Origin of the sequence: Lentibacillus sp. Marseille-P4043, assembly GCF_900258515.1 — a bacterium.
Classification (GTDB): Bacteria; Bacillota; Bacilli; order Bacillales; family Amphibacillaceae; genus Lentibacillus_C.
The window spans coordinates 1902126-2132811 of the sequence record NZ_LT984884.1 but is presented as its reverse complement, the minus strand read 5'-3'; the positions used below and the strand labels follow the sequence as shown (position 1 = coordinate 2132811).

The 230686-nt window shown below is 38.5% G+C and carries 226 protein-coding genes, 1 tRNA gene, 1 other RNA gene, 1 pseudogene and 1 riboswitch (2 of these 230 only partly in view); of the genes and pseudogenes, 39 read left to right on the top strand and 190 right to left on the bottom strand.

Features of this window, described 5'->3' with window-relative positions:
• Positions 1 to 94: the start of a DUF58 domain-containing protein gene (locus C8270_RS10370; protein WP_106496756.1), read on the bottom strand. 1121 nt of this gene lie to the left of the window's left edge; only the first 94 of its 1215 coding nucleotides appear in the window; it begins with the start codon at positions 92 to 94; the stop codon falls past the left edge of the window.
• Positions 91 to 1035 carry an AAA family ATPase gene (locus tag C8270_RS10365; protein ID WP_106496755.1) on the bottom strand — a complete coding sequence of 315 codons (945 nt, stop codon included), beginning with the start codon at positions 1033 to 1035 and terminating at the stop codon, positions 91 to 93. The genes C8270_RS10370 and C8270_RS10365 overlap by 4 nt, the downstream gene beginning before the upstream one ends.
• 265 nt (positions 1036 to 1300) lie before the next feature.
• Here C8270_RS10365 and C8270_RS10360 point away from each other — a divergent pair, with 265 nt between their 5' ends.
• Together C8270_RS10360 and C8270_RS10355 are read left to right on the top strand one after the other, a co-directional pair.
• The gene (locus C8270_RS10360) at positions 1301 to 1987 is read left to right on the top strand and encodes a DsbA family protein (protein ID WP_106496754.1); all 687 of its coding nucleotides are present in this window, start codon (positions 1301 to 1303) and stop codon (positions 1985 to 1987) included.
• A gap of 3 nt (positions 1988 to 1990) precedes the next feature.
• On the top strand, positions 1991 to 2419 hold the full coding sequence (locus tag C8270_RS10355; RefSeq protein ID WP_106496753.1) for a disulfide oxidoreductase: 429 nt from the start codon (positions 1991 to 1993) through the stop codon (positions 2417 to 2419).
• A 38-nt stretch (positions 2420 to 2457) separates the two neighbouring features.
• Here C8270_RS10355 and C8270_RS10350 read toward each other — a convergent pair whose 3' ends face one another.
• Positions 2458 to 3747, bottom strand: coding sequence for a hemolysin family protein (locus tag C8270_RS10350; RefSeq protein ID WP_106496752.1), 1290 nt, complete (start codon positions 3745 to 3747; stop codon positions 2458 to 2460).
• Between the two features lie 127 nt (positions 3748 to 3874).
• Between C8270_RS10350 and C8270_RS10345 the strand changes: the two genes are divergently transcribed.
• Positions 3875 to 4459 (top strand): YitT family protein, encoded by a 585-nt coding sequence (locus C8270_RS10345; RefSeq protein WP_106496751.1) that lies wholly within the window; start codon positions 3875 to 3877, stop codon positions 4457 to 4459.
• A gap of 19 nt (positions 4460 to 4478) precedes the next feature.
• Here the strand turns inward: C8270_RS10345 and C8270_RS10340 are convergent, their stop codons facing one another.
• The 29 genes from C8270_RS10340 to secG form a co-directional block, all read right to left on the bottom strand.
• Positions 4479 to 5981: a BCCT family transporter gene (locus C8270_RS10340; RefSeq protein ID WP_106496750.1), complete on the bottom strand. Its 1503-nt coding sequence runs from the start codon at positions 5979 to 5981 to the stop codon at positions 4479 to 4481.
• A gap of 90 nt (positions 5982 to 6071) precedes the next feature.
• Positions 6072 to 6479 carry a hypothetical protein gene (locus C8270_RS19980; RefSeq protein WP_158701695.1) on the bottom strand — a complete coding sequence of 136 codons (408 nt, stop codon included), beginning with the start codon at positions 6477 to 6479 and terminating at the stop codon, positions 6072 to 6074.
• 153 nt (positions 6480 to 6632) lie between these two features.
• Positions 6633 to 7220 carry a nitroreductase family protein gene (locus C8270_RS10335; RefSeq protein ID WP_106496749.1) on the bottom strand — a complete coding sequence of 196 codons (588 nt, stop codon included), beginning with the start codon at positions 7218 to 7220 and terminating at the stop codon, positions 6633 to 6635.
• Positions 7221 to 7401: 181 nt separating this feature from the next.
• Positions 7402 to 8679: an isocitrate lyase gene (aceA, locus tag C8270_RS10330; RefSeq protein ID WP_106496748.1), complete on the bottom strand. Its 1278-nt coding sequence runs from the start codon at positions 8677 to 8679 to the stop codon at positions 7402 to 7404.
• Positions 8676 to 10280, bottom strand: coding sequence for a malate synthase A (aceB, locus tag C8270_RS10325; RefSeq protein ID WP_106496747.1), 1605 nt, complete (start codon positions 10278 to 10280; stop codon positions 8676 to 8678). The genes aceA and aceB overlap by 4 nt, the downstream gene beginning before the upstream one ends.
• A 413-nt stretch (positions 10281 to 10693) precedes the next feature.
• Positions 10694 to 11059 carry a PilZ domain-containing protein gene (locus C8270_RS10315; protein ID WP_106496745.1) on the bottom strand — a complete coding sequence of 122 codons (366 nt, stop codon included), beginning with the start codon at positions 11057 to 11059 and terminating at the stop codon, positions 10694 to 10696.
• 113 nt (positions 11060 to 11172) lie between these two features.
• Positions 11173 to 12393: a coiled-coil domain-containing protein gene (locus C8270_RS10310; protein WP_234028543.1), complete on the bottom strand. Its 1221-nt coding sequence runs from the start codon at positions 12391 to 12393 to the stop codon at positions 11173 to 11175.
• A 298-nt stretch (positions 12394 to 12691) separates the two neighbouring features.
• On the bottom strand, positions 12692 to 13324 hold the full coding sequence (locus C8270_RS10305) for a response regulator transcription factor (RefSeq protein WP_106498512.1): 633 nt from the start codon (positions 13322 to 13324) through the stop codon (positions 12692 to 12694).
• The gene (locus tag C8270_RS10300; protein ID WP_106496744.1) at positions 13317 to 14360 is read right to left on the bottom strand and encodes a sensor histidine kinase; all 1044 of its coding nucleotides are present in this window, start codon (positions 14358 to 14360) and stop codon (positions 13317 to 13319) included. Before C8270_RS10300 ends, C8270_RS10305 begins: the two co-directional genes overlap by 8 nt.
• Positions 14357 to 15088, bottom strand: coding sequence for a cell wall-active antibiotics response protein LiaF (liaF, locus tag C8270_RS10295; RefSeq protein WP_106496743.1), 732 nt, complete (start codon positions 15086 to 15088; stop codon positions 14357 to 14359). Before liaF ends, C8270_RS10300 begins: the two co-directional genes overlap by 4 nt.
• 103 nt (positions 15089 to 15191) lie before the next feature.
• Positions 15192 to 15827, bottom strand: a complete 636-nt coding sequence (locus C8270_RS10290; protein WP_106496742.1) for a PspA/IM30 family protein — start codon at positions 15825 to 15827, stop codon at positions 15192 to 15194.
• Between the two features lie 41 nt (positions 15828 to 15868).
• Positions 15869 to 16222 carry a lmo0954 family membrane protein gene (locus C8270_RS10285; protein WP_106496741.1) on the bottom strand — a complete coding sequence of 118 codons (354 nt, stop codon included), beginning with the start codon at positions 16220 to 16222 and terminating at the stop codon, positions 15869 to 15871.
• A 248-nt stretch (positions 16223 to 16470) separates the two neighbouring features.
• Positions 16471 to 17478: an LLM class flavin-dependent oxidoreductase gene (locus C8270_RS10280; RefSeq protein WP_106496740.1), complete on the bottom strand. Its 1008-nt coding sequence runs from the start codon at positions 17476 to 17478 to the stop codon at positions 16471 to 16473.
• A 116-nt stretch (positions 17479 to 17594) separates the two neighbouring features.
• Positions 17595 to 17792, bottom strand: coding sequence for a hypothetical protein (locus tag C8270_RS10275; protein ID WP_106496739.1), 198 nt, complete (start codon positions 17790 to 17792; stop codon positions 17595 to 17597).
• A gap of 10 nt (positions 17793 to 17802) precedes the next feature.
• Positions 17803 to 18210, bottom strand: coding sequence for a nucleotidyltransferase substrate binding protein (locus C8270_RS10270; RefSeq protein ID WP_106496738.1), 408 nt, complete (start codon positions 18208 to 18210; stop codon positions 17803 to 17805).
• Entirely contained in the window at positions 18165 to 18509 is a 345-nt protein-coding gene (locus tag C8270_RS10265) for a nucleotidyltransferase family protein (protein ID WP_158701694.1), read from the bottom strand. Before C8270_RS10265 ends, C8270_RS10270 begins: the two co-directional genes overlap by 46 nt.
• A 315-nt stretch (positions 18510 to 18824) precedes the next feature.
• Entirely contained in the window at positions 18825 to 19880 is a 1056-nt protein-coding gene (locus tag C8270_RS10260; RefSeq protein ID WP_106496736.1) for a M42 family metallopeptidase, read from the bottom strand.
• 79 nt (positions 19881 to 19959) lie between these two features.
• Complete coding sequence (sinI, locus tag C8270_RS10255; RefSeq protein WP_106496735.1) at positions 19960 to 20145, bottom strand: DNA-binding anti-repressor SinI; 186 nt, start codon at positions 20143 to 20145, stop codon at positions 19960 to 19962.
• Positions 20146 to 20278: 133 nt separating this feature from the next.
• Positions 20279 to 20914: a TetR/AcrR family transcriptional regulator gene (locus C8270_RS10250; RefSeq protein ID WP_234028542.1), complete on the bottom strand. Its 636-nt coding sequence runs from the start codon at positions 20912 to 20914 to the stop codon at positions 20279 to 20281.
• A 127-nt stretch (positions 20915 to 21041) separates the two neighbouring features.
• Positions 21042 to 21695, bottom strand: coding sequence for a carboxymuconolactone decarboxylase family protein (locus C8270_RS10245; RefSeq protein WP_106496733.1), 654 nt, complete (start codon positions 21693 to 21695; stop codon positions 21042 to 21044).
• A 79-nt stretch (positions 21696 to 21774) separates the two neighbouring features.
• Positions 21775 to 22719: an alpha/beta hydrolase gene (locus C8270_RS10240; RefSeq protein WP_106496732.1), complete on the bottom strand. Its 945-nt coding sequence runs from the start codon at positions 22717 to 22719 to the stop codon at positions 21775 to 21777.
• A 248-nt stretch (positions 22720 to 22967) separates the two neighbouring features.
• Positions 22968 to 23333, bottom strand: a transfer-messenger RNA (tmRNA) gene (gene ssrA, locus C8270_RS10235).
• Positions 23334 to 23443: 110 nt separating this feature from the next.
• Complete coding sequence (gene smpB / locus C8270_RS10230; protein ID WP_106496731.1) at positions 23444 to 23911, bottom strand: SsrA-binding protein SmpB; 468 nt, start codon at positions 23909 to 23911, stop codon at positions 23444 to 23446.
• A 96-nt stretch (positions 23912 to 24007) separates the two neighbouring features.
• Entirely contained in the window at positions 24008 to 24949 is a 942-nt protein-coding gene (locus C8270_RS10225) for a metal ABC transporter substrate-binding protein (RefSeq protein ID WP_325034740.1), read from the bottom strand.
• 18 nt (positions 24950 to 24967) lie between these two features.
• Positions 24968 to 25825, bottom strand: a complete 858-nt coding sequence (locus C8270_RS10220; RefSeq protein WP_106496730.1) for a metal ABC transporter permease — start codon at positions 25823 to 25825, stop codon at positions 24968 to 24970.
• Positions 25822 to 26565, bottom strand: coding sequence for a metal ABC transporter ATP-binding protein (locus C8270_RS10215; RefSeq protein ID WP_106496729.1), 744 nt, complete (start codon positions 26563 to 26565; stop codon positions 25822 to 25824). The genes C8270_RS10220 and C8270_RS10215 overlap by 4 nt, the downstream gene beginning before the upstream one ends.
• A 220-nt stretch (positions 26566 to 26785) precedes the next feature.
• The gene (gene rnr, locus C8270_RS10210) at positions 26786 to 28984 is read right to left on the bottom strand and encodes a ribonuclease R (RefSeq protein ID WP_106496728.1); all 2199 of its coding nucleotides are present in this window, start codon (positions 28982 to 28984) and stop codon (positions 26786 to 26788) included.
• A gap of 64 nt (positions 28985 to 29048) precedes the next feature.
• Positions 29049 to 29795, bottom strand: a complete 747-nt coding sequence (locus tag C8270_RS10205) for an alpha/beta hydrolase (protein WP_106496727.1) — start codon at positions 29793 to 29795, stop codon at positions 29049 to 29051.
• Between the two features lie 107 nt (positions 29796 to 29902).
• A complete protein-coding gene (secG, locus tag C8270_RS10200; RefSeq protein ID WP_106496726.1) occupies positions 29903 to 30136 on the bottom strand; it encodes a preprotein translocase subunit SecG in 234 nt (77 codons plus the stop codon).
• A gap of 166 nt (positions 30137 to 30302) precedes the next feature.
• Between secG and C8270_RS10195 the strand changes: the two genes are divergently transcribed.
• Complete coding sequence (locus C8270_RS10195) at positions 30303 to 31235, top strand: alpha/beta hydrolase (protein WP_106496725.1); 933 nt, start codon at positions 30303 to 30305, stop codon at positions 31233 to 31235.
• Between the two features lie 144 nt (positions 31236 to 31379).
• Positions 31380 to 33092, top strand: coding sequence for a phosphoenolpyruvate--protein phosphotransferase (gene ptsP, locus C8270_RS10190; protein WP_106496724.1), 1713 nt, complete (start codon positions 31380 to 31382; stop codon positions 33090 to 33092).
• Here ptsP and C8270_RS19975 read toward each other — a convergent pair.
• The 11 genes from C8270_RS19975 to C8270_RS10145 all read right to left on the bottom strand — a co-directional run bounded on the left by C8270_RS19975 (position 33020) and on the right by C8270_RS10145 (position 42772).
• Entirely contained in the window at positions 33020 to 33343 is a 324-nt protein-coding gene (locus C8270_RS19975; protein WP_158701693.1) for a hypothetical protein, read from the bottom strand. The two genes, ptsP and C8270_RS19975, sit on opposite strands and share 73 nt — an antisense overlap.
• Positions 33300 to 33476: a hypothetical protein gene (locus tag C8270_RS19970; RefSeq protein WP_158701692.1), complete on the bottom strand. Its 177-nt coding sequence runs from the start codon at positions 33474 to 33476 to the stop codon at positions 33300 to 33302. Before C8270_RS19970 ends, C8270_RS19975 begins: the two co-directional genes overlap by 44 nt.
• Positions 33473 to 34060, bottom strand: coding sequence for a nitroreductase family protein (locus C8270_RS10185; protein WP_234028541.1), 588 nt, complete (start codon positions 34058 to 34060; stop codon positions 33473 to 33475). The genes C8270_RS19970 and C8270_RS10185 overlap by 4 nt, the downstream gene beginning before the upstream one ends.
• 58 nt (positions 34061 to 34118) lie before the next feature.
• Positions 34119 to 35075 carry a nucleoside hydrolase gene (locus C8270_RS10180; protein ID WP_106496723.1) on the bottom strand — a complete coding sequence of 319 codons (957 nt, stop codon included), beginning with the start codon at positions 35073 to 35075 and terminating at the stop codon, positions 34119 to 34121.
• 237 nt (positions 35076 to 35312) lie between these two features.
• A complete protein-coding gene (gene eno / locus C8270_RS10175) occupies positions 35313 to 36599 on the bottom strand; it encodes a phosphopyruvate hydratase (protein WP_106496722.1) in 1287 nt (428 codons plus the stop codon).
• Between the two features lie 36 nt (positions 36600 to 36635).
• Positions 36636 to 38171 (bottom strand): 2,3-bisphosphoglycerate-independent phosphoglycerate mutase, encoded by a 1536-nt coding sequence (gene gpmI / locus C8270_RS10170; protein ID WP_106496721.1) that lies wholly within the window; start codon positions 38169 to 38171, stop codon positions 36636 to 36638.
• A complete protein-coding gene (tpiA, locus tag C8270_RS10165) occupies positions 38168 to 38926 on the bottom strand; it encodes a triose-phosphate isomerase (RefSeq protein WP_106496720.1) in 759 nt (252 codons plus the stop codon). Before tpiA ends, gpmI begins: the two co-directional genes overlap by 4 nt.
• 20 nt (positions 38927 to 38946) lie before the next feature.
• Complete coding sequence (locus C8270_RS10160; protein ID WP_106496719.1) at positions 38947 to 40128, bottom strand: phosphoglycerate kinase; 1182 nt, start codon at positions 40126 to 40128, stop codon at positions 38947 to 38949.
• A gap of 180 nt (positions 40129 to 40308) precedes the next feature.
• Positions 40309 to 41316, bottom strand: coding sequence for a type I glyceraldehyde-3-phosphate dehydrogenase (gene gap, locus C8270_RS10155; RefSeq protein ID WP_106496718.1), 1008 nt, complete (start codon positions 41314 to 41316; stop codon positions 40309 to 40311).
• Positions 41317 to 41362: 46 nt separating this feature from the next.
• A complete protein-coding gene (locus tag C8270_RS10150) occupies positions 41363 to 42391 on the bottom strand; it encodes a sugar-binding transcriptional regulator (RefSeq protein WP_106496717.1) in 1029 nt (342 codons plus the stop codon).
• 123 nt (positions 42392 to 42514) lie between these two features.
• Complete coding sequence (locus tag C8270_RS10145; RefSeq protein WP_106496716.1) at positions 42515 to 42772, bottom strand: glutaredoxin family protein; 258 nt, start codon at positions 42770 to 42772, stop codon at positions 42515 to 42517.
• A 291-nt stretch (positions 42773 to 43063) separates the two neighbouring features.
• Between C8270_RS10145 and C8270_RS10140 the strand changes: the two genes are divergently transcribed.
• Positions 43064 to 43564: a hypothetical protein gene (locus tag C8270_RS10140; RefSeq protein ID WP_106496715.1), complete on the top strand. Its 501-nt coding sequence runs from the start codon at positions 43064 to 43066 to the stop codon at positions 43562 to 43564.
• 34 nt (positions 43565 to 43598) lie between these two features.
• The gene (locus C8270_RS10135) at positions 43599 to 44534 is read left to right on the top strand and encodes a prenyltransferase (protein WP_106496714.1); all 936 of its coding nucleotides are present in this window, start codon (positions 43599 to 43601) and stop codon (positions 44532 to 44534) included.
• 138 nt (positions 44535 to 44672) lie between these two features.
• Here the strand turns inward: C8270_RS10135 and C8270_RS10130 are convergent.
• A tRNA-Arg gene (locus C8270_RS10130) sits at positions 44673 to 44748 on the bottom strand.
• Between the two features lie 217 nt (positions 44749 to 44965).
• Here C8270_RS10130 and C8270_RS10125 point away from each other — a divergent pair.
• From C8270_RS10125 to clpP, 9 genes are all read left to right on the top strand, one after another.
• Complete coding sequence (locus C8270_RS10125; protein WP_106496713.1) at positions 44966 to 45970, top strand: ABC transporter ATP-binding protein; 1005 nt, start codon at positions 44966 to 44968, stop codon at positions 45968 to 45970.
• A complete protein-coding gene (locus C8270_RS10120; protein WP_106496712.1) occupies positions 45967 to 46947 on the top strand; it encodes an ABC transporter ATP-binding protein in 981 nt (326 codons plus the stop codon). Before C8270_RS10125 ends, C8270_RS10120 begins: the two co-directional genes overlap by 4 nt.
• 67 nt (positions 46948 to 47014) lie before the next feature.
• Complete coding sequence (locus C8270_RS10115) at positions 47015 to 48652, top strand: ABC transporter substrate-binding protein (protein ID WP_106496711.1); 1638 nt, start codon at positions 47015 to 47017, stop codon at positions 48650 to 48652.
• Positions 48653 to 48771: 119 nt separating this feature from the next.
• A complete protein-coding gene (locus C8270_RS10110) occupies positions 48772 to 49776 on the top strand; it encodes an ABC transporter permease (protein WP_106496710.1) in 1005 nt (334 codons plus the stop codon).
• A 58-nt stretch (positions 49777 to 49834) separates the two neighbouring features.
• Positions 49835 to 50746 carry a nickel transporter permease gene (gene nikC / locus C8270_RS10105; protein ID WP_106496709.1) on the top strand — a complete coding sequence of 304 codons (912 nt, stop codon included), beginning with the start codon at positions 49835 to 49837 and terminating at the stop codon, positions 50744 to 50746.
• Positions 50747 to 50842: 96 nt separating this feature from the next.
• The gene (locus C8270_RS10100) at positions 50843 to 51433 is read left to right on the top strand and encodes a DUF6305 family protein (protein ID WP_106496708.1); all 591 of its coding nucleotides are present in this window, start codon (positions 50843 to 50845) and stop codon (positions 51431 to 51433) included.
• 233 nt (positions 51434 to 51666) lie between these two features.
• Positions 51667 to 53064 (top strand): sensor histidine kinase, encoded by a 1398-nt coding sequence (locus tag C8270_RS10095; RefSeq protein ID WP_106496707.1) that lies wholly within the window; start codon positions 51667 to 51669, stop codon positions 53062 to 53064.
• Positions 53036 to 53647 carry a response regulator gene (locus tag C8270_RS10090; protein ID WP_106496706.1) on the top strand — a complete coding sequence of 204 codons (612 nt, stop codon included), beginning with the start codon at positions 53036 to 53038 and terminating at the stop codon, positions 53645 to 53647. Before C8270_RS10095 ends, C8270_RS10090 begins: the two co-directional genes overlap by 29 nt.
• Before the next feature lie 167 nt (positions 53648 to 53814).
• Entirely contained in the window at positions 53815 to 54405 is a 591-nt protein-coding gene (gene clpP / locus C8270_RS10085; RefSeq protein WP_106496705.1) for an ATP-dependent Clp endopeptidase proteolytic subunit ClpP, read from the top strand.
• Between the two features lie 665 nt (positions 54406 to 55070).
• On the opposite strand, the gene C8270_RS10080 is transcribed toward clpP, so the two are convergent.
• The 15 genes from C8270_RS10080 to C8270_RS19965 all read right to left on the bottom strand — a co-directional run bounded on the left by C8270_RS10080 (position 55071) and on the right by C8270_RS19965 (position 69286).
• The gene (locus C8270_RS10080; RefSeq protein ID WP_106496704.1) at positions 55071 to 55331 is read right to left on the bottom strand and encodes an HPr family phosphocarrier protein; all 261 of its coding nucleotides are present in this window, start codon (positions 55329 to 55331) and stop codon (positions 55071 to 55073) included.
• 260 nt (positions 55332 to 55591) lie between these two features.
• The gene (gene whiA, locus C8270_RS10075) at positions 55592 to 56539 is read right to left on the bottom strand and encodes a DNA-binding protein WhiA (protein ID WP_106496703.1); all 948 of its coding nucleotides are present in this window, start codon (positions 56537 to 56539) and stop codon (positions 55592 to 55594) included.
• A 34-nt stretch (positions 56540 to 56573) separates the two neighbouring features.
• A complete protein-coding gene (locus C8270_RS10070; protein ID WP_106496702.1) occupies positions 56574 to 57533 on the bottom strand; it encodes a gluconeogenesis factor YvcK family protein in 960 nt (319 codons plus the stop codon).
• The gene (rapZ, locus tag C8270_RS10065) at positions 57530 to 58420 is read right to left on the bottom strand and encodes an RNase adapter RapZ (RefSeq protein WP_267894846.1); all 891 of its coding nucleotides are present in this window, start codon (positions 58418 to 58420) and stop codon (positions 57530 to 57532) included. The genes C8270_RS10070 and rapZ overlap by 4 nt, the downstream gene beginning before the upstream one ends.
• Before the next feature lie 13 nt (positions 58421 to 58433).
• On the bottom strand, positions 58434 to 58898 hold the full coding sequence (locus C8270_RS10060) for an 8-oxo-dGTP diphosphatase (protein ID WP_106496700.1): 465 nt from the start codon (positions 58896 to 58898) through the stop codon (positions 58434 to 58436).
• A gap of 259 nt (positions 58899 to 59157) precedes the next feature.
• Positions 59158 to 60111 carry a thioredoxin-disulfide reductase gene (gene trxB, locus C8270_RS10055; RefSeq protein ID WP_106496699.1) on the bottom strand — a complete coding sequence of 318 codons (954 nt, stop codon included), beginning with the start codon at positions 60109 to 60111 and terminating at the stop codon, positions 59158 to 59160.
• An 89-nt stretch (positions 60112 to 60200) separates the two neighbouring features.
• On the bottom strand, positions 60201 to 61205 hold the full coding sequence (locus C8270_RS10050) for a tetratricopeptide repeat protein (protein WP_234028540.1): 1005 nt from the start codon (positions 61203 to 61205) through the stop codon (positions 60201 to 60203).
• Positions 61206 to 61413: 208 nt separating this feature from the next.
• The gene (locus C8270_RS10045) at positions 61414 to 63075 is read right to left on the bottom strand and encodes a glycerol-3-phosphate dehydrogenase/oxidase (protein ID WP_106496698.1); all 1662 of its coding nucleotides are present in this window, start codon (positions 63073 to 63075) and stop codon (positions 61414 to 61416) included.
• Between the two features lie 253 nt (positions 63076 to 63328).
• Positions 63329 to 64819, bottom strand: coding sequence for a glycerol kinase GlpK (glpK, locus tag C8270_RS10040; RefSeq protein ID WP_106496697.1), 1491 nt, complete (start codon positions 64817 to 64819; stop codon positions 63329 to 63331).
• A gap of 150 nt (positions 64820 to 64969) precedes the next feature.
• A complete protein-coding gene (locus tag C8270_RS10035) occupies positions 64970 to 65491 on the bottom strand; it encodes an acyltransferase (RefSeq protein ID WP_106496696.1) in 522 nt (173 codons plus the stop codon).
• Between the two features lie 3 nt (positions 65492 to 65494).
• Complete coding sequence (ppaX, locus tag C8270_RS10030) at positions 65495 to 66130, bottom strand: pyrophosphatase PpaX (RefSeq protein WP_106496695.1); 636 nt, start codon at positions 66128 to 66130, stop codon at positions 65495 to 65497.
• Positions 66105 to 67064, bottom strand: a complete 960-nt coding sequence (locus tag C8270_RS10025; RefSeq protein ID WP_106496694.1) for a nucleoside recognition domain-containing protein — start codon at positions 67062 to 67064, stop codon at positions 66105 to 66107. The genes ppaX and C8270_RS10025 overlap by 26 nt, the downstream gene beginning before the upstream one ends.
• Positions 67065 to 67094: 30 nt before the next feature.
• Positions 67095 to 67931: a prolipoprotein diacylglyceryl transferase gene (lgt, locus tag C8270_RS10020; RefSeq protein WP_106496693.1), complete on the bottom strand. Its 837-nt coding sequence runs from the start codon at positions 67929 to 67931 to the stop codon at positions 67095 to 67097.
• Positions 67932 to 67942: 11 nt separating this feature from the next.
• The gene (hprK, locus tag C8270_RS10015) at positions 67943 to 68878 is read right to left on the bottom strand and encodes an HPr(Ser) kinase/phosphatase (protein WP_106496692.1); all 936 of its coding nucleotides are present in this window, start codon (positions 68876 to 68878) and stop codon (positions 67943 to 67945) included.
• A 54-nt stretch (positions 68879 to 68932) separates the two neighbouring features.
• The gene (locus C8270_RS19965) at positions 68933 to 69286 is read right to left on the bottom strand and encodes a hypothetical protein (protein WP_158701691.1); all 354 of its coding nucleotides are present in this window, start codon (positions 69284 to 69286) and stop codon (positions 68933 to 68935) included.
• A 227-nt stretch (positions 69287 to 69513) separates the two neighbouring features.
• On the opposite strand from C8270_RS19965, the gene C8270_RS10010 reads away from it, so the two are divergent.
• Together C8270_RS10010 and C8270_RS10005 are read left to right on the top strand one after the other, a co-directional pair.
• Positions 69514 to 69711 carry a PspC domain-containing protein gene (locus C8270_RS10010; protein ID WP_106496691.1) on the top strand — a complete coding sequence of 66 codons (198 nt, stop codon included), beginning with the start codon at positions 69514 to 69516 and terminating at the stop codon, positions 69709 to 69711.
• On the top strand, positions 69711 to 70067 hold the full coding sequence (locus C8270_RS10005; RefSeq protein WP_106496690.1) for a phage holin family protein: 357 nt from the start codon (positions 69711 to 69713) through the stop codon (positions 70065 to 70067). Before C8270_RS10010 ends, C8270_RS10005 begins: the two co-directional genes overlap by 1 nt.
• Positions 70068 to 70862: 795 nt before the next feature.
• Here the strand turns inward: C8270_RS10005 and bshB2 are convergent.
• The 5 genes from bshB2 to C8270_RS09975 all read right to left on the bottom strand — a co-directional run bounded on the left by bshB2 (position 70863) and on the right by C8270_RS09975 (position 78215).
• Positions 70863 to 71528 carry a bacillithiol biosynthesis deacetylase BshB2 gene (bshB2, locus tag C8270_RS09995; protein WP_106496688.1) on the bottom strand — a complete coding sequence of 222 codons (666 nt, stop codon included), beginning with the start codon at positions 71526 to 71528 and terminating at the stop codon, positions 70863 to 70865.
• A gap of 30 nt (positions 71529 to 71558) precedes the next feature.
• Positions 71559 to 71912 (bottom strand): YojF family protein, encoded by a 354-nt coding sequence (locus C8270_RS09990; protein WP_106496687.1) that lies wholly within the window; start codon positions 71910 to 71912, stop codon positions 71559 to 71561.
• Positions 71913 to 72062: 150 nt separating this feature from the next.
• The gene (gene uvrA, locus C8270_RS09985; protein ID WP_106496686.1) at positions 72063 to 74939 is read right to left on the bottom strand and encodes an excinuclease ABC subunit UvrA; all 2877 of its coding nucleotides are present in this window, start codon (positions 74937 to 74939) and stop codon (positions 72063 to 72065) included.
• Between the two features lie 7 nt (positions 74940 to 74946).
• Entirely contained in the window at positions 74947 to 76929 is a 1983-nt protein-coding gene (gene uvrB / locus C8270_RS09980; protein WP_106496685.1) for an excinuclease ABC subunit UvrB, read from the bottom strand.
• Between the two features lie 173 nt (positions 76930 to 77102).
• Positions 77103 to 78215, bottom strand: coding sequence for an MGDG synthase family glycosyltransferase (locus C8270_RS09975; protein WP_234028539.1), 1113 nt, complete (start codon positions 78213 to 78215; stop codon positions 77103 to 77105).
• Between the two features lie 149 nt (positions 78216 to 78364).
• On the opposite strand from C8270_RS09975, the gene C8270_RS09970 reads away from it, so the two are divergent.
• On the top strand, positions 78365 to 79195 hold the full coding sequence (locus C8270_RS09970) for a metallophosphoesterase (RefSeq protein WP_106496684.1): 831 nt from the start codon (positions 78365 to 78367) through the stop codon (positions 79193 to 79195).
• Here the strand turns inward: C8270_RS09970 and C8270_RS09965 are convergent.
• The 27 genes from C8270_RS09965 to C8270_RS09835 all read right to left on the bottom strand — a co-directional run bounded on the left by C8270_RS09965 (position 79178) and on the right by C8270_RS09835 (position 104888).
• A complete protein-coding gene (locus C8270_RS09965) occupies positions 79178 to 79714 on the bottom strand; it encodes a YkoP family protein (RefSeq protein WP_106496683.1) in 537 nt (178 codons plus the stop codon). The genes C8270_RS09970 and C8270_RS09965 overlap by 18 nt on opposite strands.
• Before the next feature lie 1268 nt (positions 79715 to 80982).
• Entirely contained in the window at positions 80983 to 82185 is a 1203-nt protein-coding gene (locus C8270_RS09960; protein ID WP_106496682.1) for a PDZ domain-containing protein, read from the bottom strand.
• A 159-nt stretch (positions 82186 to 82344) separates the two neighbouring features.
• Positions 82345 to 83799, bottom strand: a complete 1455-nt coding sequence (locus tag C8270_RS09955; protein ID WP_106496681.1) for a S41 family peptidase — start codon at positions 83797 to 83799, stop codon at positions 82345 to 82347.
• A gap of 222 nt (positions 83800 to 84021) precedes the next feature.
• A complete protein-coding gene (locus C8270_RS09950; protein ID WP_106496680.1) occupies positions 84022 to 85350 on the bottom strand; it encodes a murein hydrolase activator EnvC family protein in 1329 nt (442 codons plus the stop codon).
• Positions 85351 to 85398: 48 nt separating this feature from the next.
• On the bottom strand, positions 85399 to 86292 hold the full coding sequence (ftsX, locus tag C8270_RS09945) for a permease-like cell division protein FtsX (protein ID WP_106496679.1): 894 nt from the start codon (positions 86290 to 86292) through the stop codon (positions 85399 to 85401).
• The gene (ftsE, locus tag C8270_RS09940) at positions 86282 to 86968 is read right to left on the bottom strand and encodes a cell division ATP-binding protein FtsE (protein ID WP_106496678.1); all 687 of its coding nucleotides are present in this window, start codon (positions 86966 to 86968) and stop codon (positions 86282 to 86284) included. The genes ftsX and ftsE overlap by 11 nt, the downstream gene beginning before the upstream one ends.
• Positions 86969 to 87265: 297 nt before the next feature.
• A complete protein-coding gene (cccB, locus tag C8270_RS09935; RefSeq protein ID WP_106496677.1) occupies positions 87266 to 87655 on the bottom strand; it encodes a cytochrome c551 in 390 nt (129 codons plus the stop codon).
• A 162-nt stretch (positions 87656 to 87817) separates the two neighbouring features.
• Positions 87818 to 88919 (bottom strand): peptide chain release factor 2 gene (gene prfB / locus C8270_RS09930; protein ID WP_106496676.1). Its coding sequence is split into 2 segments (ribosomal slippage): positions 87818 to 88846 and positions 88848 to 88919, totalling 1101 coding nucleotides; the frame shifts between segments, so codons are not numbered across the junction.
• Positions 88920 to 88996: 77 nt separating this feature from the next.
• On the bottom strand, positions 88997 to 91507 hold the full coding sequence (secA, locus tag C8270_RS09925) for a preprotein translocase subunit SecA (RefSeq protein WP_106496675.1): 2511 nt from the start codon (positions 91505 to 91507) through the stop codon (positions 88997 to 88999).
• A gap of 241 nt (positions 91508 to 91748) precedes the next feature.
• Positions 91749 to 91913 carry a hypothetical protein gene (locus C8270_RS19960; RefSeq protein ID WP_158701690.1) on the bottom strand — a complete coding sequence of 55 codons (165 nt, stop codon included), beginning with the start codon at positions 91911 to 91913 and terminating at the stop codon, positions 91749 to 91751.
• Positions 91914 to 92197: 284 nt separating this feature from the next.
• A complete protein-coding gene (gene hpf / locus C8270_RS09920; RefSeq protein WP_106496674.1) occupies positions 92198 to 92755 on the bottom strand; it encodes a ribosome hibernation-promoting factor, HPF/YfiA family in 558 nt (185 codons plus the stop codon).
• Positions 92756 to 93131: 376 nt separating this feature from the next.
• Positions 93132 to 93485, bottom strand: coding sequence for a flagellar protein FliT (locus C8270_RS09910; protein ID WP_106496672.1), 354 nt, complete (start codon positions 93483 to 93485; stop codon positions 93132 to 93134).
• Positions 93485 to 93886, bottom strand: coding sequence for a flagellar export chaperone FliS (gene fliS / locus C8270_RS09905; RefSeq protein ID WP_106496671.1), 402 nt, complete (start codon positions 93884 to 93886; stop codon positions 93485 to 93487). The genes C8270_RS09910 and fliS overlap by 1 nt, the downstream gene beginning before the upstream one ends.
• A gap of 15 nt (positions 93887 to 93901) precedes the next feature.
• Positions 93902 to 94279: a flagellar protein FlaG gene (gene flaG, locus C8270_RS09900; RefSeq protein WP_234028538.1), complete on the bottom strand. Its 378-nt coding sequence runs from the start codon at positions 94277 to 94279 to the stop codon at positions 93902 to 93904.
• Positions 94280 to 94363: 84 nt separating this feature from the next.
• A complete protein-coding gene (csrA, locus tag C8270_RS09895) occupies positions 94364 to 94591 on the bottom strand; it encodes a carbon storage regulator CsrA (protein WP_106496670.1) in 228 nt (75 codons plus the stop codon).
• Positions 94563 to 95042 (bottom strand): flagellar assembly protein FliW, encoded by a 480-nt coding sequence (gene fliW, locus C8270_RS09890; protein ID WP_106496669.1) that lies wholly within the window; start codon positions 95040 to 95042, stop codon positions 94563 to 94565. Before fliW ends, csrA begins: the two co-directional genes overlap by 29 nt.
• A gap of 29 nt (positions 95043 to 95071) precedes the next feature.
• The gene (locus tag C8270_RS09885) at positions 95072 to 95641 is read right to left on the bottom strand and encodes a DUF6470 family protein (RefSeq protein WP_106496668.1); all 570 of its coding nucleotides are present in this window, start codon (positions 95639 to 95641) and stop codon (positions 95072 to 95074) included.
• Positions 95642 to 95740: 99 nt separating this feature from the next.
• On the bottom strand, positions 95741 to 96634 hold the full coding sequence (gene flgL / locus C8270_RS09880; protein ID WP_106496667.1) for a flagellar hook-associated protein FlgL: 894 nt from the start codon (positions 96632 to 96634) through the stop codon (positions 95741 to 95743).
• 10 nt (positions 96635 to 96644) lie between these two features.
• Positions 96645 to 98231 (bottom strand): flagellar hook-associated protein FlgK, encoded by a 1587-nt coding sequence (gene flgK / locus C8270_RS09875; RefSeq protein ID WP_106496666.1) that lies wholly within the window; start codon positions 98229 to 98231, stop codon positions 96645 to 96647.
• Positions 98232 to 98270: 39 nt separating this feature from the next.
• Positions 98271 to 98765, bottom strand: coding sequence for a flagellar protein FlgN (locus C8270_RS09870; protein ID WP_106496665.1), 495 nt, complete (start codon positions 98763 to 98765; stop codon positions 98271 to 98273).
• A gap of 13 nt (positions 98766 to 98778) precedes the next feature.
• The gene (flgM, locus tag C8270_RS09865) at positions 98779 to 99045 is read right to left on the bottom strand and encodes a flagellar biosynthesis anti-sigma factor FlgM (protein ID WP_106496664.1); all 267 of its coding nucleotides are present in this window, start codon (positions 99043 to 99045) and stop codon (positions 98779 to 98781) included.
• A gap of 97 nt (positions 99046 to 99142) precedes the next feature.
• A complete protein-coding gene (locus tag C8270_RS09860; protein ID WP_106496663.1) occupies positions 99143 to 99571 on the bottom strand; it encodes a TIGR03826 family flagellar region protein in 429 nt (142 codons plus the stop codon).
• A gap of 55 nt (positions 99572 to 99626) precedes the next feature.
• Positions 99627 to 100310, bottom strand: a complete 684-nt coding sequence (locus tag C8270_RS09855) for a ComF family protein (RefSeq protein WP_106496662.1) — start codon at positions 100308 to 100310, stop codon at positions 99627 to 99629.
• 1 nt (position 100311) lies between these two features.
• Positions 100312 to 101715: a DEAD/DEAH box helicase gene (locus tag C8270_RS09850; RefSeq protein ID WP_106496661.1), complete on the bottom strand. Its 1404-nt coding sequence runs from the start codon at positions 101713 to 101715 to the stop codon at positions 100312 to 100314.
• An 80-nt stretch (positions 101716 to 101795) separates the two neighbouring features.
• The gene (locus C8270_RS09845; RefSeq protein ID WP_106496660.1) at positions 101796 to 102638 is read right to left on the bottom strand and encodes a DegV family protein; all 843 of its coding nucleotides are present in this window, start codon (positions 102636 to 102638) and stop codon (positions 101796 to 101798) included.
• A gap of 258 nt (positions 102639 to 102896) precedes the next feature.
• Complete coding sequence (locus C8270_RS09840; RefSeq protein WP_106496659.1) at positions 102897 to 103589, bottom strand: response regulator; 693 nt, start codon at positions 103587 to 103589, stop codon at positions 102897 to 102899.
• A gap of 159 nt (positions 103590 to 103748) precedes the next feature.
• Positions 103749 to 104888 (bottom strand): sensor histidine kinase, encoded by a 1140-nt coding sequence (locus C8270_RS09835; protein WP_106496658.1) that lies wholly within the window; start codon positions 104886 to 104888, stop codon positions 103749 to 103751.
• 141 nt (positions 104889 to 105029) lie between these two features.
• On the opposite strand from C8270_RS09835, the gene C8270_RS09830 reads away from it, so the two are divergent.
• Positions 105030 to 105677 (top strand): YigZ family protein, encoded by a 648-nt coding sequence (locus tag C8270_RS09830; protein ID WP_106496657.1) that lies wholly within the window; start codon positions 105030 to 105032, stop codon positions 105675 to 105677.
• Positions 105678 to 105734: 57 nt separating this feature from the next.
• Here C8270_RS09830 and nagB read toward each other — a convergent pair whose 3' ends face one another.
• Positions 105735 to 106460 carry a glucosamine-6-phosphate deaminase gene (gene nagB / locus C8270_RS09825; RefSeq protein WP_106496656.1) on the bottom strand — a complete coding sequence of 242 codons (726 nt, stop codon included), beginning with the start codon at positions 106458 to 106460 and terminating at the stop codon, positions 105735 to 105737.
• Positions 106461 to 106463: 3 nt separating this feature from the next.
• Positions 106464 to 107642 carry an N-acetylglucosamine-6-phosphate deacetylase gene (gene nagA / locus C8270_RS09820; protein ID WP_106498506.1) on the bottom strand — a complete coding sequence of 393 codons (1179 nt, stop codon included), beginning with the start codon at positions 107640 to 107642 and terminating at the stop codon, positions 106464 to 106466.
• A gap of 136 nt (positions 107643 to 107778) precedes the next feature.
• Between nagA and C8270_RS09815 the strand changes: the two genes are divergently transcribed.
• Complete coding sequence (locus C8270_RS09815) at positions 107779 to 108507, top strand: GntR family transcriptional regulator (RefSeq protein WP_106496655.1); 729 nt, start codon at positions 107779 to 107781, stop codon at positions 108505 to 108507.
• Between the two features lie 61 nt (positions 108508 to 108568).
• Here C8270_RS09815 and nagE read toward each other — a convergent pair whose 3' ends face one another.
• The 4 genes from nagE to C8270_RS09800 all read right to left on the bottom strand — a co-directional run bounded on the left by nagE (position 108569) and on the right by C8270_RS09800 (position 112036).
• Positions 108569 to 110506: an N-acetylglucosamine-specific PTS transporter subunit IIBC gene (gene nagE, locus C8270_RS09810; RefSeq protein ID WP_106496654.1), complete on the bottom strand. Its 1938-nt coding sequence runs from the start codon at positions 110504 to 110506 to the stop codon at positions 108569 to 108571.
• A 143-nt stretch (positions 110507 to 110649) separates the two neighbouring features.
• Positions 110650 to 110802 (bottom strand): hypothetical protein, encoded by a 153-nt coding sequence (locus C8270_RS20275; protein ID WP_199794669.1) that lies wholly within the window; start codon positions 110800 to 110802, stop codon positions 110650 to 110652.
• A 477-nt stretch (positions 110803 to 111279) separates the two neighbouring features.
• Entirely contained in the window at positions 111280 to 111609 is a 330-nt protein-coding gene (locus tag C8270_RS09805) for a helix-turn-helix domain-containing protein (protein WP_106498505.1), read from the bottom strand.
• 304 nt (positions 111610 to 111913) lie between these two features.
• Positions 111914 to 112036 (bottom strand): anti-repressor SinI family protein, encoded by a 123-nt coding sequence (locus C8270_RS09800; protein ID WP_106496653.1) that lies wholly within the window; start codon positions 112034 to 112036, stop codon positions 111914 to 111916.
• A 647-nt stretch (positions 112037 to 112683) separates the two neighbouring features.
• Between C8270_RS09800 and C8270_RS09795 the strand changes: the two genes are divergently transcribed.
• Both C8270_RS09795 and C8270_RS09790 read left to right on the top strand, forming a co-directional pair.
• Complete coding sequence (locus tag C8270_RS09795; RefSeq protein ID WP_106496652.1) at positions 112684 to 113625, top strand: LCP family glycopolymer transferase; 942 nt, start codon at positions 112684 to 112686, stop codon at positions 113623 to 113625.
• Between the two features lie 117 nt (positions 113626 to 113742).
• On the top strand, positions 113743 to 115770 hold the full coding sequence (locus C8270_RS09790; RefSeq protein WP_106496651.1) for a penicillin-binding transpeptidase domain-containing protein: 2028 nt from the start codon (positions 113743 to 113745) through the stop codon (positions 115768 to 115770).
• A gap of 56 nt (positions 115771 to 115826) precedes the next feature.
• Here the strand turns inward: C8270_RS09790 and C8270_RS09785 are convergent, their stop codons facing one another.
• The 41 genes from C8270_RS09785 to C8270_RS09585 all read right to left on the bottom strand — a co-directional run bounded on the left by C8270_RS09785 (position 115827) and on the right by C8270_RS09585 (position 156005).
• The gene (locus C8270_RS09785; RefSeq protein ID WP_158701689.1) at positions 115827 to 116264 is read right to left on the bottom strand and encodes a hypothetical protein; all 438 of its coding nucleotides are present in this window, start codon (positions 116262 to 116264) and stop codon (positions 115827 to 115829) included.
• Between the two features lie 28 nt (positions 116265 to 116292).
• Complete coding sequence (locus tag C8270_RS09780) at positions 116293 to 117267, bottom strand: metallophosphoesterase (protein ID WP_158701688.1); 975 nt, start codon at positions 117265 to 117267, stop codon at positions 116293 to 116295.
• A gap of 46 nt (positions 117268 to 117313) precedes the next feature.
• Positions 117314 to 119110 carry an ABC transporter ATP-binding protein gene (locus tag C8270_RS09775; protein ID WP_106496648.1) on the bottom strand — a complete coding sequence of 599 codons (1797 nt, stop codon included), beginning with the start codon at positions 119108 to 119110 and terminating at the stop codon, positions 117314 to 117316.
• 12 nt (positions 119111 to 119122) lie between these two features.
• Positions 119123 to 120298, bottom strand: a complete 1176-nt coding sequence (locus C8270_RS09770; protein ID WP_106496647.1) for a nucleotidyltransferase domain-containing protein — start codon at positions 120296 to 120298, stop codon at positions 119123 to 119125.
• Positions 120291 to 120773, bottom strand: coding sequence for a lasso peptide biosynthesis B2 protein (locus tag C8270_RS09765; RefSeq protein WP_106496646.1), 483 nt, complete (start codon positions 120771 to 120773; stop codon positions 120291 to 120293). Before C8270_RS09765 ends, C8270_RS09770 begins: the two co-directional genes overlap by 8 nt.
• 16 nt (positions 120774 to 120789) lie before the next feature.
• Entirely contained in the window at positions 120790 to 121092 is a 303-nt protein-coding gene (locus C8270_RS09760) for a lasso peptide biosynthesis PqqD family chaperone (RefSeq protein ID WP_106496645.1), read from the bottom strand.
• Entirely contained in the window at positions 121052 to 122023 is a 972-nt protein-coding gene (locus tag C8270_RS09755) for an aldolase (RefSeq protein WP_106496644.1), read from the bottom strand. Before C8270_RS09755 ends, C8270_RS09760 begins: the two co-directional genes overlap by 41 nt.
• A gap of 85 nt (positions 122024 to 122108) precedes the next feature.
• A complete protein-coding gene (locus C8270_RS09750) occupies positions 122109 to 122237 on the bottom strand; it encodes a paeninodin family lasso peptide (RefSeq protein WP_106496643.1) in 129 nt (42 codons plus the stop codon).
• Positions 122238 to 122407: 170 nt separating this feature from the next.
• A complete protein-coding gene (locus C8270_RS09745; protein ID WP_106496642.1) occupies positions 122408 to 123283 on the bottom strand; it encodes a PIG-L deacetylase family protein in 876 nt (291 codons plus the stop codon).
• 95 nt (positions 123284 to 123378) lie between these two features.
• On the bottom strand, positions 123379 to 124563 hold the full coding sequence (locus C8270_RS09740; protein ID WP_106496641.1) for a hypothetical protein: 1185 nt from the start codon (positions 124561 to 124563) through the stop codon (positions 123379 to 123381).
• 47 nt (positions 124564 to 124610) lie between these two features.
• Complete coding sequence (locus C8270_RS09735) at positions 124611 to 126392, bottom strand: ABC transporter ATP-binding protein (protein ID WP_234028537.1); 1782 nt, start codon at positions 126390 to 126392, stop codon at positions 124611 to 124613.
• A complete protein-coding gene (locus tag C8270_RS09730) occupies positions 126389 to 127582 on the bottom strand; it encodes a glycosyltransferase (protein ID WP_234028536.1) in 1194 nt (397 codons plus the stop codon). The genes C8270_RS09735 and C8270_RS09730 overlap by 4 nt, the downstream gene beginning before the upstream one ends.
• On the bottom strand, positions 127579 to 128700 hold the full coding sequence (locus C8270_RS09725) for a glycosyltransferase (protein ID WP_234028535.1): 1122 nt from the start codon (positions 128698 to 128700) through the stop codon (positions 127579 to 127581). Before C8270_RS09725 ends, C8270_RS09730 begins: the two co-directional genes overlap by 4 nt.
• A 17-nt stretch (positions 128701 to 128717) precedes the next feature.
• Complete coding sequence (locus tag C8270_RS09720; RefSeq protein WP_106496638.1) at positions 128718 to 129917, bottom strand: glycosyltransferase; 1200 nt, start codon at positions 129915 to 129917, stop codon at positions 128718 to 128720.
• Positions 129918 to 129935: 18 nt separating this feature from the next.
• Positions 129936 to 131138, bottom strand: coding sequence for a glycosyltransferase (locus tag C8270_RS09715; protein ID WP_106496637.1), 1203 nt, complete (start codon positions 131136 to 131138; stop codon positions 129936 to 129938).
• A 1-nt stretch (position 131139) separates the two neighbouring features.
• Positions 131140 to 131886 carry a glycosyltransferase family 32 protein gene (locus C8270_RS09710; protein ID WP_106496636.1) on the bottom strand — a complete coding sequence of 249 codons (747 nt, stop codon included), beginning with the start codon at positions 131884 to 131886 and terminating at the stop codon, positions 131140 to 131142.
• A gap of 38 nt (positions 131887 to 131924) precedes the next feature.
• Positions 131925 to 132266, bottom strand: coding sequence for a helix-turn-helix domain-containing protein (locus C8270_RS09705; RefSeq protein WP_106496635.1), 342 nt, complete (start codon positions 132264 to 132266; stop codon positions 131925 to 131927).
• A gap of 4 nt (positions 132267 to 132270) precedes the next feature.
• On the bottom strand, positions 132271 to 133461 hold the full coding sequence (locus tag C8270_RS09700) for an aminotransferase class I/II-fold pyridoxal phosphate-dependent enzyme (protein WP_234028534.1): 1191 nt from the start codon (positions 133459 to 133461) through the stop codon (positions 132271 to 132273).
• A gap of 40 nt (positions 133462 to 133501) precedes the next feature.
• The gene (locus tag C8270_RS09695; protein WP_106496633.1) at positions 133502 to 134134 is read right to left on the bottom strand and encodes an acetyltransferase; all 633 of its coding nucleotides are present in this window, start codon (positions 134132 to 134134) and stop codon (positions 133502 to 133504) included.
• Positions 134135 to 134734: a sugar transferase gene (locus tag C8270_RS09690; protein ID WP_325034738.1), complete on the bottom strand. Its 600-nt coding sequence runs from the start codon at positions 134732 to 134734 to the stop codon at positions 134135 to 134137.
• Positions 134735 to 134749: 15 nt separating this feature from the next.
• Complete coding sequence (galE, locus tag C8270_RS09685; protein WP_106496632.1) at positions 134750 to 135826, bottom strand: UDP-glucose 4-epimerase GalE; 1077 nt, start codon at positions 135824 to 135826, stop codon at positions 134750 to 134752.
• 38 nt (positions 135827 to 135864) lie between these two features.
• A complete protein-coding gene (locus C8270_RS09680; protein ID WP_106496631.1) occupies positions 135865 to 136944 on the bottom strand; it encodes an EpsG family protein in 1080 nt (359 codons plus the stop codon).
• 123 nt (positions 136945 to 137067) lie between these two features.
• Positions 137068 to 137961: a glycosyltransferase family 2 protein gene (locus C8270_RS09675; protein ID WP_106496630.1), complete on the bottom strand. Its 894-nt coding sequence runs from the start codon at positions 137959 to 137961 to the stop codon at positions 137068 to 137070.
• The gene (locus tag C8270_RS09670) at positions 137958 to 139076 is read right to left on the bottom strand and encodes a glycosyltransferase family 1 protein (protein WP_106496629.1); all 1119 of its coding nucleotides are present in this window, start codon (positions 139074 to 139076) and stop codon (positions 137958 to 137960) included. The genes C8270_RS09675 and C8270_RS09670 overlap by 4 nt, the downstream gene beginning before the upstream one ends.
• The gene (locus C8270_RS09665) at positions 139061 to 140215 is read right to left on the bottom strand and encodes a glycosyltransferase family 4 protein (RefSeq protein ID WP_106496628.1); all 1155 of its coding nucleotides are present in this window, start codon (positions 140213 to 140215) and stop codon (positions 139061 to 139063) included. The genes C8270_RS09670 and C8270_RS09665 overlap by 16 nt, the downstream gene beginning before the upstream one ends.
• A gap of 13 nt (positions 140216 to 140228) precedes the next feature.
• Entirely contained in the window at positions 140229 to 142064 is a 1836-nt protein-coding gene (locus tag C8270_RS09660) for a nucleoside-diphosphate sugar epimerase/dehydratase (RefSeq protein WP_106496627.1), read from the bottom strand.
• An 802-nt stretch (positions 142065 to 142866) separates the two neighbouring features.
• Entirely contained in the window at positions 142867 to 143523 is a 657-nt protein-coding gene (locus tag C8270_RS09655) for a CpsD/CapB family tyrosine-protein kinase (protein ID WP_234028533.1), read from the bottom strand.
• Positions 143486 to 144250, bottom strand: a complete 765-nt coding sequence (locus C8270_RS09650; protein ID WP_106496626.1) for a YveK family protein — start codon at positions 144248 to 144250, stop codon at positions 143486 to 143488. The genes C8270_RS09655 and C8270_RS09650 overlap by 38 nt, the downstream gene beginning before the upstream one ends.
• Positions 144251 to 144588: 338 nt before the next feature.
• Positions 144589 to 145185 (bottom strand): hypothetical protein, encoded by a 597-nt coding sequence (locus C8270_RS09645; protein WP_106496625.1) that lies wholly within the window; start codon positions 145183 to 145185, stop codon positions 144589 to 144591.
• Between the two features lie 152 nt (positions 145186 to 145337).
• Positions 145338 to 145475, bottom strand: a complete 138-nt coding sequence (locus C8270_RS09640; RefSeq protein WP_158701687.1) for a paeninodin family lasso peptide — start codon at positions 145473 to 145475, stop codon at positions 145338 to 145340.
• 105 nt (positions 145476 to 145580) lie between these two features.
• On the bottom strand, positions 145581 to 145868 hold the full coding sequence (locus C8270_RS09635; protein WP_106496623.1) for a hypothetical protein: 288 nt from the start codon (positions 145866 to 145868) through the stop codon (positions 145581 to 145583).
• Positions 145865 to 146392: a chromate transporter gene (locus C8270_RS09630; RefSeq protein ID WP_106496622.1), complete on the bottom strand. Its 528-nt coding sequence runs from the start codon at positions 146390 to 146392 to the stop codon at positions 145865 to 145867. The genes C8270_RS09635 and C8270_RS09630 overlap by 4 nt, the downstream gene beginning before the upstream one ends.
• Positions 146389 to 146955: a chromate transporter gene (locus C8270_RS09625; protein WP_106496621.1), complete on the bottom strand. Its 567-nt coding sequence runs from the start codon at positions 146953 to 146955 to the stop codon at positions 146389 to 146391. The genes C8270_RS09630 and C8270_RS09625 overlap by 4 nt, the downstream gene beginning before the upstream one ends.
• 134 nt (positions 146956 to 147089) lie before the next feature.
• Positions 147090 to 148697 carry a gamma-glutamyltransferase family protein gene (locus tag C8270_RS09620; protein WP_106496620.1) on the bottom strand — a complete coding sequence of 536 codons (1608 nt, stop codon included), beginning with the start codon at positions 148695 to 148697 and terminating at the stop codon, positions 147090 to 147092.
• Positions 148698 to 148820: 123 nt separating this feature from the next.
• Positions 148821 to 150695, bottom strand: a complete 1875-nt coding sequence (locus tag C8270_RS09615; RefSeq protein ID WP_106496619.1) for an OPT family oligopeptide transporter — start codon at positions 150693 to 150695, stop codon at positions 148821 to 148823.
• Between the two features lie 306 nt (positions 150696 to 151001).
• A complete protein-coding gene (locus C8270_RS09610; RefSeq protein WP_106496618.1) occupies positions 151002 to 151445 on the bottom strand; it encodes an IDEAL domain-containing protein in 444 nt (147 codons plus the stop codon).
• 128 nt (positions 151446 to 151573) lie between these two features.
• The gene (locus tag C8270_RS09605) at positions 151574 to 152014 is read right to left on the bottom strand and encodes an IDEAL domain-containing protein (RefSeq protein WP_106496617.1); all 441 of its coding nucleotides are present in this window, start codon (positions 152012 to 152014) and stop codon (positions 151574 to 151576) included.
• 166 nt (positions 152015 to 152180) lie between these two features.
• Positions 152181 to 153215 (bottom strand): hypothetical protein, encoded by a 1035-nt coding sequence (locus C8270_RS09600; protein WP_234028532.1) that lies wholly within the window; start codon positions 153213 to 153215, stop codon positions 152181 to 152183.
• 205 nt (positions 153216 to 153420) lie between these two features.
• On the bottom strand, positions 153421 to 153774 hold the full coding sequence (locus C8270_RS09595; RefSeq protein WP_106496615.1) for a DUF779 domain-containing protein: 354 nt from the start codon (positions 153772 to 153774) through the stop codon (positions 153421 to 153423).
• 151 nt (positions 153775 to 153925) lie between these two features.
• Positions 153926 to 155449 (bottom strand): acetaldehyde dehydrogenase ExaC, encoded by a 1524-nt coding sequence (exaC, locus tag C8270_RS09590; RefSeq protein ID WP_106496614.1) that lies wholly within the window; start codon positions 155447 to 155449, stop codon positions 153926 to 153928.
• A gap of 370 nt (positions 155450 to 155819) precedes the next feature.
• A complete protein-coding gene (locus tag C8270_RS09585; RefSeq protein WP_106496613.1) occupies positions 155820 to 156005 on the bottom strand; it encodes a cold-shock protein in 186 nt (61 codons plus the stop codon).
• A gap of 264 nt (positions 156006 to 156269) precedes the next feature.
• Between C8270_RS09585 and C8270_RS19955 the strand changes: the two genes are divergently transcribed.
• Complete coding sequence (locus C8270_RS19955; protein WP_158701686.1) at positions 156270 to 156677, top strand: hypothetical protein; 408 nt, start codon at positions 156270 to 156272, stop codon at positions 156675 to 156677.
• Between the two features lie 57 nt (positions 156678 to 156734).
• Here C8270_RS19955 and C8270_RS09580 read toward each other — a convergent pair whose 3' ends face one another.
• The 9 genes from C8270_RS09580 to pxpB form a co-directional block, all read right to left on the bottom strand.
• On the bottom strand, positions 156735 to 157475 hold the full coding sequence (locus C8270_RS09580; RefSeq protein ID WP_106496612.1) for a Cof-type HAD-IIB family hydrolase: 741 nt from the start codon (positions 157473 to 157475) through the stop codon (positions 156735 to 156737).
• A 26-nt stretch (positions 157476 to 157501) separates the two neighbouring features.
• The gene (locus C8270_RS09575; RefSeq protein WP_199794668.1) at positions 157502 to 158677 is read right to left on the bottom strand and encodes an MDR family MFS transporter; all 1176 of its coding nucleotides are present in this window, start codon (positions 158675 to 158677) and stop codon (positions 157502 to 157504) included.
• 106 nt (positions 158678 to 158783) lie between these two features.
• A complete protein-coding gene (locus C8270_RS09570; RefSeq protein ID WP_106496610.1) occupies positions 158784 to 159281 on the bottom strand; it encodes a DUF1648 domain-containing protein in 498 nt (165 codons plus the stop codon).
• 30 nt (positions 159282 to 159311) lie between these two features.
• Positions 159312 to 159914, bottom strand: a complete 603-nt coding sequence (gene pcp, locus C8270_RS09565) for a pyroglutamyl-peptidase I (RefSeq protein WP_106496609.1) — start codon at positions 159912 to 159914, stop codon at positions 159312 to 159314.
• Positions 159915 to 159918: 4 nt separating this feature from the next.
• Positions 159919 to 160629 (bottom strand): hypothetical protein, encoded by a 711-nt coding sequence (locus C8270_RS09560; RefSeq protein ID WP_106496608.1) that lies wholly within the window; start codon positions 160627 to 160629, stop codon positions 159919 to 159921.
• Positions 160619 to 161185: a nucleotidyltransferase family protein gene (locus tag C8270_RS09555; protein ID WP_106496607.1), complete on the bottom strand. Its 567-nt coding sequence runs from the start codon at positions 161183 to 161185 to the stop codon at positions 160619 to 160621. Before C8270_RS09555 ends, C8270_RS09560 begins: the two co-directional genes overlap by 11 nt.
• A 1-nt stretch (position 161186) precedes the next feature.
• A complete protein-coding gene (locus C8270_RS09550) occupies positions 161187 to 162134 on the bottom strand; it encodes a biotin-dependent carboxyltransferase family protein (RefSeq protein ID WP_106496606.1) in 948 nt (315 codons plus the stop codon).
• A gap of 63 nt (positions 162135 to 162197) precedes the next feature.
• Positions 162198 to 162956: a LamB/YcsF family protein gene (locus tag C8270_RS09545; RefSeq protein WP_267894845.1), complete on the bottom strand. Its 759-nt coding sequence runs from the start codon at positions 162954 to 162956 to the stop codon at positions 162198 to 162200.
• A 15-nt stretch (positions 162957 to 162971) separates the two neighbouring features.
• Positions 162972 to 163688 (bottom strand): 5-oxoprolinase subunit PxpB, encoded by a 717-nt coding sequence (pxpB, locus tag C8270_RS09540; protein WP_106496605.1) that lies wholly within the window; start codon positions 163686 to 163688, stop codon positions 162972 to 162974.
• Positions 163689 to 163946: 258 nt separating this feature from the next.
• Between pxpB and C8270_RS09535 the strand changes: the two genes are divergently transcribed.
• On the top strand, positions 163947 to 165596 hold the full coding sequence (locus tag C8270_RS09535; protein WP_106496604.1) for an SLC13 family permease: 1650 nt from the start codon (positions 163947 to 163949) through the stop codon (positions 165594 to 165596).
• 47 nt (positions 165597 to 165643) lie between these two features.
• Here C8270_RS09535 and C8270_RS19950 read toward each other — a convergent pair whose 3' ends face one another.
• From C8270_RS19950 to C8270_RS09525, 3 genes are read right to left on the bottom strand one after another with little or no spacing between them, the layout of a single operon-like run.
• Complete coding sequence (locus C8270_RS19950; protein WP_158701685.1) at positions 165644 to 165808, bottom strand: hypothetical protein; 165 nt, start codon at positions 165806 to 165808, stop codon at positions 165644 to 165646.
• An 18-nt stretch (positions 165809 to 165826) separates the two neighbouring features.
• Complete coding sequence (locus tag C8270_RS09530) at positions 165827 to 167029, bottom strand: MFS transporter (RefSeq protein WP_106496603.1); 1203 nt, start codon at positions 167027 to 167029, stop codon at positions 165827 to 165829.
• 41 nt (positions 167030 to 167070) lie between these two features.
• Entirely contained in the window at positions 167071 to 168273 is a 1203-nt protein-coding gene (locus tag C8270_RS09525; protein ID WP_106498500.1) for a CynX/NimT family MFS transporter, read from the bottom strand.
• Between the two features lie 245 nt (positions 168274 to 168518).
• On the opposite strand from C8270_RS09525, the gene C8270_RS09520 reads away from it, so the two are divergent.
• On the top strand, positions 168519 to 170570 hold the full coding sequence (locus C8270_RS09520; RefSeq protein ID WP_106496602.1) for a methyl-accepting chemotaxis protein: 2052 nt from the start codon (positions 168519 to 168521) through the stop codon (positions 170568 to 170570).
• A gap of 366 nt (positions 170571 to 170936) precedes the next feature.
• Here the strand turns inward: C8270_RS09520 and C8270_RS09515 are convergent, their stop codons facing one another.
• The 7 genes from C8270_RS09515 to C8270_RS09485 all read right to left on the bottom strand — a co-directional run bounded on the left by C8270_RS09515 (position 170937) and on the right by C8270_RS09485 (position 177528).
• Positions 170937 to 171041 (bottom strand): putative holin-like toxin, encoded by a 105-nt coding sequence (locus C8270_RS09515; RefSeq protein ID WP_267894864.1) that lies wholly within the window; start codon positions 171039 to 171041, stop codon positions 170937 to 170939.
• A 442-nt stretch (positions 171042 to 171483) separates the two neighbouring features.
• On the bottom strand, positions 171484 to 171852 hold the full coding sequence (locus C8270_RS09510; RefSeq protein WP_106496600.1) for a hypothetical protein: 369 nt from the start codon (positions 171850 to 171852) through the stop codon (positions 171484 to 171486).
• A gap of 103 nt (positions 171853 to 171955) precedes the next feature.
• Entirely contained in the window at positions 171956 to 174052 is a 2097-nt protein-coding gene (fliD, locus tag C8270_RS09505; protein ID WP_106496599.1) for a flagellar filament capping protein FliD, read from the bottom strand.
• 170 nt (positions 174053 to 174222) lie between these two features.
• The gene (locus C8270_RS09500) at positions 174223 to 175140 is read right to left on the bottom strand and encodes a DMT family transporter (protein WP_234028531.1); all 918 of its coding nucleotides are present in this window, start codon (positions 175138 to 175140) and stop codon (positions 174223 to 174225) included.
• A gap of 101 nt (positions 175141 to 175241) precedes the next feature.
• Positions 175242 to 175496 carry a hypothetical protein gene (locus tag C8270_RS09495; RefSeq protein ID WP_106496598.1) on the bottom strand — a complete coding sequence of 85 codons (255 nt, stop codon included), beginning with the start codon at positions 175494 to 175496 and terminating at the stop codon, positions 175242 to 175244.
• Positions 175497 to 175766: 270 nt separating this feature from the next.
• Complete coding sequence (locus C8270_RS09490) at positions 175767 to 176075, bottom strand: hypothetical protein (protein WP_106496597.1); 309 nt, start codon at positions 176073 to 176075, stop codon at positions 175767 to 175769.
• A 181-nt stretch (positions 176076 to 176256) separates the two neighbouring features.
• On the bottom strand, positions 176257 to 177528 hold the full coding sequence (locus C8270_RS09485) for a TIGR02679 family protein (RefSeq protein WP_106496596.1): 1272 nt from the start codon (positions 177526 to 177528) through the stop codon (positions 176257 to 176259).
• A gap of 285 nt (positions 177529 to 177813) precedes the next feature.
• On the opposite strand from C8270_RS09485, the gene C8270_RS19945 reads away from it, so the two are divergent.
• Positions 177814 to 178002: a hypothetical protein gene (locus C8270_RS19945; RefSeq protein ID WP_158701684.1), complete on the top strand. Its 189-nt coding sequence runs from the start codon at positions 177814 to 177816 to the stop codon at positions 178000 to 178002.
• Positions 178003 to 178037: 35 nt separating this feature from the next.
• Here the strand turns inward: C8270_RS19945 and C8270_RS09480 are convergent, their stop codons facing one another.
• The 13 genes from C8270_RS09480 to C8270_RS09425 all read right to left on the bottom strand — a co-directional run bounded on the left by C8270_RS09480 (position 178038) and on the right by C8270_RS09425 (position 197704).
• The gene (locus C8270_RS09480) at positions 178038 to 182183 is read right to left on the bottom strand and encodes a TIGR02680 family protein (protein WP_106496595.1); all 4146 of its coding nucleotides are present in this window, start codon (positions 182181 to 182183) and stop codon (positions 178038 to 178040) included.
• The gene (locus C8270_RS09475; RefSeq protein WP_106496594.1) at positions 182167 to 183342 is read right to left on the bottom strand and encodes a TIGR02678 family protein; all 1176 of its coding nucleotides are present in this window, start codon (positions 183340 to 183342) and stop codon (positions 182167 to 182169) included. The genes C8270_RS09480 and C8270_RS09475 overlap by 17 nt, the downstream gene beginning before the upstream one ends.
• Positions 183343 to 184839 (bottom strand): TIGR02677 family protein, encoded by a 1497-nt coding sequence (locus tag C8270_RS09470; RefSeq protein ID WP_106496593.1) that lies wholly within the window; start codon positions 184837 to 184839, stop codon positions 183343 to 183345.
• 220 nt (positions 184840 to 185059) lie between these two features.
• On the bottom strand, positions 185060 to 186745 hold the full coding sequence (locus C8270_RS09465; RefSeq protein ID WP_106496592.1) for a zinc ribbon domain-containing protein: 1686 nt from the start codon (positions 186743 to 186745) through the stop codon (positions 185060 to 185062).
• Between the two features lie 235 nt (positions 186746 to 186980).
• Entirely contained in the window at positions 186981 to 187823 is an 843-nt protein-coding gene (locus C8270_RS09460) for a carbohydrate ABC transporter permease (protein ID WP_106496591.1), read from the bottom strand.
• Positions 187824 to 187845: 22 nt separating this feature from the next.
• Entirely contained in the window at positions 187846 to 188739 is an 894-nt protein-coding gene (locus C8270_RS09455; protein ID WP_106496590.1) for a carbohydrate ABC transporter permease, read from the bottom strand.
• Positions 188740 to 188823: 84 nt separating this feature from the next.
• On the bottom strand, positions 188824 to 190182 hold the full coding sequence (locus tag C8270_RS09450; protein WP_106496589.1) for an ABC transporter substrate-binding protein: 1359 nt from the start codon (positions 190180 to 190182) through the stop codon (positions 188824 to 188826).
• A 346-nt stretch (positions 190183 to 190528) separates the two neighbouring features.
• Positions 190529 to 191500 carry an N-acetylglucosamine kinase gene (locus tag C8270_RS09445; RefSeq protein ID WP_106496588.1) on the bottom strand — a complete coding sequence of 324 codons (972 nt, stop codon included), beginning with the start codon at positions 191498 to 191500 and terminating at the stop codon, positions 190529 to 190531.
• Between the two features lie 721 nt (positions 191501 to 192221).
• Positions 192222 to 193304, bottom strand: coding sequence for a glucose PTS transporter subunit IIA (locus C8270_RS20680; RefSeq protein WP_267894844.1), 1083 nt, complete (start codon positions 193302 to 193304; stop codon positions 192222 to 192224).
• On the bottom strand, positions 193301 to 194152 hold the full coding sequence (locus tag C8270_RS20460; protein WP_267894843.1) for a PTS transporter subunit EIIC: 852 nt from the start codon (positions 194150 to 194152) through the stop codon (positions 193301 to 193303). Before C8270_RS20460 ends, C8270_RS20680 begins: the two co-directional genes overlap by 4 nt.
• Positions 194145 to 195062: an N-acetylmuramic acid 6-phosphate etherase gene (gene murQ, locus C8270_RS09435; RefSeq protein WP_106496587.1), complete on the bottom strand. Its 918-nt coding sequence runs from the start codon at positions 195060 to 195062 to the stop codon at positions 194145 to 194147. Before murQ ends, C8270_RS20460 begins: the two co-directional genes overlap by 8 nt.
• 2 nt (positions 195063 to 195064) lie before the next feature.
• Positions 195065 to 195922, bottom strand: coding sequence for a MurR/RpiR family transcriptional regulator (locus C8270_RS09430; protein ID WP_106496586.1), 858 nt, complete (start codon positions 195920 to 195922; stop codon positions 195065 to 195067).
• Positions 195923 to 196132: 210 nt separating this feature from the next.
• On the bottom strand, positions 196133 to 197704 hold the full coding sequence (locus C8270_RS09425; protein ID WP_106496585.1) for a plasmid pRiA4b ORF-3 family protein: 1572 nt from the start codon (positions 197702 to 197704) through the stop codon (positions 196133 to 196135).
• Between the two features lie 143 nt (positions 197705 to 197847).
• On the opposite strand from C8270_RS09425, the gene C8270_RS09420 reads away from it, so the two are divergent.
• Entirely contained in the window at positions 197848 to 198456 is a 609-nt protein-coding gene (locus C8270_RS09420) for a C39 family peptidase (protein ID WP_106496584.1), read from the top strand.
• A gap of 506 nt (positions 198457 to 198962) precedes the next feature.
• Here C8270_RS09420 and C8270_RS09410 read toward each other — a convergent pair.
• Positions 198963 to 199412 (bottom strand): flavodoxin domain-containing protein, encoded by a 450-nt coding sequence (locus tag C8270_RS09410; protein ID WP_106496582.1) that lies wholly within the window; start codon positions 199410 to 199412, stop codon positions 198963 to 198965.
• Positions 199413 to 199636: 224 nt separating this feature from the next.
• Here C8270_RS09410 and C8270_RS09405 point away from each other — a divergent pair, with 224 nt between their 5' ends.
• Together C8270_RS09405 and C8270_RS20270 are read left to right on the top strand one after the other, a co-directional pair.
• Positions 199637 to 200047 carry a YmaF family protein gene (locus C8270_RS09405; protein ID WP_106496581.1) on the top strand — a complete coding sequence of 137 codons (411 nt, stop codon included), beginning with the start codon at positions 199637 to 199639 and terminating at the stop codon, positions 200045 to 200047.
• Between the two features lie 162 nt (positions 200048 to 200209).
• Positions 200210 to 200359 (top strand): hypothetical protein, encoded by a 150-nt coding sequence (locus C8270_RS20270; protein WP_199794667.1) that lies wholly within the window; start codon positions 200210 to 200212, stop codon positions 200357 to 200359.
• Between the two features lie 69 nt (positions 200360 to 200428).
• On the opposite strand, the gene C8270_RS19940 is transcribed toward C8270_RS20270, so the two are convergent.
• Both C8270_RS19940 and C8270_RS09400 read right to left on the bottom strand, forming a co-directional pair.
• Positions 200429 to 200671, bottom strand: coding sequence for a hypothetical protein (locus tag C8270_RS19940; RefSeq protein ID WP_158701683.1), 243 nt, complete (start codon positions 200669 to 200671; stop codon positions 200429 to 200431).
• 51 nt (positions 200672 to 200722) lie between these two features.
• Positions 200723 to 202018: an NCS2 family permease gene (locus C8270_RS09400; protein ID WP_106496580.1), complete on the bottom strand. Its 1296-nt coding sequence runs from the start codon at positions 202016 to 202018 to the stop codon at positions 200723 to 200725.
• Positions 202019 to 202177: 159 nt separating this feature from the next.
• Positions 202178 to 202278: riboswitch (purine riboswitch) on the bottom strand.
• 534 nt (positions 202279 to 202812) lie between these two features.
• On the opposite strand from C8270_RS09400, the pseudogene C8270_RS09395 reads away from it, so the two are divergent.
• The 4 genes and pseudogenes from C8270_RS09395 to C8270_RS09380 form a co-directional block, all read left to right on the top strand.
• Positions 202813 to 202944 (top strand): annotated as a pseudogene (locus C8270_RS09395) (DUF255 domain-containing protein); the annotation flags it as partial.
• A 386-nt stretch (positions 202945 to 203330) separates the two neighbouring features.
• Positions 203331 to 203744 (top strand): hypothetical protein, encoded by a 414-nt coding sequence (locus C8270_RS09390; protein WP_106496578.1) that lies wholly within the window; start codon positions 203331 to 203333, stop codon positions 203742 to 203744.
• Positions 203732 to 203980, top strand: a complete 249-nt coding sequence (locus tag C8270_RS09385; RefSeq protein WP_106496577.1) for a hypothetical protein — start codon at positions 203732 to 203734, stop codon at positions 203978 to 203980. The genes C8270_RS09390 and C8270_RS09385 overlap by 13 nt, the downstream gene beginning before the upstream one ends.
• Before the next feature lie 397 nt (positions 203981 to 204377).
• On the top strand, positions 204378 to 206450 hold the full coding sequence (locus C8270_RS09380) for a thioredoxin domain-containing protein (RefSeq protein WP_106496576.1): 2073 nt from the start codon (positions 204378 to 204380) through the stop codon (positions 206448 to 206450).
• Positions 206451 to 206521: 71 nt separating this feature from the next.
• Here the strand turns inward: C8270_RS09380 and C8270_RS09375 are convergent, their stop codons facing one another.
• From C8270_RS09375 to C8270_RS09355, 5 genes are all read right to left on the bottom strand, one after another.
• Positions 206522 to 207997, bottom strand: a complete 1476-nt coding sequence (locus tag C8270_RS09375; RefSeq protein ID WP_106496575.1) for a Na+/H+ antiporter NhaC family protein — start codon at positions 207995 to 207997, stop codon at positions 206522 to 206524.
• A 148-nt stretch (positions 207998 to 208145) separates the two neighbouring features.
• Entirely contained in the window at positions 208146 to 210323 is a 2178-nt protein-coding gene (locus tag C8270_RS09370; RefSeq protein WP_106496574.1) for a DNA topoisomerase III, read from the bottom strand.
• A 40-nt stretch (positions 210324 to 210363) separates the two neighbouring features.
• The gene (locus C8270_RS09365; RefSeq protein ID WP_158701682.1) at positions 210364 to 210612 is read right to left on the bottom strand and encodes a hypothetical protein; all 249 of its coding nucleotides are present in this window, start codon (positions 210610 to 210612) and stop codon (positions 210364 to 210366) included.
• Positions 210609 to 211424 (bottom strand): ZIP family metal transporter, encoded by an 816-nt coding sequence (locus C8270_RS09360; RefSeq protein ID WP_106496572.1) that lies wholly within the window; start codon positions 211422 to 211424, stop codon positions 210609 to 210611. Before C8270_RS09360 ends, C8270_RS09365 begins: the two co-directional genes overlap by 4 nt.
• 303 nt (positions 211425 to 211727) lie before the next feature.
• Positions 211728 to 213377, bottom strand: a complete 1650-nt coding sequence (locus C8270_RS09355) for a M20/M25/M40 family metallo-hydrolase (protein ID WP_106496571.1) — start codon at positions 213375 to 213377, stop codon at positions 211728 to 211730.
• A gap of 174 nt (positions 213378 to 213551) precedes the next feature.
• Between C8270_RS09355 and ytaF the strand changes: the two genes are divergently transcribed.
• Positions 213552 to 214244, top strand: a complete 693-nt coding sequence (ytaF, locus tag C8270_RS09350) for a sporulation membrane protein YtaF (protein WP_325034737.1) — start codon at positions 213552 to 213554, stop codon at positions 214242 to 214244.
• A gap of 390 nt (positions 214245 to 214634) precedes the next feature.
• Here the strand turns inward: ytaF and C8270_RS09345 are convergent, their stop codons facing one another.
• The 3 genes from C8270_RS09345 to C8270_RS09335 form a co-directional block, all read right to left on the bottom strand.
• The gene (locus tag C8270_RS09345; RefSeq protein ID WP_106496569.1) at positions 214635 to 216113 is read right to left on the bottom strand and encodes a Na+/H+ antiporter NhaC family protein; all 1479 of its coding nucleotides are present in this window, start codon (positions 216111 to 216113) and stop codon (positions 214635 to 214637) included.
• Between the two features lie 246 nt (positions 216114 to 216359).
• Positions 216360 to 216596 (bottom strand): indolepyruvate ferredoxin oxidoreductase subunit alpha, encoded by a 237-nt coding sequence (locus C8270_RS09340; protein WP_106496568.1) that lies wholly within the window; start codon positions 216594 to 216596, stop codon positions 216360 to 216362.
• A 750-nt stretch (positions 216597 to 217346) separates the two neighbouring features.
• Positions 217347 to 217667 (bottom strand): CHY zinc finger protein, encoded by a 321-nt coding sequence (locus C8270_RS09335; RefSeq protein ID WP_106496567.1) that lies wholly within the window; start codon positions 217665 to 217667, stop codon positions 217347 to 217349.
• 88 nt (positions 217668 to 217755) lie between these two features.
• Here C8270_RS09335 and C8270_RS09330 point away from each other — a divergent pair, with 88 nt between their 5' ends.
• Entirely contained in the window at positions 217756 to 217953 is a 198-nt protein-coding gene (locus C8270_RS09330; RefSeq protein WP_106496566.1) for a DUF2188 domain-containing protein, read from the top strand.
• 746 nt (positions 217954 to 218699) lie between these two features.
• A complete protein-coding gene (locus tag C8270_RS09325; protein ID WP_234028530.1) occupies positions 218700 to 219575 on the top strand; it encodes a CvfB family protein in 876 nt (291 codons plus the stop codon).
• A gap of 46 nt (positions 219576 to 219621) precedes the next feature.
• Here C8270_RS09325 and C8270_RS09320 read toward each other — a convergent pair whose 3' ends face one another.
• Complete coding sequence (locus tag C8270_RS09320) at positions 219622 to 220299, bottom strand: dual OB domain-containing protein (RefSeq protein ID WP_106496564.1); 678 nt, start codon at positions 220297 to 220299, stop codon at positions 219622 to 219624.
• A gap of 239 nt (positions 220300 to 220538) precedes the next feature.
• On the opposite strand from C8270_RS09320, the gene C8270_RS09315 reads away from it, so the two are divergent.
• The gene (locus C8270_RS09315) at positions 220539 to 221753 is read left to right on the top strand and encodes a dicarboxylate/amino acid:cation symporter (protein WP_106496563.1); all 1215 of its coding nucleotides are present in this window, start codon (positions 220539 to 220541) and stop codon (positions 221751 to 221753) included.
• Between the two features lie 92 nt (positions 221754 to 221845).
• On the opposite strand, the gene C8270_RS09310 is transcribed toward C8270_RS09315, so the two are convergent.
• The 7 genes from C8270_RS09310 to C8270_RS09280 form a co-directional block, all read right to left on the bottom strand.
• Positions 221846 to 223405 carry an FMN-binding glutamate synthase family protein gene (locus C8270_RS09310; RefSeq protein WP_106496562.1) on the bottom strand — a complete coding sequence of 520 codons (1560 nt, stop codon included), beginning with the start codon at positions 223403 to 223405 and terminating at the stop codon, positions 221846 to 221848.
• A gap of 142 nt (positions 223406 to 223547) precedes the next feature.
• Positions 223548 to 224909, bottom strand: a complete 1362-nt coding sequence (locus tag C8270_RS09305; RefSeq protein WP_106496561.1) for a GntP family permease — start codon at positions 224907 to 224909, stop codon at positions 223548 to 223550.
• Positions 224910 to 224913: 4 nt separating this feature from the next.
• Complete coding sequence (locus C8270_RS09300; RefSeq protein WP_106496560.1) at positions 224914 to 226044, bottom strand: glycerate kinase; 1131 nt, start codon at positions 226042 to 226044, stop codon at positions 224914 to 224916.
• 125 nt (positions 226045 to 226169) lie between these two features.
• Complete coding sequence (locus C8270_RS09295) at positions 226170 to 227252, bottom strand: CdaR family transcriptional regulator (RefSeq protein ID WP_106496559.1); 1083 nt, start codon at positions 227250 to 227252, stop codon at positions 226170 to 226172.
• A gap of 110 nt (positions 227253 to 227362) precedes the next feature.
• Positions 227363 to 228091 (bottom strand): SIS domain-containing protein, encoded by a 729-nt coding sequence (locus C8270_RS09290; RefSeq protein WP_442785797.1) that lies wholly within the window; start codon positions 228089 to 228091, stop codon positions 227363 to 227365.
• Complete coding sequence (locus C8270_RS09285) at positions 228088 to 228282, bottom strand: YwbE family protein (protein WP_106498497.1); 195 nt, start codon at positions 228280 to 228282, stop codon at positions 228088 to 228090. Before C8270_RS09285 ends, C8270_RS09290 begins: the two co-directional genes overlap by 4 nt.
• A 23-nt stretch (positions 228283 to 228305) precedes the next feature.
• Entirely contained in the window at positions 228306 to 228533 is a 228-nt protein-coding gene (locus C8270_RS09280; RefSeq protein ID WP_199794666.1) for a DUF2164 domain-containing protein, read from the bottom strand.
• Positions 228534 to 228719: 186 nt separating this feature from the next.
• On the opposite strand from C8270_RS09280, the gene C8270_RS09275 reads away from it, so the two are divergent.
• Positions 228720 to 230417, top strand: coding sequence for a M3 family oligoendopeptidase (locus C8270_RS09275; RefSeq protein WP_106496557.1), 1698 nt, complete (start codon positions 228720 to 228722; stop codon positions 230415 to 230417).
• Position 230418: 1 nt separating this feature from the next.
• On the opposite strand, the gene C8270_RS09270 is transcribed toward C8270_RS09275, so the two are convergent.
• On the bottom strand, positions 230419 to 230686 hold the final stretch of the coding sequence (locus C8270_RS09270; RefSeq protein ID WP_158701681.1) for a hypothetical protein. 479 nt of this gene lie beyond the right edge of the window; 268 of the gene's 747 nt are visible here — the last part of the coding sequence; the start codon falls outside the window, past its right edge; the stop codon is at positions 230419 to 230421.

Here is a 230686-nt window from a genome sequence, read left to right as displayed (position 1 = left end):
AGAAGAAACTAATCGCAATCAACACAACTATTGCTGCTAGCAAATAGTCATTATTTTTACTATTTGTCGAACCGAATTCTTTTTGCCACATCATGCTTGCTCGACTCCAACTTCAACGGGAACTTCTACATCTGCTATGATCTCCTCCACAACTTGTAGGGATGTCTTTTTAATTGAGCCTTCCATCGATAAAATGAGACGATGTTCAAACACATACGGGATTAATACTTTTACATCGTCTGGAGTGACATAATCTCTAGAATGTATTAATGCCCGAGCCTGTGCCGCCCGCATGAAAGCAAGCGTTCCCCGCGGACTTATTCCCAGTTCAACATCAGCATGGTCACGTGAATGCTGTACTAATGCCAGCAAATAATCAGCTACCACCTCTGAAACAGTTACGTGTTTTATTTCTTCTTGCAATGAGCCGATCTCCTCTAATGACAAGGATGCTTCCAGTTTTTCAAAAGGATCATCTTCCCGATATGTATGTAGAATACGTTTTTCCTCTTCATTTGTTGGGTAGCCTAAATCAATTTTAAATAAGAAACGGTCCAGTTGTGCTTCGGGTAATGGAAATGTACCATAATTGCTCTCTACCGGATTTTGCGTCGCAATAACTAGAAATGGTGTATTTACTTGTACCGTTTCCCCGTCAATCGTCGTTTGATATTCTTCCATTACTTCCAATAGACTTGATTGTGTTTTGGGAGTTGCACGATTAATTTCATCTGCCAGTAAAATATTTGTTACAACTGGTCCGACACGAAGTTCAAATTCCTGTGTTTTTGGATTAAAGAAACGAATTCCTGTGACATCACTTGGTAAAACATCCGGAGTAAATTGCACCCGGCTAAATTTCCCATCTATCACCTTTGCAAAACTTTTCGCCAGTTTAGTTTTACCCGTACCAGGTACACTCTCGAGCAGAACATGCCCCTGTGAAAGCAAGGCAATAACTAATAAATCAATAACCTCTTCTTTACCAAAAATTACACCATTTAAATTTTCTTTCGCTTGATTTAATTTGTCCATTCAGCTGTCAACCTTTCAAAATTTAGATAATTACTACTATTATTACATATTTTTCATTAGATAAAAAGGTTTTATGGGACAAAGATCTGTCATCGTGTTCAAGTAGACATCACACAGATAGTTTGTTACTGTCATATTAGCAATTTCGAATGGATATGCAACAACTTAGTTTATGATAATTGTTTGAACAAAATATCATTGAGTCAACTTTTGTCAGTTTTAATGATAAAATAAACGTTACATACGAATAATGAGAGGTGTTTCGATGAATAGTAAAAAATCGCCATTTAAATTTATTGTAATTATAACGTTAATTGTTATTGCAATAATTGTCGCTTTAATTGTCATCAGCAACAAAAGTTCTGACTCTGATTCAGAGGAAGGAAAAACGTTTGATAACCAGCCGTCAACTGAGGGACAGCCTACATATGGAGACACAGATGCTCCCGTATCAATTGTTGAATTTGGAGATTTTATGTGCCCTGCTTGTAAGATTTGGGGAGAAAACTTTTTCCCACAACTAGTAAGTGATTATGTTGATTCAGGAGAGGCAAATATTTCATTTGTAAATGTGTTATTTCACGGTGCACAATCAGAGTTAGGTTCATTGGCTGCTGAATCTGTTTATAAACAAAATCCGGATGCATATTGGGATTTCCATCAAGCACTTTTTAACGAACAACCGAGTGAAGGCCATGATAATGAATGGTTAACACGAGAGAAAATAATGGAGGTGGCTGAGGGTGTTCCAAAGATCGATACAGAACAATTAAAAGAGGATCTCGATAATGAAACAGCAATGGATGAGGTTAACAAAGACACCAAGTTAGTAAATAAATTTGATGTTAAACTTACACCTACAATCATGGTCAATGGAACAACCATTGAAGATCCGTTTGATTATGATGAAATTAAAAATGCAATTGAAGATGCGTTAGAAGAAGGTAAATAGGATATGAACAAAGTTGATTTTAAACAGTATTCCCTTTATTTTGCTTGGATCGTTTCCATTGTTGCAACACTTGGAAGCCTTTATTTCAGTGAAATCCGCGGTTTTGTACCTTGCGAACTTTGTTGGTATCAGCGAATTCTTATGTATCCATTAGCATTGATACTAGGAATCGGTACATTTCAAAATGATCATTCTGTCAAAAAATATGTGCTGCCACTCGCGAGTATTGGCTGGTTTATTTCACTCTTTCACTATTTGGAGCAAAAGGTACCAGGCTTTGCAAAAATCAAACCCTGTGCAAATGGGGTTCCATGCAGTTCTGAGTACATTAATTGGCTTGGATTTATGACGATACCATTCTTGGCATTTATAGCATTTACGTTGATCATTGTACTAATGCTGTTCATAAAGTCACCAAAAAAGAACAAGTAATAACGAAGGTGCATTTCATAAATTGAAATGCACCTTTTTCACCTGTTATTATTGACGATCCTCACTTTTTTAATCTGATACCCTTCGATTTCATCAACGATAAACTGATATCCTCCATATTCAATTACTGTACCTTGTTTTGCATCCAAATTGTTCGTAATAATCCAACCACCAATTGTATCCACTTCATCATCTTTTAAATCAGTACCGAATAAATCATTAATTTCATCTAACAAAACTTTTCCAGCAACGATCGTCTCCGTATCACTCAGTTTCTCAATCATTGGTTTTTCATTAAAATCAAATTCATCACGAATCTCACCAACAATTTCCTCTAATATATCCTCAACTGTTACTAATCCGGCCGTGCCACCATATTCATCAATGACAATTGCCATATGAATACGTTCCTTTTGCATTTTAATAAGAACCTGTTTAATCGGGGTTGTTTCGGACACATGAATAATCGGTCTAATTAAAGGTATAATTGATTCTTGTTCATTGTTAAGATGATTTGTAAAAAGCTCCTTGATGTTTACCAAACCTACTACATGATCTTTGTCCCCTTCAACAACAGGATATCTTGTAAATTGCCCTTCTTGAACTACAGTAATATTTTCTTTCACGTCACTATCCTTGAAAAAACAAATCATTTCTGTCCTGGGCACCATAATCTCTTTCGCCACCCGATCATCAAATTCAAATACGTTATTGACATACATCATCTCAGCTTGATTAATTTCGCCACTCTTGTAACTTTCCGATAGTATGAGCCGTAATTCTTCTTCAGAAAGAGCTACTTCATTTTCATTTACAGGTCGAAAACCAAACATACGAATAAATAAACGAGACGAACTATTAAGTAACCAAATAAATGGAAACAACACTTTATAAAACAATATCAATGGTTTAGCGAGCATTAGCGTAACAGTTTCTGCACGTTGTATTGCAATAGATTTTGGCGCCAATTCACCAACAACAACGTTTAGAAATGTGATGATAAAAAAAGCGATGGCAAACGATAGGAAGGACGAAACAGCTGCATTCAGTTCCAATTTTTCAAAGACTGGTTTTATCAAAGTTTGAACTGTCGGCTCGCCTAACCAACCTAGCCCTAGTGCTGTAACCGTTATCCCTAATTGTGTAGCAGATAAATAAGCATCCAAATTGTCAATGATCTTTTTAGCGTGCTCCGCATTTTTATTCCCTTCTGTAATTAATTGATCTATCCTTGTTGCCCTAACTTTGACAATAGAAAATTCAGTCGCCACAAAAAAAGCGGTTAAGATAATTAAAATAATAATTAGAAGTACATTAATTATTTCCAATATGTTTCCCTGCCATCTATTTGCAGGGTATTCACCTCCTCATAAAACAAGACGGATAATTCACCTTTTTAAAACATATCTTTTAGTAAGAAGCAATTGGACAAGTATAAGTAGGTGATTATTCCGTATGATTCAAAAAATAATTTCCATCATTACTGGCAGCATTTTTGTAGCAATTGGTATCAATTATTTCCTCATCCCTAACCATTTATTAGATGGAGGCATTATTGGCCTAGGGTTGATCTCCAAGTATGCTTTAGGCTTAAAACCAGGATTAACGATCATCGTCTTGAGCCTCCCTTTATATCTAATTGCTTGGTTTCGTTATCGGACTTATTTTTACAATGGGCTGCATGGATTATTAGTCTCATCATTTTTTATTGATTATTTTCACCCATTATCGCAATTGCATACAGCACCAATTTTAATTAGTTCATTATTTGGAGGTTTGATGATCGGAACGGGAATTGGGATCATGATGCTTACGAAAACAAGCACTGGTGGAACAGATTTATTAGCCTTAATGCTGGCCAAATTAACATCACTTAACGTTGGTATTTTTATTCTTCTAATGGATAGTTTCGTTATTTTGTTTGGATGGATTGTGATTCAGAAGGCAACGATTACATATTCGGCAATCCTCGTCTTAATGGTCGGGCTGACCACTTATGTTATTACAAGTTGTTTTACTCTTGAAGAGGAAAGCAGCTAACTGAGTTAGCTGCTTTTTATTATTTATCATCTTTTTTACCAGTCGGTTCTTTTTTAAGCATTCGAATGAAGGCTACTACAATTAGCAGCAGTATCACTGTAAATGGCAGGGCTGAGATGAGTGATGCTGTTTGTAAAGCATCCAGTCCACCAGCAAGCAGTAACACAACGGCAATCGCTGTAATAAGTACTCCCCAAATGATCTTAACGAATAAAGCTGGATTTAAACTTCCTTTTGATGTCATACTGCCTAAAATATATGTTGCTGAATCTGCAGATGTAACTAAAAATGTAAAGATCAAAAATAAGGATAAAATAGACAGCACATTTGTGAATGGCATATTACCAAATGTTTGGAATAACGCAACAGCCATATCTTTATCCACCGCTTCAGCAATATGAGTTCCATTATTTAAATCACTGAAAATCGCTGTTCCGCCAAATGCAGCGATCCAGAGACATGCGATCACTGGCGGGACAACTAACACACCAAACACAAATTCACGAATCGTTCTTCCTTTTGATACACGTGCAACAAATGCACCTACAAATGGTGACCAAGCAATGGCCCAGGCCCAGTAAAAAATTGTCCAATCACGTACCCATGTCCCACCTTGATAAGGCGTCAAACGTAAACTGTACTGGACAAAGTTGGTTAGATAATCACCTAATCCCAACACAAATGTATTCAGGATAAATACAGTTGGACCGGCGAAAAAAACGAATACAAGCAGCAAAAGGCATAACCCTAAATTTAAGTTACTGAGCCATTTTATTCCTTTGTTTAAACCTGTACTTGAAGATAGTAAATAGGTGATTAACATGATACCGGCAATCACCATTTGAATCCAGATCGAATTTGGCACATCAAACACGGTGTGGAGACCGCCATTCATTTGCAAAATGCCTAGCCCTAATGATGTCGCAACCCCCATTACCGTTGCGATAACCGCTAGAGAGTCAACAGTATTACTTATCCCTCTATTCTTCCCAACGATTGGTTTAATCGAAGTCGAGATTAATCCCTTTTTCTCCTTCTTAAATTGCAAGAAAGCAATAATTAAACCAACAATCGCGAACACAGACCACTGACTGACACCCCAGTGAAAAAAAGCATACCCCATTGCGACCCTTGCCGCTTCTTCTGTTTGAGCTTCTAAGCCAGGAAATGGTGTTTTAAAAAAGTGACTCATTGGTTCGGCAACGCCCCAGAAAACGAGGCCTGCACCAAATCCAGCCGAAAACAGCATGCCTATCCAAGTAAAAAAGGGATATTCCGGCCGAGAACTCTGTGGACCCAAGCGGACCTTTCCATATTTACTGACAGAGATCCCTACCAAAAATAGAACAAAAATAAATACTGCTAAAAGATAAAACCAACCAAAATTTATCGTTGTAAAATTAAAGAGTTTTTCTGCTACTGCCCCAAATTTTTTCGGAACTACAGCCCCAATAATAACCAAGAGCAGAACAATGATTGCTGATACAAAAAATACAGGATTTTTATACGTGTGTTTTTTCATTGCAAGTCCTTTCTAGTGCTGTTTTTTTCTTATGTATGGGAGGTCAAAGAATAGTTACAGTTTAACATATAAAATGTACCCGTTTTCAAGTCAGATAAACCATATTTTATGGAAATAATTGAATTTTATGCGGTATATTGCCGATAAACACACCTGCGATTCCGTAAAAAAGACTGTTTTCTGTACAATAGATATAAAATGCGACATAACTATAGAATTGCTCTCCGCCGGACTCTTGATCGGGATGATGTTTTCGCACTCGCGCCGATATTTTCGCGTTTCGGGTCGATGTTTCGCGTTTCGGGTTGATATTCTCTCGTTTCGGGTCGATGTTCTCGTTCTTGGGTCGATGTTTCGCGTTTCGCGCCGATGTTTCACGTTTCGGGTCGATGTTTTGCGTTTCGGGTCGATGTTTTGCGTTTCGGGTTGATGTTCTCGTTCTTCTTGGGTCGATGTTTTGCGTTTCGGGATGATGTTGCCTCGCTTGGGTTCAAGCACTCATGCCGCATTAGAATGAGAGAAAGCCGTCATAAAAAGAATTGTCACTGTGTCACATTTTTCTATCAACTACGAAATTTAAAAAGCAACAAACTTTACAAAAAGGGTCTAAATAAACAAAAGATGACTTCCAAATTAGAAGTCATCTCTTGTTTATTCTCCTTGAAATGTACCTTCAAACATAAATTCCTCAACTTCATTACGATTTGAAGGTTTTTCACGTTCTTGAAATTGTTCAAGTAATAATTCCTTTTCTCCTTTATATCCTAAAGCAACAATCGCATGAACGACATAGTTTTCAGGGATATTTAATACTTCTTTCGCCTTTTCACGATCAAATCCGCCCATGGCATGTGTTGCCAAACCTTTTCTTGCTGCTTCCAATGCCAAGTAACCCCAAGCAGCTCCTGTGTCAAATGCGTGGGTAGGATTGTCTCCCCCAGTAAATTCGGAATCCATTTTTGATACTACAGCTACTAATACGGGTGCTTTGTCACACCATGCAACATTTCCTTCATATATAAATGAAAGGAACTTTTCCCGATCTTCTTGGGAACGTGCTGTAATAAACCGCCATGGTTGAATATTTGCTGCAGATGGCGCCCACCGTGCTGCTTCAAAGACACTATGAAGTACATCGCAAGGTACCTCCTTGTTTAAAAAGGATCTTGGCGACCAACGCTTTATAAAAATTGGATCGATATCGTGTGATGCTTTACGAAACTCTTTCACCTCGTACATGATGACTGCCTCCTAATTTCTCTATTGTTATAAGGAATAAGTTCCGTAGCAATTATACATGGTTTGGTTACTTTTTAAAACCCTTTTACTTTCTACAACTGACGTATTAAGCATATTAATCCTTATTTGCATCAAAAAGCGCATGATTTCTGTAAAAAAATCATGCGCTTTTGAAAAACTATTAACGTGAAAACTGTTCTTCTTCCGTCGATCCTTTTAATGATCCGGTTGACGATGTTCCCCCTGATATCACTTGTGCAACTTCATCAAAATAACCTGTTCCAACCTCACGTTGGTGGCGTGTTGCACTGTAACCATATTGTTCGCTTGCAAACTCTGCTTGTTGTAATTTCGAATAGGCAGCCATCCCATTATCCTTATAATCTCTAGCCAACTCAAACATGCTATGATTCAGTGCATGGAATCCCGCTAACGTAACGAACTGAAATTTGTAGCTCATTTTTCCAAGTTCCTGCTGAAACGAGGCAATTTCATCATCCGACAGTTTTCGCTTCCAATTAAAAGATGGTGAACAATTATATGCTAACAATTTTGTTGGATATTTTTCATGAATAGCATCCGCAAATTTTTGTGCTTCTTGTAAATTTGGTTCTGACGTCTCACACCACACAAGATCAGCATAAGGTGCATAAGCAATTCCGCGATTGATTGCTTGATCAATTCCAGCGTTTGTTTTATAAAATCCTTCAGAAGTGCGTTCACCTGTCATAAAGGTTGTGTCGTATGGATCAACATCACTGGTTATCAGATTAGCAGCATTGGCATCGGTTCTTGCCACAATTAATGTTGGGGTTCCCATTACGTCAGCTGCAAATCGAGCAGCAATTAAATTTCGTACAGCCGTTTGTGTAGGAAGTAAAACTTTACCACCTAAATGACCGCATTTTTTCTCTGATGAAAGCTGATCTTCAAAGTGAACGGCAGATGCACCAGCTTCGATCATCGCCTTCATTAATTCAAAAACATTCAATTGACCACCGAATCCCGCTTCCGCATCTGCAACAATTGGGGCGAACCAATCAATTTCTTCATTTCCTTCCGCATAATGAATCTGATCCGCACGTTGCAATGCTTGGTTAATCCGTTTAACAACATTCGGGACACTATTTACTGGATATAGGCTCTGATCAGGATACATTTGTCCTGCCATATTCGCATCAGCCGCTACTTGCCACCCACTCAAATAAATAGCCTTTAATCCTGCTTTTACTTGTTGTACCGCTTGATTCCCTGTCAAAGCTCCCAATGCATTTACAAATTCCTCCTCATTCACTAATTTCCACAGCTTTTCTGCCCCATTTTTCGCTAATGTATACTCCATATCAATTGATCCTCGTAGACGAATAACATCTTCTGCAGAATACGGGCGTTCAACACCAACCCAACGCATTTCATTTTCCCAATTACTTTTCAGCTGATCAATTCTAGTTTGTTTCATGAATTATTTCCCCCTCTAATTAAATTTTCATATGCAGGTATGGTTAAAAACTCTGCGAAATTCTCATGTCGTATTAAATCATCAAACAATTCAGCTGCTTGATTCACACTCTTTACATCTTCTTCTCCTGTATCTTGGCGGATTTTAGCTAATTCTTCTTTCATCACTTGTTCAACAAGATCATACGTTATATCCCGTCCATCTGCCAAAATACCTTTAGGATGTCGCAGCCATTGCCAGATTTGAGCACGAGAAATTTCTGCTGTTGCTGCATCTTCCATTAAATTATTTAGTGGAACAGCTCCCCTACCTTGTAACCATGCAGCAATATACTGGATAGCTACATTAATATTTGTCCGCAACCCTTTCTCGGTAATCTTTCCTTCAGGGATCTCCAGCAAATCCTCTTGCGTAACTTTTACATCCTCCCGTTTCTTACATATTTGATTGGATGTTGCCATTTCCTGATCAAAAATCTTTCTTACCAAGTCAACCATTCCCGGATGTGCAACCCATGTTCCATCATGGCCATCTTTTGCCTCACGTTCCTTATCTGCTTGAACCTTTTGAAAGGCTTCCTGATTGGCCTCGTCATCATTCTTTACCGGAATTTGTGCAGCCATCCCGCCAATTGCTGCGGCATTTCGTTTATGACACGTTTGAATTGCCAGTAAAGAATATGCCCGCATAAAAGGGGTTTCCATGGTAACAACCGACCGATCAGGCAAAATTACTTCAGGGTGCTGCTGAAACTTCTTTATATAACTAAAAATATAGTCCCAACGCCCACAATTTAATCCAGCAGCATGATCTTGCAACTCATACAAGATTTCATCCATTTCAAAAGCTGCTGTTATAGTTTCAATTAATACAGTAGCTTTAATTGTTCCTTGAGAAATTCCAAGTTCATTCTGAGCAAAAACAAAGACATCATTCCATAGACGTGCTTCCAGATGGTTCTCTATTTTTGGCAAATAAAAGTATGGTCCTGTTTCACGTTCCAACAGCTCTTTTGCATTATGAAAAAAATAAAGGCCAAAATCTACTAAGCTAGCCGATACCGAATTACCATCAATTGTGATGTTTTTTTCTTCAAGATGCCACCCTCTAGGACGAACGATGATAACTGCCGTTTGATCATTTAATGAATACTGTTTACCGTTAGCACCTTGAAAATCAATCTGTCGGCGAATCGCGTCTTTTAAATTGATTTGTCCGTTTATCACATTCGTCCATGTTGGTGATGTGGCATCCTCAAAGTCAGCCATATAGGTTTTTGCTCCCGAATTAAGCGCATTAATAATCATTTTTCGATCAACTGGTCCAGTGATCTCTACTCGTCGATCCTGTAAATCTTTTGGAATTGGTGCAACTGACCAATCAGCATTCCGAATGTTTTCTGTTTCCGTTAAGAAATTTAGCCGCTTACCCTTATTTAAATTTTCCTGTATTTGCTCCCTTATCGCTAATAAGCTTCTTCGTCGTTCATCAAAATGGTGATGCAACTTTTCAAGAAAAGTCAGTGCTTCATTCGTTAAAATTTCATCATACCTTGTTTGTAATTCATCTTTAATTTTAATTTCCCCGTTCTTTATTAACATAAAATTTACATCCTCCCTTGTTATAAAACAAAATTCATTTAATTATTGTGTTATATAACATGATGTGTAAAAAAATTAATCCTCTTCCTTTTTTGATAAGCAATAATCACACTCAAGCAAATAATTTTTAGCATTAACTGGTTTTCCACATTCCTGACACTTAACATAAGAAGAAGTTTTATTCAATATTATCACCCACCTTTTTATATAACAGATTTGTTAACTTTTATTTTGTTATAATACAGTCTATTCTGTTTTTTAGAAAATTGCAACCCTTATTTTGAAAAAACTTAAATATTAAAAAAACGAATACTTAAGATAATACTGTAGCATCAATCAAGTTGAAAAACATTTTGAAAAAAATAAGCGGTACATATCAATGTACCGCTTATAAAAAGTATATATTCTATTTATCAATCATTGACTTTGGACTTTCCTAATTCTTTTAAATCATCAATTAGATTGTCCTGTACTTGCTCATCCAAAGCAAATTGAATCCCATAATTGTATTCATCAAGATGTGCTTTACTCCAAATTATTTCTCCTTGCACCAAATATTCATTGTCATTTAACATAAACCGGATTAATACCTTAATATCGTTTCTGTTGGACATTTCTAACGTTGTAGCTAATTTCATGCCATTTAAGCTAAGATCGATAATGCTTGCCTCTCCTTCAGATGATTCAACACTATTTCCGTTGACTTCTTCAATTGTGAAAAATGCCTCTAAGGGAGTTCCAAATTCATAGCGGAATGCTTCATCTCGTTTGTATCGCACTAGATATAACCACCTTCAAAAATGATAGATTAATCATATTGAAAAAATTCTTTCTTGGCAATATAAAAATTCAAGCGGATGATTTCCGGTGAAACCATCCGCTTGAATTACAATTATTTAACACGTCTTACATGTCCGGAGAAGTGACTACTCCAATAAGGATTTGACATGCTTACAACATCCACGCCAGTAGAACTTTGTGACCCAATAAATTTACCGCCACCAACATAAATCCCAACATGTCCATTTGTTTTATACGTATTAAAGAATACTAAATCGCCTGGTTGAATGTTGCTGTATGATACCTTTGTTCCCGTACCAGATAATGCTGAAGTAGTTGCAGGGATTGATTTTCCTGCTTGGGAATATGCCCATGAAACAAATCCAGAACAATCAAATCTACCATTTCGAATATCGCTCGCAGTACGTCCAGCGCCAAATACATAAACAGAGTTTCCAATGTATTTATATCCAGCATTTATAGCTGCGCCAACATTTCCGCTTGGTGCCGGTGCTGCCTTACTTGAGTTTGAATTTGTTACAGCTGCAGTTACATTACTACTGGATCCTACTACAGTTCCATTGTTATTAGATTCCATGCTTTGGCGAATATCCGCTTCTAATGCTGCAAGATTACTATCCTTGCTTTGTAAATGTGACTTCATTTCTTTTAGTTCTGCTTCTTTATCTTTTAATTCTTGTTTTGCTGCTTCATTCTGTTCTTTTTGTTCTAAAATTGTATCCTGGATAGCTTCTTGTTCCGATTTCATATCGGTTAATTCAGCTAGCTTTTCCTTAACAGAATCTTGTTTTTCCTCTACTGCCTTTTTATCTTCTTCCTGTTGTTCCATTAAGTCAGCATCAGCTTCGGATATTGTAGAAACTGCTGAGGCACGCGTAATGAAATCACCAAAACTTTTGGACCCGAAAAGAACTTCCAAATATTTAATGTCTCCGCCGTTTTTTTGGTAAGCTACAATCCGATCTTTCATAATTTCATAACGTTCGGCAATTTTATCTTCTAGTTTTTCTATTTCAACTTCTAGTTTATTTACTTCTTTTTTCGTACTTTTAATTTTGTCCTCTGTTTTTTCCATTTGTTTTTTATTTTCAACTAACGCATCGTCAACTCTAGCAATTTTTGCATTCAAATCTTCCAACTCTACTAGAACATCGGCGATTTTAGATTCTGCATCAGATAGATTTGCTTTAATATCTGACCGTTCATCCTGAATTTGTTGTACTGACTTTTCAGCGTGTGCCGTATTACTAAAAAATGCACTTGTCAAACCAACCACTGCAACAGTGGTCATCGTCGCTATCTTTTTTTTCAACTTCTTTTCCCCGCTTCCCTATCACTACCGCAATTTCTATGTATAAAATTTATTCCCGTGCAGTAATGTGATTTTTTTATATGTAATCTATGTAATTTATTATCTTAACTAATTCGTAGTATATCATCTTAAAATGACAATCATGTAATATGAATATTACATTTATGTTTCAATTTTGACGATAACCCCTTTTTTTCGTTACATTTTTCACTTTTTACAACAAAAAAGCCTACCAACGTATGAGTGGTAGACGATAAACAATTAAACACATGGGGAATTTTTCCTAAGTAATAAGCAGTTATTTTACAAGATCATGTTTAAACGCATAAATAACTGCTTGTGTTCTATCTTGGACTTCCAATTTTCCTAAGATATTGCTTACGTGCACTTTCACCGTTTTCAAAGCAATAAATAGTTGATCGGCAATTTCCTGATTGGTTTTCCCATCTGCAATCAGCAAAAGGATTTCCATTTCGCGATCGGTTAATTGGCTATGCGGTTCATCAGCAGGTTTTTCGCGCATTCGTGTCATTATTTTCCCGGTAACTTCTGGTTCCAAAATGGATTGCCCTTGGTATGTTGAGCGAATCGCTTTGGCAATTTCATTCGCCTTTGATGTTTTTAACATATAACTTGTCGCTCCAGCTTCCAGCGCAGGATACACTTTCTCATCATCAAGAAAACTGGTAACAATAATAATCTTAGCTTCAGGCCAATTGTCGATAATCTGTTTAGTCGCCTCGATACCATCCATTTCCTTCATCACAAGGTCCATTAAAATAATATCAGGTTTTAACTCCAGTGCCTTTTGAACTGCAGCACCTCCATCATCAGCCTCTGCCACAACTTCGATATCAGGTTGTGCAGAAAGATAAGCGGATACACCGATTCGAACCATTTCATGATCATCAGCAAACAATACGTTAATCATCATTCTCATCCTCTTTCTTTAATCGCGGTACTTTGACTTCCAACCGTGTCCCTTGATCTGGCAGGCTGATGACTTTTAATGTTCCACCAACCTCATATGCCCGCTCACTCATATTTTGCAGGCCATAAGAACTAGCTCGAGCTTTTTCCACATCAAATCCAATACCATCATCGACGATTCGTAAAATAATCGTGTCATCCCGTTCAATTAACATTACACTTAGTGTAGTAGCTTTTGCATGCCTCAATGTGTTAGATACAGACTCTTGAAGAATCCGAAACAACTGATCTTCAATACCTTTGGCAACATTGAATTTTTCTACCTTCCAATCAATCTCCATTGGAACCTTTTGTGTAAGTTCAACTAATAGTTCTCCGACACCTTCTTGCAATGTTTTTCCTTTTAATGCAGCTGGTCTTAGGTGGAGAAGCAAGGCGCGCATTTCTAGCTGGGACTGATGGATCATTTTTTCGACCATTTGCAGTTGTTGTTTAAGTGTGTCATCTTTTGGCGGGTTCGATTCATTGATCGCAGACATCATCATGGATACAGCGAACAATTGCTGACTGACGGAATCATGTAATTCACGAGCCAGTCGATTTCTCTCTTGAATGACAACTTCCTGCAAGCTTTTTTCTCGCTCGTTTGCACGCTCTGTTGCCAAGCTTTGCTTTAGTTCTGCTTGCTCATGAAACTTCTGCTGTAATTGTCCCAACTGATTTTGAATTGCGGAAAATTCTTGGTGTGGCTCCTCAACGATCGTAATTTTTTGTTCCTTCACCAATTCAGCTAACTGTCGTTCAAGATCGTGCAGTCTTTGTCGTAAACTCCAACCATTTACTACACCGATGATTGCACCAGTAATAACAGGGACAATCGCAACTAGAAATAAAAACGGAATATCAACTATAGTTCGTTCTAGCAAACCTGACCAATCATCTAGCGGAAAGGCAACAAAAAAGATAACTGCTACCATAACAGTAATAAATAAACACAACATAACTGCTCTTGCGGCATGCTTTATTATCATCTTCATATCCGTTTCACCTCAATATCACCGGATAATAAAGTGGTAATAATTTTGACACGCGGATATGTGGTATCATAGCCTTCCGTTTTGTAGGATAGGGTCTGGTTCATTAAATGCCAATGATGCTCACCAAGAATATGTGCTCGACCAAAGATGGAACTGTGATGAACACTAACTTCTACTTCATATGGTATATAAATTTCAATATTTCCGACGAGATGGCGAATGGAGATTACTGCCGTATCATCAGGTAACACGGTATTGCTTAAATCAATGACCCGATCACCAAATGCGCCATGGATGTTTATATCATTCCAGTAGTACGCATGTTCAGCAGTCTTTTGATCACCAAAAGCATGGTGGTCAAATAATGGTTCCAATTGAATTAAGGCCTCCGTAGTTGACTCATGTTGACCAGAAATGGAAGGTGTAATTCGTTCGGATTCTTTTTTTGACTTCGAATAGTCACGAATAAACAGTATAATACCAGCTATAAGCAAGAACCGGACAGCCAACATGTTCAATACAGAAAATATTAGGCCTATCACGCCAATCCAAAAAAAACATTTACCCCATAACCGAAAAAAATTTTTCCAACCAATATAAATGAGGAGAGCTGAAAACAGGGCAGAAAAGATCATACCGCCATGAAAAAAGGCAATTTCAACAATAAAGAGGATCACCCCGACAATCATGATCCAGTTCAGTGTGTCCGTTGATAATCTGTGAAACATACAGGTGACCCCCTTTTCTATGTAATAAACAGACGCAAGTTGTCTCGCGTCTGCTTTAGTATATCATGTTTTTATCCCAATCTGGAACATGGGATATTTTGAACTAATTCGCCTTTTCTTGATCTTGCATTTCTTTTTCAAGACGGGCAATTTTACTATCGAATGTGCTGCGGTAATAAGAGCTGTTCACCTTATACTCCAGACTTTCGATATAGTTTTCTAACTCAGCAAAACGAGAATATGGTTTGTCAGCTGTTTCTTCCATCACTTTGTTCATTTGATGGTTAGCATGAGCAACATTTTCACGCCCCATTAGTTCCATACGACGCAAGTGCATGTCTTTTAATTTATGTTTCATTTCTTCATATTTTTGTTCTAATTCCTCAAGTTGATTTACAGCTTCCTGTCTTAGTGTTTTCATTCGATCTGCACGTGCTTGATATTCTTCTTGTTCTTTCATTGCAAATTGATGCATTTGTTCCTCGCCCGCTTTATCAGCAATAGCAGCTTGTTTCAATCGTTTATCAGCAAGATCCTGAGCTTTGTGATATTCTCTAGTGAATTCGTCTTTAAGTTTATGCTGCCTTTCAATCAGCCTTCTTACCTTTTCTTTCTCTTGCTCACTTTGGCGCAAGTATTGATTTAATGCAGCAACTGGGTTCTTCTGTTCCTTTTCATCTAATAGATTGTGAAGATCTGCCGAAATTGAATCTTTAATCCGTGTAAATAAATTTGCCATGTAAATCGCTCCTTTTCGTATTGATATCACGCATGGTTCTGTTAATTATTCATTTCTGTCCATTGTCTTTCAAAATTTGTAAATGGATCATCATCTACTACTGTCTGTCCTTTTGAATTATGATCATCTTTTCGCAAGTTCCGGAAAATCTGATACAAAATATATGCTGCCGCAACACCGATCACTGCATAGATATTGGACAAGCCAATGCCCAGTATAATGAGTCCTGCAACAACCCAGGCAATTTTTCCAACTGTTGAGTCACTTTTCATAAACTGTTTAAAGATCACATATAGCAACCAAATGCTGACACCTAGCAGAATCATCGGACCTAATGTTGCCAGTAATACTAACAATGCAGCTAATCCGCCTAGAAACAATAAAAATTTATTCATTCATTTCTGCCTCCTTTCATTATCTTGTCTCTATCATACCTAGCAAATGAAAAAACGATAATGAGCCTAAGCTATATTTTGCAGTAGGTCTCTAGTCTTATTTTGGTCTAGTGCTAGAGAATAAAAAAATGACGAGCCCATCAAAAGACGAGTTCGCCATTTTAAAATTAGTTTAAGGTCCCACGTGTTAAACGATGAGACAGGTTACGAAAATTTCAATAGTTAATACACACTTAACAACAAATATATTACGTTTTATCCTTCATTATTTCCTCGGCAATCAGTTTATATGACATTTTTCTTGCCTCATGGTCGTGTGTGATCGTAACAATCATAAATTCGTCTACCTGATATGCCTGCTGCAGGTTCTCAAGTTGTTGTTTCACTTCTGTTGGGTTCCCGATAATCATTTTTTCTTTGGCTTTACTAAGCCTTTCTGCCTCTTCCTCTGAAAACGAATAGTTTAGTGCATTTAGAGCAGAAGGTACCCCATCGTTTCCTTCCCCTTTAGCACGAAGAACATTCCACAATAAGCTGCTCATTGCAATTTCTTCAGCTTCCTTGGTTGTCTCTGCACAAATAACTGTTATCGTCACAATAACCTTTGGCGTTAATGCCGGATGTTTTTGCTTGAATAGTTCCTTATAGTTGGTAACAATTGCTGGGCCATCTTGATCACTCATGAAGTGGCCAAATGTATAAGCCATTCCTTTCTCAGCTGCTAAAATAGCACTTTTCCCACTTGTTCCGAGCATCCATGGTTCTGGTGATTTTTTTGGAACTGGTGTTGGTTTGATTTTCGCATACATATGATCTTTCGGAAAATCATGATGTAAAAAACGCAATAAATCATCAAGTTTTTCTGGAACTTTTCGTACTTGTTCTAAAAAATTATCGGACAGTGCCATTGTAACTTCGGCGGATCCACCCGGTGCTCGCCCAATCCCCAAATCAATACGGTCAGGAAATAAAGTTGCTAGCAAATTATAGGTCTCTGCTACCCTAAACGGTTTATAGTGCGGCAATAATACTGCACCTGCGCCAGTCCTGATTTTTTCTGTTTTTGAGGCAATAATCCCAATCATCACATCGGGGTTGGGGCATGCTAAACCGGACATATCATGATGTTCCGCAATCCAGTAGCGCGTATAGCCTAATCGGTCTCCAAGTTGTGCAAGTTTTATTGAATCCTCAAGCGTTTCTTGGGCTGTTTTTCCCGATGCAATTGGTGCTTGATCTAAAATGCTAAGTTTCATCAATATACCTACTTCCCACTTCAAATATCTGTTAGGCCTAATTATAATCTTCTATCTACAGAACGCAAAATGACTTACCCAAAATGGCAAGTCATCTCGTCCTCACGTTCTATTTATCATATCCACTGTCTTAATAAAAAAATCCCCAGGCCAAAAACAAAAACAGCAGCTGCCATTTTACAGATCCAAAATGGTACTTTTAATTGGCCTAGCTTAATATATACATGATTAAATCGATATTTGACCGATCGAAAGAATGCAACTAAACCACTAAAAATCAATAAAATCGCCAACGTATAAAAGAAAAAAACCACAGGAACCCTCCTATTTCGTATCCATGTGAATCCTATTATGTATACGCTCCATCCAGTTACACAACAGCTGATAATATTGTGGAAGCATTCCCGAAATTTCAATTGATAAATCCTCATTATATGTATGCACGGTTAAATTACGGTGATCGACCATCCGTAAACCAAGAACAGTTTCCTCTTCACTAAAGACACCAACTTCCCGAAAAGAACGAATAACGCCCTTTGGCGAACCAATGTCCAGGCCCTCAACATTATACAAATATTGTTTACCTGCTTTCCAACATGCTTCAAAACTAAATTCGAAGCGCTGAATTGCTGCATCGCGTTCAATAGCGGAAGGGCTTTCAATTTTAACCACCTCATTAAATGTCCTTAAGGCTTTGTTTGCGACTTGAACTCGTTCGAGTAACCTTTCCATTGTATCCCCTCCTTTTTAATTCTATTAATAAGATCCTGATCTGCCTTTGACAAATCGACTAAATCAACACGATATGGAAGGGGTGATTCTTCTATTCTTTCACGGAGTTCAACCCACTTTATTATCGGAATTTCTTCCGGTGATTGAAGTGCAACATCAATATCAGAAGTTCTTTTCTCTTCCTTCCGAGCCCATGAGCCAAAAAGATACACATCAGCCGGGATATCCTTTAATGTTGTATCAATTATATTTTTTAGATGCAGCAATATCTGATCCCTACTTTGCTGATAAAAGCTCATGGTAATCACCATCCAGTATTTTTTTACTATTGTATCATATTCGATCTGTTAATTAACGTTCGGACCCGCGAAATATAACTGGAATTTACTCAATGCTTCCGTGAAATGTTTCAAAACTTCTTTTTCACTGAAAATAATGTTCCCAAATTGAAACATCTTCAAAGTGGTCAACCGAACAACTTCTATATTTTAATATTTCTTTCTTATGAATATCAAAAAATCCCCATTCTATTCAAGAAAAATAGACTTAAATGGATAAACAAAAAGACGAGTCCACTCCAAACGAGTAGGTTCGCCTTTTTCAAAATTATTTCCTTAATATTTTACCATTCCAGAAAGAACATAATGATACAGCAATTGTTCCGTATAGTCTAAAGATGTTTCATGTGTTCTTTCATATGCATGGGATGAGTCAATACCTGGTCCGATAAGTCCATGAACAATATCATGACCAGCTCTGATCGCTGCCGATGCGTCTGATCCATAATACGGATAAATATCCAATTGATAGCCGATGTCATTCGATTCCGCCAACTCTACAAGATGTTTACGCAACCCAAAATGGTACGGTCCACTTGCATCCTTCACACAAATGGAAGCGGTGTATTCATCGGTTGATTGGCCATCTCCCATGGCACCCATATCAACTGCTAAATATTCAACCGTTTCAGGTGTGATATTAGAATTTCCACCATAGCCAATTTCCTCATTATTTGAAATTAGAAAATGTGTCGTATATGGAAGTGTCACATTTTCTTCTTTCAGTCGCTTAATCAGCTGCAACAAAATCCCAACACTTGCTTTGTCATCTAAATGACGGGATTTAATGAATCCGTTATCGGCAAGCTGAACTCGTGGATCGAATGACACAAAATCCCCAACCTCAATACCAAGTTCACGAATTTCCTTAGCGTTTTCCACCTTGGCATCAATCCGAACTTCCATATTTTCTTGATTACGTTTCGCATCCCCAGCATTCTTGTAAACATGAACAGATGTTTGATGCATTAAGATGGTTCCGGTAAAAACCTTACCACTAGATGTATGTATCTCACAGTACTCACCCTCTATTGCGTTATACTTGAATCCGCCAATAAGGTCCAGACGAAGCCGGCCATTATCCTTTACTTCCTTCACCATCGCCCCTAATGTATCGACATGTGCAGTTAGCATTCTATGTTCTTTATCATTTTCTCCAGGCAATGTTGCAATTAATCCACCTTTATGATTACGTCTAGTTTCCACCTGTAAATCCTGTAAAAAACGATCGACATACTGAATTACGTTTTCCGTGTAACCTGAAGGACTTGGGATCGACACTAACTGTTTAATAATCTCTTTTGTTTCGTTAACGTTTGGGTATGTACTCATTATAATTACTCCTCTCAAAATATCTTCAATACTGCTATTTTACCGCTTATGTCTCCGAAAAAAAAGAATTTACAGTGATTTATTTGATCTCTTTTAATTCACTGTTATATAACGAACTACCCCTTTGAGGAATTTGTATGCTTTGCTGTTTTCGAATAAACCTCCTAACGTCATCCTGTGTAAGTCCAATCTGTTTTGCCATCAGGATTAAGGCAACCCAGTCATCATCAACCGATTCCGTTTTTGCTTCCCCTAGCACTTCCATTATTTAATCAGCTCCCTTTATATTTTTACAACGACAAGGAACGCCCAACTGAATGAAGCTGTTCAAAGACCTAGAAGAAGAGAGAAATTCTTTGATCAATTTTTTTGCACCATGCCGTCCGCGTGATACATACCTATTGATAATGCAGTCCGTACACCAAAAGGTTGACAATTTCATTTGCAAGCATTTCCGGGGTTTTTAATCCACTTAGTAATTTGGTAACGGTAAGCCGTTCGATAATCCCCATAATACTATCAGCTACTATCCCCATATCGATGTCTGTGCGAAAATAACCATCTTGTTGTTCGGCGATAAGGTTCATCTCTATTTGATCAGATAATTGTTGCTTTATTTTTTCTGCTTCGAGTGCGAAAAATAATCCGATCTGCGTTAAATTTGGATTTCCTTTAAAAAACTGAAATATAGCTGTTAGTTTTCCCTTTATATTATCAGGAAAGGAAGTCAAACTAATTCCGGGTTCAAGCCGGCTTTGTTTTATAAGATTGGATAGTTCGGCTCGAAACAAATTGACTAATTCCTGAAATATTTCCTCTTTTCCTTTGAAATATAAATAAAAAGTTGGTTGGGTTAACTCAGCCCGTTTTACAATAGTGCTAATCTTTGTTTCATAATATCCATTATGTGCAAACTCTTCCGCTGCAATATCCAGTAATTGCTTCCGGCTTTGTTCTCCATTTGCACCTTTTTTTCTTCCGCGTTTCCCCATTTTAGTGACAACTCCAGCTAAGATGTTAATTATATTACTCATGAGTATTATCTGATACTTTTGAACCTTAGTCAAGGAAAATTATGTATAAGTTTTTGAAAAGTTTAAAAAGACCTCCATGAATTGGAGGCCTTTTTTTACATTATAAGTATTCATTTTTGAACCATGCTTATTCTCCATAACTTTTTATCATATTTGCCATGTGTGCATACGATCCGCCAGCTAGTAGAGCGGACGCAACCAATACTGCTTCTGAAAGCTCTTCATCTGTAGCACCGGCTTTATCGGCATTTTTGGTATGAACATCAATACAATATGGACATAACGTGGCATGTCCAACAGCTACTGCAATGATTTCTTTAAATTTGGCGCTTAGCTTTCCTTCTTTCATGGCTGCAGCATTAAAGTTTGAATACCCTTTAAAAGCGTCAGGAGCACTTTTTCCTAATTGACCAAGCTTTTTCAAATTAGATCTTACATAAAGTGTATCATCTGCTTCCGGGTCTTTCGCATTATGCATATTCGTACTATGGGTTACTGCCCCACCAGCTTCTACTCCGGAAACGACAAATACAGCTTCCACCAATTCCTCAAGCGAAGCACCTGCTTTTTTTGCACTACGTGTATGCGAATCAATACAGTACGGGCATTGTGTTACATGTGCTATCGCTACAGCAATAATTTCTTTGTCCTTTTTCGTCAAAGCTCCATCTTTAAAAACGCCATCATTATACTCGGAAAAGGCTTTCATCTGTTCGGGAGCCAAATCTTTTAACTGATTTAAATTTTTCATGTATTCTTTTTGATATAGAATAGTCGACATTGCTACCACCCTTTCTCTATATATCACTATTCCCTACCAATTTAAAAGCAAACATCCATATATTAATTTATCGCAGTTTTTATTTGGATGATGCAAAGGCTTTTTCCAGACTTCGCGCCCCATCTTCAAGGGCATCTTTAGCTTCTGGAACAAATCCGGCAAAGTTAGCAAATCCATGGATCAAATCTTCATAGTTTTTATATACAACGTTTACCCCATTTACTTCCAGTTGTTCTGCATAAGCCTTACCCACATCGCGCAACGGATCATACTGAGCAGTCAAAATAGTAGCGGACGGTAAGCCACTTAAATCATGATAAAGAATCGGCGAAGCATATGGATGAAGCATGTCGTCATCACTATTAAAATAATGCTTTCTAAACCATTCCATGGATTCTGCAGTTAAAAAATACCCTTCTGCATTTTCTTTTAATGAAGGCGGCTCCTCTTTAAAACCTGTTGACGGATACAAAAGCAACTGATGACATATTTCTGGTGCTTTCCGCTCTTTCGCAATGATACAGGCAACTGCTGCAAGATTCCCACCAGCGCTATCACCTCCAACAGCAATCCGACTTCGATCAATTGCAAACTCCTCTTCGTGTTCCACAATCCATTCCAATGAATCATAAGCATCATCTACTGCAGCGGGAAATTTTGATTCTGGAGCTAAACGATAGTCTACCGAAATAACGACACACGATGCTGTATTTGCAAGAAATCGGCAAACAGCATCATGACTTTCTAAATCCCCCAATACCCATCCACCTCCGTGGTAATAAACTAAACCAGGATGTGGGGCTGTCCCTTTATTCGGGGTGTAAACACGGACAGGGATATCCCTTCCCTTTAATTTTAAAACCCGATCCTCAACCTTTTTAACCGGTTCTTCCAATTGCGGAAGATTTTTTATTGACTCTGTTTCCATTGCTCGATAAGCTTCCGGTGTTATTTCATCCAACGGTGTTTTAGGAAGCGCATTCAATTTGTCCAAGAAAAACTGAATTTTAGGATTCACAGGCATGATCATTCCTCCAATTTAATTTCCTTTTATGCTATACAACTATATATTCATTTGCAATAATTTTTAGTAAATATTTTTTCTATTTCCACAAGGTTATTTCCCACACGGAAGAAAGCATGTAGCTTTGCGTAAATTTTATTGTGTTACGTACAGCATAAAGTTCCTAAAATAAAATAAAGCATAAAAACTTCCAAACGGAAATTTTATGCTTTACATTATAAAAAATAAAAAACCACCAACTTATGTATTGGTGGAGACGGTGGGAATCGAACCCACGTCCAGAGATATCGCCACTCAGGCTTCTACACGCATAGTTGGTATATTATCCTTCGCTACATCTTCAGCCTACCAACAGGCTTCCGAGTAGCTAGTCTGATTAGTTTCAACTATCATCCTCAGACGGCGAATGACAGTATAGCCCGCTTCATTTGAGACCCTTCAATCTGCATCACGGGCGAATGCAGGAAGGATCGCTTTAGAACTACTTACGCAGCTGCTAAAGCTGGTTGATTGTTAGTTTTGCCAGTTATATTTAGGCGAATAACGTTTTACGAGCCGTAACCTCGACGTGCAACCTGAGCTCAATCTACCCCTGTCGAATCCGTAACGTCCCCATAAAAGAGAAACGCTCGGGGTTTAAATCGAGCAATTATTAAGTTTTATGTCTTTTGATGACAATTCTTATTATAACATGAATCGTTATAATATCAAGGGCTGGAAGGATTTACATATGATCACGATCTTTTATCGCCCTAGCAATATCACGTTTCATTTGTTTCCGCTTCAGATCTTCCCGTTTATCATATTTCTTTTTCCCTCTGCCAAGTCCAATAAGGATTTTTGCCACACCGTTCTTAATATAAACCTTTAATGGAACGAGGGCATAACCCTGTTGCTGTGTTAAACCAATCAACTTATCAATTTCTTTGCGATGAAGCAGCAATTTACGTGTTCGTGTTGGATCATGGTTAAACCGATTTCCCTGCTCATACGTTGCTATATGCATGTTAATAAGTTTTACCTCGCCACGATCGATTCGTGCATGTGAATCCTTTAAATTGATTCGGCCTGCACGGATTGATTTGATTTCCGTACCTTGCAGTACAATACCCGCTTCATACGTATCTTCAATAAAGTAATCATGGGATGCTTTTTTATTTTGGGCAATTGTTTTTCCTGTTCCTTTTGGCATATCGGCTTCCTCCTACTACTTACGTGAACTTTATTCTACCAAAAATTAGCGTAATTAGCCACCATCTAAAACAGTGCTGCCCGTATTTTTAACAAATTACTCCATCAAACCTTTTGTAATCATATCGACATTCCATTCCATCATCTTTATATACGTATCCCCTTCTTCTCCCGCTTCTCCTAATGAATCCGTAAATATTTTTCCTACAATCGGTGCCCCTGTCTCATTGGACACTGTTTCCATACTACGAGGATCAACACTAGTTTCTATAAACAACCCCGGAATTTCTTTTTCCTTAATAGTATCAACAACTGACTTTATTTGATCAGGTGTACCTTGATTTTCTGCATTGATTTCCCAAATGTATGCCGCATGAAAGCCGTATGCTGCCGAGAAATACTTAAACGCACCTTCACTTGTTACTAAAACTCGTTTTTCTTCAGGGATTTTATTGACTTTTTGTTTTATTTCATTATCCATTGCCTCTAATTCTTTAATATAATCCGCAGCATTCTGTTCATATATTTCTTTATTATCCGGATCTGCCTTCATTAATGCATCCCTTGCATTTTCCGCATAAACGATTCCATTTTTTGCATCCAGCCACGCATGTGGATCGGGTTCTCCTTTATGTCCGCCTGATTTTAACAATTGTGGATCGATCCCTTCCGTAATGCGAAAAACTGTCTCGTCTTCTTCTGACTTTCCGGCTGTCTCAACCATCTTATGAAACCAAGAATTACCCGCCTCTAAATTGAAACCGTTATAAAATACAATATCTGCATCAGACGTTAACTGCACATCCTCTGGCAATGGTTCATATGAATGCGGGTCCGTTCCAATTGGTACTAAGCTGTGGACCTCTGCAAGGTCACCAGCAACATTTTGCACAATATCGTATAAAATCGAGTACGTCGTGACAACCTGAAGCTTTTCTCCGTTTTGTTTCGCATCAGCAGCTCCTTCTTCATTTCCCGAACATCCAGCAAATATAAAAACTACCGTAAACATCACTATGAAAACTAAGCCTTTTTTCACTTTCAAAATCCTCCCTTTTTATGAATACGATGCGCGTTGCTTACGGGACCGTATCGTTCGCCATAGAACACCATGCTTTGGTGAAATAATAAATGTTATGAAAAACAAAATGGTTGCAACCAGTACTATCGTTGCACCTGAAGCTAGATTTGCTTTATAACTGATATAGAGGCAGATTACAGCCGCAATAACACCAAATCCTGATGAGAGAAATATCATGGTCGATAGCCGATTGGTTAACAAATATGCTGTAGCTGCAGGCGTAATTAACATAGCAACTACCAAGATAATCCCAACAGTTTGCAATGATGCAACAGTTACCATCGTCAATAATGTCATCAAAAAGTAGTGAATTAACTTATTTGGTAAGCCATATGCTTGCGCCATTGTCGGATCAAAGGAAGTCACCAGTAATTCCTTGTAAAAAACATACACACTTACGAGTACAATCAGCCCGATTACTAAAGTCATCCACATATCCGAAGGTCTGACAGCCAACACATTTCCAAACAGGATATGATATAAATCAGTGCTGCTTTTCATTAGCGTAATTAAAATAATCCCGAGCGCAAAGGCAGAAGTGAACACTATTCCGATTGATGAATCGTTTTTAATTCGGCTGTTTTGACTAATATAGCCAATTCCAATTGCTGTGAGTACCCCTGTAAAAACTGCTCCAAAGAAAAAGTTGATTCCTAAAAAATAGGAAACCGCTACACCTGGTAAAACCGCATGTGAAATGGCATCTCCCATTAAAGCCATTCCACGCAGGACAATAAAACAACCAATTACCCCACAGATAATTCCAACCATAATGGATGTTAGCAATGCTTTTTGCAAAAACTCATAATGCATAATCGCTTCGATAAAGTTCATGATTTCACCTCCAATTCTTTAAGAAAGGAAAGTTGGCCTTGATATGCACGAGCAATTGTTTCCGGGCGCATTACATCCTCTACATCACCAAATTCAACCAACTCCTGATTCAGTAAGAGTATTTGTTGAAAATAATCTTTCGCTTTACTTAGATCATGGTGGACAACTAAGATCGTCTTCCCTTGATCTTTAAGCTCCTTTAATATTCGAATGATCGTCTCTTCACTACTGATATCGATCCCAACAAATGGCTCATCAAGAAAAAACAATTCAGCTTGCTGAGCTAGTGCGCGTGCTATAAATACACGCTGTTGTTGCCCACCAGACAATTCGCCAATTTGTCGATTTTTAAATTCCAACATATCTACTTTTTCAAGGCATTTTAGTGCCAGGGCTCTATCTTGTTTTTTGGGCCTTTTAAACATTCCTAGCTGCGGATATGTTCCAATCAAAACGGTATCAATCACCGAAATTGGGAAATCCCAGTCAATATTATTTCGTTGCGGCACATAGGCAATTTCTTTTCTAACCGCTTTCCTATCTTTATTTAATATGGTAATTTCACCACGGTCTTTAGGAATTAAACCTAGAACTGATTTTAGCAACGTGGATTTTCCAGCCCCGTTAGGTCCGATTATTCCGACCATCTTTCCAGGGGTAATGGAAAATGAAACATCCTTTATAGCCTCCTTGCCATAGTAAGATACATGTAAATGATCAACAGCAATAGATCTGCTCATTTTTAACCCTTCTTTCCTTTATTTTCCTAATCCGTCATTTGCTCTTAACCTAATTAATTGTATTTATGATAATTAATTATATATTAACAATAAAGTTTCCTATGTGCAACTTATATAATTAAATCGTATGCTAGTTATATAAATTGATGACAATAAAATTAGTTTTTTTGGTAAAAGGCACAAAAAAATGCTGACCCGCTTTTCGAATCAGCATTTTTCATTATGATTTTTTCTTTGATTTATTTTTTGGTTTACGACGCCCTGGTTCTTTTTCACGTTTTTTTGGCTTTTTAGTCCCAGCTAATTCAAAATCAACAGCATATTCATCCAAATTCACGCTTTCAACCCGAACGTCAACTTCGTCCCCAATCCGATGAACCGTACCTGTACGTTCCCCAATCAAGGCATGGCTGCTTTCATCATAATGATAATAATCATCAGTCAAGGTGCTCACGTGAACAAGGCCCTCTACTGTATTTTCCAGCTCGACAAACATGCCAAAATTGGTAACTGAACTAATCACACCCGTGTATTCCTCACCAATTCTATCTTTCATATATTCCGCCTTTTTCAGATCATCCGTGTCACGTTCTGCATCCACTGCAGCTCGCTCCATTTCGGATGTATGTCTAGCAATTTCCGGTAACCGTTCTTTCCACTGTGTGATTGTCTGTTTGTCCATCTGTTTCTCAATTAAATAAGTCCGAATTAAGCGATGCACAATCAAATCAGGATACCGCCGTATAGGTGAGGTAAAATGCGTGTAAAATTCCGTTGCTAAACCAAAATGACCAATACTTTGAGGATCATATCTTGCTTGTTTCATCGAACGCAGCATAAGTTTGGAAACGATCATTTCTTCAGGCTTTCCTTGAACCTCATCAATTACCTTTTGCAATGCTTGTGGGTGTACTTCATTCGCAGTACCTTTAACAACATAACCGAGACCACCTAAAAACTCAAAAAAGCTCTGCAATTTTCCTTGATCCGGTTCCTCATGAATCCGATGAATAAATGGCACATCCATCCAGTGAAAATGTTCGGCAACTGTCTCGTTGGCTGCTAGCATAAATTCCTCAATTAACCGTTCAGCAACCGATCGCTCACGTAGTACAACGTCTTCTGCTTTACCGTTCTCATCAACTAATACTTGTGCTTCTTTAAAGTCAAAGTCAATTGCTCCGCGTCCCATTCGCTTTCCACGCAAAATAGCCGCTAGCTTTTCCATCTTCTCAAACATCGGCACAAGCGCTTCGTATTTGCTACGAACTTCCTCATCTTTATCAACTAAAATTTTATTTACATCGCTGTATGTCATTCGTTCCGTTGTCTTAATCACACTCTGAAAAATTTCGTGATTGACAACTTCACCTTTCGTATTAATTTCCATCTGACAGCCAAGTGTTAATCGATCTACTTGTGGATTTAACGAACAAATTCCGTTAGACAAACGATGGGGAATCATCGGAATCACGCGGTCAACTAGATAAACACTCGTTCCCCGTTCGAATGCTTCCTTATCCATTGGTGTGCCTTCTTTTACGTAATAGCTGACATCCGCAATGTAAACACCAAGCTGATAATTCCCATTGTCGAGCTCTTTTACTGATACTGCATCATCTAGGTCTTTCGCATCCGCTCCATCAATCGTTACGATAACCTCATCGCGTAAATCACGTCTTAGTGTCAGTTCTTCGTCCCTAATTTGTTCTGGAGCTTTTGCCGCTTGAGCCAATACTTCGTCAGGAAAGTCTATCTTAATCCCATGCTTGTAAATGATCGAAATAATATCAATTCCTGGATCATTTTTATGCCCAAGAATTTGAATAACTTCCCCTTCCGCACTCTTTCTTCCTTCTGGATATTTTGTAATATAAACAATAACCTTATGGCCACTCACTGCACCATGTGTCATACTTTTGGGGATAAAAATATCATTTGGAATTCGCTTATCATCCGCAATGACAAAGCCAAATGAACGATTATTCTCAAATGTTCCGACAACCGTATGAACTGCCCGTTCCAGTATGCGGATAACCGTCCCCTCAGGCCGATTGCCACCCTCACTTTTCTTCTCCAAACGAACTAACACTTTATCATTATTCATAGCCGATGCCATGTCGGAATGATGGATATAAATGTCCCGTTGTTCCTCATCATCCGGAATCAAAAATGCAAATCCTTTAGCATGCATTTGAATTCTTCCACGGATAAGATTCATTTTTTCCGGCAAGCCAAAGCGATTTTTCCGAGTGCGAACGAGTTCTCCTGCTTCTTCTAGTTCATTTAGGGATTTTATGAGCTCTTTAAATTCCTCTGCATATTCCAGGTCTAAGACTCCCTCTAATTCATCAACAGACAAGGGCCTTGTACCATTTTCATTAAAAAAAGTAAGTATTTTTTCTTTCAATTCGTCCATAAGCTCACCTTCTTTCTACTCTATTGTTTACCTGTTAGTATTGTTTTATAATCGAAAAATCATTCTATTCCTGCCAGTCAAGCGATTCTAGAAAATCATAAATATCTTGATATAGCTGTTGCTTTTCGTCATCCAATGTAATGACATGTCCAGATTCCTCATACCATTTTATATCTTTATGATCTGCTTCAACATTGTCATAGATATATGTGGCACTAGCTGTATTTATCATTTGGTCTTTTCTTGCTTGTACTACAAATGTCGGTGTGTATATAGTATCGACATTATTTTTCACTTCTGTAATCAGTGAGCCTAACTCCTCAAACATTTGGTTAGAGTTTTTCACCAGATCAGCAACTTCTTGTTCGATGACAGTGGCTTCTTTTTCTTCTAATTGCTTATACTCTTTAGCAAATGTCTTGAGTCCTTGCGTTAGCTGTGTCTCGTTATCAAAAAACATCGGTGCACACATTGGGATAACAGCTTTTAATTTTTCCGAGTATGCTAATTTCAGTCCTAGAACACCACCAAGTGATAAGCCGGCAACAGCTATTTCTTGATAACCGAGATCACGTAAATGTTTTAACGCGTTCTGAACATCTTCCCACCACTGATCTGGATTTGCTTTAATCAATTCCTCTGGTGGAAGTCCATGTCCACGGTAAATCGGCGCGTGAGTTGTATACCCCTGTTTTTCTAAATAGCGACCAAGCATTCTTACATCTGCTGAATGGCCTGTAAACCCATGTAATAATAATACCGCACGTTGACCTGCTTCAAACGTAAAAGGTTCTGGTTGTTTTATTTTCATTATGCTCAAACTCCTTCAAAAATCCTTAGCATCGTTATTATTTATCTATTGTACATGATACGACAAAAAATAACCCTTATCACGCAATTTGTGATAAGGGTTATTGTCTATTGTAGTACATATGCACTTAAGAAAGCGAGAACAAAGAAGAGAACACCGGTTATAATTGTACTGCGATGTAAGATCAGATCGGCACCTCTTGCTTTTTGTTTCCCAAATAATTGCTCCGCTCCACCTGAAATAGCGCCAGATAGACCTTCACTTTTGCCCGATTGTAATAGTACTAAAATAATCATAATTACTGCGTCTATAACTAATAATACGTGTACTGCCCCTACCATTTCGGCACCTCCTGTAACGTACAAATACCTATTAGTACTTTAGCATAAGTTTGTTTTATATAGCAAGTGAATCTTTAGAAAATACCAGAACTCTACTTAACTTTGGACGAGTTACAAATTAAATTTTATCATATAAGCAAGACTACGTATAGAAACAGGTGAAAAAATGGAAAAAGAATATTGGTTAACAATGAAGGATAACGTGGATGTATATGTCAAAAAGTGGTATGAGGAAAACAAACAACCAAAAGCTATCATCCAGCTTGCCCATGGTATGGTTGAACATATCAATCGCTACAATGATTTTGCCAATTTTCTAGTGAAGAAAAATATTTTTGTTTATGGAAATGATCATCGTGGTCATGGAAAAACTGGTGAACGACAGGGCTCTTTTGGCTATCTAGCTGATGAAAATGGGTTTACAAAAACAATGGAAGATCTATTCACCATTACAAGAACCATTAAGCAGGAGTTTCCTGACACACCCATTTTCTTGTTTGGACATAGTATGGGGTCCTTTTTAGCACGATATTATATTCAAACACACAGTAGTGAACTTGATGGTGTTCTATTATCTGGAACCGGTTTTTACCCGAAAATCACCTCCTATACCGGACGGAAAATCGCCTCTTTACTTGCACCTAAAAAGCCAAGCAAGCTGATGAATTTCATTGCTTTTAATGCTTACAACAGACGCATTGAACAGCAGAAAACAACGTTCGATTGGTTAACTCGCGATGATCAAATTGTCCAAGCTTATATGGATGATCCCTATTGTGGCCATGTTCCAACAGCACGATTCTTTGTTGATTTAATGACAGGACTTTCCATTATTCATCAACAAAAACGAAATTTGCGCATACGAGATGATTTACCGATGCTCCTAATGAGTGGAGATGCGGATCCTGTTGGCGACTATGCAAAAGGTATTTGGAAAACAGCACATTTATATGAAAAAGCTGGCCTTGAAAACGTCACAGTAAAACTTTTCCACGATGGCCGTCACGAACTTTTAAACGAAATTAATAAAGAAGAAGTTCATCAAAGCGTTCTGGAATGGGTCGAGAAAAATCTTCATTCAACCAGTATTAGCGGTTAATTTGCAGTTAATGGAAAAAGATAGCGTTTCCATTCAAAATGATTGTCCAAAACCGCTTCATAACTTGAAACCGCCGAGCTAAAGAGGTTAAAATAAGAAGTAGGATTTACATATTTTTTATTAGGAAAGGCTGGTCGTAAAATAATGGCAACGATTGACGGAATTGCTGCATCAAATGGAATTGCAATCGCCAAAGCTTATCAACTTGTTACACCTGATTTGTCATTTGATAAGAAGACGATTGATAATCCCAATGCAGAAATCGAACGTTTAGATAAAGCACTGGAAATATCAAAGCAGGAATTAGAAAAGATCAAAGCACATGCCAAGCAGGAGATTGGCGATGAGCATGCGGAAATTTTCTCAGCACATTTACTTGTTTTAAGTGACCCAGAATTGATTAATCCTATCAAGGACAAAATTAAATCTGAAAATGTTATCGCTGAAAGTGCACTAGATGAAACAGCAAACATGTTTATCGACATGTTTAAAAATATGGATAATGAATACATGCGTGAACGTGCAGCTGATATTCAAGACGTGACAAAACGAGTGATGGCACATTTGTTAGGCGTTACATTTCCCGATCCTGCATTAATTGACGAAGAGGTAATTGTAATTGCGCGTGATTTAACCCCATCAGATACCGCACAGTTAAATCGCCAATTTGTAAAAGGTTTTGCTACTGATGTAGGTGGTCGTACATCCCATTCGGCAATTATGGCAAGATCATTAGAAATCCCGGCTGTAGTTGGATCTAAAGAAATCACCAATGTCGTTTCCCAAGGTGACATGGTTATTGTGGATGGGATAGAAGGAACTGTTAAGATCAATCCATCTGATGAGGAACTATCCAAGTACAAGGAAAAACAAGCGAATTTTGCCAAGCAGAAAGAAGAATGGGCAAAACTAAAAGATGAACCAACCATCACATCTGACGGCGAACAAGTAGAATTAGTAGCTAATATTGGTACCCCCGAAGACATAACAGGCGTTTTAGCCAATGGCGGAGAAGGTGTTGGACTTTACCGAACAGAATTTTTATATATGGGCAAAACTGAATTACCGACTGAAGACGAACAATATGATGCCTATAAATCAGTATTGGAACAAGTAGGTAATAAGCCGGTTGTTGTCAGAACGTTAGATATTGGCGGTGACAAAGAATTAAGCTATTTAGACTTGCCAAAAGAACTTAATCCATTTTTAGGTTTTCGCGCTATTCGTTTTTGCTTAGAAAATGAATCCGTATTTAGAACCCAATTACGTGCCTTGTTACGAGCAAGCGTGCACGGAAATTTAAAAATTATGTTCCCAATGATTGCAACACTAGATGAATTCCGTCAAGCTAAAGCAATTTTGTTAGATGAGAAAGACAATTTAACTTCTGAAGGCGTAGATGTTTCGGATGATATTGAAGTTGGAATTATGGTTGAAATCCCATCTACGGCAGTAATCGCCAAACAATTCGCTAAAGAAGTAGACTTTTTCAGTATCGGTACAAATGATCTGATTCAATATACGATGGCCGCAGACCGTATGAACGAACGCGTTACTTACCTTTATCAACCATACCATCCAGCAATATTGAATTTAGTCAACAATGTACTCGAGGCAGCGCACGGTGAAGACAAATGGGTTGGCATGTGCGGTGAAATGGCTGGCGATCCAATTGCTATACCAATTCTCTTATCCCTTGGCCTTGATGAATTCAGTATGAGTGCAACATCAATTTTACCAGCACGGACTCAGATTCGTGACTTATCACAAGAAAAATTAGTTTCCTATAAGGACAAGCTTTTAGGAATGGGAACTGCAGAAGAAGTTGTGGAATTTGTGAAAGAGAAGACGGAATAAATTATGAAGTGAAACCCCACTCGGATATGGATATCCAAGTGGGGTTTTAATCTCCTTGTTGATGTTTCTGCTCTCCCGCCGATGTTTTCACTCTCCGGCCGATGTTTCTCCTCTCGAGCCGATGTTTCTCCTCTCACGCCGATGTTTCTGCTCTCCGGCCGATGTTTCTGCTTTCGCGCTGATGTTTCTCCTCTCGCGCCGATGTTTTCATTCTCCGGCCGATGTTTCTGCTCTCGAGCCGATGTTTTCATTCTCGCGCCGATGTTTCTGCTCTCCGGCCGATGTTTTTACTCTCGAGCCAATGTTTCTGCTTTCGCGCCGATGTCTCCATACTTCGCCCAATCTACTTGTCGATTCCGATCGCCCACACTCAACAACAGTCATTCCGAAATAATCTCAAGCTTCTCTTCAATCGAAGTCCTTCCTTTATTTCGTGAAGTCTGTTTCGGATAGCCAATTTGCATAACAGCAGCTATCTTCACTTTTTCACTATCCAGCCCGATATCGTGTGCAAAACCTGGATCGTGCATGTAGGGTGTAATCGTCCAAAGCATTCCTACCCCATATGACCATGCTGCCAGTTGCGAATTTTGAATAAAGGCACAAACAGATGAATACTCCTCTTCATACCGGATCAGATCTTGATTCTTTTCAAAAAATATTAACGCATGGTGTGGAATTTCTAACAAAAACTGTTTCATCGAGTCGATCATCTTTACTGTCTTTGGATCATCATCGCCTTTAAGCATGCCGATTCGCTGGTAACTTGCAATAATCGCATCAACAAAGGACTTTTTTCCTTCTCCCTGATAGAGTTTAATATTCCAGGATTCTTTCATATAATGGGTAGGCGCCCATGATCCGTATGTAAAAATCTCTTTTAACATTTGCAAATCGACTTCCTCTGGACTAAAACTGAAGGTGCTTCTTCTTTCCTTGATTGCCTGTAAAATATCGATGGTTCTCACCTCATTAATCTATTTCCTAAAAATAGATTAGCATATTGTGCCACCATAACAGAACCATTTAGAATGATTCTCCTGTCATCACCGACATAAATTCCTTATAAAACTTTGGATAATCCAGTTTAAAAGCAATTCGATGTTCTTTTCCTTTTTCATTTTTGGGATTTAAATACGGTCGGATATCAGCAATACTCTGCCCTTTCGAAATTCCTTCGCTCTTTTGAACAATATGGACAGGTAACTTTTTGAAGATAAACATCTCCTCATGAATGGTAGCAATTAAGGTTAAGGCGTCGTGGACTGGGCTTCCCTGAACATTGGGATTCCGTTTTTTATAAAAATTATAATAATAATCCAACATAGGTTTTATAATTTTTGTTTTACCGATGTAATCAATATAATCAACCATCTGCGGTGTAACGATTGCCTGTTCTGTTACATTTAATGGGATTATTGTTACATTATGTGCATACATTAATACTGTTTTTGCAGCGATAGGATCCTCATAAAAATTGGCTTCTGAAACAGCTGTAATATTTCCAGGAACCCAGAATGCTCCTCCCATAATATAAAAAGACTTAACCTTTTTCATTAATTTCCGATATAAAATAAACATCGTAGCTAGAGAGGTAAGTCTACCAATGTTGACAACAATTAATTCATCCTGATATTGTTTAATAATGTTAATGATTTCAAAAAAGTTTTCAAACACACCATCATGCATATTTTCTGGTGGTATGATCGGCCCAAGTCCATATTCCCCATGAATTTCCGGAAAGAATGCTGGTTTTTCTCCATTCAACGGTATATTAGCACCACCAATAATCTTAACTTCCTTCTTTGTAATATCGAGTAAATTAGATACGTATTGAACATTTTTTACTGCCCGGTCCTTCGACACATTTCCATAATCTGCTACAACCCCAACAATATCAACCTCTTCTTTAAAATAGCCATATATGAGTGCAATTGTGTCATCAATACCAATATCACCGAAGACCAAAACCTTTACAGTCATAAAAAGCCTCCCTATTCTTGTTAGGAAAATTTCTGCATCCCCCACACTATTGCGGATGCAAAAGCTTATCAAAGTGTAAAATAATTCCTCTTTACATTTTATTGCCTCTTAGTATTGTCCTAGACTATAACTTTTAACCCAATTTAAAAATGCTATCTATTCATGTTAATCATAAATAGATAGCATTTATTTTGTATCCTGTTAACTCCATTAAACCAGCATATTTCTCTACATCATTTATTTTTTCAAATTATAAAATGAATCTAAACCGCCATATTCACCCATGCCTGCTAATTCGTCTTCAATGCGAAGTAGTTGGTTATATTTTGCTACACGATCGGTTCTGGACGGTGCACCTGTTTTGATTTGGCCAGCGTTTGTAGCAACTGCGATATCAGCAATCGTTGCGTCTTCCGTTTCACCTGAACGGTGGGAAATAATAGCAGTATAACCTGCACGTTTAGCCATTTCGATTGCTTCAAATGTTTCGGTTAATGTGCCAATTTGGTTCACTTTAACTAAAATAGAATTTCCAACACCTTGTTCGATTCCTTGTCCAAGTCGCTTCGTGTTTGTGACGAATAAATCATCACCAACTAATTGTACACGGTCACCTAAACGATCGGTTAATTTTTTATGACCTTCCCAATCATTTTCATCCAAGCCGTCTTCAATTGAAATAATCGGATATTTATTTACTAATGATTCATACCAGTCGATCATTTCATCAGATGTATGAACAACGCCCTCACCTTTTAAGTTGTATTTACCATCCTCATAAATTTCCGATGAAGCAACGTCCATGGCTAATTTTACTTCTTCACCTGGTTTATATCCAGCAGCTTCAATTGCTTCAACAATCGTTTGCAGTGCTTCCTCATTTGAACCTAGGTTAGGTGCGAATCCACCTTCATCACCTACGCCTGTGTTATAGCCTTTAGATTTTAATACACTTTTTAGGGAATGGAAAATTTCTGCACCCATCCGTAGCGCTTCTTTAAAAGTTGGTGCACCTACAGGCATTACCATAAATTCCTGGATGTCTACGTTATTGTCGGCATGTTCCCCGCCATTTAGAATATTCATCATCGGTGTTGGAAGTGTTTTTGCATTAAATCCACCTAAATAGTTGTATAATGGTACTTCCAAATAACTTGATGCAGCATGTGCGACAGCCATGGAAACACCAAGAATAGCGTTGGCACCTAGTTTTCCCTTGTTTTCAGTACCATCTAATTCGATCATTAGACTATCAATGATATTTTGACGGGTAACATCTAATCCAAGTAATTCTGGTGCAATAACTTCGTTTACGTTTTGAACCGCTTTTTGAACACCCTTTCCAAGGTAACGTTCTTTATCGCCGTCACGTAATTCAACTGCTTCGTGCTCACCAGTTGAAGCACCACTTGGAACCAATGCAGAACCAAATGCTCCTGATTCTGTAAAAACTTCTACTTCCACTGTTGGATTACCGCGTGAATCTAATACTTCACGTGCGTATACGTCTGTAATATATGGCATTAAAATCTCTCCTTCATTATTTGTTGGATACTAAAACTATTTGATTAACGATTCGCCAGTCATTTCTTTTGGTTTTTCAACATCTAATAAATCAAGCATGGTTGGCGCTAAATCAGCTAAAATACCACCATCTCTTAGTTCAGCATTATCTTTCGTAACAATAACTGGAACAGGATTTGTTGTATGTGCTGTCATTGGCTTTCCTTCAATTGTTACAACTTCATCTGAATTCCCGTGATCCGCAAAGATAATGGCATGTCCACCAAGTCCAGTAATTTTATCAACTACTTTACCTAAACATTCATCAACCGCTTCAATTGCTTTAATCGTCGGTTCAAGTTTACCAGAATGCCCGACCATATCAGGATTGGCAAAGTTCAAGATAATAGCATTTTGTTCACCAGTATCAAGTTCGTCCAATAATGCATCCGTCACTTCGTAAACACTCATTTCCGGCTTCAGATCGTATGTGGCTACTTTTGGTGAATCGATCAGTATTCGTTTTTCACCAGGAAATTCCTGCTCGCGACCACCACTCATGAAGAATGTTACGTGTGGGTATTTTTCCGTTTCGGCAATACGCAATTGGTTCATGTCGTTTTGCGAAAGTACTTCTCCAATTGTATTGTCTAAATTCACTGGTTCATACGCTACATAACCGTCGACAGATTCACTAAAATTCGTCAACATGACAAAGTCAAGATTTTTTGGAACCCCATCACCACGGTCAAAATCATGAAAATCCTCATTAGCAAATGTTCGGGAAATCTGGATAGCACGATCAGGCCGGAAATTGTAGAAAATAATAGAATCTTCATCTTCAATGGTAGCATTTGGCTTTCCATTTTCATCTGTGATAACAGAAGGTATTACAAACTCGTCATAAATGCCATTTTCATAGGAGTCATCAACTAGTTCGTATGGATCTTGATAGGCTGGTCCTTTTCCATAAACCATCGCATCATACGCTTTTTTTACGCGGTCCCAGCGTTTATCACGGTCCATCGAATAATAACGACCAGAAATCGTGGCAAATTTTCCAACACCATACTCGCTCATTTTGTCTTCTGTTTGTTTGATAAATTCTTTTGCAGTTTGCGGACCTACATCACGCCCATCTAAAAACGCGTGCACATAAACATTTTCGAGTTCTTGTTCTTTTGCCAACTTTAAAAGTGCGAACAGATGGCTAATGTGACTATGGACTCCACCGTCAGACAGTAAGCCAAATATGTGTAATGCCTTATTGTGCTCTTTCGCATGTTGCATTGATTTAACAAAGGCACCCTTTTCGAAAAAGTCTCCTTCTTTAATGGATAGGTTTACCCTTGTTAAGCTTTGGTAAACAATTCGTCCTGCACCAATATTTAGATGACCAACTTCCGAATTACCCATTTGACCTTCAGGTAATCCTACTGCTTCACCGCTTGCCTCTAATTGATTGTGCGGATATTTTTTCCAAAGTCGATCAAAATTTGGTTTATTGGCTTGTTTTACTGCATTCCCTTTTTCTTCCCCACGAATACCAAATCCGTCTAAAATAATAAATGCAGCTAATTTATCTTGACTCATTTTGTACCTGCCTCCACGAGCTGAAGAAATGAATCAGCTTCAAGACTTGCGCCACCAACTAATGCACCATCAATATCTGACTGCGCTAATAGTTCGTCAACATTGGCTGGTTTAACGCTTCCGCCATATTGGATAACCACTTTTTCAGCAATTTCATCTGAAGTAATTCCTTTAACAACATTACGTATATGGGTGCACACTTCATTTGCTTCTTCACTTGTTGCAGTTTTTCCAGTTCCGATTGCCCAAATAGGTTCATAAGCAATAATCGTTTGAGTAACTTGTTCATTGGTCAAACCTTTGAGTGCTTCCGTAACTTGATTTTCCACATGGTTCATTGTCTCATTTGCCTCACGCTGTTCAAGTGTTTCACCAACACAGATAATTGGAACTAGATCATGATTAAATGCTGCATGGGTCTTTTTATTTACCGTTTCATTCGTTTCCGCAAAATATTCCCGACGTTCTGAGTGGCCCAGCACAACATGTGTAACACCTAAATCGTTTAGCATAACTGGGCTAACTTCACCAGTAAATGCCCCATTATTTTCAAAATGCATATTTTGTGCAGAAATTTTCACACTAGATCCTTTTGCTTTTTCGACTAACGAAGGTAAAAAAGGAAAAGGCGCACAAACTATCGTTTCTACACGATCACTTTCTGGAGCCTTTTTCGCAACATCCTCAACGAATTGATTTGCCTCTGACAATACCTTGTTCATCTTCCAATTTCCTGCGATAACATTCTTCCGCATCGTCTCACCCCATCTAAAAGTTATTTTTCATCTAGTGCTTGTACACCTGGAAGTTCTTTTCCTTCCATAAATTCTAATGATGCTCCACCACCAGTTGAAACATGGTCCATTTTTTCTGCTAGATCAAATTTTTCAACAGCAGCAGCTGAATCACCACCACCAATTACGGTATAGCCTCCTGTGTTCGCTAATGCTTCAGCAACTGCCATTGTACCGCCGGCGAAGGCATTCAATTCAAAAACGCCCATTGGACCATTCCAAATGATAAGCTTTGAATCTCCAACAATTTCGCTGTACAATTCCCGTGTTTCAGGTCCAATATCCAATGCTTCCCAGTCAGCTGGAATTTGGTCAATTGCAACGATTTTAGTATTAGCATCTTCTGAAAAGTCATCAGCAACAACAACGTCGACTGGTAACACGAAACGAACACCCTTGTCTTCAGCTTTTTTCATAAATTGCTTAGCTAAATCAATTTTATCTTCTTCTAATAATGATTTACCAATTTCGTGCCCTTGCGCTTTAATAAACGTATAAGCAAGTCCACCGCCAATAATTAAATTATCTACTTTATCTAAAAGATTGTCGATGACATTGATTTTATCTTTTACTTTTGCTCCACCAATAATAGCAGTAAACGGGCGCTCAGGCTCCGCTAGCGCCTTCCCAAGTACATTGATTTCTTTCTCCATAAGAAAACCAGCTGCTGCAGGTAATTTTTCCGCAACACCGGTTGTCGAAGCATGTGCTCGATGTGCAGCCCCAAACGCATCATTTACATACATATCTGCCATAGCTGAAAATTCATCCACTAATGCCGGATCGTTTTTTTCTTCTCCTGGATCAAAACGTACATTTTCAATTAGCAGGATATCCCCATCGCTTAGTTGAGAAATTGCTTCATTTACTTCTGCACCATAGACTGCATCTGTTTTAACAACATCTTTTTCCGTAAGATCGCTTAGTCGGTCTGCAACTGGATCTAAGCGTAATTCTTCAACTACTTCACCTTTAGGTCGCCCAAGGTGGCTTGCTAAAATAACGATTGCGCCATGTTCCGTTAAATAATTAATTGTCGGTAATGCTGCTTTTATACGTGTATCATCCGTTACTTTGCCATCTTTCATTGGCACATTGAAATCCACGCGACAAAAGACCTTTTTTCCTTGTAACTCAAGGTCTTGCAGTGTTTTTTTATTCATAACTGAAAGCCTCCCTTGAATAATAATATGTATCGACTTTGTTTTTCCCTTAGAAAGCCTTTTTTAACCGTAAGAACAAAGGCTTAGACAACGTCATAACAAAAAAACTCATTTTTTTATTTTAATCTTGAAAAAGGAGGAGGAAAAACATATCCTCCTCCATTATAGCTTAAATGTTTCTTATAGTCCTTGTTTGCTTAAAAATGCAGCCATATCTACACAACGTGTTGAGTAGCCCATTTCATTATCATACCATGAAACAACTTTAACCATATTGTCTTCAAGAATCATGGTAGATTGGCTATCAAAAATGGAAGAATGTGTGTTGCCGACAATATCAGATGATACAAGTGGATCTTCTGTATATTCTAAAACACCTTTCAAATCACCATTAGCAGCTTCTTCAAATGCTTTGTTTACTTCTTCGATCGTTACATTTTTATCAAGTTCTGCGACTAGGTCAATTAATGAACCATCTGGAGTTGGTACACGAACTGCCATACCATTTAGTTTGCCATTTAGTTCAGGTAATACTTTTCCAACAACTTTTGCTGCACCAGTTGTTGTTGGGATAATATTTTGTGCTGCTGCACGAGCACGACGATAGTCTTTATGTGGTAAGTCAAGAATTTGCTGATCATTTGTATAAGAGTGAACAGTTGTCATTAAGCCACGTTTTAAGCCGAATTTTTCATGTAGTACTTTAGCAAGTGGAGCAATTCCATTTGTTGTACATGATGCATTGGATAATACATGGTGTTTACTTGGGTCATAATCTTGTTCGTTTACACCCATAACCATTGTTAAATCTTCTTCTTTTGCAGGTGCTGAAATAATTACTTTCTTCGCTCCAGCATCGATATGTTTTTGTGCATCGTTGCGTTGTGTGAAACGTCCAGTTGATTCAATCACGATTTCCACACCTAGATCTCCCCAGCCAAGGTTAGCAGGATCACGTTCAGAAAGCACTTTGATTTCTTTACCGCCAACAACAATGTTTGATCCGTTTACGGTTACTTCCTGATCCAACTGTCCGTGAACAGAATCATATTTAAGTAGATGTGCTAGCATGTTAGCATCTGTTAAATCATTTACAGCAACTACCTCTACCTCGTCATTTTTCAATGCTTGACGAAATACATTACGTCCAATACGTCCAAAACCATTAATTCCTACTTTTACTGCCATTTTATATTCCTCCTAAAGTATTATTTCAATTTTTATTACAATATATTTAAAGGGATTCATCCCCTAATATCTGCTCTGCTGCCGCTTCGTCAGTAATAAATAAATCACTCTTACCTTGTTCGAAATAGGAAGCGATTGCTTGTGCCTTGGAACTTCCACCAGCGACGGTGATCACACATTTAGCTGAATCGAGATCTTCTAGTTGGATGCCGATTGTTCGTACTTTGTAGACGACATCACCTGCCTTATTGAAGTAATAACCAAAAGCTTCACCTACTGCATGCTTATCAGCCAATTGCCGCATGATCTCATTTCCAGTTTTGCGGCGCTTCGCCATTGTTAATGCGTCACCAATCCCATGTAAAACAACATCTGATTTGCGAATCAACTCTAAAATTTCATTGATTGATGGCTCACGAAGCATTGTATGGTAGGATGTTTCACTTAACGGATCAGGTACATAAAGCATTCGATAATCACCATTTGTTTTTCGAGCCATTTCCGCAACGATCGTGTTCGCTTGATTTTCTACCTTCTCTCCGATACCACCTCGCGCAGGGACAAATAGACACGGACCCGAAATATCACTAGGGGTCATTGCTTGTGCCACTGCAGCCATCGTTGTACCACCAGTGACTGCAATTGTTTGATCAGCAGCAACAGTTGAATTAAAAAACGATACACACGCTTTTCCCATTTCTTGTTTTACCCAAGATTCGTTGTCGCTATTACCCGGAACAACCATCACTTGCTCTACATGTAATTTATCCTTTAATTGCTCTTCTAAAACACTCAGACCCATTACTTCTTTCATAAAGACAGCAAGTTGATCCACTACTACTTTTCCCTCTTCCGTGATAAGCATTCCTTTTGTTGTTATATTGAGCAAACCTTGGTTATGTAAAAAATCAACCTCTGCCCGAACAATACGTTCCGAAAGAGCTACATGTTCCGCAAGCCCTCTCCTCCCTATTGGTTGAAAAAGACTAACACTGTTTAGAATGGAATAACGCTGTTGCATAACATGAAGCAGGTCTGGGTATAATTTCTTTTGTAAATCTATTAAAGCTCTCATCAATAAAGCTCCTTTATTGGATCAATAATGTCCCGGATGGTCATATTATGTCCCGCACAGAGCAAAAAAAATACACAAACAATTATTTTGTATATTTTTATATTATCATAATGCAAAATTAATTCAACTATTATGCTTACCGTTCGCCTCTTTTAATACACGTTCAAGTGAGTCATAATTTATTTGTTCACAATTCAATTCGGTTGTGTTTATTTTTACATAAGGTATTAACAATTGATATTTTTCTAACCACTCATCGTTGGTATAGATATCCCGTTCTTCAATTGTAAACGAATAATCATGTTGAAGTAAATTGAGAAGTGAGTGTGCATCCTCACATAATGAACAATTTTCTTTTGTATAAAAGATAACATTAAACATGTGCTTACCCCCATTGTTTTCGTTTCGTTGATGCCTGTATTTTTATCTGTTCCCGATATTTCATAACATTTTCCATTGCAAAGTTTGTGATCGGTCCACTCCCTAAAAAAACAGCTTCAGCTTTATTTTGCCATAAAACGCGATAAAACTATAGTCGTAAACTCAACCCCAACCAACTTGAACTCATATTGAATATATTGTGAACACGATATTTTCGTGATATATATCACACAACACCAACACACACAGGATTATAATGGACTTAAACACCAAAGAAAAAGGTGATTTTCCATGTTTTGGTTTATTCATCAACTTCTATTAGGATTACACATTCTTCTGGCTATCGTTTGGGTTGGCGGTATTTTCTTTGTAGGTTGGGGTGTCTATCCAACAGTTAAAAAAATGTCTATATCTGAACAACGACGATTCTTATCATCACTTATGCAATGGACACATTGGTTGTTTACCGCTGCGGGAATTGGCGTTATTACTACGGGGATTTTACTAGGTACTGTTGTTGGACCAATCCACAACTGGCAGAATGTTTGGAATACAACTTATGGAAATATATGGTTCACAGCCCTTGTCATCGCTCTCTTCACTCTAGCTTGGGGAGTATTTGTTGGATATAAGCAATCGATGAAAGTGTTTGCAGATGATGTGATTTGGAACAAGGCAGAATCAGGCGATATGAAACCACTGAATAAATCAATGACAATGACCACTGTCGCTGAATCGGTGGAAGTGATTGGATTTATTGCATTAATCATCTGTATGGTTTTATTAGGCTAATAGAATTGTCATTTTAATGAGGAGTGATAAAAACATGACTACTATAAAGAAAACAACCATCAGCACAACATATAGAAGAAATGATTTATATCACTACCGCTTTTCTTGGATAAAACTAGCACGACCAATGACTTTTACTGGTACCATTTGTCCAATGTTAGTTGGAACTGGATTAGCCGCTGAAAAAGGCCATATCCAATTTGATATTTTTATTACACTACTAATTGCTACCTTATTTATTCAAGCAGCAACAAATATGTTAAATGATTATTTCGATTTTAAACATGGTCAGGACAAGGAAAAATGGGTTTTAGCTGAAGGGCAATCGTCTCTACATAGACCTGCACACCATTTGATCCCGTTTGTTGCCAGCACGTTGATTACTATCGCAATTATACTTGGCATATGGTTGTCTGCCCAAACTAGTTTTTGGATTATTTTAGTTGGAACACTTGGAATCCTGTTCGGCTACTTTTATTCCGCAGGGCCACGTCCATTGTGTTCGGTCGGTTTAGGTGAACTTGTGGCAGCTTGTTTTCTTGGTCTTGCGACGACAATTTTGGCATATGTTGTTCAAGGTAACCTAGTCAACAGCCAGATTCTTACTGTTTCTATCACATTTGCACTACTTATAGCGTCCATGATTTTAACTAACAATATACGTGACATCGAAAAGGACCGATCATTTAGACATACACTTGGAATCCTGTTAGGGCGCAAGAAAGCTGTTATTCTGTTAAAATCTTTACTTATTCTTTCCTACCTTTGGGTGTTTGGGGCGATTCTTAGTGGCATTGTTTCATGGACATCTAGCGTGGTCCTATTTGCATTTCCATTAGCCATGAAATTACGTTGGTCTTTTCGCCTAGGAGCTAAACGTAATGAGGAACGTGAAGGTATGAAATGGGCTGCATGGCATCATTGGGCCTTTGGATTATTATTTGCTTGCGGCATATGGTTGATGGTTTAAATAAAGTTTCTGATTAAGTATGTGTGCTACGGACAACTTTCCCGCTCTTTCGCTTTTCTTCATACACTCATATCTAACAAAATAAAAAAGGAAAGGATCCCTGAATGAGGGATCCTTTCCTTTTTATTTATTCCTAAGCGCGCCCGGAGGGATTCGAACCCCCGACAGACTTGGTACCGGAAACCAACGCTCTATCCAACTGAGCTACGGGCGCATACAAGAAGTAAAATAACGCGACAAAATTTATTATAACTCTATAGCGAATCAGATACAAGCCCTTTTTCCTAATTTATGAACGATAGCCATTACAAAATAATTATTATTTCTTTGAGAAAAAAGAGAAAAAACCTAAAATTGGATTTTTATATGTATAATATATGTTAATTCAAAAAAATCAAATTAGTCCAAAAGTCACTAAGAAGGAGGATACCATGCAAACCGAATCACCGCTCCTAAACGTTCGTAATTTACATACACATTTCTTTACCAAATCTGGCGTGGTAAAAGCTGTTGACGGTGTTGATTTTGATATTAAACCTGGTGAAACATTGGGGATTGTTGGTGAATCAGGATCAGGTAAAAGTATAACCGCAATGTCCATTCTGGGCTTAGTACCTTCCCCACCTGGAAAAATTGTTGATGGTGAAATCCATTTCAAAGGAGAAAACCTTCTCCATAAAACGGAAAAACAAATGCGTAAAATACGCGGCAAAGAAATAGCAATGGTCTTCCAGGATCCAATGACCTCACTAAATCCTGTTTTCACCGTGGAAAAACAAATGGTCGAAACTATTTTAGCGCATGAGAATTTTTCCAAGAAGCAAGCAAGGGAACGAGCTATTGAATTATTAGATTTGGTCGGCATTCCTGATCCGAAGAAACGATTAAAAAATTACCCACACGAGTTTAGTGGTGGTATGCGACAGCGCGTTATGATAGCGATAGCATTATCATGTAATCCTTCCCTGCTTATTGCTGATGAACCGACGACTGCTTTAGACGTTACCATCCAGGCCCAAATCCTGGAGCTTTTCAAAAAAATGCAGCAGGAACTTGATATGGCAATTATTATGATTACACATGACCTAGGTGTTGTTGCTGAAGTATGTGATCGAGTAATGGTTATGTATGCAGGTAAACCAGTTGAATTCACCGAAACTAAAAAACTATTTGACTATGGAAAGCATCCGTACACACTAGGCCTTATGAATTCAATCCCAAAAATAACTACGGAAAAACAGAAACTTGAAGCAATCGATGGGCTGCCACCCGATTTACGTGCACTGCCTAAAGGATGTAGTTTCGCACCGAGATGTAAACATGTTATGGAAAGCTGTTTATCAACTGACCCTGACTTAAAATCAGTTGACGATGATCATTTCGTTCGTTGTTTATTATACGAAGATGCAAAGAAGGCGGTGTCAACATCAACATGAGTACATTATTAGAAGTTAACAATTTAAAAAAGCATTTCCCATTAAAGGGACAAAAATTATTTTCCAAGGATAAACCTGTTCTTAAGGCTGTAGATGGCGTATCTCTGTCTATCCAATCCGGGGAAACATTAGGTCTTGTTGGTGAAAGTGGGTGCGGAAAATCTACAGCCGGTCGTACAATTCTAAAATTACTGGAACCAACAGAGGGCGAAATCCTTTTTAAAGGAGAAGATATCACATCTTTTCGTGGAGAAGAACTCCGCAAACTAAGAAAAGACATGCAAATCATTTTCCAGGATCCATATGCTTCATTAAATCCAAGAAAAACGATTGAACAAACAATTACCGAACCAATGAAAATATTTAACGTCCCAAAGGAAGAGCGCAGCAAGAGGCTGTCTCGCTTACTCGATGTTGTTGGGCTAAGTTCCTACCATAAAAATAGATACCCACACGAATTCAGTGGTGGTCAACGTCAACGAATCGGGATTGCTCGGTCGCTTGCGTTAGACCCTGAACTTGTCATTTGTGATGAGCCTGTATCAGCGTTGGATGTTTCAATTCAGGCGCAGGTTATTAATTTAATGGAGGACCTTCAGGAGGAATTTAACCTTACATACATTTTTATTGCCCATGATTTAAGTGTTGTACACCATATTAGTGACCGCGTTGCTGTTATGTACCTGGGGGAACTTGTTGAAACCGGGGAAGTTCAAGAGCTTTATCAAAATCCAAAACATCCGTACACACAAGCATTATTATCTGCTGTACCAGAAGCAAATCCACACCTAGAAAAACAACGCATTATTTTGACCGGTGATCTACCTTCGCCGGCAAGTCCACCACAAGGCTGCAAGTTTCATACAAGATGTCCATTTGCAGAAGAAATATGCCGCACCCAAGAACCAAAACTCAAGAAAGTTTCAGCAACTGGACAAATGGCAGCGTGTCATTTTGTTGAGGAGGTGGTTGAATAGAAAAAGCCTCTACAATCCATTTATGTTGAACTAGTAAATCTGGTAAATCTCAGGAGGGGGAACAATTATGAAAAAGCGTAATTTACTATCACTATTTGCTTTACTTTTATTCATTGCGTTAGTCGTTAGTGCTTGTAGTAGCGATACAAGTACAAAGGATACGGATACGTCCGATGATAGTGGAGATGATGCTGCAAAAGCCGAGGAAACAGATGGGGAAAAAACCCTTATATTCGGACGTGGTGCCGATTCCATTCAATTGGATCCATCAAAAGTAACAGATGGTGAATCTATTTATGTAACCAATCAAATCTATGATACGTTAGTACGTTATGAAGAAGAAAGCACTGAAGTACGACCAGCCTTAGCATCGGAATGGAATGTATCTGATGACGGTTTAACTTGGACTTTCCAGCTACGTGATGACGTGAAATTCCATGATGGCAATGACTTTTCTGCAGAGGATGTTGTATTTAACTTTGAGCGTTGGGCAACATCAGCTGAATTTATTTACTATGGTTATATGTTTGGTGCTTCTGAAGACGATCTTGGTGGAATTATCGAAAAAGTAGAAGCTACCGGTGACTACGAGGTTACAATCACACTATCAGAACCAAACGCTCCATTCCTGCAAACGTTAGCGATGCCTCCATTTGGTATTGCAAGTCCCGAAGCAGTTGATGAGTATGGTGAAGACTATTTTAAAAATCCAGTTGGAACAGGACCATTTGTCTTTGATGAGTGGGTTCCGGATGACAGTATAACCATTACGAAAAATGATGATTACTTTGGTGAAGTTGCCAACGTTGATAAAGTTATCTTCCGTACCATCCCAGATAATGGTGCTAGATTTATGGAGTTACAATCCGGATCAATCGATATGATGACGGGATTAAACCCACAGGATATTCAAACAACAGAAGATGATGAAAATTTGCAAATTATTCGCAGACCTTCTATGAATGTGAGTTATATGGCAATGAACACAGAAAAAGAAGGTCCAATGACAGAAAAATTAGTACGTCAGGCAATTAATTTAGCGATCGATAAAGAAAAGCTTATTACATTGTATGAGGGAATTGGAAAAGCAGCTAAAAACCCACTTCCACCATCTTTATGGGGATTCAATGATGATGTTGAAGATTATGGTTTTGATGTAGAAGAAGCAAAAGCATTACTTGCTGAAGCAGGATACGCGGATGGATTTGACATAAAGCTGTATACATTCGCTAATCCAAGGCCATACATGCCACAACCGAAAGTAACTGCTCAAGCGATTCAGGAAATGTTAAAAGAAGTAAATATTAACGTTGAAATAGTTGAAAATGACTGGGATACCCATTTAGCAGCAACAGAAAATGGTGAACATGATATGGCATTCTTAGGCTGGACTGGTGATAATGGTGACCCTGACAACTTCTTATACGTTTTACTGGATAAAGACAATGCCAAAATGGGTTCAGCAGGAAACATTGCTTTTTATAAGAGTGATGAGATACACGATTTATTAAAACAAGCACAAACAGAAATGGATCAAGATAAACGTACAGAGCTTTATTTAGAAGCACAAGAGATCATTCATGAGGATGCACCATGGTTCCCAATCGCTCATACAACACCACCAATTGCGGCAAATAATAGTGTTGTTGATTATGTACCACACGCAACCGGCAGTGAACCATTTAACTTTTTAGATATTAAATAGCAGTTTTTTTAACCTAATGAAAGATAAATAATTATTTTCCTAATGGAGGGAAGTTCTAGGGACCTGTAGTTAGATACGGGTCTCTAGACAAAACTCCAACTAAACGGAGGAATCGAACCATGCTAAAATTCATTATTCGAAGACTATTCATGCTTATCCCCGTGCTGATCGGTGTCTCCATTCTCACCTTTTCTCTTATCCATTTAATACCAGGCGATCCTGCCAGGAGCATGCTTGGCGAAAAGGCGACAGAAGCCCAGCTTGAATCATTACGTGCCGAACTTGGACTAAATGACCCATATATCGTTCAGTATGGTCGGTTTTTAGGGGATATTTTGCAAGGTAATTTAGGCGAATCTGTCCAATCAAAAGAAAATATTGCATTTGAACTATTACATAAATTGCCTGCAACAATTGAGTTAACAATTTTTGCGATGATTCTTGCCATTGTAATCGGTATATTAGCTGGTGTTATTGCTGCTGTTAAACAATACTCCTGGTTTGACAATATTAGCATGACTGGTGCTTTATTCGGCGTATCATTACCCATTTTCTGGCTAGGATTAATGATGATTTGGCTATTCTCGGTAAAACTGAATATTTTGCCACCATCAGGAAGATTAACAGCAGGCATTGAACTTAATACCATCACAAACTTTTATTTATTAGATAGTATTTTAACTGGTAATTGGCTCGCCTTTAAAGATGCTTTTTTACATTTATTAATGCCAGGTCTCGCACTTGGAACCATTCCAATGGCAATTATAGCCAGGATGACTCGCTCAAGTATGTTAGAAGTTATGCGCCAGGATTTTATTCGAACAGCAAGTGCAAAGGGACTTAGGAAGCATCTGGTTGTCTTTCAACACGCATTAAAAAACGCATTTCTACCAGTATTAACGGTAATCGGCTTACAATTTGGTCTATTGCTTGGTGGTGCTGTACTAACGGAAACCATTTTCTCATGGCCTGGTGTAGGACGTTATGTCTATCTTGCCGTGCTCGGCCGTGATTATCCTGTCGTACAAAGCACTATATTAATTATTGCAACCATATTCGTTTTAGTAAATTTACTAACGGACATTCTTTATAAATACGTGGATCCAAGGATACGATTTGATTAATGTTATTTCCTTCTAACTGCTGAAAACAGAACTCTTATTAAGAAAGGATGTGCAACACATGTCACTTCAACCAAATCCTATACCAGATCCGGACTCCATTGACACAAACGAATCTGAACAAACGAAATCAAGTCGATTATGGGTAGACTCATTAACGCGAATTGTTAAAAGTAAAACTTCCTTCATTGGATTGTGTATCATTTTAATACTCATTTTAACCGCCATATTCGCACCAGTTATTGCGACTCATAGCCCAACAGATCAAAATATTATAGATCGATACATGGCTCCATCATCCGATCATTTACTTGGAACTGATGAGCTTGGACGTGATATATTCAGTCGGATTGTCCATGGATCGCGCATTTCCATACAAATTGGTGTAATTGCTGTTGGAATCGCGATGATTGTCGGTGTTCTATTAGGTGGTATCGCTGGCTATTTTGGACGATGGATCGACCAAGTAATCATGCGAATTATTGATATCATGATGGCTTTTCCTAGTATCCTTTTAGCAATTGCTCTTGTAGCTGTGCTTGGTCCCAGTTTACGTAACGCAATGATAGCTGTCGGAATTGTTGGTGTACCACAGTTTGCCAGAATTGTTCGCTCGGCCGTTTTATCTGTCAAAGAAACGGAATATGTTGAGGCAGCAAAAGCTATTGGAGCTAAACATGGAAGAGTTTTAATGCAGCATGTCCTGCCAAATTGTGTAGCCCCAATAATTGTACAAGCCACACTAAGTGTTGGTACAGCAATCTTAGATGCAGCTGGGTTGAGCTTCTTAGGTCTTGGGGCACAACCACCAACACCTGAATGGGGTGCAATGCTAAGCGACGGACGTGCGGCACTACAGAATGCACCATGGGTAGTAGCATTTCCAGGAATTGCCATCTTCTTCGTCGTCCTTGGATTTAACCTATTTGGTGATGGATTGCGTGACGCATTAGATCCAAGGTTAAAACAATAGTGACATTTCAGATAATAATATTGTATGATTAAAGGTAAAGCAATCGCTTTACCTTTTTCTTTTTTAAGGCGGTGCAAAAAGCGAGGTGTAAATCAGATGACAAAATATATTCCTGTTTTGATTTGTGTTTTTTTCACATTTATCCTGTTTTTCATTTCTTTCAATGGTTCTGTGGACAAGCATATAAACACCTACCCCAACCTTCCAGCACCGATTGGTGAAGAAAAAATTTTAATCACATCTGCTGGTCAAGCAGCTGAGGGAACAATTTTGCTCACAATCGCTGAAAACCTAAACCTTGAAGCCGATTACCGTCCGCGGGCTTTGGCGACCGATTTATATGATTATCAAAGTGTTGTCATTCTCCTTGGCTATAGTGCGAGCGGATTGGCGCAAACCCCAAGATCCTTTACAGATGAATTATCACGAACAGAACAGATTGTAAAGGAATCAAAACGAATGGATTTGCCGATCATTCTTGTTAATCTTTCTGGAGGACATCGTGAAGATAAAGAAACAATAAAACTTTTTAACGAGACAGCTCCCTATGCCGATTACTACATCGGATTAAAAAATTTAAGGCATTCAGATCAATTAATATCCACACTGAAAACACATCACGTGCCAACAACTTTGGTTAAACAATTAGACGATATATCTACCCCATTCAACTCGGCATTTCGGTAATGGTAATGTTGAACAAAAGCGCAAGCGCCCGTTTAGCGACGTACGGACTGGACTGAGCCGTAGGAGATAAAGGAAACACGGCGAGCGGATGCGAACCGATGTTGACTTATCGTACGGAGGTGAGGGAAGTCTCGCTAGTCGCTGGGCGCTGGAGCTGGACGTGGCCCATCACGCTGAAAGCAAACTAGAGCCAAATTATATAATTTCTTACCTTTTTAGAAGGGCCTGATAGTATGAGTAAAAAAGAAAAAAGTTATTCCCTAATTGGTTTTCTAGGGCTTTTATTCCTTACATATGGTGAATTGTTCCCAACCTTTATTTCGAACTGGTCCCTATTTATAAGTGACAATATTAATGAAAGTATCGTGATGCATGATAGCGGACAACTTTTGGTGACTGCTTTTGCTTTCATAGCAAAATATGTATTAATTTACTTTTTCATTTATTTTGGTTCTATGTTGTTAGCCCACGCTATTACAAGACAGCTAGAATCTATTCGTTTTTCCTTATTATTTATTAGCATAACAATGGTAGCAATTACTTTGTTTAACCAATTTTATCATGAACACTTTTCCTATCTTGGCCATATGGTAACGATCGGAACCGTTATCCTTCTAAACCTATACATACCAAAACAGAAGCATTTTTATTTTATATTTTCAATTGTTCTTTTTCTCATTTTAATGGCTAGTGAATGGCTGCAACTGATTCCTGCACTGTCCCAATTTGGATTTGGAACCAATGATATGGCAGTTAGTATCAAAATTGCTGATAGTTATTTTACTGAAAATAGATTGTATAACACTCTGGCAACGATCTTTTTTGTTGCTTTTTTGACTATTGCTGTCATTTTAAGTTTCCTCATTCATCTGGTAAACAAACAATTTTATACTTTAAAAAAATATCAACAGCAAGAAGAAGAATTAAAGGAGACACGCATTGCACTCATCGAATCATCTGTTTATCAGGAAATAAATACTTTAGTACATGATTTAAAAACACCTTTGGTAACGGTGGAAGGATTAACCTCACTGATAAATTTAAAAATGCAGCCAACAACCGACACATATGTACAAGAGTATTTCGACCGCATGGACAAGTCATTAGAAAAAATGAAGGATATGATATCGGAAATTCTCTACGAAAATATCAAACAGCAAATTCCTGTTCAAGAATTACTAGAATATGTTACAAGTCATCTTGATTTGAATGAACAACAAGTTGATTTGGTAATGAAAGTGGAGGAAGATGTACCACCAATCTATATTAATAAAATACGATTTTCCCGCGCTATCTCGAATATTTTAGAAAATGCGATTACATCATTTTCCGGAAAAGCAGGATATATTCACATCCATGTCAAAAGAGTAGATAGTGGTATTTTACTTCGCATACAAGATAATGGACCTGGCATTCAGTCATCCCATTTAAAAAATATTTGGCAAGACGGCTTCAGTACAAAAAAATCATCTGGAATTGGACTTTCTTTTGTCAAAAAGGTAGTAGAAAATCATTGCGGGAGTATTACAGTCAACAGCATTCCTGGAAGCCATACACAAATGAATATTTTACTTCCAATCCATAAAGAGGGTGAACAAATAAATGGGTACAACCATTCTAATAGTCGATGATAATGAAGATATACGTTTCACATTAAAAGAGATATGTCATTATGCAAACTGGAGCGTATTAGAAGCAGCGACAGGTAAACAAGCGATTGATTTGTATTCAAAAATGAACCCTGACCTTGTTCTATTGGACTATCACATGCCAGATTGGGACGGGGTAAAAACGACAAAAGCAATACGCAACGTAAGTCAAACGGTGCCAATTATTGTGTTAACTGTTGACGAACGGCAGGAAATAGCAGATACCTTTCTCAACGCTGGAGCAACCGATTTTGCTTTAAAGCCAATTAAAGCCCCCGACCTGCTCTCACGGATTCGAATTAACTTAAAAATTGGTAAACTGACGGAAAATCAAAATAGCGTATTTGTTGATAAAGGAATCAATCAAGCCACATTAATGTCGATCAAAAATTATTTGATTCAGCAAGATGATCCATCAACCATTAATGATATTCAAAAAGCGTTACCAGTTGCTTATCAAACCGTACATCGTTACTTAAATTACCTTGAGGGAAAAGGCGAAGTGGAGGTGATTTCTCAATACGGCAAAAAGGGACGGCCAAAAAACACCTACAAATTTATTTAACTTCCTACATGACGGTTTATATTCCTTCTAAACGGGAATGATGGAAGGTGTATTTTATTATTGAGCAAATTTATCGATCGTTTTTGTTTGACCTTTTTTGACCTATTAGTTATGATAAAACTATCCAATCCAAATGGATCAATTTGAAGAATTAGGAGGATTTACACATGAATTTAATACCTACAGTTATTGAACAAACAAACCGTGGAGAACGTGCATACGATATCTACTCACGTTTACTTAAAGACCGTATCATTATGTTAGGAAGTGCAATTGACGATAACGTAGCAAATTCGATTGTTGCGCAACTACTTTTCTTAGAAGCAGAGGATCCTGAAAAGGACATTTCCATTTACATTAACTCACCAGGCGGCTCGATTACAGCTGGTATGGCGATATATGATACGATGCAGTTCATAAAACCAGATGTATCAACAATCTGTACTGGTATGGCAGCATCAATGGGAGCATTCCTATTAACCGCCGGCGAAATCGGAAAACGTTATGCACTACCAAATAGTGAAGTAATGATTCACCAACCACTAGGCGGTACACAAGGGCAAGCAACTGATATTGAAATTCACACAAGACGTATTTTAGAAATGCGTGAAAAACTAAATCAAATCATTGCCGAACGTAGTGGTCAACCATTAGAAGTGATTCAACGTGATACAGAACGTGACAACTTCATGACTGCAGCAAGAGCAAAAGAATACGGCTTGATCGATAAAGTTTTAGAACGCAAAGACGATAAATAATAACTAATCCCCTGACTGCTATTCCGGTCAGGGGATTTTCTTGTTTAATTATTAACGCCGTTTTCTCAAAGATTGTTGTTTTTACACAATATCCATAAAATGCGAAGTAATTTTTAGTGTGTTTTCTTGACGTCCTTTATAAGGTAAGTGCTAACCCGGCGGCTTGGGAAAAATACTCGCTTTCCATGGGGAACGCTTCAGCCTCCTCGCTCGCAAAGAACGCTCGCTGTGGGGTCTTCAGACTGTTCCTTTTCCCATAGGAGTCTCGCATTTTTCCCAAGCCTTAGTGTAAATTTCTATATAAGTATAAGTGAGAAGAACTTCATGAAATGTTGAATTTATAGGTCACACACTACTCTCCAATCAAAGATCTATATCAGCGTAGTCAGAATACGTAGACTCCTGCGGGAACAGCACGTGTCCGAAGACCCCGGAGGAAGCGTTCTTTGCTTCCGAGGAGGCTGAGGCCGTGCCCGCGGAAAGCGAAGTATTCTGACGGAGCGAATCCGGCCACTTACTCATTAGAGGAAGAAAAAGCGTATTATAAGTGATTATTCACTACGTCGCATTTTGTATCAACTACGAAATTTAAAACATCTAACATTAAGAAAAGAGCCTAATTTAAGGAAAAGCAATTGATATTTTTGGATTCGTTCACGGATAGATCAAATCCTCTTTTCTGTAACAAATGAAACCAAATGTGTAATCGCATCATCTTCATCAATACCATCACCAATTAACGTAATCGTTTCCCCGGTTCCGATCGCTAAACTCATTAGTCCCATAATACTTTTTGCATTAATTCGCTTGCCATCCTTTTCTAAAAATAAATGTGATCCGTAACGATTTGCTTCCTGTACAAACCTTGCTGCAGGTCTTGCCTGTAACCCTGTTTCAAGTTCAACTGTCACTGATCGCTCAACCACTCTGATCATCCTCTCCAATGTTGTAAACGCTGTCATTATATCTCTTGAAAAGCGAAACAATTAAGTAAAACACCATCAGTTCATACTGATATTGTAAATCAAGATGTTCATGTCCGTTGTTTTCTACTTTTTAAAAATGTAGAACATTACGGACTTGAACACCATGCAAGAAGAACTCATTCATTTGAAAATACTGCTTATTAGGGCGGGATAAATTATCAACAATTATACCATGAAAACGAATTAAAACGAATACTTATTCAGTTTTCGATTAAATCACCGCTCCTAATTTTCTCAGCGTACTCATCAATCTTTTTCAACCGGTGATTGACACCAGATTTTGATATCTTTCCACTTGATACCAGTTCCCCAAGTTCTTTTAACGAAACATCCTGATGTTGAACACGCAAAACTGCTATTTCCCGTAGCTTTTCTGGTAAAACTTCCAAACCAACCGCTTTCTCGATCAGATTAATATTTTCAATCTGCCGAAATGCTGCTCCAATTGTTTTATTTAAGTTAGCTGTTTCACAGTTTACTAAGCGGTTGACCGAATTCCGCATATCGCGAACAATTCGTACATCCTCAAATTTAAATAATGCGTTATGTGCACCAATTATATTAAGAAATTCTGTAATCTTTTCAGCCTCTTTGATATACGCAATATAGCCTTTTTTGCGTTCCAACTTACGCGCTTTTAGATCAAAACTATTCAGCAATTCACATAATGCATCATTATGCTCTTGATAAAAATTATAAATCTCTAAATGATAGGATGATGTTTCCGGATTATTAATCGACCCACCTGCTAAAAAAGCCCCACGTAAATAAGATTTCTTACAGCAAGACTTTTCAAGAAACTGGTTTGAGATCGTGCGAACAAATGTATATGGCTCCCTTAGGATATCAAGATCCGATAATAGTTCCTGAACATCTTCTTTCATCCTGACGATATAGATATTGTTTTTTTTCAACTTCATTTTTTTCCGAACAAGTAATTCAACAGGAAACGAATAAGATGATTTGATCAGCGTATAGATACGACGTGCAATAGCTGCATTTTCTGTTTGTACGTCAAGTGTATAATCTTGTTTAGATAACGAGATGGCACCGTTCATGCGGATTAAGGCAGCTAGTTCAGCAGTCGTACAGCAGTCATCTACTTCCATTGCTGTTAATTCTTTTTTTATTTCAGATGCAAACGACAAATTAATTCACCTCCTGCCTACCAATTATTGAAACCTATTGATCGATGATTGAGTATAGTAAGGCAGCAATTTTATTTGTATCATGACGAAGTGTTGCTTGGGAATGATCAATAATATCCCCCTCAATAATCTGCAAATTCATAGCAAGTAACTGATCCGTATCATAAACGACGGGATCAGCATTTTCTTCTGCATAGATCTCACGGACAGTTTCGCTAATCGGCTCATTGTGTACAACAATCGAATCCACACAGCTCTCACCAATATGATCATGTATTGCTCGCACATGGTCACTTGCAGTATATCCTGTTGTTTCCCCTGCTTGTGTCATGACATTGCAAACGTAGACTACATTTCCTTTTGCCTTACGAAGCGCAACATCTATTTGTGGGATAATAAGGTTTGGCATGATACTTGTATACAAACTCCCCGGTGAAATGACGACCAAATCAGCCTGTTCAATGGCCTTGACAGCATTAGGCAATGGTTTAACTGGCTGTGGTTCTAAAAATACGTGTTTAATTTTTTTATGTGCTAATGGAATAGATGATTCACCAGATACAATTGACCCATCATCCATTTCGGCATGCAACGACATACTTTCATTTGATATTGGGTAAATATTTCCTTTCACATTAAGTACACGGCAAATTTCTTTAATTCCGGTATAAAAATCCCCGGTAAGAGAAGTCATAGCCGCTAGTAACAAATTGCCCATTGAATGACCAGATAAACCATTACCATTAGCAAAACGGTGCTGAAATAAATCAAGTAGCATTGGCTCTGCATCAGATAAAGCGGCAATCACATTTCGAATATCTCCCGGGGCTGGAATTGCCATTTCCGAACGCAACCTGCCCGTACTACCACCGTCATCTGCAACTGTAACTAGTGCAGTCAAATTTATTGGCAGATCCTTTAGACCTCGCAAAAGGACCGGCATCCCTGTTCCACCACCGATAACGACTACATTGGGTTGTTTTCTGTTACTCATAAGTGATGACCCTTTCCTTTATCAATATCTCGATGGGTAATATGAGTAATATAGCCAGAAGATAATCTCTTCGCAAAGTATTCGGTGATAGCAACAGATCGATGCTGGCCACCTGTACAACCAATTGCAACAACAAGCTGTGACTTGCCCTCTTTCTTGTATTGCGGCAGCATAAATTGGAGTAAATCGAGTACTTTTTCATTGAATTTTTGTGTGTCTGACCATTTAAATACATATGATGAAACTTCCTGATTCAGTCCTGTTAATGGCTGTAAATGCGAAACATAATGCGGATTTGGTAAAAATCGCACATCAAAGACTAAATCAGCATCAATTGGCACCCCGTACTTAAACCCAAACGAAACCATATGAACAGAAAAAATCTCTTGTTTTTCCTCTGAATAGGCATGGAGAATTTTTTCGCGTAATTCCCGTGGTTTTAAATTTGTTGTATCGACCACGCGTTGTGCTCTTCCTTTTAATTCGTCTAATATTTTCCGTTCCTGTTTAATACCATTTAGTGGTAATCCACCGACTGCTAACGGATGTGAACGACGCGTTTCCTTATACCGAGTAACTAATGACTCATCTTTCGCATCAAGGAAGAGAATATGTTCCTGGAGCCAATCCTCGTCACCTAAAATATCCAATGCTTCAACTAATGAATCAAAGAATTCACGACCACGTAAATCCATCACTAATGCAACACGTTGAATACTGTTTGTTGCATCCTTCATTAACTCTAAAAACTTTGGCAGCAATGCTGGAGGCAAGTTATCAACACAATAATAACCAAGATCCTCAAAGCTTTGCACAGCCACCGTTTTACCGGCACCAGACATACCGGTAATAATAACTAATCTTGTTTCCTTATCTATATTGTTCACTCGAGTCTCCTCCTTATGGTGTGGCTGGATCAAGGCGTAAATCAAGCAGCTCGTAATCTTTTGTATACGCAAACGACCCATATAACGTTTCGCTTGATGCTAAGACATGGTTGAAAATATGATGATCCCCTTCAGCCATTGGTAATTCATTCACACGATCAAGAGAAACCCATTCCAATTCTCCCTCTTTACAATGTTTCGTTAACTCACCATTAAAATAACGGGAAACAAAGGTGAACATCATCCACTCCTCTGTAATAGCCTTGTTTTCAAAAACACTAAAGGTAAAGACACCAGCTAAATTCGGATTGATCAACGTTAAAGCTGTTTCTTCGTAAAATTCTCTTGTTGCTGATTCCTTGATGGATTCACCTTGTTCCATTTTCCCGCCAGGAATCGCATACCATCCACGTCGAGGTTTTTTTATTACTAATACTTTTTTGTTATTGATTAATATGCAGTTTGTCACGCGTTGCATATGCATTGCACCTCATTAATTTATTAAAAAACATTATCTCCATTATACAATGAATTTTTCCTTAGCAACAAGGATATGATTGGAAGGAGTAATTTCGCCTCGACAGAATTGGACAAACATAAAAAAAGACAGAGACGACTAGCGCCTCTGTAAAAAACTAATTTATCTATTAAAAGGGGGTCAATTAGTTAATTATATTATACCCCAAAATTGTTTCGAGCATGTTACAACAGCGTTAAAATGCAATTACTTGTTTGTTTTATGATTTTGCTGCTTTTAGTTCTTCCAACAAATCTTCAATATAACTTTGTGCTGACTGTGCTGCAATACTCCCGTCACCAGTTGCTGTTACAATTTGTCGAAGTTCTTTTTCCCGAATATCTCCCGCTGCAAAAACACCTGGTACACTTGTTTCCATGTTTTCATTTGTTGGAATGTACCCTTCATCATTGGTGATTCCTAATGATTTAAATGATTCACTAAGTGGTACCATCCCTATATAAATAAATACACCATTTGCATCAAATTCACGTTTTTCACCGGATTTTTTATTATTTAGTGAAACACTGCTTACTTTTCCTTCAGGACCATTGATTGTATCAACAACCGTATCCCAAATAAACTCGATTTTTTCATTATCAAATGCTCGCTGTTGGATAATTTTTTGTGCTCGTAATTCATCACGGCGATGAACAATAGTTACCTTATTAGCAAAGCGAGTTAAATAAATTCCTTCTTCAACGGCGGAATCTCCACCACCGATAACAACAAGGTCTTTTCCTTTAAAAAACGCCCCATCGCAAACGGCACAATAAGATACACCACGACCGCCTAATTCTTCCTCTCCTGGAATACCTAACTTTTTATATTGAGCACCAGTTGTAATAATAAGTGCACGTGTTTTATATTCATGCTTTCCTGCTTTTACTAATTTGTAATCGCCATGATCCTCAACATCTTTAATATCACCATAGGCATATTCGGCACCAAACTTTTTAGCATGCTCGAACATTTTATTTGATAAATCTGGCCCTAAAATATGCTCATATCCAGGGTAGTTCTCTACATCTTCTGTGTTAGCCATCTGACCACCTGGAATACCTCTTTCAATCATTAATGTGTCTAAATCCGCCCGTGAGGCATAAACAGCCGCCGTCATTCCAGCAGGCCCTGCTCCGGCAATGATAACATCATACATACGTTCTTCGGACATTGAATTTCAGCCCCTTTTTCTCTATTATAGTTCAGCCAACTTAATCGTATAAGAATCAGTTCGTTTCGTCTATTTTTCTGCTCAAATCTTTATAACCACGGTTCTTTTTCATTGGAAAGCACCGAATGTTGTCGACAGCCTTCTCTCCATAATGACATTGCTTTTGCCTGTTCTCCTTCATAGTAATTGGCAATGCTGAACCACCGATAATAAGAAGGATGATTTTTTACTACACGCTTAGCAAGTGCGCGAAATCGTGGGACTGCTTCATGATACATTCCTGTTCTAGCAAGTGTAACCGCTATTCGTAATTTTTGCTGTTCTTGAATTGGATATACATTTTGCAATGACTGAATATGTTTTTCATATTCTGCCTTTTGATCAAACTCATAATAAAAAACTGCCAAATTCGCATGACTAACTAATGAATCGGGTTCGTCTTGCAATATGTCAAGTTCCACTTGAATTGCTTTTTCCGGAAAACCGGTATAAAACAATGCCTGTGCATAATCATGGGTTGCCTGTTTGTGTTCAGGAAATAACGTAAGCATCTCCTCGATGATTGGCATTGCTTTGTCCCATTCTTTATTTTCCATATGATAAAAAACCGTTTCTTGATAAATTAGAAGTTCATCCTCTTCTTCCAGATCCCAGTCATCTTCATCGTCTTCATCTATATCAATTAAATGTAGCAAACTTTTAGCTTCTTCACTAAAATCGCCTTCAGGTTCATTAGTAAGATATGATTCCGCGTATTTTTTTGCATCATTCAGTAATCCTAAATGTGCATAATTATTTGCTAATAAATAGTAACAATCCATATACTGGTCATCAGTTGATTGCAATACTTTGGTTAACAATTGATTTGCGGCATGATAAGCACCAATTTCCGTATAAATAATAGACATTTGACATTGGTACAACGGATCATTTGGCTTTTGTTCAATTGCTTTTCTTAACCACTTCAAAGCAATATCAAATTTTCTTTTGCGGAAGGCTTCCACACCTTTTGTAAAATAAAAATCACCTTCAGGAATAAAAGGGAGAACATTATTTTGTTTACTCTTTACGATATTATTCTCTAAATGTTGCACACTTATCCCCCTGCTTCTTCTTACATACATAATACAAACAAGCACTAAAGCTGACATAACTGAATCCATTGAACAGTAACGTCAGCAGGCCTAATTGCGTATTTAAACTAGAACAAAGTATATCATATTTACTAATGGAAAGGGGGTGCTTTTTTAGAACAAAATGAAAAACTTCTACCTTTTATATAAGATAGAAGTTTTACTAACATCATTTAACTGGGGTCACTGCTTCATGAAGTAATTCATCTAACTGATTTTGATAGGTTTTTGTTTGTTTTTCACTCCACTGTAATGCTTTCGCCATGTAGGCAATGACATTATCCTTATGGGTACGAACCCAATTAATGTCAAAGAAAAGTGCACCTGTACGACGAATAAAGAAGTCAACTGGTTTATAGGTTAATTCGTACTCTAATGCATAAATAAGCTGAGCAAAAACTATTGGATCGATAGCTGCTTTCTTCGCTTCTTCTTGTTTTGCCTGATAGAGTTCAAAAATAGTATCGATGTTTGACCCGTATTTCTTAACTAGCATTTGCGCTGTTTCTTCATCCATTCCTAAAGCAACAGCCTCTTTAACCTTGCGATCCTTGAAACGTTTGTATCCCGTTGATCCACCAACTTCGCCACCCGAAATAGGTAAATTAAGGGTCTCTGATTTAGAATATAAAATTCCTTCTTCGTCTTTTAATTGGTTAACGACTGTATTCACTGCCTGTTCAGCCATTTTACGGTACCCTGTTAATTTACCGCCAGCCATCGAAATCAAGCCAGAGTCGGAAATGAAAATTTCATCCTTACGGGAGATTTCATCAGGATTTTTTCCATCCTCAGCAATTAACGGGCGTAATCCTGCCCAACTCGATTCAATATCTTCTGCTTTCATTTCAAGGGAAGGAAACATATAATTAATCGCATCAATTAAATAATCTCGATCTGCTTCTGTCAATGTCGGATGTGCAATATTACCTTCATAGCTCGTATCGGTTGTTCCTACATATGTCTTATTATCTCGTGGGATAGCAAAAATCATCCGGCCATCAGGGGCATCGAAATAGATCGCTTGTTGTAATGGGAATCGTTTTTTAGGAAATACCAAATGCACACCTTTCGTTAGATGCAACGATTTTCCTTGTTTAGAACCATCGATTTCGCGTAGATCATCAACCCAAGGACCACAAGCATTAACGATTTTCTTCGCATACACGTTATACGTTTCACCTGTAAGCTGATCACTAACTACTACACCAACTATTTTTCCGGACTCGCCATAAATAAAATCAGTGGCTTTTGCATAGTTAACTGCATGAGCACCTTTTTGAACTGCTTTTTTCATTACTTCAATAGTTAATCTGGCATCATCTGTTTTATACTCTACATAATAGCCAGCACCTTTTAATTCCTCTTTTTTAATAAGTGGTTCTTTTTGCAATGCTTCTTCGGGACTTAACATTTTTCGGCGTTCCCCTTTTTTAACGCCAGCAAGGAAATCATATACCCGTAAGCCGATATTCGTCGTAAATGGACCAAACGAACCACCTTTATGAAATGGTAACATCATCCATTCTGGTGTTGTTACATGTGGACCATTTTCATAAACAATTGCTCGCTCTTTTCCGACTTCAGCAACCATTTTCACTTCAAATTGTTGTAAATAGCGTAATCCACCATGAACAAGTTTTGTTGAGCGGCTGGAAGTACCTGCTGCAAAGTCTTGCATTTCAATAACACCTGTTGATAAGCCACGTGTTACAGCATCTAATGCTATTCCAGAACCGGTTATGCCACCACCAATTACAAATACATCTAGTGGCTCTTCGGTTAATTTTTTAAAAATATCATTACGTTTAAAACTAGAAAAATTCGTCATTTTCCATCACTCCCCTAAAATTCCACTCTCAAGATATCATTACCCGCTTATTAGGAAATTCATGTATTCTAACTGGAATTTCTTTTAAATTGTATGTTAAAATTTGCCATATTTAGGTCCGGATCGCACACAAAAAAACCACAAAATACACAAATGTTTTTTCACCATTTGTGATTTGTGGTTTCTCCATTTCTCCGTCCCATGTATTAACTTATTTGTATCATATCACATCTTTTGATTTTCGCAAAGGATTTTACTTAAAAGCTTGTGCCGCTTTAACTGCTTTTTTCCATCCATCATACAATTGTTCACGTTGGTCTTCAGCAATTTTATCTTCAAATATATGATCCATTTTCCATTGTTTCGTTATTTCTTCCTTGCTTTCCCAATATCCTACTGCTAACCCTGCCAAGTATGCGGCACCAAGTGCAGTTGTCTCATTAATAACCGGACGTTCAACCGATACGCCAAGCATATCGCTTAGGAACTGCATAAGGAAGTCATTTTCAACTGCTCCCCCATCAGCCCGGAGCGTTTTTAAATCAATCCCGGAATCGGTAATCATTGCATCTACCACATCCCGCGTTTGGTAGGCAAGCGACTCTAATGTAGCTCTGACAAAGTGTTCTTTCGTTGTACCACGCGTAAGGCCAAAGACTGCACCACGTACATCACTATCCCAATATGGAGTACCCAGACCAACAAATGCAGGCACAACATAAACGCCATCTGTAGAATCTACTGCCTTTGCCAATGGTTCACTCTCCGGAGAATCATCAATTATTTGCAAGCCATCACGCAACCATTGTATAGCCGAACCTGCTACAAAAATACTCCCTTCTAATGCATATTCTACTTTTCCATCTACACCCCATGCTAGTGTCGTTAATAAACCGTTGTCTGATTTTACGCCTTCATTACCCGTATTCATCAGCATAAATCCGCCAGTTCCATATGTGTTTTTTGCCATCCCTTTTTCAAAGCATGCCTGACCAAATAGTGCTGCTTGCTGATCACCAGCAATCCCAGCAATTGGTACTTCATGTCCGAAAAAGTGATAATCGACCGTCTCACCATATACTTCTGATGATTGTTTCACTTCTGGTAGCATTGATTTCGGTACGCCAAGAATATCTAGTAATTCATCATCCCATTGCAGATCATAAATATTGTACATTAACGTCCTGGAAGCATTCGAGTAATCCGTAATGTGTTTCTGCCCTCCAGTCAATTTGTATACCAACCATGAGTCGATTGTTCCAAATAGTAAGTCACCATTATCCGCTTTTTTCCGTGCACCGTCCACATTGTCTAAAATCCATTTTACCTTTGTACCTGCAAAATATGGATCGATTAGTAATCCAGTTTTATCACGAAATAGATCACTGTAGCCTTGTTCTCTTAGTTCTTTACAAATATCCGTTGTTTGCTTAGATTGCCAAACAATCGCTTTATAAATTGGTTTTCCAGTATTTTTATCCCATACAACGGTTGTTTCACGCTGATTCGTAATCCCAATCCCGGCTATTTGTTGTGGGTCAATATCAGATTTTCGCAACACATCCGTAATACACGCCAAAATCGATGTCCAAATTTCGTTTGCATTGTGTTCAACCCAACCAGGCTTTTTAAAAAACTGTTCAAATTCCTTCTGGCCAGTTTCGACTATCTCCCCATTATGATTAAATAAAATAGCACGTGAACTCGTTGTGCCTTGATCTAGTGCTAAGATGTACGTCTCCATTGAAATTCCTCCCCATTTAATTGTTTTTATCCCGATCATTTCTTAATGTCCGTTTCATTTCCTGCTTATTACCTGTATTATAACGCAGAAAATTCTATTCCAATGTTAGTATGACATTGGAATAGAATTTTATCATTTATAATAATACGATCACGCGTCAGCATCTCCCTGCATCCGCTTTTCCATTTCTTCCTTCGTATAAATCAAACGCATTGGATTCCCGCCAACGAATGCTCCAGCTGGTACATCTTTATGGACAAGTGTTCCAGCAGAGACAATTGCCCGATCACCAATCGTAACACCTGGTAGAATTGTTGAGTTTGCTCCAATCATAACCTCATCGCCAATTACGACCTTACCAATTCGATATTCCTTAATCAAATATTCGTGTGCTAATATCGTTGTATTATAGCCAATAATACTGTTGCTTCCAACCGTTATTTTTTCAGGAAACATCACGTCTGGCATAACCATTAAGGCAAAAGCGGTTTGTCCGCCAACTCCCATGCGTAAAAACGTCCGATACAGCCAATTTTTCATTGCCAAGAAAGGGGTGTATCGTGCAAGTTGAATCACAATGAAGTTTTTCATTACCTTCCAGAAAGAAACAGTCTGGTAAATCTGCCACAATGAATTGGCTTTGTTCACCTGATATCGGTTCGTGTTACGCATTGGTCACACCCCTAAAATCGAAAATAGATCCCTAATATCGTTCAACATGTAGGTTGGGTGATATGCTTCTAACATCTCTTTTCCCTTTAATGACCAAGCAACACCAGCTGTTTGAACCCCAGCGTTCTGTCCTGCTTCAATATCATGTGAATTATCTCCGACCATTAACGTTGATTCTGCTTTTGCATTCAGATCATGCATTGCTTTGATAATTGGCTCTGGATGAGGTTTGGCATGTGTGACATCATCAAGTGTTATAACCGTCTCAAAAAAGGGATCCATACCAGTCAACTTCAATCCTTTATCAACTGTATCCCACATTTTTGTCGTCACAACACCAAGTTGAATGCCTTGCTCCCTTAAATGTTCCAGTGTTTCGATAACAAAAGGGAAAGCAGTGACATATTCATCATGATGCTCTAAATTGTGCTGACGATATGTTTCCACCATTGTATCGGCTTGTGATGGATCAACGGTTTCGAACGATTCTTTTAACGGCGGTCCAATAAATTCAATCGCTTTTTCCCGTGTGAAGTTTTTTCCATAATGATCAAACGTATGCTTAAAAGAAGCAATTATTAATTCATTCGTATCAATCAATGTTCCATCAAGATCAAAAAGTATTGTATGAATGCTCATGTGATGTTCCCTTCCTTTGGTAAAATTCTGGTCGTTTCCATAAAAAAGCAATCGTGATTGTTAGTAGTATTGCTGTTATTAGTCGAATTACAAGCAATGGCCAAACTGGTATCCCCAGTGGAATAAATATGACGGTGTCTTCCACAACAGCATGACAAGATACTAAAAAAATCAAAGCCAAGTACATATCTCTTTTCGAAACACCGTCTTCTTTCACCGCTTGGATCATTAACCCTGCGCCATAGGCTAATCCAATTGTTAAACCTGCTACAAGTGTCATGGACGTGTTTTTTTCCATACCAAGCAATTTAGTGAATGGAGCCAAGCCATTCGATAATTTGGTTAAAAAGCCTTTTTCTCGCAAAAACTGCATAACGATCATGAGTGGTATAACAATTAATGCTAATTGTGCTACTGCAACAATTGCTGTCTGGACACCTTGACTAATGATTTCAAACCAGCCATCTAGAACTTGTTCAGATGGTGAAATAAAGCCATATTGCGCAGGTTCAGCACCGCCAGACCATAGTAAATTTATAATAACTGCAGCAATTAAGGCGAGAACAATTCGAATACCGGATATCAGCCAGCCACTGACCCCCACTTTAGCAGCAACTGTCGATTCAATAAATAAATTATGTGAAAACGACAGCATAACTGCTAAGATAAATACTTCTTTGATAGAGAAATCGAATGATACAATTGCCGCAATTCCCGCATATAAATTCAGTGAGTTTCCCAGCACTAATGGTACTGCTGCTTCACCAGGAAGGCCGATAAAACCCATAACAGGACTTAGCTGCTTAATAATCCATGGTAGTATCGATGTATATTGTAGAATTGTTACAATCAAGGTAATTGGAAAGATGACTTTTCCCAATGTAAAGGTAACATGTGCCCCTTGACGAAGACCCCGATAAAAAATGCCAGCCAATGCATCATTCCCCCTTTATTAGAAAATTGTTCACTTCTTCGGTTTCACTTTTGTACCATCGTAACGGTACTTAGCCATCCCAGACTTCCGGCGATAGATAATTAGTGCAATACCAACTACAATGATGACAATAGAAATCACTTGTGCGGCGCGAAGTCCTCCAGATACTAAGCTATCGGTACGCATTCCTTCGATAAAGAAACGACCAACAGAGTACGTCATCGCGTAACTTAAGAACACTTCACCACGAACTGGATTGAATCTGCGTAAAAACAACAAGAAGATAAACACAAGAATATCCCAAAATGATTCATATAAAAATGTTGGGTGATACATGATTCCATCAATACACATCTGATTCATAATAAAATCAGGTAAATATTGGTGGAAACTATTATATGTAGCTTCTGAAATTGCACCACCATGTGCCTCCTGGTTCATAAAATTACCCCAGCGACCAATTGCCTGCCCTAGAATAATACTCGGTGCGATAACATCCGCCAACTGCCAAAACGAAACTTTCCTCACTCGGGTGAATACGATCGCGGTTAACACCGCACCAATTAAAGCACCATGAATAGCGATACCGCCATTCCAAATGGCAAAAACATCCCACCATGTTCCACCTTCATATTGTTCCCATTCAAAAATCACATAATAGATGCGGGCACATATAATCGCAATAGGGATCGCAAATACAACTAGATCCACGACTAAATCTTTTTTTAGCCCAAGTCGATCTGACTCCCTAGTTGCTAAATATAATCCTAAAAAGGCACCAAATGCAATAATAACCCCATACCAGTAAATGGTTAATGGACCTATTTCTAAAAATACACGATCCAGTGTAGGTGCACTACAAGTCACTAAAATCACTCCTATTCCATGCCATCTTTTTCCTGATCAATCATGGTTGTTAACCTCTCGGAAAACTCTTCTGCTGCATTAACACCCATTCGTTTTAAGCGAAAGTTCATTGCTGCAACTTCAATAATAACAGCAAGATTTCTTCCTGGACGAACAGGAACAGTCGCTTTTGGAAGTTTCACATCCATGATTTTCATTGTTTCCTCGTCCAACCCAAGCCGATCATATTGTTTTTTTTCATCCCATAATTCTAAATTAATGATTAATGAGATTTTTTTGTAACTGCGTACTGCACCTGCGCCAAATAGTGTCATAACATTAATGATTCCCAAACCACGAATTTCCAGCAAATGTTCAATTAAGTCTGGTGCATTGCCAATCAAACTATCATAATCTTCTTGGCGAATTTCTACACTATCGTCCGCTACCAGGCGATGACCGCGTTTTACCAGTTCAAGTGCAGTTTCACTTTTACCAACACCACTTTGCCCTGTTATCAGTACCCCTACACCATAAATATCTACAAGCACACCATGAATAGCTGTAAATGGAGCGAATTTTGCTTCAAGATAGTTGGTTAACCTGCTAATCACGCGTGTAGTTTTTCGTGGTGAATGTAAAATAGGTACACCAGATTCATTGGCTGCATCAATTAATACTTCCGGGATATCCATCCCCCTGCTTACGACAATTCCTGGTGTAATGTCTGTACACAGCTTTTCAACCCGATCTCTCTTCTGTTCATCTGTCAAATCTAAAAAATAAGCCATCTCTGTTTTTCCAATAAGTTGTAAGCGTTCTTTTGGATAATACTTAAAATACCCCGTCATTTCAATTCCTGGACGGGAGATATCACTTGTCGTAATTTCTCTATGTATCCCATCTTCCCCCGCAACAAGTGTCAAATTAAAATTTGCCAGTAAATCTTTTGTACGTACTTTTTCCATATAATGGTACCTCCAGTCAGACACACAATAACTGCTTTTCATTGTAGCACATTTTTATGGTATGAAGTATAGAGAAACACTACGATGAATTCTTGGATAAACAAAAGGTCTTTTTCCTAAATGACTGTTGCCTTTTACACAATAGATATAAAATGCGACGTAAGTAAGAAGTTGCTCACCCGCCGGAATCTTGATCGGGTTGATGTTCTCGTTTCCTGGTCGATGTTTTCGCGTTTCGGGTTGATGCTCTGCGTTTCGGGTTGATGTTCTCGTTCCTGGGTCGATGTTTCCTCGTTTCGGGTTGATGTTCTCGTTCTTGGGTCGATGTTTCCTCGTTTCGGGTTGATGTTCTCGTTCTTGGGTCGATGTTTCCTCGTTTCGGGTTGATGTTCTAGCGCTCGGGTTCAACCACTCAACCCACGTCAGAGTGAGAGGAAGCATCACAAAAATTAATTGTCACTGTGTCGCAGTTTCTATCAACTACGAAATTAAATAAACAAACATTACGTAAAGACTAGTAAAAATATACATGCCATTTGTAAATGAAACTTTTTGCAACAGGTAATCGTATATTTAATTAGGATGTTTATCAGCTATAAGAAAAAGGAAAGTCCTAATAAAAGGAGGCGAAATATATGCCTAAACGATTAACCAGATCAATTATGGATCGTAAAATTGCGGGAGTATTAGGAGGAATTGCCGAATACTTTAATATAGATGCTACGATTGTAAGACTTGTATTCATTATCGCTTTAATCTCAAGTGTATTTACGTTGTCATTAATTTACCTTGTAGCAACAATTATTATTCCAAATGAGGGTGAGGTGCATTAATGTTCCTACGCTGGTTTTTGTCCGTATTCCTAAATGCGGTTGCATTGATTGCGGTAGCACAGTTGTTTGATTCCTTTCATTTAGAGGAATTTGGTGCAGCCTTGCTGGCCAGTTTCATCTTGTCCATCTTGAATGTCATTGTTAAGCCAATTTTAATTATTTTTACATTACCAATTACAGTTATATCACTTGGTTTATTTTTATTTGTGATTAATGCGATTACACTAATGATCACACAAGGAGTGATGGGCTCATCCTTTGTTATTAACGGTTTTGGAACTGCCATTATTGCGGCGGTAGTAATATCGATTTTAAATCTATTACTAAACCAACTCGTTAAAGATGCAACGCGGTAGCTAACTACTGATATGAAACCGGGGAAATTTCACTGAGACCCATCTTATGCTTCGCAGGTATAATGCCTGCGATTTTTTGTTGACTTTTTTGCAATGCTTGTTGTTTTTACTGTCGTAGTTGATAGAAAATGCGTCGTAACTGCTGGGCTCTTTTCTATAAGCACGCGTATTTGCCGCCGTCCGGGATCGCTCCGGGTGGATGCTTTCCGCGGGCACGGCCTCAGCCTCCTTGCCCCGGCGAGGGGTATGTCGACGTTGTCCGCAAAGGACGGTTTTAGTCGACCCTCCTTTTCAAACCACTCTGCGGGGTCTTCAGCTCGTGCTGGGGCTGCGCTAACTCGCCCCACCGAAAACCATTGTTCCCGCAGGAGTCACCACCCTCCACTCACCCGGACTAGTAAAGTGGTAGGATGTGACTTGATAGAACACATACACCTACAGTTACTGGTAGTAAATACAATATAAGTGGAGGAAATACACGGAGACTCCTGCGGGAAGAGAGGCCTAGGTGAGACCCCGCAGTGCGACGAGCAATACTCCCACCGAATAAGCCTCGAGTTGCGAGGAGCGCTACTTCACCGAAATTGCTTGCAACTCGGGCGAGCACCTAGCACGAGGAGGCTCAGCAGCCGCCCGCGGAAAGCGTAGTGTATTTCCGGAACGGTGGGAAAGCAATTTTTTAGTTACGTCGCATTATATATCTATTGTGATAAAACAACATTCTTTTAGAAACAGCCTATAAAAAGTATAATAGGTTACCATAATCGGCAACCTATTATCTTCCGGGATCTGATCCTAGAATTTCCATATATAAAATTGTTCTTTACCAAGTACCTTTTTTGCGCCTTCACTAACTGCCGCGTCATCTTCCTGACTTTCTTTAAACTGGTCCATAATGCCGAAAGCCTGTGATTTATGCGCAGATATAGCTGCTAGCTTTTTATCAAAAGCACCCATAACATCATTTTTTACATCAGGCTTACCTAATTCTTCAGCGGAATTATTTGAAATTGCTTGTGCCCATACAGTTGGACGCTTATTCTCATCCATCTGCCACACCGCTTCAATAGCAGCTGCACCTAAAGCATTATGATCGGGGTGTACTGCATATCCAGGATAATGGGTGATTACAAGACTTGGTTCAATTTCTTCTAAAATACCTTTTAAATGTTCAGCAACTTCCTGACGATCTTCAAATTCGATTGTTTTATCACGATAGCCAAGCATTTTTAATTCTACATCAAGTGCTTTACATGCGTTTATTAACTCTTCTTTGCGAATTTCCGGTAATGTTTCGCGATTGGCAAATGTGGGTTTTCCCATATTGCGCCCCATTTCACCTAATGTTCCACATAGGTATGTAACAGGCACACCCTGTTCACGAAATTCCGCAATTGTTCCTGCTGCACCAAATGATTCATCATCTGGATGCGGATATATAACAACAACGTGTTTTTCCATTTTATCACCTATCCCCTCTAAAATGTGCTCTTAATAACGAAATGGTGTTTCACTAACTTCTAGTGAAACCATTAAACGTCCTTCACGATCATGTCCAGCTAGTAGTAACTGATTATCTCCCTGTATTGTCCAATCCGTTAATCCCTCGGCATATATCCAACCAAATTCCATTTTTAGTCCAGCACGATATGCTTTTCCATCGCCAACAATCTTCGCTTGGGAAAATTTCACTTTCGCATTACGAATATAGGCTCCAACATTATATGCTTTATCATCAAAATGACTTGCGTAGGCACCATTGGTTGTTTCTAAATGAACATAGACGTCTTTATTAATAAAACGTTTAAACGATTCTTGTACTTTTTCAATTTCAATCGGTTTCATTGCTTTGCTCCTCTCCAGAAACTTCTCTTTTTACATTACCTAAACATAAGTAATGCGTCAAAAAATTTGTCCGCTTTACCGATGATATGAAATCCGTTGAGCAAACAATAAAAAGACAGTAAACCCATAAAGGACTTACTGCCTGCAACGTCACTTCGAACCAACTTTTTCTTTCTTCTCAAGCACTTCTTCCATCCGCTTTCGATCGCGTTCCAAGATTGGCTTCAAATACCATCCTGTATACGATGCTTCGGTTTCCGCAATTTGTTCAGGTGTTCCCGTTGCGATAATTTGCCCACCACGGTCGCCACCTTCAGGACCGAGATCCATAATATGATCGGCGGTCTTAATGACATCAAGATTGTGTTCAATAATTAACACCGTGTCGCCATTGTCAACCAACCGCTGCAGTACACTTAACAACCGTTTAATATCATCCACATGTAATCCTGTTGTTGGTTCATCTAAAATATAAAATGATTTGCCATTGGATCTTCGGTGTAATTCACTAGCTAATTTCACCCGTTGTGCTTCCCCACCTGATAATGTTGTGGCGGGCTGGCCTAATTTGACGTAGCCTAGTCCAACATCATAAACGGTTTGCAGCTTTCGTTTTATCTTAGGGATATTGGCAAAAAAGTCCAGCGCTTCTTCGACGGTCATCTCCAACACATCAGCAATATTTTTGCCTTTGTATTTCACTTCTAATGTTTCCCGGTTATAGCGTTTGCCATGACAAACTTCACACGGAACATACACATCCGGCAGAAAGTGCATTTCAATTTTTATAATGCCATCACCTCGGCACGCTTCACAACGTCCACCTTTTACATTAAAGCTGAAACGTCCCTTTTTGTAACCGCGAATTTTGGCCTCATTCGTTTGTGCGAACACATCACGGATATTATCAAACATACCCGTATATGTTGCCGGATTCGAACGTGGTGTCCGCCCGATTGGGGATTGATCAATATCAATTACTTTTTCGATGTTATTTATTCCATTAACTTTTTTATGTTTTCCGGGCTTGTGTTTTCCACGATAAAGCTCTTTCGCTAATGATTTATATAAAATCTCATTCACCAATGTACTTTTACCCGAACCAGAAACACCGGTTACAACTGTCATTAATCCAAGTGGGAACTCAGCTGTTATATTCTTTAAATTGTTTTCTTCAGCACCGACTACTTCAATTTGCTTTTTCGTTGGTTTTCTGCGTTCGACTGGAAGGGGAACAAATTCTTTCCCAGCCAAATATTTACCAGTTAAGGATTTCTTATTTTTCATTACTTTCTCAGGTGTCCCACTTGCTACAATTGCACCACCATGTTCACCTGCACCTGGTCCAATATCAATTAGCCAATCAGCTGCAAGCATTGTATCTTCATCATGCTCAACAACAATCAATGTGTTATCCAAATCACGCATCTGCTTCAACGTATTAATTAGACGATCGTTATCACGCTGATGTAAGCCAATCGATGGTTCATCCAACACGTATAATACTCCAGTTAACGCGGAGCCAATTTGCGTTGCTAAGCGGATTCGTTGGGCTTCCCCACCGGAAAGTGTCCCAGCAGCACGCGATAATGTTAAGTAATCAAGCCCTACATTATTTAAGAATTCAAGGCGATTACCAATTTCCTTCAAAATCATTTGGGCAATTTTTTCTTCCTTTTCAGTTAGATCCAAGCTGTTGAAAAAATCCTTCGCTTCAGTAATGGAAAAGTCTGTAACCTGACTAATGTGCAGATTATTTATCAATACAGCAAGTGCTTCTTCTTTTAATCGGTATCCATTACACGTAGGACAATCTTTATGGGCCATATATTTTTCCAGGGTCTCCCGAATGAAGTCTGACGATGTTTCGCGAAATCGTCTTGCAATGTTATTCAAGACCCCTTCAAACATAATTTCATTGTCACGAATCTTCCCAAAATCATTTACATAATGGAAATGAATTTTTTCCTTGCCACTCCCATTTAAAATAATATCTAGCTGTTTTTTTGAAAGTTTCTTAACCGGTGTATCCATATCAATTCCATAATGGGTACAAACGCTCTTTAATAATTGTGGATAATACTGCGAACTAATTGGCTCCCAAGCAGCAATAGCGTGTTCATTTAACGTTTTATCCCAATCCGGAATAACCAAATCAAGATCAACCTCCAAGTTGGTTCCTAAACCATCACAAGTTGGACACGCTCCAAACGGGCTATTAAACGAAAATAAGCGAGGTTCCAATTCACTGATCGAAAACCCACAAATCGGACATGCGTGGTTTTCACTAAATTTTAATTCCTCTTCACCAATCACATCGACGATTAGGTTGCCCTCCCCAAGAGCTAAGGCTGTTTCAATTGAATCACTTAGTCTACCGGCAATCCCATCTTTTACAACAATCCTGTCTACAACAACCTCAATGGAATGTTTTTTATTTTTCTCCAGTTTGATTTCATCCGTTACTTCACGCATCTCTTTATCAACGCGAATCCGGACATATCCTTCTTGTTTTAACTTCTCAAATGTTTGGACATGTTCCCCTTTACGCCCGGAAACAACTGGTGCAAGAATTTGCAATTTGGTGCGCTCTGGATATTCCAAAATACGATCAACCATTTGTTGTACAGTTTGTGAGCTAATTTCAATACCATGTTTCGGACATGTCGGGTGCCCTACTCGAGCGAAGAGCAGGCGTAAGTAATCATAGATTTCTGTTACTGTCCCGACTGTTGAACGTGGATTTCTACTTGTTGTTTTTTGGTCTATCGATATTGCTGGCGACAGTCCTTCAATTGCATCCACATCAGGCTTATCCATCTGTCCTAAAAACTGGCGTGCATATGCGGAAAGGGACTCGACATAACGGCGCTGGCCTTCCGCATAAATTGTGTCAAATGCAAGTGATGACTTACCCGATCCTGATAAACCAGTTAAGACAACAAGCTTGTTTTTCGGGATGTTTATATCAACGTTTTTTAAATTGTGTGCTCTGGCACCTTTTATTTGTATAGCTTTACTAGGCATAAGACGGTCACCCTTCCGCTTTTAGTTCAAGAACAATATCACGTAATTCCGCAGCTTTTTCGAAATCAAGCGCCTTGGCTGCATCTTTCATTTCTTTTTCCATATTCTCGATAAGTTTTTTCTTTTCCTTCTTCGGTAACTTCGATATATCTTTCGTCTTTTCATCGTATGTTTCCTGATCTTCGGCTGCAACGGTAGCTTGAATAACATCGCGTACATCTTTCTTAATTGTTGTTGGGGTAATATGATGTGCTTCATTATAGGCCATTTGCTTTTCACGACGCCGATTCGTTTCATCGATCGCAACCTGCATAGATTTTGTTATTTTATCGGCATACATAATAACTTCACCATGTTCATTTCTTGCTGCGCGCCCCATCGTTTGGATTAACGAACGGTCGGAACGTAAAAAACCTTCCTTGTCTGCATCTAAAATAGCCACGAGTGAAACTTCCGGTATATCAAGCCCTTCTCGTAATAAGTTAATCCCCACAAGTACATCATATTTTCCTGTTCGCAAATCTCGAATAACTTCGATCCGCTCCAATGTTTTAATTTCCGAATGTAAGTAAGCAACTTTTATACCAAGCTCTTTTAAATAATCCGTTAAATCTTCCGCCATCTTCTTCGTCAATGTCGTAACGAGCACTCGCTCATTGTGTTCTGTTCGCTTATTAATCTCACCAATTAAATCATCAATTTGTCCCTTAATTGGGCGAACGTCTATTTCGGGATCTAATAAACCGGTTGGACGAATAATTTGTTCGGTCATTTCTGGTGAGTGTTCCATTTCATATGGTCCAGGTGTTGCCGAAACGTAGATGAGCTGATTGGTTTGCTTCTCAAATTCACCAAATTTCAATGGTCGATTATCCAATGCTGACGGAAGCCGAAACCCGTGATCAACTAATACTTGTTTTCTAGCCCTGTCACCATTATACATCCCTCTAATTTGTGGTAGTGTAGCGTGTGATTCATCGATAACCACCAAGAAGTCGTCTGGGAAATAATCAAACAAGGTATAAGGAGTTGCACCTTCCTCACGCAACGTTAAATGCCTTGAATAGTTTTCAATTCCTGAACAAAAACCCATTTCTTGCATCATTTCGATGTCATAATTTGTCCGTTGTTCTAGTCGCTGTGCTTCTAGCAGTTTGTTCTGATCGCGTAATTCCTTTAATCGTTCTTCCAACTCTTTTTCAATGTTTTCGATCGCTTTTTTCAGCCTTTCCTCCCGCGTAACAAAGTGGGAAGCAGGGAAAATCGTTACATGCTCACGGTCACCAATAATTTCTCCTGTAAGTGCATCAACTTCACGAATTCGATCTATTTCATCACCAAAAAATTCAATCCGCAAACAATGTTCTTCTCGAGAAGCAGGAATTACTTCAACAGAGTCCCCCCGCACACGGAACGTACCACGTTGAAAATCAATATCATTTCTCGCATATTGGATATCTACCAAGTCTCGTAACAATTGATCACGTTCTTTTTCCATTCCCATTCTTAATGAAAGCATGTGACTACCGTATTCTTCTGGTGAACCTAGTCCATAAATACAAGAGACACTAGCAACTACTAAAACATCACGACGTTCAAAAAGTGATGACGTTGCTGAGTGGCGTAATTTATCGATCTCATCATTGATACTAGCATCTTTCTCAATAAATGTATCTGATGATGGTACATATGCTTCTGGTTGATAGTAATCGTAAAAACTTACAAAGTATTCCACAGCATTATTCGGAAAATATTCTTTAAACTCACTGTAAAGCTGACCTGCTAATGTTTTATTATGTGCTATAACAAGTGTTGGTCGGTTGATCTCCTGGACAACGTTTGAGACGGTAAATGTTTTCCCTGTACCCGTTGCCCCAAGTAGCGTTTGATGACGTTGACCTGCCAACACTTTGTCAACTATTTCTTTTATTGCTTTCGGTTGATCTCCCTGAGGCTCATATTTAGCCACTAGTTCAAACTGTTCTTCCACAAGGCAACCTCCGTTCATCTTCGTAATCATCTTATCATTATTTATCTAGTTTAACATAAACGCGAACAAATATTCTAACACTTTGCTTATCTATTGTCCATTGTACCCGAAATCTAACCTATAAAATCATCTCTAGCCAAACACAAAAACACCAGCCAGTCGCTGATGTTTTTCTAATTAGTATGGGCAGCTATTAATTTGTCAACAATTTCGTATATTGATTCCTCCACGAGATTTTTGTGATACGCCTTCATTTTTTGCTGGTACATTTCCCTTTGGTTGCTGTTCGAGAAAAAGCTAATAATTTGATGTTCCAAATCGTTTAGTGTTGATCGTATTATTAATCCTTGCTGTTGCAATTGATCCGCATTAATTTCCTCTTGACCCGGCAATGGATTAAAAACAAAAATCGGTTTCTTTTTTTGTAAACTTTCACTGATTGTGACACCTCCTGGTTTTGTCACGACAGCATCAACTTGTTCGTATAAATCATTCATTTCATCCCTGCATGTTATGTAAGAATGAGGGATAACATTCGGATTACTTCTCCGTTTAATCTCTTCGTACAACTTTTTATTTTTACCACATAAGATATGAAAACGAAGACAATCTTCGCATATTTTATCCAGTAAACGTGCGATTGCCCCAACCCCAAGACTTCCACCAGTAACAAGCAGTGTAATTGTTCTTGTCATCTGCCGCTCCTTTCCCTGTCTGAAAAATGCAGAATGGACAGGAATGCCAGTAATAAAAATACGATCTGCTTGGATTCCTTGATCTACTAAGTAATCTTTGACCATAGCAGTTGGGACAAAATGATAATCAATACCATGTAACCCCCATATACGATTGATAAAATAATCCGTATACACATTAATAATTATCGCATCAAGCTGTTTTTTCTCCTTTAATCTACTGGCAATCATGGATGGAAGCGCATGTGTACAAAAAATTATTCGAGGCTTTTTCTCCTGAATCAATCGCTTAAAAAAATATGTAAATAATAATTCATAAAGAACATGACGACTGGAGTGAATGGTTCGGTTATATGCTGCATGCTGGTAGAGCCAATTATAAACATTTGGGAATAGTTTGATCCACGTCAAATAAGTGGATGACACTGCTTTCTCAATCCCCCCATAACTATAGGACAAGATATCCACTTTTTCACAACTTATTTTTTGCTCACATTTTTTCAAATCATGTATTATGGCATCTGCAACATGATGATGCCCTGTTTGAATTTGCATAAATGGCAAAAACAAAGCTGCTATCCGTTGGTTCATTGCGATCATCTCCAAATAAGTTGTGTTCAAAGAGAAGGATAAAAATTTTCACCGGACTTTTTTGTACTCTATTAGCTAATCCCATCAATTACCTCTCAATCAGCTTAACGACGCATGGTATAATTTTAAGTGGAGAGGAGATTTCTTCTATGAAAATTATACTTACGCTTATTTTGATCATTATCATTATTCTTATCTATAAAGCATATAAAAACACAAAAGACGTTACAATTAATAAAATCACAGTCGCAAATCAGCCAAACAATCTGAAGCAGTCGTTATCCATCCTGCATCTTTCCGATATACATGTAGAACATATCTCGATAACACCAGAACAATTAGCAACTAAACTAAAAAACGAATCGTTTGATATCATTGCTCTAACAGGTGATTTCTTAGATCGCAAACGAAGTATTCCAAAACTAGCACCTTATTTGGACGTTCTCCAGCATTTACATCCGAAGTACGGGATTTATGCTGTCTTTGGCAATCATGATTACGTTCTTCATGACACAGACCTTCATGAACTTAAAATGCTGTTAGAAACTTACGGTTGCCATGTTTTACAAAATGCTAGTGAAACAATCACAATAAACGAAAGCAAGGTAAATATTATCGGCATTGATGACTATAGTACGAATCGAAGTAATATCCCATTAGCTTTTCAACATGTTAAAAATGGGACAAACATTATTCTGACTCATGACCCAACAGTAGTTCTGGACATGGACAGTTATAAATTCGACTATTTGATGGCAGGTCATTTTCACGGCGGACAAATATGTTACCCAAAAGCATACCATCTAGCTAAAATGGGAAAACTTGCCCGTCAACATATTATTAAAGGGCTGCATAAGCAAAACGACATGCCATACTACATTAGTGAAGGGTTAGGTCAAACAGGATTAAATATCCGCATTGGCAGCCGCCCAGAAATTACGTTCCATCGTATTACAACGCAATCAGAATCCTCGCTTTAGTAATTGCTCTTTCGACATAAACAAATAAACTGGCTGTTGGAGGTATGGTGTGTTTGCCAAAAAGTTAATCGGCAGGAAAGTCAACTTTTTATAAAGAGTATAATAAAAATTACCGATTGGACAGATATCAAATCCAAGTCGGTCTGCACCACGATACAAGGTTGTTATCCCAATAATACCTTTAATTTCATTTGTTTTCTGATGCATCCGGACAAATTTAGCGAGTCGAGGCAACGAGCGTTTCACCATATGATAGACATACACTCCACGCTTCATCTCACTATTTATTTGGTTCAGTTCGCGAAGCATCTTCACATTATGCAAATGAATTTTTATAAGTAAATCATTTTTGTTTATTACTGTACCATCGTTTAGCACTACCGACTTTCCTTTATATCGGGTAAGCCTAACGCGAAATAATGTATTTTGTTTTTCATGATCCGTTACATAGTGTAAACGGGTCATACGAAAGTAAATAGGGTCGAGTGCATTCCACACACTTAGTAAATAGCTTTTCATTTCGCTTTCCTCTCAAATTCATTCCGTCATCAATAGTTTGTTATAAAAGAGGGAAAATATAAAAGGAATTTTTAGGAACATAAAAAAGAAGGTCTCGCGTTTGGAGATAACGGGTTCTCTTTAAGGTTGCCAAACAACAAATAACAATATAAATGGGGTGCAAAATCACATACAGTATCGCACCCTTATTTTTGTAGTTATATCAATGCATTTGGCCATTTGTTGGTTAAAATAGCATGATAAATAGCAATAACTTTAGCAGAGTGGGAATAGATATTCTCACTCTGCTATTTTATTTGATAAACTACCAGTTATTTTACAAGTGGAAATCAAATAGGGTCGGTTCCGATTGTGNTAACGGGTTCTCTTTAAGGTTGCAAAACAACAAATAACAATATAAATGGGGTGCAAAATCACATACAGTATCGCACCCTTATTTTTGTAGTTATATCAATGCATTTGGCCATTTGTTGGTTAAAATAGCATGATAAATAGCAATAACTTTAGCAGAGTGGGAATAGATATTCTCACTCTGCTATTTTATTTGATAAACTACCAGTTATTTTACAAGTGGAAATCAAATAGGGTCGGTTCCGATTGTGGACGACATAAATTTTATATTATTGACTCTCACATCCTCGCTTAATTTAGTGCTGGAAAACCGCTTCGGCAGAATACTTCGCTTTCCGCGGGCACGGCCTCAGCCTCCTTGCCCCGGCGAGGGGTATGTCGACGTTGTCCGCAAAGGACGGTTTTAGTCGACCTTCCTTTTCAAATCACTCTGCGGGGTCTTCGGACACGTGCTGTTCCCGCAGGAGTCTACGTATTCTGCCTACGCTAGTTGAGATTATCTAACTTAAAATTGTTGTCCCTGATTGCTATCCAGCGGAAGAAAAACACGGAGACTCCTGTGGGAGAAGAGGCCTAGGTGAGACCCCGCAGTGCGACAGCACGAGGAGGCTCATCAGCCGCCCACGGAAAGCGCAGTGTTTTTCTGGAGCGGCCATTTGTAGCAGAACCAGAAATCTCCCAATAAATTTTCTATCACCAACAAATATTAGAAGTTAATACTACTGTGAATTGCCCTGATGTTTTTGTTGTAAATTTTTCTGTGATTTGAGATGTTTTTCTCTTGTTTGCACCTCTAAAGAGAACCCGTTACGTTTGGAGACCTTCATTTTTTATTCCAAGTTTTGTTGATGTTCACGTGAATATAGACGATATTCCGGTTGATAATCCCGCGATTTCGAGTAATAACACCTGCCCATTTAATTTACTTGCTGACGTTGTTCACTGCCGCGATACTTTTCTTTAGCAAATAGAATACCTAATTCATGGTGGTCCCCTTGATAAAAAGCACTTTGTACGAAGCGAACTTCACCAGAGTCATCCACAATATCCAGTTTAAAAAATGCGCCATTAGCTTGTAATGCCCGATAAAAACCCGCTACATTATGTACTTTCTGTCCATTAACTTTGTAAATCGTTTCCCCTGTAAGAATTCCTAATCGATCTGCCGGTGTATCTGGTATAATTGCCAAAACCTTTAATCCGTTTGCTGAAATATTAAAATAAGGTACTTTTGCTTTATCACGAATTCGATGCTTATAGCTGATAAATTCTCTTCCTAAAATTGCTACTAATACAGCTGTTAAAGACACCCATGAGGCAAATATACTTATTGAAGCTAATAACAATACGAACACACCAAGTATACCGATCGATGTTGCCAATTTTCGTTGAGCTACCTGTGGAATATTTCCTTTTATAACATGATCAAACCCAATTAAAAATGGAACTAATAAAATACTGTATGTGTCCCCACCTAATGAAAAATATGGCCAAAAAGGGATGAAGGACGTAATGTAGCCTGAAGGCACTAGTATAAAAAATGGAATCATGCTCATTTTCTTCACATGGTGCTGTCCCACCCATTTTCCGCGATTGCCCAAAACTAAATCAGGAAATGACGCATTCCGTTTCACTCGCTTTAAATGAATTGCCTCTACAAGAAGTAACAACCCAAGTAATAAAACCAACCCCGAAAAGTTTGAGTCGGTGAATAAATTACTGTCCATTTCAGCAAATGATTGCTGTTTTAAAAAATATGGAATAAACAATAATAATAGATATGTAAGTCCAATTGTATAGCTTGGAGAAAGAAGCGTAAACCTCATTGATAAACTTAATACAATACTAACCACACTTAACATTAGGATAGTTTCATAGGAAAAAACAATACCAATCCCTAAGGCAAGTAATGATATAACAAACCCTGAAATAATAGAAATAGACCATGTATTTTTCCATTCCGTAAATACATCAAAAATTTTTGTACCAAAATTATTTCGTTCCCTTTTTATTCGGCTGATTCCACTTAAAACAACCAAAATAACAGCCCAATATATCAACGGATTTAGAAATAGTCTTCCAATTCCCTTCAGTAATTCCATTAACCATGTTTCTACCAATATGATCACCTTCCAGCACTGAGCTATGTCTCCCTTTTCCTATATTCGATATCCGGTGAATAGACTCCTGCTTATATTAAGCCTATTTTACCATGATAAGGTGCCTCGTGTATCACATTTTCTACTAAAAAATCCGCGAGAGATTCTCGCGGATTTAGGTTACTTGTATAATTCATTTAATGCTTTTTCCATTTGTTGATCGTCATCACCTTCGCGAATATGATCAACGATTTGTGCCTCGATTAAGCCAGCTGTTTTTTTATCAATTTCACCTGTCACTTTTACATCATTGTCTTGTTGGAACTCTTTTACCGCTTCCACTGTTTGTTTATTAAAGTAGCCATCAATTCTTCCAGGATCATAGCCTAGTCCATCCAACATTATTTGAATATTTTTCACCTTTTCACCTGTATGGTTATATGTCAGTGGATTTTCTAATTGGACAGGATTGGAATAGAAATAATCTGGTTGTTTAACTTTAATTGTTGGTTTTATCCCTTTTTCATGAATCCACGTTCCTTTTGGTGAAAGCCATTTATAAAACGTTAATTTAATCGTACTTCCATCACCCATCGGAACTGCTTGTTGTACGGTTCCTTTTCCAAAACTTTTTGTTCCAACAACATCATATCCTGCTTCTTTCATTGCAACAGCAAGAATTTCTGAAGCGGATGCACTACCTTCATCAATTACGACACTAATTGGGTAATCTTTTTTTGTATCAAGTTCTGAATAATAAGGTGATTTTCCCCCATCTTGATCTTCAATCTGAACATAAGGCATATCTTTCGGAATAAATAGTTTCAAAATGTCTTCTACGGCGTTAAAAAGACCACCAGGATTGCCACGGACATCAATAACTAATCCTTCAATTCCATCTTCCTCAAGTTTTGTCAACTGTTCTTTAAATTCTGTAGCCGTATTCTCAGAAAATGTAGTGATTTCCAGGACACCAGTTTTTTTGCCATCTATTTTCTTTACATTGGAATGGACCGTTTCAACTGGAATATCATCGCGTTCAATCGTAACATTAAACGGATCTGAAACTCCTGCTCGCTGAACCTTTATAACGACTTCAGACCCTTTTTCACCACGAATCTTTTCAACTGCTTCAGCTAGTTCAAGTCCTTCTACACTTTCTTCATCAACGGTTAAAATTTGATCATTTGGTCTTAATCCGGCTTCTTCAGCTGGTGAATCCTTGATTGGCGCAATGATCGTTACTTTCCCATCAACCATGCTTACCTCCGCACCAATGCCTTCAAAGGATGATTCAATTGTTTCATTAAAGTTCTTCATCGTTTCAGCATCCATGTAGGTGCTATAAGGATCATCCAACGAACCAAGCATTCCTTTGATCGCACCTTCAACTAATTGCTGATCATCAACGTCCATTAAATAATGCTTCTTAATTAACCCAAATGCTTGGACAACTTTATCCATGTTTTCTGGTTGTTCTACCTCTTCATCACCTTTAATTAAGGGGACCTCAGCTTTTTCTTCTTTGACTTGCTTGTCCGGTTGTGCCAGTTTCACACCAAAATACGCCCCGGCGAAACCTAGAACCAAAGCCGCAATTAAAATAAAGACGATGTGCTGCTTTTTAAACGTCATTTTTTCACCCCAATTGTTATTTTCTGATTGGTGGTTCCATATGTAAGGAAAGCAAAAACCGCTCGCCTATTTTCCAAATTGTTGGAGAGGGAAAGCTTAATAAATATGTTTCTTAGCACCATACTCCAACGTTTTTTTATGCTAAAAGGCATCACACCGTAAATGTGCGATGCCTTTAATATTATAGTTTATGCATACATGCGTCAAATAATGTAATGCAAATCATTTGAGGTATGGCATTGGATTTACTCCACTGTGGTATTTCCATTGTCCTTTGTGAACTTCAAAATGACAATGACTTCCAAATGAATTACCGGTATTCCCCATGTTTCCGATTTGTTGACCTACACTTACTTGTTGCCCATAACTTACAGAAAGACTGGACATATGCGCATATACAGTTGTTAAATTTAAATGTGGATGATAGATATATACTACATTTCCATAACTGTTTGAGTATTCTGCTCTTGTAACCGTACCAGATTCTGCTGCATGGATTGGTGTGCCAACTGAATTAGCAATGTCAATTCCATAGTGATATCCTAAGCTTCTGGATCCATAGCCCGAAGAAAATCTACCATTTGCAGGCCAAATTAAAGTGCCACTTCCACCAGTACTGATATTCCCTGAATTACTAGAACCACCAGAATGATTTGAACTACTTGATTGTGCTTTTGCTCTTCTTTCCTTAGCTTGTCTCTCTAGTTCCGCCTTCTGATTCATAGCGGACTTCTTTGCTTTATCAATCGCTGCAGCCTGTTGTTCCATCACTCGTTGCTGCTCTTCAAGAGACATCTTGTAATCCTCTAATTGTTCGTGTTCCTCTTCTAGTTGAGCCATCAATTTTTCCTTTTCCGCCGCTTGTTCATCTAATTGGGTTTTCAATGACTCTAATTCATTCTTTTGATCTTCTAAAGCGTTTTTCTTCTGTTCTACATCTTTTTTACTTTCTTGGATTTCAATTTTCTTTTTCTCTAATGCCTTCTTATCTGCTGCAAGGGATTCCATTATGTTTTTATCGGAATCCATAATTGTGTTTACAGCTGATGATCTACTGATAAAGTCACTAAAGCTTTGGGAACCAAGAATAACTTCCATATATTTCATGCTTCCACCGTTTTTTTGGATTGTACGTAAACGTTCTTTTAGCAAAGCTTCCCGTTCCTTGATGCTATCTTGTAATTCTTTAATTTCTACTTTTAAATTTTTAATTTTTGTTTTAAGTTGTTCCAATTTTTCATTCGTTGATTTAATCTCGTCTTGTTTCGCTTTGATTTTGGTTTTTGTATTTGATAGCTTCTTATCTATTGTTTTAATATCACTTTCAACTGTATCTTGTTTTGATAAATTCTTGTCAATCTTTTGATCGGTTTTATCCTGTTTATTGGTTATATCACCTTGTTTATCTTTTAATGCTTCTTTTTCTTTTTGTAGCTCGTTAATTTTATTATCCACTTCATCCATTGACTTCGCCTGAACATGTGTCCAACTGCTGAAGTTTGCTCCAAGTAATAGAATACCTATAAGTATATACGAAACTATTTTTTTCATCTCGCATCTCCTTTCCCCTGTAAAAACATACTTCGATCTTGTCCATCTTTACACTTTTAAGAACTTACGGACACTCATCACACTTCCCCAAATACCAATTAGCGCACCGATTAATAGAATAATAAGCGATAGTTGCCATGCAAATGGATTGTATGGTAGTAAATCAACAAAACTATACGAGAACTTCTCGCTAAGATTATTTTCTATATAATAATAGCCACCCAGGATGGCTGCGATTGGAATGATAGAACCAAGTATACCGAGCAGCATACCTTCTATGAAAAATGGCCATCTGATAAAGCCGTTCGCTGCACCAACTAGTTTCATAATCCCTATTTCTTTACTCCGTGCCATGATTGTAAGTTTTATTGTGTTTGAGATAAGGAATATCGCTGTAAACAGTAGACCAACAATCAATACCAAACCAATGTTACGTGCGTATTTATTAAATTCGAATAGGCGCTGTACAACATCTTTTCCATAATTGACTTCTTGAACATTATCAAAACCATCAATCTTATTTGCTACATCTAATGTGTCTAGTGGATCTTTTGTTTTAACTACATAAACGTGATTAAGCGGATTATCCTGCTCAAATAACTGCCAGGAATCTCCCTCTTTACCCATGCTTTCAATCAATTCTTCCAATTGCTCGTCCTTTGAAGAAAACACAACTGAATCAACATCACCGATTTGTTGTATTTTGTCGCCTAATTGTTTAATTTGATCCTCGTTCGCAGTAAGATCAATTAACACATTGATTTCTACATCATCTTCAATGTTGTCAGCCATCTGGTTTAAGTTAAGCATTAAAGCAAGGAAAGCACCTACTAAAATCAATGTTGTTGTAACCGCACCAACAGAGGCAACAGTCATCCAACCATTACGAAAAATATTTTTAACACCTTCACGAAAATGACGCTTCATAGTTCTAAATCTCATAGCCGTATTCACCTCGATGTTCGTCCCTTACAATCAAGCCATCCTCTACTGCAATGACACGCTTCTTAATTGTGTTAACAATCTCTTTGTTATGTGTGGCCATGATAATTGTTGTTCCTTTATCGTTAATTTCTTCAAAAATCCGCATGATTCCCCAAGATGTATCGGGATCTAAATTTCCGGTAGGCTCATCTGCAATAACAACTTTCGGATTATTCACAATCGCACGTGCAATCGAAACACGCTGTTGTTCACCGCCTGATAACTCGTCTGGGATAAATCTGGCTTTGTTTTTCAAGCCGACAAGGTCGAGTACTTCCATGACACGTTTTCGTATATTTCGCGGAGATTCCTCGATAACCTCTAATGCAAATGCGATATTTTCATAGACTGTCAGTTTTTGCAAAAGCTTAAAATCTTGGAAAATAACACCTATATCACGTCTTAGATATGGAACATTTCGCTCACGAAGCTCACTCAAGTCTTTTTCATTAATTACAATAGATCCTTCTGTTGGTTTAACCTCTCGATACATCAACTTAATAAACGTTGATTTACCCGCACCACTTGGTCCTACTATGTAAACAAATTCGCCCTGGTCAATCGATATATTAATACCATTAAGCGCTGTCACACCGTTTGGATATGTTTTATAGACGTCTTTCATTTTTATCATATTTCAATCACCTTTTAATTTATTGTTGTTTATTCTAGGATGTCGAAACTTCATATAAATAAAATCCAAATTACGCTTCATTAAATGAAATCTTATTTATACTTATTCAGTATAACATTTTTCGCCAGTATTTTTAGACAAAAAAATATTACATTTTCATTTCAAATGCTGTATTATTTTAACTGTTATGAAAGTTATGGGAATTCATAATTATTCGAGAGAGAATTACGGGGAAAAACAGAAAGCTTGGCCATAATAGACGGTCCAAGCTTTTGTGTGTTTGATTCTACAATTTCATTATTTCTTTTGTGCTAACCATGAAGCTAGTAGGTCTACATCGTCACCAGTAGCCATTCCAGCTGGCATTTGCCCTTGATCGCCTTCTTTACCGTTTTTAATGATATCAGCGATTTCATCAGCGGAATATTTAGACCCTACTTTTTGCAAATTAGGCCCCGCTCCACCAGATAGGTCTGCACCATGGCAAGATGCACAGTTGCTCTTAAATACTTCTTCGGCAGCTGATGCGTCTACAGTACCACCGCTATCTTCGCCATTATCAGCAGATTCCTCTGAGGCAGTATCTCCGTTATCTGCAGGTTCATCGCTTGCATCGTCATCCCCACCGCCACAAGCGCCTAGCACCAAAGCTGTACCAAAAAGAACGGTAAATAACCATTTCTTCATGCTTAAATCCCCCTAACAAAATTTAGTATTGAACTTCAGTGTTTATTATAACCCTTTTATAGAGTTTTAAAACCCTAACCTAGTCCATAATTTTGTCACTATCTCACTAAAATGCAAGGGAGTCAATGCTCTTGGCAAATTGTGTCAAATTCATGACATAATTTAGTTGATTTGTGATCGCAAATAAGCATCAATAAATGGATCAAGATCTCCGTCCATTACACCTTGTGTGTTACCAACTTCAACATTTGTCCGGTGATCCTTTACCATAGAGTATGGGTGGAAAACATAGGAGCGAATTTGACTACCCCAACCGATTTCCTTTTGTTCTCCGCGAATGTCATCAAGTTCTTGTTGCTGCCGTTCAATTTCCAATTGATACAGCTTAGACTTCAACATTTTCATGGCTTGTTCACGGTTTTGAATTTGCGACCGTTCCGATTGACAGGTAACAACGACATTTGTCGGTATGTGTGTGATCCTCACTGCTGAATCAGTTGTGTTAACATGTTGACCACCAGCACCGCTTGCTCGATACGTATCAATTTTAATGTCTTCCGTTCTAATATCAACCTCAACATCATCATCAAATTCCGGCATCACGTCACAGGAAACGAATGATGTGTGGCGTCGACCAGATGAATCAAATGGTGAGATACGTACCAACCGATGAACACCCTTTTCAGCTTTTAAATAGCCATATGCATTGTGTCCTTTTATGAGCAATGTAACACTTTTTACACCTGCTTCATCACCAGGCAAATAATCAACCGTTTGTACATGGAAACCTTTATCATCAGCCCAACGTTGGTACATTCGCAGCAGCATACTTGCCCAATCCTGTGATTCTGTTCCACCAGCACCCGGATGCAGTTCCAAAATCGCATTATTAGCATCATATGGTTCACTTAACAGCATTTGTAATTCAAACGCATTTGCGCGCTCACGTAACTCTGCCATCCCTTGTTCTAAATCTGAAAATAACTCTGGATCATTTTCCTCTTTTACTAATTCATAGCTTACCTGTAAATCAGTCAATCTTTCTTCAAGATCTGTAAAGCCCTCGACATATTCCTTTAGACCGTTTGATTCATTAATAACCTTTTGTGCAGTCGTTTGGTCGTTCCAAAAATCAGGATCGGTCATTTCCATTTCCAATTCTTTAATCCTATCTTGTTTATTTTCTAGGTCAAAGAGACCCCCTAAAATCGGCAATACGTCCGGCTATTTTTTCTAATTCGTGGTTAATCTCTACTAGTTCCATTATTTTCACCTCAGCAAATTTCTTCGGTTTTTTCTATTATTCCCATACAGTTTCTTTTCGTAAGGGAATAATTATTGTTATTTTCCATGACAGTTTTTATATTTTTTCCCACTACCACAAGGACAAGGATCATTTCGGCCAATGTTTTCCTTCTTCACATATGGCTTACGGGTTTTCTTTTTATTTTCTTCCCCACCAGAGACAGCTTGGGTATCTTTCACAACTTCCTCACGCTGTAGATTTTCACGAATTTGTGCTTTCATTACATATTTGGATACTTCCTCTTCAATTGCTACGACCATTTCCTCAAACATATGGAATCCTTCTGCTTGATATTCTTGTAATGGATCGTTTTGGCCATACGCCCGCAAATGAATACCTTGACGCAATTGTTCCATCTGATCGATATGATCCATCCATTTCGTATCGACCGTTCTCAATAAAATGACCTTCTCAAATTCGCGCATTTGTTCAGGTGTTAATTCTGCCTCTTTTTCATCATATTTTGTATTAACTTTGTCCATAATCCATTCGATCATTTCTTCAGGTTCTTTCCCCAGTAAATCATCAGTAGAAATGTCTTCAGGATCTAATAAATTCCCATGAACATACTCCACAATTGCGTTTAATTCCCAATTATCATCAAGATCATCGGCTGTATGAGACTGTACAATCCGCTCTACAGTTGACTTAATCATCCCTTCAATAATTTCGCGCAGGTTTTCTGAATCAATTACATCAAACCGTTGTTTATAAATAATTTCACGTTGTTGACGTAAGACATCATCATAAGACAATACTGTTTTACGTGCATCAAAGTTATTTCCTTCAACACGTTTTTGTGCCGATTCTACAGCTCTTGAAACCATCTTACTCTCGATTGGCTGTGTATCATCCATACCTAATTTTTCCATCATTGAGCGCAGGTTATCAGAGCCAAATCGACGCATTAATTCATCTTCCATGGATAAATAAAATTGGGATAACCCTGGATCACCTTGACGTCCTGACCGTCCACGCAACTGGTTATCAATCCGACGCGATTCATGTCGTTCTGTTCCGATTACCGCAAGTCCGCCTAGATCAATGACACCTTCTCCAAGTTTAATGTCGGTACCACGTCCAGCCATATTTGTTGCAATTGTTACGGCACCTTTTTGTCCAGCATTTTCGATAATCTCTGCTTCTCTGTAGTGATTTTTAGCATTCAAAACATTATGCTTCACACCCATTTTTTTCAACATTTTCGAAATCAGTTCAGACGTCTCAACCGCAACCGTACCAACTAATACTGGTTGTCCTATCTCATAACGCTCTTTAATATTGTCAGCTACAGCACGAAACTTGCCTTCCATTGATTTATAAATCATGTCTGCACGGTCATCGCGAATTATTGGTTTGTTTGTTGGGATCGCGATAACATCCATGTTGTAAATATTACGAAATTCTTCTTCTTCCGTTTTTGCCGTACCAGTCATACCAGAAAGCTTTTGATACATACGGAAAAAGTTTTGGAAAGTAATCGATGCAAGTGTCATGCTCTCATTTTGAATTTGCAAGCCTTCTTTTGCTTCAATCGCTTGATGGAGCCCGTCACTATAGCGTCGTCCTTTCATCAATCTCCCGGTAAACTGGTCAACAATAACAACTTCGCCTTCCTGCACAACATAGTCTGTATCACGATGCATGGAAGCATGAGCTTTCAATGCTTGGTTAATATGATGTGTCAACGTAACATGATTTAAATCAAATAGATTTTCAATCGAGAAATAACGCTCTGCCTTATTGATTCCTTCTTCTGTTAATTGTACACCTTTCGTTTTTTCATCATACGTATAATCTGTTTCATGTTTTAGCATGCTTACAAACGAGTCTGCTTGCTGATACATGGCTGCAGATTTTTGTGCTGACCCGGAAATAATTAATGGTGTTCTAGCTTCATCAATTAAAATAGAGTCTACTTCATCAATGATGGCAAAATTAAGTGGACGCTGGACCATTTGCTCTTTATAAAGAACCATATTGTCCCGTAAATAGTCAAAACCGTACTCATTATTTGTACCATACGTAATATCACGATAGTACGCATCCCGTTTCTCTTCTTTCGATAATCCATTACCATTTAAACCAACCGTTAAACCGAGAAAACCATATAATTCTCCCATTTCTTCTGCATCACGACTAGCTAAATATTCGTTTACTGTGATAATATGGACACCCTTTCCTGAAAGGGCATTTAAATAGGCAGGTAAAGTGGAAGCAAGTGTTTTTCCTTCCCCTGTTTTCATTTCGGCAATATTTCCTTCATGAAGGGCAATAGCACCCATTAACTGGACTGGAAATGGACGCATTCCAAGTACTCGCTTAGAAGCCTCTCGGACTGTTGCGTAGGCTTCAATCATCATATCATCAAGACTTTCACCATTTTGATAACGTTCTTTAAATGCTTCAGTTTTTCCTTTTAACGCTTCATCTGTTAATTTTTCATATTCCGGTTCTAATGCATCTATCTTGTCTACTATTTTTTGATATCGATTGAGTTGTTTTTGGTTTCCATCACCAAAAATCTTTTTCAATAATCCAGGCATATAAAACGCTCCTCAAGTTAAAAATCACTACATACAAAAAATTATAATCCACACTTAATAATAACACTATCTAAACAAGTATGACAACTGCTTGTGATTTGACCAATGTGTAGCAAAGGAGTGCTCTTTAAGCCTTTTGAAAAAATGTAAAGAGCAATCCCGGGCGGAACTGCTCTTTACGTTGAGGAAAGTCTGCGGAAACTAGGCGAAAAGCCCGGGGTTGCAATTCGGGGAGATCCATTCATGAGAGCGAATAGTTTTTATCTGTATTATGTTGGTTTCGCGATAGTTCAGTTAATTTCCGGTTCGTTGCAGCAACTATTTCCATTAATTGTGTTATCGTTTCCTCATGTTGTTGCACCTTTATCACGAGCGCATCAAACGCGATATAATCCTGTTCATTCATATGTAAATCCTCCTTTCTCTCTTGCATCTTATTTATACCATGGATACGATATTTTAGACCAATTGCCATTTTTCGATTTTGGGTTTCAATTCGACATGTTTTTCAAGCAAAACGCCAGAATCCGACAGTGAATTTTGCCTATTTACCGAAAATATGGTAAAACGATTGATCCAAAATCCAAATTTGGTAATCTCTTCGACAAATTTAGACAAGACTATTATAATCCACGATAATTAGGTAAAAAAGAGAGCTGACATGTGCGCCAGCTCTCTCATTTATATCAATTAACTATTTGGTTCGATCAATCCGTATCTCCCGTCTTTGCGACGATAAACAACATTTGTATCACCTGACACAGCATTTGTAAAAACGTAAAATGCGTGTCCTAACATATCCATTTGCAATACAGCTTCTTCTGAATCCATTGGTTTTAAATTAAATCGTTTCGTTCTTACAATATCTACTTCATCATCTGCTTCTTCTAATTGAACTGCAGCCGATTCCTTTTCAAGTTCGGCAAATACATGTTTAGGAGAACCATTTTGCCGAAATTTACGATTAACTTTTGTTTTATATTTTCGTATTTGTCTTTCTAGTTTGTCTACTACAAGGTCGATGGCAGCGTATAAGTCAATGTGCTGTACCTCTGCACGAAGTAATAAATTGGTCATCGGTATAGTAACCTCAATTTTCTGCTCATCATTATAGACACTTAAATTCACATGTACATCTGAGGTTGGCGGTGTATCAAAGTATTTTTCCAGCTTACTAATTTTCTTTTGCACATAATCACGTATGGCTCCAGTCACCTCAATATTCTCACCACGAATGTTATATTTCATAAAAGTGTCCTCCTTTCATCCTTATGTATTTACTATTCAACAATACCCCGTCCAATTCCTGCTTAAACCAATAAATAATTAAAAAAAGTTGAAGATTTTTGTCGAAAAGTTTAGGAAGGCTTTCTACAAGGCTCTTTTCGTATTGTTTGTTGCTTTTTAAATTTTGTAGTTGATACAAAAATGTGCACTAATTATCGCTACGGAAATAACTTCGCTTTCCGGGGGCAACGCTTCAGCTTCCACGGAAGAAAAGCACTTCCTGCTGTTGTGTATAAAACAACGAGCTTTTAGAAAACATCCTTCTGTGAAAGGGGGACAAATAACATGTTTTGTTTCATAAAAAAAGTAGAAAACCTCTTTTTTGAAAAGAAGTTTCCTACTCTTTTTTATCCATAAACATTCCGTCAATCGTTTGGACATTTTTATATGGATTTGTGTATGTCTTATTTGACCTTTTTTGTTTTTTAACTTGTTTCATTTCCTGTTTTAAATCAGCAAAAAGAGAAGTCATATTTTCCTGTATGGTGTTGTTCATCGTAACAAGCTTTTCGCCGATTTGATTTTCTTCATCTGTGAATGGAGGTGTAAGTTCTTGTAGAAGATCCCCTCTTTTTTCTATTAACCGATTGACATCAACAATAATTGCTTCACGATTCTTAGCCGAGATATCTCGACTAAGTATTTCCTCCAACTCTAACGTAACTTGAAATAGTGGCTTCAGGCGATTCATCAAACACTTGCCCCTTGCGTAAATTGTTTTTGACGGGTTTTCAAAATGACTTCTTTCCAAGTGTCTCGAAATTCAGTTACAAAACCGAGAACTTCTTCAAGCAGTGCCACATTATTCTTTATATTTCCCTCTTTAAGTTGAAACTGCATGTACTCATATAATGGTAGAAGCTGATTGGAAATTTCAACTTTTGGATCTAGTGTTATCATTAATTCCTGAATAATATTTTGCGCCTTCTGTATGTTCGTATTTTTAGATTCATAATTTTTTCCGTCCATATCTTTCATCGCTTGTTTGATGAATTTGATACAACCGTTATAAAGCATTAAGGTTAACTCACCACTAGATGCCGTGTTAACCGAATTATTTTGGTAGGCTTGATATTGTTTGTTTGCTGCCATTTGCAACACCCCTTATTAAATCTTCTCGTCCACTAACAATCCCATAAATTCAGCCATTGCCGCATACATATCCAGCATTTTTTTCGGTGGGATTTCTTTAATTACTTCGTCTGTTTTTGGATTTACAATCGTGACATAATACTCGTCCAGTTTTTCATGGTATTCAAACTTTAAATTCGTTCGAAGTGGTTCCATAAAATCGTTTAACTTTGAAAGAACGCTTTTTACGTCTTCCTCATTTGTTTTTTCTTTGCTATTATGCAAGGTATTTCCCTGCTCCTGTGCAGATTCCATTAATTCACTAATAGATCGATCCTTTGCAGTTGTCATTTGCTCGTTGTTATTTCTATAATGCAAGGGGTGGGATCCGTTCTGTACATTTTCTAACCTCATTGCCCATGCAACTCCTCATTTTCTTTTTATATCGGCTATAAAAGAGAAATGTTTAAGTGTAAGTTCACAACTATTTATGAAATATTATGTATTGTCTTCATCCGTTAACAGATGCAGCAAATCAAACGGTACATTAGCTGCTTCACCATTTTGTTTTTGAATATCTAAATAGACTTCTTTCCGATGGATTTCCACAGACTTTGGAGCGGCAATCCCTAACTTAATTTGGTCACCATCAATTTCCAACACATTAATTTCAATGTCATCCCCAATTTGAATAGCTTCATTTCGTTTCCTGGTTAATACGAGCATGATGATTCTCCTTTCGCTTAAAGGATTCAGATGGGAAAATTGGTGCTTTTGATGGGTACTCATCTGTCGTTATAATATATTGTTTCCCAAGTTGCTTTGTTGGGTTAATAATTACAGGTGCCTTTAAATTTAATGTGCTCGTGTTAAATGGATTTTTCAAGGTGACAATCGATAGAACAGCGACATCTTGTTCCGTATCAATGTGCAAATTTTCCAGGATTGTATCATCTAAATCAAATGCGTATTCTTGATAAAAGTGGTACGGATTTGTGACGATAAAAGCGAGACTTTCAGTTGTCACAGATTGTAAAAACTGAAAAACTGGGTTTCCAGGAAAATCTAATAAAACAAATTCTGTTTGCTCATCGAACCCAGGTAACCCCATTCGAAAGGTGATTCTTCTACTGTCCTCGACGTTTATTTGTCCAAGGTATTTTGTATTTAATTTCATCGATAAAACCATCCTTTTTTATAAACTCCCTACGACTCTGGAAATAGATGCACAAAATCAATATCTAAGTTTTGATACTGTTTCATGTTAATATTCACTGATCCACGTTCATATTGGTGGGTCGGTTTATTTATCTTAGCATCAATAATCGGCTTATTCGGTTTTACATCAATATCCACTTCTGCAGGCTGATAATCCAAGTGAACCGAAAACTGGGAAGGAATAAATTTTATACCAAGCGTTTTCATCCCATCAAATGCATTGGCAATTGCCTGCTGTGGAATCGGGTTCCCTTTATTTTCAATTTTCATCAATTGTGCACCTTGTTCAGCGCGTCTCCCAATTCCCTCAAGCAAAGCCTGTTGGCCCTCATTCGCAAACTTTTTAATCAGTTTTGAAACATGCATGCGATTCATGTCTTCCCAGGCCTGTGTCTGGTCGATGTTAAGCTTAGCAGGTTTCGTTTTCATCGTTAAGTCTGCTTTGGGCTGCTCAATCGATAGGTCTGCTTTAGGTTGCCGAATCTCCTGTCTTGCCGGAGTTTGCTGAATCTGTATTTTTGCCATTTGGGATTGAAGTCGTATTTGTGGTAACTGCATGTACCTGCCTCCTAACCTAATTAAAAGCTGCATTTCGAATAATTTTTTGTAAGTAAAAGCCCTGAACACTGTATCTAGGCGTGATCAGGGCTGAATTGATTAGCGGAGAAAATCTACTAATGACGGCTGAATAATTTTGGACCCAGTTGATAGTGCTGCACGATGAACGCTTTGTTGCGTAATTAATTGGGTGATAACTTTTTCATAATCGATATCCTCGTTTTCCGACATCATGCGTTTTGCCGAAATTTCTTGATCACCCAAACGGTTTTCTACTAAATCTAATCGATTCATACGTGCGCCTAAATCGGCTCGAGAATTGATGACATTATCAATGTTTTCATCGATGGTGCCAAGGCTTTGTTCGATAGCAGCCTGGTCGTCATCCTCAAGTGCATTAATGAATGTGTCAATATCATCAAATATATCACCTGCAGTATTAGAATCACCTGCAAAAACACTGCCCACATCAACATTTGCCTGCAGTTTTGTCCCTTTGGCAACTTCAATCATGACGGGATCTGTATTTTGGCCTCCGATAATTTCCCCGTCTTCATCAAAAGGCGCTGTATTTGTATTTGTCCCATTAAAAATATACTTCCCGTTCACATTCGTGTTTGCAATATCAATAAGATGCTCTTTCAGCTGTTCAACTTCTTCTTTAATATTTTCACGTTGTTTTTCATCATACGTATCATTACTAGCCTTAACCCCTAGCTCACGCATTCTTTGTAATGCTTTTGTTGCTTTATCAAGAGCGGCATCGGAATTGTCCATCCACGTGTGAACTTCATTCGTATTGCGTAAATATTGTTCAACTTCCGTCACTTGTGAACGATAATTAATGCCTTTCATCGCAATTACTGGATCATCTGATGGTTTGGTAATCTTTTTACCGGTGTTAAGCTGATTAAAATATGTATTCAAACTATCATAGCTTTTCGTTAAATTATTCAGCATATTGTTTGATAGCATACCTTGTGTTATCCGCATATTAAATTACCTACCTTCCTACTAAGCCCATATTATTAATAATCCGATCAATCATCTCATCAACTGCTGTCATGCTTCTTGCTGCCGCACTATATGCATGTTGGAATTTGATCATATTGGACATTTCTTCATCAAGCGATACCGAGGTCACCGACATTCGCTGGTTTTCCACTTGGGAACGGAGAATACCCGTATTATTCGTCATACGGTTTGCCTCCTGTGCCCGAACACCTAAGTCACCGATGAGTGATTCGTAAAAACTATTTACAGATGTGTTGTCCCCTAGATCGACCGCTTCGGCATCGTCAAAAATATCGGCTAATGCTAAGGCGTTATCACCATCGCCAGAGAAGTCTTCCGCACCTGCTGCAATCAAATCAGGATTATCCAAGATATCTTGATTTACAGTAATCGACCCGGCAGCACCTGTTCCAGAATAATCTTCAAAGAAAGATTCTACATCTCCTCCTGTATTACCATTTAGGTCATACCCATTTTTATGTTGGGCATTAAATGCGGATGCAAATTGTTCGGCCATTTTATCCAGGTCGGAAAGCATGTCAGTATATTCGCCTTTTGTAATTGAATTGCCACTTGCATCCTTAGCATCAAATCCATAGGACTCTATAAAACCTTTCAGCGACCCATTCGATGGAAAGGCCGATAGTGAAAGAACGTGCTTTGAAACAAAAGGCTGATCATCAATTTGTTCGCCAATTCTTATATTCTTCATAACATCAAAATTTTGATTATCATCACCAAATTCTACTAAAAATTGTTGATATGTTTCTCCTGTCGCATCAGGATCTCCATTCACTAATTTAATTGGATCATCAAACGATTTCCCCTCATTATCTACCACTTCAATCGTCGCCAATCCATCAGCAATATCTAATGAACTATCACTACTCTTTTCATAGCTTACTTTAATATTAACGATCCCTGACAATTCATCGATCAAGCGATCACGCTCATCATATAAGTCATTTGGTAAATAGCCATTAGTTTCAATATTTTTAATTTGCTTATTAAGTCCGTCTACTTGCTTGATTAACGAGTTTGCATCCTTAACCGTTACATCAATTTGATTTTTTAGATCGGACCGGATTGAATTCAGTGAATCAGATAAATAGTTAAATGTTTCTGCCACTGCAAGTCCCCGTTGAGCAACTACTGATCGTGCACCAGAGTTCTCCGGATTCACAGAAAGGTCTTGCAATGATTGCCAAAACTGATCCATTGTTTTTGATAGGCCACTCTCAGATGGCTCGTTCATTAGTTCTTCCATTCGGCTAAGTGCATCTGCTTTTGTATCCCAATAGCCTGCTTTACTATTTTCCGAGCGAAATTGGTAATCTAAATACTGATTGCGGATTCGTTGTACTGTTCCCGCTTCCACACCAGTACCTAATTGACCAGCAATTTGCGGACGATTTCTTGATGCACTTGGGTATGGTGTCAATGTTTCAAAATTCACACGTTGTCTTGAATAGCCTTCCGTGTTTGCATTCGAGATATTATGACCAGTTGTGTATAATGCTGATTGTTGTGCAAATAGTGCCTGTTTGGCCATTTCTAAACCATGGAACGTACTCATTTACAGGTTTCTCCTCTCTCTTCCTCTTCCCAAAAACATTTATGCCTTTGAGTCAAATACCGATCGTTTAGCCGCTTCTGTATTTTGGCTTTGATCTTTGCCGTAATTCAAATTCTTCAATGATGGACTCATCATATCTAAAGATAATTCAACGAACTTCATTGACTGTTGAATTAATGCATGATTTAGTTGTTCTTGCCTTTTTAAACTTGTCATTGTTTCCGTTAAAACGGTTGTTGTTTGAACTAACCGTGCACTGATGTCCTGATCTTCAATGTGTTCAAGCATGTTCGTTATTGTTACCGTTTCATCAGCTAATTGGTTATCTTTAAACCAACTTTCGACTAGCTGTTGACGAACTTTTTCAAGTTGTTCCAATGCTTGTACATGCTGACGCTCTTTAATCAGCAACGGCTGCAATTCGTCAATGGAACCTTGTTTAATAACATCCGTCTTCTCCTGAGAAATTGCTAGGAGTGATTGATGAAGTTTCGTTAATTTATCAAGCGTTTCTATAATTTGTTGAACGGACAAAGTGACGTCCTCCTTATCGGTGCTTCGACCAAAATGCAATCATTTTTTGGGCAGCTTTTTCAGGATTCACCTGGTATTCGCCAGATTCAACTGCCTTCTTTATGTCTTGAACATACTTGGAACGTTCAGCACTTGGTTGACTATTTTCCTGAAGTTTTTTTGCTTGATTTGAGATTTCCAATTGATCCAATTTATTGGAGTCCTTTTTATATTCTTGTTGCTTTTGTATATGATTTTTGTACGGATTAAAATTCGTTTGATTCGGACCGTGGATTTTCATTTTTAAAAACCACCCTACCTTTCGTTACATGTTCCGTCCATTGCCATCATTTCCTGTCTTTATTATCGGCATATTTTCGTAAAAGTAAAGGTATGTTTTATTGATTTTTATTTCGACTGTCTATGCTGTAATAAATATTTTTCTTCGCTTCTGCTTCTTCTCTGGCCAATTGCCGTTGTTCCAGTTTTTCCTGCTCTTCCAAGTCTTGCAAAATTTCCTGTGAACAGGACTCACACAATTTGCCTGTCACAATATTTTTTCCGCATCGTTCACACGGGTAGGCAAGTTTTGGAAATTGGGATGTTCGTAATCGCTTTTCCTTAATAAATTTGATTATTAATTTCTCTTCAATCCCTGTTGCATCAACAATTTCCGTCAATGTTGCTTCCCTATTTTCTCTTTTACGTAAAAAACTATATACCACATTAAATGCTTTTTCTTCCTCTTTGTAACACTCTTGACATATGTCACGAATATTTTTAACGAAAACTGCACCACAACGTGAGCAATTTGCTAATTCAGCCATCATGAATCCCCCAAGTTTTTTTACTCTATTATAACATATAGCCACTTTAAATCCGCTATCCACGAATCAATGTGTACGCATAAATGTTAGGACAGCCTCCCTCTTTTAACAGTTCAGCTGCATGCCTCAAAGTTGTACCTGTTGTATATATATCATCGACCAAAATGATTGGTTTGTTAATGTTTTTGGTGAGTGTAAATGGATTTTTTGAAAATATCCGCTCTTTCCTCGTCTTCTTCGATTGTTTTTCTCCATCAATGCGTGTAATGATTTCTTGACATGGAAGAGGTAAAAAGTCGGCTAACATCTTTGCTTGATTAAAGCCGCGATCCTTCAACCTTTCCGCGCTTAATGGTATTGGGACCGTCACTGTTTCCTTAGGCAAAAAATTAAAATGCTGTTTAAAGGCTTGATAAAAATTCACCTTAAAAATATCGCCTAAACAATAGTCACCACGATATTTCCATCTTGTGATGACTTCCTGAATCGCTTCATTATAAACAAAAACAGAATAATTATTAACCAAAGGGTCGTAACCTAATTTATATTGTTCCCAACGCAAACAATCGGAACAGACAGGCTTCTCACTAATCCTGCTACACTTATTGCATCGCTCCCCCTCAAGCAACTCAAGTTTACACTCACAAGTCTCACAAAGATACGTTTGCTTGGACAAAAAAAGAATCGTTCTCCAGCTCATTTCTGGGATCAGTTGCTGATCACACCATAAACAATGCATCTTAACGAAAACCTCCCCGCTTGTTCATGTTACGAATTGATCTTACCGCTTGTACCATCGCTTCTGTTTTTCCATCATGTAAAAACAGTATTTCACCTGTAGGATCATCAGGACTTCTACCAGCACGTCCTGCAATTTGAACTAATGCTGCCTCGTCGAACACGACATGTCCAGCATCAAAAACAACAACATCAACGGAAGGAAACGTAACCCCTCGCTCTAAAATGGTTGTTGTTACAAGTACAAAAATTTGTTTTTCTCTAAATAACTGCACTTTCTTCTCACGGTCTGGATCTGATGCGTGGACAAAAGTAATATCTGTAGCCTTTTTCAGCACTTTCGTCGCAAGTAATCGTCTCGTTAGGTCAGTTTTTAATCTTTCAGCTAATTTTATCGTTGGGACAAATACTAATAATTGACGTTTTGGATTGATTCGATTTTTCATCCATTTTAGGAACGTCTTAGGCGGGGTAGTGTTGGCTAAATTCTTTTTCAGGTTAAGACACATTTTCAGTGTAGGGATAGGTAATGGATGACCATGAAATCGGATTGGTACAAAAACATGTGGAAGTTTTTTACGTTCGATTTGCATTCGCTGGATTTTTCGTGGTGTTGCCGTTAAATAAATCATCGTACCTTTTGTTCTTTTTGCTCGACTGGCTGCAAAAGGAAGTGATGCATCAGCATGAAATGGAAAAGCATCAATCTCATCTATAATCAGAACATCAAAAGCATGCTTAAACCGAAGTAACTGATGGGTTGTGGCAAGGATAAACTGTGCATTGGCAACTTTTTCTTCACTCCCGCCATACAACCCCTGGATTGACACGTGCGGGAAGGCTTGCTTAATACGAGGAAGGAGTTCACGGACAACATCTGCCCTTGGGGTTGCTAAACAAATACGCTGACCTAGTTGAAGTGATTTCGTAATTCCCTGAAAAAGCATTTCGGTTTTACCTGCTCCACAAACGGCCCAAACAAGTAATTCCGACTCCTTATTTCCAATCGCCGTCACAATTCGATCTGCCGCAGATTGTTGATGATCAGTAAGCTCTCCGTCCCAAAAACAAGGGTCTTTGTGTGTCGACCAATCCGGATGTGGTCCTGTCCATTGATAAAGGTACTCACATTCCATCACACGGCCCATCTCAATGCATTTCCGACAATACAGATGGACTTTATGACAAGACTGACAGGGAATCTTAGCAAATAATGAAGCTTGTTTGTTTCCACAGCGATTGCATTGTTGTTGATAAAATGTTTTGGTAATTGAAGAAAATGGAGTAAAATGTCCTGTAATAACAAGTTGTTGAAAGGCTTCATCTTCCAGCGGTATTTCGCTTCGTAATAATAGTTTCCCGGAAAAATGTTTCGAGTAATCTTGAAGCGCTTCTGTACTATTCAATTGAATCACACTCCTGAGGGTATAATGGGGAAAACATTACTACCAGCCGAGGCCATGGCTGGCAGTTCTATTCATATTCTCTATTTCGCATACCAAGCAACACCTAATGCTCCTTCACCTAAATGTGTACCGATTACTGGTCCAAAATAGCTTATCGAACTATCTAGGGTTGGCGATTTCTCATCGATTTCTTTCTGTAATTCAATCGCCGCATGCTCACAATTCGCATGGATAACAACTACCCTGAGATCTTTCCCCTTGTTGATATCGTCTTCTACCAATCCAATAATTCGATTTAATGCTTTTTTGCGTGTACGAATTTTTTCAAATGGAACAATTACTTTATCAACAAAATGAAGAATCGGCTTCACTTGCAACAAACTTCCAACAATAGCTTGTGCACTATTTAGGCGGCCGCCGCGCTGTAAATTCTTTAAGTCATCTACCATAAAATAGGCGCGCATGCTTTGCTTCATTTCATTAAACCGATCAATGATGGCTTCTGGTGTGTGACCAGCCTTAACCATCTCGACTGCTTCTAATACATAAAATCCTTGTGCCATACAACTTAACTCTGAATCATAAGGGTAAACTTTTATTCCATCAACCATTTCTCCAGCACTAGCGACTGCTTGAAGTGTACCACTAATACCACTTGATAAATGAATAGAAATAACGGCATCATAATCAGCAGCAAGCTCGTTCAATTTAGATGTAATGTATCCAATTGATGGTTGCGAGGTTTTTGGTAATTCCTCTGCTTGTCTTACTTTTTGATAAAATTCTTCTGTCGTTATGTCGACTTCTTCCTGATAGGATGTATCACCGAATACAACACTAAGCGGGACCATATGAATACCAAGTTTTTCTCTTGTTTCAACAGGTATATATGCCGTGCTATCTGTCATTACAGCAATCTTCATTTACGAACCTTCTCCTCTGCAAGTTTTTCCGAAATACAAAATAAATTAATCCAGCCTACATGATTAATTATTATTTTACATGATGCAAATAGAAATTGCATCAATTAAATAACACAATATTATAGCTATCGTCAAGCATGCACGTCAGAAAAAAATACCCTGCTACCATATGGCAGCAGGGTACAGTTGTAACAAAGCTATGGAAATAACAAAAGCGTAGGCACTGGGCGTCGAAGCTAGACATGGCTCACAAATACGCTATATAACTTCTACCCATCCCTTGCGGATAGCAGAAACAACGGCTTGGGTACGATCGTTTACATTCATCTTTTGTAAAATATTACTTACGTGGTTTTTCACCGTCTTTTCACTGATATACAAGGATTCAGAAACAGCACGGTTACTCTTACCTTCTGCAAGTAATTGTAGTACTTCACATTCACGTTTGGTAAGTAAATGAAGTGGTTTACGATATTCCACACCATATTCTGAGAAACCGAGCACATTGTCCTGTGCCAAACGACGATATTCTTGAACCAAATTGTGTGTTACTTTAGGATGCAAATAAGATCCACCATCACTAACGACCTTAATTGCCTCAATCAATGCGTCTGAATCCATTTCTTTTAATAAATAGCCCTGTGCACCAGTTTTTAATGCATGTGTGACATAACTTTCATCATCATGAATAGATAAAATAATCACATGTGTGTTTGGAAAATTTTTAACCAAATCTGAAGTAGCCTGTACACCATTCATATTCGGCATATTAATGTCCATTAAAACAACATCAGGGTGATGCTCTTTCACAATTTCCTCAGCAACAATCCCATCATCACCTTCTGCAACAACATCAAATGATGGTTCAAATTCCAAAATACGTTTGACACCCTCGCGAAATAGCTTATGGTCGTCGATTAACACAATCTTTGTTAGTTTGGTTTTATTCATAGCTTTTGTTCCTCCTACATCATCTAATTCCAAGTTTATCTATTACCCTATTACATATTTAAGTGTAAAGTTATCGCTTCTCTTTATATCGGTATATGGATAGTGACTTTATATATGTCTTTCGTCACGAATTTTCGGGCTGATTGTATAGTCTATTTGTCACTCTATCGTGTATGGAACACTTATCAATATAGTTGTCCCGTTGCCAATGACCGAATCAATCGTCAACGTACCTTCTAGCATTTCTACTCGTTCACGCATGCCGATCAAACCAAATGATTTGTCTCGTTTCATAGACGTATCAAAACCTTTACCATTATCTTTTATGACGACAATCACATGTTTTTTATTCATTTCAACCTTTACTTTTATTAATGTTGCTTCAGCATGTTTTGTGGCGTTTTGAACAGCTTCTTGTACTAAGCGAAAAATAGCAATTTCATACTTTTGATTTAATCGTTTTTCACTACCCATGGATATAAATTCTATTTTAGTAGAATGATAGTCTTCAATTGTTGATAGATATTTTTTCAGAGTTGGTACAAGGCCTAAATCATCCAATGCCATCGGGCGGAGATCATAAATGATTCTGCGTACTTCATACAATGATGAGCGAATCATTTCACGCACACTTTTAATTTCCTTTAAGGCATTTTCAACGGTTCCTTCACGAAAAGTCCGATCAACTAATTCTGATCGCAATAATATATTTGCTAACATTTGCGCGGGCCCATCGTGAATTTCCCTTGATATCTTTCTGCGTTCTTCTTCCTGCGCTTCGATAATTTTTAGGCCAAATTCTTGTTTCTCTTTTGCTTCTTCAATCATTTCATTAACTTGTTTAAAATCATCATTTAGATAGGTGAGGATGACGGTTATTTTTCCTGCGAGCCCTTCAGCACGCTCAATTGTCTGGTCCAAGGAAATTAATCTTCTTTGTAGATCATCACGCTTTTCTCGTAGTAACTTTTCTTCCTGACGCAGCATCGCCAATTCGGTTTGCATTTTATGGGTGCGTTCATAAACTTCTCGTATTTCATCTTCTGAATACCGATCGAAATATTTACTAACTTCAGATAAACGCTGTCTAGAAAATCGCACCTTTTGTTGAAGCTTATCTCCATCACCGATATGTTTTAGTACTTTTTCCTTGGTTTCCGTTAGTTCCTTTTGTAGTGCTTCATAATCACTACGGGCCGCTTCACTTATATTAAAAATTTCATCCTTGCTATTTTCAACAACATCGATCATTTCGTCTATTACAGTATCTAGCGCTTTTTCTGAAGTTTTACGTACCATCGTTCTAACCACCAACCTATGCTATAATAATTCGCAAGTTATTCTTTTTTTAATAGGGTCTTTTTGGAAAGTTTATCCCTTTTTGTATTCCATCATTCCTACAGACTTATACCGTTATTTGCCTAGGAGGTTAATTGTAACATGTTATCTAACTATTATACCGTAAAAAACGAAGGATCAGACCAGATTATCATTCAAAAATCGCGCTTTATTGGCCATGTGAAACGTACGGAAACCGAAGAAGCGGCACTTGACTTTATCCAAACGATTAAGAAAAAACATCATGACGCCACCCACAATTGTTCAGCTTATCTCATCGGTGAACATGATCAAATTCAAAAAGCTAATGACGATGGCGAACCAAGTGGCACGGCAGGTGTACCAATATTAGAAGTTTTAAAAAAGCAAAACCTGAAAGATACGACCATTGTTGTTACCCGTTACTTTGGCGGTATTAAACTTGGTGCAGGGGGCTTAATCCGCGCTTATGGCAGCACAACATCACAAGCCATTCACACAACTGGTATTGTTAGACGTCAATTAATGCAAGGAATTTCTATTACTATTGATTATACCATGTTAGGCAAGCTTGAGAATGAAATACGCAATTCCCAGCATCTTTTATCAACCATTCATTATTTGGAAAAGGTAGAACTAATTGTTTATGTGAAAAAGGGTGAAGAACAATCGTTTAAGGAATGGATTGTTGAATTAACAAGTGATCAAGCAACAATTACTGATACAGACTTGAAATATGTTGAAATAGATGTAGAAAAAAGCGGAGAATAATCCATGTGCTATATTCCAAGATTGGAATATAGCACAGTCATTTATCATCGTTGTGTATTACACATTTCCAAGTGCAGCCTCATCAGCAATCAAAACAACATTCCCATGTTGTTTTAGAATCGATGCTGGAAAACTTTCCGAAATCTCACCATTTACTAGTCGAGCCACAGCATCTTTCTTTTTCTCTCCAGATACAAGCAGGACAATTTGCTTGCTATTCATAATTGAGTTAATCCCCATTGTAATTGCTTTCGTTGGCACATCGTTAATCGAATTAAAGAAGCGTGCATTTGCTTCCCGAGTTGATTCATCTAGATCAACAATGTGCGTTCTGCTGGAGAATGGAGTCCCTGGCTCATTAAAACCGATATGACCATTTAGCCCGATTCCTAACACTTGAATATCAACATTGCCTGCTTGGCTTATTTTTTGCTCGTAATCCTGACATACTTTTTCTAAATCGTTACCTACCCCACTTGGCAAATTTGCTTGATCAGTTGGAATATCAATATGTTTAAACAGTTTCTCATACATGTAATAATAATAGCTATTTGGATCGTTTTTTTCCAGACCAACATATTCATCAAGATTAAAAGTCGTTGTATTTTTAAATGATAGCTCCCCATTGCTGTACTGTTCGATTAACTGTTGGTACAATCCTTCAGGTGTAGATCCTGTTGCCAAACCAAGAACAGGATTCTTTTTCGTTTTGATTACATCCGTTAACAGGGCACATGCTTTTTCACTCATCTTCTGGTAATTGTTTACTCTAATAATTTCCAATGGTTATTCCCCCTTATATGCCACTATTCCACGGCAAATTGTTTGTTGAATCGATAATGCATCATCGACAATTAACATGTCGGCGTCTTTTCCCACAGTAATACTACCTTTTTGATCAAATACATTTAATTGCTTGGCAGGGTTTGCAGATGTCATTTCAATCACATTTTCCATTGTTACATCATTTAATTGCAACATATTTTGAGCACCTTGATGCATTTTTAAAATACTACCGGCTAATGTTCCATCTTCTAACACAGCGCGATCTTCTGTTACAATTACAGGCTGACCACCAAGTTCATAGTTTCCTGCCTGCAAACATTTTGCCCGCATCGCATCTGTAATTAAAATTAATCGTTCACTTCCCATATTATCATATATTAATTGCAACATTTCTAGTGAAACATGAATACCATCTGCAATTAATTCCGCTCGTAATTCCTCCAACTGTAGTGTAGCTCCAACGACACCAATATCACGATGATGAATCCCTGTCATGGCATTGCACAAATGAGTTACTTGTCTAACTCCGTGGGAAATTGCTTTTTTTATACCCTCGAGGCCAGTGCCGGTATGTCCAGCAGAAACGTTTACACCAGATTTATACAAATAGGAAATAAAGGATCCATCCGTATCATGTTCAGGTGCTAATGTAATTGTCTTTATCCTATCACCAGAAAGTTTCTGCCATTTTTGAAACTGCTCAATGTTTGGTTCCATAATATATTCGAGTGGCTGTGCACCCGCTTTACTTTTTTCTATAAATGGACCTTCCAGATGAACCCCGATCACATCTGCCTGTCCAGATTTACTTTGATAGTTTGCGACGTTTATTAATGCATTATCAATGTTTTCCGGAGCTTGAGTAATGGTAGTCGCCAAGAAACTTGTTGTCCCCTCCTTTGGCAATGCTTTCGCCATTGTGTCAAGTGCCTCTTCTGTAGCGTCCATTACATCAGCACTATCTGCACCGTGAATATGCCCATCAATAAATCCTGGGATCACATTTCGATTTAGTGCATCGATTATTTCCACTTCTTCAGCCATTTGTGCAGGCTGTTGATTATTTGAATAAATCTCCTTTATTTTACCGTTCTCTATCAATAATGATCCATTAGATAACACCTGTGTTTCAGTAAAAATTCGCGCATTTTTAATGTATAGTGACTTCTGGTTAGCCATATTCGTTCCATCCTCCAATTTCAAGCTAATAACCCCATTATAACATATATATAGTTGTCTATACATTTATAGAGGTGTATACAGGACTTTTTTTATTTGCTAAAATTACAAGTAAAATCGTTAGAAGGGGATTCATATGATCAACAAAAACTCTCCATTACCAATCTACTATCAATTAGAAGAAGAGATAAAAAGATTAATTCATACAGAACAACTACTCCCAGGTGAATTGTTACCTTCTGAACGGGAATATGCCGAAAAATATGATATTAGCAGAATGACAGTAAGACAGGCAATTAATAACCTTGCTGCTGAAGGACTATTATATCGTCGCAAAGGGAAAGGTACATTTATTGCTGAGAAAAAGTTTGAACAGGATTTACAAGGCTTAACAAGCTTTAGTGAGGATATGCGTTCGCGTGGGTTGACCCCTGCTAATAAATTAATCAGCTTTCAATTAGTAAAGGCAACAGAGGAAGTTGCTTCATTACTGAATTTGGAAATAAAGGATCCCGTTTACGAGGTGAAGCGAATACGCCTCGCAAACAACGAACCAATGGCTTTAGAAACGATTTACACACCTAAAAAGATCGTTGGAGATTTACAGGAAAGTAATTTTGCATCATCATTTTACCAATTCATCGAAGAAAAACTAAAGTTCACCATTAAACATGGAGATCAAATAATTGAGTCAGTTATTGCTAATGATTTCGAAATTGAACACTTAAACTTAAAGAATGGCGACCCAATCCTGCTTATGCAACGGATAACCTATTTGAATGATGACAAGAATTCCCCGCTCGAATATGTAAAATCCGCCTACCGCGCTGATAAATATAAATTCAAATTACAGATGAAACGGTAAGGAATGAGAAACCATACAAAAAAGCTAGTGCCCGTATTCGTTGGCACTAGCTTTTGTTATATTACTCTATTTCAATTACATTTTTTATTCCAGCGTTAATCATACCTTGCTGGGTAATTTTAATAGTGTCATTTTCTCCCATGTTTGTAAACACGATTGGTGAAATAACGGATGGTGCATTTGCTTTAATGTAAGCTAAATCTGCTTTTACTAAAATATCACCTTTTTTCACCGTGTCTCCCTCTTTCACATAAACATCAAAGCCTTTTCCTTCAAGTTTCACAGTATCCAAACCAATATGAACTAATATTTCATGTCCTTGTTCAGAGCGAATTCCTACTGCATGTTTCGTTGGGAATACATTTAAAATTTCACCATCAACAGGTGAGACGAACGTTCCATCTTCCGGGTCGATTGCAATTCCGTCTCCCATCATTTTTTGTGAAAATACTTGATCTGGAACTTCAGTGATTGGCATGATGGTACCTTTAACAGGCATCACAAAATCATCGCCAGATAGTTTTGCTGTAGTTGTTTCCTCCGTATGCGCTTCTGCTGGTCCATCAGCTTCAACTGGAGGTTGCATATTGTTATTGTCCATACGCTTACGCATCGCAGTTGCTAGAAATTCTACTGTTGTACCAACCACAACTTGCAAATTCTTCTTATTGATTTTCATTACACCATGAGCACCTTGATATTTTAATGCCTTTTCATCAATTTTACTCATATCATTAATTTGTAAACGCAAACGTGTTGCACAGTAATCCAGTGTATCAATATTGTCTGGTCCGCCTAATGCAGTTAAATAATAGTAAGCTTTTCCTTCATAATCTTTTGTACCTTTGCCTTTCTTCGGTAAACCAACTTGTTCGTTTTCTTCTACATGGTCTTCATCCTCATCCTCACGACCTGGTGTTTTCAAATCAAGCTTCTTAATGAGGAAGACAAAGACAACGAAGTAAATCGCACCGAAAACAATACCTTGCAATAAGAGCAAGAATGGTTTTGTCGCTATACCTAAGTTAATTAAATAATCAATTAAACCGGCTGAGAAACCAAAGCCATCTTTTATGCCAAACCAAAAAGCTATCATCATCGATAATCCGGTTAAGACAGCATGTACAGCATATAATAATGGTGATAAGAACATGAAAGAATACTCAATTGGTTCTGTTATACCAGTTAAAAACGCTGTAAGAGCAATACTACCTAAAAACCCACCAACTGCTGCTTTACGATGTTTTTTTGCTGTCACATACATCGCAAGACATGCACCTGGTAAGCCGAACATCATGATTGGGAAGAACCCAGCCATAAAGAATCCTGCAGATGGGTCACCGTTTAGGAAACGATTAATTTCCCCATGCCAAACTTGTCCAGCTGCATCTGTAAATGATCCAAAGTCAAACCAAATAAATGTATTAATCACATGGTGGAGTCCAATTGGGATTAATAAACGGTTAAAGAAACCGTAAGCACCGACACCAACTGCACCAGAACTAATAAACCAATTACCTAATGCATCAATTCCGCTTTGTACTGGTCCCCATAGGAATCCAACCACGCCGGAAATGATAACCATCAACACTGATGTGACAATCGGAACAAATCGCTTTCCGCCAAAAAAGGCCAAAAACTCTGGTAACTGAATGTCATGAAACTTATTGTATAAATGTCCAGCGACAATACCGGCAATAATACCGGCAAATACGCCCAAATCAAGATCGCTATTTATCGCTTTATAGCCACCTTCTAAAACAAGGTATCCAACAGCACCCGACAATGCCGCTGCACCGCTTCCATCTCGCGAAAATCCAATCGCAATACCGATTGCAAAAATGAGTCCTAAATTCTCTATTATTCCATTACCAGCTGCGGTGATAAATGGTATATCCAATAAATCATCCGCACCAAACCGCACAAGCAGTGCCGCAGCTGGTAACATGGCAATTGGAAGCATTAACGATTTTCCTAGCCTTTGTAAATAACCTAACAAGTTAAACACTCCTTTCGTTTTTAAAACGCTTACATAACTAACGTTTTCTATATGAAATTATATCACCTAGATATATAGTTGTCTATACAAGATAACCTAAAAAACAACATTTTCTCATCTAGACGAAAATGTTGTTTTTGTTCTTATTTTACGATACTGTTTTCCGAAACGATAGTACTTCTTGTTAGTTCTTTAACCAATGCCTGAATCAACTCTTCGGATGATTGAATTTTGAAATTCTCGGTTTGATCAATCATCTTTTTTAGCATCATTTTATATTGCTCTTGCTCTCCCACAATATATTCCCGCCTTTTAGAAAGTCTCGGTATTTACCACGTCATCATAGTAAGGCCGATATTTTTTTGATACTTTATTCTTATATTAATTCTGTTTATAACAATAAATCAAATCATGCGACAAAACAACAGCATAAGTTATTATCAAAAATTGTTGCAGATTGTTAACTGTTAATACAATTCGTTATCATCCACTCGTTTTTGATCGTCTCATTTAATTTAAGTTGAACAGATATGCGAACGCCTTCAAACCTTTAGAAAGACATCCACCATGTAGAGGTGCACCATCCACAGTGAAAAGTGTGAAATTTCATCTACTCCAGCATATGCAACTGTGAAGCCAAGTGATTAAGATAACTGGACTCTTTTCGATTATCGTTTTTAATATTGAATAATTTTCTATACTTGAACCTTTGAAAATTCATATCTTCCCTGAGTGTAAAAAACATCCTCAGGTAACGTTATGATTAAAAACCTCTATTCTCCGTGTTTATTTCTCCACTTATTAAATTCGAGATACTCTTTAAACTGTTCTTTGGATACTCCAGATTCCATTGCTTCTTGTACAATTTTTAACCACTCATCATCTAGTTGGTCCTCTGCTAAACCCTGATCATCACGAATCAAATCATTTGCAGATACACCTAATACCGCACCAATCTTCTCAACAAATTGGATGGATGGATTTGTTTGAAGGTTACGTTCAATTGAACTTAAATAGGATTTGGCTACACCTGCTTTTTCTGCTAGTTCGGAAATAGACATCTTTTTATCCTGGCGTAATTGTTTTATTTTTTCACCGATCAAGCCCACACACCCTCTTTCTGTGATGATTATACCACAAGAAAGATATTGGTTCTATATAAAGCACGATTTCCTTAAAAAAAATTTCCTATTTGTGCGTGTTCAAAAAGGGATAAAAAGACCGCGTCGGCTAAATCCGCTGGTGTCCTGCCAGAAACGCTGACACTAGCACGTCCTGTGCGTCGAAAGTTCAAGGTGGTGTAGCTTTGAGTACCAGAACGGGCTTCCACGGGATTGTCGGTACTTAGTTGAAGATCCCCCTATCGATGTGTCAATGTTACCGGAATTTCTGAACAATCTCTATTTATTATTTTTGATTATCCTTTAAAAATAATCGAACTTCATCAACAGTAAGGCCAATTGTTTTCGCTTCTTTAATTAGGTTAACCCACTCTTTATCAAGGCCAGTCTTGTTACCTGTTTTTATCATTTTCTCGTCCCCCATTTAGTTTCCGTGCGTAACCCAAATATCAGACGTTTCAATCCAACATCTGTACCTTCCTATTAATCACTCCACCCTGGTAGGTTATATAAGACTACTATACTACAATTGGCAGTTTTTTTGGTTGTCTTGTTTTGTCATAATGATACTAGTTTTGTAAGAATTAGAACTAATTACCCATGAATCGAAATTAGATTAACCAAATCGTTTTTTAACTATATGTCTAAAGTACGGGACATATGCTAATAATACAAAACTTTTATTACGCGCTTTATCTATATCCGGTTCCGCCTATTGCATGACGTATTTGTTGTTAAAACAGCGGACGTTAAATAGCATTACTTGTTCTTCATAAAGAACTAACAACATAAGTATAGGACAAATTACTAACTTTTGGAACCTTGAAAAACAACTAAAATCCGTAATTATTATCTACTTTTCGTGAATTATCGCAAAATATCTTTCTATTTCTTGATTTATCTTGCTTTATAAAGAACGATTAATGTTTTATAATGAACATATAGTAAATAATACTCACCAAAAGGAAGGCATACATATGAACTACATAGACTGATTTCAGATAATTCGTTATAATTTAACCAGGATTATTACTTTTGACCAAGAGGAGAATACTTATGGAATCAAGACTAGAAAAGAAAAAAATGAAGAAAAAAAGAAAATGGCCGTTTTGGGTTGGTGGCATACTTATTGCTTTGATTGTACTAATTGGTGGATATCTTTTTTATTTGTTTGACAAAGTTGGAGATACGGTAGCCGTTATGCATGACCCACTCTCTCGTGATGAAGATCCGGATCGACAGAGAGAATTAGAATCCATTTTCAGCAAGACCAAATCCGTTAATATTCTACTACTTGGAGTAGATGAGCGAAAAAATGACAAAGGACGTTCGGACACGATGATTCTTCTGTCACTAAACCCGAAGACCGATTCGTTATTAATGCTTAGTATACCGCGTGACACTTACGTTAACATCCCTGGATATGGAATGGATAAAATAAATCATGCATATGCATTTGGCGATGTGGGATTATCGATTAAGACAGTCGAAGAGGCTTTTGATGTCCCAGTTCATTATTACACAAAAGTGAATATGGAAGGATTTAAACAAGGAATTGACGCTTTAGATGGGGTAACTGTTATGAATAATCAAGCTTTTTCCCAAGGAGGCGCAACTTTTTCTACTGGCGATATTCATCTGAACGGTGAAGCAGCATTAAAATATATACGAATGCGTAAAGACGACCCCCGTGGTGATTTGGGACGTAATGAGCGACAACGCAGTGTTATTACAGCGGCGATGAATGAAGCAGCCAGTTTTTCCAGCATTACCAAAATTGGTGACATTCTGGAAATTCTTGGAGACAATGTAAAAACTAACCTCAACATGGATCAGCTGCAGGCACTATTTCGTGATTACCGCGGAACCCGTAAGGATATGAAAACAATTGAAATGAATGGAACAGGTAAAAGACTTGATAAATGGTATTATATGGTGTCCGAAGAGGAATTTAATCGCATCACAACAGAAATTCAGAGTCACACGGATGCAAAGTGATAATAACAAGTCGTCATGTAAAAATTTCTAGACTGACTTTTCCATTCTTTATCCATGTTCGTAGGCGAAGAAAATGTTATGATAGAAGTAGAAGTTGTTTGATTGAGGGGGTTTCACATGAAAAAAATAATTACACTTTTGACCATATTGTTATTCCTCATTCTCGCTGCATGTTCGGATGATGAAGCAACACCACAAGATCGTTTCGATACATATGTGAAGCATTGGAATGATCAAAAATTCAGCGAAATGTATGACATGGTTTCCAACAAATCAGCCGAGAAATATCCAACTGAAAAATTTGTTGATCGATATAAAAAGATTTATAAGGACCTTGGAATTTCAGATTTAAAGGTAACCTATAAGAAATTAAATGAAGAAAAATTGGAAAGTGCAATGGATAAAGGAAAAGCAACATTTCCAATAACCGTAAAGATGCAATCAATTGCTGGTCCTATTTCTTTTGACTACAAAGCAACACTTGTAAAAGAAGGTGAAGATGATAAAGAAAATTGGTATGTCCAGTGGAATCCAGGTTTCATTTTTCCAGCGATTAAAAATGGTGGGAAAATTGGTATTGACACAGTAGCACCTAAGCGTGGAGAAATATTGGACCGTAACAAAATGCCATTAGCCATCAATGATATCGCTTATGAGATCGGGGTTATTCCTGAAAAGTTAGGCGAGAATTCCGATGCAATGAAAAAGAAAATTGCCGGTTTATTAGGAATGTCCGTTGATGAAATGGATAAAGATTTAAATGCGGACTGGGTTGAACCAGACTTATTTGTACCACTAAAAAAAGTGCCGAAATCTAAAGAAGATGTCCTAAGTCAATTGTGGGGACTAGATCCAGTTATGGGACGCGAAGTAACAGGGCGTGTATATCCCTCCGGTGAAGCAGCAGCACATTTAGTCGGCTACATCGGAAAGATAACGGCCGAGGAATTAGAAGAACAAGAGCCTGGTGAGTATAGCACAAACGACATGATCGGAAAACGTGGCCTGGAACAACTTTATGAAGCGAAATTAAAAGGAGAACAAGGCGTAACCATCACCGTTTCCAAAGAAGGTGAGGATGATATTATCCTAGCAGAAAAGGAAGTTCAAGACGGTGAAAATGTGCAAACAACCATTGATGTTGATCTACAGGAGAAAATTTATGCATCCTATGATGGAGAAGCTGGAACAACAGCTTCAGTCGACCCTAAAACAGGCGAAACATTAGCACTTGTCAGCAGTCCAGCATTCGATCCAAACGAGTTACTTTTCGGCGTTAATCAAACCACCTGGAATAAAATGCAAGATGATCCGCAGCAACCATTGATCAATCGTTTTTCCGCAACATTTGCCCCAGGATCTGTGATGAAGCCAATTACAGCAGCAGTTGGCCTAAACGATGGCAGTATTGTTCCTGGTGAAGGAATTGAAATCAATGGACTTGATTGGAGTAATGGAGAAGGCTGGGGCGACTATAAAGTTCATCGTGTATCAAGCTCAAATGGGCCAGTTGACGTTACAGATGCACTAATCCGCTCCGATAATATTTATTTTGCCATGAAAGCAGTTGACATGGGTGCCGAGGCATATGCGAAAGGCCTGAAACAATATGGTTTTGGTGAAGCTATACCGTTTGACTACCCACTTGAAAAATCTACTATTTCATCAAGCGGGAAATTTGATAATGAAGTTCAATTAGCTGATTCAAGCTATGGCCAAGGACAAATACAAGTCAGCCCACTCCACCTTGCCATGGCATATACATCATTCCTAAACGATGGAAACATGTTGAAACCTGTATTACTTGCAGATAAGGAAACCGGTCAAGTATGGCAAAAAGACCTTATCACAAGTGAGCAGGCAGATGTCATTCAAGATGCTTTACGAAAAGTTGTTGAATCACCAAAAGGTACAGCCAAAGGGGCGAGAAATGCCGACTTTGCCATATCCGGTAAAACAGGAACAGCTGAACTGAAAAAAACTGCCGATGAAAAATCTGGCCAAGAAAATGGCTGGTTCGTCGGTTATCCAACTGATGAACAGGATATCCTAATTGCTATGATGATTGAGCATACAGAGGACAAAGGTGGAAGCAGTTTTGCAGTTGAAAAAGCAACAGATATCATGAAAGATTTTCGTAAATAGTTTTTGGAAAATTGCTCTCAAGACAGTTGATCGTCTTGGGAGCTTTTTTATTGGGGCTAGGGTGACTGCTTCTCGCGCCGATGTTTTGCTTCTCGCGCCGATGTTTTGCTTTTCGGGCTGATGTTTTGCTTTTCGGGTTGATGTTTTGCTTTTCGGGTTGATGTTTTGCTTTTCGGGTTGATGTTTTGGGTTTCGGGTTGATGTTTTGCTTTTCGGGTTGATGTTTTGCTTTTCGGGTTGATGTTTTGCTTTTCGGGTTGATGTTTTGCTTTTCGGGTTGATGTTTTGCTTTTCGGGTTGATGTTTTGCTTTTCGGGTTTTGGGTTTCGGGTTGATGTTTTGGGTTTCGGGTTGATGTTTTGGGTTTCGGGTTGATGTTTTGGGTTTCGGGTTGATGTTTTGGGTTTCGGGTTGATGTTTTGGGTTTCGGGTTGATGTTTTGGGTTTCGGGTTGATGTTTTGGGAACAATCCTCTGGTATCGGATTGTTCCCATTGCGACATGCACCATCCGCTCATAACTTTCATCCTTCTTTTAGTGTCAACACATTGATTTGCGGCGGGTTAAATAAGCGGAATTTTAAAAAGGAAATGGCATCACTACTCCCTAGGCCAGTACTAACATATTGCTTCACTCCCTCATATTCCCACAACCCCTTTACTCGATCGCCCGGTGGGAAAAGACCACTGTTTTCATCCCAAGCTTCTGGAACAAATAGCGCACCAAAAAAAGGAAGTCTGATTTGCCCTCCATGATAATGACCTGCTATTAACAGATCATAATCTCGCAATGCCAAATCAGACATATTCATAATATGGTCAATTCGAGTATCAACAACAGGGTAATGATCGAGCGCAATCACAACATTTGGATTCTGCAAATCACCCAATGTGGTCATTTCCTTCAGCAATTGTTTTTGATGGGTAAGAAATTGTTCATCTGTTGCATAATTTGGTGCTGGTATCCCTGTATTGACGCCTGTTTTCCCATCCATAATTGATAGTTCAAAATTAACAAAATGAACGTTTGCTCCATCTACTTGAATGGTATCGATAGACTCTAAAAACGTTACTCCCCGCTTTTCCATTCCTTTAACGAACTCACTTTTTTCAAAAACCGGATCTGTCTGATAGCTCTCTGGATCAGCATTTCCAGGTACATAAAACATATTTTCTTTATTATTTATGCCTTCCACTATGGAATAGAAAGGTTTATAGTTTGTACTTTCGCTTCCATCCAGCATATCACCGGTAAAAACAAGTGCATCATACTGAATCGAATTAATAGCCTCTATCAGTCTTTTTTGATTTTCTCCAAATTCCTTTTCATGCAGATCAGTAATTTGCACTACGGAAAACCCTGCCAATTGTTCTGGAAGATCCTCTATGACTATTTCTTGTTTTTCTATCGTTATGCGATTATTATCCCAGACTACGTAAACAGTCAGAACAGTAAGCACAATTAGAATACCGATCAAAATCTTAACTATTTTTTTCACTACGGATCGCCCCAAGAAAATAAAGTGATGCAGATACCATACAAAATTATCGAATTACCTCCATTTGATTGCTTAACAGGTGGCTAAACATGCTTCTTTTTTCCTTAGCAAGCTGCATAAAACCCCCTTTTTGAATGACCTCCCCCTGGTCCAAAACAATAACTTGATCGGCATTTTGGATCGTTGATAGACGGTGAGCAATAACAATTACAGTCATCTTCCCTTTTAATCCCTCAAGTGCCTCTTGTATTTTTGCTTCATTTTCGGTATCAAGAGCACTTGTTGCCTCATCCAATACAAGGATAGATGGATTTCGTAAAATAGCCCGTGCTAATACAAGTCGTTGCCGCTCCCCTCCAGACAACTTAATTCCGCGATCGCCAATCAGTGTGTCTAAACCATTGGGAAGGTTACCTACAAACGCTGCCGCCGATGAGAATGCCAATGCTTCCCATAATTGCTCATCACTAGCAGTCGGTTGAACCATCATTAAGTTATCTCGAATACTTTCATTAAAGAGAAACGGGTCTTGGGAAACGTAGCTTATCGCATTCCGCAATGATAATAAGTTTTCACTGGCCAACGGGATCCCATCAAGCAAAACTTTCCCTTTTTCAGGTTGATTGAGACCCATTATTAAATCGATTAACGTACTCTTTCCAGCACCAGATTTCCCGACAAACGCAGTCATTTGCTTAGCTGGTATTGTTACATTAATATCAGTTAACGCATAATCCGATTCATTTTGGTTGTAACGAAAAGAGACATTGCGGCATTCAATTTCCTTCATAAGACAGAAAGGCTCAACATGTTGATTCTTCCCACACCCAATTTCGATTGCTTGTTTACATTCATGCTGCAATTCTTTTACTGCTTGAAAAGATGGTAATGTTGTGGCTATTTTTTCCATAGATGCTTGGATATCCGCAACTCGCGGCCACAGTCTCGAAAAAATAACAATGACTAACATTAGTTGGCCACCTTGGGCATTAAACATATTCACCGCGATAAATATGAAAGCTGCAATTAAGATAGCAGATGCAGCTTTATAATATAATTGAGATGTTGTTTTCAATTTCGTGTAATTCACTTGTTCATCCTGCATATTCTTTGTGATATTATGAAACCAATCCATTCTTGTTTCTTCTAATGTATTGCTTTTTATTTCCTTAATCCCATTTATTTGATCAATTATACCTGCTAAATAACTTTTTCCCAATTCATAATTTTTCCCGCCTAATGCCAATGACCTTTTCAAGAATTTGCGATTAAAAAAGATCAACACTAAACCACATACTAATACGAAGATGGTTATATTAGGGGAAAGGAAAAATGCTAGACCAATTTGTACGCATGTAAAAATGAGCGATGTCATAAATAGCAGTAGTGAATTTGTTCCAGAACTAGACCGAGCAATTTCCGATTTTAATAGATTGATAAGATCTGACTTTCGCTTTTTTATAAAAAAATCCCAATTTGAATGAAGCACAGCACTATATGTTTCGACACGTAAATGTCTTAAAAATCCTTGCTGAATGGTTGCATTACGAATAGCTATTTGTCGTTGCAGCAAGTTTTGACCAATAACAATTGCAACATAAATACCTAGGATAAGTGGCAACCCCAAACCAATCGGAATGTCTTGAAAAATACTAAAAATACGTAATAACGGTGTTTCCCCTGCGTCTAATTCGACAATTCCACTCATGCTAATCATTGGAATTAGCAATAGAATCCCAACACCTTCCAACAAACTCATCAGCATCATTCCGATAAGGTTAAAGTAAAGCTTTTTCCCAGCATAAGCATGTATTTGTTTCAAAAAATAAATAACATTTTTCACATCTGTATCCCCCTAGGGTAATGCATGTTTCTTCCGTTTCCTTATCGCCCATAAAATCGGCCGTAACGGAAAATATAGAAAGTGAAGTTTTTTCGGTAATGGCAATGTTTCAGCATCTTCTGGATACGGATATAAAAAGCTTAAAATGAAAAGAAACTTTTGCTGAATAGGCATTAAGGAAAACAAATGCCGTTTATGATAACGTGATATTTTTTCGGGGACAGGATTCGTATGTAGATTCACCATATTCTCCAGATAAAATACTGCCTCTTGCGCCAATCGTTTTGCACGTTTCGTTAACAATGGTTCTATTTTATTTAAAGCCACAGAATTAAAGAGCTCCGATGCTAAAATATATCCCTGTCCCCCAACATGAAGTTGATGATTCTTCTTTAATAACGTATACGCTTTTTTCCAATCTATATCTCGCTTTATTAGCTGATTAATATCCAGTAACCAGCGTAGTCGTGACCATCCATGACGAGCCCCGTGTGAAACTAGAAATAGAAACAGATCTTCTGTACCAAGCAGATAAACAGGAGTTGTTGTAAGTGCACAGCTATTCCTTCGTTTCCAAAGCTCATCAAATTTCGGTTCTTTACAAGGCCCGGGATGTAGCCGCCAATGAATTTCCAATTTGATATTTTTCTGCGGGTTAAAATAGGTGACGTGATGATGGCGCCATTTCCAGTCATATAGCACGGTTTGAATATAATCATCTTTCTCATAGCCGATCCCTTTTAGTAATTTATCGGCAAGTTGTAACTGATTAATCGGAATAAGAATATCTAAATCACTGGATGTGCGTTGAGAAATATCACCATATAAGTTTTGAGCAAGTATAGGCCCTTTCAAAAAAAGAAGCCTAATTTGCTCTTCAAATAATTTACTTACACACTCCATTTCCGCAGCTAGGTTAAGCATTTGAAATGTATTTCTTTTGTATTGATTGCTTAAAAATTTCCGGACATGAACCGGTACAAATCGCTCATCTAGTAATCTAACTTTTGAATCGAGTAATGGATAAACACGATGATGCTTTACTTGTTTTATAAAAAGATCCCAATCGATGTCCTTGCATAATTTTTCCTGATGTTCTTGTACATACGTTTCATTTCCCTCTTTCAACAATTCAACAATTAATTTTAACTCTCTAGGGATGTTGGTCAGATATAGCGTGTTATCCATAGTTTTCACCTTCTACATTGTTGAGTTTAGCCGTCTTTGCGAATTTAGCAATTACCGTAAAACGCTCCATACCTTCAGAGCCTGAAACATAAAATGAACCACTGCGTAACCAGGCATGTGCAATAAAATCACCATTCTCATCTTTCGCAGTTCCTAGGTATAATGTGGATTCAATTTTGCGTCTGTGTAACATTTTCTGCCCGGCAATTGCTTTTACCAAACATTGACTTTCCCAAAAAGTGTGGCGACTCATAATATGTACGGCCTCGGATACACGTTTCAATATCCTTGCGTTCGCTGAGTTAGTAACTAAAGTCGTCTCTTCCATTTTTTCACCTAATGTAGGTGAGACTAGTGAAAACGGCATTAGTTTAAGTATTCGCGCCCACCCCAAGTAAAAAAGAGCTTCCGTTAATAACTTCTTCGTTTTCCAATTAAGTGAGAATAAAATCCTTATTTTTTTCATAAGGTTCATTATTCCTTTCTAAAAATTATGATGCAGATTCCTCAACCTGGATTAAATCTTCTTCAAACAATCGATTCAAGAAGGCTAGAACCTGCTCCTTACACGTGCTTTGTTCGACCTCATAATCAATTGTTAATGTATGTATTAATTCCTTGATAGAAATTGGACTCTTAATCCGTTCCCAGATCTCACCACCTATTTCTCCTAAATTATAGTACTTACTGTTGGGAATACTTAACATAACCTTCTCTCCACCCATATCACTTACAATGCTATCGCTCCCTTGTTTAACCAATTGATTCAACATAAGATTTTGGCTTTTTCTCATTACCTTTTCCTCCCTTAAACAGTTTTGTTTCGATTAAATCAGCTAAATCATAGGCAGTAAACCGGGATGCCGGTCTTCGCAAATGAAAGAGATCGATTTTATTAGCCATTTTTGTAACGGTTCTAAAGTGCCATTCAAGTAAGCCGGAACGAGCAAGGATCGATTTGCGAAATGTGTGCCTAAACAACGTATGCAAGCGGTCTAGTTTTTGAATTGGATACATCTCAATTTCATCATCCATCGTTTTAGTGAGTTCAAATACACCAGCAAGTGGGAAACGGCCTGCTGCAAACTGATCTACGACTGGAATAGCAAATTTAGTTGCTCGATCAATAAGGGGACGATAATGTTCTACATCCATTCCATATTGATTCAAGCTTGCCTGCCATAGTTTTTGTTGCGGATATGCCGATGTCACAAAGGGAATACCATCTTCATTAAACGTGATTGGAATCAGATCATCACTAATAAGTTGATAACCTTTCTTTAAAAAAGCGGAAGCAAGCGTCGATTTCCCAGCACCAGAAGATCCCATTATCGCAAATGCCTTTCCCTCCATGAACAACGCAGTTCCATGTAATGGAAGAACCTTTCTTTGCATTAATAACGCTCCCATACTAGTCCCTAGAATGAATAGCCGTATTTGGTCTTCATTAGCACCTTCCAATGGGGACACGATGATCTTATTTCCTCCTTGAATAAAGTAAATAGCCACCCTATCAACCTTAAACATACATATATCATCTTTTATCGCAAACCGTTCATTTTCCTCCGACAGCTCAGCCCACATGGATGTCAAATCTGCTCTTTCTATCACAACATCTTTCACGTCTTCAAATTGCTTTGATTGAGGTACCTCTGGCAGCAAAATTTCACTTTTAATTGTCAGTCCAAATGCTTTATAGACGTAATGCCCTGCACTATTCGTCATCTATTCTGTTCTCCCATCATTGATTTTTTAACCAACCTATTTTTATAAAAATAGGTTGGTTATGTAGGTAAACTAGAATGATAAGTTAACTACCTAATACGTCATCGCCTGAGTCTTCACCCGAGTCAACCCAACCGTGACCATGACCATTGCCTTTCATCGTCATGTTCACACTTAAGTCTTCCAATACTGGCTTTTTCCATTCATTTTTCATTATCTCACCCCCTTTCAAGAATCATTTAGTTCATTATAAAGAACTTATCTATTAAAAAATTGGACGATCAACTCTATATAGTTCCCAATTAAGAACCGAAGTGTAAAATTATCATCTTTTCACTTTTCTGTCAATACATGAAAGATACTCAAATATTACAGGAATTATATTTACAGAACGCTTCCAATTTTATTTACAACTGGTTTTAATCTTTCCTTAGGATAACGGGAATATTCGAACAACTCCTTTTCTAAATCACTTACGTTTGCCTGCCGAATAGCCTCTCCCATCATATAATGTTCCACCACACCTTGAGATTCATGATAAGCTAGCATCCTCTTTTTCAAAGATCTCTCCTCATTGGATATGTTGATAATTGTTTCCTTCGAATTAGTTGTTCGTGAGTATTTAAAGTTAATTTCCTTTGTGCCTATTACCTGCCTTTTATTATATTCCGCCCATTCAAATACATTGTGAAATCCTAATTTACTGCAGACAGATTTAACAATAAAACTTGTCATATCATGATCACCATGACCGCCTTCAATACAATGAACATATATTTTTTGTGGATTTAATTTTTCAATTAACATATGAACATCTGTTGCAATATCCTTTATATAACGATGCATCCCTAAATCTGGATAACCAAGGCAAAATACGTTTTTTCTCGGGATATTAATCAGTGATAATGCCTGTACCCCTTCTTTATATCTGATCGCTGCAATATTCTTTGTTACCTCAGTTTTAAACTTCCAGGTCGAGCCTTTCCCCCCGGCTCCATTCGTTACGTATGTAACTGCAACGTTATCGCCATTTTTTCTATGCCTATGTAATGTTGTTCCGACACCTAAAACTTCATCATCAGGATGTGCAGCAATGACAAGAATATCAGCATTATCCTCTAGATCTTGAGATAAATTTCTCCCTATCATGTTGTTTGGATATCTGTACAATCCTCTACCATACTCAATTAGTTTAATTAGATTATCTAATCCAATATTTCGATTGACTAATTTAGCAATAGAACTTTTAACAATAGACAAATAAAGCACTCCCTTTTTCTTATAATTTAATACTGTGAAATTTTATGATTTCTTAAAGTGAAATAATAAACCTGGAGCATTGATCCCCAGGTTACTTAACTAACAATTTCTGAATTCCCTAAACTTCTCGATGATATATTACTTTCCACATCTTTTAATAATTTAATATGACCATAATAATAACTTAGCCCTTCCTGAACTTGATCCTTATCGTTATATATATTGATATTGAATTCAAACGCTAGTGAAACATACTCTAAATAAAATAGCCTTCTATAAAAATCGTTTTCATGTATAGTAAATTGGTTACCTAGTTCACTATTTTCACCTTGAGATCGTATAGCTATTTTAGCAAAGCATGCATCCAACTTGTCTGCAAACTCATGATAGCTAATCGTACTATCCTTAAACAAATTGTAAAAAAGCATATAAAAAAAATCATGAAATATCGATCTTTCCTTAATCGTATTACAATCAATCATTAATCCGTCTTTTTTGCTTAATAAAATATTCTTGTAGTGCATATCTCCATGCGTCAAACTTAAATTAATAGTATTTATACTTTTTTTCGCCAACAATCCTGCTGAAAGCTCTTTCGTATAATTCCGTATATAGTCTACTATTTCCTGGCTATGCCCTTTTTCTTTATACTGATTTATACTCTTCAAGATGAAAGATTCCTGATTTAATATATATGTTTTAACATCAATTTTTCTTTTTGGAAACCGTTCTTTATTTCGTTCCCATATAGGTAAAATTCGTTCATTAAAATACGTTGAGAAGGGATAAAAGTTATTTGCTTTGTAAAGATTTAAGTACTCTTCATATATACATCTACGTTGATAATCAATAGATTTTAATGTTGATGAAACATCATATTTTGAAATTTCCTTCAATTTTTTAGCAATCCCATCAAATATTTCTCCTTGATGTTCTTTGTTATATTGGGTCGCAACTAATCTTCTTTTAAGGTCAAATACCTTATATCCTTCCGAGGTTTCCAAAACCACATGCCCATCGAATGGAACATTGATAAAATTATTATTCGTTTTTCTATAAACATTTTTCAAAAGAAAGAGTCTGAATACTAAATTAGTAACTCTGAAGATTTTGATGAACTTTCCCGGAATTTTTCTTAAATAGGATCTACGAGCAGGCACATGTAGATTAAATGGCCTAGTCCTGAATAATAGTAACCATCCCAATATCAAGCAATTCTTTTCTGTTGAAACAAATAAATCGTATATATCATAGTATTTTACCATTCTATTTACTCTCAATTTAGTCTCCCCCTATTCATTTACTTAATGTAAGCATCCCCCCATGTTTACATAATTGATTCAGCTAATTTGTTGGTTGCCGATATAAGTCTACCTTTATTGATCTTAAACACGATGTCACAGTTTTCAATGGTACTAAGTCTATGTGCAATAATAATTAACGTTTTATTTCCCTTCAACCCATCGAACGCCTTCATTATCTCTTTTTCTGTCTCATTATCAAGCGATGATGTTGCTTCATCCATGAATAATATTTCCGGATTATGGTATAAAGCCCTTGCGATGCCAATTCGTTGACGTTGACCACCTGATAATCTGATTCCATTTTCCCCCACAAACGTATCTAATTTTTTTGGAAGCCCATTAACGAAATCCTTTAGTTGTGCTTGTTCTAATGCACTCCAAACCGCTTGATCGTCAATCATATCACCGTCTAGACCGAAAGCAACATTACCTCGAATAGTATCGTCAGACAGGTATATAGATTGTGGAATGTATCCTATTTTATTTTGCCATAATGCTTTTTGTTCCGATAATTTTTTACCATCTACCAATACGTTTCCTTTCTCTGGACGGAACAATCCCAATATTATATCAACAAGTGTTGTTTTCCCAGCACCGGACTCTCCAATAAAAGCAACTGACTGACCAATCGGAATTGTTAATGAGACATCCTTAACTGAGTATTCTTCTTGATCCGGATAGTGAAATGAAACATCATTCAATTGTATACAATCACGGAACACTCGCTTATCTTTTTCAATATTCATTACCTCTTTGTCATCGTCATCTTGAAACTGCTCCTTCGTCAGAATCAAATCCTCATAGACAACATGCAATGCAGGTTGGCTATAGCGTATAGTAGTGACCAACCCCATCACACGATTAATTGAAGGCATAAGTCGAAATGCAGCCATCGCAAATAGAGCCATCGTAGAAACTAGTTGTGTTGTATTTATATCTTGAAAAACAATAATTAGTAACGTTATTAGAACAATAGCAACCAGTAATGTTTCCAAAAATATCCGTGGAACTATTTCAAGCATGCTCATATACCTGTTATTGATAGCTTTTGCCCTACTTTGTTCTGTATAAGCATTAATAAAAAAGTTTTCCTTTCCTGACACTTTCACCTCTTTCGTAGCCCCTAGTCCTTGATTGACCCACTTAATCATCGTTCCTTTAAGTTTTTGTTCTTCCTCACCTAACTGTTTAATTTTTTGCCGAAAGATCTTGAAGAATAAAAAAATGCTTCCACTTAATAAAATAGAAGCAATGATAGTAGCAAATGGGGCTGTTACTAAAAGCAGAATAGATATACATGTGATAACAAGTATTTCTGTAAATAATTGAAAAGATGATATGATAATTCCTTGAAAGACTGTAGGAATTTCATCGTTAATATTTCTTAATAGTTCTGACGTATTCCGTTGTAGATGAAAGGAATAATTTTTAGTTAAATATTCTTTAAATAACTTATACGACAATTTAACTTGTTGATTTAATACAACTCTAATCTGTGCATAGTTAAATAAAAATAAATAAAGGTTTTTAAAGACAAAAACAAAAAGCAATATAATTACCGAGAAAATAATAAATGAATGTAAAGATGGAAATTTAAAAAATTCATATATAGCTGATAGTACTGCTTGTTCTTTAACAATATTTGGATTTGTTACAATTCCTACAAATGGCACAATCAATCCTATTCCAAGTGTCTCTAACATTGCTGCTACAATCATCATACCCAATAGGATTAATAATTTTTTCTTTTCTCTTTTGTCAAAAAGAACTAGTAATTTTTTGATTACTTCTTTCAATGTCTTCACACCTTTATATAATTAATTAACTTATCTACCTCTGAAGTTGTGTCAATTTCAGTTTTTGATAAATTCTCTATAAGTTTAGCTTGTTGATTTGGGTGATCGATGAGAAATTTTATTTTCTTATACAATGCATCTTGTGATGTACTTACGATCCAACCATTCTCTCCGTTTATAATTTGTTCATATGCTCCAATAAAATTTGTAGCAACAATTGGCTTATTTAAACATTTAGCTTCAGCCAATGCTATACAATACCCATCATGTCGTGATGGCTGCACATAAATATCAGACTGTGCTATATATGGATATGGATTTAATTTAGATCCTAATAAAATGAATTCACTGTTTAAATTAAACTCATTAATTACATCTTTATATTTCCCCCTATGCTCTCCATCACCGATACAATACCACTTTACGTCATATCCATCTTTACGGAGCCTCGATAAGGTCTTTATAGCAATGTCTTGCCCTTTTTCCATCGCAAGTCTTCCTACCGTTACAATGCGAATACCCTGGTAGCTTTCATCAAATTCAACAGTCTCATTTGCCATCTTAGTTATGAACCTTTTAGAAACAATATTCATTAATACCTCAGTTTTTCCTTCTAATTCGGGAATTTTTGCTATCAATTGTTTTCTGGCTTCATTTGAAACAACAAATATTTTATCAAAACTTTTGTATAACCGTTCATACAGATTCTTGTCAATATAGTGCTCCGATACATCAAAATGAATCCAGGAAATTTTCTGCTTTGCATCTACTTTATACGCAATATAATAATCGATCATGTCTGTCGGGCCTTGAAATGCAATTGCAATATCATATTTAGTTGGGTTCTTAGGTACACGCTTAAAGATATGTTTATAATATAGATATCTATTATTCAATTCTCTTGATAGAAAATAGGTGAATCCAAAGGAAAACGCTTTGATATAGTTTTTTCCATCGAGATAATTTCGAAGGATCTGTGGTGGCGGCGTTATAATGTTGGCCCATACATTTTCATACCAGTTAACTTCCTCTACCTTTACCCAGTCTGGGATGGCCTGTAATAAATCCCCTTGTTTATCCAGGAACAAAACCGTTACGTCATACTTTGCTTTCGGCAATACAGAGAGCAAGGAAAGCAAGGACTTCTCTACTCCACCAACATCCATCGTTGTTACCATAAACAATATTTTTTTCTTCATTTACGATCCCCCACCGTTTCAGCAATCAAATCTATATGTAAATCCTGCATGAATCGTTTAATCGCATCGTACATATCCTCTTTATTAAAGTTCACGACTAACCCTGTTTCACCATGTGTAATGTGCTCATAAACGCCTGTAAATTCTGTGCTTACGATTGGCTTATGGAAGCATTTAACTTCTGAAAGGGTTATGCAATATCCTTCATGTCGTGACGGTTGAACATATATATTGCACTGTTTCATGAAAGGATATGGGTTTGTTTTAGCGCCTAATAGCAAAAAGTCATTTTCGAGACCATATTCTTTAATAAGTTGTTCATATTCTTCTCTAGCATTTCCATCACCAATACAATACCATCTGACATCATACCCCTGCTCTTTTAACATAGCTAGCACAGGTATAGCTAAATCCTGACCTTTTTCTTTGCTAAGCCGACCAACCGTAAGGATTCTTATCCCCTTAAAGTTGTCTACAAATCCCGGCCCTTCTTCCGCCCTCCTTACTACCAGGTCTGGAGAATATCGATTAGAAAAAACATCTATTTTCCCACTTAATTCCGGTAATACTTGAACACATTTGGCCTTCCCTTCTTTCGATACAACATATATATTGTCAAACTTTTGATAGAGTCTTTTAGCGTATGCCTTATTAAATCCTATTTTAGTAATATCAAAATGAATCCATTGAATCTTCTTTCTAGCCTTGATTTTGTTAATAACAAAATAGCTTATGAAGTCCATCGGGCCCGCATAAGCTACAGCAATATCATAGTGATCATTAATAGGAGGTTCCTTTTTCAATATATATTTAAAGAAAATACTCCTGTTATTCGCCATTTTTGACAGAAAATAAACCAGGAATATTTTCATCGCCTTTACCGCTTTACCTTCTTTAAAAAGCTTTATTATCATGGTTTTGGTTGGTTTATTTAAAAGGTCTTTTATTTTAGGATATTCCTGAGCAAACACCACATTTACTCTACTTGGGACTTCATGCAAAAATCCTCCATATTCCTCTAACATTAAAACGGTTATATCAAACTTGGTTTCTGGCATTTCCGCGATCATATTCAGCAATGCTTTTTCTGTTCCACCTACATTCATATTAATAACCATGAATACTACCTTTTTCTTCATTGGTTTGCTCCTATTAATCGATAAATTTTGTCTAATTCTTCTAGATTTCCCTTCTTTTCCGTTTGTAAATAATGAACAATACGTTGGTTTAATTGACTATCATTTATTAGCCTTAAAACACTGTCTTTAACAGATTCTGCATTCATCTCAACAACAAGCCCGTTTTTCTCATGTTTCATTTGATTCGCTGCTGCACCAAAATTCGTACAAACTACAGGGATATTTAGCATGCGTGCCTCAGCAATAGCAAGGCCAAATCCTTCAAACCTAGATGTCTGTACATAGATATCCGCATCTTTGATAAACGGATATGGGTTTGCTTCAACACCTAACAAAATAAAATGATCCAATAAATCATGTCTTCGTATTAACCCGTTAATTTCCTTTTTTAAAGGACCTTTTCCTAGTACATACCATCTAAAATTCAAGCCTGTTTCTTTTAATTTTTTGCAGGCTTCCAAAGCGATATCATATCCTTTGCCTTCATCCAATCTACCAATAGTTAGAATTCTAATTCCATCAAACTCATCTTCATAACTATTTTCTGATCGTGCTCTCTCTACAATAAAGTCAGGGTTATTTATATCGTAAATAACCTCCACTTTATCTGAATAAAAAGGATATGTTTCTAAAAAGATTGCTTTTGCTGAATGTGAAACGGTTATTATATTTGTGAACTGATCATAAAAAGGCTTCTGAAACTCTCTCTCTTTCATTTCTAAATTATAACTAGTATTCACCCAGGCAATTTTCTTTATCGCTTTAACTTTATCTGCTACATAAAACGTTGGAACACCTTGAGCATAACTGATTGCAATATCATATACTTTAGAATTATCTTCTATTACTCCTGAAACATTTTCCCAATATAATCTAGCTTCTTGCGGTATCGTTCTCTTTTTCGTTCTTATTTTGTACGAATACTTCATTCTTGACTTTAACATTTTAAATTCAGTGGTCTTTAGGGCTTGTATGACAGATTCAGAAAACCTCAAATTTGAAAATCTAGTATACGCTAGAGGACTTAAAATATTTACTTCTTTTGGAACTAATGATTCAAATTCTCCTCCATGAGCAAACAATAATACGTCTACTGAATACTGTTGATAATCCAATAAACCTAAAAGTGTTGTTAAGCTTTTTTCCGCTCCTGCACAATGTAAAGAATCAATCACAAAAAGGATACTTTTTTTCACTGCAGCCTCTCCACCTATCTATATTGCGAAATCAAACATATTGTACAATTTTTCTAATTCATTGTTATTGTGATAGTCTAGCTTTTTACAGCTATTTGCCAACTGTTTCCTCTGATCGATGTTCTTGTATAACCTTTCAATTCCATCCGCTATTCCTTCAACAGACAAGTCGCAAATTGAGCCATCAAACTTATCCCTTACCTGACTTTGCGCAGTCGGGTAATTTGTTATCAGCACCGGCTTTGCGAGGATTTGCGCCTCACCAACCGTAACCGCCTTCCCCTCATATCTCGAAGGTTGCACATAAAGATCTGCTGCCTTCATAAACGGATAGGGATTCGATTTTTTACCCAATAAAATAAAATTGTCTGTAAGGTCGTTTTCCCTGATCAACTTCCTCAGCATTCCTTCATCGCCACCATACCCAATTACATACCAAACGATATTCTCATATTCTTTGTTTCTTAATAATTTTAATGCCTTCACTGCTTGATCGATCCCTTTTGCATGGGATAGCCGGGCAACGGTAACCACTTTAAACCGATCATCATCAACCATTGGGTTATCCACTTTTTCATCTGCCAATTTTTTTATCAGTTCAGGGGAGGCAATATTTTCAATTACCTTTACTTTTTCCTCCAGTTCAGGATATTTTCGCAAAAATGATTCGCCACATGCCTCTGAAACAGCAATGATATGATCAAATTTTTTCCACACCTTCAAGTCCATGCTGACGTCTGTAGTCACGGTGGAATAATCTGTATGTATCCATGCAATTTTCTTTTTCGCCTGAACCTTTTCAGCGATAAAATAATGTGGCCACAAATAGCTGATTGCTACATCATATGGATGATTTATTTTTGGCAGATAAGATAATGCATATTTCCACATCAGTTGCATTTGATAATATCCGGACTCATTATCTGAATTCATTTTGCCTTTTACATAAGCACTTAACTTAGACAAAATTCTAGTCATACCAATCCTAAAATGTCGTTCTTTGATGATGTCACTGATTGACTTTCTGAACGTTGCATATTGTGGTATTTCTTTTAATAAATTTACTTCCGTTGTAAGCAAGTTCATAAAATCCCCTTGATGTCTATATAACATCAAATCAACCTTGTAATTGTCATAATCGAAATGATCGAGCATACTAATCAGGCTTCTTTCCACACCTCCTATTTCCAGATCAAAGGAGGCGATCAAAATATTTTTCATACTAACCACCTATTCGAGATACTGCTTTTCTAATTCTATAAATGTTTTCCCCGCCGATAATTCTAGATATGAATACTTTTAAATTTCCTTTCAACCTTTCTTTAGGAGATAACCAGCTTTTATAAAAATGATGTATCGTATAAGTCTTTTCTGTGATGAATTTTCTACAATTAATATAATCATAAGGTGAAAAATACGTTTGGGGATAAAAAGTTCCTAATCCAACAAGTTTCTGATAGCTTCCATCCAGTTTGACACCCATTTGTTTCATAATAGTGGTTACAATCGCTACATTCGTTAATTGATCAAGACATCCATCCCCTTTGTTAAAAGTTTTATCTTGATACGAATCCAAAAAAATCTTTATTAGTTCATTTCCTTTTTCTGCCCCTATAGTACTTGTCGCAATATAGTTTTCCTGTTCAAACCCCCAAAACGAATGGTGATGTAAAAGGTCATCAAACGACTGGAACACTTCAACATCCGTATCTAAATAAATTCCACCCTCATTATATAAAGCGTGAACCCTAACATAATCACTAACAAAGGCAAACTTTTTTGACTCATAAGCTTCTTTAACATACAGATTACAATTTACGTTAAAGTTCTTTTCATTCCACTCGATAATCTCGTAATCAACTAAATGTTTTCTCCAGCTTTTCAGACACTTGTTCACTACTGCTGGTTTTTCCTTTTCTCCAAACCAGCAGTAGTGAATACGTTTGGGAATTCGACTTACCTCAAGCATCTTTAACTCTCCTCTTATTAACAGATGATTTTTTATTCTTATTCTTTTTCTGATTGCCTTTTCTGCCATTTCGCAAATTCAATCACCTTTTTATACTCCTGTAGTTGATCTTTCCTAATTCCTGATTTCTTCAAGTCATTTACAAATTCCAACCATTCATTTTCTAGGAAAAGTTGAGCTTCAAGTCCTGATCCAATTAATGTTCGTAATTCAACTCCCAAAGCTGTTGCAATTTTTTCGATGATGTGGATGGACGGATTATGATTTAAATTCCGTTCGATATTACTTAAGTACGACTTGGATATTTTTGCACGTTCTGCACACTCAGATAAAGTGAGCCCTTTCTTTTTGCGGATACGCTGAATATTTTTTCCAATCATTGTTTTATACCCCGTATTTTCTTGAAATCAAAAGACTTTTAGTTAGAATTGGTCTGCTAAACTCTTCTTTTATACAAGTAATAACGCGTTGTTGCTCATCAGCTGTTAGGTTTGATCCAGATGGAAGACATAAGCCTGTTGCAAATAGATGTTCAGCTACATGTGTATTTTCATTGTGTGGAAAGTATCTGACCCCCTGGAAAAGGGGCTGCATATGAAGTGGTTTCCATACTGGTCGCGCTTCAATATTTTCTTTGTGAAATGCCTCTAACAGTTGATTCACAGTTACTCCCGCTTCCTGTTCATCAATGGTTAATGTTGTTAGCCAGCGATTTGTTTTTGTCCCCTTGAGTTCCGGCATAAAAGTAACTCCTGGTAAACTTGTTAATGTATTTTTATAACGTGCAAATATCCTCCTTCTTGCATTTACTCGATTCCCTAATACATTCAATTGTGCCCTGCCGACCCCTGCTAAAAGATTGCTCATTCGATAATTAAAGCCGATCACACTATGCTGATAATGTGGTGCAGGATCGCGTGCCTGACTAGCTAAAAAACGTGATCGTTGGATGGCTTCTACATCATTTGATACGAGCATTCCACCACCAGAAGTTGTGATAATTTTATTGCCATTGAATGAATAAATGCCGAAGTGACCAAATGTGCCACTCGCTTTTCCCTGATACGTCGTTCCCAGTGATTCAGCAGCATCTTCAATTATAGGTACACCATACGTATTACAAATTAGTAGTAGCTCTTCCATTTTTGCACTTTGACCATATAGATTGACAACAATAACTGCTTTTGGCAGCTTCCCTTTTAGCGATGCATGGTAAAATGCTCGTTTTAATGCCTGTGGTGACATATTCCATGACTCCGGTTCTGAATCAATAAAAACTGGTTCGGCGCCCTGATACAAAATTGGATTTGCGCTTGCCACAAACGTAAGCGTAGAACAAAATACGGTATCACCTTTTGTTATTCCTAATAAAGAAAGAGCCAAATGAATTGCAGCAGTTCCCGAATTCACTGCCGCTGCTCCTTTCGTTCCAACAAGTGTTGCCATCTCTTTTTCAAATGCATCTACATTCGGTCCGAGTGGTGCTATCCAATTAGAGTCAAACGCTTGCTTCACATAGGATTGCTCATCTCCACTAAGATGTGGTGGGGATAAATAAACTTTTGGTTTTGTCAATAATACCACCGCCTTTTCCCAAAGGTACTTACTTTTCAACTTATTTCATTACTATTCTGTCAATAATTTGTGTTGGACAGCCTACCGCTTTACTGTATGCTGGAATATGCTCAATAACAGTTGATCCAGCCCCGATAATTGACCAACTACCAAGATGCTTCCCTGGTATAACTGTGGCAGATGATCCGACATGGACACCTTCTCCAGCTGATACATTTCCTGTTAATGTGGCATTTGGCGAAACATGGGTGTAATCGCCAATTGTATTATCATGCTCAACAATCGCACCAGTGTTCACAATACAATGCATCCCCACCTCAGCATTGGCATTAATAACAGCATTAGGCATTATCACTGTTCCACATCCGATTGCAGCCGATGAACTAATAACTGCTGTGGGGTGAATAACCGATAAGTAATGTTTAGGTAACAGTTTCAAGTGTTGAACGATCTTTTTCCTCGCCTTATTGTCACCAATAGCAACAACCACCTTCATATTTGGTCGTAATAGTTTTACTAGGAATGAAGTGGGGGCATAAATAATTTCCTTTTGTTGAAATCCTTGTTCATATTTATCATCCAAAATGGCTGCAATCTCATAATTTCTATCTGCAAAAATCATTTCCTGTATGACCCGACTATGTCCACCATCCCCTAGAATGATGATTTGCATTTAAAGTACTTCTTTCGTGCCAGCAAATTTTTCCATCGTCATCGTACCTTGATGATTGATCCCCTCTTTTTTCAGTACTTTTAAAAGGGTAAGCAGCAAAATCTTGCAATCTATCAACATGGTCCGATTTTTTACGTACCAAATATCGTATTTGAATTTTTCTTCCCACGTAATTGCATTCCGGCCATTTACTTGAGCCCATCCTGTTATCCCAGGCTTTATCGTATGGCGCAGCAATTGTTCTTCGTTATAAAGTGGTAAATACTCCACTAATAACGGCCTTGGTCCTACCAAACTCATTTCTCCCTTGAGCACATTGAGCAGTTGTGGAAATTCATCCAAACTGTATTTTCTAAGGAATTTTCCAAACGGTGTTAATCGGGATTCATCGGGTAGCACCTCACCATTTTTCTCCATTTGATTCGTCATCGTCCTAAATTTATAAAGGTAAAATAGTTGGTTATGTAAACCTGGTCTTTGTTGTTTGAACAATACAGGTGCCCCCATTCCAATCCTTACAGATAGAGCAACGAAAACAATTATCGGAGAAAATATCGTGATTAAAACAAAAGAAATAACAACATCCATGATTCGTTTCACGCATTTCACTCCTTTTTATGGCATTAAAAAACCCGTTGCTTGATGCAGCGGGGTTTTACCTACGATTTGTTTATCAAATGTTTCCTTATATCCGACTGGATTATAATATTGCCATCGCCACGTATCTTCACACATGACATCAATTCCTCTGTTTGCTTGCCAATTAAGCTGGTTTCTTGCCTTCTCAGGATTGGCAAAGCATACGGCTGCATCACCTGGACGTCGTCGTTCAATCGTATAAGGAATTGATTTCATGGAGGCTTTTTCAAAAGCTCGCACCATTTCAAGTACACTATAACCTCTGCCGGTACCCAGATTGAATGCATCGATACCTTGTGTGGATTGAACTTTTTCTAAGGCATGTAGGTGTCCTATTGCCAAATCAACTACATGAATATAATCTCTTACTCCCGTTCCATCCTTTGTAGCGTAATCGTCACCAAATATGGACAGCCGCTGTCTACTCCCGGCGGCAACTTGTGAAATATACGGTAGTAAATTATTCGGTATCCCATTTGGGTCTTCGCCAATTAAACCACTTGGGTGTGCCCCGATCGGATTAAAATAGCGTAACATTGCGATACTCCAAGCTTGATCCGAACGAAATAAATCACCCAATATTTCTTCAATCATTTGTTTGGTGCGACCATAGGGGTTAATCGCCCCAAGGGTAGTTTCTTCATCAATTGGAACCTTATCTGTTGCACCATACACTGTAGCAGATGAACTAAACACAAGTTTCTTAACACCGTACCAACTCATTACCTCACAAAGATTTACAGTACCTGTCATATTATTTTGATAATACTGGAGTGGAATGGCTACCGATTCACCAACTGACTTAAGGCCTGCAAAATGAATGACTGCATTAATTTCATTTTCGGAAAATACTTGAATTATCGTTTGTTTATCCAATAGGTCGGCATTGTATGTCTTGAAGTCTTTGCCTGTAATTGCCGTAACCCGCTTTAAAGCTTCTGGATTACTATTGGAAAAGTTATCAAGGATGATGACCTCATATCCTTTTTGCAGAAGCTCTACACAAGTATGGCTGCCAATATAGCCAGCACCACCCGTAACAAGAATAGCCATTACATTAAGCATCCCCCTTCTTTCTACCCGAAGATTTTTCACCATAATAAGTAGTCACTACGATAAACAATATCCAAACTGATGACATGCTCATAATAATAGTAAGCTAGATAACAAACGATGATCGCGAAATAGATAATTTTCTGATCCTTTTTCCTAAATAACTTTGGTAGCCAGGAAATAAGAATTAGTTGATAGAGCTGAAAATAAATCGATATTCGAGCAAAAATCCATTGTTCTGTAGCAATTACCATAAAAACAAATCCAAGCAACGTTAAATTCACAATATAATCACTTTGAGGAAAGATTTGCTTTAATTTTTCCCTTCCAATATAAGCAACAATGAGTGGAACTGCACCAACAGCTACTCGAATAATATTCGCTCCACCCTCATTGAACGTATTATAATCACTGTACTGTGTGTCCTCTAACATGGTGAATAATAATGAAGAAAAATAATCATAGCCAATAATAATGATGACGGAAAATAGGACCAGCGCAACCATTACTTTAGACCATGCCCTAAACCGTACTAAAAAATAAATGGGTAGTAATATTAATGCACTTTGATGAAAGAAGGACGATAGAACAATAATGAATGCATACCTTACGAAGCTTCTTTCCATTAAAAATTTGAGTGCTGTAAAAGCAATCGCTGCCGCTAGCACTTGCCTAATCCCATTCATCGATATTAAAAATAAGCCACCTGTTATATACACATAAATACTTAATTCAATTATTCGCGAATAGTTATTTAAAACTAGAATAATTAGTAGATTTGTGATTAGTGCTGATGTAAAAATCATAATTTGTGGATCCTGTGATACATAATTTTTCAAGAACATTTGTAAAATCCCAAATCCGATATCTTTTTGCGACAGTATATAGTCCCATGTAAACGTATTTTCCTCATACATGTCGATATAATTGAATGTATCGCCAATATTGGACCGCAAACCAGAAACGATTACGATTGTTGCAATGGCAAAGAAGAGTAATAGCTTGTTCGGCTTTACCGAGATAAGTGAACCTGTTGTTGTGAGGACAGAAATGGAAAAATATCTAGCAAACAACGAAAAACTAAATGCAAAAGCAAGGCTTAGCCAAAGTAAAGTCATTTAAACGAACCCTTTCAATGAAGAAAATTACGGCACATGAGCATCTATTGCTTTTACTAAAGAAAGCATAAAATTTAGCTCTAATTTGTTTTTAGACATAGTGAGCTATGTCTAGCTCCAGCGCTAAATGGGCGCTTCCGCTTTTGTTCTTGATTTAATATATCGAAATAACATGTATCCAATTGGCAGGGCCAGAATCGTCAACATTTTACTCGGTGTTTCCTTTAAAAAGCTCCCGTTATTGCTTAATAAACTACTGGAAACATAATGGATTGCTTGACGGAACTTAAATGAAATACTGGCAAACGGTAATTTCATCAACTCTTTACGATAAAAGGAAAACCCCTTTGGATTCTTTCGATACTGCTTGAGCATATTTCGTGACGATCCATCGGGAAGGTACTCCACACAACATAAGATTTCATTCATCAAGATCATTTCATAATCCTGATCAAGCATGTAATACTTATACGCCAACCCCACATATTTTTCTCTAGCGAAAATAGGGTATGGATATTCTTTTGTTAAATCCGAACGATAGACGAGTTTTTTATCCCCTGTTACATGACGTTTGTAATACAAATCGAACAAGGTTGATTGTTTCCTATCCTCTGGTAACTTGGTTCCAATAATTTGCTTATGATGATCTGCATCGAGACCAATGATGCCGCTTACTTTATTACTGCCATATTTGTTCCAGCATGTAAGTATTTTCTCAATCGCATCATCTGGCATATAATCATCCGAATCGATACAAACATTTAATTCTGTCTGTATTTGTTCATATGCTGTATTGTGTGCGCCGTGCATTCCCTGGTTTTGTTGCCATTGATAGCTTATTTCAATGTGATTTTCCATTATCCACGTATCAACGAGCTCTTTTGTATGATCGGTAGAACCATCATCAATAATCAGCCAAATAAAGTCGTTGCACGTTTGCCGCTTCAGGCTCTCATAACAATGATGCAAGCAATATGCACGATTATAGGTTGGAGTAAATACCGTTATCTGCTTCATGTAACTTGTGCTCCCAAGGATAAATAGGATGCTTCTGTTTGCTTTGCAGTTTTTCTAATATCATAGCCCTTCAATGCCAGCGCTTCTTGCTTGATTGTTCTAGATCGTTTTTCATTTGCTAGATGAATAATTTGCTTCAACCAAATCGCTTTATCTGCCAAGGGAAGATGCTGCACTAAATGAATCCCTAGATCGACCTCGTTTGTAATCGTATCCGCAATCACACACGGTAGCCCAGCACCTTGAGCTTCAATTAACGTTACTGGTAAGCCTTCATGTAACGAAGGAAATAGAAACAGATCAAAAGCTTGTAACAGTTGATCAATATCTTCCCTAATCCCAACAAGCTTGACGTTATCCGTTAGCTTTAATTTCTCTATTCTTTCAATAATCTTTGGTTTTAGTGGACCATCACCAACTAGTAATAAAATGGAATTCGGTACTTCTTTATTTAACGAAACAAATATATCCAATAAAAAGTGATGATTTTTTTGCTGTGTAAACCTTCCTACATGTCCCAAAACGAAACAATCATCGTTAATCTTCAGCTCTCTTCTCATTTTTTCCCTAATGTTTTGTGAATACTGGAATTTATCAGCTTCAATACCGTTTTTTAAAATAAATGCTTGTTTGGATTTTTCACCAAACAGCCAATTTGCTGCCGCATGTGAGCAAGCATATAAATGCGTTGCCGATGATGTGACATAGCCACCCGCAAAGCACTTATATGCCTTCTGGGCTAACCTTCCCTCACTTTCCGTATTATGGCTATGGGCGATTCGAATTGGTATATTTACTTTCTTTGCTGCCTGAAGAACGAACCCACTCATTTTATCCATGTGGGAATGAATGATTTTATATTCTCTATTTGCCGTTAGAAATTGCTTCAATGCACGAATATAGCCGCTGTGCCCAACATCGGTAACATATGGAATTCGATACACATTTCCACCCAATTGTCTAATTTCTGAATCAAAAACACCTGCTTTGCATGTCAGAAAATCAAATTGAACTTTTGTACGGTCGATGTTGCGATACAAATTCATGATAAGCGTTTCCGCACCACCCCGGTTCATATTGACAACCACATGTAATACTCTTATTGGACCGCCCACATTGGTTCCTCCTGTTCCGTCATGAATGGTTGATAAATAGCTATTTTTTCGTCCATTACGTTGCTGATACTGTATGTCGTCTCGATAGTATTCCGACCATTTAGACCAAATTCATGTCTCATATCTGCATGTAAAGCAAGTGATTTGAGCTGCTTAGAAAATGCGATTGTGTCCCAGTCGTCAAGTAGCAGCCCATTTTTATTTGTTTGAATAAGTTCCCGGTGTCCACGATTATCCACTGCTACAACAGGCAATCCGCATGCCATTGCTTCCATTATGTTAACGGGTAGCCCTTCCCTTATACTTGAACCTACCGCCACATCGCACATTGGTAATAGAAGATCAATGTCTTTGCGAAAACCTAGGAAGTCGACCATATGTTGAACACCAAGCTTTCCTGCTAACTCCTGACAGCTATCTAATAAAGGGCCTTCTCCCGCAAGTATCAGCTTAGTTCTTGGAACATCCTTCTTTAAGTTAGCCAACATTTTAATAAGAAACTGCTGATTTTTATTCGCGTTAAACTCCGCCGCATAAAATAATAAAAAGTCATCAGCTTGATAGCCAAATGACCTTTTCAATTTCTTTTTTTTCGATTCTTCAACTGGTTTAAATTTCTCTGTATCTACTCCTACGCCATGTATTTTTTCGATCTTATTCGCTTTAAATTGATGTTTATTTGCCAATTGATAATCTTCTTTGTTAATTGTAATTAAGCTATCTGTATGGTGCGCTAAGTATCTTTCAATTGGATAATACATAAGCCAGTTTTGCAATGGCGCACCTTTACAGAAGTGAAAGCCGTGCGCTGTATACACAACTTTTGTTCCCTTTTTTCTTGCCTGTCTTGCTGCTAAACGTGCCAGCACACCTCCTAATGGTGTGTGACAATGGATGATGGAATAATCATTTTGCTCAATAATTGTTTTTAGTTGTATATATGCTTTCCTATTTGAACGATGAAAGGGGGATCTTTGGATTGGAATCGTATATTTATTATCTGTGTATGGTAACTTGATATTTCCTGATGCTACAACGTCAACATTCCATCCTTGCTGCTTAAACCATTTCATATAAGGTAAATGAAAGGCTTTAAAATGGTAATCAACTGTTGCACAAAATAATATGTTATTGGTCATGTGAATCCCCCTTTTAACTTGAAACAGACATAACCTGCTTCGAATGCATTATATTATTGTTACGGTTTGCTAGATTTAACAGTTTTTCTTTTAATGTATCCCTATCTAAATCGGCGAAAGTTGCGATAATTTCCTCTATCTCAGGCAAATAAAGTGTCGCTGTTTTCCCAATATAAATTTTCGGATAAATCTGCCTGTCATGTACCTCCTCAGCTTTTAACAATTCTTCAAAAAGCTTCTCTCCCGGTCTCACTCCAGTAAATTCCAAGCCGATTTCTTCAAGCGTATTTCCCGATAATTTGATTAAGTTTTTTGCAAGATCTACTATTCTTACCGGATCCCCCATATCCAAGACAAAGACTTCGCCACCATTTGCCAATGCACCTGCTTGCATAACTAGTCTGGATGCCTCGGGGATGGTCATAAAGTAGCGCACCATATCTGGATGTGTTATCGTAACTGGACCACCTTTTTCAATTTGCTTTTTGAATAAAGGGATAACACTTCCCCGGCTCCCTAACACATTGCCAAATCGAACTGCTACAAATTTGGTCTTGCTGCTTTTATCCATCCCCTGAATAATCATTTCGGCAAGTTTTTTCGATGCCCCCATTACACTTGTTGGATTGACCGCTTTATCCGTCGAAACCATGACAAAGGTTTTTACACTATTCCACTCAGCTGCCCTGGCGATATTCATCGTTCCAATGATATTATTTTTAACCGCTTCTTCCGGATTTCGTTCCATTAGTGGTACGTGTTTATGTGCGGCAGCGTGATAAATGACGTCTGGTTTATATTTTTTGGTTAGCACCATCATCTTCTGCGCGTCTTGAACATCGGCAATCTCCGTAACGAAATCAACTGGATTATTTTTAAAGCTCTCTTTCAATTCCAATTCAATCGCGTAAATACTGTTTTCACCGTGACCAAGTAAAATTATCTGGCTGGGACTGAATTGTGCAACCTGTCTAGATATTTCAGAACCGATCGAACCTCCTGCACCAGTTACTAGCACTACTTTATTGGCAACACAATCGGTGATACTTTCCATATTCATGTCAACAGGATCTCTTCCCAGGAGATCTTCCACCCGGACATCACGAAATTGACTAACCGATACTTTACCCGTCACTAAATCTTCCAACATAGGCAGTATTTTTGTATTCGCCTTCGTTTTTGCACATTCCTGAAAAATAATATTCAATTCTTTTCGGCTAAGTGAGGGAATGGAAATAATTATATTTTCAATCTTAAGTTCCTTTACGATATGCTCAATTTGTTTTACACCACCAATGACAGGTATACCTAAAATATCAAGTTGATGTTTTTTTGCGTTATCATCAATAAACGCAACAGGTAGAAGATCACTTGTTTTATTTTTCAACAATTGTCTTGCTACCATCGTTCCTGCTGAACCAGCACCGATTATTAATGTTTTTTTCTTGTCCGTTGGCTTAAGAAGAATAGAATCGCGATACAGGCGCCAGACAAATCGTGAACCGCCGATTAACATCATTTCAAGCAACCATGTGACAGCAAGTAACCTTGCGTAGATATCCTGAACAAAGATTTGTTGCAGCAATAATGCGGGTAAAATCGATAGTGATACAACTTTAAAAATAATTACTAATTCCCCTATACTGGCATATTCCCATGCCTTCTTATACAGTTTAAGCTTCATCGAAGAGAGAAAATAGCCTAATAAAATTGCCAGGGAACTCAATATTGTTGGCATTGAAAATAGCATTATATCTGCACGAACTAGAAATTCACTTATCACAAGTGCTGTTAAAACAATACATGAATCAAGAATGATAAAAAAAGATAACCGCTGCCAATATGACATTTACTCCCTCCTCTCTCACTTATCGGTTCTCTATTTCGTGTTACGATAAAGCTGTTATGTATACGTTTTTTTAAAAGGCTCTTTTCGTATATTTTGTTGTTATTCATTTTTACAGTTGAAATAGAATATGACATAGATTGGATGGTGGTTTGATTATCGTTCTGGAAATACACTACGCTTTCCGCAGACTCGCATGACAAAGAGTGCTCCGGAGCGTAACATCGCACGCAGAAAATGGATCTGTATTTTCAAGGAATCTACGTGTATTTCCTTCACTGGCGTTGTGCTTTATCATCTTATTAAAATTTTATTGATGCTTGAATACAGGCAAATATTAATGCATATATTTCCTCACAAGCAGCCCGTATATACGCAGACTCCTGCGGGAGGAAAGGCCTAGGTGAGACCCTGCAGTGCGATAGCACGAGGAGGCTCAACAGCCGCCCGCGGAAAGCGAAGTATATACGGGCTGCGGTGATAGAAAGTCTCGTTAAATATTAATCTATGGGTCTTAGTTTTTTTGGCTTATATCGCATTCAATGAATTTTTTGTCAAAACATCAATCTTATAGAAAACAGCCTTTCTAAAAAACAGCATACATAACAGCTTTATTAAAAGTATGGGCATCTAACCCACCCTCACACCACACTACTGACAACGCGCGTGTCTAAGGTTTTTTACAACCCACAGCATGACCGAGTACCTCCATTGCTAATGGTAAGGAGACATCACCAAACACATTATCCTTTAACGTACATATTATTCTTAATAAAGAACAGTTAAAGTAAAAAAATATGCAGTACTATTTTTCATTCATAATTGCCCCCACTATTTTTGCACGGGCTAGCTCTAAGACACGCCTAGATTCCACTGTGTTTTCCAATGCTGTTTTTCCGCGATTCAAAACCATTACTACTCCATCACAATGGTTGGCCAAAACCCTTGTTTCTGTTGATGTTAATACAGGCGGAGAGTCGATTAGCACCTTGTCATATGTATTTGCCGTCGTATTTAACAAATCTGCTATTCGTGTATTACCTAGTACTTCAGCGGGATTGGTCAATGTCGTCCCGCTCGTTAATAATTCCAGATTACTAATCCATGTTCGCTGGATTGCACTTTCCATTGAAGCATTACCAGACAGGATATTTGTTAAGCCAACATTATTCGGTATTTTAAAAATATCATGCATTGTCGGCTCTCTTAAATTAGCATCAATCAATAGTATTCTCTCATTTTGTTGGGCCATCGAAACTGCTAGATTCGCTGTTACCGTTGATTTCCCTTCTCCTTTATCTGGTGAAGTTATAATGAATAATCGATTCTTTTTAGTTTCAGTTAAAAAATTTATATTTGCCCGGATTTCCCGAAACTGATCCGAAATCAAAGAATCTGGATTGGCATATGTAACAAGATTTTTTTTAATAGTAGCCCTCCGCCTTCTTTTCCTTAATATCAATTGCTTCACCACCTGGCTCTAATACTTGCCTTCTTCTTTTTACTTTTTTACTCACTACCTTTTTCCTAGTCATATTCGAAATAGTACCTAATACTGGTACTCCGAGTATGTCTTCTACCTCACTATCTCGCTGGATTGCTCCATCAAGGGAGTCTAGTAAAAACACCAATCCAACCCCGACAATCATACCAAAGATGAATGCTATGATAATTGTTCGATTTTGCGATCCATTGATTGGATTCGGATTCATCTTAGCCTCGGATAATAATTGAACATCTTTAAAATCCAGAATTTTGACAATTTCCCGTTTAAATATCTCTGCAGTTGCATTGGCAATCTTTACTGCCATTTCAGGACTACCATCCGTAACAGAAATTTTAACTACCTGCGATTCATCGATTCTTTCTACCATAATTTGTTCTGCTATTTGTTCAGATGATCGATCCGTTTTTAATTCATTCCTTACATTCTCCATAATAATTGGATCTTTAATCATAACCATGAGTGTCTTCATATACTCACTGTCTGAACCAATAATAATTCTTGTCGATGTTTGGTAAACAGGAGTATTATTCATGTTGCTATAATAATATCCTGCTAAAGTTGTCAATATGGTAATGACGATAATAATCCAAATGCGCTTTTTTATTACTAAATAATATTCTTTTAAATTGATGTCCTTCGCTTTTGCATACTTGGTGAGGTTATCTTGTTTAACTTTAATCATTTGAATCACCTATTTTCATATGGAAATGGGCAAAATCTAATTCTTTATAACGAACACTTCACTAAAAAAATATAGCAAGAAACATACGCATAAATAATTCTTCACAAATAATAATCTTTTAGCGAACAGTCATCTTCTAAATATCTACACCAGCCCTCTCGATATTAGCTTCCATTAGGCATATTAACATTCACACTAAAAGGTTGATGATATCTCGTTACTGGTTATTTTAGTTCATTATAACGAACGTGTCAACTTTTTTTATGTATTTTTTTAAGATTTTTGTGGGGGAGTTACTAATCTATAAAGCAGCTTTTGTTCCTGCTTTTTCTTCTCAGCTAAAGAATGGCACTGCTTTTTTCATGCAAAATACGCGGTGTTTTTTTACCAAACCGTTCTCTTTTGACTCCTCCATTTTGTATGACCATCTTGACATCAACAACCACTGGAATCAAAATCGTTTTCGGTCCGATAAGTGCTTCTCCTCTTTGTTCGACTGCTGATCCAAGTGCGAGGCGGAGCATTCGATAAAATTTCTTTTCAATTAATGCCAAATAATATTTCGGAATGTGTTCATTTATATGATCCGCAAAAATATCCATAAAATATGGAAATTGACCTTGCCGTTGATAATTTTCATGAATACAAAGCTTATCAATTTCCCATGTTTGTTTTTGGTGAAGCATAATTTGATTGTACTGTGAGAAGTTTGCTTTTTTCGGACCTTCCACTGTACTATTAGGGTTTTTTGGATCATACGGGATAAACTCAATTGTGCCTATTACTTTTTTCTTTACGAATTGCCGCACGAATAAATTATATCTAATTCCGTTTTTTGCATAAGGGTCATTGTACCACTTATATTTTTCGCAAAAAAATTCCCACGTTCGCTCAAAGGCTTTTTGCTGTTTAAATGTTTTGACCAATTCATACATACGATTACCACCTTATAATATGGCAAATAAATAATTCTTGCCCCTATACCTTATTGTATAAGGGCATTAACATCGGGCCTCATCGATAGCGGGTATTGGTGTTTTTTCTTATACCTTAACCCTATAAAACTTTTTTAAAGTAAAACAAACATTTAGCTATCTAAACCGCCTGGATCACCACCAGAGTCTTCGCCATTACCTGGATCCTCTGGTTTATCATCATGATTTTTCATCGTCAAGTTGACATCAAGCACGTCAATGACCGGCTTTTCCCATACCTTTTTATTCATCTGTTCACCACCATTCATTTATTAATAAACTCACTTTTGTGCTTAATAAAGAACATGACTATGACTATATACTAATGTCCCTTATTAGAATTGTCAATATTCTTTTTATGACACATCCACTTGGAGTATGATAACCTGAACACTGTTGAGGTTCAGTGAGGCTTTTCGCGCTCGGGTTGTTGTTTTCGTTGTTGATGTTTTGCTTCTCGCGCCGATGTTTTGCTTCTCGCGCCGATGTTTTGCTTCTCGCGCCGATGTTTTGCTTCTCGCGCCGATGTTTTGCTTCTCGCGCCGATGTTTTGCTTCTCGCGCCGATGTTTCGCTTCTCGCGCCGATGTTTCGAACGCCAATCCTCTGAAATCGGATTGGCGCCCGCACCACAAGTGTCTTCATAAAAAGATTGCGCCATACACGAGTGTGATACCAATTACAAATGCCGGATGTACTTTCATTCGCTCAATCAGTAAGTAACTCGATGCAGTAATTAACAGCACTTGCCACAAGCCTATCCCTTCGTATGATGTTTGGAAAAATCGCCATGCCATCACACCGAGTAAAATAGCAATTACCGGGCGAACGTACAGTGTTAGGCGTTTTACTTTTGGCGAATCTTTGTATTTATATAAGACACCTAGCAATAAAATCATAATGATAAGTGACGGTGCAACAGCGGCGAATACCCCAATAACTGATCCTAGAATTCCCCCTTCTGCATAACCAATGTATCCAGCAAGTTTCGTAGCAATCGGTCCGGGAAGTGAATTAGCAAGCGCCAACATTTCACTAAATTCTTGAACCGTCATCCACCCATAACGGCGAACAACTTCATTTTCAACAAGCGGAATCGAGGCAGGGCCACCACCATAACCAAGAATGCCAGGAATAAAAAATGCCAAAAATATGTGCCAATACTTCATGATGGACTCCCTTCTTTATTTGCAGAAGTTTTATCCTTTTTGAATAAGGCAATAAGCAGTAGAGCTCCAATTAAAATACCTGGGTGTACATGGACAACATAATACAGTATAAACAAAACCGCCGTCATGATCAGGGTTTTTGTCCAGCCCATACCTTTTCTTGCTTTATCGAAAAATTGCCAGGTAAGTACAGCCAGCATCATCGCGACTACTGGAATAACCGCTGCCGTCATCCCCTCAACCCATGAGACATCTTTAATACTCGACAAGGAGGAAAGCAACACAATCATCAGAACAATTGTCGGTAAAATTGAGGCAATAACACCATTAAGCATACCCCAAAAACCCGCAACCCGATGTCCAATATAACCTGCTAATTTTGTTGCGATCGGACCGGGAAGCGTATTCGCCAATGCCAATAAATCACCAAATTCCTCGCCGCTCATCCACTTATATTTATCAACTACTTCTTTATGTATTAACGGAATGGATCCCGGCCCCCCACCATAACCGAGCATACCCACCCGGAAAAAAGCTATAAATAAGTTCCACTGTTGTTGCAAGAGGAATACCCCTTTCTAATTCATATTGCGATATTTACATGCGGGACACAGGGACAGGTCATCCGTCCCACACGTATCCCCGTATCCCGCCTAATAACGCCACTGGGACAACAAACCTGTCCCCATGTCCCACTCTAAAATACAGCAATACTTCCGTCTGTCCTGCTTTCTGTTCCGCCCATTAACACACCAGTTTCTGGGTTTCGCCAAATAATCTGACCTCGGCCAAAGCCGCCATTATCGCTAGCGTACTTTACGACATGGCCTTTTCTTTCCAAAGCTTGGGCAATATGCAAGGGGAATCCAGGTTCGAGCATAATAGTTTTGTCATTCATCCATTGCCATCTTGGTGCATCCAGTGCCGTCTGAGGATTTAAGCCAAAATCAACTGTATTCATTACGACCTGTAGATGCCCCTGTGGTTGCATGTATCCACCCATTACACCAAATGGACCCACTGCTTCGTTAGCCCTTGTTAAAAACCCAGGAATAATTGTGTTAAATGCTTTTTTTCCACCCGCCAATTTGTTCACGTGGTTGGGATCCATGGAAAAATTCTTCCCTCGATTTTGCAAGGCAATACCTGTTCCTGGTACAACAAGTCCAGAACCAAATCCCATATAGTTACTCTGAATGAATGATACCATATTTCCATCGCCATCTGCTGTAGCTAAATAAACAGTTCCACCACGAGGGGGTTCCTCTGCTTCTGGTTGTAATGCCTTTTCGCCAATAAGCTTACGTCTTGCATCAGCATAGGCTTCATTTAATAGATCTTCAGTAGCGACATGCATGCTTTTCTCTTCTGTAATATGTTTAAAACCATCAGCAAATGCTAATTTCATTGCCTCAATTTGTTTATGATATGTATCGACTGTTTCTTTTTCGGTAAAATCAAATCCTTTAGCAATATTTAACGCCATTAGTGCTGCAATTCCTTGCCCATTTGGTGGAATTTCCCAGACATCATAACCACGATAATGAACGGCTACAGGATCCACCCATTCTACCTGAAAGCTCGCTAAGTCTTCTGCTGTTAAAAAACCATTATATTTTTTAGAAAATGCTACAATTTCTTCAGCTAAAGCACCATGGTAAAAAGACTTTGCATTCGTATCACCAATTTCCTCAAGTGTATGGGCATGATCCTCTGATTTCCAAACATTACCTATTTGCGGTGCTCCGTTTTTAGCAAATGTTTCAAACCAGTATACATATTCTTCACTAGTTAAGCGCTCACTAAAAATGTCATACGCCCTTTTCCAGTACCTCCCTAAAACCGGTGTAATTGCAAACCCATTCCGTGCATATTCAATTGCCGGTTGTAGCACTTCCCTTAATGATAATTTTCCAAAGCGATCGGATAGTGCCGCCCATGTTGCAGGCACACCGGGAACTGTAACAGGTACAAACCCATATGTTGGGATTTCCTCATATCCAAGATCTTTTACAGCATCAATTGAAATGGATTTCGGCGATGGTCCGCTTCCGTTTATCCCGTATAATTTATCCTTCATCCAAACAATTGCAAATGCGTCACCGCCAATTCCATTTGACGTTGGCTCTACAACGGTTAAACACGCTGCTGTCGCAATTGCCGCATCTACTGCATTTCCGCCCTGTTTCAATATATCACGACCAGCCTCTGCAGCAAGTGGCTGTGACGTTGCTACCATCCCATTCTTGCTATACGTTGTCATGCGCTGGGATGGATACGGATTGTATAGGCTGTCTACCTTCATGATGATTTCCCCCTATTTTGAAAAGTAATAATAAGGAAAATTATATCATATCTGACTATTCATGAATATTTTAAACCATCAAAAAAGCCATCTCTACTTATAAGAGATGACTTTTCATTTTTCCTATTCACCTGTTCGTTTACTTACTATATAGTACAGATACAAGGTAACGGCCGCCATTGCGATAATCGAAGCAATTGGTCCAAAGATCGTATCATTCGGCAATGTTACACCTGCAGTCACAACCAGTGCGACAATGACTCCCATCAGTGCCTCACCAGCAATGTATCCTGATGCAAGTAGGATCCCACGTTCGCTTTTCTCTTTTAAAGCTTCTTTGTTTTTCGTACGGCGTGTAATGATGCCGCGGATAACTCCACCAAGCATAATCGGTGTTGTCAAATGAATTGGAAGGTAAAGACCAACTGCAAATGGCAGGGAGCCAATCCCAAATAATTCAACTACAGCCGCAATCGCCATACCAATAAAAATTAAGTTCCAAGGTAAGTCCCCATGCATAATTCCTTCAACGATCATCGACATCAAGACCGCCTGTGGTGCTGGCAACTCAGAAGAACCAAATCCATACGCATTATCTAGCAAAACCAGAATAAATCCGATTACGATACTTGTGACGAGCACCCCATAAAGTTGAGCAATTTGCTGCCACTTTGGCGTTGAACCCACGATGTAGCCGGTTTTTAAATCCTGTGATGTATCCCCAGCAATTGCTGCGGCAATACAAACGACAGCACCTATGATAATTGCTGTGACCATACCAGCTTGTCCACTTTGTCCAACAACACCCAAAATGAGGGAAATAAAAATAAGTGCCCCAATCGTTAGTCCGGAGACAGGATTTGATGAGCTACCAACAATTCCAACAATTCGCGATGAAACTGTTACGAAGAAAAATCCAAAAATAAGTAACAAGATCGCTCCGATTATACCAATTTCAATATGTGGGAAGAAAATTAAAATCCCGATAAACACAATTGTTAAAATAACGATGGCGGACATTGGAATGTCTTTATCCGTTCGTAAATCTTCCGTATCATTGGCGTCTTTATAACCTTTTACAGCACCAGTAAATGATGCAACGACCGTCGGCAATGTTTTAACAAGACCAACAATTCCACCAAATGCTACTGCACCAGCACCAATATAGCGCAAGTAATTTCCCCAAATGTCATGGAAATTCATTTCACTGATTGGTACTTCAGCAGGATATATAGCAGTATTGGCAAAATCACCGATATAACTGATTAATGGAATAATTCCCAACCAGCCAAGTACACCACCTGCAAGCATAAATGCAGCAATACGCGGACCAATGATAAATCCAACCCCTAACAATGAAGGAAGTATATCCATCCCAATCGCTGCATTTTTGAATTTATAAATTTCCCATTCAATCTCAGACGGAAAAGCTTTGACTGCATCTGTTAGAAATTTAAATAGTGCACCTATACCAAGTCCGCCAAAAATTAATTTTGCCCCTTTTCCACCTTCTTCACCAGCAACAAGCACCTCAGCACATGCCGTACCTTCTGGATATGGGAGTGTATCATGCTCATTAACAATTAATGCCCGGCGCAATGGAATCATCAATACAACACCTAAAATCCCACCTGCTAAGGCAATAATTGCAATTGTAGTCAAACTAGGCTGAAGCTGCCATATAAATAAAGCCGGCAATGTAAAAATAACCCCAGCAGCTAGTGATTCACCAGTTGAAGTGATGGTTTGTACAATATTGTTTTCTAGAATAGATGTCCGCTTCATGATAACCCGTAAAATTGCCATCGAAATAACTGCCGCTGGAATCGATGCGGAAACAGTCATCCCTACGATCAGACCTAAATACGCGTTGGCTGCACCAAAAACAATTGCCAAGACAGCACCGATAATCATTGCTGTAACCGTAAATTCAGGCCGTTTTTCTGAAGCAGGAACATATGGTTTGAAGCCTGAATTATTTGTTTCCTTTTTTGCCATTGTAACACCTTCCTTATGCGTTTCTAGTTGGATAAAATAAAGTGCTCTTAAATTATTACAAGTTTTCGACAATTAACAGTAGTAAAGTCTACAAGCATGCACCCTATTTCAAGTGTTTTCAATACTATCACAAATTATTTTTATTAGGAAGAATATTATCGAAATCAGAAAAGGAACTAACGTCACAGCCACATACACTTATTAGTTTAAACAGATCTTTGATTTTTACAAAGCAAATCGGATATTTTTACTATTAAGATATTACTCCCCACAAAAAAAACAAACCCGTAATGGATTTGCTTTAATTTAGAGTAATTTAACTAATGAATAAAATGCATCCTCATCGTTCTCATCTAACGCTTTATCAATCAACCTTTTTATATTTTGTTGTTCTAATTCATCCATAATTGCTTGATTATCCATGTTTGTGTCTATTGCCGTTTTATTTTCGTCCCCTATATAATACGGACCAGCAATGGTGTGTAGCTGAATCAAAAATTCCGGAAGATATATTAGATCAGCCATTGTGAATTGGATAATGCTTTTCCCTTTTTGAAAGGCAAATGTATCCCCCATATTTTTGATTCGTTTTGTTTTGCGATCAACTTTAATCTCCTTGGCCTTAACTGGAACGAATTCATATACTTCCTCGTCAACACATACCGCAAAATAGTTATATGCTAAAATCACATGGACATAATCTTTATCCACTTTAATATGGTACGGTTTCAATTCCTTTACAGTTACCATATAATTAACCCAACTCCTTTTTGAAATGTGCGAAAAATATTACTATTACAATACCCTGAGTTAAAAGAAATAAACCTCAATTTTTGAAAAAAATAGAGACACTCGTTAGAATGTCTCTGCCCAGTTGATTATAACCATTTTGTCAGCGAATAAAATGCCTGTTGATTTCGTTCATCGAGAGCCTTGTCAATTAATCGCATTATATTATTCTGTTCCAATTCATCAATAATGATAGCGATTTCATTTTTGTGTGTGTTTTTACTTTTTAATTCTTTATGATAATACGGTTGTGCAATTTTACGAATCTGAATCAAGAAATCAGGAAGGGATATTAGTTCAGTCATAGCAATGTGGATGATGTCCTTGCCTTTTTGGAATGCAAATTTATCCTCAATATTATCTACTTTTTGTGTTCGGCGGTTAATCCGAATTTCTTTTGCCTCAACTGGAACAAAATGATACAGTTGATCATGAATAACAATTGCGAAATACTGATACGCTAAAATCACACGTACATAATCATCATCTGCTTTTATATAGTAAGGCTTTAACATTTTAACAGTGACCATCCAACCACCTCCTAATTTTAATTATACTCATAATTTTCAGTTAACTAATTTTACAAGATTTTTAAATGGATTGCAAGGGTAAAATTTGGGAACGTTTCATTTTAATGATTTTTCCCGTCTGGTTTTAGCAAATGCCAGCTACTTAAAAATAGCTGGCATTGATGTATTAATAAAGCCCCATAACAACACTTTCTACAATTTTATGCAACTCTTTTTCATCTGGTTGCGTATATGCTGACTCAATTTGCTTCCGGTAACTTCCCGCCTTCTTTAAATTTTCAATTCCCTGTTTCATGTACGATTTATAGGTGCTGTTCGTTTTGTTAATTTCTTCCGCATACTTTTCATCCGTTCCAGGTGCAACCAGCTTCTCGTACAAGTCAATAATTTGATCGCCGTCGCGTTGTGGAAAAAATTCATGTGGATCAGTGCTATCAAATATACAAAAATCAAGTTCCCGAACAAGTACCATGTCAATACTATTTGGATCAAAACTGCAGTGGTACAATTCAATATCCAAGCCGAGATCTGTGCATGCTTTTGCTATTTTCTTCATAAAAATTGACTTCCCTGTTCCTGCACGACCTTTGATAAAATATACATTGGCAATAGTTTCAACAATCTCTGGGACAACATTTACTACACCATCAGATGTATTTGTACCAAAAAGGCGGCGATAGATGTATCCTCCCTTTTCTCGTTTCGGCTGAGACTTTAGGAGATCATCAATAAATTCAAGCGCAAGTTGATCGGCACGGTTAAAATCCATTTGGTTGATGTAAATTTCCTCTAGATTGTCATGGACTTTTAAACCGGTAGCGAAGTTTTTATAGGCTGCTTCGATGGCTGACTTTTCTTTATCTAAAAGACGATCATCAATGTTTTTCACTTCATAGTATTTTTTTAAATCAACATGTGCTACGTTATCAATGTTTGGATTGGGTTCTGCAATTACTGCAACAGACTCATCGCGCACAATCACACCATCTAAGTAGTCCTCCCCATGAACACTTTTTATAATTTCCAGGTTTGCCTGATTTTCATGGCGATTAATAAATTGTTTCATTACTGCAGTCTTAACTTTCAGCGATGGATGGTTTAAAGCAAAAACATGCTTTATGTTGGTTACGTTAGACGGCAAAAAATCTTGTAACCCTGACGCTGTATGACCATAAACATAATAATACGCTTTTTGCGACAAAGAAAAACACATCCTTCTTATTTAATTACTTCCTCTTGATTAATTTATGCATAAATGGGCAATTGTGAACCTCGATTTGTTATGGTTCTATAAATCTATTAATAATAATCCACTTCCAATAATACCCTAATTAAAAGACAATGTTCCACCATTTACAGACAAAAGCCATGCAGAGTACTTTCTCTCCACATGGCTCATCTACATTTTACGTTAATTCCGCTCGCTCTTCGTCTGAAAAAACTCGTGATCGTGTTAAAAATCGCTTCCCTTCAGGACCTTCTAGTGAAAACATGCCACCACGTCCATCTACTGCATCAATAATTAATTGGGTATGTTTCCAGTATTCGTATTGATCCTTGGACATATAAAATGGTGTATCACCAATCTCACCTAGTAAAATATCGGATTCACCAACCCTAAACTCATCGCGCGGATAACACATTGGCGAACTTCCATCACAACAACCTCCAGATTGATGAAACATTAACGGTCCGTGTATGTCTTTTAGTGTATTAATTAATGTCAGTGCCTCATCAGTAACCGTCACACGTTCAACCATTTTTTCACCTCCATTAACAATGGTGAGAAAACTCGGTATTTGCCTCGTCTATAACGGGTACCGAAGTTTTTCTTATACGTTGATCCTATTTTTAAAGGTGGATGAACCAATTTGTCACCCACCTACCCCCTGTAATACAAAGCGTCACCTATTAGAAAAGCCCTGCTGGACCTTCACTATAGCTTATTAGTAAGTTTTTCGTTTGTTGATAGTGGTCAAGCATCATCAAATGATTTTCTCGACCGATTCCTGATTTTTTATAGCCGCCAAATGCTGCGTGTGCTGGATATTGATGGTAACAATTTGTCCAGACCCGACCAGCTTCAATGCCGCGGCCAAAGCGATATGCGGTATTAATATTCCGCGTCCACACGCCAGCACCCAAACCGTACAATGTGTCATTGGCGATTTCCATTGCCTCTTCTTTGTCCTTAAACGTTGCAACGGATAGAACCGGTCCAAAAATTTCTTCTTGGAAAATCCGCATTTTATTATCACCTTTGAAAATGGTCGGCTCAATATAGTAACCATCAGCTAAATCATCATCTGCTAATTGATTCACATTACCACCAACAACGAGTTCCGCACCTTCTTGATTTCCAATATCCAAATATGATTTAATTTTTTCCATTTGTTCTTGTGATGCTTGAGCACCCATCATTGTTTCCGTGTCTAATGGATGACCGATCTTAATTTGGTTTACCCGTTCAACTGCCCGTTCCATAAATTTGTCGTAAATCGATTCATGCACAAGCGCACGAGATGGACAGGTACAAACTTCTCCCTGATTCAGTGCAAACATGACAAGCCCTTCAATTGCCTTGTCCAAAAATCCGTCATCTTCATCCATCACATCTTCAAAGAAAATATTTGGTGACTTTCCACCAAGTTCGAGTGTTACCGGAATGATATTTTCAGATGCGTATTGCATAATTAAACGCCCAGTCGTTGTTTCACCAGTGAAGGCCACTTTAGAGATGCGGCTGTTCGTTGCTAATGGCTTTCCAGCTTCAACACCGAAACCATTGACAACATTAACAACACCTGCAGGCAATAAGTCTTTTATCACGTCTAGTAATATATGAATCGATGCTGGTGTCTGTTCAGCAGGTTTTAAGACAACACAGTTCCCTGCAGCAAGTGCTGGTGCTAGTTTCCATGTTGCCATTAGAAGTGGAAAGTTCCATGGAATAATCTGCCCAACAACACCAAGCGGCTCATGGAAATGATAAGCTACTGTATCATTATCAATCTGGCTGATACCGCCTTCCTGTGCGCGGATTGCCCCGGCAAAATAGCGATAATGGTCAGCTGCCAATGGTAAATCGGCGGCAAGCGGTTCCCGTACAGCTTTTCCGTTATCCCACGTTTCTGCAACCGCAAGCATTTCCATATTTTCTTCGATTCGATCTGCAATTTTGTTTAAAATATTTGCTCGTTCAGCTACAGATGTTTTTCCCCACGCATCTTTTGCAGCGTATGCCGCTTCCACAGCAGCCTCCACATCTTCTTTATTCGATCTAGCAATCTCACAAAACACCTTACCAGTAACAGGACTCACATTTTCAAAATACTTTCCACTTGCCGGTGCCTTGTACTCTCCTCCAATAAAATTATCATACCGCTCCTTAAAATGTACCTTGGCACCTTCTGTATTCGGGTTAGCATATCTCATTACTTCATTCCTCCTTATATGTTTTGGTAACGCTTACAAAGAGATTGATAGAAATGCCTTGCTATATAACTATCTATTTTAGAGTATACCAGTGTATTAGCAATTATTCCAATAATTTGATAATATTTTGTTTTCCATTTGCTTCGTCTATCATATTTTGAATGAATGAATTTTTATCTTGAAGTTCAAAAAAAGGGCAAAAAAACAAACCCTATTAATAGAGTTTGTTTATAGCTGCTGAAGCTGATCCTTTTCGATATATAAAAAAGATGCCAAAACAGACATCTCAAACAAAATATATATGAACATAAAAAAAAGAGCTTGCTTCAAATTATAAACCTTTAAGAAAAAGCTTCAGCAAATCATCCATTCATTGTTTCAATTCTGGAAGCATGCGAACTTCCTGCTCCATTTTGGAATGGCATAACGGACATTCTGGCTCTTCATTAAAGCTGTACGACTCACGCATCCAACCTTGACAATCTTCACTTGTACAAGACCAGACATTTGTTTCCACTTCCTGAACCGGTTCTTTAGGTCCACGTGAAAATGACATGATAGCAACCCCTTTCATGGTACTCTTATTATTATACTCCTTTCTAGCACACAAAGAAAGGGCAGACAACCATTCCAGTTAAGATTGATTGAATCTCCTGGAAAAGTTACATTCATTAATAAGGATTTACCAATAATAATGATTTTATACAAGGCTCTTTTCGTAATATTTGCTGCTATTTATATTTCGTAGTTGATATATAATGCGACACAATGACGGTTATTTTTTGTGACGCTTCCTCTCACTCTAACGTGGGTTGAGTGGTTGAACCCGAGCGCTAGAACATCAACCCGAAACGCGGAAACATCGACCCAAGAACGAGAACATCAACCCGAAACGCGGAAACATCAACCCAAGAGCGAGAACATCAACCCGAAACGCGGAACATCGACCCAGGAACAAGAACATCAACCCGAAACGCGGAAACATCAACCCAAGAGCGAGAACATCAACCCGAAACGTAGAAACATCGACCCAAGAACGAGAACATCAACCCGAAACGTAGAAACATCGACCCGAAATCGTGAACATCGACCCGAAATCGTGAAACATCGTCCCGAAAGCAGAACATCGGCGCGAGTGCGAAAACATCAGCCTGATCAAGATTCCGGCGGTGAGCAATTCTATAGTTATGTCACATTATATATCTATTGTGTAGAAGCAACAATCTAAACAACCTATACAAAAAGTGGATTTTCTGGCATTCAGCTGAAAATCCACTCCAATCTTTTATAGCACAAATCGTCGAATCGCGTTTGCAACTCCATCTTGATTGTTTGTATCTGTCACAAAATAAGCAGCCTGTTTAACCGCCTCCTGTGCATTCCCCATAGCAACGCCAATTCCGGCTTGTTGGATCATTTTGATATCATTTAAACTATCACCAACAGCCATTACATTATCCATTGTGATACCAATCCGCTCGCAAACAGAGGCAAGCGCGTTTGCCTTATTGACGCCAATCGGGTTAATTTCCACGTTTGTTGGCATTGAATTGGTTAACTCTAATTCCTCATGATGGGAAAGTTTCTTTACAAGGCTGTCTAATTTGGCTTTATCATGGGAATCAAAGCCAATTTTAAGCCATTCATGATCATAAAAATTTTCCGGACGAGCGTCATACCATACATTATCAGTGGAAACCATCCAACTGGCCAACTCATTTTCTGCTCCTAATTCCCACATCATTTCCATCAATTTTGCATCAATTAAGTGACGCTCAAGCAACTCGTTATGTACAGTCCAGATTTCACCACCATTAACTGTTACCAAATAGGACGACAAATTTAATGAATCGGCAAATGGCTTGCACGAACCAAGCCAACGCCCAGTGCTCAACACCACATGCACATCATTGGCTAACGCCTTCTTAATCACTTGACGTGTTTGATCCGTAATTTTGTGTTCACTCGTTAATAAAGTACCATCCATATCTAAGGCCACCAATTTAATTTCATGCTTTTTTTCCATTATTTACACACTCCTGCTCACAATATTTATCTTACTTCAGTCTCTCGAACACCCCGGTCATATAAATAGGTTGTTAAAAACGGAATGAACAAGAGAAAAAGTAATACAAAAAATAACAATTGAATATTAAATACATCCACAATCAATCCACCAAACACCGGTCCAATCATTCGGCCCGCTGCAGCTACACTATTTACAAATCCTTGGTAAAAACCTGCTCGTCCTTTTGGTGCAAGCTCACTGGCGATAGTTGGAACTGCTGGCCACATTAGCATTTCTCCCACTGTCAAAATAACCATCGCAACCGCAAACATCGTGAATTCCTCTGCGAACATTGCAATTAGAAATGAAATAAACAAAATGGAGTTACCAATATAAATGTGCTTTTTTTGCGATGTGATTTTAGTCGTAATCCATTTTACCAATGGCTGACCAAGCACAATGAGGAATCCATTAATTGCCCAGAGTGTACTATATAAATCCAGTGGAATTCCAATGTCCTGTGTATGGGACGCGATCGTTGACTGCCATTGACTATACGCAATCCACGCCACAAAAAGCCCGCCACACAAAATAATTAACGCGATAAATGCTGATTTGTTCTTAATCTTTCCGCTTTGCTCAATGATCGTTGTATTCATTTGCGGATCACGCCGGTTATCCATACTTCTAAACGCAACGAGCACAATGATAAAAAATACCGCAAATAACGAGGCATTTGCAATGAAGATATAATTAAATGAAACGTTCGCTACGTAACCACCGATCGTCGCGCCAAGGGCAACACCTAAATTTTGGGCTACATAAATCGCATTAAACGCCCGGCGTCCGCCATCAGGCCATACTGAACCCGCCATTGCAAACATCACTGGCCAAGTAATCCCAGTACCAAATCCAATCAAAACGAGTAAAATGGAATACGGTAAAATGCTATGGTTAAACGATAGAAAAACCGCCGAACTCATTGCTAAACCTGTCCCATAAAGGATCGTCTTATACGCACTGAATTTGTCAAATAATACCCCGCCAATTAAGTTACCAGCGATTGACGCGGCCTGGTTAAACATTAAAATAACCCCGGCAAAAGCTAAACTTTTACCGAGCTCATTATGCATATAAATCGTATTCAGCGGCCACAAAAACGAAGCTCCTGTAACATTGACGGTCGTCGCAATTACGAGCACCCAAATAAACTTAGGCACACCCCTCATCTCACCTTCTGTACATTCTCGATTAGACTATTTTAAGCTATTTCAGGTGACGAATCAATCGGAATGTTGAGGGAGAATTTTTGAAAAGCTATTACACTCACTTCAGTCGATTCATCTGGATCATAAATACAATAATGGTGATTAATGGAACTGCTACCACAACGAGGGTAAACCATACTCCCAATGTAGGAACAGCTCTTGCTGATTGCACCATTTCCCAAGCTATATAAGTAAAAATTGCTACAGTCTCAAAATTAACTACAGTCATGAATAAACGTGCTTTTGGATACAAACGCGGTGCATTTTCCTCCGTGACCTTTACCGTATAATTGAAGATGTGTGGAGCTTTACTCAGAAAATACATTGGTAAAAAGCAGACAAAGGTAGCAATACCAGGCATTAGAAAAATAATTGCCTTGTTTCCCCAGCCATTCGCTTCACCTTTGGCATTGAAATGCGTCGGTATCGTCTCTGGTAAACTAGCATATGCTTGCACAACATATATAATAGAGCTCACAAGCAATATTACTGATAGTAAATTGAACAATTTCTCCCACTTACTAGCCGGCACATCAATTTTGGGATGATCACCCATTCAACTCACCTTTTCCAAATATATTTTAAGTCACTCATTCAAACACGTAATGGCGATTCTTATTGCTTTTACCAGATCTTCTTGCGACCAGCTTGGTAGACTTTTTTCTAAAGCAAGTGCGTGTGAAGCTGGAACATGGATAAACCCCGCCTTACCATCCAAGTTGTTTACACGATAATAATGTAAGGCATGATACATGACATTATTGCATAAATATGTACCAGCTGTATTAGATATTTTTGCTGGAAGTCCAGCTTCCTTCATGGACTGAATCATTGCATATATCGGCAAAGTCGAGAAATAAGCATCAGGTCCTTCCGTAAAAATCCGCTCACCCTTAGGCTCATACCCACGATTATCTTTTGGACCATCATTACAGTTAATCGCCACTCGTTCAGGTGTAATACAATGACGACCACCAGCAAGCCCTAATGCAATCACGGCATCCGGTCTGTGCTGTTTCATTTTTTCAATCATTTCTGTCCCTGATTGATTAAAATCAACTGTCAAAACTTCACTTGTAATCTCGTAATCATTAATTTTAACCCCATTTAATTCATTTACAATATCTGCAGTTGGATTAATTGGAAACTCCAAAAAGGGTTCAAATCCTGTTAGTAACAACTTTTTCAAACAATCACTCCTTGTGTTTATATGCGGCAGCTCGCGCCGATGTTCTCGCTTTCGGGACGATGTTTCCTCCCTCGCGCCGATGTTTCTGCTCTCGCGCCGATGTTCTCGCTTTCGGGACGATGTTTCCTCCCTCGCGCCGATGTTTCTTCTCTCGCGCCGATGTTCTTGCTTTCGGGACGATGTTTCCTCCCTCGCGCCGATGCTCTTGCTTTCGGGACGATGTTTCTTCTCTCGCGCCGATGTTCTTGCTTTCGGGACGATGTTTTCTCCCTCGAGCCGATGTTCTCGCTTTCGGGACGATGTTTCCTCCCTCGCGCCGATGTTCTCGCTTTCGGGACGATGTTTCTCCCTCGCGCCGATGTTCTCGCTTTCGCGCCGATGTTTCCTCTCTCGCGCCGATGTTCTCGCTTTCGGGACGATGTTTCCTCTCTCGAGCCGATGTTCTTGCTTTCGGGACGATGTTTCCTCCCTCGCGCCGATGTTCTCGCTTTCGGGACGATGTTTCTGCTCTCGCGCCGATGTTCTCGCTTTCGGGACGATGTTTCCTCTCTCGCGCCGATGCTCTCGCTTTCGGGACGATGTTTCCTCTCTCGCGCCGATGTTCTCGCTTTCGGGACGATGTTTCCTCCCTCGCGCCGATGTTCTCGCTTTCGGGACGATGTTTCCTCTCTCGCGCCGATGTTCTCATCCGATGGAAAGCAAAATCAGGTTTCAATTGTTACCTTTGGCCAATAGGTCTGCCAATTTTTCTTGGTCATGCGTTGATGGTAGAACATCATTAGTTCTGGATGCTCTTGAAAATATGGTGTTGGTTTTACATACATATTAACAACGTCACTTATCCCATATGGTGCGATTAAGGTAATGTCATTTTGCTCATCCAGTTTAACCCCTAGTGATGTTGCCGTTTCTGGGAATTTGGCGATGGCGTCCTCAGACGATTTATACGGCGGAATATGATTAACGACATGCATGCGGGCCTCATTTTTTACAGACCATGGAAAGATAGAGTTGGCCTCTTTCAAAGCGTTTTCCCACTGTTTTTCTTCCGTTTCATTACTATTTTCCTCATCAAAGTAAATCACATCAACGTCTTGAATAGCTGTTCTTTGCTTGTATTCATGCAACACATCCCAAATCTTTGCCCGAACAAATCCTGCACAAATCCACCAATCAGGTAACTTCAGTGATTGTACCGAATGTAGAGCTTCCATCATCCAAGGGTCTTCTTTTATCATTTGAATGATAGCTTGTTCGTTTGTAATCATCACTTCATTCTCCTAACCCATGGCGAAATTTTTCCAAACAAAATAAAAAGGATTCCATTTCTATTGCCCGCTGTTGGGCCTTGGCAACTGAGATCGAGTGGAAGCGAATTGTTCCTTGTGGTGGAAGCTGCGCAACTTTTGGTAAATCACAGGAAATCACAGTGCCAATCCGGGGATAACCACCTGTCGTTTGGCGGTCAGCCATCAGGATAATAGGTTGTCCATTTGGTGGAATCTGGATACCGCCAAATGGAGTAGCATCAGACCAAATTTCCCCCAACGGTTCAATTTTCGCATTTTTAGCCTGCAGACAGTAACCCATTCGATTTGAATTGGCACCAACTGTATAAGCTGTTTGGAAAAAAATCTTTCGGTCCCGTTCAGTGAAATAATCCGAATGCGGACCCTCAATAACGGCAACATCTATTGACTTTTTGTACAGTGGAATCGAATGATTGGCCAACCCAATTCCTGGACGATTTATCGTATGATATCCATCGATTGTTTCACCTTTTTTGAGTATCTCTCCGAAGCCGCTATTGCTATCTGTTGACTTGCTTTCAAAGTTAATCGGTACTTCAAAGCCTCCTGCAACGGCAATATAGGAACGAACGCCTGACTGATGCCTGCCAAATGTCAAACAATCGCCTTTTTTCATATAAAATGATTTCCACATTGGAACTGATCTACCATTAACCATAGGCTGCAAATCTGCTCCCGTAATTGCCAAGGTAACCTGCTGGCATGCCTCTAATTCTGGCCCAATTAACGTGACCTCCAAACATGCATCATCGCGCGGATTTCCAATCAGGATATTGGCTATTTGAAGCGCAAATGTGTCCATTGCACCAGAAACTGGAACTCCGAAACGCTGATACCCTGTGCGTCCCATATCTTGAAATGTTGTCAGCACACCTGGTTTATGTATTTTAAAAATTTCCTTACTTGGCATGACTTTTCCCCCGTTTTAACAGTTGCTTAACATGGATTTTTGGATAACACTTCCAATTCTCACTTATCTTCCAATAGCGCGAACCGTTATCCCACTATCTCTCAGTGCCCCGTGCAATCTTTTGGCAAATGTTACAGCATTTCCCCCATCGCCATGCACACACACAGTATCAGCCGCGATTCCAACAAAATCTCCATCAACCGCCTCAACCGCACCATCATGTACCATTTTCTCTACTTGTGCGACTGCATCGTCAACATTGTCAATCAGTGCACCAGCTTCCCTTCGTGGTGTCAAACTGCCATCATGTTGATACGTTCGATCAGCAAAAACCTCTGATGCAACGCGGAGTCCAAGTTTCCGACCAGCTGTTAGCAGTTCGCCACCAGCTAATCCATATAAAAGTAATGTGGAGTCAACATCATAGACTGCCTTGGCAATGGCACCCGCTGCCTCTTTATCTCGTGCTGCCAGATTATATAGAGCTCCATGTGGCTTCACATGCTGTATTTTCACATCATGAATGGTACAGAAGGCTTGCAACCCACCAATTTGATAGACAACCATTTGATAGATTTCATTAGGAGAGAAATCGATCATCCGCCGACCAAATCCTGCTAGATCAGGAAACCCAGGATGGGCGCCGACTCCCACGCCATGTTTTTTTGCCAATTTGACAGTCCGATCCATCACATTCGGATCCCCTGCATGCGCCCCACAGGCAATGTTCGCAGACGTAATATAGTTCATCAACTCTGCATCAGCACCGATTGTATAAGGACCAAAACTTTCGCCCATGTCACAATTCAAGTCAATTTCCAAGTCAAGTCCTCCTTGCTATTTTTCCGAAATCTTCACGTCAAACGTTCCAGCAGCTACTTCCTTTTCAATTTCCGCAAAAGCTTCCTGTGACACTTCATAAAACCGGACATAACTACCAGCCTGCAACAAAAATTCCTGATTAACTTGATCAAATAAAGTTAATGGCGTTTTTCCAATAATATTCCAGCCACCAGGAGATCCCATCGGGTAAATTCCCGTCTGTTCATGGGCAATACCAACCGCACCAGCGAACACCGATTGACGTGGTTGATCAAGCCGTGGTGTAGCAATTTTACGATCCATTCCACCAAGATAAGGAAAGCCCGGTAAAAATCCTAACATGTAGACAAGGTAGTCATTATTTCGGTGAATCGCAATGACATCTTCAATGGATAATTGATTAAACGTCGCCACACGATCTAGATCAGGGCCATATTCATCACCATACAAAACCGGAATATGGACGAGCTTAGATGAGACCCTTAAATCTGGCTGTATGGTTGATGCTACTCGCGAGACTCTTTCGCAAATTTCTTGATATGTAATCCGGTTAATCTGATAATAAATAGTCACTGAATCAAAACCTGGCACCAATTCCATAAGATACTCTTGCAATGCGTTTTCTAATTCCCGGCAAAATGCTTTAATCTTGGCATTTAATTTTGGTGAAACTATTTCCTCAAACTGAACGATTATCGCATTATCTCCAACAGACTTTATCACAAAATCCATAGATGACGCCTCCGAAATATATTCTATTACTAGAATTGTAGCATAATTCTAGTAAATGTTCCGAATAAATAATACGATAACCCTTTTGAAAGCGCCAACATTTTTTTCTTGTTGCCCCATCATAAAATTTGTATAATAGATTTAATTCTATTAGAGGTTGTTCAAAAAGTCAGTGAAAATGACACATCAAATTTCTTCGTTATATTGTGAAATTAATTAGTAGAATGATATAACAACATGCAAACAAGGAGGATTAGTATGTTTTCAACAACATGGAATTGGTTATGGGACAAGCATGACCAGGCAAAAGAGTTATTAAGCTTTTTTGTTAAACCAAATACATCCAATGCAACCTCGGGCGGTAAACAAAGCACCGCTGAATCCGGTAGTGGTGGAAGTGGCAAAAATGAGCGCCATTATAAGCCTGCACAGTTAATTGGATTATTTTTAGGTCCTATTTTATTTATTTTAACGTTAGCATTCTTTTCACCAGAGGGCTTATCAGATGCTGGACAGGCTATCTTGGCAAGTACGATCTGGATTGCTGTTTGGTGGATGACAGAGGCAATTCCGATCCCAGCAACATCGCTATTACCAATTATTCTATTTCCACTTTCAGGAGGACTAGACATCGACACAACCACATCATCATATGGTGATGACACTATTTTCCTTTTCATGGGTGGATTTATGATAGCGCTCGCAATGGAAAAATGGAATCTGCATAAGCGGATCGCACTTAGCATTATTTCTATTATTGGAACAAATACAGATCGAATTATTCTCGGATTCATGGTTGCGACGGGATTTTTATCGATGTGGATTTCTAATACCGCAACAGCTATGATGATGGTACCAATCGGTCTTGCAATTATCTATCAAGTATCCGAGGCATTAAAAGATGACGATTCGATCGATACATCAAAAGAAAACTTTGGATTCGGCAAAGCACTTATGCTAGGTATTGCGTATTCCGCTTCACTTGGCGGTGTCGGTACATTAATCGGAACTCCACCGAATACATTGCTTGCCGGTGCTATTGAAAAAACATATGGTATTGAAATGTCCTTTGCAAGTTGGATGCTTTTCGGTGTACCGCTTGCATGGGTATTCATTTTAATTGTTTGGTTCTACCTTGTTAAGATTGCACACCCGTTAAAATTAAAATCATTACCAGGTGGAAAAGCAGTCATTCAATCAGAGAAGAAAAAACTTGGAACAGCTTCATATGAAGAAAAAATTGTATTTACTGTTTTCATCTTGGCCGCTCTTGCATGGGTCACCCGATCATTCTTACTTGAACCATATGTGAACGAAAGTATTAATGATGCCATTATCGCCATGACTGCGGGAATTATTTTATTTATCATCCCAGCGAAAAACAAAAAAGGGGACTTCCTGCTTGATTGGGAAACAGCAGTTAAATTACCATGGGGAATTCTGTTACTATTTGGTGGCGGGCTTGCGATTGCCGCAGGATTTGTTAATTCAGGTCTTTCCGAGTGGATCGGTAACCAACTTAGTGCACTAGAGGGAGTTAATATTTTCCTTGTATTGCTGGTTGTATCAGGACTCGTTATTTTCTTAACCGAATTGACATCGAACACAGCAACAGCATCCATGATGTATCCAATCATGGCATCACTAGCAATTGCGCTAGGTGTTCATCCATATACAGTTATGGTTGCAGCAAGTGTTGCCGCATCATGTGCCTTCATGCTGCCGGTTGCCACACCACCAAATGCCGTTGTTTTCGGATCGGGTTATTTACGGATTCCAGACATGGCCAAGGCTGGTTTTGCATTAAATATCCTTGGCATTATTTTAGTAACACTAGCCGTTTATTTCCTTCTCCCATTAGTATGGGGGATTGATTTAACACACGTTCCAGAGATGTTTAAACAGTAGAAAAAAAGGAAGAAGCAGTGCGGCAACGACATTGCTTCTTCCTTTATTTACCGTTTTCTTCCTCTTATATTTTTAAATGGTATGGATATTAAAAGTAAAATAATTCCAATAACCAAAACAACGTAATGAATGATTAATGTATTTTCCTCAAATACATAATACGCCCCAAACGCGGTCAGGATCCAACCAATTATCTCCATAAATAATCGCATATTAATAACACCCCCAGATCATTTTCGGGCTACTTTTTTAGCACGTGCTTGCATCGCGGTTACAAAAACTAAATAGGCAACAGGGAGAACTCCTGTTAACAGCACAAGACCTGACCAGCCGGTTTGACTCCATACCGGCGCAAGCGCTGAACTACCGAGTGAGACACCAATATAATAGGCAACTAGATACAAACTTGATGCACTTCCTTTATGATGTGTGGCCTGTTCACTAACGGAGGCAGCAGTAAGTGAATGTGCGGTAAAAAATCCAAGGCAAGCCACACATAGCCCTATTATGATTATGACTACAGATTGGGCTAACGTTAAAAAGAGACCAATGGAAAGTGTCACAATTCCCGCCATACGAACCTGCCGTAATCCTAAACGACCAGCAAGCCAACCAGCTAATGGTGATCCAACAACTCCTAACCCATAGGCAAAAAACATATTCGAAACTGCCTCAAGCGACAAGGAAAATGGATCTGCTTGCAAATGAAACGGCAAGTACGTCCAAATTCCGGTAAACGAGAACTGTAAGACAACCCCCAAACCAAATACAAGCAATAATGCAGGATTTTTTAAATGAAATAAAAAGGCTTCAATATCACGAGAAAATGATTGATTACTAGACTCAAAGTTTTGTGATTTCGGTAGCATAGTGAACACGGCAACCAGGATCACCAGACCAACACTCGCCAAAAAATAAAATGCTGTTTCCCATGAATAATGATCCGTAATAAAACCAGTGAGTACCCGGCCCATCATGCCTCCTAGTGCGTTACTGGAAATATAAAGCGCCGTTGCAACACCAACACTACGCTTCTCAACCTCCTCATTTAAATATGCAAGTGATGCTGCAGGAAGTCCAGCCAGTGCAAAGCCTTGCAGCAAGCGCAATGCTAGTATAATCATAAACGAATCGGTTAACGGAATTAATAGAAACGGGATGACAGAACCAAGCAGTGAAAATTTAATAAATATGGTCCGGCCATTCCGATCTGAGAAGAAGCCTAGTACAATCAAACCAACTATTAGTCCAATGATCGTCAGTGAAATTGACAAACTAGACGTGGACACAGACACTCCAAAAGCATCAACGAAAACAGGCAGGAGTGGCTGGACCGCGTACATACTAGCGAAAACAAAAAATGATGCCAGTGCCAAGCTTATCGTTATTTTCCAAAAGTAAAAATCACGCATTGTATATGTTCTTTGTTGCATTGTGTCACTTCCAATAGCTAAAGCTTTTTTTCACGTTATTATTAGTCATCAAGTACATATTTGTCCCGTCCGGCTAAGGAACCAAACGTAATTACGATAAGTGCTACACCGATTAATGTTAGAAGCGGTACTGTCCATGCATGTGTTACATCGTATAAATATCCGATAAATATCGGTCCAATTGCTGCTAATAAATAACCAAGCGCTTGCGCCATCCCAGACAATTCAGCTGCTTGCTTAGCAGTCCGGGCACGCATTCCCAGAAAAGTCAGCGCCAACGGGAAAACCCCACCCAGCGCTATCCCGATCAATAGCGAACAAATAATCATCACAACAAAGGAATTACCAAGCAGCAAGCCTACATACCCACTAATAGCACTTGTTCCCAGAAAGACCACAATTGCCCATTGTGATTTCAGTTTTCCTGCAATTACTGGTACGAGAAAACTAAAAGGCAAACCAATAATCTGTGTCATGGATAACATCCACCCAGCAGTTCCTATACTTACTCCATAATCATGTAATATTTCGGGCAACCATGAGATCGTGACATAAAATAAGAACGATTGAAACCCCATAAATAAAGCAACTTGCCATGCTAACGGGGACTTCCACATGCGATTAGCATCCGTATTTGCATATCTTACTTTTTCATCATCATCATTAGACTTATTTTTTTTACTAAGATAAATCCAGATGAGAATACCAACTATCGCTGGGATCGCCCAAACAATTAATGCGGCTTGCCAACCTAATCCTAATCCCTTTGCAATCGGAATACTCACTCCTGACGCCGTAGCAGCAAACGTCCCCATCGCTGTCGAATAGATTCCAGTCATTAATTCCACTTTTTCTGGAAATTTTTCCTTAATCACTCCAGGTAACAGGACATTACAGATTGCAATACCAAGTCCAACAAATAGTGTTCCAATGAATAAGAGGGCTACTAATGATACCGTTCGAACAGCAATTCCGAACAGAAGTAAAATAAGTCCAATTAACAATGCCCGCTCATTTGAAACACGATTACCAAGCTTAGGTGCGAGGGGTGACATAACCGCAAAAGCGATTAACGGTAAACTTGTTAATAATCCTGCACTCCAATTTGAAAGTCCAATGTCATCGCGAATCGTTCCAATCACTGGTCCAACCGATGTAATTGCTGGACGCAAGTTAAAGGCCACCACTATGATTCCAACCATTAATAGAAAGCGATACGCGCGCTTCACATTATCCTTATACATTGTATGTTCTACATTCACAAAGACGCTCCCTTTCTAACTCAAACTCATCTTACATATCATAGCATACCTAAAGTGATGAATGATATATTTTGGCACGGTTGGTTTATTCAACAGTCCGAAGTATTTACTGCAATTTCAGAAAAAATTATTAATTTCAATGTTTATTCTACAAAATCCGACAATTAATCCGATATAAGTAATATAAATATTTTCATAATTATAAAAACAGGAGAAAGGTGATATCCATGCAGCAAAAGAAACAAAGCCAACACAAGCACGGAAATAGGCAAGATAATATTGGAAAGACAAAGAAGAACAAATCCTTACTCAATCAAATTCTACTACCTTTCATTACACTAATTATCATTGCTGGGGCAGTGATTGCTTTTACAAACTACAAACTAAGTATGGATACAATCATTAACGAAAAAACGGCTAGTGTTAAGACGCAAATGGAAGATTTGAACGATATCTTTGATCTGTTTTTTGCCAATACAGAAAATACGTTAAATCGTTTTACCGAAAGTAACCTTTTTGTCGATAATGACCCTGATAAGCGCAAGGAATTATTTAATTATATTGGAGAAACGGTAGACACAACAGATACCATCGCCAATGCGTACACCGGAATTGATAAGGGTGGGGAATTAATTATTTACCCGGAAGCAGACCTGCCTGATGATTTCGACCCACGTGAACGTGACTGGTATAAACAGGCTTTAGCTGCTGATGGGAAAACAATTTGGACCAAACCATATGTTGATGCTGCAACTGGGAAGACAATTGTAACAGCGGCACAGTCTTATTCTGCAAATGGAGAAATCATTGGTGTTACTGCTGCAGATGTTTACGTTGATACATTAATTGAAATGACAAACGAAATTAAAATAGGGGATTCTGGCTTCGCTATGATTATCAACCAGGATGGTGATTTTATCGCACATCCCGATGAAAAACAAATCGGAAAAAGTGCATCAGATCTTCCTTTTTATGGTGAAGTCAATGAAACAGATACAAGTGGAATTGTTAACTACAAAGAAGATGGAGAGGCCAAAGTTTTTGGATTTACCAGAAACGAAGCAACAGGATGGATGTTAGGCGAAACTGTTTTTAAAAGCGACTTTCAGAAACAGGCAAGCGCGATAATTATCCCGATCGTTATTACCTTAGTAATCATTTTGCTTCTAGCGATTGTTGTTTCTATTTTCAATGCACGTCGAATAACGAAGCCGATCAAGCAGTTGCAAAGCACAATGAAGGAAGTCGAAAACGGGAATCTTTTAGTAAAAACAGCGATCACATCAACAAACGAAATCGGACAACTATCGGACAGCTTTGATAACATGCTCAAACAAATGCGAACCATGATGGTAAAAATCAAAAATGTTTCATTAAATGTATCAGACGCATCGCAAACACTGGTAGCAAGTGCGGAAGAAAACACTGCATCGGCAAATGAAGTCTCAACCACGATGGAACAAATCGCAACAGGTGCAGGAGAGCAATCCGGGTTGATGGAGCAAAATGCATCAGCAACGGAACAACTTTCAACATTAATCAAACAGATAGAGAATCATAATAACAACATTTATGAAAAGGCCAAAGTTATGATTGATACCTCTGAAAAAGGTAGCGAAACAGTAAGCACGCTTCGTAAACAAACGGAGGAAACTGGTCAACTGACAAGTGATGTTGTACAAGCAATCCAGTCACTAGATAATAAATCAACAAACATTAATGAGATCGTGACAAAAATTACTGATATTGCCAACCAGACTAACTTGCTTGCCTTAAATGCCGCTATTGAGGCAGCACGTGCTGGGGAAAATGGTCGTGGTTTTGCTGTTGTAGCCGATGAAGTTCGAAAACTTGCTGAACAATCCGAAAGCGCACTCGGTGATATCGCCTCATTAATTGATGAAATGCAAACAGAAACGAAGCAAACCGTAACATTAATTGGCAAAACAAGCGACGTTTTTCAAACACAAAAAATAACTGTAGACGAAACAGAACAATCCTTTTCAAGTATCCAGCAAACGATTCAAACGAATAATCAATTAATCGCGGAAGTAATGGATATAATGAAAGCGATCGTGGATCAAGAACAACTTATTTCATCCAACACACAAAACATTGCGGCAATCAGCGAAGAAACCGCAGCCGGGACTGAAGAAATTTCTGCATCAATTGAAGAACAAACCGCATCGATGGAACAATTAAATCATCTGGCTGAGGAATTAGAAGCGTATGCGGCAGCAATGCAAACACAAGTTAATAAGTTTAAGATTGAAGATTAAGCAGAGCTATGAGTCATTCGTTTTGAATGGCTCATCTTATTTTCGCATGAATTATTACCCAGGAAATAAACAATCGGAACTTGTCGTAATTTACCTAATGGATTCCAAGATTAAATTGGTGCATTGAAATACTCAATTGCCTTGTTCGAAAAAGTAATTGAAGTGAAATAATAATAATAACGACTAAGCTTTACCTTTTTCCTTTTCACAACCCAGATATATGGTATACTATAGGTATAAATATGCATATACTTATAAAAGACCACAGCTGCAACTGTGGTCTTTAGATAAGCGGTTCCCCCAGGGGATACGGCTATCCGAGAATAGACCTCTCCCAACAACACTTTTGCGGGTTAATAGGGAGGTCTATTTTTTATTGATTATTCTTATTACGAGTGTGAGTAGCGCAATTAAGAATGTGCCAAATGCGAACATGACCATAATTACCTCGTAAATACTCAACGGCCTCACCACCTTTTTATCAAAAGGGCCAGCCGACCAATCCCTAAAAGAACGTTATCTAGTACATAGTATAGCACAAATTCCATTGAAATAACCACACAAACAGAACATTTGTTTGTATTCAATTCTCTTATAACCTTTTTTGCTAAGCCTTTTGGATATAGGCATTCTGGACTATTTTGACTTGGATGACTCTATTTAACGAACCTTTTCAACAATATACTATACTAGTACATTACAAGCTAGAGTGCTTGTATAGTTTATTATATGCATAAGACGGTATCGTTTAACATTGCATTTGTGGGGGGTGTCGGTGTGGAAATTACATTGTGCATGAAAAGGCAAGGGCTTTCAATCACGGATAAGCGATTATGATGAAGTTAACTCCTAATAAGAAAACAAATCCAGAATGAAAATGTTAATTCATTCTGGATGGACATCTTTTATTTGATTAGGAAACCAAATATGGCATAAAGGCTTTATTCAATTCTTCCATCCACCTCTGAAATCTCGGAGTCAATGTAAATTGCAACACCTCTTGTACTTTGCCATATTCTTTTAATTCACAAGAACTTACAACAATTTTAAAGGCATCTCTAACTTCTGTAGTTAATGATTTGCTTTCTTCCGTTAAAATATCATCAGGTAACCCGATAACCGCCTTTTCAATTGACGAAAAGGCTTGAACAGTTTCGCTAAACAAAGCAATGGTTTCTTCAAATTTTCCTTCTTTCAGTAACGCTTGTATATGCTGCAGACCTTCATAAACTGTTTCCTGTAACATTGTTGTTTGTTTCATAACATCGATGTATTTTTCCATTTTAGATCCTCACTTTTATGTGTAGTTTAATAATCGAGTCGAACAATAATGCCTCATTCTGACAATGAATGAGGCATTATAATTCATCACTAGTACAAACTGTTTACATTCCCCCACCAAACTGTTGCATGAGGTAAGTTGACTGAGAGTTCATTCGCTGTATCGCTTTCTCCATTTCCGTGAATTGACGCCAGTAACGATCTTCCACCTTTGTCAAACGGTCTTCAAATGCTGATATGCGATCATCCAAATCACCCAGGTTTTTACCGATTGTATATTGACTTTCTGTTTTATATGTGTTTCCTGCCTTCTCTGTAATTGAATCCATTACCTGATTGGCAGAGTCAGACAGTCTTTGTAAAATCCCTTTTTGACCGTAAGCTGAACTATCATTCGTAAATAATTCTTCTATTGCCTCAGGGTTTTCTTGAATTGCTGATTTCAATTCTGCTTCATTAATTTCCAATTTTCCACCTTCGAGATAGTTCGCTGTTGTATCAATACCAATACTAGCCAATTGTTGATATGCAGATGGAATATCGCTGTCTTCCACAGGAGTATAAAAATCCCTACGTAAAGTATTTAATGCACTAGATAAGGTTCTGTCTCCTTTTAGCATTCCACTTTTTGCCTTTTCTTCCCATAATTCCTGTTCATGTTCTGACATACCTTCACGCTGTTTCTCCGTTAATGGGCGGTAATCACGGTATCTCTCTTCTTGAAGTTTATCTTGAATTTTTCCAATCATTTCATTGTATTTGTCGACAAATTCTTTAATATTATCAAACACAGCACCACTGTCGTTGGAAATATTTATCTTAACATCCTTGCCGTCTTCTTCTGAAAATGTCTTTTTTAATTGAAATGTCACACCAGAGATTTCAAATGAATTAGATGTTCTATTTGTTTCTAAACCATTCAATGTAAATTTTGCATTTTCTCCCCCGATCTCTTCTGTGCTTTCTGTAAAAAACAACTGTTCAGTCATAAAATCCCCTGATGTTATAATTTCATCCTCTGTTTCACTAAAATTACCTGTTTCTGTCCTAGTTAACGACATTTGACCCGTCATTTCATCATAGAACATATTAACACCGGTATCAGCACTATTAACCTCATTAACGAAAGAATCAAGTGATTGAGATGCTTTAATATTAAATGCCTTCACATTCCTCCCATTTTCTGTATGGGCACCAAGGCTGAAACTCGTATAGTTATATTGATAATTTACTTCTACCCTTGATTCAGCAGGTATAGAATGGCCTTCGTTCATCGTAATAACACCTGTTTGATAGTTAATTTCACCAACAGTTTCCCCAGTACCTTGGTCATTTTTAACAACAATGTTTTTTCCTGATGTTGTATATTTGTCGTCACCGATTTTTAATGTGAAATCTGATCCATTATAAATGTTCTGATTAGAAAGTTTGATCTCATGTCCTTCTTTTGTGGTTGTCATTTTATCTACTTGATAATTAGTAGTATAGTTGAATTTTACTTCCGTGCCTTTTTTTAGCTTACTTTTAAATTCTAATTCACCTACACCATCATCATTAACTTTAAACAAAACCGTGTCTTCCGTTAAATTTGAACTCTCAGAAACTACTTCATAATACTTGTTCCCTACTTTTACTGACATTTCATTTGTATTATCTTTCTTTATACCTTGATCTAGATTTATATTAACTGTTTTAGTTTCTTGCTTAGTAGAAATAGAAGCCTGCTTTACACTACCGTGATTCCAACTAATGGGGTTAGATGCTGGATCACCATTTTCATCATACGTAATAAATTTCGAACTTAACTCAGCAAGACTTTTACTCGAATCTACTGATGATGCATTATCAAAAATACTATTCCCATTTACTTTTGTTGCAGAAGTCGCAAGTTGTGTCACTTCAGAGATATTGTATGAAGTTTGTCCTGCTGCACTTGTCGCAGTTGCTGATACTAGGTCTCCATTAGTAGAAGATGTAGTTCTCGCACGGAATGTAGTTGACATTTTCATATCTGTTAATTGCGATCTGAAATTTAATAACATTGTGTTCGCTTCACGATAAGCATCCCGCTGCCACGTTAGCCATGTCCGGTCCTGGTGCATCTTCTGTAGTGGCATTCGTTCCGCTTTCATTAGTTTTGATACAAGGGAATCAATATCCATACCCGACGCAAGACCGCCAATTCGCATATCTGATGACATGATTATTTACCTCCAGAGTTTTTATCTATTTAATATTACTTGTTTAAGATGTTTCCTTTTATATCGGCTGAAGTTAAAAATTGTTTAGGGAATTGATTATAAGAACTATTATAATCAAATCTTCTAAAGCAGCCCAAGATACCGTTCTGTACAAAAGTTTACAGTTGCTGTTACTCCTTCTTCTTCGTCACCTGCGCAACAATAATCCCCAAAATAATCAGCCCAGAACCGGTTATCACACCAATAGACATTTTTTCATCAATAATGAGACTGCTGAAAAACAGCCCGAATATCGGGACAAGCAGCGTTGATATTGTCGCCGTTACCATATCAATCAAACTTAAAATAAGAAACCAGACCGTAAAACATAGTGCAGATGCCAATATACCTGTAAATAAAATATAGTAGATACTATGTATGTTGAGATCGATTGGCTGATTCCATTCCATAAATAACGTTGCAATAATTATACCGATTGTGCCGAAAAGCATTTGATAGGCATTGACCTGCAGCTGTGGTAAGTGTTGGAGTTTGATACGATAATACACATTAGAAATTGCCCATGAAATCGCAGCAATAATGATTAAGATTTCGCCAAAAAGGACCTGGATATTTTGACCAATCCAAATATCCCAGCCTAAAATTGTCAAAAGTCCCATCATGCCAATAAGCAAACCGATAAACTTTGCTGGTGTCAATTTCTCGTTTAGGAATTTTGCCGCAAGCAGACTGCTCCACATGGGCATTGAATACAACAACACGGAGGATTTACCCGCATCTACAAATCGAAGACCATACATAACAAGCAGAAAAACAATGGATGTCTGTAAAATTCCCTGAATAAGCAACTGTTTCCAGTATTTCTTTAGCGGAAAACCTTTTTGGGACAGCCATACAATTAGTAGTAACACAATCGAACCTGTGCCAAATCGAAATGATGAAAAAGTAAAAGGCCCCATATAGGCAAGCACTTCCTTCATTAGGACCCATGCATACCCCCAAAGGATTGTAACAGTTAGAATTAGCAACCACATAATGACTTTATTTTTTTGCAATATGGTGGTAAAACGATTGGTTTGACTTTGCAATTTAATCCCCCTAGATTGCTAGACTTGTATTTATGATAGCAGTTCACTCAGGATTGACCAACCAAAAGTGACCAAAAAAAATAAGCCTGCCGTTGCACGCTTTAGTTTGCTGTTCTTTGTATGATTGGCTTGGTAACCCGTCTTTTCAAAAGTTCTTCTACCACTAGGTTAATGTTCTGATCAATTTTTCGAATGTTTTGCTGCAATCCATTTAAATCCAATCCTACATCATTCATTCTTACTTCTATATCTGCAACAAGTTCATCCAAATGAATTCCGCTAGTTTGTAAATCTTTTACTTCATCCGCCATGCCTATGATCGCCTGCAGTAAGTCTTCCATTAACTCCTTGGTCAACATATTCCCCCCTAACATCACGCTAATCATAGCACGAGCTCGATATACCTACAAGTGTCTTTTGAACGAAACATGTATTCCATAATGGGTAAATCTGTCTATGTTCTTTTTTGATTGTTCAACAAGAATGAAGTGATTTCACGCAACAGCGGTAACAAAAATTGGCTAGCATCAAGTTTAGGAGAAGGTAGTTGTACTGTTACTTTATTCCTGATTTTTCACTATGCTAGGTGGGCATTAAATGTAAAAAAGGCTTTTTCTGTGGAGACTTTAGTAAACTTCCTTTTGCAATAGTGTTATGTCAGCTTTGGCTTCTAAAATATCATTGGAGAGAATTGTAACCTTTTGATCTACTTTTCGAATATCCTGTTTTAGTTCATCTTTCATGTCTTTCATTTCTATTTTAATGCTTTTCGTTTCTGACTTCATTTCTTTCATTTCGGCTTGCATGTCTTTCATTTCTGACTTTATTTCTTTGATTTCCGTTTTTATATTGGTCGTTTCCCCTTGCACATTCTTTACATCAGCTGACAAATCATGAATGGCTTGAAATAGATCTTCCATCGTTATCTCACGCACACTATTCGCCCCCTTTATTGTTAGTGTATTAATAGTAGCATGGTCGACATTTTTCAACAAGCGAACATAATATGAAATTTCACTGGTAATTAGGGTGGAAAAGAAGGTTTTTTCTTCTAGAACAAAAAACACATTTGTGTCGCTTCACGAAGCATATTGTCCAATTTTAACGCTCACCGAATCACTCACTTACATCTTCCACCATCAACTCAACCAATGCTTCCTGATACCCAGCTTTTCCCAAGATTCGCATCTCATCAGCAACCAAACTTAATTCATCATTTGTAATCCCATGCAATTTCTCCAAACGCTCAGCAGTTAATTCCTTCACTGGTGCAGTTTTCTGATAGGCTGCAAGATTCATCCGCCATAGTTTGGCATGATTAGGATACCTATCCAACAGCCTTTGTGCCATACCAAGTCCTTCTGGATCGAAATCACCAGCATAATGAAGGGTACATCCTTCTTCCACTAATAAGTCCATCAACATTAATGCCGCTAGTTTAAACTGGCCATTCGTGCAAATGATAGTCATGTCAGGTTTGTAATCCAATAATGTGGAGCAAACACCTGAATTTTCAACGATCCATACATCACTTCCTTTTGCCGGGTAAACACGATCGACCGAGGTCAGTTCACGCAATGGAATATTTTGCACTGTATGGTAGTCCACCGCAGCCTGCCATACTGGATGAACAGCTCCCCTAGTTTCCGCATAGAACCCAGCACAGGTGACGAAATTCAGTAAATCATCACGGTAAATGTGATAGTTTTTCAACAGCTCATTAACTGCTTCGGTGCTAGATGGCACGCTAATCTCGCCATTCATCTTAATAGCTAAAACGTGTAGCAACATTTTTCCAAGATCGGTATGCAAATCAAATGCGTGTGGGTCGGCTGTGATACGCTGACTGAACATTGGAAGCCGTTCAGCTGTAGCAGGCAACGAATCGAGAGCTGTTGCCAATACGCCAATCAACTGAGAAAATTGGTGCGGATCATCCTCTGCGATCCTAAGAATCCAGCGACCTTCCACAGGTGAGCCTGAAAGATGATCGAGCCAGAATGTCATGACAGGATATTTTTCTTTTAAACTACATAAAAGTGTATGCAATTTTTCTTCCTTGTTTTGTTTCAACTGCTTTTTAGAAATAACCACCTCACCAAAATAAGTGTCGAGTAGTTGCTTCAAACTTACACCTTGAAAGCGCGTATCCTGAAGCTGTTGCTCAAATGCCACAACGGAAATCGACTTTTTTGCCTCCAGCTTGTCCGCTGACATACCGAAAAATCTGCCAATTACCTCAAGTTCATTACGAGAAAACAACCGAACGGGGATGGTTCCCCCAATACGGCCGAGTGATTCATATTTTTTCCGGAATTGCTCAAAAAGTGATTGATATGCTTTTTCACTTTTAAAAAATGCTGTTGCTTGTTGTATATCATTTCTCATGGTAATCCCTCGAATTAAATTTTTTTGTGGTTGATAAGCGAGTTCGAGCCGGGTGTGCGCGACTTCTCGGCCTGAGTGCACGACTTCTTCGCCCGAGTGCGCGACTTCTCGGCCTGAGTGCGCGACTTCTCGGCCTGAGTGCACGACTTCTTGGCCCGAGCGCGCGACTTTTCGGTCCGAGTGCGCGACTTTTCGGCCCGAGTGCGCGACTTCTCGGCCTGAGTGCGCGACTTTGCGGCACGGGTGCGCGACTTTGCGGCCTGAGTGCGCGACTTCTCGGCCTGAGTGCACGACTTCTTCGCCCGGGTGCGCGACTTTTCGGTCCGAGTGCGCGACTTCTCGGCCCGAGTGCGCGACTTTGCGGCCCGAGTGCGCGACTTCTCGGCCCGAGTGCGCGACTTTGCGGCACGGGTGCGCGACTTTTCGGTCCGAGTGCGCGACTTTGCGGCCCGAGTGCGCGACTTCTCGGCCTGAGTGCGCGACTACCGATGACGCAGCTTTCTTCCTAATCAAACCTCACGTGTCGCCGCAGCTTCATCATCCACAACTAGTGACCGCTTATTTCCATCCCAATGATAACGAATTACGGTTACGAAATCTTTATTCTTCGGACGAACGAGTTCACAAATCGATAAGGAGGGTATCGTCTCATAATCTCCCCATAGCACCTGCGAATTCATCATATAGTCAAATCCAAGTTCCTCGACGATGCGGAACATGACACTGATATTATCTTCATCAACCCCGGCAAATGCTTCGTCCAATGAAATAATATATGGTGCTGTTTCGTCCGCTTCCAAATAACGGGAATAACACGCGGTAAACAATGGAATGTACATTGCCATTGCTTTTTCTCCACCACTGAATTGATAAAAGGCATGATTTGTTAACTCTCGTTTTGGCTCGCCTTCCCGCTTAAATGACAAAACAAACGAGAACCAGTTGCGATAATCAAGCACATCTTTCAGCACCTGCAAGAGTGTGTTTCCTTCCCCTTTCATTTCAACGATTTCTTTAGCCCGGTCAATTTTCGAGCGGAAGTGGTCAATTACTTGATCGATGTCCTCATCTTTCAGTAAACGCGGGTCGCGGCGCAGTAAGTCGACAAGTTCTTTTGTGTCAAGTTCTGCTTCAGTTTCAGCTGTTCGCGGTTTCCAACGAATCGAGAATGCGAGACCTGATGAAGAATCACTGTTTTCCATTAACTTATTCATTTTCTCCGTCCAGTTTTGGGCGCGTCCGATCCGACTACGAAGTTTTTTTCCGACCGAATCGAATAAAATTTCTTCATAAAGTTTGCGATCCTGATCGTCCAATAGATTCTGTTGGCGCAATTGATCTTTTTCAACTGTTTCTTGAATGTAATACGGACTTACACGCTTTCCTTGAAAATCAAGTTGGATCAAGCGCCTTGTTGCTTTTTGTCGCCAATTATTTATCTGAATTTGCTGTTCATCGGTCCATTCGTCATTCATCCATGGAAAATCGAGTGCTGGTACTTGGGTATCCGTCATCCGGTATTCCATTAAATCCGTTTGTTGTTCGAAAAATGCACTTGTTAGCTGGCCTTCAATTTTTGCCTTATCCTTTTCCTTCAGCACTTGTTTATACGTTTTATCAACCCAAACAGCTCGAGAATCGTTCGAGTCTAGATCATCTGGGAACGTAATAAATCCATAATTTACTTCTTGAGAAAAGGCCTCATACCATGCCTCGATCAGTTGCTCCAGAAAGTGCATTCTTTGTTTTTGCTGATCAATTTCCGCTTGCAATGTTTCGCATTTTGCTTCCTTACGCGGCAATACGGAGTTATTTTCAGTGAGCTCCCGATTTGCCGATTGCAGTGATGCTTGAACATCTTGGATTTGCTTTCGAATATCTGCTGCTCCATGTAATTCCAACTGCTTCTCGATTTCGGTAATATTGTGTGAAATCCTAGTCTTTTTATCGCTCAGCAGATTCAATTCCCCATTCAAATCATCCACTTCTAAACTTAGTTCATCTAAACGTTGCTGCAATTGCTTTATATTCTTTTGCTGATGGCGGTAACTTGTATGAACGGTAATTAACGTCTGTAGATCTTTTTCATAGCGACGCATCACTTGCTTTGCTTCTGCATATGCACCATAGGAGAATGCCACATTAAGATCCCGTGTTTTCGTATCCAATCCCCGCTTTACGTCATGGAATTCATGCGATGTTACCTGCATTTCTTCATCAAGCCGCTGCAAATCTTTACCTAATTGATCAATTAAAAACCGTTTTTCCTTCATTTGTTGGAAACTAACTTGCAGATCTTCATCATTTGGGAAAAGTTCCATAGCATCACGTGCCGCTTGAATTTTATCGTATAACTCATCAATCGAGCGAGTTACTTCCTGTTGTTCTTCCATTAACAAAGAAATTTCATTCGTAATTCGTGCTATCTGTTCTTCCCGATAGCGTTTTCGAGCATTGCGTCCGATAAATCTTACCGCTTCAACTGGTACCGCATGGCCTTGCAGTAGACCGATTTGATAGGCGCCATTTTCCTGAATTTGCAAACTTGCATCTTCCGCCATATCATCGACCAAGATACTTCGCAATACCTCATCAACCATCACCGCAGATATAGCTGCATCAGCTTCTAAATCTGGCATTAAGTAATCCGCAAGTGTGTGGGCCATCATGTTCGGCCGCGTTTGAATAACACGATCATGTGTAATCGGGGTACCCTCTGCTGTGATTAACGCATCAAGCAATCCACTATCAAGTAATGCTGCCTCCATCCGGTTTCGCACATCATCTGTGACATGTTCCTGAAACTCAACTGCTTCATAAAACGGAACAAATGCATGCCCACCCTCACGTAAAATCCGGCGCGCTTCTTTCGTTGCTTCCTGCTGATTCGGTGGCTCTGGATCACGTTTAGCTTTCCACTCGGCAAGTTCCATTTCTTTTTCTTCCATTACCGTCTTTAATTCAGCTAGCTTGCTTTTCTTTGTCGCAATTGTTTCGTTCATGGCCAATTGGTATTCATTATTCACCTGAATAAACGGCTGACGAATCGTCTCGTAGGAATACGGTTCATAGAGTTGATCAATACTTCGAGATGCTTTCCGCAATACTTCATCGTCAACAGTAAAGAAGGAATATTGCTCGGTCCACTTGTATATTGCATGCAACTTATCCTGCTTATCTTTTTCAAAAATAGCCTGCCAGTCTTTTTCTTCCTGTCTTGCCTTATCGACATCTAACTGCTTATCGGCAATTTTTTTCTGGAAATCAACAATCCGTTGTTTCAACTGCTCATACGTACGTAATTGCTCACTAATCATTTCGAGCTTTTGATAGTGATTTTCTGCTTCCTGGCTCCAAACCGTAAAATCAAAATCTCCTGCTTTATTTCGAGTGAAATCCTGCTCATTTAATGCATGCTGTCCAAATGCTGCTTCATCTGCATCAGCCTGCAAATCAAGCAGCATATCAGCAATTTTCTGTTCATTCTCTTCAAGTTCTCCATCCAGCTTTTCCAATTCCTCTTTTGTCGTAAGTTCCTGGCGCTTTTTATCTGTCACTTGTTGATCCTTTTTAGCAAACTCACTTTCTGCTTCATGTAGTGCATGCTGTTCATCGGTTCGTTCCTGTTCTAAATTCCATACTTTGTGATTTTGCAGACGTGTCCGTTTTTGCTCCAACACTTCAACCGATTGCTCAAGCTCCCGATTACGCTCACCAAGTTCGCTAATCTCCTGACCAAGTACCGCCTCCGTGTTCATTTTCTCCTGTGCAACATGTTCCACTTTTGCAAATCGTTTTTTTGCCTGTACGTACTCGTGTGCTTTGTCAGCGATACCATATTCATTGTAGGCATCATAGCGTTTGATTAACTTGTCCAGCGCTTGGTGCTCACGCTCTAGTTGTTCGATCTGTTGCTTTGTCTGGTCCATATGTTCAATCGTATCTGATAAATGACGTAAATCTTCATCTGTTAATGGTGGCAATGCCGCTTCCAAAATTTCATAAATAACAGTCGGCTTAAAATCCTTTGATAGCTTCGGACTACGTAATTGAATCAATAATTTGATCAAATCCTCGTATGCCTCGATCGTTTCAAAGCCAAAAATATACTTATTTACCAGTTTCATATAATCGCCCTGTGTTCTAACAACATGCCCACCAGTACCGATTCGATTCTCCAATTGCACACGGGATAAAGGAATCTGCTGTTTTTCACCAGCATTACGTTCAACTTCATATAGGTCAAAATCTTTGCCGATGCGACGATTATCCGTAATGACAAAGCCCCAAAAATTCATCGTCTTGTGCCGGCGTGCCTGTAAGCCGATTCCGGTCGTGATATATTGATTCGTATCTTCCCGCTTATACTCGAGAAATAAATAACCTGTCCGCTCATCACGGTCAACAATATCCTTTTCACCTAACAAGTAGTCTTCCATTTTCCGCGCCTTCGAGCCAAATGGGTCAAGCCTGTCAGGGGATTTTTTTCCGTCCAATAAAACAGGTAAAATACTTTGCATCGTCACCGACTTCCCTGATCCGTTACTTCCGCGGAGTAATAACTTCCCATCGGCAAAGTCAAAAATTTCATTGTCATAGTACCAAAAGTTCAACAATCCAGCCCGGTTCATTTTCCATTTATTTTGCTTCATCATGTGTTTGACCCTCCTTAGCCTCGAAGTCTTTTGGAAATCTTCCAGCAAACCTACCGAATAACGGTTTCAAAATATACGCATTCGTCACAGCCTCTATTTCTAGCATTTCCCAGTCCTCTAGCAAAACAATCAGTTCGTTCATTGTGCTGTTAATTGTTCCTTCACGATATTGCTTGCTCCAGCCCTTTCCGTATAACGCATGTAAATTTGTAACAATCTGCTCAAACATAACCTTTGTCAAACGGATGTTTCCTAGTGCATCAAGTGGGTATTCGTTTAACCGTTCACGTAAATAAGCTGCAAAATGAAGTGCTACATCCATGATTGCCTTTTGGTCTGGAAACAGGGTCAGTTCTTGCTTTTTCTCATCGGTCACGAGCAGTGCAGCATTTTTAAATACCTCAAAACGAAACATCGTGTGTTCCTCCAAATCATCGCGCAATCGATTCCGGTAGTTTCGAATGTATGCGAAATCAGGATCATCCTCACTCTCCCGATGAACAACTGGAGAAATTAAGAGTTTACGATATACCCGCTTACGCCGTTCATCAGCCTCATGCCGTGCCCATTCACTGTGCAAAATCTCATCTGCGGAATTATATTCAAATAAATCTTTCGGATACGATCGCATGAAATAACGTGCATACACCGTAACTTCGTAGAGAACTTCCTGCTCCTCGTTCATGGCAAACTGCTCGATTTCCCCTTCCACCGATGTTAGGATTGATAATTTTTCTAGCTGCCTAATCACCCTTACAAGTGATTTACGATGGTTATAGTTCGTCCAATCAAGTGGTAATTCGCCTGGATACAGATCCTTGATGTCCTCGCAAATATCCGAAAGTAAAAATTGCTCATCAACCGAGCGATTTTCCGTAAACGCCAGCGCACAGCAAAACATCGCATAATCACGCGGTTCCTGAAATTCCTGCATCCCCATCCAGCTTTTTGCCTCAACAGGGATTTTCTCCAGTTTAATAAAATGCTGATGTACAATTAGATCAAAGCCAAACTTCTCATCAACATATCGTTTCAACACTTTTTCCCGTTCACGGACGAGTTGATACAATTCAGGTTCTTTTGACCGAAGTATCCAGAACTTTTCCAATAACAGCCTTAGTGCTGTCTGTGCTTTATCATCAAAAATATTAGCTTCCATTTATACGTTCACCTCGTCCATAAACTGAAATGTTACAGCAGGCATTTCCATTACGCCATCTTCTGCATGTAACAGGATTCGTTCATCTTTTGCAACCAAAACCTTCACATTCCGTCCATGTTCCGTTTTAAACGTATGGTCTTTCTTTGCCATCGCCTTGCCAATCCAGCCTAACAACATTTTCCGAACGTGGGTTTCAATCACAGGAAGTGCATCTAAACGTATTTCGTTACCCTGCATATACTTCTCCAATGCCTCTTGCTCTGCCAATTTATCCCGCAAATATTCTTGACGTGCTGCTTCTTTTTTCTGTTGTTGACTAACAATCGCACCGGCGCGCGTTTTTTCTCGATAATTACGAATCCGTGGCTTTGTCTCATGTGTAATCGGCTGTTCGTCCCAAATGTCCGTGTAAATATCATCGGTCGGAACATGGTCGCTAAATAAATGCCGTGTGTGAAAAACTCCGAATGCAACCGCTGATAATTCGTGCGCTTCCTTTACAGTATCAAAAGAATCAAACCATTTTGCCAGATGTAAATAATCCTTTTTCCGACTACGAAAATACTGGTGACGCTCACCCAAACGCTGGACAACTCTTGTAATGCGGCGAATTTGCTCGTTTGTCCGTAATTCTAGCATTTCATACTCACTTTCACCATGCACATTTCCTAGGAACCACGTAATCAGCGTCTGCCATTTTTGTTGTTGCTCATCGACTTGTTCCCTTTCATCCAAACCAAGGTCTTCAAATCTTGGGACCTGCTGCTGATGGATGATTACCTGGTTAATCAGTGGTGTGAGTTGCTCTGACGTCACAATTTCCAAGAGCTGCTGAATTTTTAACGCTGTTTGTTTCAGGCCAATAATAAAATCGCGCAAATAGGTGGTGAATTGATCTTTATAAGCCAAAAACGATTCTGTTTGCATTCGTTCCTCGGCTTCTTCACTGTTAATATGGGCAATATAGTCAGAGGTGTTTTTCGTTATCGCCCGAAAATACGTAAACACATCATTCCACAGCTGTGAACATTCATCAGCAGGTGGGAGTGAATCTTTTTTCAAAATCGATTCAACCTCAACAAGTGCTTGATATAACCGTTCGAACTCTTTCTTTTCCAGTGACCCACCAAAGACCTCGCCACCTTTTTCCATTTCCACAAGCATCCGTTCAAATTCAACCGTGTATGGGGTACATTGATAGCGAAACTTCTTCTTTTTAAACTCTTCTATCGTATGTGCTCGTCCCATTTCTTGCCGGGCAATCAGGTTGTTCCATTTGACAAGCTGATCCAAATCTTGATGTAACTGTTCTTCTGTATAATCACCAAATCCCTGTAAATCCTTTAAATAGGCATAAATTTCTTCAGGAAAAAGAAATTCGCGCATCCGCTCATGCTGTATAAAAAAGTAACGCAAAATAGCCCGATAACTCCAAGCCTTTTCTGCCGTTAAATAACTTGCTTCGGTAACTTTTCTAAATGGTTGCACATGCATGTGTACTCACCTACAATTTTCGACTTTCTTCTATTTTAATTTGTCTTACGTGATCTGTCTATGGAAGGAAATCTCAATGTGGATAATATGCTGCATTCTGCCCCGCACCCGTATATATACCTCGCTTTACGGGGGGCGGCTTAAGCATTCCAATCTCCATGCCCCTTTAAAGCATAAAAAAGTGCTTAGGCCCTAACCCAAGCACTTTTAAGCAAGCAGATTACTTCAACCAGGCAGACGTAAACACCTTTGGATTCTTCTCACGATGTTCGACTTTTTTGTCGCTATCGATTGAGGCTGCCCAGCCAATATTGTCCACCTTCCATTGCTCATTGTCCTTATCATAAATCAGTTCATAGCCATATTGCTCCAAAACCTCTTCCAGTTTTGGTTTTTCATCCTCTCCATACCAAGTATCCTGTTCATAAAGTGTTGCTGTTTCTACTTCTACCGTCCAGCCGTCACCATAATTCGTTATCTCAAAGGAATCCGAATTAAAGTCAACCCCTACAAATTTACCTTTATAATACTTTTCATTTTCCTTCGCATTTTTAGCGTCATCAATAATATCTTTTACAAGGTCTTCTGAAGCTACGGTTAATTTCTTCTTATCAGCAGTTGTTGCTGCTGCTAAAAATTCTTGATTAAACTTAATAATTGTATCCTTCATCGCCTGCCTCACATCATCGTTAACCGCAAAATCGGCTTCAACATAATACGAATCAATTGGTACTTCATCTGTTTTCATTGTACCCCAAGGAAATTCACCTTCAAATGACGCTGTAACTGAACCATCCGTGAGCAATGGCCCAAATGTATCTTGTTCCATTATATTGATTCCAGTGTCTTCACCATTAATATAAAGTTTTACATTGTTCAACTCCTCGCCAAATGGTTTCCTGAATGTTACCTCTTCCCCTTCAATACCAAGGTCAACATGATCCGAATATCCTGGGTCAAAGTTGATACTTTCTGTTTCCGTACTCAGTTCTACAAAATCATTTTTATATGTTGCGGTAAATGTGTATGTACCAGGAAGAAACGGACCTACTTCTTGGATAAACTCGTCTTTGTCAGAAGTTACAATGACCTCATCGTTTAATAAAATATCCGTATCTTTGTAGTTCGTATAAACTTCGAAATATACTGGGCTTACCTGAATAGAATAATTGTCATACACCAGAAACTTTTTACCATCTTCAATTAAATTAACAGCGTAATCATAACCATCATCATTCGCCTTGGCCAGATCCGAATTCTTGTCATACTGCTTTACTTGATCTTGCAAATGATCCATCATATAAGCAAATTCACTTGGATTTTCTCCGTAATAATCAATAAAACCCTGCACCGATTCTTTATTAATCGTAATTTTACCATCGGCTTCCAACAGTCCAGCAACAGTACCTGCATCCTTTTGCGTAATGGCATCCTCAAACTTTTCAATAACCTTTTCCTTGGATGTCATGGACGCACCAACCTGATAGGCAATAAATAATAAAACAATAAGTGCTCCTGCAATTGCCATCGATATTTTAGCCTGCTTGGATAGCTTTTTAACCGGTTGACTATTTCCCGTTTTTTTAGAGACAGCTAATCCGCCCTGTACAGGCTGCTTTGGCTGTTTAGGGGGCTTCGACTTCTGACCTAAACCACCTTCAATTTCATTCTCGGTTTGTTTGTTTTCAGGAATAGGTTGGTCTTCTTGGTTAGAAGTTTTCTCATCATTGTGCCCCGTATCGTCAGCCTGAATCTCTTCACTATTTCCTTTATCCACAAGATCCTCCAAGTTGTTTGCTGACTTTTCTTCATCAGACTTGCTACGATTCGTTAGATCCTGACCGCAATGCTTACAGAACTTCGCATGTTCAGCAAGTTCCCCTCCACAATGCTTACAAAATTTCATGAAATTCCCCCTTGCATTTTCGCTATTTATCAAATGTTAAGAAAACGATAGTGCTATTATACTATATAAATACCAATATTGGAGGGGATATTTGGATTAAGTTCGAAATAGGAATTAGGTCCTAAAGTCGTTATTGACCGAAAGTATAGGATAGGATCGAAGCCTATTTTGATAAATTTTCGTCTTCTCTTCCAATGTCAAAAGCGACACCCGTAAAAGCCGGTTGCCGCTTCTATCATCCTTTAATTGCCCCTTCTGTCATCCCCTTCGCAATCCGCTGTTGGAAAATGGCGTACAATATAATAACCGGAACGATCGCAATCACAAGACCAGCAAATAACGTCCCCCATGCGTTTGTATATTGTGCTTCATTACTAATAAAATCAATCGCCAAAGCTAATGTATAGTTCCCTTCCGATTGTAAGAAAATTAATGCCATGAAGTACTCATTCCAGAATTGGATCGCATTCATAATGGTTACCGTTATAATCCCCGACATTGTGAGTGGTGTAATAATTTTCCACAAAACCCCATATGGTGTTATCCCATCCATTGCCGCTGATTCCTCCAACGACTTCGGGATCGTACTCATGAAACTGGTTAATACAAAAATTGTGAACGGCAGCTGACTTACCGCATAAACGACTGCCAATCCATAGATATTATCCAGTAGATTTAAATCCATCAATAGGAAAAACAAAGGGATCCAACCTAAAACCATCGGAATCATCATGGCGGAAACATATATTGTAAACAATACCTTACTGCCACGAAAATTCAATCGTTCAATAGCATAAGCAGTCGGGATCGCAAGTACCAATGTCAGAATTGAACCTACCGTAGTAACAATTAAACTATTAAACACGCTCGTATCAATATTATAATTGGTCCAGGCATCAATAAAGTTTTGGAAATTCCATGTCTCTGGAAAACCCCATGGATTCTTATAAATCTCGGCATTTGATTTAAACGAACCGATAAACATCCAAAAAATCGGATACAGCACTGCTATCGTCCATAAAATCAAGGGAATTCGTATCCCTGTTCGTCCGAGAATTTGGCCAACACTTCGCTTCACGTTCATTTCCTCCTTCCTATAGTTAGTATTCTACTTTATCCCTTCGCATGAAGAATTGCAGGATTAACACTGTTAGTAAGGAAAGGATTAAAATCATCACACCAATTGTTGCTCCATAACCAAAGTTATATTGTTTAAATGCTTGCTGATAGAGGTATGAGCCCATTACATGTGTTGCATTATTTGGTCCCCCACCCGTCATGACTTGAACAATGATAAAGGAACCATTCAACGTAGTAATAACGATATAAAGAACAGATATTTTTATTTGTGGCCAAACAAGTGGCAATGTCACCTTCCAAAATTGTTGCCATTCACTAGCCCCATCAATCTCCGCAGCTTCATAATAGCTTTTCGAGACATTCGCTATTCCGCCCATTAGCATTAACATGAACAAACCGATACCAGCCCAAATCGAAGGTAAAACTAAACTTGGCAATGCCCATTTTTCATTCCCAAGCCAAGGTTTAGCCCATTCCTCAAGGCCGAGAAATTCCAACCCAGAATTGATGAAGCCCATACTTGGGTTATAAATAAACGTCCACAGTATACCAATAACGACAACTGACATGATATTAGGAAAGAAAAAGATAATCCGATAGAATGGTGCTTCTTTTATTTTTAATTGTGTTAAGGCAACAGCAAAAAACATGGCGAGAATCATAATGCCAATAACCTTCGTCACCACAAGGAAATAGTCATGCATAATCGTGTCTGGAATAATCGCATCTTGAAACAGTTTTATGTAATTAGCCAAACCGATGAATTCCTTGCTTTCTGCTGACCCTGACCAATCAAAAAAGGAATAGTACAATCCACTAAATAATGGATAAAGGGTAAAAACAGCAAACATAATGAAAGTCGGGATTAAACAAAAGGCAAGAAATAGATACTTTTGCTTTTTTGACTGTACCATTTGATTCACCTCCCAGTGTAAACCAGATGATTGGAAGGAATAGAAAGGGGAGTCCAAACCCTTTCTACTCCTAAATTCATGTTTCTATTTACTATTCTGATATTCTTCCGCTGCTTTTTCAGCCTCTTGAACAAATTCTTCCGCAGTAATGTTGCCAAGCATCAGTGAAACAAGCGAATCGCTAATCGGCGTTTCCAAATCTGCACTCATTGGATGTGGTTTATTATAAATTTGTACCTGTTCTGGGTCGTTTATCATGGCATTGGCATCAATTAAATATTCCGGTACATTTTCGTTTGTTGACAGATCGACACCTGTCAAGTTCATAATTGCGCCAGTATGCTCAGAGAACAATGTTGCATATTCCTTTGTGAAAACGAACTCGACAAATGCTTTTGCTGCTTCCGGATTTTCGGCCTCTTTGGCAATGGCAAGCGGGCGTAAATCAGGAACAATAGCAGCCGGTTCACCCTCATCATGCATTGGTGATGGAATGAAGCCATATTTAAAGTCCTCTGGTGTATCTTTTTCCATTTCATTCGGCAGCCAGAATCCAACCGGAATAAATGCATTATCATGAAGCAAGAAATTCATTTGCGACTGCGTATGGTTTATTGCACCAAAACCAGGATCAATATAGCCGGCTTTTTGCATCTCCTCTACCTTTTTCATGACTTCTAAAACCGGTTCACTTGTCCAAGCACCTTCTTCTCCATCAATCACAGCAGCAAGCAATTCCTCGCCACCCGCTGCACTAAACGCTGGGTATAGCACCCCACGCAAGAAGTAATATGGATACTGTCCAGTAGTAACAAACGGTGCGATATCTTCCTCATCTTTAATCTCGCCCATCGAGTCCATGAAACTAGCAAAATCGGTTGGAACTTCATACCCTTTTTCGTCAAATAGTGTTTTATCATACCATGTTCCCCACGTATCAAACACCAATGGCAAACTATAGATATTACCATCATCATATTGTGCGGGTTCGACAATAAAACTCTCCATTAATGGTGTTCCGTCTTCCAATTTCACATCTTTTACCCAGTCTGATAGATCCATCAGCTGCCCATCTTCCACCATTTGTGTCTCGCTTGAACCTGCCCCATCAATGTACACAACATCAGGCGGATCCCCTGAAACCCAACGCGAGCGCATTTCTTCGTTAATATTTGGACCAGCATGCTCGGTAATTGTTACGTCAGGATACTTCTCTTTAAAATCACCAATAACTTCCTTCCACCATGAATCCCCATAGCCGCCGACAAAATATTGGATTTCAAGATTACCGGAAATTTCACCGTCGCCATTTTCACTGCTACCATTATCGCTTGACTTATCCCCTTCACTTGTCTCGTCGTCACCCGATGAACACGCAACCGTTAATACAAGCAGGAGAATAGCCACAGCCAAAAACCAGAAACGACCTTTCCATCTCTTCAATTTAGTTGCCCCCTTTGTTCTTTAAACAGATACGAAGCACATGAACGCGATTTATTGTTGATCATGTTAAAAAAATTTCCTCATGGTAATGTTGTTTACCTCCTTTCCCATACTGCGGTGTTTTGGTTTTATGGTAACTGGAATGAATAGTGCTTTTGGCTTGTAATATTCTTTTTTTTTAAACTATATGTGGGAGTTGTTTGGGGCATGCCTGATAATGTGAAACTAGATTTGGTTAGGGAAACGTTACTCGTAGTTAGTTTAAATATAGGCAAATGATGACTAGTAATAAATACATGTATAATCATAAATATAGTGGCGCTCTATAGTTTTTCTTTACTATTAATTATTTAAAGTTGGTTTGCAAACAGTGTATCGTTTTTTCACTTATTTTTTCGCCTGCTGCAATATACGCAGCTATAATCGACCCGCCAACAGGAGGAATTGTAGGAATCACAACATTCACCATATTGATATGCTTTTTTAATCCACTTTTAATTAGGGATGGGAGTATATCCGGATCAGAAAAAATACCACCACAAAGTACAAGTTTGACTCGTTCATTATTTATAAATAGTTTCTTATATAATGTAGTTACACTTAACAACAAATCTTTACTAGCATCATCTATAATTTCCTCTGCGATACGATCTTTTTGTTTATACGCCTTAAATACTAGTTTTGCTACCGATGAGATTTCATTTTTAGGACTTGATGAGGAATAAATATGACTTACTAGCTGTTCGCAATTGGTCACTTGAAAATAGTCATACAACATCTCTAATAAGACCGTTCCTTGTCCTCGTCCATCGAATGACTTTAATGAAGCTGCAATCCCTTGCTGACCAATTGCATAACCACTCCCCTCATCACCAACTAAATAGCCCCAACCACCTACCCGCCCTTGTTGCTGAAATTGGTTAACCCCATAAGTTACGGATCCGGTTCCTGCTATTTGAACCATCCCATATTCTCCGTATGTACCGGAATATAAGGCGTTTATTGCATCTGTTTCAACAATCACGTTGATTCGTTCAGACACAATATGATGGATAATTTGCTTTATTTTTTCTTTAGCCATTTCACCACTGGATCCCGATATACCAGCAAAAATAGTTATCACCTGTTCATACTGTCTTGGAGCCTCATTTTCTAATTCACCCATTATACGAGAAAATGTATTCATTAAAACCTCTTGTGAAACCGTATTCGGATTCGTTGATCCAGCAAAAGCCGTTGCATAAATTTCACCACCTAAATCAGCTAAAACTGCTCTCGTATTTGTACCACCACCATCAATTCCTATAACATAGGCCATTAAAAATCACCCTCTTATTATCAAATTCCTTGTTATCTAAAGGCTGTTTTCTAAAGGATTGGGACTGCGATTACTCGCCCCACCGAAAACATTTGTTGTTTATGACACATAAGCTATATAATGCGTAATAGTGAATATTACAAGGACTTCAATTGTTCTAATTAACAGAGTGCTTGAATACGCTCCGCCAGAATACTTCGCTTTCCGCGGGAGTCTACGTATTCTGTCTCCGCTGATAAGAATTTTCTGGATTGAGAGTAGTCGTTAATGATTTTAATATTAAGTGGTTTTCTTCTCCCACGGACAGAAAATCAGACTTAGGCTTGGGGGGAATGCGAGACTCCTGTGGGAAAGGAACTGTCTGAAGACCCCGCAGTGAGCGGTTTTTGCTCGCGAGGAGGCTGAAGCGTTCCCCACGGAAAGCGAGTATTTCCCCCAAGCCGCGATTTCCACTCATCTTGTAAAGATTGAGAGGAAGTCACATAAAAGTTACTGCGCATTTTATATCAACTACGAAATTAAAAGCAACAAAGTTTACGAAAACAGCCTATCTAAAAATATATTTTTACATTGGTAGAAATATGTTCGTGTAGTCTTTAGTCAAATTATGGGACACAAATTGGGTGCCCATCCCTTAAAAATAAAAATCGTATCCCAGGTTTAAAAAACCCAAAAGATACGATTTCCTTTTTTATGATTTTGTAGAACAACAAGATCAAAACTATCGATCTATTGTCAGCAGCAAATCACCTGTTTTAATATTTTCGGACTCCGTACAAACGATAGATTGAAAGTCACCTGAATTCGTAATTACAAATGGTGAAGTTAGGTCATAACCAGCATCCGCAATGCCTTCGATATCAATTATTGATAACAGGTCCCCTTTTGCCACTTCAGCATCCTTTTTGACTTTCACATCAAAATACTTTCCTTCTGATTCCACAGTATCGAGGCCGATGTGCATGAGGATTTCAACACCTTCCTTAGATGTGATACCGATCGCGTGGCCAGTTGGAAACACCGTTGTTACAGTTCCGTCTACAGGTGCGCGTAACTGACCATCAGTAGGAATAATGGCAGTACCTTTTCCGATAGATCCAGATGAGAATACCTCATCATTTACAGCTTCAAGTGGGACAAGTGCTCCAGTTAATGGACTGAAAACTGTTTTGTCATTAACTAGATCAACATTTTCTTCTTTTTTGTTTTCTACCGTTTCAACTGTATTTTCCGCTTCACTATCATTGTATAGTTTATTAACCAATTTCTCCTTGTATCCAAATAAATAGGTTAAAACGAATCCACCTGCATAAGAAATAATTAGGCCGGCAATGTAAAGTAGATAATTGTTATCTGCAATTAGTGGAATTAACGCTAAACCAGACGGCCCAACGGAAATTGCACCAACACTGCTAAGTGATAAAAATGCACCACCAAATCCTGCTCCTAAACATGCTGTGATAAATGGTCGTCCTAAAGGTAGTACAACCCCGTAAATCAGTGGTTCCCCGATTCCCAGAATACCTACGGGCAAGGCGTTGGCAACTGTATTCCGCAAACGTTTATCTTTTGTTTTTAGATAAATAGCAATTGCCGCCCCTACTTGTCCGGCACCTGCCATTGCTAAAATCGGTAACAAAGTAGTTGAACCAGTGCCATTTATAAGTTCAAGATGAATTGGAATTAGACCCTGGTGCATACCAACCGTTACAAGTGGCAAGAACGTTGCAGCTAGCACATAGCCCCCGAACACTCCCCCAACCTTCAACATTACGTCAACTAAGAACCAAGTAATACCGCTCATATCCAGCCTGCAAGCGGTTGAATGACAACAAGCGTGATGACAGATCCAATTATAATTGTAACCAATGGTGTTAATAATAGATCAAGACTATCAGGTGTTCTTTTACGAATAAAGTTCTCAATCTTTGCAAAGATATATGCTGCTACAACAACACCTAATAAACCACCTAAACCAGTACTAATCTGTAAATCTAATCCGAAAAAATTCATGGAACCGATGTCATTTAGGACCGGAGCGTAAATCATCAGCCCGGCAATACCACCAAGTACCAATGTTCCTTTAAATTCTTTTGCCGTATTGATTCCGACAAATACACCGAGTGATCCAAATAATAAACCACCAATTGATTTCAGTAACAAATACCAATTTGATTCTAGGATAGCAGGATCAAGCACACCTGCATCCGGATTTGCAAGGTTCAAAATAAGATTGGCAATTCCGAGCAATAAACCGGATGCTACAAATCCTGGAACTAGTGGAACGAAAATGTTTCCAATATGACGTAATATTTGTTGAACGCTTGATGTTTGTTTCGCTTTATATGCTGCCTTAGTATCGCCAGCAACATCGAATTCCTCTTCCGTGTCCATCTCTTCTTCATCCATGTTCGTAATATCACGGAATTCATTAGCAACCTTTGTTACCTTTCCTGGTCCGAGTACTACTTGAATTGTTTCATTGTCAATAACACCTAATACACCATCTAGTTGTTTAATATTTTCTAGATTGATATTATCACGATTCTTCACATTTACCCTTAAACGAGTAATACAATTCGCAAAACTAGCGATATTCTTTTTGCCATTTAATTGCTCTAAAATGGCATGGGCAAGTTCTCGATTATTCATTGTTCCCACCTTCTTTATTTGGATCTTCTATAGCCTGACTGACAAAACCGCGCGAATCTACTAATTTTTGTTCTGCTTCTTCAAAGCTGCATTGATTTTCTATCATAACAATAGCAACTTTTGGTTTATGATTGGCAGATATTAGATAATTAGAAGCTGTTTCATAATCAACTTGTGTTGCCAATGAGATAATATTTTTTGCGCGTTCCTCAAGTTTTTTGTTGGTTAGTTGAACATCAACCATTAAATTACCATAAACTTTTCCAATTCCGATCATTGCCCCTGTTGAAATCATGTTGACAACCAATTTTTGTGCTGTTCCCGATTTTAAGCGAGTTGACCCCGTTAATACTTCCGGTCCTACCATTACTTCAATAGAAACATCTGCATGGCGTCCGATTTCTGCATGCTTATTACAGCTAATAGCTATCATATTCGCCCCGATCTTTTTTCCATAAGATAATCCACCAATGACATATGGGGTCCTTCCGCTTGCTGCTAAGCCCACTACAGTGTCGTTTTCATTTAGATTAAGTTTTTGTAAATCAATTTCTGCTAGATTAGGATCGTCCTCTGCACCTTCTACGGCTTTAATTAATGCACCCTCGCCACCAGCAATTAGTCCTTGTACCATTTCGAAGTCGGTTCCAAAAGTCGGCGGACATTCCACCGCGTCTAAAATACCCAGACGACCACTTGTCCCAGCACCAATATAAATCAACCTGCCACCTTTCTGGAATGAATCAATTACGAGTGAAACTGCTTTTTCAATCGATTTTAGTTCCTTTTCCACTGCTTGAGGAACCTTTTTATCCTCTTCATTCATTACCTTTAAAACGTCATAGGTTGACATTTCATCTAATTTCATTGTCTTTTCATTACGTGTTTCAGTTGTGAGTTTTTCTAGCACGGTTACTTTCCTCCCTTTTTACTTTGTTGTATAACTTGGTGTGTTCGGTTCAAATGGGTGAGCGCGCTTTCATAATCTTCATAAGCACATGCTGTATATAACATATCGATCACATTTAACTGTGCAATTCTTGATGACATTGCAGCACTTCTGAATTCGTCTTCCTGGGCCGCCACAAATAACACAGCATCCGCCATTTTACTTAAAGTGGAATCAGCATATTTCGTAATCGCAATCACCTTCGCACCTTGAGATTTAGCAATCTTAGCACAATCAATAATTTGCGGTGTCTCACCAGAGTATGATACTGCTACAACAACATCTTGATCACATAGATTTACAGCGGAAACTTTTTGCATGTGAAAATCACTATATGCGGTACAAATTTTATTAATCCTTGAAAACTTTTGAACCGCATCATAAGCAATTAAGTAACTTGAACCTACTCCATAAAAATCAATTTTCCTTGCCTTCACTAAATAGTGATAAGCTAGTTCTAATTGGTCTTTATAAAGCAATTGTAGAGTATCGAATAATGATTGAATATTATTGTTCGTTATTACTGACATAATATCTTCAATCGAATCACCAGGGGCTAATGTTTCTTTGTCCAGATCATGTAAATTAATTACAGACAGATCTCCTGATAATTTTAATTTAAATTCCCTAAATCCCTTATAACCAAGTGATTGGCAAAATCTCATAACAGCTGCTGCACTGGAGTAACTTTCAGCTGCCAATTTTTTTACTGACATTGATACTACGGCTTCAGGATGTTTTAAAATATACTGTGCAACAGACTTTTCTGCCGGCTTCACATAGTCAAGAGATTCTCTAACTTTATATAAAACTCCGTCCAAGATCGATACCCCCAACTGAGATAGAATATAAGCGCTTACATGTAAATCATATTCTTGTCGAAATAAAAAATCAATATAATACGTATTTATGGTATAAAATTTCAAAACATGAAACATTGTACCTAAATCGTAAACAAAAAGAAAGGCCCTGACCATAACTTATGGCCAAGGTCCTTTCGATAAAAGAACATTTTACATGGTTGCTTTTCCTTACTCCAAATAATCCTCCAACCCCTCTAACACTTCCTCCACAACTGGCAAATCCACGGCCACTTCCACTGACAATTGTGTCCTTTCAATTAAAGGAAGCATGGTGATTGCAGTTTCTCTATCCATCAAAATATTTTCCGGAACCCCCTTAACAACGGATAACATGTTGATAAGCTCCCGTTGTAATGCACCAATATCCGAACCATTGGTTAATAAATTTTGATAAAATACCAATCCTTGATCATGGTCAGCAGCTACTACAAACAATGGGAAAACACCTCGTCCGCTATCTTCATCCTGTACAGGCATGCTTAAATATTGCATGGAAAATTCGACAGTTATGGGCATTACCTTGCTAAACTTTTGTATTCGTTTTAAGTCAAATTCGGAGATGGACAGTTGTGTTTCTTCGGCTTCATTGTCCTCATACCATTCTAACGAGAGAATTTGGGTATCAAAAACATAGTTATCATCATCGGCCTTTTTAGGAACTTTTGTTAATACTTGCTCATCCTCATACACATCCGGTATTTCTAACCCTGCTTTTATTTCATTACAAACTTCAATTGCCTGTCCTAATACGACATTCATCATCCGTGCTTCCTCGTCATCAATATACCATGGTACAAATCCTGGTTTAAAACTACGGAATTCAGGCCATGTTTTTCGACCACGGAACGGGATATCGTACGTTTTTATCAGCTGATAATCATCCTTTTCCAGGTCCTCCCTATCTTCAAAGGTAACCAGTAAACTTCGCTGTTTTAACACGATGTCAAAGTCATCAACGGCACCTTCCATAATATCTAATAAGGCGGTGTATCCTGCTTTTCCTACATAAATAGCTAGTCCAAACGTTTCATCGCCAGCACCCAGAACCGAGCAAAATAATCGTTCTTTTGAAACCGGATCAACCACAGCGAAAATTTGGTTATCATCCATGTAATTCCATGGCTTCATTTTATGGAATTCCTTTGCATGTAAAAGTAGGTCCTCCCACAAATCAAATTCTTGTTCCTTGTCTTCCGGTAGATTTTCCATAGGCTCTTCAGCTGATGCGATATGTAAATCCTCATTAATTTGTTTAACCAATTGCTTAGAATCAGTGACAGTTAAATCAATTTCCTCCATGATAACTTCCATTCGGCTATCTTCAGGAGGAGCAACATTTCTTGCACTGACACAGCGTGGATAGGTGGTGTCTTTTTCAGCTGTAATTTTTTTCATAAGTACAATTTCATGCATCCAGTTATCACCAAAGTCGTACAAGTACATTACTTTATCATTCACTTTTTTTAACCAATCAGCAAGAATTTCCTCGTTTTCTTGATATGTTTCCTGCATTACTGGTGTATCTAGATCTATCTCTGTTTCCTGCGCTATTTCTATCGCATCTGTCTTTTTACCATTTGTTTTTCGTACAAAATAACTATGTAAATGCATGTCGGACCAATCAAATGCTTCCTGTAACACGTCATGTAGTTCCTCAAACGTTATTCCGCTATCAACTTGAAGCTTGCGCCAAACTGGCATACCCACATCACGCAATGTTACTTTTAATTCTAAAATCATCGTCTCACCTCATTTTATTCAGTTTAACATATGGGCAGATGATGGACTATTGATATGAGATTGGGGATGATATTTTTTCATCAGCGGGAATAGGATTTACGGGTGAGAATATAGTATAGTGAAGTTAAGAGGGGGAATGCGAAATGGTAAATGAGCATGCTTTTGTGAAAATTTCCGAAGTACCAACATTGAATCAACACCCTGAGCTCCCTACTGGTTGTGAGGCAACAGCATTGGCCATGTTATTGAATTGGGGTGGTAAACAGGTAGACAAATTTGATGTAGTAGCTAAACTTCCTAAAGGGGAAAAAGTACGATTACTAGACGGTGTTTGGTATGGGGCAAATCCAAATAAACAATTCGTTGGGGATCCTTATTCCGATGATGGTAGTTTTGGTGTGTTTGAAAAACCTATTTTAGTAACAATTGAAAAATTTATGCCCGGAAAGGGAATCGATTTGACTGGACAAAATTTTAACATGCTACTTGATATAGTAAGATCAGGAAAACCAGTAATGGCGTGGACAACAATCGAGCAAAACAAAACGTTCCACAGCAAAACATGGAACGACGACAGTGGGAATACGATTGAATGGCACCGTTATGAACACGCTGTTGTTATTACAGGTTTCAATGACGATCACGTAACAGTAAATGATCCATATACAGGAAAAGAGGAACATTATGATAGGACATTGTTTGAGCGAAATTGGGCATCTATGGGAAAGCGCGCTGTGACACTGGATAAGTGAGTTGGGATAGTCGCGGTGCTTCTATATTAGCACGGGTTGGGAGCACGCCCCCCCGATTGAGTGCACAAACTTGGCCAAGGGCTGCGCGACTTCCTGGCCCAAGTGCGCGACTTCTCGGACCGAGTGCGCGACTTTTTCGCCCGGGTGCGCGACTTCCTGGCCCAAGTGCGCGACTTCTCGGACCGAGTGCGCGACTTTTCCGCCCGGGTGCGCGACTTCCTGGCCCAAGTGCGCGACTTCTCGGACCGAGTGCGCGACTTTTCCGCCCGAGTGCGCGACTTCCTGGCCCAAGTGCGCGACTTCTCGGACCGAGTGCGCGACTTTTTCGCCCGGGTGCGCGACTTCCTGGCCCAAGTGCGCGACTTCTCGGACCGAGTGCGCGACTTTTCCGCCCGAGTGCGCGACTTTTCCGCCCGAGTGCGCGACTTTTCCGCCCGAGTGCGCGACTTTTTCGCCCGGGTGAGCTACTTCTCGGCCGGACGAAAAAGTCGCGCATCCTCATTAACTTATTTTGCTAGTTCCTCTAAGAAACCTGCAGCAAAACGTTTACAATGTTCAATATCTTCATCATTTGGTTCCAGTTCAACTTTTAACTTTTCTCCATACATTGTTCCGCCGATTTTGGGTACCCTAGCGGCAATTGTTTCGAGTGCAGCACCATAGGAATCATAAAATGAATCACAAGAGCCAAAGACTCCAACTAGTTTTCCTGTTAAATCAACATCGTCCAGTTCTTCGTAAAAGTCCTCCACCTCATATGGCAAATCATCATCCCATGTATAAGATCCAATTAATATTCCATCGTAATCCAATAATTCTTGGACATCGATCGGATCAAAATCAAAGGACTTTCTTACTATTTCATGTTCTGCGTTTTTTATATAATCAGCAATGGCATCTGCCATCATTTCAGTGCTACCTGTCATACTTGCATCCATCATAATTATTTTGGCCATTAAAATCATCTCCTGGAGCTTGATTGATTTATATTCTACTTATATTCTACTTGATAATGAGAATTACTTTCAATTAATACAATTATTGTTCACAAATTAAACAAAATTATTGTGACAAACTTATGAATTCTACTGAGCAATTTAAAACCTTTTGATTGTCACAGTACAAGATAATATGCCATAGCCTATTGGTGACTGCAATAAAATTAAGGGAGTTGTGAGCAATGTATTATGATATGAGACAGTTTCCAGGTTATGGGCCTTATCATCCGATTCACACGTATTCACAACACGGTTATTTTCCCGGACAACGAAATGAGATGGAACATACAGAAAGCGAAGGGAAAAAAGGACATACGCACGCTCATTATGGGGCGACCTCCTGTAATGACGGGCATACTCATTTACATCCTGGTGTAACAAGTGCACCAATTGAAACGCAGGAAGGTCACGTTCATAAAATTTGGGGAAATACCACGTTTGAGGATGACCATATTCACTATTACGAGGCATACACAAGCCCACCAGTTCCGTTACCTAATGGCTATCATATTCATTTTGCTGAGATAAAGACGACTGAAAATGATGGGCATGTACATGTTATTAAGGGGTTTACGGCAGCATCTAAAAGTTGACCTGTCCTTCTGAGGTAGGAGTATGGATCCACGATAAATACTCCTGCCTAACCATTAGCCAGTTGAAAATATAGCCAACACAATTAAAAATCGTTATAATTATATGGTAGATTGTCGTATTAATATAAACATTTCTTATACGACATTAAAGGAGACACTCTAATGGTAAAAGTTAAAATGAACGTTCAAACAGCATATCATGGTGATTTATTACGAGCAGGAAAAACTTATGATATTGATGAAACTACCGCAAAACGTTGGATCGCAAGTAAAATTGCTGAAATCGTTGCTGACGAGGAAGATCGTACATAAGGAATTCGGATTTGATTGATATCCTATGGGTTCGGACTGATACTAACGCGCTGCCATAGGATAAACCTGTTAGCATTGCAGCTTGATTCGTACCGTAACGTGCTTCAATGGCGCCATCTTATGCACGATGAATATATCGATGGTCATTAATGCTACTGCGCCTGTTACTTGTCGGGCAAAGTATATCATGTAGCATTTAACTGCGTATGCAAATGCGTCAATAACTATCGTTGCTGTTACAGAAACAACTAATGAAGCAATGAAATGATTGGAAGAAAACCAATTCAGCTGGTGCAGCACACGCAATGTCAAAAACACTATTATGAAATAAGAGATCCTTTTTGGGTCTCTTATTTTTACTTTCTATGCTACAAAAGCAAAGTACAAAATAAACAACAAACATAACACGTACATAATTGGGTGAATTTCTTTAAAACGTTTTTGTGCTATTAAAGATAGTGGATAAAGAACAAATCCAAATGCAATGCCTGTTGCCACACTAGAGGTAAGGGGCATCATGATAATCGTCATGAAAGATGGAATCACAACCTCTATTTTACTCCAGTTTATTTTGCTTATTTGCATCGCCATTAATGCACCTACAATGATTAATGCAGGCGCTGTAACTTCGGCAGTTATAACTGAAAGAATAGGAGAAAAGAATAAAGCAATCGCAAAACAAGCAGCAATAATGATAGACGTAAATCCTGTTCGTCCTCCAACCGCAACACCAGCAGAAGATTCAACGCTAGTTGCTGGGGTTGATGTTCCCAGTATAGCCCCAATTGCACCAGCTGATGAATCAGCCAGCAGTGCCTTTCCAATGTTTGGAATTTTATTACCTTTCATAATTCCCGCTTGACTGGTAATCCCAATTAATGCACCAGCTGTATCAAAGAAGGCAACAAATAAAAAAGTGAAAATGACTGCCAATATTTCAGGGGTGAAAATATCATTAAAATGTAAAAACACCTCACCAAACGTTGGCTCAAGACTTGGTATCTTGCCAACAATAGATGATGGAACCTTAATTAACCCAACAATCATCCCAATAATGGTTGTAATCACGATTCCGTAAAAAATTCCCCCATTGATTCCCTTTACGATCATAAACACGGTTAGGATGAGGCCAATTACCGCAAGTGCTGTCATGGGAGATGTTAAATCCCCGACGCTAACGAATGTGTCTGGATTAGAAACAATAATCCCCGCATTTTTCAACCCGATAAATGCGATGAAAAACCCTATTCCAGAGGCAATGGCAAATTTTAAGTCTTGTGGAATGACATTAATTATCTTTTCCCTGATTTTCATTAAACTTAATAACACAAAAATGACCCCAGCAATAAAGACACCAGTTAAGGCAACTTGCCATTCGATTCCCATCCCGATACAAACGGAAAAAGTGAAGAATGAATTCAATCCCATACTAGGCGCAATAGCGATTGGGTAGTTAGCGAGTAAACCAATAAGTAGTGTACCGATGATAGCAGTTAAAGCAGTTGCGGTAAAAACAGCCCCCCTATCCATCCCAGCTTGACTAAGGATAAGTGGGTTAACAACTAAAATATAAGCCACGGAAAGGAAAGTTGTTAGCCCTGCGAGTGTTTCCTGTTTATATGACGTATTCCGATCTGTAAAATGAAAAAAGTTTTTCATGATGTTCGTATCTCCCTATTCTGCTAAATTGAAGAATAGACGCGAATGATTCCGTAGTTAGGTTGCCACAGCCATTCCATTTTATTATTTCCACGAGATATAAAAAAACTTTGGCCACAAGCATGCCAAAGTTTTATCTGCAAAAGGAATAAAAAATATCATCTATTTCCCATTCCTTGTAGACAAGCTATTTAGGGTAGCTGGTAGAAACGTTCAAGCCATATTCTTGAACTTATACAAGGTATAACTATTCTTTTTTAAAACAATAGAAAAATAATATCAAGTTTGAATCAAGACGTCAATGGAATTGTGGTTTTTTTACATATTGGACACCTACAAAAATCCATGACACGGCTTAACTTGGAGAGTGGACATGTAGTCTTTTTTAAGCCGTTATGAAAAGGACTATAAGACGGGATATATTTATGCTTCATACTTATTCATAGTAATGACGCTACACCCGCAGTAATAAAAATTACCAAATATAAGTACCCACTCTTAACTTGAATATTTTTTCTCCCCAATAATTTTTTAATAACATGTTCCATTCCCCTGAAAGCCACCCATAATACTAGGATGATTGGAATAAGTAACAAAACCCCTCTATAAAAAGGAGCAAATTCAATTTGTTTAAAAATTACGACCGCTATGGGGAGTGCAATAACAAATGTGATTAAAAAAGCAAGATCATTTCTACTTTCACCAAAAATGAATTTAATGAATTTTCTTGCATCTTTAATATTACCCTCTCCTTCATATAAGTTATGACCTTAAGAAATTTATGAAAACTATCTGTGCGCTATTTACATGCCTATAACCCAGTTAATTGGTATCCATTGGGTGAGGAAGCATTTGAAAAAACGAAACGTGGAAATAAACCTATTTTTCTTTCGATTGGCTACTTAACTTGCCCATTAATGGCACATTTGTATAATCATCCCCGATGATTTATCTCCAAAATTCATAGTTTTATTGTATTATGAAATGCCCCTTTTACAACACTTTAATTTATTGTTATAGATATAACTCTTTGCCAAATGCTAACCTATCAAATCAAAATAACCTCGCGAATAACTTTCTGTATAAATTTTTACACATAGTCTAAATTCTTATTTTATAAGAACTCTCATAAAACTTCATACGTAATATTCTAACAATATGTTACAATAAATATAGAATAATAGAAAAGAGATTTAATAATGATTGTTAATGTGGAAACAAATCTGTTAGTAGATTGTTACTTTAAAAAAGTCGAACGTAACGAAATCATTGAAAAAAATATTCACCTAAAGGTAATTGGGCTTTTAATTGGTTGAAAACTTTAACGCATTCCTTTGAAATTTACGGTATTGTTACAGAAGAATACCCAGATATGATTCAAGGTTTAATTGCCCTAAAACCTAATTATGATGAAGCTTTTCGCTGTGTTGATCTAGAGATTATAGAATCAGCTCCGCATAATAAAAAATTGGTGAACAAAAGAGAAAATGTTAATCGGAAATATATTGGGGTAGGCAGATGTTTGGTTGCTTTTGCATGTCAGTATAGTTTAGATAAAGGACTAGAAGGTTTTGTTGAATTAACTTCAAAAACTTCTAAAATAGACTTTTATCAGGACTTAGGTGCTGTCTCTACCTATGGACAGAATATGATGATTGCAGATAACGTGGCGCTAGATTTAGCAAAACAATATTTTTCGGGAGGTGTTAAGTGGTGGAAAAAGTAATTGATGTTTTAATCCCGACAGAAACAGGGTATAATATAAAAAAGGTCGGTGAAAAGGAAATGATAAGTCAAATGAAAAAATTTGATAATAATTTTCCAGATGGTGTTTTCGCTATACCACATCCTTCTAATGAACCACGAGTAAAGGTTCGTGCTTTACATGATTATTGTAAAAAAAATGGAATCACTCCCGTAGAATTGAGTGAAACAGAAATGGAACGCTTTTTAGTTCGATAAATATAAAAATGAAGGAGAGTCTAATTTTCTTAATAATAGACTCTCTTTTATTTTTATATCCAGATTTAAAACATCTTAATGATTATGCACACATCATTGAAAATTAGGTATTAGTTAACAACAGTAAAGACAACGGAAAAATTCTATAAAAAACTTACCAATTACTTAAATAGTCAATACCTCAAGTATACAATTTAAAGGAGATTTTACTTCCAGAAATTTTATTCAAAACGATTCTATTTTTTTAGATAGTAGGTTTGAATTGTAAAGTTACTTATTTAATAATCCCCAAAGTAAGGTCGAAATCATCATGCAGTTCCCACTATGTTACATTATAATTCATTCACTTGGTAATAATTATTAATGTGAAATATATAGGAGAAAGAGGCTAAAGCGTATGCAATATAATAATCTTAATCAATTAATCCATGAAAAATCCCCATACCTACTCCAGCACGCTCATAATCCAGTTAACTGGTATCCTTGGAGTGAAGAAGCATTTGAACAAGCTAAAAGTGAAAACAAACCAATCTTCCTTTCTATCGGCTACTCAACTTGTCATTGGTGTCATGTCATGGCCCACGAATCATTTGAAGATGATGAAGTTGCAGCTATGTTAAACGAACATTATATCGCAATAAAAGTCGATCGTGAAGAGCGTCCTGATGTTGATTCGGTTTATATGAAAGTATGCCAAATGATGACCGGTCAAGGTGGTTGGCCGCTTACCATTTTTATGACACCAGATAAAATTCCGTTTTATGCTGGAACTTATTTTCCTAAAGAAAGCAAATACGGCAGGCCTGGTCTTATGGAGGCACTTACCCAGCTCCAACAAAAGTATACGAACGATCCGGCACATATTCAAGAAGTAACGGAAAGTGTGACGGATGCATTACAAAAAAGTGTAGCTGCGAAAAGTGATAAGCGCCTGACATTAGCTAGCACAGAGGAGGCGTATGATCAACTCGGCAGGATGTTTGATATGGAATACGGTGGATTTGGGGCGGCACCAAAATTTCCCGCTCCTCAGAATTTGCTATTTTTAATGCGTTACTATCATTTTACAAAAAATAAAGCAGAACTTGACATGGTCGAAAAAACATTGCATTCCATGGCAGATGGTGGGATTTATGATCATGTCGGCTTTGGTTTTTCCCGATATTCGACAGATCGGGCATGGCTTGTCCCCCACTTTGAAAAAATGCTTTATGATAATGCGCTTCTGTTAATGACATTTACCGAATGTTTTCAGATTACACAGGATCCATTTTATAAAAAGATTGCGGAACAAATCATTGCGTTCATCGAAAGGGAAATGACGAGTTCGGAGGGTGCATTTTATTCTGCAATCGATGCGGATGCAGAAGGTGAAGAAGGAAAATATTATGTGTGGGAGTACGAAGAAATATTTGATGTACTTGGTGAGGACCTTGGCGATTTATACGCTGCTGTTTATAACCTGACACCTTATGGAAATTTTGAAGGGAAAAATATTCCGAACTTAATCAACACCAATGTTAAGGAATTTGCCCGAGAGAATAACCTTAGCTATGAATCATTGCAAAACGAATTAGAACAAGCTCGGGAATCACTTTTAGAGATGCGTGAAAAAAGGGTTTACCCACACGTTGATGATAAAATTTTAACTTCTTGGAATGGTTTAATGATTGCTGCATTAGCCAAAGCAGGCAAAGTTTTTGACGAAAAGCAGTATATATCAAAAGCGGAAAGGGCAATCACATTTATTGAGGACAAACTTTTCCAAGATGATCGGTTAAAGGCACGTTATCGCGATGGCGAAGTGAAATACAATGGCTACATCGATGATTATGCCTTTCTATTATGGGCCTATATCGAGTTGTATGACGCAACATTTTCATTGGATTACTTACAAAAGGCGCAAAACCTTGCTGATGACATGATCGACTTATTCTGGGACAAGGAAAATGGCGGGTTTTTCTTTAATGGAAATGATAGTGAGCAACTAATTTCACGTGAAAAAGAAATTTATGATGGTGCCTTACCATCGGGAAATAGTGTTGCAGCGATGATGCTTGTTCGGATCGGGTTTTTAACGGGGGAGACAAACTACCTTGATAAGACGGAAGAAATGTACGCCACGTTTTATGATGATATTGAACGGCATGCGCCTGGTAGTACACAATTCCTGCAAAGTCTCTTGTTAACCGAAAATCCGACAAAAGAAGTGGTCATACTCGGTGCGGAAAATGACCCCGGTCGAGTGAAACTGTTAACACGACTTCAGAAGCAATTTCTCCCCACTGTCACAATATTAGCAGGTGAAACGGCGGAAGGGTTTGCTGAAATAGCACCGTTTGCCACCGCGTACAAACAAATAGATGACAAAACAACAGTCTACGTTTGTGAAAATTTTGCTTGCCAGCAACCAACGACAGATATGGAAGAAGCATTGCGAAATATAACAGATTGGCGAGATGTAGATTAACAACAAAAAACGAATGAAGAACATGTAACAAGTTCTTCATTCGTTTTCACTTTTAGCCTCAAAACAACGATCTATTCTTTCGGCTGCTCTTTCAATTCTTCTCCATTTTTCCCTTGATAACGTAGTCCCCAGCCTGTTATTGCAGCAATCAACATGACAACTACAAGGAACCAACCTTGGAAAACGAACGGGAACACAGCAGTGGGTTCTACAACCGGCAACCACGAATATGTCTCTTGCATAAGTTTGATCGTTGACCATCCCAATAAAACTGGTGCTCCCCAAGGGAAAATATATCCTAGTGCTGATGTTACCGCATCAAGCATGTTTGCTCGTCGGTAGCGGTGAATTTTATATTTTTCACCAAGTTCTTTAACGAAAGGTGCTGCAGCAATTTCCGCTGCTGTGTTAATCGTAATCGCACTGTTCAAGAGAGCAACGATCGCCCAAATGGCAAGTTCAGCACGACGAATAGAATTTTTAATCCATTTCACCAAGCCTCTAGTAATAGCTTCCATTGTCCCGCCTAAACGTAATAAATGAGCTGCGGCAACAATTAAAAGGATAAGAATGGCCATATTAATATACCCGGCAATACCATCAATTAAAGCACCTTCAACAATCGCATCGGAATCCGGGTTGAAACTAATAATATCGCCAATCTTTCCTAAATTAAACAGCAGTATTAGTGGTACAGCAGCCACTATTCCCCATGTCAATGATGTGATCAAATGCTGCCCTGTTAATGCAAGAATAAGAACAATAGCAAACGGCACCAACATGATCAACCCACTTGGATTTGTCGAGTCAATCATTGCGGTCAATGCCGCCTGATCTGCTTCTACCGTTCCACCTCCGCCAAAAATAGCAAATAGAATGACTGCAGGGATTGCAGCGACAATTGCATACTTGAAACGACTTCTCACTACACCAGGTACATCGGCATCCTGTGTCGTAGCAGAAACAATGGTTGTATCCGATACTGGTGCCAAGTTATCCCCAAAAACAGCACCGGCTAAAATAGCTGCAAAAAGCATTACGGGATCAGCACCAACCGCAATTCCAGCTGGATACATTAACGTACAGAAAGCTACCGTTGTACCATAGCCAGTACCAACCGCAGTTGAAAATGTTGATGCTAGTAAAAAGGTTAATGCAACAAATAGTCCACCTTCTAATCCAGTTACAGCTCCAATCCAGACAAGTCCTTCAACTAATCCGCCAACCTGCAGTATTTGTGCAAACATACCAGCGTAAAACCACGCTACCATTGCAATGACCCCAACCGGTTGAGCTAAACCATCGAACAAACCTTGCGCATAATCTGCCCATTTACTCTTACAAAAAAATAATCCAAGTGTCAGCCCGAGAACCGCACCCATTACCAGTCCAATTTCCGACGACATTTGCAAAACACTTGTTGTGATTGCCCAGACAACAAAAAATATCAATGGAACAGCAGCACCAAAAGCACCAGTATGAAAATCTAACTTATCAATTCGCTTCGTTCCAGTGGCGCGCGCCAATTCTTCTTGACTATTCGACATCTCTTCTCCCCTCCAATCTCCCCAAATTTTAATACCAGGTGATAATGCTTCCTATTATCACTTGTCTATATTATATTTTGAATATAGTGAATTATGTATAAGTGGATACATAAAAAAATCCCCTGCAAACGCAGAGGATCCTTCTATCTTATTTTTTAAGCTTGGCCAGTTGCTCAGCCAATGCATTATTTGTAAAACCATCATCTTGTTTTTTCAAATACTTATTGACATCTTTTTTCGATACTTTATTTTTCTTCTCACGCTGTTTCCGTTCATTAAACGTTGAAAGTTTTTCCCTGTGCCCACATTTACATGTGAACATTTGACCTTCCCCTTCACCGCGTAATTCCATGCGCTTGTGACAATTTGGGCAGCGGGCATTTGTGTGCTTAGCGATATTTTTCTTGTGTCCACACGAGCGATCTTGACAAACGAGCATGCGTCCATGTTTATTGTTGACCTCCAACATGAGCTTGCCACACTCTGGACATTTTGTTCCTGTCATATTGTCGTGTTTAAATGTTGCATCACTTGTTTTAATCTCGTGCACAACCTCTTTGGCATAACCTTTCATTTCAGCAATGAAGCGGTCTTTCTTCAGTTTTCCTTCAGCAATTGCACTTAGCTTTTGTTCCCATTCCGCAGTTAATGCTGGGGAGCGCAAATCTTCTGGCACAAGATCAAGCAGCTGTCGGCCTTTTGATGTGATAAAGATATGTTTTCCTTTCATTTCCATGTATTGACTGTTGAACAGCTTTTCAATAATGTCAGCCCGGGTGGCAACTGTACCAAGCCCACCTGTTTTATTGATTGTACCTGCCAAATGTTTCTCGTCCTTACTCATATAGCGAACAGGATTTTCCATTGCCTGTAGTAAGGCACCTTCCGTGAAACGCTCTGGTGGTTTCGTTTCCCCGCTTGTCATCATCACACGCAAATCTGACAACGTATTTCCTTTTTCAATTACAGGAAGGCGCTGATCACCAGCGTCATCATTTGAATCATCCGTCACACTACGGTCATAAATTTCCTTCCAGCCTTGTTTCTTAACAATTTTGCCCTTCGCTGTAAAACGTTCATTACCTATCTGAGCTTCAATGGTCGTTTGCTCATACTCATATGGATCTGACAATACTGCCAAAAAGCGTTTCACAACAAGATCATAGATTTTTCGTTCCTTGTCATTTAGATCAGCTAACATGACCGGCTGCTCTGTTGGAATAATAGCATGGTGATCCGAAACCTTGGCATTATCAACTACAGATTTAGATAACTTCAAATCGCGTTTTAACACTTTCCCTGCAGCCTTGGCATATTGATCAACCCCACATGCTTTCACACGATCTTTTAATGTAGGAACAATGTCCGTCGAAATCACCCGTGAGTCTGTTCGTGGATATGTCAACACTTTATGCTGTTCATATAATTTTTGCATGAGGGACAACGTTTGTTTTCCGGAAAAATTGAAAATCCGGTTTGCATCTTGTTGCAATTCAGTTAAGTCGTATAACTGTGGTGCAAATTTCTTTTTATATGATTTATCAACATTAACAACTGTTGCCGGTTTATTTTTCAGTTCAGTGAGTAATTTTTCTGCTTTCTCTTTAGAAAAAGTTCGGCTGTTATTTTTCGCATCCTTCCAAGTTAGTTTAAAACCTTTTCTAGTACTAGCCTCAATTCCATAAAATTTTTCCGGTTTAAATGATCGAATTTCTTCTTCCCTCGCTGTAATCATTGCTAGTGTTGGTGTTTGGACACGTCCACTGGATAATTGGGCGTTAAATTTCGTTGTCAATGCTCGTGTTGCGTTCAATCCAACATACCAATCCGCTTCCGACCGAGCTACAGCGGCATCGTATAGATTTTCATAATTACGACCTGGCTTTAGATGTTTAAATCCGTCACGAATTGCTTTATCTGTCACTGATGAAATCCATAACCGCTTAACAGGCTTATGAACACGTGCCTTTTCAATAATCCAACGAGCAACAAGTTCTCCTTCACGCCCTGCATCGGTTGCAATGACAATTTCGCCTACATCTTTTCGAGTTAGTTGCGTTTTCACTGCATTAAACTGTTTACCTGTTTTTTTCATCACGACCAATTTCAAATGATTAGGAAGCATTGGCAAATCATCAAGCTTCCATGTTTTATATTTATCATCATATACTTCCGGATCGGCAAGCGTCACCAAATGCCCTAATGCCCACGTTACAATATGAGTGGAGCCTTCCATGTACCCATTCCCTTTTTTCGTGCAATGAAGTACTCTAGCAATGTCCCTGCCAACAGAAGGCTTTTCTGCTAATACAACTGTTTTACTCATGTAAATAATCCTCTCTTTTAAAACTCAATATATACTAATACTAGTTTATCATATGGTCGATGTTTCTGCGCTCCGATCGATATTCTCGTTTTCGGGTTGATGTTCCCGGTCTCCGGTTGATGTTCTCGTTTTCGGGTTGATGTTTCCGTTCACCGGTTGATGTTCTCGCGTTCCGGTTGATGTTCTCGTTCTCCGGTCGATGTTCTCGTTTTCGGGTTGATGTTCCCGGTCTCCGGTTGATGTTCTCGCGCTGGTAACGCAAAAAGGATGAGCCGACATGTTCGCTCATCCTAACGCAACATCTAATATCATCATTACGGTAAATCCGATCATTAACGCTAGTGATGCTAAATCTTTGTTTCCTTCCTCCTGTGAGCCTGGAATAACTTCCTCGGCTACGACGAAAATCATTGCGCCAGCTGCGAAGCTTAATGCATACGGTAATAATGGCTGAATAAAAGAAACTGCAAGCACACCAATGATTGCTGATATAGGTTCAACCATGCCAGAAAACTGTCCATACATAAAACTTTTCTTACGGGACATGCCATCACGTCTTAACGGCATAGAAACAGCTACACCTTCAGGGAAGTTCTGAATCCCAATTCCAATCGTTAAGGCAACTGCACTGGCCAACGATGCTGAGTCAAAACCGGCCATTACCGCACCAAAAGCTACACCGACTGCAAGCCCTTCTGGAATGTTATGCAACGTAATCGCGAACACAAGCAATGTACTCCGTTTTTTCTTTTCCGGATTAATTCCCTCTGCGCTTTCCATTGGGTCTGGCGGATGTAAATGTGGAATGACTTTATCAACACCCCATAGAAAAAGTCCACCAAGCAAAAATCCGATTGCAGCAGGAATCCAGCCTGGTAATGGTCCATCTTCAGCCATCTCCAGTGCCGGTGCCAGCAATGACCAAAAGCTCGCAGCAATCATAACCCCACCAGCGAATCCTAGCATACCATCAAGAAATTTTTGATTCATATTTTTACTGGTAAAAACAACTGCCGCTCCAAGTGCCGTCATTCCCCATGTAAACAGTGTTGCAATTGTAACCTGAACAACAATATCCAACTCTAAAAAATAATCGATCATGATGTTGGTTCACTCCTTTATATGTGTTCACCCACCACTATATTCACTTAACACATAAATGTTTCCCTTGGTAAAACAAACTATAAAACACCGCTATTTACATGTCAACTTTACGGCTTATTACGATAAGAGCAGCAAAATTTAACCAACGACCTAAGTGTGCCGCGCAGGTTTCAGCCGAACTCGTGTGGCAATCGGCTAAAGTCACGCATCTCGGACAGAAGCTCGCACAACATCACCCTAAAGTCGCGCACATCGATAACTTGCGCAGCATCAGCAGAAATCACTTCAAATTGCCCTTAATCAATCCAACACACCCCGGATGACTGTATGAATCAAATTGGGAACTATTTCAAGTGAATAGGTCATCTCCATCCGCTCCAATTTTTTGTGGGCATCAATACCATATGGACCAATGTTAATTACTGGGACATTTAAATCACGGATGTCCTGGTATTCGACATAATGTTTTGTTCCCCAGCTAGGATTGTTGCTTATTACCGCCTCAATTTCCTCTGGCTTATCACTTAACGCAACAAAACTCATATCCGAAATATACGGAAAAAAGTTTTTCGTAACGATTGGATAGGCATAGTATGGCTGTATCCGCTGAACTGCTTCATCAAGTGCATCAATTAAAACACGTTCGTTATCAGTATCCCCAGTTAGTTCAACTCTTGGCGAATATAATGATGAATAAAACAGGATAATGGTCGGATTTTTGTCCTCCATCCATTTCCAAGCCTCTTCTACAACTCGGGCAGCGAACATTCTGGTGTCAAGTGTCTCATCTTCCATCAGTCCTTGTTTAAATGTATTCATATGCTCGACGAATTTTTCCCCGTGCGTCTCTATCAGTAATTCTTCCATTTCTTCATACAAAAACACACGTGGCTGCCAAGGTAATTCATGAAACGGCTGATTACTTTGCAAAGAAAACTGCCGGTGACGCTTATCAAATGATCGAAGCGCGTTTGTGAAAGCGATATGCGCCTGTTCCCTTAATTTTTCAAGTACTTCTTTCGGTGACCATGAATGGATGAAAAAATTATAATACGTATATGCAGATAGCGCTGTCTGTACGGTATATGTTGGCTTTAAATCCATTTGTTTCAATGCAACAGGCGGTACCGTTATTTCCCCCCTCGCCTCATTACAAAGATCCGGATTATAATTAATTTGTTTCGTCAGTTCTGCAGCTAAATAATTCGGGTCAAATCCTTCAAAGCATGATCCGACATGTGTTTCTGCCCCCGTAATGAAAAACGATGGCAATAATTTACCTGCCGTTCCTTTATAAACATAACGATTTACATCCCCTTCATATCTTGGCGATACAAAATCAGCATTAATACAGGCAACATAATCAAAGTGATGCTCATGCTTCCAATTTTTCAACGTTTTCAATGCGGATAATATACCGTGTGAACCATCTTCTTCATCACATTCTGATACAAAAACAATATTCCCTTCCAATTCCTCTGGGTGCTCAGAATAATACTTTAACAAGTAAAGATGACTGGCCACACCGCTTTTCATATCAAGCACACCCCTGCCAAACAACCAATCCCCTGATTCCAATTGATCCCTTGCTGAAGGTGGTAAATCTTCATCTTTAGCTTTTTCCATCCATTTTTCAGGAGATGTGGCATAATCTTTTAATTGATTAAAGTCATCAACCCCTACCGTATCCATATGCCCTAACAGGATCACAGTACGATTACTAGTTCCTTTTGTACCCTTAACAAACGCCATAACATTATATCGCTCCAAATAATCATTGGTCGTTTGCTCAATGGTTACATTTGATGGATTCTCTGTAAAATAACGAAAAGATGTAATTAATGTATAGAGAGAGTGAGCAATAACTTTTTCACCATGTGTATTTACCACACTCTCAATACTCACCAATTGTTTTGTAATCGCTAATACGTCATCACGACATTGCAGCATAAATGGTCAACCCCTTTCAAATATTTTTGTGAAATTATATGTAGCTCTAATATACGCTTTTAAAGCAGTAGTTGAAAGGCCAAAAATCAAAAAATTCATTTAATTGAAGGGTTTATACAAAAATGAAAACTAATTCAGATAATCCACGCCCAAAATGTTGGCTTGATGCAATTTATGATCACATCTCCCCCATTTATCCATACACTGTATTCTAGAAAGATAGCAAAGGATCTGATAGATGTGCTGTTTTATACAGGGTTGTTCTTCTTAGTTATCGCGGTAAGTCTTGATGGTTTTGGGGTAGGGATAGCTTATGGGATGCGACGTATTCGTGTACCTCTGATCGCTTTATGCATTATTATGTTATGCTCTGGTATCATTGTCTTATTATCAATGACAGTTGGAAGTGTGCTTAGTTCGATTATTTCTGCCTTCACAGCCAAAATAATTGGTGGTCTTATCTTGATAGCCATTGGACTGTTTACACTGTGGAATATGGTCAAGGCTAAAAAAAATGACACAACCTATGCCTTATCAAAAAACGAATCACAGCTTGATCAATTCAAATTTGTGTTAAAAGAACCACGGCGCGCAGACTTGGATCAATCAGGAGTTATTTCAATCCGGGAAGCTGTATTACTAGGTTTTGCTCTTGCCCTTGATGCGTTTGCTGCCGGGTTAGGCGCAGCGATGCTAGGTTACTCCCCCTTAATAACTGCTTCTTTAATTGCTTTTATGAGCGGATTATTCGTATTTTGCGGAATCAATATTGGATTATTTCTTTCTAATAGCAAAGTGATGAAAAAATTGACACTTCTCCCGCCATTCCTGTTGATCGCGCTAGGAATTTCTAATATGTTCAGATGAAGTGAACGTTATTATTAAAGATTTTTCTGTGTATTAAGGCATGATAAAAGCTGTCAGATGAGGAAGCATCCGATCTTGTGAGCTCACCAACCTTTATAAGAGCGAAATAATCCAGCCTATAACAACAAGTGCACCAATTATCATTAAAATTATACGTATCATCGTTTCACCCTTTCATTGGTGTATATCCATTAATACCCAAAATAACGGCAGAAAAAACACCGAAATATAACGAAAGACAATAGCGAATGGGCGGTGTAACGAGGATACTGCTCGAAACTAATTAAGGCATACAGCATAAGTGTTTGCTGTAAACATGACCCATATAAATTAAAAATGCTCGAATAAAGACTATCGTTTCAGCCTTTATCCGAGCATGAATTTTCTTATTTAATCACGCGGTTGTTCTTTTAATTCTTCCCCATTTTTACCTTCATATCGCAATCCCCAGCTTGTAATCGCAGCAATCAGCATAACGATAACTAAGAACCAGCCTTGGAAAACGAACGGGAAAACAGACGTAGGGGACACAATCGGCAACCAATCATACGTATCTTGCATCATTTTAATGGTTGACCATCCAAGTAGTAATGGTGCACCCCACGGGAAAATATATCCGAGTGCGGATGTTATCGCATCAAGCATATTCGCCCGACGATAACGGTGAATTTTATATTTATCACCAAGCTCTTTCACAAATGGAGCCGCAGCGATTTCCGCAGCAGTATTAATCGTGATCGCACTATTGAGCAAGGCAACAATCGCCCACATCGCAAGCTCTGCACGGCGAATTGAATTTTTTATCCATTTTACCATGGCACCAGTAACTGCATCCATTGTTCCACCAAGTTTTAATAAATGGGCCGCAGCAACAATGAGTAATATAAGAATCGCCATGTTCATATATCCCATGACACCATCAACAAGTGCACCAGTAATAACGGTGTCACTGTCTTTATCAAAACTGATAATATCAGTAAATTCACCCAAATTCATGAAAACAATGATTGGTATCGATACAATAATTCCCCAAGTTAACGAGGTCACTAAATGATGTCCGGATAATGCTAAAATGAGCACAATCGCAAATGGAACAAGCATGATGAGTCCCTTTGGGTTAGTTGAATCAAGCATCGCATCTAATGCACCTTGATTGGCAATTGATGTATCTCCACCACCACCAAATATTGCGAATAAGATGACAGTTGGAATTGCTGCCATAATCGAGTATTTAAACCGGCTGCGGACAACCCCCGGAACATCGGCTTCCTGTGTCGTAGCAGAAACAATCGTCGTATCCGAAACTGGTGCAAGGTTATCTCCAAATACTGCACCAGCTAAAATCGCCGCAAACAACATGGTCGGGTCTCCGCCAACAGCAATCCCAGCAGGGTACATCAAGGTACAAAATGCAACTGTTGTACCATAACCAGTTCCAACTGCTGTGGAAAACACCCCTGCCAGTAAAAATGTCATGGCAACGAATAATCCACCTTCAACACCAGAGATACCACCAAGCCAGACAAGCCCTTCTACCAGCCCGCCAACTTGTAAAATTTGTGCGAACATTCCTGCGTAAAACCAGGCAACAATTGCCACAACTCCGACTGGTTGCGCTAAACCATCAAACAGCCCTTGTGCGTAATCGCCCCACTTACTTTTACTAAAAAATAGACCAAGCGTCAGGCCAATCAATGCCCCCATCACAAGTCCTATTTCGGATGAAAGTTTTAATACACTTGTTGTAATTGCCCAAACTACGAAAAATATTAGTGGCACGGCTGCCCCGAATGCCCCTAATCGGAACTCCAACTTTTGTATGCGCTTACTTCCTGTAACCTGGTCTAGTTCGTCTTTTGCACTAGCCATTCTTTCTCTCCTCCCAAACTCGTTGATGTCTGTTAATTTTCTATTTTCTCTATTAACTTTATCACAAATGCGCGTATTCAAAAAGTACCAAATTTAAAACAAAATCGACAAAGTAGTTCTACCATATGTCGAAACTGGGATAAAAAATTTTTAATGCATTACATTTACCCCAACCTGCAAACAACCACTATATGTATGAAAATTGAAGCAGGCTCAAGTTCCGTACAGAACCTAAGCCTGCTAGATCTATTTCCTAAAGAAGTTTTCCGCTTTATCCAAATAAACTTCCTGATCTGCCGTGAGGTCATATTCCTCTTCGATTGCACTGACAGGGCATACTGCTTTACATGCTCCACAGTCGATGCAAACGTCTGGATCAATATAGAATTGATCTGGTCCTTCTTCTATACAATCAACGGGGCAAACACTGACACATTCTGCCGCTTTTTCTTTGCCACATGGTTCTAATATAACAAAAGCCATTTAAATTTTCCCTCCCCATTCCTGAAAATAAGGCTCCATATTAATTTAATACTAATTTATTCTACCATTTCAAGTAATTCGTTTTAAATAAAAAGCGGTTTTCGTAAACTTTGTTGCTTTTTAACTTCGTATATGATATAAAATACGACATAACTGCTGTGCTCTTTTTTATAAGTACGCGCATTTGCCGCCGTCCGGGATCGCTCCGGGTGGATGCTTTCCGCGGGCACGGCCTCAGCCTCCTTGCCCCGGCGAGGGGTATGTCGACGTTGTCCGCAAAGGACGGTTTTAGTCGACCCTCCTTTTCAAACCACTTCCTGCGGGGTCTTCGGACACGTGCTGGGGCTGCGCTAACTCGCCCCACCGAAAACCATTGTTCCCGCAGGACAAGGAAGGCTACGTCAGCGATACATCTTCGTGAGAAAAAGTGTCTTTCTTTTTCGAGGAGTCACCATCCTTCACTCACCCGGACTAGTGAAATGGTAGGATACTTATAGAACAATTACCACTACGGCTAATGGTCGTAAATGCAATACCAGTGGAGGAAATACACGGAGACTCCTGCGGGAAGAGAGGCCTAGGTGAGACCCCGGAAAGCGATAGCTTGAGGAGGCTCAGCAGCCGCCCGCGGAAAGCGTAGTGTATTTCCGGAACGGCGAGGAAAGTTTCTTAGTTCTTCGCATTAGAACGTTACAAGTTTGCCTCAGCTAACTGTTTGATCCTATTTTATTGCTGCGAAAGTTGAAATAATTACTTTTGAAAATATAAATGATGGTGCAGCGAACAGCCAGGATTGAAATTCGCATCACATTTTGGACAAGACGCACCACTATTTAAATAAGCATTAATTGTCAGCTCTGTCCCACAAGATCCGCATAAAATTGCCGCTTGATCAAATTTTTCCCTCGGCCAGACTTTCGTATTGCCACAACCATGTTCAGCATGGCATTTATAACAAGCATAATACTCCCCACAGCAATAAAATTTTATAGCAATCCGATCATTCTTCCCATGATAATGGCGGCATCGAGTTTCTTGATCGATTGCCCCTTTTACATTTCTAGTCTGCATAACAAATCTCCTTTTATTTATAATTGATAGTTTCATTATAGCAATCACTGGGAAAAGATAAATAACATAGATATAAAGGAGTTTTACAGTGAAGAAATTTAGTGTTGCACCAAACAAAGATGTTACAGGTTGGTATGTTAAGTTAGAGGATGTGGCACCAACAGATGAATACATTGCAAAAGATGATGCCATAGAAAAAGCAGAACAATTGGCTAAAAGTAACAAACCTAGCAAAGTAATTATTTTGGATAAAAATCATGAAATCATAGAAGAGAAAATCTATTAACCGGTCATTTTTTCGTTGGTTGTTGACAAAACTGCAAAATCATGAGAATATAGATTAGTTAACGAAATGAAGTAACAAATAAGTATTTCTGGCATTCTACGTCATGTTTTTGCAGATGCTTATTCACACTGGCGCGACTAAGGGGTCGCAAGGACGTTAGAGCAGGTAGGGCTGACGTTGCTTAAGTTAGAAAACACCCAGTGGAACATAGACCGCGGTATGAGTGAAACTTGAATTAAATATGAGATTTCTCACTCAAAAAATGGGTAATGTATCATTAAAATTCCAAACAAGAAAACCCACCTGAATTATTCAGGCTAAAAATATAAAATGTAAATCTTATGTGTTACTTTAGTAATCAAAGGGGTACTCTTAACAATGAGGGTACCCCTTTTCCAATACATAAACAAAGGAATGTTGTTTTTTACACAATGGATATAAAATGCGACATTATCTGAGACAATGATTGTTTTTTTTCCGAAGAGGTTGAGGCCGTGCCCACGGAAAGCGAAGTATTCTGACGGAGCAGACCCAAGCACAATCATCATTAGAACTAGAAAATACGTTACGAAAGAGAATTCTTAACTAATTTTTATCAACTACGAAATTTAACAAGCAACAAATATTACGAAAAAAGCCTAAAAAAAAAAAACAAAAACACTGTTAGATGTTGAGAGCAATGATATACACAAGATTCCTCGAAAATGTGTACACATAATTTTATATATTCTGTTCCATAAATTTAAATGAAAGCAGGTTTTACGACAATGAACATATTACCAATTGGCACGATCCAAACGATGACAGTACTACGAAAAATTGACACTGGCTATGTCCTACAAAAGAATGCAGAAGAGGCGTTGTTACATCATAACGAAACGGAAACAGAACTTGAGCCAGATCAAAATGTTGATGTATTTTTGTACCAGGATAAAAAAGGACAAACTGTTGCCACGACCAAGTTACCGTCCGTTCAAATGGATATTTACGACTGGGTTGAAGTTGTCGAAGTAATCCCTAACTTGGGTGCATTCGTAACGATTGGCATCGCCAAAGAAATACTAGTCTCTAAAGATGATTTACCATTATTCGAAAGCGCTTGGCCTGAAGTAGGAGATATGCTTTATATTACGTTAGGCAAAGACCGTAAAGGGCGATTACTCGCAATCCCAGCAACAGAAGGTGTTTTTATGCGAGAATGGGAGCTTGCCCCGGAAAATGTCTTAAACGCACCTATTAGCGGACGTGTGTATCACACCAGTAAAGAAGGTACAGCAATTATAACTGAAGAAGGTTACCGCGGATTCATTCACCACACAGAACGAAAAGAAGAACCACGTCTTGGAGAATGGGTTAAGGGACGTGTAATTGAGGTGAAAGCAGATGGTACATTAAACATCTCACTCAGACCATTGAAACAACACGGTATGGCCGAAGATGCCGAGGTAATTTTAGCACATTTAACAGAAAGCAATGGTGTAATCCCATTCAGTGACAAAAGTGATCCTGAAGACATACGAGGGACCTTTCATATAAGCAAGGCTGCATTTAAACGGGCATTAGGTAAACTGATGAAAGATGGAAAAATCGAGCAGCGTGATGGCTCTACCTATCTCAAATAAGAATGAAAATAACCACTTTCAAAGGAAGTGGTTATTTTTTAACAAATCAATATGGATATGAGTTTGGCAAATCAATTTCTGGATCTGTCAGGACACCAATAATATGAGGCTCATCCACTCCTAATTGATCACTTGATGGTTCTAATCCTATAACAATATAAAGCTCGTTATAATTGACTCGATTACCAATTAAATCTTGCTGAATAAGCTTGTTCCATTTGATATCCGTTACAGCGAAATTACTTGCATTTATCGCTGGATTAAGCAAGTGATAGTCAAAATTTGTTAGTGCCATTTTGGGTACGGGAATCACACCAGAGTCTTCTGACAAATATGGTACCATCCGATCCGCCTTAACAATACACAAACTTCTTCCCCGCTTATTTACAGTATCCTCAAATTCCGTTTGTGACTCAACCACCTCTTCCAAAAACCAAAGTAAATTAGCATTTGAAAGCCGTTTTTTCAATGTCATGCCACCCGAAACGACGATATAATCCTCACTATATATATGTTGATGCTCTTCTGGCTTTTTCCCTTGAAATTCAATGATATCTCCATGCCTGATAAAGCCAAAGCCCGTGTCAAATCTTAAATGTGTATCATCCCAAAAAGGTGCTGTAGGGCCATCGGAAATTGGTCTTACCCACTCACCTTGTGTACTTATTCCGGCAATACTGAAATATTCTCCAACTCGGGTTACGGATAAAATACAAACATTCACTTCAATCCCCCATTTCTTCCCTTTTAAGCAAATAGATTATCTCAAAATCCGACATGAAAAGCTAGTTATTCTGCTTACAAGGCGGTTTACCTCCTTTATGACTCAATACATAAAAGAAAACAGAAAGCGTTTCTTCTGTACTTTATAATAATCGGAATTTTCAGGTCAATAAATGAATACTTTAATGAAAAGGGAGGTGAAAAGTTGATTCAAATCATATTTATAGAGAGGAGGATTCTATGAAAAAGTACTTCATATGGCAAATTGTCGGTGCATTTATTTTAGCGATTATTGTTGGTCTTATTTTTGGCGAAAAAACGGTGTACGTGCAACCGCTTGGGGATTTATTTTTACGACTCATTAAATTTATTATAGTTCCATTAATTCTATCAACCATTATCGTCGGGGTAACAAGTGCTGGTGACATTAAGAAGTTGGGCCGTTTAGGTGGTAAAACAATATCCTTCTACCTAACTACAAGTTTCATTGCCATATCAATCGGACTACTTGCTGGCTATATCTTTTCACCTGGAACGGGCATGGATCTGCAGGTGGCAGAGGAATCCGTTTCGCCGAATGAAACAGAAGGTGTCGTGCAAACGATCCTAAATATTATTCCACTAAACCCGATCGAAGCATTAGCTACCGGTAATGTTCTTCAAATCATCTTTTTCGCTATTTTTGTTGGTATCGGTATTAAATTGGTCGGTGAAACAGCCGCTCCTGTCCAACGCTTCTTTGATGGATTTGCCGAAGTCATGTATAAAATTACCGGCGTCATCATGACACTGGTACCAATTGGAATCTTTGGTTTGCTTGCACCTGTTATCGGTGAATACGGTGCTTCTGTTCTACTACCTTTAATCAAACTAATACTCGCACTTATCGTCGCTTGTATCGTTCATGTAGCAGTCGTGTATTCGGTTGCGGTTAAATCACTTGGAAAAATGAATCCAATCGAATTTTTAAAAGGAATTTTTCCAGCTGCAGCAGTTGCATTTAGCACGTGTAGCAGCTCTGGGACATTACCTGTAACGATGAAAAACACGCAAGAAAATCTAGGTGTATCCAAGGAAACAAGCAGTTTTATCTTGCCGTTAGGTGCAACAATAAATATGGATGGAACGGCAATTTATCAAGGGATTGCGGTTGTATTCGTTGCCCAGTATTTTGGTATTGAACTTACTTTTGCTCAAATCCTGACCGTAGCATTAATTGGAACACTTGCATCCATTGGTACTGCGGGTGTTCCTGGGGCAGGATTAATTATGTTGACCATGGCACTGGCCGCAGTTAACTTGCCACTGGAGGGAATTGCACTCGTTGCAGGCATCGATCGAATTTTAGACATGTTTCGAACATCGGTCAATATTATTGGGGATGCATCGGCAAGTGTTGTCGTTGAAGCATCAGAAAGAAAACGACATTCGGAAACCTTAGTGACGGAAGTTTAATTGTAATTCTAATACGTATGCCAATCAGTATGCGCATCCAATATGTATACATGTACAAAACGCAAGCTAACTTTAGCTTGCGTTTTGCATACTTACCATGCCTGCACATTTCCTTTTTCATCTTTATATACCACATGTTCTCGATCAAATTTCACTGGTGAATCAAGACCTGCTGCTGCGGCAATTCGAAATAATCCTTTTCGCATCGTAATGACGTAATTTGCTGTTCGCCATTTTTTTTCATCAATGACAAGCGCCTTTTGTAATTCAGGATCTGTCGTTGCTACACCCACTGGACATATATTAGATGCGCATTTTAATGTTTGAATACAACCAACCGTGATCATAAATCCACGTGCAATATTACAAAGATCAGCACCCATTGAAAGGGCTATTGCGACACGATCAGGGGAAAACAGTTTACCAGACGCAATCAATTTCACTTGATCACGAACACCATATTTCAGTAATGCTTCGTGGACTAGTGGAAGGGCGGATCGAATTGGCAACCCAACACTATCCGTGAGTTCCTGATAAGAAGCACCGGTTCCACCTTCACCACCGTCTACCGTAATAAAATCCGGGCTTTTTCCTAGATCCTTTATCTGTTTCGCAAGTTCTTCTGCTTCACCAGGACTGCCAATTACAACCTTCATTCCAACCGGCATACCAGTATGTTCACGAATTTTTTCAATAAAGCCAAACAACGAGGGTATATCACTATACTCCGTAAACCGATTTGGACTATCAATCGATTTAAAAGGCTCCACCTTACGAATTCGTGCTATTTCCTCGGTAACTTTCTCTCCGTCAATATGTCCGCCACGAGTTTTGGCCCCTTGCGCTAATTTTAATTCAAATGCCTTTACTTGTGGGATTTTGCTTTTCTCCAACAGCTCATCCCAATCAAATGTACCGTCTTTTTCCCTTACACCAAACAAACCTGGGCCAATTTGCATGATGATATCGACGCCACCCTTTAAGTGGTAATCGGAAAGTCCCCCTTCACCGGTGTTCATCCATGTCCCCTTCGCAATCCCTAATCCTTCAGAAAGAGCAGTAATTGCTTTGTCACCAAGCGAGCCATAACTCATGGCCGACATACCAATCTGCCCCTTTGCTACAAAAGGATACCGAGTATTTTCCCCAATGACAACCGCGTCATCATCCTGAAGCAAGTAAGCAAGTGATTCATGTTTCTCCAATTCTTCTTTTCTCTCTGTGAACAACGGATCTTTTAATAATAGATAGCGATCTGTCGTCACTTTTGTATCGTGATCCATCTTTAATTCTTCTGTTAACTTAGGAAACATCGAATTTCGCACATAAAAACCTGCTGCATCAAAGTCTCGTTGTGATCCAAACCCAAGAACATCCCGTTTATACTTTGCTTTTTTCACAATATGTTGATAATCCCGACGTGAGAATGGTTTGCCTTCATTATCATTATTAAAAAAATACTGACGTAATTCCGGGCCTATTTTTTCAAAAAAGTATCTAACTCTCCCAACTACTGGATAATTACGGAGAACTGGATGCTGCTTTTGTGACCGGTCTACAAAAAACACATATAAACCGACAATTATTAACACAAGCAATACAACAACGACCGCAACAAATCCAATAATTGTCATTATGTTTGCAATATTCATCCCAAATGACCTACCTTTGTAAAAATAATCTCATAAGGTTAGGATGTATCAGTTTGGGGAAGAATATCCATATTAAGATAATCCTCTTTTAAAATAGTTCACAAAAAGACGGATGGGACTCTGAGAGCCCATCAGATTACAACTACACTAAAATTACCCACAATATAAATGTGACAGCAATAGAAACAATACCTTGAATTAAAGTACCTGCCGTTTGGGCCATGTATGCCTGTGTCACCGACATACCACTAAATTCTTTAACAACCCAAAAGTAACTATCATTAACATGTGACACAACCATTGCTCCTGCACCAATAGCCATAACAACTAACGCAAGTGGCACAGCACCTGTTATGCCAATTTGCGATAAAAGAGGTGCTACCAAGGTTGACGTGATCACTAATGCTGCTGTTGAAGAACCTTGTGCTGTTTTTAATGCTGCAGCAATTATGAATGGAATAAAAACAAACATTGCACCCGTAAAAAATGCACTTTCACCGAATCCTTGAATGAAATCAGCAACTGGTGTAGCCTTAATAACTGATCCGAATGCACCGCCTGCCCCGGTAATAAGAAGGATAGGTGCTGCTTCTTTGATTCCCATACCAATCCAATCGGTTAATGTTTCCTCGTTATAATTTGGTAATAACAAAAAGGCAAAGAGTACACCAATTAACAATGCAACAACTGGTGACCCTAAAAACAGCAATATATCAAAAAATGTTCCAGTCCACTCTGCGAAAGTAATTACGGAACTAAACCCAATCAGTAAAATTGGAACAACAATTGGCGCAAATGACTTTATCGTTGATGGCATCTCACCGAACTCTTTTAAAATAGTATCATAATCGTATGCAGGATCTTTCTCATCTTCTCCATTAACCTTTATTTTCGTTCCAGCTTTCATTGCCCACACATAACCTGCAATAATTGCTGGAATCGCTACAATAATACCCATCAAAATAATTGTTCCAAGATAATTTTCTGCACCGATATTACCCGCTGCAGCTATGGGACCAGGTGTTGGTGGAACCAATGTATGAGTTGCAAACAAACCAGTTGATAAAGCTATTGCCATCGAAGCAATTGCAACCCTAGCCCTTTTTGCCAAAGCTTTTTTCAACGATGATAAAATAACATAGCCAGAATCACAAAATACCGGAATACTAACAATTGCTCCAATAAGACTCATTGCCATTTGTGGCCGCTTTTCACCAACAATCCGTAATACAACCTCAGCCATCCGCAATGCAGCACCTGATTTTTCTAAAATAACACCAATAATCGTTCCGAAAATAATTACAAGACCAATACTGCCCATCAATCCGCCAAACCCACCATTTACTGCTTCTATCACATCCGGAAGCGGCAATCCTGCCAAAATTCCAATCCCAAATGCAGCGAATAATAATGATAAGAACGGATGAAGCTTCAATTTTGCAGTAGCAAAAATAATAAACAAAACACCGATAGCAATTAATACAATAAGACCGAAACCTTCCATGTTTTCACCCCTTTTTAATTGAACGCCAAAAATAAACCACTTGTTTTGTCTGATTAAACAATAATTCTCCCGCATTAGCCATGCATGCCTCTAAGGACAAAGGCTTGTCGATGATCGAAAAACATCCAGCAAATTTCTCTTGTAAAACATCCAGATCCCCAGTTAAACTTCCAGAAATTAATACTGTGGGTACTCGATACTTTTCAGCGATTTCTGCAACGTATCCGGGTGCCTTTCCATATAATGTTTGCGCATCACTTTGCCCTTCACCGGTTAATACTAAATCGGCAAACTTAATCTTGCTCTCGAGATTGGCTGCTTTTGCAATTAACTTTGCACCAGATACCAATTCTGCCCCAATAGCTAATAATGCAAAGCCTAATCCTCCTGCTGCACCTGATCCCGCAACATCTTTAACTGATTGATTAATTTCAGTTTCAATTAAATTTCCATAATAACGCAAAGCTTGGTCATATTGCTTAATCTGATTTCTTGTCGCACCTTTCTGTGGTCCATAGACCGCACTCGCGCCTCTATTCCCACATAATGGATTGTCAACATCAGATGCTACTTTGATAGCAACGGATTTCAACCGTTTATCTAATCCAGCAAAATTGACCTTTGCTACTTTTAACAAATCACATCCAAATGGACCAATTTCAGCTCCTTTCTCATCCCACGCTTTCATTCCAAGTGCCTGAAGCATACCTAATCCACCATCATTGGTTGCACTTCCTCCTAGTCCTAAAACAATTGAGGTGCATCCTCTATTCAGCGCATTAATTATTACCTCACCAACCCCATAGGATGTTGTCATATCGGGATTACGTTTTTCTTCGGGGACTTGCGTTAAACCAGCAATTCTTGCACATTCAATAATTGCAGTTGCTTTCCTCACAATTCCATATGAAGTGTTGATTCTTTCACCTAATGGTCCAACACAACTTATAGGAATCTGCACGCCGTTTGATGAAGCGAGCATTGAATCAAGCGTACCTTCACCTCCATCTGCCATCGGCTTATCATAAACTTCACAATCATATAATACTTCCAATACTGCCTTTCTCATTATTTCAGATGCTTGTGCGGATGTTAAACTTCCTTTAAATGAATCTGGTGCTATAACTATATTCATAATGAGACTCCTTCAATTGTGTTAACTATAATTAAAAAGAAATGCGATACCGCTTACAATTGTTATTATAGACAAATTATTCAAAATATAATGATGCAGATTTGTGCGATTGCACAGTGATATTTTTACTTACTTATTATTATTTTTAGTATAAATGCCTCATAAAACAACCGGGGATCAAGACCCACTTTGTCTTTGATCTGATCTAATCGATAGTGTAAGGTATTTCTGTGGATGTGTAATTTGTTAGCAGTTTCTTTCGTTGAGAAGTTATTAGATAAATAGACTTCGACAGTTTTGACATATTCCCCACCCAAATTTTTAAGTAGAGTTTCATAGTTTTTACAAATGGAATCATATTTAGTTTGGGGAATTGCAGCTATTAATCGCTCCAATTTCCAGTCCTCAATATAAGATATAGATTTAGATTCTTTATTTCTTGCAAATACAAGCGATTGTTTGGCCTGCATGTATGAATTACGTATTCCCGGGATACCATATTCGACATTTCCTACTCCAGCTCGTATTTGTTCTCCAAATCGGGTAATAAACCTAGTTACCAACTGATTAGTACGATAAAATTCCGGATCAATTGCAACAATAATTTCATTTTCTGAAAAAGGTAGGATAAACAATGTATTTATTTTTGCTCCAGCAATTTCCTGTCGAATACTTTCAAGATAATCATGAATGTTTTCACCAGTAAAGACTATTATGCGCCAGGACTGTTTGGGGTCAATATTTAATGAATAGATTGCATCTTCTGCTAATTTTCCGTTATCAAAACCCATGGGATGTAGCAATTGATGTACCCAATGATTCCACAGTCTTTCCTTATAATAAGTCTGATGTTGTATATGTATTTGTTCCAAGACTATTTCTACTGAAGCACGAATGATTCCCGTGACCTGCTCAATCTCTACTGGATTACCACTAACCCCGACTACACCTTTGATTTTATCTTGATGTTTAATAGGAAGATTAACACCCGGTTTGGTTCCGGGATAATCATTAACCACCTCTTCACTCAAAATAACCGGTTCACGATTTTTAATTACCTTCATAGCACCACTATGCATTTGATCAATCCGTGAATAATCAGTGCTGGCTACAATTCTTCCATTTAAATCCATAATGTTAATGTCAACTGCTATGTATTCTGAAATTCGTTTTATGACCTCTTGCCCCAATTCACTTGTTATTTTCATAGTAACCTCCTGGACTTAAATTACCTTTTTGTAAAAAGAGCCCTCTACGCTTTTCACGTAAAGAACTCCTCTCATTTGTAGCTCGGTTCCAGAAATCTACCTAAAAAATTCTACAACTCAACTCGATCCCCATACTTCACAATCAACTTATTGTTGTGCTCATCTGCTCCGTCAATATTACCACTCAAAAATACGGGTGGCTCAAAACCATTTTCAGCCATGATCGCAATTGCTTCTGCAAAAACTGCATTCAATATCGTTGCACCAATTACTGTTGAGCTTGGTGAAAAGTTAACCTTTACTTTTTCGTGGGAAAGCATAGCATCCCCTGTTGGTGCATGACTATCGATGACAAGATCAACCGCCTCAAACAAATGCTTTTCACTTTCATGACGTGATGGTTGACTTGATGAATATTCCACGGATGTGATACCAACTACATTGGCACCCTTCTCTTTAGCAAAATGGGCGACATCTATTGGGACTGGATTTCTTCCTGAAGTTGAAAGAACAAAAAGTACATCCCCCTTGCGAATATCTTCTTGATTAATAAACGCTTCTGCATAATTATGTTTTCGTTCGAGTTCCGATGATCGCAATGCACCCTCATGCAGCATAAGAGGTTCATGTAAAATTGGATGTATTGGTACTAATCCACCGGCACGATAATAAACCTCTTCCGCTAACATATGTGAATGACCACAGCCAAATAAGTGGATTACTCCATCATGTTGGATCGCTTCGGCAACTTCTTTTGCTGCTTCATGCATTACTGTCGTTTCTTCTTGTTCCACTTGAGCTAATAATTGTTTAATTTTATGCATATATTGATTGATCAATTGTATCCCTCCGTTACTCGTCCGACTTGTCCATCCTGCAAACGAACTTTAATCCCGTGTGGATGAAAATCCGAATTTGTAAGAATGTCCTTAACTACACCACTTGTCGTCTTCCCAGTTCGCTGGTCTTTTTTCAGCACGATCTTTACTTCTAATCCCGCCTGAATATTTTTTCGATATCGTCCATCAATTGTCACTTTTATCCGTATCCTTTCTACTTCTGAATCTCAAATATATCGTCTAGTTTCTCCGTCATATATGCATGACAATCCTCAACCCCGATATTGTAGAATGTTGGTGCGAGTTCCTCTATGAAAAACTCTAACAGCAGCATTGCGGCTAAATCACCAATCTGCTCATCACGCTCTTTTTCAAAGTATCCTTTAATTAACCCAACCATTTCCTCTTTTCGCTCTTTGGTTACTTCAAATTTTGGTTTCATTTTTATCTCCTTCTAGCGGTTATTCAATAAATCACCGAATGTTAAACGGCGACCTTATGGAAACGCACTTTTCTGTAGAATAGTTTCATTATAACAAGTGTCATTCCTATTATCGATTAAATCCTAGAAAAAGCAGGAATCCCAACATTTTTGTCGAATTATTACAGTACTAAAAGGAGGTTTTGCATGCAGACATTTGAAGAATTTACATATGAACGACCAGACTTACAAAAAGAAAAAGATTCCTTTGCCAATTTGCTTCACACATTTAAATCGGCTGATTCTCTTGATGAATCGAACAAGGCAATTAAAGCGATTAATGCATTTCGAGACAGACTATCGACACTGTTTAATTTAGTGTACATTCGCGCGTCCATTGACACAAATGACGACTTTTACCAAAAGGAACGCGACTTTTTCGATGAAATGGAACCAGAGATTAGAGCACTAGACACTGCTTTTTATCAAGCGCTTATTCAATCACCATACCGTGATGAACTTGAGCAACAATGGGGATCACAACTCTTCCAACTTGCTGATTGTGAAATTAAATCTTTTTCACCAGAAATTATTTCGCTCTTGCAAAAGGAAAACAAACTTATATCGGAATATTCAAAGCTAGTTGCCTCGGCAGAAGTAGAATTCCAGGGAGAGACATACACACTGGCACAGCTTGGTCCGTTTGTCCAAAACAAGGATCGCACCGTTCGTAAGCAGGCTATCGAAGCAAGTGCAGGATTTTTCGATCATAATGCAACAAAGTTCGATGATATTTATGATCAACTTATAAAGGTCCGTCATGAAATAGCAACAACACTTGGTTACAAAAATTTTGTGGAAGTCGGCTATTTACGAATGCAAAGGGTCGATTATAATGCCGAAATGGTCGATGTATTTCGTAAACAGGTTCGTGAATCGATTGTCCCGCTAGTAAGTAAACTTTATAAAAAACAGGCAGAGCGGATTGGTGTGGATTCACTAAAATATTACGATGAAGCCTTCGAATTCAGCAGTGGAAACGCACAACCAAAAGGAAAGCCTGAATGGATTATTGAAAACGGTAAAAAAATGTATAAGGAGTTATCATCTGAAACAAAGGAATTCTTTGACTATATGCTTGATCGGAACTTGATGGATCTGGAAGCGAAGAAAGGAAAAGAGGCCGGTGGTTATTGTACCTTTATCGAGGATTATCAGTCACCATTCATTTTCGCAAACTTCAATGGAACATCTGGTGATATTGATGTACTGACACATGAAGCTGGACATGCTTTTCAATTTTACTCCAGCCGAAACATCGGTATTCCAGAATACTTGATTCCAACTTCCGAAGCGGCAGAGATACATTCCATGAGCATGGAATTTTTCACATGGCCTTGGATGGAGTTGTTCTTCAAAGAGGATACGGATAAATATAAATATTCGCATCTTGCTGGTGGATTGGAGTTTTTGCCATACGGAGTTGCAGTTGATGAATTCCAACACCTCGTTTACGAAAACCCTGAATGGACACCAGAAGAAAGAAAACAGGCATGGAAAAAACTTGAACAAACCTACCTTCCACATCGTGACTATGATGGCAATGCCTATTTGGAAGCTGGTGGCTTTTGGCAGCGTCAGGGACATATTTATGAAGTACCATTTTATTACATTGATTACACCTTGGCCCAAATCTGTGCATTCCAATTTTGGAAACGATCACGGGAAAACCATGAAGAAGCATGGGAAGACTACCTTCATTTATGTAAACTAGGCGGTTCCAAATCATTCCTCGGCCTAGATGAGGCAGCAAATTTACGCTCCCCATTTGAGGAAGGTTGCGTTGAATCTGTCGTTGATACAATTGAGGAATGGCTAGAATCCGTGGATGATAAAGCATTGTAATTTAAGATGGACACTGCCCTGAAATATGGGCAGTGTCTTTTTTGATTTGGTGATGTTTCTGCTCTCGGGCTGATGTTTTCGCGCTCGGGTTGATGTTTTCGTTTTCGGGTTGATGTTCTCGCTCTCCGGTTGATGTTTCCGCTCTCGGGCTGATGTTTCTGCTCTCGCGCTGATGTTTCTGCTCTCGGGCTGATGTTTTTGTTCTCGAGCCGATGTTTCTCCGCTCGCGCCGATGTTTCTCCGCTCGCGCCGATGTTTCTCCGCTCGGG

Coding starts and splice junctions, on each gene's coding strand:
- C8270_RS09455 (WP_106496590.1), bottom strand. CDS start 188,739: ATGGTACAGTCAAAAAAGCAAAAGTATCTATTTCTTGCCTTTTGTTTA.
- C8270_RS10095 (WP_106496707.1), top strand. CDS start 51,667: ATGAGTAAAAAAGAAAAAAGTTATTCCCTAATTGGTTTTCTAGGGCTT.
- flgK (WP_106496666.1), bottom strand. CDS start 98,231: ATGAGTACGTTCCATGGTTTAGAAATGGCCAAACAGGCACTATTTGCA.
- C8270_RS09640 (WP_158701687.1), bottom strand. CDS start 145,475: ATGAATAAAAAGGTATGGGAAAAGCCGGTCATTGACGTGCTTGATGTC.
- C8270_RS09485 (WP_106496596.1), bottom strand. CDS start 177,528: ATGAGAAATGATATACAACAAGCAACAGCATTTTTTAAAAGTGAAAAA.
- C8270_RS09910 (WP_106496672.1), bottom strand. CDS start 93,485: ATGAATCGCCTGAAGCCACTATTTCAAGTTACGTTAGAGTTGGAGGAA.
- C8270_RS10160 (WP_106496719.1), bottom strand. CDS start 40,128: ATGAATAAAAAAACACTGCAAGACCTTGAGTTACAAGGAAAAAAGGTC.
- C8270_RS09765 (WP_106496646.1), bottom strand. CDS start 120,773: ATGAACCTTATGAAAAAAATAAGGATTTTATTCTCACTTAATTGGAAA.
- C8270_RS10180 (WP_106496723.1), bottom strand. CDS start 35,075: ATGACTGTAAAGGTTTTGGTCTTCGGTGATATTGGTATTGATGACACA.
- C8270_RS10205 (WP_106496727.1), bottom strand. CDS start 29,795: ATGAAAATAAAACAACCAGAACCTTTTACGTTTGAAGCAGGTCAACGT.
- hpf (WP_106496674.1), bottom strand. CDS start 92,755: ATGAAATATAACATTCGTGGTGAGAATATTGAGGTGACTGGAGCCATA.
- secG (WP_106496726.1), bottom strand. CDS start 30,136: ATGGTAGGGGCAGTACACGTATTATTAGTTATAGACGCAGTAATTATG.
- C8270_RS10250 (WP_234028542.1), bottom strand. CDS start 20,914: ATGAGTAATATAATTAACATCTTAGCTGGAGTTGTCACTAAAATGGGG.
- C8270_RS10045 (WP_106496698.1), bottom strand. CDS start 63,075: ATGACGAATTTTTCTAGTTTTAAACGTAATGATATTTTTAAAAAATTA.
- C8270_RS09425 (WP_106496585.1), bottom strand. CDS start 197,704: ATGATTTTAGAATTAAAAGTAACATTGCGTGATGTGGGTATGCCAGTT.
- C8270_RS10245 (WP_106496733.1), bottom strand. CDS start 21,695: ATGTCGACTATTCTATATCAAAAAGAATACATGAAAAATTTAAATCAG.
- C8270_RS20460 (WP_267894843.1), bottom strand. CDS start 194,152: ATGAATAATCGAGAACTTGCCCATGCCATTTTAGAGCAATTAAATGGC.
- C8270_RS09830 (WP_106496657.1), top strand. CDS start 105,030: ATGTTATCTAACTATTATACCGTAAAAAACGAAGGATCAGACCAGATT.
- C8270_RS10260 (WP_106496736.1), bottom strand. CDS start 19,880: ATGAGTACATACCCAAACGTTAACGAAACAAAAGAGATTATTAAACAG.
- C8270_RS09615 (WP_106496619.1), bottom strand. CDS start 150,695: ATGGCAAAAAAGGAAACAAATAATTCAGGCTTCAAACCATATGTTCCT.
- C8270_RS10360 (WP_106496754.1), top strand. CDS start 1,301: ATGAATAGTAAAAAATCGCCATTTAAATTTATTGTAATTATAACGTTA.
- C8270_RS09620 (WP_106496620.1), bottom strand. CDS start 148,697: ATGAAGGTAGACAGCCTATACAATCCGTATCCATCCCAGCGCATGACA.
- flgM (WP_106496664.1), bottom strand. CDS start 99,045: ATGAAAATCCACGGTCCGAATCAAACGAATTTTAATCCGTACAAAAAT.
- C8270_RS10280 (WP_106496740.1), bottom strand. CDS start 17,478: ATGAAACTTAGCATTTTAGATCAAGCACCAATTGCATCGGGAAAAACA.
- C8270_RS10300 (WP_106496744.1), bottom strand. CDS start 14,360: ATGAAGATGATAATAAAGCATGCCGCAAGAGCAGTTATGTTGTGTTTA.
- C8270_RS09530 (WP_106496603.1), bottom strand. CDS start 167,029: ATGCAACAAAGAACATATACAATGCGTGATTTTTACTTTTGGAAAATA.
- C8270_RS09300 (WP_106496560.1), bottom strand. CDS start 226,044: ATGAATATAGTTATAGCACCAGATTCATTTAAAGGAAGTTTAACATCC.
- C8270_RS10090 (WP_106496706.1), top strand. CDS start 53,036: ATGGGTACAACCATTCTAATAGTCGATGATAATGAAGATATACGTTTC.
- fliW (WP_106496669.1), bottom strand. CDS start 95,042: ATGAAATTAAATACAAAATACCTTGGACAAATAAACGTCGAGGACAGT.
- gpmI (WP_106496721.1), bottom strand. CDS start 38,171: ATGAGTCAAGATAAATTAGCTGCATTTATTATTTTAGACGGATTTGGT.
- nikC (WP_106496709.1), top strand. CDS start 49,835: ATGTCACTTCAACCAAATCCTATACCAGATCCGGACTCCATTGACACA.
- C8270_RS10220 (WP_106496730.1), bottom strand. CDS start 25,825: ATGAACTTTATCGAAGCGATTATGCATTATGAGTTTTTGCAAAAAGCA.
- ytaF (WP_325034737.1), top strand. CDS start 213,552: ATGATCACATCTCCCCCATTTATCCATACACTGTATTCTAGAAAGATA.
- C8270_RS09845 (WP_106496660.1), bottom strand. CDS start 102,638: ATGAAGATTGCTGTAATGACAGATAGCACGGCATATATACCTGTTGAA.
- C8270_RS10110 (WP_106496710.1), top strand. CDS start 48,772: ATGCTAAAATTCATTATTCGAAGACTATTCATGCTTATCCCCGTGCTG.
- C8270_RS09630 (WP_106496622.1), bottom strand. CDS start 146,392: ATGAAGTATTGGCACATATTTTTGGCATTTTTTATTCCTGGCATTCTT.
- C8270_RS09445 (WP_106496588.1), bottom strand. CDS start 191,500: ATGGCCTATGTTATAGGAATTGATGGTGGTGGTACAAATACGAGAGCA.
- C8270_RS09840 (WP_106496659.1), bottom strand. CDS start 103,589: ATGAATAAAACCAAACTAACAAAGATTGTGTTAATCGACGACCATAAG.
- C8270_RS09665 (WP_106496628.1), bottom strand. CDS start 140,215: ATGACCAATAACATATTATTTTGTGCAACAGTTGATTACCATTTTAAA.
- C8270_RS09790 (WP_106496651.1), top strand. CDS start 113,743: ATGAAAAAAATAATTACACTTTTGACCATATTGTTATTCCTCATTCTC.
- trxB (WP_106496699.1), bottom strand. CDS start 60,111: ATGTCCGAAGAACGTATGTATGATGTTATCATTGCCGGAGCAGGGCCT.
- C8270_RS10150 (WP_106496717.1), bottom strand. CDS start 42,391: ATGAGAGCTTTAATAGATTTACAAAAGAAATTATACCCAGACCTGCTT.
- aceB (WP_106496747.1), bottom strand. CDS start 10,280: ATGTTAATAAAGAACGGGGAAATTAAAATTAAAGATGAATTACAAACA.
- flaG (WP_234028538.1), bottom strand. CDS start 94,279: ATGAGGTTAGAAAATGTACAGAACGGATCCCACCCCTTGCATTATAGA.
- C8270_RS09420 (WP_106496584.1), top strand. CDS start 197,848: ATGGTAAATGAGCATGCTTTTGTGAAAATTTCCGAAGTACCAACATTG.
- C8270_RS09730 (WP_234028536.1), bottom strand. CDS start 127,582: ATGAAGAAAAAAATATTGTTTATGGTAACAACGATGGATGTTGGTGGA.
- fliD (WP_106496599.1), bottom strand. CDS start 174,052: ATGTCATCAGATATGCGAATTGGCGGTCTTGCGTCGGGTATGGATATT.
- C8270_RS09885 (WP_106496668.1), bottom strand. CDS start 95,641: ATGCAGTTACCACAAATACGACTTCAATCCCAAATGGCAAAAATACAG.
- C8270_RS10100 (WP_106496708.1), top strand. CDS start 50,843: ATGACAAAATATATTCCTGTTTTGATTTGTGTTTTTTTCACATTTATC.
- C8270_RS09795 (WP_106496652.1), top strand. CDS start 112,684: ATGGAATCAAGACTAGAAAAGAAAAAAATGAAGAAAAAAAGAAAATGG.
- C8270_RS10345 (WP_106496751.1), top strand. CDS start 3,875: ATGATTCAAAAAATAATTTCCATCATTACTGGCAGCATTTTTGTAGCA.
- C8270_RS09340 (WP_106496568.1), bottom strand. CDS start 216,596: ATGGCTTTTGTTATATTAGAACCATGTGGCAAAGAAAAAGCGGCAGAA.
- C8270_RS10290 (WP_106496742.1), bottom strand. CDS start 15,827: ATGGCAAATTTATTTACACGGATTAAAGATTCAATTTCGGCAGATCTT.
- C8270_RS09725 (WP_234028535.1), bottom strand. CDS start 128,700: ATGGTTATTAATATGAATGTAGGTGGAACAGAAAAAGCATTGCTGAAT.
- C8270_RS09975 (WP_234028539.1), bottom strand. CDS start 78,215: ATGAACCAACGGATAGCAGCTTTGTTTTTGCCATTTATGCAAATTCAA.
- C8270_RS09275 (WP_106496557.1), top strand. CDS start 228,720: ATGCAGACATTTGAAGAATTTACATATGAACGACCAGACTTACAAAAA.
- C8270_RS09605 (WP_106496617.1), bottom strand. CDS start 152,014: ATGGTCACTGTTAAAATGTTAAAGCCTTACTATATAAAAGCAGATGAT.
- csrA (WP_106496670.1), bottom strand. CDS start 94,591: ATGCTCGTATTAACCAGGAAACGAAATGAAGCTATTCAAATTGGGGAT.
- C8270_RS10135 (WP_106496714.1), top strand. CDS start 43,599: ATGACTACTATAAAGAAAACAACCATCAGCACAACATATAGAAGAAAT.
- hprK (WP_106496692.1), bottom strand. CDS start 68,878: ATGGAAAAAGTACGTACAAAAGATTTACTGGCAAATTTTAATTTGACA.
- C8270_RS09680 (WP_106496631.1), bottom strand. CDS start 136,944: ATGACTTTACTTTGGCTAAGCCTTGCTTTTGCATTTAGTTTTTCGTTG.
- ptsP (WP_106496724.1), top strand. CDS start 31,380: ATGGCAACGATTGACGGAATTGCTGCATCAAATGGAATTGCAATCGCC.
- C8270_RS10270 (WP_106496738.1), bottom strand. CDS start 18,210: ATGGAAAGGTTACTCGAACGAGTTCAAGTCGCAAACAAAGCCTTAAGG.
- C8270_RS10195 (WP_106496725.1), top strand. CDS start 30,303: ATGGAAAAAGAATATTGGTTAACAATGAAGGATAACGTGGATGTATAT.
- clpP (WP_106496705.1), top strand. CDS start 53,815: ATGAATTTAATACCTACAGTTATTGAACAAACAAACCGTGGAGAACGT.
- C8270_RS09510 (WP_106496600.1), bottom strand. CDS start 171,852: ATGGAAAAATACATCGATGTTATGAAACAAACAACAATGTTACAGGAA.
- ppaX (WP_106496695.1), bottom strand. CDS start 66,130: ATGAGCATTCATACAATACTTTTTGATCTTGATGGAACATTGATTGAT.
- aceA (WP_106496748.1), bottom strand. CDS start 8,679: ATGAAACAAACTAGAATTGATCAGCTGAAAAGTAATTGGGAAAATGAA.
- C8270_RS09750 (WP_106496643.1), bottom strand. CDS start 122,237: ATGAAAAATGAATGGAAAAAGCCAGTATTGGAAGACTTAAGTGTGAAC.
- C8270_RS09950 (WP_106496680.1), bottom strand. CDS start 85,350: ATGAAAAAAATAGTTTCGTATATACTTATAGGTATTCTATTACTTGGA.
- C8270_RS09660 (WP_106496627.1), bottom strand. CDS start 142,064: ATGTCATATTGGCAGCGGTTATCTTTTTTTATCATTCTTGATTCATGT.
- galE (WP_106496632.1), bottom strand. CDS start 135,826: ATGGCTATTCTTGTTACGGGTGGTGCTGGCTATATTGGCAGCCATACT.
- C8270_RS10240 (WP_106496732.1), bottom strand. CDS start 22,719: ATGCCTGTGAATCCTAAAATTCAGTTTTTCTTGGACAAATTGAATGCG.
- C8270_RS09410 (WP_106496582.1), bottom strand. CDS start 199,412: ATGGCCAAAATAATTATGATGGATGCAAGTATGACAGGTAGCACTGAA.
- C8270_RS09370 (WP_106496574.1), bottom strand. CDS start 210,323: ATGAGTAAAACAGTTGTATTAGCAGAAAAGCCTTCTGTTGGCAGGGAC.
- C8270_RS10005 (WP_106496690.1), top strand. CDS start 69,711: ATGTTCCTACGCTGGTTTTTGTCCGTATTCCTAAATGCGGTTGCATTG.
- C8270_RS09365 (WP_158701682.1), bottom strand. CDS start 210,612: ATGAGCGAACATGTCGGCTCATCCTTTTTGCGTTACCAGCGCGAGAAC.
- C8270_RS20680 (WP_267894844.1), bottom strand. CDS start 193,304: ATGAGCGGTATTACTTGGTTCTTAGTTGACGTAATGTTGAAGGTTGGG.
- C8270_RS10145 (WP_106496716.1), bottom strand. CDS start 42,772: ATGTTTAATGTTATCTTTTATACAAAAGAAAATTGTTCATTATGTGAG.
- C8270_RS09695 (WP_106496633.1), bottom strand. CDS start 134,134: ATGCAAATCATCATTCTAGGGGATGGTGGACATAGTCGGGTCATACAG.
- C8270_RS09535 (WP_106496604.1), top strand. CDS start 163,947: ATGTTTTCAACAACATGGAATTGGTTATGGGACAAGCATGACCAGGCA.
- C8270_RS09755 (WP_106496644.1), bottom strand. CDS start 122,023: ATGACGAATAGTGCAGGGCATTACGTCTATAAAGCATTTGGACTGACA.
- C8270_RS10010 (WP_106496691.1), top strand. CDS start 69,514: ATGCCTAAACGATTAACCAGATCAATTATGGATCGTAAAATTGCGGGA.
- C8270_RS09280 (WP_199794666.1), bottom strand. CDS start 228,533: ATGAAACCAAAATTTGAAGTAACCAAAGAGCGAAAAGAGGAAATGGTT.
- C8270_RS09295 (WP_106496559.1), bottom strand. CDS start 227,252: ATGAAAATAACAAGTGAATTGGGGCAAGAGGTCATAAAACGAATTTCA.
- exaC (WP_106496614.1), bottom strand. CDS start 155,449: ATGAGATATGCTAACCCGAATACAGAAGGTGCCAAGGTACATTTTAAG.
- C8270_RS09355 (WP_106496571.1), bottom strand. CDS start 213,377: ATGCTGCAATGTCGTGATGACGTATTAGCGATTACAAAACAATTGGTG.
- glpK (WP_106496697.1), bottom strand. CDS start 64,819: ATGGAGACGTACATCTTAGCACTAGATCAAGGCACAACGAGTTCACGT.
- C8270_RS09860 (WP_106496663.1), bottom strand. CDS start 99,571: ATGGCTGAATTAGCAAATTGCTCACGTTGTGGTGCAGTTTTCGTTAAA.
- C8270_RS10035 (WP_106496696.1), bottom strand. CDS start 65,491: ATGCGTAACACGAACCGATATCAGGTGAACAAAGCCAATTCATTGTGG.
- pxpB (WP_106496605.1), bottom strand. CDS start 163,688: ATGGATTTTGTGATAAAGTCTGTTGGAGATAATGCGATAATCGTTCAG.
- C8270_RS09570 (WP_106496610.1), bottom strand. CDS start 159,281: ATGGGTGATCATCCCAAAATTGATGTGCCGGCTAGTAAGTGGGAGAAA.
- C8270_RS09835 (WP_106496658.1), bottom strand. CDS start 104,888: ATGGTACGTAAAACTTCAGAAAAAGCGCTAGATACTGTAATAGACGAA.
- C8270_RS09375 (WP_106496575.1), bottom strand. CDS start 207,997: ATGTCGAATAGTCAAGAAGAATTGGCGCGCGCCACTGGAACGAAGCGA.
- liaF (WP_106496743.1), bottom strand. CDS start 15,088: ATGTTTCACAGATTATCAACGGACACACTGAACTGGATCATGATTGTC.
- C8270_RS10335 (WP_106496749.1), bottom strand. CDS start 7,220: ATGTACGAGGTGAAAGAGTTTCGTAAAGCATCACACGATATCGATCCA.
- C8270_RS09815 (WP_106496655.1), top strand. CDS start 107,779: ATGATCAACAAAAACTCTCCATTACCAATCTACTATCAATTAGAAGAA.
- ftsX (WP_106496679.1), bottom strand. CDS start 86,292: ATGAGATTTAGAACTATGAAGCGTCATTTTCGTGAAGGTGTTAAAAAT.
- C8270_RS10125 (WP_106496713.1), top strand. CDS start 44,966: ATGCAAACCGAATCACCGCTCCTAAACGTTCGTAATTTACATACACAT.
- smpB (WP_106496731.1), bottom strand. CDS start 23,911: ATGCCAAAAGGAACAGGAAAAACAATTGCCCAAAATAAAAAAGCATCC.
- tpiA (WP_106496720.1), bottom strand. CDS start 38,926: ATGCGGAAGAATGTTATCGCAGGAAATTGGAAGATGAACAAGGTATTG.
- C8270_RS20270 (WP_199794667.1), top strand. CDS start 200,210: ATGGTAAAAGTTAAAATGAACGTTCAAACAGCATATCATGGTGATTTA.
- gap (WP_106496718.1), bottom strand. CDS start 41,316: ATGGCAGTAAAAGTAGGAATTAATGGTTTTGGACGTATTGGACGTAAT.
- C8270_RS10120 (WP_106496712.1), top strand. CDS start 45,967: ATGAGTACATTATTAGAAGTTAACAATTTAAAAAAGCATTTCCCATTA.
- C8270_RS09520 (WP_106496602.1), top strand. CDS start 168,519: ATGCAGCAAAAGAAACAAAGCCAACACAAGCACGGAAATAGGCAAGAT.
- C8270_RS09550 (WP_106496606.1), bottom strand. CDS start 162,134: ATGCCAAGTAAGGAAATTTTTAAAATACATAAACCAGGTGTGCTGACA.
- C8270_RS09645 (WP_106496625.1), bottom strand. CDS start 145,185: ATGTATGAATTGGTCAAAACATTTAAACAGCAAAAAGCCTTTGAGCGA.
- ftsE (WP_106496678.1), bottom strand. CDS start 86,968: ATGATAAAAATGAAAGACGTCTATAAAACATATCCAAACGGTGTGACA.
- C8270_RS09465 (WP_106496592.1), bottom strand. CDS start 186,745: ATGAAATTTTGTAAGCATTGTGGAGGGGAACTTGCTGAACATGCGAAG.
- C8270_RS10070 (WP_106496702.1), bottom strand. CDS start 57,533: ATGAGTAACAGAAAACAACCCAATGTAGTCGTTATCGGTGGTGGAACA.
- C8270_RS09990 (WP_106496687.1), bottom strand. CDS start 71,912: ATGAAACCGATTGAAATTGAAAAAGTACAAGAATCGTTTAAACGTTTT.
- C8270_RS19950 (WP_158701685.1), bottom strand. CDS start 165,808: ATGCGATTATTTATGGAGATAATTGGTTGGATCCTGACCGCGTTTGGG.
- C8270_RS09635 (WP_106496623.1), bottom strand. CDS start 145,868: ATGAAGACACTTGTGGTGCGGGCGCCAATCCGATTTCAGAGGATTGGC.
- C8270_RS09400 (WP_106496580.1), bottom strand. CDS start 202,018: ATGAAAAACTTTTTTCATTTTACAGATCGGAATACGTCATATAAACAG.
- cccB (WP_106496677.1), bottom strand. CDS start 87,655: ATGAAGAAATGGTTATTTACCGTTCTTTTTGGTACAGCTTTGGTGCTA.
- C8270_RS09595 (WP_106496615.1), bottom strand. CDS start 153,774: ATGGTTGAACGTGTGACGGTTACTGATGAGGCACTGACATTAATTAAT.
- C8270_RS10365 (WP_106496755.1), bottom strand. CDS start 1,035: ATGGACAAATTAAATCAAGCGAAAGAAAATTTAAATGGTGTAATTTTT.
- C8270_RS10215 (WP_106496729.1), bottom strand. CDS start 26,565: ATGAGCAGATCTATTGCTGTTGATCATTTACATGTATCTTACTATGGC.
- C8270_RS09305 (WP_106496561.1), bottom strand. CDS start 224,909: ATGGAAGGTTTCGGTCTTATTGTATTAATTGCTATCGGTGTTTTGTTT.
- C8270_RS10305 (WP_106498512.1), bottom strand. CDS start 13,324: ATGATTAACGTATTGTTTGCTGATGATCATGAAATGGTTCGAATCGGT.
- C8270_RS09675 (WP_106496630.1), bottom strand. CDS start 137,961: ATGAAGCAGATAACGGTATTTACTCCAACCTATAATCGTGCATATTGC.
- C8270_RS09855 (WP_106496662.1), bottom strand. CDS start 100,310: ATGCATTGTTTATGGTGTGATCAGCAACTGATCCCAGAAATGAGCTGG.
- rnr (WP_106496728.1), bottom strand. CDS start 28,984: ATGGACGAATTGAAAGAAAAAATACTTACTTTTTTTAATGAAAATGGT.
- C8270_RS09760 (WP_106496645.1), bottom strand. CDS start 121,092: ATGAGAAAAAGCCAAAATCTTATGTTGAATCAATTGGTTAAACAAGGG.
- C8270_RS09360 (WP_106496572.1), bottom strand. CDS start 211,424: ATGATCGATTATTTTTTAGAGTTGGATATTGTTGTTCAGGTTACAATT.
- C8270_RS09405 (WP_106496581.1), top strand. CDS start 199,637: ATGTATTATGATATGAGACAGTTTCCAGGTTATGGGCCTTATCATCCG.
- eno (WP_106496722.1), bottom strand. CDS start 36,599: ATGCCATATATTACAGACGTATACGCACGTGAAGTATTAGATTCACGC.
- C8270_RS09970 (WP_106496684.1), top strand. CDS start 78,365: ATGAAAATTATACTTACGCTTATTTTGATCATTATCATTATTCTTATC.
- fliS (WP_106496671.1), bottom strand. CDS start 93,886: ATGGCAGCAAACAAACAATATCAAGCCTACCAAAATAATTCGGTTAAC.
- bshB2 (WP_106496688.1), bottom strand. CDS start 71,528: ATGGAAAAACACGTTGTTGTTATATATCCGCATCCAGATGATGAATCA.
- C8270_RS10115 (WP_106496711.1), top strand. CDS start 47,015: ATGAAAAAGCGTAATTTACTATCACTATTTGCTTTACTTTTATTCATT.
- C8270_RS09325 (WP_234028530.1), top strand. CDS start 218,700: ATGAAAGCAGGTTTTACGACAATGAACATATTACCAATTGGCACGATC.
- C8270_RS09585 (WP_106496613.1), bottom strand. CDS start 156,005: ATGTCATTTTCACGTGGACCTAAAGAACCGGTTCAGGAAGTGGAAACA.
- C8270_RS10265 (WP_158701694.1), bottom strand. CDS start 18,509: ATGAGCTTTTATCAGCAAAGTAGGGATCAGATATTGCTGCATCTAAAA.
- C8270_RS09715 (WP_106496637.1), bottom strand. CDS start 131,138: ATGAAAAATATTTTGATCGCCTCCTTTGATCTGGAAATAGGAGGTGTG.
- secA (WP_106496675.1), bottom strand. CDS start 91,507: ATGCCTGGATTATTGAAAAAGATTTTTGGTGATGGAAACCAAAAACAA.
- C8270_RS09470 (WP_106496593.1), bottom strand. CDS start 184,839: ATGCATGTGCAACCATTTAGAAAAGTTACCGAAGCAAGTTATTTAACG.
- C8270_RS09345 (WP_106496569.1), bottom strand. CDS start 216,113: ATGGCTAGTGCAAAAGACGAACTAGACCAGGTTACAGGAAGTAAGCGC.
- C8270_RS09800 (WP_106496653.1), bottom strand. CDS start 112,036: ATGATAAAAACAGGTAACAAGACTGGCCTTGATAAAGAGTGGGTTAAC.
- uvrA (WP_106496686.1), bottom strand. CDS start 74,939: ATGCCTAGTAAAGCTATACAAATAAAAGGTGCCAGAGCACACAATTTA.
- flgL (WP_106496667.1), bottom strand. CDS start 96,634: ATGCGGATAACACAAGGTATGCTATCAAACAATATGCTGAATAATTTA.
- C8270_RS19960 (WP_158701690.1), bottom strand. CDS start 91,913: ATGAATGAACAGGATTATATCGCGTTTGATGCGCTCGTGATAAAGGTG.
- C8270_RS09580 (WP_106496612.1), bottom strand. CDS start 157,475: ATGGAAAAAAAGCATGAAATTAAATTGGTGGCCTTAGATATGGATGGT.
- C8270_RS10285 (WP_106496741.1), bottom strand. CDS start 16,222: ATGAATAAATTTTTATTGTTTCTAGGCGGATTAGCTGCATTGTTAGTA.
- C8270_RS09705 (WP_106496635.1), bottom strand. CDS start 132,266: ATGATTGGAAAAAATATTCAGCGTATCCGCAAAAAGAAAGGGCTCACT.
- C8270_RS09310 (WP_106496562.1), bottom strand. CDS start 223,405: ATGAATATTGCAAACATAATGACAATTATTGGATTTGTTGCGGTCGTT.
- C8270_RS09955 (WP_106496681.1), bottom strand. CDS start 83,799: ATGACGTTTAAAAAGCAGCACATCGTCTTTATTTTAATTGCGGCTTTG.
- C8270_RS09525 (WP_106498500.1), bottom strand. CDS start 168,273: ATGTATAAGGATAATGTGAAGCGCGCGTATCGCTTTCTATTAATGGTT.
- sinI (WP_106496735.1), bottom strand. CDS start 20,145: ATGGAAGTGCTAGGGGAAGCAAAAACGGAATCGGTTGATGATGACTGG.
- C8270_RS10355 (WP_106496753.1), top strand. CDS start 1,991: ATGAACAAAGTTGATTTTAAACAGTATTCCCTTTATTTTGCTTGGATC.
- C8270_RS09610 (WP_106496618.1), bottom strand. CDS start 151,445: ATGGTAACTGTAAAGGAATTGAAACCGTACCATATTAAAGTGGATAAA.
- C8270_RS09785 (WP_158701689.1), bottom strand. CDS start 116,264: ATGGGAACAATCCGATACCAGAGGATTGTTCCCAAAACATCAACCCGA.
- C8270_RS09965 (WP_106496683.1), bottom strand. CDS start 79,714: ATGAAAAGCTATTTACTAAGTGTGTGGAATGCACTCGACCCTATTTAC.
- C8270_RS10140 (WP_106496715.1), top strand. CDS start 43,064: ATGTTTTGGTTTATTCATCAACTTCTATTAGGATTACACATTCTTCTG.
- C8270_RS09710 (WP_106496636.1), bottom strand. CDS start 131,886: ATGCTTGAGGTAAGTCGAATTCCCAAACGTATTCACTACTGCTGGTTT.
- C8270_RS10340 (WP_106496750.1), bottom strand. CDS start 5,981: ATGAAAAAACACACGTATAAAAATCCTGTATTTTTTGTATCAGCAATC.
- C8270_RS09650 (WP_106496626.1), bottom strand. CDS start 144,250: ATGATTAAAGTTAAACAAGATAACCTCACCAAGTATGCAAAAGCGAAG.
- C8270_RS10060 (WP_106496700.1), bottom strand. CDS start 58,898: ATGCAACGCGTGACAAACTGCATATTAATCAATAACAAAAAAGTATTA.
- C8270_RS09770 (WP_106496647.1), bottom strand. CDS start 120,298: ATGGATAACACGCTATATCTGACCAACATCCCTAGAGAGTTAAAATTA.
- C8270_RS09480 (WP_106496595.1), bottom strand. CDS start 182,183: ATGATGAAGCAAAATAAATGGAAAATGAACCGGGCTGGATTGTTGAAC.
- C8270_RS09315 (WP_106496563.1), top strand. CDS start 220,539: ATGAAAAAGTACTTCATATGGCAAATTGTCGGTGCATTTATTTTAGCG.
- C8270_RS09335 (WP_106496567.1), bottom strand. CDS start 217,667: ATGCAGACTAGAAATGTAAAAGGGGCAATCGATCAAGAAACTCGATGC.
- C8270_RS19970 (WP_158701692.1), bottom strand. CDS start 33,476: ATGACTGTTGTTGAGTGTGGGCGATCGGAATCGACAAGTAGATTGGGC.
- C8270_RS09475 (WP_106496594.1), bottom strand. CDS start 183,342: ATGGAAGCTAATATTTTTGATGATAAAGCACAGACAGCACTAAGGCTG.
- nagA (WP_106498506.1), bottom strand. CDS start 107,642: ATGGCTAACCAGAAGTCACTATACATTAAAAATGCGCGAATTTTTACT.
- C8270_RS19975 (WP_158701693.1), bottom strand. CDS start 33,343: ATGAAAACATCGGCTCGAGAGCAGAAACATCGGCCGGAGAATGAAAAC.
- C8270_RS09380 (WP_106496576.1), top strand. CDS start 204,378: ATGCAATATAATAATCTTAATCAATTAATCCATGAAAAATCCCCATAC.